Source organism: Bacillus sp. DWP3-1 (assembly GCF_049896565.1).
Classification (GTDB): Bacteria; Bacillota; Bacilli; order Bacillales; family Bacillaceae; genus Bacillus.
Genome location: NZ_JAFCUN010000003.1, coordinates 57672 through 288357, shown reverse-complemented (window position 1 = coordinate 288357; position 230686 = coordinate 57672). Strand labels below are relative to the sequence as shown.

Below are 230686 nucleotides of genomic sequence, written 5' to 3'. Positions count from 1 at the left end.
GTTAATTCAAATACAGCGACGTATGGGTCTCCGGCATTCAGTAAATACTGACTGATATGATACAGCTCTGTGAGTTCTTCTTCTCGCAAATGAGACACAGGAACAATGATGAAGAGAGTCTCCGACGTTTGAAAGCTCTGATAACTGCCATATGGCATAAATTGACGCACATCAATACCAAATGTGTGATAAATGGTTTCTTTCATGTTTTCACCTGCGTTCATATGATCGATCTCTTATCATATCGTAGTCGCAGGTTGAGGGATTTATGAATACTATTTACTATCCGAAGCTTTTTACACGTTGTGGACCAAATTACGAGGATTGGGTGAGGAATATATGCCGCATCATCATGAGATGAACGAAGTAGAAAAAACAGCAAGACGCCGTTTACAAGAACGAGGCGTATCCATTCAAGATATAGCAGACCTTGTCTACTTTTTACAGGAAAAATATCATCCTGGCTTAGACATGACAGAATGCATCCACAATGTGGAGCGTGTCATCGCAAAACGAGAAGTCCAAAATGCGATATTAACAGGCGTCGAACTAGACGTACTAGCCGAGCAAAAAAAGCTAACCGAGCCGCTTCAGTCCATTTTAGAAACAGACGAAAGCCTGTATGGTGTTGATGAAATTCTATCCTTTGCTATCGTCAATATTTATGGTTCGATCGGCTTTACGAATTACGGATATATCGATAAAGAAAAACCAGGGATTCTCGGGAAACTCAATGATAAATCCACAGGCGAGTGCCACACCTTTTTAGATGACATTGTCGGCGCCATTGCTGCTGCAGCATCAAGCAGGCTTGCACATAGTACGAGAAATGCGGAATAAAGCAAAAAAGAGGACGCGCGCGTAACGCTTGTCCTCTTTTTTTTATGATAATCGCTCAATCCACTCGGATAATGAATCAATGACATAGGTTGGCTGTTTGTCATACTTCTGAAGCAGCTCTTTTGTTGTCACGCCTGTATGAACGAGTAATGTGTCCATTCCTGCATTCATCCCTGCCATAATATCCGTATCATAGTTATCACCCACCATAAGCGTCTCAGACAGATCGGTCCCGAGCACCCTCATCGCTTGTTCCATGATGATGGATTCTGGCTTCCCGATAAACGTTGGCTGGACCGTAGTGGTGACGGTCAACACAGATGTTAATGAGCCGTTCCCTGGCAGAAGCCCTCTTTCTGTTGGAATGGCGATGTCTCCATTTGTTGAGACAAATTGTGCGCCTTGACGGATGGCAATCGCACCTACTGCGAATTTTTCATATGTAATGTCTCGGTCAATTCCAACAACAACGAAATCAGCGTCTTCCTGACCGAACATTAGCCCTTTTTCTTCAATGGCCTGCTTGATTCCTTCTTCACCGATGACGTAAACAGACGCGTCTTTCTTTTGTTCGGCAATATAATTGGCCGTCGCCATACTTGTTGTAAAGACTTGTTCTTCTGTTGCTGGGATATCGAATGAAACAAGTTTTTCCGCTACCTGCTTTGGCGTGCGTGACGAGTTATTCGTGACAAACAAGTAAGGAATGTTCAATTCATTTAACTTTTGAACAAATTGACCTGCTTCTTCGATCTTTTCTGTTCCTTTATACATTGTTCCGTCTAAATCAATTAAGTAGCCTTTGTATTTCATGATGCTCACAACTCCAATGGATTATTTAAACGCTGATACTGGGCCAAGCTCCTGCTCCAAGTAGGTACGGATGCGGCTTGGGAAAACCTCTAGCGCATGCTCAACCTCGCTGATCACCTGCAGCAAGTCGTGATGAACCACTTCCTGGTATTGCTGCACAAGTGTTTTACGACACGAGACAAGCTTTTTCAGCTGACTGCCTTCCTCTTCGGGTACAACCTTTTCATCAACAAGAATATCCATGATGTCATCATAGCTTCCTGGATCACGCATAATAAAGCCGTCAATCATATCATTTCCCGTATCAAGAATACATTCGACGAGCAAATGAACAATTCGTTCCAGCGCTTTTTTCTCTAGTGGACTTGTCCATGTTTGATGACTGCGCATCAACTCATATTGCTCCTCGAAAAAACGTAATATCTCTTCAATTTTTTTTCTGTCTACGAAATACATCATGACGCTCCCCTTTGCGTTATTTTCTGATTCGTTTTAAGACAAAATAGGCACAGCCAAAATTACAGTATTCATAAATGTATTCATCGAGTGTGCTGATTTTTGTATCAAATGTGGCCTTTTGGTTTTGGTCATCAAAGAACCCCTTCAGTCTCAGCTGATTGTAGCCCCAGTCCCCCACAATATAATCGTACTTATTTAAAATATCTGAGTACCTTGCTTTAAACGCTTCTTCATCAAAACCGTCTTTAATATCTCTTACAAGATCAAAAGTAGCATTCTGAATGACGATCATCTTCTCACCTCTTTTTAAACGATCCATCTTTAATGATAATTCATTGGAAGAACTCCATCAATTGCTAAAGCATGTTTTTTCCGTTTTAGCCGAAGCTAAAGAAAAAAGGAGGTCACATTTATGAAGAAACAACTGACAGCCGCGATTCTCCTCAGCATGCTTTTAGGCGGGTGCGGCTTTCAATCAGGTATGAACCGGCAAGTGGATGAAGATTCTTCAAGTAAAACCATCCGTCTATCGGATCGTCATGAAGGAAATAATTCCAACATGCCAGAAGCAGACACAAACAGAGCAGGATATGTTCGTTATCAGCGCCAGCAAGTAACGGATCAGAAAGAAAGAACACCTGCTTTAAATCGCGAGCATCTTGCCCACGTCATTACAAGTTTAACTGTGCAGCTCCCAAACATCAAAGATGCAGCCACACTTGTGACAGATGAGGATGCACTGATTGTATATCGAACAGGAAACAAAAACCGGGATGAATCTGCCGATCAAGTAAAGAAAACGGCGGTTTCTGTACTCCCTCGTTATTATCATGTATACGTCTCTGATAATCCAGAGCACTTTCAATCCATTGCCAATTTTTCACGTCTTCAAACCAATTCACGTGATTTTGATCAAATTTTAACCAAAACGATTCAACAAATGAAATATTCCCCTCAAGGTGGAGATATTTCTACGAAAGAAGATGCCAATGGTATGACGAATTCTGACCGTACCATGAGAAGAAACGCCCCTTACGGCCAAAATTAATATGAGAAAAAACGCCAGAGATCTCTGGCGTTTTCTTTGTTATGCTTGCGCCTGACGCTTTTTAGACGCTTCGTTTACTTGTTCATCTGCATGGTAGGAAGAGCGCACAAGCGGTCCAGCTTCACAATGGCTAAAGCCTTTTGACATCGCAATTTCTTTCAGCTCTGCAAACTCATCCGGATGGTAGTATTTTTGAACTTTCAAATGCTTTTTCGAAGGTTGTAAATACTGACCAATCGCCATAATATCCACGTTGCTCGCAAGAAGATCATCCATGACTTCAATGATTTCTTCCTTCGTTTCACCTAGTCCAATCATAATGCTTGATTTCGTTGGAATGTCGGGCTGCATTTCTTTTGCGCGGCGCAAGAATTCTAATGAACGATCATATGTAGCACGTGCACGAACCCTTGGCGTTAATCTGCGAACTGTTTCAATATTGTGATTTAAAATATCAGGACGTGTGTCCATTAACGTCTTCAAATTATCGTAATTGCCGCCCATGTCTGAAGGGAGAACTTCAATTGTCGTGAATGGGCTTTTTCTTCTAATGGCACGAACGGTTTCAGCAAACACACCTGCTCCGCCATCCTTTTGATCATCCCTTGCTACCGCTGTTATGACAGCGTGCTTTAAGTTCATTAAGGCTACTGAATCTGCCACGCGTTCTGGCTCTTGCAGGTCAAGCTCAGTTGGAAGTCCTGTTTTCACCGCACAGAAACGGCATGCGCGCGTACAAACAGATCCAAGGATCATAAATGTAGCGGTTCTTCTCACCGCCCAGCATTCATGGATATTCGGACATTTTGCTTCCTCACAAACGGTATTCAGGTTGTTTTCCCGCATCATTTTTTTCAAACCGGTATAGTTTTCATTCGTATTCAGCTTAATTTTAAGCCAGTCCGGTTTTCTTACGTGCTCTTCCTTCTTTGCCAATTCCATCATCTCCATATGAATTCGTTAAAGGTGCATCTACAAAAATCTTCCTGCTATATACGATGGATGCAGCTAAGAAGCTGCAAAAAATTGAATCTTCGGCCTAAAGCCTTTTCTTTAGACACTTTAACATAGTACAGATTGAACAACAAGGGAATGAGCTGCAAAAATACCCAAAAGCCTCCTAAAAAAATCAGAAGAAAATTACTAACATTTTCTTCTTATGAAATAGGATGATCTAACCACACTAAACGGTAGAAGACGATGCTTGATGAAAGGAGATGGACGTTTGTGAAAGTGGTTTTAGCCATCATGATCGCTCTTTCAATGCTTCCTTTACCTGTTCATGCACAAGGGGAAGGCAAGCAGCCAGATGTACTGAAGCAGCGAATGGCACTATACGAAAAAGTCGCCATCACGACACAAGTTCCATGGTATGTACTTGCTGCGGTTGATCAGTATGAGCACAATATTCGAAAAAGCAGAAGAGATTTACCGAAACAAAAAGGCATCATTGGTATCTACATTCCCCGGGAAATGTGGATCGGCCCTGAAAACCCGAATAAGCAGGATACCTCTCCTTTAAGCATTAAAGTGTTTGATGGAATTGGACTTGATGGAAACGGGGATGGAAAAGCGAACAGCGATGACGATGAGGATGTATTATTCACGTTTGCTCAATACTTGCTTCATTACGGCAGCAGCATTGATCAATTAAAAATTGCTTTATGGGACTATTATGGCCGAGATCAAACCGTTGGAATCATTTCATCTTTTATGAAGCTATATCAGCACTATGGCCATCTTGACCTCGGAAAGCATGCTTTCCCTCTTCCGGTTGGAGCTGACTACAGCTACCGGAGCACATGGGGAGATGCAAGAGGATTTGGAGGCAGAAGAATTCACGAGGGCACGGATTTATTTGCCCATTATGGACTTCCCGTTCGTGCGACATCGTATGGCGTGATTGAAATGAAAGGCTGGAACCGCTTTGGCGGCTGGCGGATTGGTATTCGAGATATTCATAATCATTATCATTACTTCGCTCATTTAAATGGCTTTGCAAAAGGACTCAAAACAGGTCAAATTGTTGAACCCGGACAGGTCATTGGATCTGTCGGAAGCTCCGGTTATGGCCCCCCAGGCACAGCAGGAAAATTTCCGCCGCATCTTCACTATGGCATGTATAAAGACAACGGCAGAACTGAATGGTCATTTGATCCATACCCTCATTTAAGGGCGTGGGAAAGAGCTGAGCGGAAACGCAAATAAAAAAACAGCCCAATCATTCCTTGGGCTGTTTTTCATTATTCTTTCTTCTCCTTTTTCTCTGGGAGAACAATCGATGGAGCGCCTGAGTTTGTTCCACTGCCGTTATAATAATCTGGTACGTCCCCTTGAACGGCTTGTATGGAGACGGGAACTGAGTTCTTGACCACGATTGTTTCAGATGCAAACGGGATGATGACTCTCACCTTGACCTCGATCAGAACACTAATATCAATCAAGGCATTGTTGATGCCATAGGGCTTAATATTTTTTTCAACGTCCGTATGCGGGTCACCAATGACACTAAAGCGTACAGGCACTTTTGGCCCTAGATTGGCGATGAGTGCATTTCCAGACGCTTGCCCAAGCGGAATGTTATATATAATGCCGTCATGTCCATCTGTTTGATCCTTTAACGCTTCTTTTGCCTCTTTTTGAAAGTTCCCCTTTTCAATGTCCTCTAAATTTTTTTGAAGATGACGTGACAGATCAGCCATTGCTTTCGATGTTGCCTGCGCATTAAAATCGATGGTCGTTACTTTTCCGTTCTCACTTGTATTCATGACCACCATATCCTTCATATTCTCCTGATCGTCTGCAAAGTCTTGAACAGAATATTGAATCAGATGATTGGCGATACGCTCTGTTTCTAGTTCAGCAATGTGAATAAGGGTTGGTTTAATTGAACGGTTAATAAAAAATAGACTAATGACGGTTGAGAGTACAAAGAATAAGATTGCAAGCAGCATGACGTATCGAAATGGCAAAGGGCCCTTTTTATAGGGGCGATAACGGCGGTTCATTCTCAATAAAAAATCCCCCCTTCTCCACTACAAGTGTATGCAGACAGGCGGGGGGATAGGAATCATCTATCCATTTTTATTTCACCATTTTTAATAATGCGTCTCTTCCATTGGTTCCAGCTGTAATGCCTAGCGCTTCTGCGGCGTATGTCACAGATTCTAAAGGGGCATCAAGCAATTGCTCAATGGTCCTCACACCAACTGCTCTCCCTGCGATAATTCCTCTATCTGCAAGCTTTTCATTTAAGAGCCCGACATCCAGTGCACCGCACATAATATACCCATGTTCATTTGTCACCGCCATAAAATTCGTCTTCGGCAGTTTAACGGTGACGGCTGTAAAGGAATGTCCATCAATTTTAATAGGTGTTAAATTCACCAAATCCCTTCACTCCTCTCATCACAATCTATGTGACAAGAGGGCGAGTGTTGTTAGGCTAAAGCGGATTTCATGTGGTTTCCTTCAGGCGCCAAGTAAGCACATCACGTAAAAATTCCGGCATGAAATATTCAATGTGTTCATGGTCACGGATATGAGGAAATAGAGAGCCTAATGTATACATATCGACTGTGCCAACCGTATAGGAAGCGTCCTTTTTGATCAATTGATCATGTACAAAGACATCCTTTACCCGTTTGGTTTCGCCTTCTTCTACTGTAAAGGTGAGGCCGCTATACAGCATTTTCCCCATCAGCTCACCTCTAAAGCCGAAGCCCTTGATGCGCAGCTGTTCCATTTTTTCTTCACAGGCACGCCGAACGGTTTCGATGAGCTGTTGACCGGTAAGCGTCACCCGAATGGGATTAATGGGATGCGGGCAGATTCGGTGGACTTCTTCTCTTGTCACGATTCCTGCCTCTAATGAATCAAGCACCATACCTGCATTCATCATGCCGATATCTGCCCCGCACCAATCTTTAATGGCATCTGTTAAGAGCTGCGGAAGCGGGGATTCATCAAACCACTTCGTTTCTAACCTTGACTCAATCGCTGTTACTTTTTCCTGCATGAGGGCTTTGGCTCTTCTTTCTGCTTGCTGTAAGGTAGTGATGGCTTCATCTGATTCACTGATCAGCTGATCCACTGACTGCACCGTTGCTTTTTTCTCGATCAGCTCTTTGCGCGCTATGTCAATTGTCAGCTCGACACAGCCAATATAATGCCCATACTTTTCAGCGCATGCAAGCAGCACCCCATTGTTCATTTCACCCTGTTCTAACAAATGATGCGTGTGCGAGCCTAGGATGATGTCGATGTCAGGGAAATCACGGGCGACCTCCCGATCATGGATGATACCAAGATGGGATAAGAGCACAATGACATCCGCCTGTCCCTTCACTTCCTGCAGCATGACCCGTATGCTGTCAAACGGATCTGTAATGTCCCAGCCCAGCTTTTCATAGACGGGTGTATACGCAATGGTCACGCCTAAGAGACATATTTTCAGTCCGTTTTCCATTTGGATCATATGATAGGGCTTTGCCCACGATGGCCTTTTGCCTTTCTCAAATAAATTAGACAGGACCACTGGAAATTGTGCATGCTCGTACAATTGATCCAGCTGATCATGAGGCAGCGTAATGCCTTCATTATTCCCAATCGTGACCCCGTTATAGCCAAGCTGATTGAGGAGCTTGACGTTTACCTTTCCATAATCAGCTTCTGACACAAGGTTCACTCGGTCCATATGGTCGCCAATATCAAACAAGAGCATCTGATCGTGAACTTGACGCTTTTCTTCAATATAAGCTGCGATTTTTGGCCAGTTCTCAAAGTGGCTGTGCAAGTCGTTTGTATGATATAACCATAGCTTCTGCAGCATGTTGATCTCTCCCTCAAGTTGTCACTGAACCGTCATTCAGGTTGAAAGCCGCAGCTCTCAATTAACTAAATAAATCTAACTGCTTCGGAGAAAGGCTTGAATACGTAATATCCAGCAAATCAATCATCTGCTGGCCATTCGCCGCTGCATCTCCGCCGGAGTTATTATTAAACACGACATAGACATCTTTTGATTGCTGATGCAGAATGTCGAGATTCTTTTTCCACTCTTTTAATTCAGCTTCATTATATAAATATAAGTATCGCACTTCACGCCAATTCTCATGGTCTGCTGGGTGAAGCCAGCCCTGTTTATTTCTTCCGTGAAAACGGACCAATGTTTTATCACGGTGCGTAGCTTGTATGACTGACGGAATGGAACCTTCTCCAACTTGCGGCTCATCACAAACAGAATGAATCCATCCTTCTTTTTCCATAAAGGACAAGGTCTGCTCATAAAATTCATCTGAGAACCATGTGCGGTTACGGAATTCGAGGGCACATGGAATGTCACCCATCTTCTCTTTACACCATCTTAAATAGTGGACGTGCTCTTTTTTGCAATCAAACCATGGTGGAAATTGAAACAGAACCATGGCTAGTTTCCCTTCACGAATGAGCGGAGTCAATGAAAGAATAAATGCGTCAAACATCTCTTCCTTCGAAGCAAACGGAATTTCTCCCCTCTGATGCCCGGTCATTCCTTGATATGCTTTCACGACAAATTGAAAGGTATCTGGCGTATCCTTGATCCACTTTTCATGATTACGCTCAGGCTGAACCGCATAAAAGCTGGCATCCAGCTCCACAATGGGAAACGTTGATGAATAGTGAAACAGCTTTTGAGCGCTGCCGATTTTCGGCGGATAAAGACTGTCATGGTCTCCCCAGCCAGTTAATCCGATATAAATCATGTTTCTCACCTCTTGCCACTCTCATGTATAGACGGCTTCCTCACATGAAAGCCTTTTTCTCTTGTGATACCCATATTTCTGAAAGAAATTCTTCTGTCTACAACATATCATATTTGCCCGTAATTCTGAATGAAGATGACTGACGGTACGTGATTTTGTCCTGACGCTCTGTTTGTTTGTGATATTAGTTGACAACTTTCTATCTAAAATGATTTGAGCTGATAACATAAATTGCATATCAGAGAAGTTACCAGTGATTGTCCATTTATTTATTCATCTTCACCAAGAGCTTTAGTTCTCAATAAAGGAGACTTAGTGGATATGAACATAGACGATAACCAGTTTGAAGCATTGCAAAAAATCGCCGAAAGGATTCTCAAGCCTGTCTATTTGTGTAACCAGCATGGACGTATTCTCTGCAACTCGCACACCATGATCACGAGCCCAGATTGGATTCGCATTCTCCCCTTTTTCCAAAGAAGGACACCCCATTATTTTTCGATGATATATGCGAAGCAAACCTTTTCCGTCTTTCCGATTGATCTAACCGAACAAACATGTGAGTATGTGGTCATCCCTTCCTTCATTCCTCCGCTGGATGAAACACTGCAAGTCTTCATTGCACAAGCAGTAAACGAAATCTCAATTGCGCGAATGAGACAATATACTGCCCAGCAAACGGCCAAGCGTGCCAGAAATGAAGGGTTTCGCAGATGGATAGAGGGTGCATCGTATTCTCAGCAAGACGCTGCATACATTGCGAAGACGTTTGGATTAAACGTAGAAAACAGCTATCTATGTATGATCTGTCAGCTTGATCATTGTCATGAAACCACTCATTTTTTGAACCAGCAACTGATGTTAGATCAAGTCGTTGATCTACTTGACAGCGCACTTCCAAGCTCTCCTTTTCCTTCCTTTCTGTTTGTCAAAGGTGATATGGGCATTGTATTAATGGAAGAGACAGGAAGTTGGTCAGAGATGAGTGGCAGACTCCTCTCTTTTTTGAAACAGTTGCAGATGCTCGTTAGCATACAAGCGAATCACACCATTTCCTTTGGCGTGAGCTTGACTAGTTGTCGCATCACCCATCTGTCTGAGGGCTACAGTGAAGCATTAGAGGCTCTTCAAGCCGGACATCTCTCGTCGCAGGCGGAATATATTCAGTTCTATCAGGCAAAGGATGTGCCAGATTTATTGAAGCTTATTCCAAGAAAGGATTTAGTCACGTTTCACCAGATGCACCTTCACCCGTTATATGAAGCTGGTCAAAACCTCCTCCACACCTTATCTGTCTATTTAGAAACGCATTGCCACATCTCAGAAACAGCGAAACGTTTGTCTATTCATCGCAACACGGTCATTTATCGATTGGAGAAGTGTGAGGAGCTGCTTCGGATCAGCTTAAAAGACCCTGAAGCTACATTAAGGCTGCGCTTAGCATTACGTATTCAGATGCTTCTCTCACACCATCCTGATTGAATGTTTTCTGCCGAAGCTTCATATAGTTTGGAGGAGAAAAGTGATACACGAGGAGGCAAAAATCGCTTTGCAGATATTTCGTTGAATCAGTGGATGGCCTTAACCCCTCCTCAATTAGTGAAAGAGCATTTACATGTAGATGATGCCATGATTCGTGCGCTTCATAAAGAAAAATCACCTGTCGTTACATAGTAAAAGGTGATGACCATTATAATAAAACCGATCAATCTGTGCTGATCGGTTTTTTTATAAACAAATTTTAAGAAATTGCAGAAGTATGCTGCACTTTTTTCCCCCACACGATGGATGCAATGAAGCTTATGCAAAGCACTAGTGTTCCGAGCATAAAAGGAAACTCAATATTCACATCAAATAGTATGCCCGCAAGGCTCGGCCCGACGATATTGGCAAGGCTCATAAAGGATGTATTGAGACCGCCCGCTACTCCTTGCTGATTACCTGCCATTTTGGACAGCAATGTATTGAGAGCTGGACGAACAAATGAAGTAGCCGACAAAAATAAAATAGAGCCTGTAAAGATCAGCCAAAAGGACGGCGCAAAACGGCAGACGATGAGCATCAAAGCCGCTCCTAGCAGTGCATAACGCACGACGCGCATTTCACCAAATCGTTTCACACAGGCATTCACCAACGCACCTTGGACAAGCACGCCAGCAAGACCCGCAACCGTAATCACAAACGCAATATCCTTCGGTGTAAATCCATGTTTTTGGTCTACATATAAGCCGAAAATCGATTCAAAGTGAATAATGCCAAAATTGAGGACAAACGCCAATATAAACAAAAAACCGTAGGATGTCTTTAAAGCTTGCATCATTTGCACAAAAGGGTTGAAATGAATGTCTTTGTTTAACCGCGCTTCTTCCTGCTTTTCCTTTGTTAAAGTTTCAGGTAAAAACAGGATGGATAACAGGGTAGAAAGAGCTGCAAAGGAACCTGCGATGAGAAAAGGAAAAGCGATCCCATACTCGACCAAATAGCCGCCTACGCCTGGTCCAATAACAAAGCCTAACGTCATTGCTGCACTAAATAGCCCCATTCCTTTCCCTCGGTCCTTCTCACTTGTGATATCAGCAATGTATGCAAACATGGCTGGCATGAGTAAAGCTCCGGCCGCACCGCCTAAAAAACGTGATACAAACAGCATCCACAGCTGATCAGCAAATGCAAAAATAAACTGGGCAATGGTAAAGCCGGCAATCCCGGCAATGATCAATTTTCTACGTCCAAATCGATCGGTCAGTGCGCCTGCAACCGGCGATAAAGCAAATTGTGTAAGACCTGTTGCAGCGACAAGAAAACCGAGTGTTTTTCCTGTTGCGCCAAAGGCTTCAATATAACTTGGCATGACAGGGACAATGAGGCCAAAGCCAAGCATGGCAATAAAAATATTGAGCATCAAAATGTATAATCTGCCCATTTTCTTCATATCAAAAAACCTCTTTCTGCAAAATAAATGAAAATGATGTCAAAAACTCAGAACTTCTTCAGTATAGCGATATCACTGTCTATAAGTCTAGTTTTTCAAAAATTAGTTTTCTTTTCCAATTAAAAAATACCCGCAAATAGCGAGTATCCGTATGACTTTATTCACCTTGTTCATAGATAGAAAGAGCCGCCTGAAGCCCTGCTCCGCAATGGATGGATGCACCGTGTTTGATTAGAATCGCTTCCAGCCCTGCTAACACAAACAGCACGTTTTCTTTTCTGCAGCTATAGCCCATTGTGCCAATTCTCCATATACGTCCGGCTAGCGGTCCAAAGGAGCTTGCGATTTCAATGCCAAAATGCTTAAGCAGATCGGCACGTACCGCTTCTCCATCAATACCACTTGGAATCTCAATACATGTCACAACTGGCATTTTACAATGTGGATCACCGAACAATTCAAGTCCCATCGCTTCAAGACCTTTCATCAAGGCTTTCTCGTGATATGCGTGCCTTTGAAAACGCTCAGACAGTCCTTCTTCCAGCACAACACGAACCCCTTCACGAAGTGCATAGAGCATCGTTGTCGCTTCTGTATGATGATTTAATCGTCTAGGGCTCCAATAATCCTGGAGCTGGCTGAGATCAAAGTAATTGCTTTTAATTGGAGAAATATCCATTTGCTCCTGCAATTCATCCTGTGTCGCAATTCCCTTTTCCACTTTCTTTCTCGATTCAACGACAGCTGCCACCCGGTCATTATACGTGATAGGTGACATGCCTGATGGAACAGACAAGCACTTCTGCGTACCGCCAATCGCCGCATCAATCTTCCATTCGTCCACTTTCACCTGGGCCCCGCCAATGGTTGCTACAGCGTCTACAATGAACAGTGCATCGAGTTCTCGGCACGCTTCACCAATTTGCTCAAGCGGCTGCAACCGCCCCGTGGATGTTTCACCATGGACCATCGCAACGATTCTAGGCTTGACCTGCTTCATTTCCTGAATGATATCGCTAGGATCAAAAACCGTTCCCCATCCACATTCCATTGTATGTACCTCAGCACCATAGCGCTGTCCTATTTCAATGAGCAGATGACCGAAGCGGCCAAAGACAGGCACAAGCATTGAATCACCCGGCTCAATGACACTGGCAAGCACAGCTTCAAGCCCTGAACGAGACGTGCCGTCAATCGGAAAAGCCCATTCATTTTCTGTTTGGAAAAGCGACCGCAATAAGGTCATCGTTTCATTCATGATATGTGTAAATGCTGGATCAAATTGACCGAGAATTGGGGTACTCATCACACGGAGCACTCTCGGGTCTACTTCAACAGGTCCTGGTGTCATAATCGTTCTTGAAGGTATTTGCAGTTCTTTCACGTTATCCATCCTCTCCCTCGCTGTCGTCCTATATGCCCACTTATACAGCAATGCTGTTAAAATAGCAATCTCATTTCCTACGAATTCATTACATAACATTTACGATAAATCCATTTATTTCTTTCTGACAATATGATAGAAATAAAGAGAATACATTCCCTATTAAGGAGGAAATCGAATGAAGAGAACCTTATTTGGAACTGTGGCTGCCGGAATCATGATATTCGGCACGTTAGCCGCCCCGCTGCCTCCAGCTGCGAAAGCTCAAAGCTTTACTCTGAATAAACCGAGCCAAACCATCACATTTTCCCCGTTACAGCTTCAAAACGAAACATCTGCACAACAAGCGAAAACAGCCGCTACAAGTCAAATCGATTCCTATTATCAATCTGCTAATGGCAAATCAGGACCCGCTCTAAAGAAAGCTTTACACGATATTATTGATGATCATAAGCAGCTATCCTACAGCCAAGTTTGGGATGCCTTAAAGAAAACAGATGAAGATCCAAAGAATCCAAGCAATGTGCTCTTGCTCTATAGCGGTGTCTCTCGCTCAAAGCAAGCGAATGGCGGAAATGTTGGCCAGTGGAACCGGGAGCATGTCTGGGCTAAGTCACACGGCAACTTTGGGACAAGCCAGGGCCCCGGTACAGATCTCCATCATCTGCGGGCAACAGACGTGCAAACGAATAGCACACGTGGAAATTTAGATTTTGATCTGGGCGGAAATGAATACAAGGGGGCACCGGGTAATTTCTACGACAGCGACTCATTCGAACCTCATAGCCGGGTGAAAGGGGATGTGGCAAGAATGCTCTTTTATATGGCAGTGCGGTACGAGGGCGATGACCGCTTTCCAGATTTAGAATTAAACGACAAAGTGAATAATGGAAGCGCCCCTCTCCATGGCAAAATGTCCGTACTTCTCAAGTGGCACAAACAAGATCCAGTCGATCAAATCGAACGGAACCGCAACGAGATCATTTATGAAACGTATCAGAACAACCGCAATCCCTTTATCGATCACCCAGAATGGGCAGGCGCGATTTGGGAATAAAAAAGAAGGGCACTGCTATGAGCAAGCAGTGCCTTTCTTTTTTTCAAGCGGACAGACAAGACAATAATCGAGACTCTCCGATTTTTTCTCGAGCTTATAATACATACAGCAGGTCTTTCGGTCGGATGTTTCTAGTAAACTGTCATCTAAGTTTAAGCTGTGATGAAATGGATTTTGTTTTGCTCCGAATACATCACCAGCCGCTTGCTTCAGATACAGATAATCCTCCCGCACGCGCTGCTTCACCGCAGGCTCTTCGGCTTCCCGCATCATGCTGCGATAAAGAGAATTGATACGAACCGCTATATTCTCCCACAAAATGGTATACGGAAGTCTTGAAGTGCGCTTCAGCACGTCTAAAAGAGGGGTAACACACTCCGTAAACAGCGCATGCACAGCCTGCTCTCTCCATTCATGCCGATCTCCTTCTAGTGGAACAAACGAACACAAAGACTCATCAATTTCAATTTTCCGATCCTCTCTAAAGGCACATGCCTCCGGTGAAAACTGATAGACACCGTCATACAGCGTCATCATGTACAAAGAGGAACTGACGGCTAAGTAGGCATAACGCTTTGAAAACATCGACGCTGCTACCGCCACATTCGGTGCATGCATGGCTTCCTTTTCAGCCTCTAATAAACGCAGGACAGATGCTTCTGAAAAAAGCGCAGCAAGTGTGCGGTCAGATGTCATTGGTCCATTTGTGATGTGTACCCCGAAATCAAGTAATTCTCTCTCAACCCACTCTGGCCTCATATCAAAACCTCCATCTTTCGTTTATCGATTTCGCTGCTGGTATAACAAATAAATAAAGAACGGTGCACCAATTGCAGCCGTGAATACACCTGCTGGTACATCTAACGGTAGAAAAGCCGTTCTAGCTACTAAATCTGCCAGCATCACGAGAATACTCCCAACAAGCGCAGATGCCGGCACCAGCGCAATGAAGGAGCGGCCGATGATCATCCGTGCGACATGCGGCGCCATCAGTCCAACAAATTCAATGCCGCCTGCAAAGGCAACAGCAATCCCCGCTAATATCACACTCATCAGCAGAAAGAATAACCGTTTTGCCTGCACTTTTACCCCGAGACCTGTTGCGAGATCATCTCCAAGCTCCTTCACATTCATCGTTCTTGCTAACACCATGACAATCGGTAAAATGATCATGACCCAAGGAAGCATCGACGTGACGTCCTTCATCGTAGAACCATATAAACTGCCCGTCAGCCAAATATATGACTTTGTCGTCGTCATCGTATCACTAAGAACAAGAGTAAATGTCACACACGCCTTCATAATGGCAGAAATCCCGATGCCCATTAGGACAAGTGTGATCGGCTTAACCCCTTTTTTCCATGAAAGCAAATAAATCAGACACGAAACAGCAAAAGCCCCTGCAATCGCCCATAAGGATTGATACGCAATAGGCACAGTGCCCATCCAAAAAACAATAAACATAATCGCACCGAACGAAGCACCACTCGTAATCCCAATGATGTCAGGCGATGCAAGCGGATTGCGGATTAATCCTTGCAAAATAAGCCCTGATACCGCAAGCGCGGCCCCCACTAAGACAGCCAGCAGTGTTCTTGGAATCCTCAGCGTATTGAGCACAAAGGTGTTTCCCTCTCCCTGACCGATTAAATGAAGCAGCACATCCATCGGCTGAATAAACCGGCTGCCCATACAGAGACTGAGAATAAATAATCCAAAAGCAACGGCCGTCAATAAAAGTAAAATCAAAAACGTCCGCTTTGAAAATTGAAATGATATGCGTCCGCCCTTTGAACGCACTGTATATGTTTTAGCCACCTGTCTTCAACCCCTTGCGCACGAGATAAACAAATAGAGGCGCTCCTGCTACCGCCGTCATGACACCAATCGGCACTTCCTGCGGCATGATCAGAAAACGAGCCGCAAGGTCTGCGACAAGTAAAAGCGATGCCCCCACAACGGCACAATACGGCAGTACCCAGCGGTGGTCAGGTCCAACAAGCTTTTTCACAATATGCGGCACTAGAAAACCAACAAACCCAATCGATCCTGCGACAGCGACGGAACCACCCGCTAAAAAGACGACGAGAACTCCCATCGTGATTTTCAGCACCAGCGTACGCTGGCCAAGTCCCTTCGCAATATCATCTCCTGACAAAAGGACATTGATGGAGCGTCCAAGAAGCAGCGCCACAACTGTTGCACCTAAAATATAAGGCAAAACAGGCAGCAGCATATCAATGCTTCTTCCAGACACTGAACCCGCCATCCAGAACAGGATGCTTTGAATCGACTGTTCATTCACGATTAAAAGACCTTGTGTAAAGGACGAAAACAGTGCAGATATCGCCGCACCTGCAAGGACAATTTTGACCGGTGTCAATCCATCTCTTCCAATAGAGCCCAAAAGAAAAACGAGCATCCCTGCAATCGCAGCACCTAAAAAGGCTGTCCACATATAGCCTGTTAATGACTCTGTTGAAAAGAAAACAATCGAAATGACGATAAAAAATAGTCCACCTGCATTAATGCCTAACAAATCTGGCGCCGCAAGCGGATTTCTCGTTAATGCCTGCATCAGTGCACCTGAGATGGCTAGACTTGATCCAACAACTGTTGCAATTAAAGCTCTTGATAATCTGGATGTCATGACAATGACACTGTTTGGATCCGATTCATCAAAATGAAGAAACGCATGGATGGTGGCTTTGAGGGAAATAGAGGTTTGCCCAAGAGAAATGCTGAGCATAAAAAAGACCAACATCAATACGACGAATCCAGCAAACAGCAGCGCCTTGCTCGAATCCTTTTTTAATAAACTTCTCATCTGATTCCCGCTTTCAATCTGTTATGGAAAAAGGAGAAAATGGTTTTTCACATTTTCTCCTCTGCTATCCTTATTTATCAATTCCGAGACGATCATAAATATCATCAAGCATCATGTTTGCAGCGATCATACCGCCACCCATGTTCCAAGTGATTTCATCCACTTTATGCACTTGTTTCGCTTTCACTGCGTCAAGCTGCTTCCATAAAGGATGACTCGTCCACTCTTTATATGCTTTTTCAACCGCTTTATCCTGATCATCCATGAAGTAATAGATCACATCTGCATCCATTTGCGGAATGCTCTCTTTGTCTGTCAGTGTAATGATGTCTTGCTTTTTATCTTTGACATTCTTAGGTCCTTCAAAGCCTAGCTCTGTTAAAATGGACCCTGCGAATCCAGTTTGATAGATTCTAGCATGATCTGCCCGGAAGTTCACTACAGACACACTCATTGGCCAGTTTTTGATGTCTTTTTTCGCTTTTTCTTTGAAATCAGCGACACGATCATCCCACTTCGTTAGCAATTCTTTTGATTTGTCTTGCTGATTTAACGCTTCACCCATTAATTTCACTGTATCTTTAAAAGTGAATACTGTTTCTGTTGCTACAGTTGGAGCGATTTCTTTCAGCTGATCAAAAATTTCCTCGTGGCGGATTTTTGATGCAATGATCAAATCTGGGTTAAGCTTTTCAATTTCCTCTAAGTTTGGCTGAGTTTCCTGCCCAACAATTTTGACATCTTTTAAGTCATCTCTTAAATATTTATACGTAGGTGCTTCAAGCCATGATTCAACAACACCCACTGGTTTAATGTCCATAGCGACTGCTGCATCGGTTGCTCCTTGGTACAGCGTCACCACACGTTTAGGCGATCCTTTTATTTCAGTTGAACCGATAGCGCTTTCAACGGTTCTTGTTTTTTCTTTATTAGCTGACTTGCCTTCACTGTTATTGTTCCCGCAAGCTGCAAGTAAAACGATGGAGAGCACAACTATTAGCGACCAAAAAGATTTTTTGAACATGTACCTCACCTATCCATTCTATATGTAGTCATATCGTTTGATAACGATTCTCATTATCACACTATGATTTTATCATAGAAAAGGATGGTGTCAATGTAAATTTTTAAGAAAAAGGGAGAGTGTTGACTAGTTGTTCATACTAAATAGAACGATTCCACATTTGGATGGTCTTTCCAATATGTTTTCCTGCTTCTAGTAACACCGACAAATGGGTATATCCATCCAGCACTTCATAGACTGATTGTTGTTTGATCTCTTCATGTGGTAGCTCATGATAGGCAGGAAATTTTTCTATATCATACAGCTCATCCTCGCTGCCTACTAACATCGCATAGGGCCGATCCATCATCGCAAATTGTTTTTTAGGTGCAGACGGGGTTAAAGCAAGTGATAGATTGACGGTGATGGCTGTCAATAGAAGCGGATCCTGCTCGACTGCCCATGCTGGATAATGAAAACGCACGGCTTCAGAATGACTCATCAGCAACCCTTTTGTCATGGCAGACAAAACGAATTTCCATACTTGAACGGTCGCAAAAGGAATTTGATCAGGTCTTGCAGTGTCTGATTGATAGCCAAATTCAGGTGCAATAAAAAAGTAGCCATCAACTTCTCTTTTTTTCGGCCAAGATATGTAGTTTAGCAGTAATCCTGCTCCAGATGAATGCCCGCAAAGATAAACAGCTCCCTTATGCTGCTGTTTGACCGCATCCACAAACTGCGAAATATCTTGCCACACATCTGTGATACTAGGTGTATCACCCTTTTTTCCATCAGAATGGCCGTGACCTCTTAAATCGATTAAAAACGTATTCACTTGAAAATCATGCTGAAGCGTATAGGCGATATGCTCGTAACCAGCCAAACTATGAGCACCACCGCCATGAATCAAGATCACATTGGCCTGCGTCTTCTCTTCTGATAAAAATGGATAATACGCAAGGCTTGTGCCGTCGTGTGATGAAATGAATTGTCTTTCTGGAATATGGACAGGGGCTGCCTGCTGCATACTTGTAAATGAGAATGGTTCGTTCTTGATGTCTGTCAATTTCTCCGCTCCTTCAAACAGAAACGAGAATGGCCAGCCGCGCTAGTCATCTTCATTCCTATATCCTAATGAGTGATATTTCGAAATAAGAATAATTTACTTTCAGTGAAAATAAGGATCGTACTCATATACTGACGGTTCGGTGCTTTGGAAATGGGCACAATTCTCGTCAGAACGAGCAGTTGTTCAACTAGAATATTTCGTAAAAAAACAACCTGATCGAACCATGTTCATAGAATGATGAATATGAATGGAAAGAAAAGGCTTCTAAAGCATACCATAAGAATCCGTCCATCAGGTAAACCACTTTTGAATATCCCTGTTTCTTCTTGCGATCACTCATCACTACAACATCTTAATGTACTACTTTAAAGATGGAATGTTCACCTCCTCAATACCAATACATGAAAAAAAGACGAACGGTCAGCGTTCGTCTTCTTCCCTCACTTCACTTCTTCATGCTCCTGAACTGCATGTCGTTTACTGGCGATAAAGAGTGCAACGGTCATAGCTAGAATGGTCAGCGCCCACCAGAAGGTCGATACAGCCTCTTCATGATCGATGATAATCAAACGGATGACGGCTGTGATGCCAATGTAAATAAAATAGCGAAGCGGAAAATGAAAGTTTGATTTAAAGTACTTAATAATTAAGGCAATAAACTCAAAGTACATAAAGAAGATCAGCAGCTCACCAAGCATTTCATAATAGCTGTCTCCTTTGTTGACCACATTCTTGTAGACAAATTGGACAATATACCAAGTTTCACTAATTAAGAGGACGCTTAAAGCAATGGCCAGAAAGAACAGACAGATATTCAGAAGGCCTTGCAAGAGATCGGGTACCTTATGGAAGTTGTTGAATCGTTTCATTAGATTGTCTCTCCATTCCATGTTATTCATTTGTCATCTATATTTTGATGTGCCAGAATCGCAGCACGATGTAGTAAATATCGTTCTTTTCCATCCTTTCAAACTGCCCGTGCATGCGGGACATCATTCGTTTTATGCTTCGTTCACCAAGTCCAGTGCTTTCCTGTGTGTCATTTGTCTCTTTTATCGCATTGCTGACGTGGATCTCAAAGATTTCTTGATCGGATAGAAACGTAAGATTGATATCTTTTTTCGGATCGGCGTATTTCAGTATGTTCGACATCAGATTATCAAACACTCGGCCCAGCTCCTCGACATTCACATTGATATAGCTGTCTGGCAGCTCTCCTAAAAGATGAACCTTGAATGTCTCTTGCTGCAAGATCGCCACCTGATCTGATAAGAGATCGTAAATGACCTCTTTGACTGCAACGGTCTCAAGCTCAGGTTCATGTTCTTTATCAAGTAGAAAATAGGCAAACAGATTATCAGACAGATTTTTCAATTGCAGTGCTTTCTCATAAGCACTTGCTATATATTGATCTTTACGGGGGTCCGCTCCAGCCTCCTCTTTTTTCGCAAACTCCAGGTTCATCATGAGCGACGTCAGCGGTGTCCTCATATCATGTGACATTTCAGTAACCAAGCTGCGGCTCTCTTCTTGCAGCTCGTCGATGGCTTGAAGCTTGTCCAGAAAAGCTTTTCGAAGATCCTCAATACTTTTGGCAATCATGGCTAATTCATCATGCCCTTTTACCGTCATCTCATAGTCCAGCTCGCCGCCTTCAAGAATATGAATGTCTTGGTGAATCGTTTGCAGATAGCGTAAACTTTTGCGAATGCCAAGCAGAACAATGAGGAGAAAAATAAGCGTCGCCCCGAGCAGCTCGAGTGTAAAGGCAAGATCGTGGTAACGAGATGAATAGAAACCATCCACCATGACGCGGCCTTCACCGTCGCTAAACTGAACTGGATACGAATGATGCTCAGCGTACTGGGTCACCTTTTCTTTTCCGTACGCCGATTCATCAGCAGCCGAATAGATGGAGTCATATTGCAGCACTTCATCCTTGAAGATGGTCAAATTAATGTAATTCTCTTTTTTCACCCACTCCCCAAACGCTTGTCGATCTGTTGAAGACAGCTTATTCTCAGAAACATAACGACTGAATTTTTGAATATATTTAGCTGACTCCTCCTCGTAATACTCGTCCGAACTCAAGTATCCGTCAATGAGCTCATTGGTGATCTTTTGCAGCGTCATAAAAACAAGACCGCTCACAATGGCAGCCGCCAAAATCAGCAATGCCAGCTTTTTAGCTAGCGTATATTTACGATGTGCCAAATCGGTATCCTCTTCCCCATTCCGTTTTAATATATACAGGGCGAGCTGGATCATCTTCAATTTTGGCACGCAGCTTTCGAATATGCACCATCACCGTATTGTTAGAACAATAGAAATAAGGCTGTCCCCACACGCTCTCATAAATATTTTGGGCTGAAAAGATTTTGTTTCGCCTGCTCATCAGCAGCTTGAGCACACGATATTCTAAATCAGACAGCTTGATTTGCTGACTTTCTTTCCACACTTCATTAAATTCTTCGCTCACCCTCAGCTTGCCCCCAACAAGAAAAGTTTCTTCCTGTTCCTTCTTTTCCTGATAGACGGTATACCTGCGTAATTGTGCAATGACTCTAGCATGGAGCTCCTCTTCTGAAAAAGGTTTTGTCATATAATCATCCCCGCCGGCAAGTAAGCCTTCGGTTTTATCGAATGTACTTGATTTGGCTGTCAGAAATAGAATCGGAACATTAGAAGAGGCTCTCATCTGCTGGCACGTTTCGATACCTGATATACCTGGCATCATCACATCCAAAATCACCAAATCGAGCGAATCGTCCACAAGTTTCAATGCTTGCTCGCCATTCATCGCTCTCAGCACCTCATATCCAGCACGTGTAAGGGATTCCTGCAAAAGGTCTCCAATATCTTGATCATCTTCTACGATTAATATTCGATGCGTCATGTCTCTCTCACCTCATGATACGTGATGTACTTTCTTTTATGTCTTTACTATATATCATCTAGCTATGTGAAAAGATACAGCATAAATCTTAACAGTTTATGAATATGACCATCTGCCATCAATTTGTCACATTCATTTTCAAAAAATTGGATCTTCATAAATTGTTAAGAATTGGGTCGTATATTGATTCATTGTAAGGATCGATGTGTTGATCCGAATGACATTTATCATAACAAGAAAAGGAGCATGGATATGAATGCAAACAAAGTAGCACACGCGATGAATTTGAAGGATCGAGTTCATTTCTTAGACATCGTAAGAGGATTCGCCTTAATGGGAATTATTCTGGTCAATTACTTTTTAATCGTGGATTCGGCGAAGGGGTTCGATATGGAATCAAATGATGTCTTTCACAACTTGGTGAATTGGTTTGCCTCAGGGAAATTCATTACGTTGTTCTCCTTCCTATTCGGGGTTGGTTTTATGATTTTTATGGATCGCGCTGCCCAAAAGGTGGACAGTCCGAACAAGCTGTTTGCCCGCAGGTTAACCATTCTCTTAGGGTTTGGCCTTCTGCATTTAACTTTTGTTTGGATTGGTGATATTTTGGCCTATTATGCAGTCACTGGCTTTTTATTGCTTTTCTTTTACAAACGCACAGCCAAAACCATCCGAAACTGGCTGATCACACTCTTTGTGATTCAATTGCTCACACCCTTTTTCACGATGCTGCTCAATTCCATCAGTACAGGATCATCAGGCAAGCCCGATTTTGCTGATTTCGAGCTGAACAGCCACAACAGTCTGAATTATTTAGCATCCATCGGAGACAGGTGGGCTGATATGGTGACGATGGCTTCCAGTTCATTTTTCACTGTCTATTCTATGTTCTTCATGTTTTTACTTGGTGTGTATTTTGTGAAAATGGAGTTTTTCAAAAACATGGAGGCGAAAAAAGCAATTTGGAATCGCATTTGGATCATTTGTACAATCGCTTTTCTCATCACCCAAGGCAGTACGATCATTACGGCGGTCAATCCTTTTGAAAATGCACTCTGGGTGAACATTGCCACTGCCCTGGAACAAAACGTGGGATTAACTGGCAGTATGTTTTATATGAGTACACTTGCGATGCTATTTCTACACGTTCCTCAGCTGCGAGGTGCTTTAATGGTCTTTACCAAAGTCGGACGGATGTCCCTGACCTGTTATTTGCTTCACTCGATCATTGGAACCATGCTATTTCTAAAGTATGGAGCGGGGCTTGCCGATCATCTTCAGCCTGCTGGTACGTTCTTCATGGCTATTGGCGTGTATGTCTTCCTTGTGCTTTTCAGTACGTTATGGTTAAAACGGTTTAAGTACGGACCGATGGAATTTATTTGGCGTCAGCTGACGTATGGAAAGGTACATGATAAACCGAAAACCAATACATTCACTGCGGCGAAGTAACTCACCGTGATAAAAACAGATAAGAAAAAGGCGAACTGTAGTGGTTCGCCTTTTCTGAAGTCTTTTATGGTTCAATACTGGTCGACCATTTCTTGCAATTGATTCAGATAACTTTCTTTTAATTCATCAGGGTATTCAATTTTCACATGTTTCCCAAATGAGATCAAATAGTGGGTCATATACGATAATTCTTCTTGGTTGTACCCACCCATAATATAAGGAGTATCATCAACGATCTCCAATCTCATATTCGGATAATGATTCTTCAAAAACTTTTCTTTTCCTTGTTCCGTTAATCGACATTTAAATGAGATATCATGATAAGTTTTTTCGTACTCGAGCTGCAGTTCTTTTAATTCTTCCTTCGTAAAGGTGTCTCTGATTTCTTCTTCAATCATCACGTCCTTCATAAAGTCACATCTATAGATGCCCCACTTTTTATTTCGAACATCATATGCTTTGGTGAACCAAATCCCATTTCGATAAAACAACTCAAGAAATTGCAGCCTGATCCTTTTATTTTCATTTTGAGTATAAGTCATCTTCACGATTTGATCTTCCATCATCGCCTGTAAAATCAATTCCAATTGATTTTGTTCACTGACTGGTGCGACATTATAGTAATGAATCACATCCAAAGTCTCCGTGATCATTTGTTTTCTCTCATCAGACATTGTGGCAAACAGCTTTTGCCGAATTTGTGAGTAGGATTTTTTAAATGGTGTTGCTGACACCAAGTCTAAAGCTTTAAGCGCGAAAAAAATAGCTTGAACTTCATCGATATTGAAATAAATAGGAACCAATGGAGATTGATTCACCAGTCGATATCCCCCATGTCTTCCATTTTCAACATAAAAAGCTAAGCCCATCGACTCTAGCTCTTCCATATCTCTCAAAGCCGTGCGTTTAGATATGCCAAATTCAGTTTCTAAATCCTTTAGCTGAAATGAGTATTTATCACTTAAAAAAATAAGCTCTTGGTTTAATCGTTCTGATTTTTTCATTTTGACTTTCCTTTTGAAAAAGGTGACATGTTTTGTCACCTTTATATTTTATACTCAGTTTATCAAAAGAAAAGGAGCATGTATATGCAAACCTTAATCATTAACGCGCACCCTGATTTCACTCATCGAGAAAGTTATTCAAACAAACTGCAAACACTATTTTTAGAACAGTTTAAAGAAAGGTTTCCTCATGAGGAACCAACGATTTTACATTTATATGGAACTGAAATTCCTCGTATCGAAAAAGAACAGCTGCTACGTATTTGGGATAAGCAAGCATCTGAACAAACATTAACAGCTACGGAAGAAAAAATTGCTGCTGCTTCTTCTGCTTTATTGGCTCAATTCAAAGCACATCATCGAATTGTGATTGTGTCACCTGTTCATAATTTCAATGTGACTTCACGTATGAAAGATTATATAGATAATATCTTGATTGCTAGAGAAACGTTCAAATATACAGAAGCTGGTTCAGTTGGTCTGATGACTGACGATTATCGTGTACTTTTGCTTCAAGCAAGCGGCTCAATTTTCACAAATAACGATCGATATACACCTCTGGAATTTTCACATCATTACCTAAAAGAAATATTTCAAAACTTGATGGGGTTTCATCAATTTCATATTGTCCGGGCACAAGGAACAGCTATTTTAGAAGAAGAAACGATCTTGACATCTGCAGCTGACGATTTGTCTAAAGCCTTTGATGAGTTTTACTCTCCTAGCGGGATGTAAGTTGTATTTTTTCAAAAACAAAAAGACCAAAAACGTTTGATATCACGTTTTTGGTCCTTTTTTTTATTAACCGATAGAACCTTCCATTTCAAACTTAATCAAGCGGTTCATTTCAACGGCGTATTCCATTGGCAGTTCTTTTGTGAATGGCTCGATGAAGCCCATGACGATCATTTCTGTTGCTTCTTCTTCAGAAATTCCGCGGCTCATCAAGTAGAATAGCTGTTCTTCTGATACTTTTGATACCTTCGCTTCGTGCTCTAATGAAATGTTGTCGTTTAAGATTTCATTGTAAGGGATTGTATCAGATGTTGATTTGTTATCCATGATGAGTGTGTCACACTCGATGTTTGAGCGTGCACCCTCTGCTTTGCGACCGAAGTGAACGATTCCGCGGTATGTGACTTTACCGCCTTGTTTCGAAATCGATTTCGATACGATCGTGGAAGATGTGTTTGGTGCAAGGTGAATCATTTTCGCACCTGCATCTTGGTGCTGACCTTTACCTGCTAGGGCAATACTTAATGTCATACCTCGAGCACCTTCACCTTTTAGGATGACCGCTGGGTATTTCATTGTCAGCTTAGAACCGATGTTTCCATCAATCCATTCCATTGTCGCATTCTCTTCACATACTGTACGTTTCGTCACAAGGTTGAAGACGTTGTTTGCCCAGTTTTGAATCGTTGTATAACGGCAGTAGCCGCCCTTTTTAACGACGATTTCAACAACCGCACTGTGAAGAGAGTTTGTTGTGTAAACTGGTGCTGTACAGCCTTCTACGTAATGCACATGTGCGCCTTCATCAACAATGATCAGTGTACGCTCGAACTGACCCATGTTCTCAGAGTTGATACGGAAGTATGCTTGAAGTGGTGTATCTACTTTGACGCCCTTTGGTACGTAGATAAATGAACCACCAGACCATACAGCCGAGTTAAGCGCAGCAAATTTGTTGTCAGTCGGAGGAATGACTTTTGCCCAGTGCTCACGGAAGATGTCTTCGTTCTCTTTTAATGCGCTGTCTGTATCTTTAAACACAATGCCTAGATCTTCAAGGTCTTGCTTCATGTTGTGATACACAACCTCAGATTCATACTGAGCAGATACACCTGCTAAGTACTTTTGCTCTGCTTCTGGGATCCCAAGCTTATCAAAGGTTTGTTTGATTTCTTCTGGTACTTCATCCCAAGAACGCTCAGAGCGCTCAGATGGCTTTACGTAGTACGTAATTTCATCAAAGTTTAATGCATTTAAATCTCCGCCCCATTGTGGCATCGGCATGTTGTAAAAGTGCTCAAGAGATTTCAAACGGAAGTCGAGCATCCACTGAGGCTCTTCTTTCATACGAGAAATTTCTTCAACGATCTCTTTTGTCAGTCCGCGCTCTGAACGGAAAATGGAAACGTCTTTATCAGAAAAGCCGTATTTATATTCACCAACATCTGGCATTTTTTTAGCCATCCATTTTCACTCCAATCTTATGATTTGCCGTTATCTTCGGCAGATGCGCCTTTTTCAAGCGCCTTCCAGGATAATGTTGCACATTTGATGCGGGCTGGGAATTTTGCCACTCCCTGCAGCGCCTCAATGTCACCAAGATCAATGGAATCGTCGTATTCTTTTCCTAGCATCATATCGGAGAAAATCTGAGACATTTTCAAAGCTGTTTCAATATCTTTCCCTTTAATCGCCTGCGTCATCATAGAGGCAGATGCCATCGAAATAGAGCATCCTTCTCCTTCAAATTTCGCATCAATGACTTTTTCGTCTTCGATTTTCATCGTGAGACGAATGCGGTCACCACACGTTGGGTTGTTCATATCGACGACAATGCTGTCGTTTAACACACCTTTGTTTCTCGGATTTTTATAATGATCCATAATCACTTGTCTGTACAGTGTGTCTAAGTTTACATTAAAAGACATTCGTAAAATACTCCTTTGTCTTACGGAGCGCTGCGATGAGCTCGTCAATCTCTTCTTCTGTATTGTACAGATAGAAGCTTGCTCTTGCAGTTGCTGATACACCAAGCCATTTCATGAGCGGCTGTGCACAGTGGTGTCCAGCACGAATGGCGACACCTTCCGTATCCAGAACAGTTGACGCATCATGTGGATGGACGTCGTCTAAGTTAAACGTCACAAGTCCAGCTCGGTGCTGCGGTCCATAAACTGTCGCACCGTCAAGCTCCTTAAAGCGCTCAAGCGCATAAGTGGCAAGCTGATGCTCGTAACGGCTGACTTCTTCCATACCAATGTCATTTAAGAAATCAATCGCTTTTCCTAGTCCAACTGCTCCGGCAATAATCGGTGTTCCCGCTTCAAATTTCCACGGCAGCTCTTTCCAAGTAGAATCATACAGATCCACAAAGTCGATCATTTCACCGCCAAACTCAGCAGGCTCCATATTATTCAAAAGGTCCTTCTTCCCGTAAAGTACACCGATGCCAGTCGGTCCACACATTTTATGCCCAGAGAATGCGAAAAAGTCACAATCTAGATCCTGAACATCAATTTGCATGTGCGGCGTGCTTTGCGCACCATCGACGACAATGATTGCCCCATGATCATGGGCAATTTTAGCGATCTCTTTAATCGGGTTGATGGTTCCTAATACGTTTGAGACATGTGTGACAGCGACGATTTTCGTTTGATGTGTGACCGTTTGCTTCACATCTTCAAGCGATAGCGTGCCGTCTTCCTGTAACGGAATGTATTTCAATGTGGCGCCAGTTGCTTTTGCTGCTTGCTGCCAAGGGATGATATTCGCATGATGCTCCATGTGCGTAATGACAATCTCATCGCCTTCTTTGAGGTTTGCTCTTGCATAGCTGATCGCCACTGTGTTTAGTGCAGTTGTTGTGCCTCTAGTAAAAATAATCTCCTGGACAGATGAAGCACGGATGAATGCACGAACTTTCTCTCTCGCACCCTCGTATGCGTCCGTTGCTTTTGTGCCAAGGGTATGAACACCCCTGTGGACGTTCGAGTTGTAAGACCGGTAATACTCATTCATTGCATCAATGACCACTCTTGGTTTTTGAGAAGTCGCTGCACTGTCCAAATACACCAAATCATGTCCGTTCACTTGCTGATGAAGGATTGGAAACTGCTCACGAACGTCTTTGATATTCATTATTTTACTTTCCTTTCAATCACAGAAACGAGCTGCTTTTTAACTCCTTCAATCGGCAGTTCTTTGACGACTGGATTTAAGAAGCCATAAATCACAAGTCTTTCTGCATCTTCTTTGGATATCCCGCGGCTCATGAGGTAATACAATTGAATTGGATCGACACGTCCAACAGAAGCAGCATGCCCTGCTGTGACATCATCTTCATCAATTAATAGAATTGGGTTTGCGTCACCGCGTGCTTTCTCACTCAGCATGAGAACACGTGATTCCTGCTCTGCATTTGACTTCGTTGCGCCATGCTCGATTTTACCAATTCCGTTAAAGATAGAGGATGCTTGATCCTTCATCACACCATGCTTCAAGATATACCCTTCAGAGTTTTTACCGAAGTGGATGATGCTTGTTGTAAAGTTTTCTGTTTGATTGCCCCGGCCGACAACAACTGATTTTGTATCACCGAATGTACCGTCGCCCATGAGCTTTGTGATGTTTTCAGACACGACGTCTCCATCATTCATCAGGCCAAGCGCCCATTCGATTTTACTGTCACGGCCATTTGCCATACCGCGTCTGTTCACATAGACTGTGACACCTTCTGCAAGGTTATCTACTGCACCGTAAGTGACGCGGGCATTAGCTCCTGTAAACACTTCAGACACGATATTGAAGATCGCTTCTTCCGGCTTTGCTGTACTGATGTAGTTTTCTACATATGTCACAGCACTATGGTCGTCTGCTACGACGATGACATGGTTGAACAAAGTCGTGTCGTCATTTTCATGCAGGTAGACGGCTTGAATTGGTGCTTCAAGTTCTACATTTTTCGGTACATAGAGGAAAGCTCCACCATTGACTAAAGCAGCATGTAAAGCTGTTAGTTTATGCTCATCTACTTTTACTGCATCAGTCATGAAGTATTTCTGCACTAGATCTCCATGTTCGCGGATCGCTGTATGAAGGTCAGTGAAGATCACGCCTTTGTCTTTCGCTTCCGTTGAAAGAGACAAGTATGCTGGCGTTTGATCACGCTGAATGTAGACTGTCTTATCCGTGTCCTCTAAATCAATGAGAGATTTCACTTCTTCAGGAAGCTCTTCTAATGATCCAAATGGCGCACTTTCGACTGTATGCTGTTTGAAATTGGTTAAATTCCATTTAGAAATATTCGTTTTGTCAGGCTTTGGCATTGGAAGGTCTTCTGCTTTTTCAAGAGCCTGTAAGCGAAGGGAACTCATCCATGCCGGTTCCTGATGCTTCTCGGAGAAGCTTTTGACATAATCTTGATCTACTGATAATTTCGTTTCTAATGTCATCAATAATCCTCCTAACGCTTACGCTTCTTGACCAACAGTTTCGTCTTCAATTCCTAACTCTTTTTTAATCCAGTCATAGCCTTCTGCTTCTAAACGCTGCGCGAGCTCTGGTCCGCCAGATTTCACGATACGTCCTTGCATCATGACATGAACGTGATCTGGTGTGATGTAGTTCAGTAGACGCTGATAGTGAGTGATCATTAAGCAGCCGAAGCTTTCGCCGCGCATTCTGTTAATTCCTTTAGAAACCACTTTCAACGCATCGATATCAAGACCAGAATCGATTTCGTCAAGAATCGCAATTTTTGGTTCAATCATCATTAATTGAAGAATTTCATTGCGTTTTTTCTCCCCGCCTGAAAAACCTTCGTTTAGGTAGCGCTGCGCCATGTCTGGGTCCATTTCAAGGAACTCCATGTTTTCGTCCATTTTGCGGATGAATTTCATCAGAGAGATTTCATCGCCTTCTTCTCTGCGAGCGTTAATAGCAGAACGAAGGAAGTCCGCATTTGTGACACCACTAATTTCAGATGGGTATTGCATCGCAAGGAAAAGACCTGCTTGAGCGCGCTCATCTACTTCCATTTCAAGTACATCTTCGCCATCTAGCAAAATGCTGCCTTTTGTTACTTCATATTTAGGGTGTCCCATAATTGCAGCAGATAAAGTTGATTTACCTGTACCGTTTGGTCCCATTACTGCGTGGAATTCTCCACCTTTTATCTCGAGGTTTACACCCTTTAAGATTTCTTTCCCTTCAATCTCAACGTGCAAGTCCTTAATTGTTAATGTCGAAGCAGTCATATATCGATACCTCCAAAATAATCATTATTCTCAATTTATTCTCATTCTAATTTTATAACAAATTAAAAGTGAATACAACACATTCACGATATACGTGAGAGGATGCTCTCAAAATTCTAACAAAAAAAGCCGGTAGATAAAAGGATTTATGTCGAAAAGACTGTTTTCATAAAGAAAGGACGGGAAACTGTTCTCCCCGTCCCTGAGCTATTTAATAGCCTCGTATATTCATTTTTGCGAGCTGTCTTTTCTCATCTCGATAGGACTGCTCTCGTTTATATTCCACTTTCATCCGTAAGTCATGGTCTCTTTCGTACTCTGCATAGCTCATGCCATGAGCTTTATGCATGGCCTTTTCCATCTCGGCGGTATAATCCAATCCCAGTGTACTATGGTCCGAACAAATAATAAACCATTCCCTTCTTTGAGTGTAGCTTTATTATATCAAAGACATGCGGCTTCACTCAAAAGGGATATGACGTTCTATGCTGGCATATTTTCTCACACAATCGGCTGAGAACGACTCAACTCCCTGATATGGAAAAATACCGTCTTATCCTTCCCTTAATGCGTCTGTCCTCCAAATTCATCAATACATTGCAGAACGACAGTAATCCCTTGACTCAGTGCTGCCCCGCCGCCAAATGCTGCCGCCACGCTGACAACCTCCAGCAAATTCTCTTCTGTCGCGCCTTGATCGAGCGCTCCCTTTGTATGATAAATCATGCAGTATTCATCCTGTGCATGAATACTGATGCCAAGGGCAATCATTTGCTTTTCCTTTTGCGTTAATGAATCGCTCTGAAAGCATTGCTCCGTAAATTCATTGAATTTCTTCCCAAACACCGGCATTTTCTTCTGAAATTCACCCATTGCCGTTTTATAATCCGTCAATGATTGCTGCATAGATCCGCTCATATGCTGTTCATTCATCTTTATTCCATCCCTTCAGGTCATTTGTTCGTTTTTATTATGAGCGAGATTTGAAAAAATACACAAAAAACCTCGCTTTGATGAAAGCGAGGTTGAATCGTTGTTATTCAGATACCGGTAGAACTGCACCGTCGTATTTTTTGTCGATGAATTCTTTAATTTTATCAGAGTGAAGAACTTCCATTAATGTTTTGATCTTCTCTGATTTTTCTTCACCTTTGCGAACAGCCACGATGTTTGCATACGGGTTGTTCTTTGTTTGCTCAAGTTCGATTGAATCGTTTTTCGGATTCAATTTATTTTGGATCGCATAGTTGACGTTGATAAACACAGCATCGCCTTCACTGTTTTCATAAGCTTTCGCTGTTAGTTCAGGAGCGATTTTTTTGAACTTTAGGTTCTTTGGGTTTTCTTTGATGTTCTTGACCGTTGAGTTGATTGTATCAACCTTTGGATCAAGCTTAATGACACCGGCATTTTGTAATAGAGCAAGCATACGTCCTTGCTCAGCTACGTTGTTTGTCATGATGATGGTGCCGCCATTTGGAATATCTTTTACTGATTTGTATTTCTTAGAGTAGATACCGAAAGGCTCAAGGTGAACCGCACCAGCACTTACTAGGTTATAATCTTTGTTTGATTTGTTCTCTTCGTTCAAGTAAGGGATATGTTGGAAAAAGTTTGCATCCACTTCTTTTTCAGCTAACGCTTTGTTGTACATTTTATAATCACTAAGTACCTTCACTTTGAGGTCGTAGCCTTTTTCTTTTAGAAGTGGTTTTGCTTCTTCAAGAATCTCGGCATGTGGTGTTTTTGAAGCAGCAACCGTAATGGTTTTGCTATCACTTGCGTTATTAGATGAACCGCATGCAGCTAAAATGCCTGCAAATGCTAGGAATAGTGCACTTAAAATCAATTTCTTCATGAATAAATCCTCCCTTATCTTTTATCAATTTTATTTGTAATCAAATCACCGATTATTTGAATAATAAAGACGATGATGAGAATAAATACAGTGGCAACAAGTGTGACATCTGTATTACCAGATTGGTATCCTTCCACATAGGCAAGGTCACCAAGTCCGCCTGCTCCAATTGCACCTGCAATCGCAGTTGAGCCAATTAGAGCAATCGCTGTTACGGTAATACCTGAAATGAGGGCTGGCAATGATTCTGGCAGCAATACTTTGAAAATGATGGTCGACGTTTTCGCTCCCATTGATCGTGCTGCTTCAATGACTCCTTTGTCTACTTCACGCAGTGCAATTTCGACAAGGCGTGCATAGAATGGAGCTGACCCTATGACAAGGGCAGGGAGGGCTGCATTGGGACCTAGAATTGTGCCCATAATAAGTTTTGTAAACCCTAATAATAGAATGATTAAAATGATAAAAGGAATCGATCTAAAAATGTTGACGACTGCACCGATGACGGTGTTGATTGGTTTATTCTCCCAAAGACCGCCTTTACTTGTGAGAAAGAGCAGGAGTCCAAGAATAATACCGATGACAAAGGCAAACGCCAATGAAATGAGTGTCATATAGACTGTTTCACCCGTTGCATTCCAAATGACATCTAAATCAACGTTCGGAAACCATTTCTCAAACATGTGTCATCACCTCGATTTCAACCTGTTTGCTTTGGATATAGGCGATGGCTTTTTCTACCTCGGTCTCTTCTCCATTAATATGGATAAAGAGTGTTCCAAACGCGCCTTCCTGCGTTTGAGAAATCTTTCCTTGAAGGATGTTCACATCGACATTGAAGGATCGAATGATTTCAGTGATGAGCGGCTGCTCGGCAGAATCACCAATAAAGGACAACCGTACGACCTGACCTTCTTTTACACGCTCTAAGACGTGCTCGATTGTTTCTTTCGCTTCCTCTGGTTCAGCAAGCTGCTGTACAAATCGCTTCGTCATTTCTTCCTTTGGCTGTCTGAAGACGCGTAATACTTCGCCTTCTTCGACAATACGTCCATTCTCCATGACCGCCACGCGATGACAAATTTTGCGAATGACGTGCATTTCGTGTGTAATCAACACAATCGTCAGCCCTAGTCGTTTATTGATATCTGCTAAAAGATCAAGGATAGAATCGGTTGTTTGTGGATCAAGCGCTGATGTTGCTTCGTCACAAAGAAGAACCTTTGGATCATTTGCTAATGCTCTCGCAATTCCCACACGCTGCTTTTGCCCGCCGCTTAGCTGAGACGGATACGCATTTTCTTTTCCTTCTAAACCGACTAATTTAATCAGTTCATTCGCACGTTCTCTCCGTTTTGATGTCGGTACACCCGCGATCTCAAGCGGGAACATAATATTTTGTCTCACCGTTCTTGACCAAAGTAGGTTGAAGTGCTGGAAGATCATACTGATTTCTTGTCTTGCTTTCCGAAGTTTCGCATTCGATACTTCATTGATCCGGTTGCCTGCCACTTCAACAATTCCTGCTGTTGGCAGCTCCAGACCGTTTAATAGGCGAATAAGCGAGCTTTTTCCGGCACCGCTATACCCGATAATTCCGAATATTTCACCTTTATCGATATCCAAGTTAACGGCTTTCACGGCATCAACATTTCCGCTTTTAGAGTGGTACGTTTTTGATACATTCTGTAAATGGATCACAGTCTGTTCACCTGCTTTCTTGCTGAATCTATAGGTTGCCATCACATACGTTATTTATTCTTCTGCTGTCATGCCTCTAGCCTGACACCAGTTCAGTAAAAAAGACCTAACTGCAACGCAAGCAGAAAGGCCTTTTATGTTCAATACGCCTTTCTCTCATCTTTCAAAGCATTGCGGCTTTGAGTGAATTGGCACCAATTTCAGCTATGCTGACGGTTGCCGGGTTTCATAGGGCACGTCCCTCCACCTCTCTTAATAAGAGAAAATATGTTGTTTTATGTGATGTTCATGTTTTTACTAACGTAGAATATCATGCTACCCGAGATATGTCAACGCTGTAAATCGCTAATTTCCAAGTAAACGACTACGTTATCATTTTTCGAAAAAAACCGTTCGTCAGCCAAAGCACAGCCTCTAGTCTTAGGAGCGCACGGAATGATCCTTTTACCTTCACTTGTCCTCTGCTAATTAACTGCTGTAAGGACATATCTCCATCTAATAATTGAAGTATTTCTTTTCTCTCACCATAAAAGATGAGATCCGATAACTCAATTGCAGGCAGTTTCTTCACTTCACCACGTTCATCCACAATCAATGTACAAGAGTCAGTTTCCGCCTCAAATGTAATCTTCAAGGATGATGATGAGAGCAGCGGTTTTAATAATAAACGCTGCCCTGTGTTCCCATGGGTTTTCACATTTTCCACATGTATAACCTCCCTGTCATTTGGTTATACATAACATTTCTCTACAAACATTGGCTTGTCCTTTATAAATAACTCGACAAATTTTCAGACGAATTGCTTGAAATATGACAAAAAACCGCTTTATTTAGCGGTTTCAATCATTTCATGAAGATATGGAACGGAGTGAAAGGCATAGCCTTTTTGCACCTGCTCACCTTTTTTAAACAGTAGAAAGCAAGGAACGCTTTCGATCTCAAAAGCTTTTGCAAAGCCTGGTGAGTAGTTTAAATTGTTTTCATAAAATGGTACATCCGGCTGCATGGTGTCTACGACTGTCAGCATTTTCTTTGCCAGCTGACATGTCCCGCAAAACGGTGTATATAAGTATAAAAGAAATAAATCGTCCTCTATTTCCTTGAATTCGTGTTCTTCAATCTCTTTCATATACGTCCACCCTCATAAATATTTCGAATGAACATCAATGTTTGCAGCTAATAGGATAGATGCAATGTGGGCTGACGGTGAAGCGGCCACTTCGCGGTATGTTCTGTCGACAAAAAGATGAAGTGCTTCAGGGAATTCTTTTCGAAATTGCTTCCGCAGTTTGTCGCCTGCATCGTCACTGTCTGCTAATATGTAAACGTCTTTCCCTAATAATTCGTCTACAAGCTGATCCAGCTTCGATGTACTGATCGTGCCATTGGTGCAAATGATGGTAACAGGTTCACTTATGACTTCTTTTAGCTTTTGTTTGTCTGTTTTACCTTCTACAATGATGACCTTTTCTACCTCTACATTCAACACGATCACCCGGCCCTTTTGACATTGTTCACTTCTCCCTTAGATTACAATCTTTCATCGAGGTTGTAAAGATTGGGCACTTGCACTAAAAAGACTGCAGCTTATGCTCACTGCAGCCTTATCTGTGATTAGCACCAGCCATTTTCATCATCACAGTCTACATATTTTTCTGTCCCGTGGGTCAATGTATCCGTCAGACGATAAAAACGATTTTGATCATAGGAATAACCTGATTTTAACTCATATTGGTTTTCACTAATCATCGTGCCAATCTCTTCATTTTGATGATACAGCACCATGCCGCTTTCTTTGAATCGGCCAGTGACATGATCTGTTATATCCACCTGTTCTTTTTGAAAAGACAAATTGGACACCCCCCCCATAAAGGTAGAGTGTCCAATTTCACGTGAATTAGTCTTCTTTTGTCATTTCTTCATATTGCTCAGCAGTCATCAAGTTCTCAATTTCAGATGTATCAGCTGGCTCTACCACGATCATCCATGCTTTTTCGTATGGAGAGTCGTTGACGAATTCAGGGCTGTCATCCAGCTCATCGTTCACTTCGACGATTGTGCCGTTGATCGGTGCGTAAAGCTCAGAAACTGTTTTCACTGATTCTACACTTCCGAAAGGCTCGTCCGCTGTGATTTTGTCTCCTACTTCAGGAAGCTCAACGAACACGATATCGCCTAGCTCAGATTGAGCAAAATGCGTAATACCGATACGCACCTTATCTCCTTCTACTTTGACCCATTCATGTTCTTCTGAATAACGTAAATCTTTTGGTGTGCTCATTCAATACCCCTCCAGTCTTTTCTTTCAATCTATATTGAAGATACCACAATCTGAATGAAAGTTACATCATTTCCAGACGCTTTTAAATGTATCTTCATTAAATCCAACTGTGACTCGTTTACCGTCTGTTGTAATCGGACGCTTGATCAGCATTCCGTTAGACGCGAGTAATTCTAGCTGCTCGTCCTCTGACATTGCAGGAAGTTGATCTTTCAGCTGTAGCTCCCGGTATTTCTGTCCGCTTGTATTAAAGAACTTCTTCAGCTCTAAGCCGCTTTTTTCGTAAAGGGCTTTTAATGTTTCTTTATCAGGCGTCTCTTCGACGATATGTATGCTGTTGATGTCTTTATTGTGTTCTTCCAGCCATTTTTTTGCTTTTCGGCATGTACCGCAAGATGGGTATTCATAAAAATCTAAAGCCACCATTTTCACCTCCTGCAAATTGTGAGAACATTTTATCACAAAATATTTTAAAAACCTAAATGTATGCTTACAAAAAGGTGCGGATATCACTCCGCACCTTTTAAGCTGTCCTTATACGATATATTTCTCTGCTTCAAAGATTCGTTTCGCCACTTCGCGCTTTTTGGCGATGACATTGATCGGGGTGAATCTTGTCAGTTTGCGAAGAGCTGACAGACTCATGCGGAGTGAATCTCCTTCTTCCATCGCGATCAAGGATTCTTTTGCATGGGCTTCAATTTTTAAGAAGGCTTCCTGCGTGAAAATTTGTGTGTAGGCAAGCTTTTGAGCGTTCTTTTCTAGCCCTGATGAAGCGATTGCCTTTTCGGTACGCAGAATCGCCGATTCAGCAGCAAAAATTTCATTGACGATATCCGCTATGTTCACAAGGATTTCTTGCTCTTTGTCTAAAGCTTTTCCATACTTCATCGCTGCCATACCAGATACCATAAGGGCGATCTTTTTCGCATGGGCGAGTAAATATTTTTCTTGATCAAGCGGCTGATCACCCGGCTCTTCCGGCATCATCATCATGAGCTCTTCCTGTAAGGTTTGCGCTTTTTGAAGCAGCGGAAGCTCCCCTTTCATCGCTTTCTTCAGGAATGTGCCTGGTACAAGCAGACGGTTGATTTCGTTTGTCCCTTCAAAAATACGGTTAATCCGCGAGTCACGATAGGCTCTTTCGACCTCGTATTCTTGCATGAATCCATATCCGCCGTGAATCTGCACGCCTTCATCTGCAATATAATCTAAAGTTTCAGAGCCAAGCACTTTACAAAGAGAGCATTCAATCGCATATTCTGCAATGGACTGGGCAATTTGTTTGCCGTCCTTTTGCTCTTCTTCACTTAATAGACCCATGCGCTGTTCAAATAATCCGACTGTGCGGTAAACAGCACTTTCCATCGCATAGAGCTTTGCCGACATGTTGGCTACTTTTTCACCAATTAAGCTGAATCGAGAAATTGGTGTTTGGAACTGCTTACGCTGGTTTGCATATTCTGCCGATAATTGAATGACACGTTTTGACGCACCAATTGTCCCGACAGCCAGCTTGTAGCGTCCGATATTCAAAATGTTAAAGGCAATGACATGACCTCTGCCAGCTTCACCTAGTAAATTCTCCTTCGGCACTTGAGCATCTTCAAGAATTAACGTTCTCGTCGAGGACCCTTTAATGCCCATCTTTTTCTCTTCAGGTCCAGTTTTGACACCTGGAAAATCCTTTTCTACGATAAAAGCAGAGAAGTGTTCACCATCAATCTTCGCATATACGACAAAGACGTCGGCAAATGCGGAGTTTGTAATCCATTGTTTTTCCCCATTAAGCACATAATGGGTTCCAGCATCATTCAGGACTGCAGTCGTTTTTGCTCCAAGAGCGTCAGAGCCTGATCCTGGCTCAGTTAGAGCGTACGCCGCAATCGTTTCTCCAGAAGCGAGTCCAGGCAGGTATGCTTCCTTTTGCGCTTGATTTCCAAACAGCACGATTGGCAGAGATCCAATGCCGACATGGGCGCCATAGGAAAGTGAGAAACTCCCTGCTCTGGAGAATTTCTCGGTAATGATGGCTGAACTGATTTTATCTAATCCGAGTCCGCCGAATTCTTCAGGCACATCAGCTCCTAGAAGTCCAAGCTCTCCAGCCTTTTTGAGAAGCCTGACGGAATGCTCGAATTCATGATGTTCAATTTGATCTATATACGGAACAACGTCTTGTAAAATATAATCCTCTGTTGTCTTTCCAATCATATGATGCTCATCAGAGAAATCCTCTGGTGTAAAGATATGCTCATAATTCGTCTCATCAATTAAGAAGCTTCCACCCTTTTTTACATCTTCCATTGCTTTCATCCTGATTTCCCCCTTTAGATCAATTCAAAAATTCCTGCTGCTCCCATGCCCCCGCCGATACACATTGTGACGATGCCAAATTGCTCGTTTCGCCGTTTCATTTCATGAATGAGTGACAGTGTAAGTTTCGTTCCTGTACAGCCGAGCGGATGCCCTAGCGCGATTGCCCCGCCATTGACATTCACTTTCTCTTCATCGATCCCTAAATGACGAATGACTTGAATTGCCTGAGAGGCAAACGCTTCGTTTAATTCAAACAGCCCGATATCCTTCAGCTCAAGTCCAGCGATTTTCAGCGCACGCGGAATGGCTTCAATCGGACCGATTCCCATCACCTCAGGCGGTACACCGCCAACAGCAAACGCCCGGAACTTGGCGAGCGGCTGAAGGGAAAGTGAGGATGCTTTCTCACGGTCCATCATCATCACACACGCAGCGCCGTCACTTGTTTGTGAAGAGTTTCCTGCGGTCACCGTGCCTTTTGTTGAGAAAGCCGGACGCAAAGTGGAAAGAATCTCCTCCGTTGTCCCCGCTCTCACGCCTTCATCCTGTGAGAACGTGAATTGATGTTCTTCTAATTGATATTGCTCCCCTACCCGCCGCTCTGTTACATCAACGGATACGATTTCATCTGAAAATTTCCCTTCCTGCAATGCTTTGGCTGCCTTTTGATGACTTCTTACCGCAAAGGCGTCCTGATCTTGACGTGTGACCTGATACTTTTGCGCCACTTGCTCTGCCGTGTGGCCCATGCTCATATAATATTCAGGCGCTTGCTCTGCCAATTGAGCATTCGGACGAATGGAATGACCCATCATCGGCACCTGTGACATCGATTCGACTCCTCCAGCTAAGATCGTTTCTGCCTGACCGAGCATAATCCGCTCACCCGCATAAGCGATTGACTGAAGACCAGATGAGCAGTAACGGTTGATGGTGATGGCAGGTACTGTATATGGAAGTCCTGCTAACGCCCCAATATTCCGAGCCACATTTAACCCCTGCTCTGCTTCTGGTGTTGCACACCCGATGATCAAATCATCTATCTGTCCGTCGTAATTACCGGCACGCTTTAATGTTTCTTTTACACACAATGCGCCCATATCATCAGGCCGAACATGTTTTAACGATCCTTTTTTCGCCTTCCCTACTGGTGTTCTCGCGCCAGCGACAATGACTGCTTCTCTCATTTTGACTCCCCCTTAGTTACGTAAAGGTTTTCCTTTGACGAGCATGTGCTGCATGCGTGCCTGTGATTTCACTTCTCCTACAAGACTTAAAAAGGCTTCCCTTTCAAGCTCTAATAAGTATTGCTCCTCTACCTCTGTTCCAAATGGCAGTTTCCCGCCGGAAATGACATGAGCTAATTTTTTGACAATGGTCATGTCATGCTCTGAAATGTATCCAGACAATCTCATATTTTCAGCCGCCAATATCATTGCTGCATAGCCTGTTTCTCCCATGACGGGCACCTTTTGCTTGAGCGGTGCACGATAACCCGCTTTATCAAGAGAGAGAACAAGTTGTTTCGCATCATAGATCAGGTGGTCCCCGTTCATACTGATTCGGTCACTCACGCGGAGCATGTTCATATCCCGCGCTTCCTCAGCCGAAGTAGATACTTTAGCCATTGCTATCGTTTCAAATGTTTTCAGCGTGGCATCTTGTATAGCGGTCTGCGTCGGCTTAGCTGACCCTTGCAGATGGCGAAGGTATAATTCTTTGTTTCCACCACCGCCCGGAATCAGTCCAACTCCAGCCTCGACAAGACCCATGTATGCTTCACTGGACGCCTGAATAGCTGCTGCCGGCAGACAAACCTCTGTTCCGCCTCCGAGTGTCATACCAAACGGTGCAGCAACGACTGGACGGTCGCTATATTTCACCTTCATCATTGCCTGCTGGAAGCGGCGGATCACAAAGTCAATTTCAAAGAAATTATCGTCCTGAGCTTCCATTAAAATCAGAGCAAGGTTGGCACCAACACAGAAGTTCTTCCCTTGGTTTCCGATGACAAGCCCTCTATAATTCTGTTCCACCTCATCGACAGCGCGATTGATCATGTCAATGACATCTAGTCCAATGGCATTGCTTTTGGAGTGAAATTCGAGCAAGACGACATCATCACCGATATCAATCAAGCTCGCACCAGAATTTTTAAAAATCACGCCCTGCTTCTTTTTCAATTTCGCTAAAGAAATATTCTTTTCGTTTCCTTTTTCCTGTTCATAAGCCCCATTGTGATAAAACGCACGCTCTCCATCAGCATTCTCTTGATAGAATGTGTCGTGTCCTTCTGACAGCATGTCTTGCACCCACTGCGGGATGCTGTGACCTTCTGCTTCCATGCGCTCGACTGCTTTTTTCACACCGATTGCATCCCAGAGCTCAAATGGACCGTGCTGCCAGCCAAATCCCCATTTCATTGCGTTATCGACGGACTGAATATCATCCGCAATTTCGCCTTTTAACTGAGCTGAATAAAGGAGCACAGGTGCCGTCATGTTCCAAAGCAATTGTCCTGCACGGCCATCTTGATAAATAAGCGCTTTCAATTTCGCTTTCGTCCCTTTTTGCTGCTTCGCCATCTCAATGCCTGGATCTTTAAGCTTCGTTCGTTCTCCATACGTGAGCGTCACAGGATCAAGTTCTAAAATGCCCTTTCCATTTTTTTGATAAAATCCTTGCCCTGCCTTGCTGCCAATCCATCCTTTTTCAAGCATTGTTTCAATAAACTCAGGCAGCTGGAAAATATCTTTTTCCTTTCCTTCTACTTGGTCATATACGTTGCGGGCTACATGGGAAAACGTGTCGAGCCCTACGACATCAAGTGTACGGAAGGTCGCACTTTTCGGTCTTCCAATGAGGGGTCCTGTGACCGAGTCCACCTCTCCAATGGTGTATTTGTTTTCAAGCATTTCACGCACTGTCACAAGGAGTCCATAAGTACCAATACGATTGGCAATAAAGTTCGGCGTATCTTTCGCTTCAACGACGCCTTTGCCAAGTACATCCTCACCAAACGTTTTCATGAATGCAAGTACTTCTGGATCTGTTTCTTGAATAGGAATGATTTCTAAAAGCTTTAAATAACGAGCTGGGTTAAAAAAATGTGTGCCTAAAAAGTGGCGTTTAAAATCATCTGATCGGCCTTCTGCCATTTTTTCAACCGAAATACCGGATGTGTTACTTGATACGATGCTGCCTTCTTTGCGGTGTTCGTCGATGAGAGAGAATACGTGTTGTTTGATGCTGAGTTTTTCAGTGACGACTTCAATGATCCAGTCAGCATCATGTAATAAGGAAAGGTGATCTGTGAGATTTCCCGGTGTGATGTATGATAGGTTTTTTGCTGATGTAAGAGGTGCTGGCTTTTGCTTTAACAATTTTTTCATCGCTTCTTGACTTAATCTATTCCGAACACTAGGGTGATCAAGCGTTCTCTTTTTCGCCGTTTCTTCCTTTGTCAGTTCGTTTGGCACAATATCTAGCAATGTTACTGGTATCCCGATATTGGCTAGATGCGCAGCAATGCCTGAGCCCATGACACCTGAACCAATGACAGCCGCCTTGCGAATATGTTTGCCCATAAATATCCCCCTAAACATTTTGAATGAACAGTCATTCATTTTTTGTCCAAAAAAAAGCAATGCCTCTTTCTTTATCTTAAAAGATTTTCCGAAACAGTTCAAGAGCGGATTTCAAAAATTTACACATTCTGATGTGCCTTACTTTGCGGCGTATGAATTAAAGATGAGAGGGCATTGTAAGAATGGAGGTGATGTCCACATGTCTCGTTTGAAGAAAAACCCATCGAAAGCAGGCGTAAGTGCTGCAAGTGTAAAAGGAAACGCAGGTCCATCACAGGAAGCAGACCTAGGCGGCAAAAAGACCAGTCAAAATCAGCAATATAAAAAGAATCAGTAAGGAAACAAAATCGTAAGGAGGAACACATCTTGAACAATCAGCAAATGAATATGCCCCCGCAAGTCATTTCAGTGAAGGATTCCTTGTACTTAGAGGATATGCTGAATTGGAACTTGATCGCTATGAAAAAGGCTCACTTTATGGCCGAGCACTGCCAAGACCAGACTTTGAAACAAGAATTAAATCAAGTGGGCCAAATGCATCATCAGCATTACACACAAATTCTTCAGCATTTAGGCAGCTCAGGGCAAGGCCAGTCTACTGGCTTTATGCAATAGGAGGAAAAAACATGGAACAACAAAACCAACAAAAAATCGGGAATCCACAAACTCCGGTTCCCACGACAACAAACATGAATGATCGTGATTTTGTCACAGACCTTTTGTCGACTGAAAAATATATGACAAGCGGTTACAACACAGCGCTCAATGAATTCAGTCATGAATCTCTTTACCAAGATATTCAGCGAATTGCGCTAGAAACTCAGAAAACACAAAGACATTTATATGATGTCATGTTCCGATATGGCTGGTATTCTGTTGAAGCCGCTGAACAGCAAAAGCTCCAGCAGGCACACCAGAAATTCCAGCAAACACTGACAGATCAATCTCCATACGGACCATCACAGATGTCATAAAGAAAAACTGCCAGTGTAGTGCTGGCAGTTTTTTAACGGTCTTGATTGGCTCGATGAGCTTCGTTCATTTGTTTGATCCGCTGAATTGTTTCTTTGATTTCTTCCTTCGCCTCTGGATACGTTTCATTAAAGTGCTTTGCTAGAGGCGGCATGCTTTTTGCAATATGAGAATAAATCACCCACTGTTTCACATCTTGTTTCAGCGCGTCTGTTGATTCACCAAGCAGCAGCTCTGTATATTTATCAAGCAAGCCCTCAAGCTTTTCATCTAATTCATTTCCCATTGAGTTTCCGCTCCCTTTTTAAGAAAAAAGCCTGACTCTGTGCGTAACAGATGTCAGGCTTTTGACATACGATTATCTTGCAGCAAGAAATGTCTCCGCTTGCGCTTGCTGCACAATACAGCGTCCTCTACCGTGCGGAATACATAATGGTGTCCCGAATAAAGGATCTGTCGTCACTTGGCAGTTCATATCAAAGACATTTTTCACGAGATCACAATTAATAACTGTTTCTGGTCTGCCTTCTGCATAAATCGTCTTGTCTTTAATCGCTACAAGGTGATGAGCATATCTGCATGCGAGATTCAGGTCATGAAGAACCATGACAATCGTGCGCTGCTCTTTTTCATTTAAGTCAAACAGAAGGTCTAGAATTTCAATTTGATGCGTCATGTCTAAATACGTCGTCGGCTCATCTAACAAGATGATATCCGTCTCCTGCGCTAACGTCATCGCAATCCATGCACGCTGCCTTTGTCCACCTGATAATGAATCGACTGTTCGATCAGCGAGGTCTTCCATCTTTGTTGACTTCAGTGCGCGATTCACCGCTTCCTCGTCTTGCTTCGACCACTGCTTCAGCCAATTTTGATAAGGATATCTGCCTTGCTTCACTAATTGATGCACCGTCAATCCTTCTGGCGCTTCTGGTCCTTGCGGAAGAATGGCGAGCTGTTTCGCTACTTCCTTTGTTGGTAATTTGGCAATGGAATGACCTTCAAGCAGGACAGAACCACCCATTGGCTTCATGAGACGGGCCAAAGAGCGAAGTAGCGTGGATTTACCGCATCCATTGCTGCCAATAAATACTGTGATTTCACCCTTAGGGATTGATACATTTAGTTCATCTATGATCATTGTTTCTCCGTAGCCTAAGCTTAAACCTTCAGTAGAAATGGCACTCATTCCGCTCAAACGCTCCTTTTCTCATGCAAATTTTTTATATGAAATATCGTCTATGTATAGACGGAAAAGATCACTTATCTCAATTTAGTGTATCAGATTTAAGTGATCTTGAAAATCATTTTCAATTAAAAAATGAGAAAGTCTCGTTTTACTTCTTCTTTTGGAATGTACGTTTGGTCCCATCTTCAAGCTTAATATCGACCTGAATCCGCTGATAATCATCGTCTAGATTAAAAGCGGCTAATAGCTCATTTACATACGCATCATTGATCTTCTCACTAGGAATAGACATATCATTTAGCTTCATCTTCATCTCGCGTAATGCTTCTTCACCTTCATAGCGGACACCGTTCATATGATCACGGATAAGTGCTTCTTCTTTGCCTTTCGCCTGACGATAGGTGGCTTCGTATAATTCGCTTTTCTGCCCGTATTGAACATGCAGGTGGAGATGCTCAAATGGAAGTTCCTTCATTTGAACCGCTGAGAGACTCTCTGCTTCTGCTTCCTTTGTTTGCTGCAGCGGTTCGATTGATTGGCAGCCAGACAGCATAAAAAGCAGCACTCCTATTTGTCCCGCCTTCTTCCAACACATCATGTGCTTCCTCCTATTTCTTATCATCGCTTTTTATTCTTCTCCATCCTGCTTTTCGTTATTCAATAAAACAGCGGACTATGGTAGATTGAAACAAAAAGGAGAACGAGATGATGAAAAGAACAGCCATTGTAACTGGCGCCAATAGCGGCTTTGGCAAGCTCATCACGATAGGTCTCGCCAAGCAAGGCTATACAGTGATTGCAGGGGTCAGGCAGGAAGCCAATGCGAAAAAGCTTGCCGAAGAGATCAAGCAAGCCTCTTTATCCGAAGCGATACATATTGAAGCATTAGATGTGACAGATATGCAGTCGATTCAAGCATTTCAGAAAAAGCTACATGCTTACGCCCCCATTACCTTGCTTGTCAACAATGCGGGAACAGCCTATGCGGGTTTTGCTGAAGAGGTTCCTGTTGACACGTACCGCCAGCAATTTGATGTAAACGTCTTCGGAGTCATGGAAATGACACAAGCCGTCCTTCCGTTTATGACAAATGGTGCAAAGATATTCAATATGAGCAGCATCAGCGGATTAATGGGAATGCCCGCACTTTCTCCATATGTATCCTCCAAGTTTGCTTTGGAGGGCTATACAGAGAGCTTGCGCATTGAACTGGCCTCGTTCGGTATACAGGCAGCCTTGATCGAGCCAGGCTCTTTCCAAACAAATATTTGGAACACGTCTATGAACGAGCACATGTTGCAGCCAGAGGAAGGATCGAAATACACAAGCATCTATCAAAAGATGATGGTTTATATCAATGCCCAGAAAACCAACTACGGTGACCCGCGTGAAGTCGCAGAGCTTGTGATTCGATTAGCCGAGAAGAAACGGCTGAAAAAGTTGAGATATCCGATTGGGAAAGGGGTGCGACTTTCATTCACAGCAAAGCAGCTCTTGCCTTGGAGCATGTGGGAAAAGATCATATTACGTACACTCTCTTCAAAAAAATAAGCATAAAAAAACAGGTAGACCTTTAACGTCCACCTGTTTTTTCATTTATTCGGTTTCAGACTGTCCAAGGGTAATGTCTAGATTTTTATTTTTCCCTTCACGAATGACAGTCATTGTCGTTTTATCGCCGACTTTTGTTTCTTTGTACAAAATTTCTTTCAGCTGAGAGCTGTTTGCCACGTTTTTCCCTTTGAATTTGATGATGACATCTCCAGATTTCAAGCCTGCTTTTTGTGCAGGTGATCCTTTTGATACATCTTTTACATAAATCCCTTTGCCGATTTGTTTATCAAATAAGCCGAGCGTATTTTCTTGATACGTTTCAGGCACTTGCTCAAGGTCAATCATTTGTACGCCAAGGTAAGGACGTTCAACCTTTCCATTTTTCAACAGCTCATCTACAATCGGTTTGACATCGTTACTTGGAATCGCAAAGCCAAGTGATTCCACACCGCTTTCGCTAATTTTTAAACTGTTGATGCCAATCACTTGACCATCTGTATTGATAAGCGGTCCCCCGCTGTTCCCGGGGTTAATCGCTGCATCTGTTTGCAGTACATTCATTTCCACCGTACCAGATGATGTGTTCGCTTCAACTGTACGATCAAGACCACTAATAATCCCTTCTGTCACAGTACCAGAGAACTGTGCACCGAGCGGGTTCCCAATTGCGATCACTTTGTCTCCAGCACGGAGCTTAGAAGAATCACCAAAGCTCGCCACTTTATCAATGCCGTCTGCATTGATTTCAACAACAGCTAAATCTGTCATCACATCATTGCCGACCAGCTTTGCGTCTTTTGTTTTCCCATCATAAAGTGTGACCTTCAGTTTATTGGCACCCTCGACTACGTGGTTATTTGTAATAATGTACGCTTTTTTGCCATCTTTTTTAAAGACGACACCAGAACCCGTTCCAGCTTCAGCTTCTGTTGAGTCACCGCTAAGGCCAAACGAATTTTGTGTAGATTGATAGTTTGAGACTCCTACAATGGTTGGCTCTAAATCTTCTACCATATCAGCGACATTCGTGGCATTGGTGATTTGTTTTGTTGAGAAATTATCAGAAGCTGCCGGCTCACTTGAAGCTGTTTGCGTTTGTGTGTTTGCAGCTGTGTCCTGTGACTGCGGCAAAAGCGGTGTAATGCCAAGCACAAGGCCTCCGCCAATAATCCCTCCAAGGATCGGACTGAGCCATGCCGCTTTCCGCTTTTTCTCCTTTTTCGACGCACGGTCATCCTCCATTTGAGGAGAATGGTTTGTCACACTCTCCTGAGTGGCAGATGCTTCGTTTTCATGAGGTTGATAAACGAGTTCCTTTTCTTTTTCTGGTTCGTCTATTTGTTTCTCATTCTCTTGATGCACATCTTCTTGATGATTCATCTTCTTCTCTTCATCTTCTCTTCGGAAATCCATCGCTTGCACTCCTTTACATCGTGTTCATGACTGCTTGATTCATATGTTTAGATAGGACTCATGTCCTCTTAATGGCAATATCATTGAAGATACTTCATGACAATATGTCAAATTATATAATACTTATTGATAGAAAAAAAGCAAGGTGCGCACATTCGTGAAAAGCACCTATTTATCTACCTTTTGTCTATGCCCTTTTTTCCCTTGAGCTTATCATAAACAAACATTATGGGATAATGATGAGAAGAATATGTGAAATTGTGAAAAAAGCATGTGATTGTTGACATGCCGCCTTTGTATCCCGTTATAATGACGTTGAGAGGATGTGGAAGACTTTGTCGTACACCATTTATTTAGTGGAAGATGAACAAAACTTAAACGAACTTTTAACCAAATATTTAGAAAGTGAAAATTGGAATGTCTCCTCTTTTTTAACCGGAGAAGCGGCACGCCGGGCAATGAACAAGCCGCCGCATCTATGGATTTTAGATATCATGCTGCCTGATACAGATGGCTACACACTCATTAAAGAAATCAAAGCCGCATCACCTGACGTACCGGTCATTTTCATTTCAGCACGCGATGCAGATATCGACCGTGTCCTCGGCTTAGAGCTGGGAAGCAGTGATTATATTGCGAAGCCATTTCTTCCGCGCGAGCTGATCATTCGGGTGCAAAAGCTGCTTGAACTTGTGTACAAAAACAGCGATACTCCGCAGCAGAAAAGCGTCACACCCGTCTCCTCCTATGTCATTCATGAGGATGTAAGAGAGGTGTATGAAGGAGATCAGCTGATTAACTTAACTTCTAAGGAATTTGACTTGCTGCTTTTATTTACACATCATCAGGGACATGCTTTTTCTCGTGAAGATATCCTCGTCAAAATTTGGGGACACGATTACTTCGGAACAGATCGTGTGGTCGATGACCTTGTCAGACGGCTACGCAAAAAAATGCCCGACTTAAAGGTCGAGACCATCTATGGATTTGGCTATAGGATGCTAAAAGGATGAAGAACAAACCGCTCGCTTTTCAAATTTGGGTCGTCATCTCTGGTATTTTGCTCACGATCTCGATTGTCCTGATCATCCTATTTTCCAATACATTACGAAACTTTTTCACGAATGAAATTTATAAAAATATCGAAAATGAACAGCAGGTGCTCACAGAATATCCGTTGAACCGAGACGGCTCGCCAAAGTCGACACCGGAAAACCGCTCGGTGCAGCACATTCTGATTCCGTCAGATGAATTAAACCAAATGGCGCAGTTTTTCCCGCACGCCTTTATTGAGAAAATCCAAGCCTTTGTGAAAAAACAAAAAAGCGCAACGAAACGCTATTCTGAAGAGGTGAATGGCCAGCACATCTTTTTTGTCATCAAAAAAGTATCAACAGACAATACACAATATATTCTTCTGTCCTATGCACCAGACTCTTATCGAGACGACCTGTCCTTTACGCTGTTTAAACAGCTGATATTTATCCTGGGCACCGTTATTTTATTAAGCTGGATTCCATCGATTTGGCTTGCCCGCTACTTATCCCGTCCAATCGTTGCATTTGAAAAGCACGTGAAGCGGATTGCGCAAGAGGACTGGGACGACCCTGTCATCGTTGACCGGCAAGATGAGATCGGGAAGCTTGGTCATACCATTGAAGAAATGAGACAAAAGCTCATTCAAAAGGATGAAACAGAACGGACTCTTTTGCAAAATATATCACATGACTTAAAGACACCTGTCATGGTCATCCGCGGCTATACGCAGTCGATTAAAGATGGTATTTTTCCTAAGGGAGATCTTGAACAAACGGTGGAAGTCATTGAAGGTGAAGCGGAAAAACTTGAGAAGAAAATCAAGGATTTGCTGTACTTAACAAAGCTTGATTATTTATCAAAACAACACCCCGCACATGCTTCCTTCCTACTCAGTAATACGATGCTGGAAGTGGTCGACCGAATACGCTGGTCGAAAAATGAATTGCAGTGGAACGTGGACTTAGATGATGAGGCTGCTCTTGAAGGCGATCCAGAACAATGGAGCAAATTATTTGAGAATGTACTAGAAAATCAACTCCGCTACGCAAAAAGTAAAATTGATATCCAAATGAAACAGGAAGAGGATCAAATATGCATTGTCATTCGTAATGACGGTCCTCACATTGAAGAACATATGCTATCCAACCTATACGAACCTTTTAGTAAGGGAAAAAAGGGCGAATTCGGTATTGGATTAAGCATTGTCAAAAAAATTCTCTCCATGCATCAAGCGTCTATATCAATTGAAAATGATGATCTAGGTGTACGTTATACGATCACGGTTCCAAAGAAGAGACTGTAGTTTTTTGACCGCAGTCTTTTTTAGATGAATGAATACCCATTGAAATCACGGTATGTGGCTTTGATTTTCTTGCCAGCTTGATACATCCATTTCTTTTCAATGGTTGTCTCTTTCGGCATTTTGACTTTTTCTACTTGTATTCCTTTTGTTCGCAAGCGTCTCATCATATCATCGATTTCTCTCATGGAACATCATCCTTTCACATTTTTTGACCAGTTGGTCACCTTACTTTATAATATAAAGAATTACACTGTAAAAAACAAGTTACAATCTGATTAATTTTTGAAAACTTTCGTCGTTTATGACCGATAAGTCATATCTCTTTGCGCACGTTTCCTAAGACATTTGTCTCTCGGTAAGAAAGGATGACATTCATATTGAAAAAGAAAGAAAAAATGATCATTGAGGCCGGCATGAAATTGTTTGCCAGCAAAGGCTACAATACAACGTCTGTTCAGGAAATTGCGGATGAATGCCACATGTCAAAGGGTGCTTTTTATCTTTATTTCAAATCAAAGGAAGCACTGCTCATTTCAATCTTGCATTACTATTATGATAAGGTATTTACCCGGATTCATGAGGTTCAAACAGAGGGCGGCACACCAAAAGAAGCCTACCGCAAACAGCTCACTGTCTACTACGATAATATTTTGCAGCAAAAGGATTTTATTAAAATGCAACTGAGCGATCGAGCACTGCCAATGAATGAAGAAACGCAGCAGCTCGCAAAACAAATCAGACTTGCCACCATTCAGCTTCACATTGATAACATTAAGCAGGTATATGGAGATGCAGCGATTCCTTATATGGCTGATCTTTGTTTGACGATTGAGGGCATGAGCCACGTTTATTTCGAGCTTGCGATTTTATATGATTTTCAGCTGGAGGCTGAGGAGCTAGCTGCAACGATGATTCACCGTATCGATGATTTGATGGGCGGTATGATGGAGCGAAATGATTTTCCGCTCATATCTGTAGATCAAGCGAGCGATTGGTTTGGTCCTATTTACGAACGGTCATTCGACCCGCTGACAGAATCTCTTTTAAAAGAATTAAGAGAGCAGGCTGAAGCACACTATGAAGTGAAAGACGAGCCAGATTTATTTGAAGCGCTTGGCATTTTAGAAAATGAATTAAACAAACAAAAACCAAGACAAGTCATCGTAAAAGGCATGCTGTATCAATTAAAATTATACGCACCGCTCCAAACCAACTCTGAATCACTTTTGCGTATTTTGAAAGAGGATCATTTGTAGAACCCAGGGCAGTCCCTGGACTTTCATTTTGTTCGATACTCTCAAAGAAAAAAACCAGGGGCTGCTGCCCCTGGTTTCTTATTTTGCTTTCGGTGTCACCATTTCTTTTGGTTTCACAAACTCTTCAAATTGCTCTTCTGTTAAGAGCTCTAATTGAAGTGCTGCTTCTTTTAATGTTAAACCTTCTTTGTGAGCAAGCTTTGCAATTTTCGCTGCATTTTCATATCCGATGTGCGGGTTGAGTGCCGTCACAAGCATCAATGAATTGTTCAAGTTTTTCTCGATTGTTTCTAGGTTTGGTTCGATTCCAACTGCACACTTGTCATGGAATGAGTTCATGCCGTCAGCAAGTAATTCAACTGATTGTAAGAAGTTATAAATGATGACCGGCTTAAATACGTTCAGCTCAAAGTTTCCTTGGCTAGCGGCAAAACCGATTGTTGCATCATTCCCCATGATTTGTGCTGCAATCATTGTTAAAGCTTCACTTTGAGTTGGGTTGACTTTACCTGGCATAATGGAGCTTCCTGGTTCATTTTCAGGAATGATCAATTCACCAATTCCGCAGCGCGGACCACTTGCCAGCCATCTCACATCATTGGCAATTTTCATTAAATCAGCTGCAAGTGCTTTTAGGGCACCGTGTGCATACGTAATTTCATCATGGCTTGTCAGCGCATGGAATTTGTTTGGTGAAGAATTGAATGTTTGACCTGTCAGTTGGCTGATTTCCTCAGCGACATATTGTCCGAACTCAGGATGTGCGTTAATCCCTGTACCAACAGCTGTTCCGCCAATCGCAAGCTCTCTCATTTTTTCAGTTGATTCTAGAATCATTTCTTTTGAACGATCCAGCATGTACACCCAGCCGCTAATCTCTTGACCTACTGTCAGTGGTGTTGCGTCTTGTAAGTGCGTACGGCCGATTTTAACAATCTCTTGATACGCTTTTGCTTTCTCATCAAGAGTGGCTCTTAATTGATCAATCGCCGGCAATAATTTTTTATACACAGCTAAAACAGCTGCCACGTGCATAGCAGTTGGGAATGTGTCGTTTGAGCTTTGGCTGCGGTTGACGTCATCATTCGGATGAATGCTGAACTCACTATTTTTATCTTTCAAGTAAGCAGTTGCTCTATTTGCAACGACTTCGTTCATATTCATGTTACTTTGCGTTCCACTGCCTGTCTGCCATACAACAAGCGGGAAATGCTCGTCATACTTTCCGCTGATGATGTCATCACATACAGCAGCAATTGCTTTTGCTTTTTCGCTTTCAAGGTTGCCAAGACGTTCGTTGGCAATCGCTGTGCTACGTTTCAAAATTGCAAACGCATTCACAACTTCCTTTGGCATTTTCTCAGAACCGATTTTGAAATTTTCTTTGCTTCGTTGTGTTTGTGCACCCCAGAACTTGTCCTTTGGCACCTTGATTTCGCCCATTGTATCTTTTTCGATTCTAAATTCCGTCATTATGTATCCCTCCATAGCTTCTCATCACTCAACTCTATTCTATACAAAAAACCAAAATCCTTTAAGCGTTTTCAATTAAAATTTTATCTTTATTTTAATTTTAGTTCAATATAAACGCGGACATCTTTCGAATATTTGTATTTTGGGTTCGTTTTTCCGTAATCCTTTGATGTATATGTCACTTCATAATGCTTGTCAAACGACTGTAGAATACGGTCAATCTCCTCTTTTGTTCCTGCTAAACGAATTTGCGCCATCTTGTTTCCTCCAAAACCCTCATTCTTTCTTTTACCACAAAATAATGTAACACAGAATATTGTTTTTTCAAGCAGGTAATGCTAAGAAAAAGTTATTGAGGCGGGTGATCCTTTTGAATCAGACTCCATTGAAAGAGCACTTATACGATAATCTCTCCGTCATTCTCCCGCAATTAAAGGAAATGGACGATTTGGTTCATGAGAAAAAAACGCTGCCTCACGGGCAAGTCGTTTACTATTTATACATAAAAGAAATGAACGAAAAGATGGAGATTCAAACCTTTTTGAAGCTGCTTCTCCAAGATCATACGTCTCTCACAAAAGAGAAGCTGGAATCCAATTTATCGATGATGACCACACGTTCGGTGAAGACCTCTGAACAATTGGTCGATGCGATTTTTGAAGGGCATTGCGTGGTGCTCATTAATGGATTTCAGCATGCTTATATTTTAGAAACGCATGGAACGAAGAAACGCAGTTTAGGGGATGCTACCTCTGAAACAGTCGTGAGAGGACCAAAAATTGGCTTTATTGAAGATTTAAATACGAATTTAGCGCTTGTAAGACAGCGCTTGAAAAACCCCGATCTTAAAACCGTCGATATGAAGATTGGTCTACAGAAATACACTCAGGTGACCATCATGTACATCGACGGTATCGTTCAAGTGCCTGTTTTAAAGGAAGTCAAAAAACGGCTCAAGCAAGTCACCATTGATGATATACAAGACTCTGGTGTTCTTGAGGAGCTGATTGAAGACAATGTGTATTCTCCTTTTCCACAAATTCAAAACACAGAACGGCCGGATAAAGTGGCGTCTGCTTTAAATAATGGCCGGGTCGCCATCTTTGTCGATCATTCACCTTTTGTGTTAATTGTACCTGCATCCCTTGCGACGATTATGCAATCACCCGATGATTATTATGAAAGATGGATCGCCGCCTCTCTTATTCGTTTGCTGCGGTTTACCTCGATCTTTCTGACGTTATTTTTATCAGCCATTTATATTGCGCTTGTGTCGTTCCATCAAGGTCTTTTGCCAACCACTCTGGCTATTACGATCTCGAGCACAAGGGAAAATGTCCCGTTTTCACCCATTGTCGAGGCACTCATCATGGAGATAACCATTGAGCTGCTGCGAGAAGCTGGCTTAAGGCTGCCAAACCCGCTCGGTCAAACGATCGGACTTGTTGGCGGGGTTGTCATTGGACAGGCTGCCGTTCAGGCACATATTGTCAGCTCAATCATGGTGATTATCGTTAGTGTCATTGCACTTGCATCCTTTACTGTTCCTCAATATGGGATGGGCATGTCCTTTCGTGTGCTCCGCTTTGTGTCCATGTTTACTGCGGCTACCTTTGGTTTATATGGGATTGTGCTGTTTATGCTTGTACTCCTTACTCATCTCACGCGGCAAAAAAGTTTTGGCACGCCTTATTTCTCACCAGATTTTGTATTCAGCTATAAAAACGAAGACAATTCCATTATTCGATTGCCTTTAAAAAATCAAAAGAAAGGAGAACGACATGGTCAATCATAAAGAGTCGATTACCAGCTATCAGGCAAGTGCCATTATTGCCAATACAACACTAGGCGCAAGTATGATGATTCTACCAAGATCAATGGCTCAGGCTGCGGCTACACCTGACGGCTGGATTGCACTCTTACTCGTGAGTGTCATTTACATTGTGTTTATTTTTGCAAATGTCCTCATGATGAAAAAAGTCCCCTTCTCCTCTTATTATGATTATACGAACGAGGGGCTTGGAAAATGGATTGGCGCTCTTGCCAACCTCTTGATTATTATTTATTTTCTTGGCGTCGCCAGCTATGAAGTACGAGCGATGTCGGAAATGGTGAAATTCTTTCTGCTTCAAAACACGCCTGTAGCGGTGACAATGATCAGCTTTATTATAGTTGGTTTTTATCTTGTGATTGGCGGGATTGGTGATTTAGCCAGGCTTTTTCCTTTTATTTTGATTGTGACGCTCATCATCTTATTTGTCGCTTACGGACTTAGCTTGCAAGAATTTAAGTTAGATAACCTCCGGCCCGTTTTAGGAGAGGGGTTCTCCCCTGTCTTCAATTCCTTTAATGCATCAGCCATATCGTTTGTCGGCATTGAAATGATGCTGTTTATGCCTGCTTATATGAACACGCAAAAACACACTTTTGCTTATGGAACAGTCGGCTTTTTGATTCCTGCGATTATTTATATTTTCACTTATATTCTTGTGATAGGTGCGCTGACGGTCAAAGAAACGGCGGCTTTGACTTGGCCGACCATTGCCTTATTCCAATCGTTTGATATTCAGGGGATTTTTATTGAACGAATTGAATCATTTTTGCTTATCGTTTGGCTGGTTCAGCTGTATACAAGCTTTGTCGGATATACATTTTTTGCCGCAATCGGGGTATCCAGACTGACCAAGTTTCCTAAAAAGGTAGTCGTCGCTCTAATGGGAATTGTCATTTACTTTGCAGCGATTTTCCCAAAGGATGTCGATACAGTGCGAGATTATTTAACCTATGTGAACAACCTCTTTTTCCTGCTGTTCGGCATTCTCCCGTTTCTCTTATTTATAATCGTTTTTTTCAAAAGGAGGCGGAAAACAGCATGAAAAAGAAGGCAGCTTGTGCTCTTTTGATGCTGGTTCTATTAAGTGGTTGCTGGGATAGTACAAATATTGAGGAGCTCAACATGGCGATTGGGTTTGCAGTAGATAAAGGGGACCAAGGACATAAATTAAAGGTGTCTATGCAAGTCCTCGTTCCTCAAAAGATTGATCAGGAAGCAAGCGTCAAAGACCCTACGAAAATCATTGAAACAAGCGGGGATTCTATGCATCAAATTTTCCGCACAACGGCGCTGAAAAGCCACCGCATTTTCGCCCAGCAGCTAAGGGTGTATTTGTTTTCTGAGGAGCTCATCAATGAGAATAATTTCGACCTCGTCATTAATCAATTCATTCGAGACAATGAAACGCGGAGAGGAAGCCTCGTCTTTATGACCTCTGAGAAACCTGGGGACATGCTGAAAATCAATGACGACGGACAGCCAGCCTCTTCGACCTTATACGATCTTTCAGAAAACAGAAAAACGACCATTTCCATGTTCAAGACGGTCTCATTAGGAGATATTTCTTCTGCCATGCAAAACAATGTATCCTTTGCTCTTCCGAAAGTCAGCGTCGATCAAGGAAAATTAATGATCGACGGTGCCTCTATTATTAAGAATAGACGATTTCTCACCAATATCTCTCCGTCAGCAGTGGAGTCATACAATTTGTTAACTGGGGACGGAGAAGGCGGAGTCATACAATTTGAATATGATCACAGCCTCTACTCTTTTGAGATTTTCAAAATCAAGCACCATATCAAAACCCATAAATCAGCCAGTGGAAAATATCAATTTGATGTGTCAGTGGATCTTGATGGGCGATTGTCTGAGGATTGGAATGAACGCGAAAACGCTTTTAATGAAAAGTATCTCAGAGAAATTGAAGGCTTTGTCAAGCGTCGATTAGAGAAAAACGTAAAGGATTTCATCGGAGAATTACAGCATGAGATTAAAGCAGATATTTGCGGGTTTTATCAAAAGGCGAGTATTGCCTACCCAAAGGACTTTCGAAAAGAAGCAAAACATTGGGATGAGATTTTTAGTGAATCAGATATTCGTTACAAAGCAAATGTGAAAATCCGTGACTTCGGGACTAAGGGCGCAACACAATCCTGATAGAGTATGTTAAAATGGTAAGAAAAAAAGGGTGTCAATCATGAAACGAGCTTTACTTTCGGCCGGCATTCTATTTTTGATTCTAGGAATACTCCTGTTAGTCGTTGTATTCATGCAATCAAAAGAAGATTTCTTCATTGAAGCCGACAGCTTTTCGAGCACATTTTTGATCGTGATTTATTATGGACAAACCCCTGCGCTCCTTCTTATTGGAGGCGGTTTATTCGTCGGACTTTCACAGATCATTGGTTTGCAGGAGAAAAAAGCAGCAGTGGCAAAGGAGAGCGTACAGCTATTATCCGAGATGAAGAAAGCCCTAGAAGACAAATCGGCCGAGGAGCAGGAGGCTTTTCCAGTTCCTGAGCTCCATCAACTATCCGAACGTCCGATCACAGGACAGAAGGACTAATTTTACGCATGTTCTAGCAGCTTTCATTTGAAAGCTGTTTTTTTATTTTATTGAATCAGCTTATGACGATGCGCATACACAGCCGCTTGCGTCCGGTCTTCTACATCGAGTTTGGAAAGAATGTTGGTAATGTGTGTCTTCACTGTTTTAATTGTAATAAATAGTTCCTCGGCAATGACCTTATTCGATTTTCCATCCGCAATCAGCTTCAAGATTTCCATTTCTCTTGCTGTTAATGCATCATGAAGGATCGATCCATTTGAGGAATGACGGAGTTTATTCATGACCTTTCCAGCCACTTTTGATTCAAGTCTTGGTTCGCCGATACTTGCAGACCGAATGGCATCCGCAATTTCTCCTGCCTTGGATGTTTTTAATAAATAGCTTAAAGCACCTGCTTCAATCACTGGATAGACTTTATCATCGTCAATAAAGCTCGTCAGAACAATAATTCGAGCATCTTCAATTTCCTGACAAATTCTTTTCGTTGCTTCGATGCCATCCATTCCTTCCATGACAAGATCCATTAAAATCACATCTGGCTTTAATTCAACCGCAAGCTCTACACCTTTTTGTCCATCTGACGCTTCACCAATGACTTCAATATCAGCCTGCGCCTCTAAAAAGGCAGCAAGCCCCATTCTCACCATTTCGTGATCGTCGATTAAAAGTACTCGAATCATCGAACGTTCTCTCCTTTTCCTTCATCAAAAATGGGGACCTTCACATCGATTTGTGTTCCTTTTCCCTCAAATGACATAATCTCTGCGACACCGCCTACTTCACTTGTTCTTTCACGAATCGATTCAAGTCCGTAGGAAGCTGTCTTCACATGATCTGTTTGAAAACCGATCCCATTGTCGATAATCTTCAGCTGCACCTGCCGATTTCGAATGAGCAGACGTACCGTCACCTTTGTCGCCTTTGCATGCCTGAACACATTTGATAGGGCTTCCTGTACAATTCGGAAGAGGTGATCCTCTACTCCTTTAGACAGCGGAACATCATCTTCTATTTCCCAATCAATATCAATCGGCTGCTTTGCTTGAAATTCATTTAGGAGTTCAATCAAGCCTTTTTTCAAGTCTTTTCCTTCAAGGGTGATCGGTCTTAGATGAAGCAAAAGCGCACGCATTTCATTTTGTGCATCGCCAGCCATTCGTTCGACTAGGCGCATTTGCTTTAAAATCTTTTCATCCTTTTCCTTCATGCCTTCAAGAATCGCAGAGGTCATCATCGAAATCGCAAACAACTGCTGGCTGACCGCATCATGCAGTTCTCGTGCTAGACGCTGACGTTCTTCTGAAACGACGGATTTCTTCATTTGCACCTGCCATTCAGCCCGTTCATTCGAGAGCTTTTGCAAAGAAGCTACTTGCCCTTCAACTCGTTTCGCCATTTCATTTAATTGATCTGCCGCTAAGCCAATTTCATCGTCGCCAAGAGACGGCAGTCTGTATGCAAAGTTCCCATTTTCAAACTTTAAAATCGACTCTACAAGCTGATCGAGACGCTTCTTATGCTGATAGCCAAATACATGCGAGGCAGAAACCCCAATGACAAGACTAATGATCAGTAAAATACAAAAAAACGGAATGCCGAACCAGCGGGTAGAGAGGAGAATCATCGGATCAAGCTGATAATAAAAAAACATGGGCAGCATCGTCATGATGACAACACCAAGCGAGATCCCTACTCCAAGACGAATAGATTGCCACTGGATACCTAGATGGAGTTTCCTCATAAGTATCTCACATCCACATCTCCAATCAGTAAAGAGATGGAGATTTTCACTTTTCGTTTGCTCTCATCGTAATTGTTGGTCATCACATACACTTTACTGCCGAATCCGCTTCTTTTTTCATCAATAATTTTCATATCACCAATTGCAGCTGAAGCACTCACACATACTTCAATATCCTGCGGTACGTAAATATCCACATCTCCGATGAGCCCGCTAATCACGATCGTGCTCTCTTCTTCTGCGATGATGGCCTTTGATAAGTCGATTTTGACATCCCCGATAAACCCTGAAATCGTCAAATCACTTAATTGAAACGGCTTTTTCATCAGCCTGACTTCACCGATAAAAAAGTCATGCTCTTTGCGCGGCTTTGTCTGGCTCTTTGTTTTCTTTTGGTCGCCCTCTTTTTCAAGATTGACTTTCAGCGAAGGCTTTCCATCGTCCGATGCTTCCTTTTTATCGACATCAAAAACGGGTTTGTTTTTCAATAAACGATAGCCGGCATATATCAAAAAGGCCGCAAATAAATATCCTGTGAGACTAAATGTAATATTGAGCAGAAATTTTAAAAAGAGAAAGCCGGCAAAAATATAGGAAACTGAACCGAGCCAACGTTTGGATCTTGAGTGCAGCCAATAGCCAGCCAGCGCAAAAAACACAGGCCAAAACAAATCGGCTCCGATCCCAATAATTTTGAGAAATAGATTAATACCAAAAATCACGACAATGATGCCTAAAATTTGATTCCTTGAAAAACGCAGTTGACTCGCCTCCTTCCTTTCTTCCATTCATTACCGCAGCTTTAAGTTTCCACTTGTCATTTCAATATCGACTAAGTGTGTTCCTTTTCCCCGCGTGCCTGTAAAGCCTCGTCCTTCACTATCCGCTTGATCAAAGTGATAGGAGTGATCGACACTTCCACTTGTTTTTTTCACCCGGACATTGAAATCTCCTTCATCCGGTAAATTAAATTTGGCACTGCCTGATGTCATATGAAAGGAGACAGGTGACGCAATGGTATCAAAACTTGCCGTTAATCTACCGCTTGTCATGCCTAGTTGCAGCTCCCCTTTGACATCTTTAATATCGGCACGTCCCGAGGTTGCCCCAATATCACTATTTTTCGCATCGATGTGAGACACGGAGAGTCTGCCCGATGTCGCTTTGATTTCTACATTTTTTGCTGAGAAATTCTCGGCTTTGAGGTTTCCGCTTGTTGATTTGAGCGTCACATCTTGAAGAGACAGCTTCCCTTCGCCATCCATCTCGCTGACCCCGCTTCCACCCGTAATCTTCACATTTTTATGATAATCTGTTGGAATTTTGACTAAGAGTTCTCCTTTTTCAAATGAGGAGAAAAACAAGAATCCTTTATTTTCAGCACGGACGTTGAATGTACTGCCTGTTTGGTCCGCATACATTTTCCCTTTCCCATTAACGACAATCACGGAAATATCGGAACGATTTTCAGGCTTTACCTTCACGCGAAACCCAGAAAGAGAGATATCTAATTGATCAATTTCATCTTTTTTCGCTGAAGCTGTTGTGACTGCTTTTTCACGGGAGAAACTCAAATGAAAGAGATCTTCATTTTTGAAAAGCATCCCAATCATTAAAAAGACACCTACAAGTATACAAATTAGACCGATTAACCGCTTCATTCGTACCATCCTTTTATCTTCTGACCTTTTCATTATAAGTAAAAGCGAAACAGAAAGAAATCAAATATCGGAAGAAAAATCCTGCTTTTCTTCCGATCTGACATCGATTCCTTAGTTTGCTTGCTGCTCAGGCTTCTTCTCCAGCTTGAGCTTCTGCCATTCTTTTTCAACCTCATCCGCATAGTCTAGATGAGCATATGCTCCTTGATCGGCAAATTGTGCATAGCTGCCCGCTTTTGTCTCCATTTCTTCGATACGGTTCTCCATTCGAAGAAATTCCTTATATGCACTTTCACTGTCTACTTTGTTCATGGATTCGTTCATATGCTGTTTTGCCTGTGCAGCATTTGCTCTTGCAATCAGAGCCTGCTTCTTGTCTTTAATATCACGCAGCTTCGTTTCTAACTGCTGCAATTGCTCTTTCAGCTCTTTCAATTGTTTCACAGAGTGCTGATAAGCTTCCTGATATTCCTGGTGCTTTTCTTCAAAATACTTCATTTCTGTGAGCGCTTTTCGTGCAAGTTCCTCTTCTCCCGCATGATATGCCAGCTCAGCCTGCTTCTTTCTTTTATCAGCAAATGCTTCTGTCTCTTCTGCTTTGTGCAGGAAGCCTTGTTGAATCGTTTGCTGTTTGATGATCGCATGTTTCGCTTTGGCAATATCGTCCTCCATATCACGAACGTACTGATTCAGCATGACACGCGGATTCTCCAATTTATCTAAGCCTTCATTGACCGTTGCAACAAACATATCTCTTACTCTTCTGAATACCATTTGATATTCCTCCTCTTATTTTTTCTTTAAAAAGTCTTCCCATTCTTGATCAAATGACGTATGAATAGGTTCTTCCATTTTCGGTGCCGTGTTTGGCTCCATATATGATCTGCTTGATGATTCTTTTGCCTGTTCACCATTGATCATCGTCCAGCCGAAGTAGAGAAGCCCCCCAGCCAATGCGATTCCAAGGATAAATGGCAGAGATTGCACAACAATCAGTACACCAATGACCGCTAGAATGACACCGAAGGTTTGACTGCCTTTCTCATATTTCTTTACACCTACATAGATGAGCCACGCCCCAATCAGAATCGGGATCAGCCCTCCTAGTGAACCACCGAAGAAGATGGATAGACCGACAAACATTAAAATCGAACCGATGATGGTTTTACTTGTTATTTTCATCTTCATGCCTCCTTTCTTGCTCCTTGCTTTTACTTTAGTCAAAAAAGAGAGCTGGCAAAACGTGTCGCAGATTGATCTTTCATTGCGACCAGAGTCGTAACTTCGCTCAGACTAAGCGATAGAACCTAATAAAAAAGCACTCTTCTCATTCGAAGAGTGCTTCAGATTGTTGACAAAGGGCTAAAATGATCTTTATTTTAGCCCTTTGTCTTCTTTTCAGCGTGTAGACCGAAACACGTCTGCGCTTCGTTCATATTCAACATCAGCTTCACCGAGCCGATGATTCACGACTCGTGCGGCTGCAAATAAATAGTCGGATAGACGGTTCACATAGGTGAGTGTAACCGCTGGAATCTCCTCCTGCTTCGCAAGCGTCACAATATGCCTCTCTGCTCTTCTGACGACTGTCCGCGCCACATGTAAGAGAGCTGCTCCTTCCTGGCCGCCCGGTAAAATAAACTTTGTGAGAGGCGTGGCTTCTTCTACATAGATATCCATTCTTTGTTCAAGGACTGCCACTGATGCTTCAGTTAATTTGCCTTCTTTACGTGGTTTGACTGCTGCCAAATCACCGCCGCAGTCAAAGAGCTCGTGCTGTATCACAATCAGCTCTGACAAAATGTCTTGAAACAATTCTCCATGCTGACGTAAATGTGCATGTGCGAGTCCAATGAAGCTATTCGCCTCATCTAACGTGCCGTACGCCTCGACTCTTACATCATCTTTATCGGCTCTCCCGCCGATCAAGCCTGTTTGGCCTTGATCCCCTGTTTTTGTATAAAGTTTCATCGGTGTCCCTCCTTGTCTATTGCTTTGTCCTTTTAGTATAACCTGAAGTGCAAAGGATGTATTTGTTTAACTAAAGCACTGTGATTTTCATCGCATCATAAACAAAAAAGCGAACCCTTTGGTTCACTTTTGAATGGCATTCAATGTATAAAGAAGACGGTGCACTTTCTGTTTTAATCTTTCATGTAAATGCTCATCATCTTCTGTTTCTTGCATACCCGCAGCAGCGATACAAAGATGATGAATGGACATGCTCGTCTCCTGTTTAATCATGTGGACAAGCTGCCCCATGAGCTGAACAGACGATCCGTCTGATAAAGATTCTTTCAGTACAAGCCAAATGGTCAGCTCTTCTTGATGACGCATGCCGTAAAGCACCATGTCGTTTTCTGTGTCTTCAGCAGCAAATTGGTTTGGTCCACTCGTTTGGTCGTAAAACAATATTCCTTCACGATCATCCAGCTCGTCACGAAGTATCTCCGTTCCTGTTCCGAGAGATCTTTTCCAAAAGAAGCCGCCCCTTTTCTGATGTGAGGAAAGGACGCGGAGCGGCTGTTTGAGGGAAAACGTCATTCCTTCTGAGCCATACGTTTTCCAGCCATCCGCTAACTTTGCATTTGATGCTATAGAAGCCCCCGCAGGCTCAATGATCAGCTGAGGGTTTGCTCTTCGCGGGTGTTGGAGCGGTGTTACCTCTGTTTCATACACACGGTTGATTCGCTCAGGCGTCAAGACGTGATGCGGCAGTCCTATCATTTCCGTCTTTCCTTCATCAAGCAGCAGCAGCCGGTCACAATATAAACTGGCGATGTTCACATCATGAAACACGCCGATCACCGTTAGCCTAGAGGTAGTGGTCTCTTCTTTAATTAAATCAAGCAAGTCTTTTTGATAGGCCAAATCAAGAAAACTGGTTGGTTCATCCAGCAATAAATATTCAGGCTGCTGGGCTAATGCCTGTGCCAAGTACACACGCTGCTGTTCTCCCCCGCTCAACTCATGAATGGATTGATCCTTAAATTGTGCAACATCCGTTTGTTCCATTACTTTGTTTACGACCTGCATATCTTCTCGAGTAACAGATTGCAGCCATCCTTTTTGATATGGGTAACGACCGAATTGAACCGTTTCTTCCACTGTAAATGAGAAGGCTTGGTCCGTTTTCTGCGGTAGAACAGCCATTTTTTGCGCAAACGCCTTTGGACGGTAGGATTGAACCAATTGACCGCTCAGGCGTACCTCGCCACTCTCAGGTGCCAGCATCCCAGAAATCATTTTAAGCAAGGTCGACTTCCCGCTTCCATTTGGACCAAGTATACCGAGAAATTCTCCTTGCTTTACCTCAAGGCTGATGCCACGTATGACCTCTTTCTCTCCATATCCACCTCTGATTTCCTTCACTTGAATCATAGATGTGTCCCTCCTCTATATTTACGGATGAGGATGATACCGAATACAGGGGCACCAATTAACGCAGTAATGATGCCAATCGGTAATTCAGTCGGTTCAATGATCGTACGGGATAACACATCTGCTAAAACGAGAAAGGAAGCGCCGTTCAGCATAGACAAAGGCAGGAGGTGCCGGTGGTCTGTGATGGCTAAGAGGCGAATAAAATGCGGAATCACAAGTCCCACAAATCCGATCGTCCCTGACACCGCTACCGCACTACCAGTCAGAATTGAGCCAGCAAGCAGCACTATATATTTGCTCCTTTTCACATGTACACCTAATAGCTGTGCCTTCTCCTCGCCATACGTCATGACATTCAAATCTCGTCCCATCAGCATTAATGCAAAGGTCCCCACAAGAAAGAAAGGAAGGAAAAGCGCAATATAGCGCCAGCCCCTCATGGACACACTGCCGAGAAGCCAATGAATAATCTCTTTTAGATCATCACCTGTTAAAGCAATCATCAATGATATAAGCGCACCCAAAAAAGAGCTAAAAATCACCCCTGTTAAAATTAAAGAAGAGATGCTCATCCCCCGATGAACAAGACGCGCAAAAAAGAGGACGAGACATAGGGTCACAAGCGCTGTTGTCATACTGAAAAAAGGCAGTGTGAAACTGCCGAGCAAAGGGAGCTGCAAGCTGAAAAATAGTGTCGCGACGGCTCCAACTGATGCCCCTTGAGATACACCTAGCGTATATGGGTCAGCGAGAGGATTTTTTAATAAACCTTGAAAGGCTGCACCTGATAACGCCAGCGCTGCTCCGACTAGTGCCGCTAATATCACTCTCGGCAGCCGGATATTCATCATAATATTGCGATCAATTGAATCTATTGTGCCAATCTGCACCCCGAATAGTTCATGAACAAATATACGGAGAATAGAAGGAATGGGAATCCCTAAGCTTCCAAAGGAGATTCCCATTCCAATGCTCACCACAAGAAGTAAAACACTTAGTGTGTATGCGATGATGAATTTATTTGAACGTGTCAGGATAGATGCTTTTCGCAAGAGCCTCGACTCCTTCAACCAATCGCGGTCCCGGTCTTGATGCGAGATCCGTATTCAATTGAAAGACTTGTTTTTCCTTCACTGCTTTGATCGCATTCCAGCCGTCTCTCTTTTTCAGATCAGCTAAGCTGGAACCATCAATTGTGACGATCACATCAGGATTTCGTTTGATAATCGCTTCTTCTGTCATTTGCACCCAGCCAGTTTGATCGCCAGCAGCATTTTTCGCATGGATAACAGAAAGCATTTCGTCCATAAATGTATTTGTACCTGTTGTATAGATTTCAGGCGCACCTGATACTTCGACAAAGACTGTTTTTTGTTCGTCTTTGGAGATCGCCTCTGCTTGTTTCTTGATGTCATTCAATTTTGTTTTCATCTCATCTACAAGCTTTGTTGATGCTTCTTTTACACCTGTTGCTTCACCGATCAAATTGATCGATTTGTACACATCCTTAAAGGAGGTGGCATCATTTACAGTCAGTACTTGAATTCCTGCATCTTCAAGCTGTTTAAATCCATCTTTTGATCCCATCTGCGATGCATGAGCTAATACTAGATCAGGCTTTAAGGAAATGACCTTCTCGACATTGAATTCAAGTCCGCCAATCTTCTCTACCTTTTCAACTTCCTTTGGATAATTGTCAAAATCTGATCGTCCAACCATTTTATCGCCAAGACCAAGCGCATAGGCAACCTCTGTATTACTTGGAATTAATGAAACAATACGCTTAGGCTGCTCTTTGATTTCGACTGTTTTACCAGCTGCATCTTTAATCGAGACAGGAAATGCCGCAGCCGCTGTTTCGTTATTTTGTGAACTCTTTGCTTTATGGTCTGTCTCAGCACCTGCACATCCTGCTAAAACACCCATCACAAGCAATAGCGATAGCCAAATGGCCGTTAACTTTTTCATGAATGAACCCCCTGGTTTATGTACTGCTTGACGTCATCTCTTCCGTCAATTCTTTTCTAATTTCGGGAATATTATACTACAGTGCAGATAGGTTGTATATGTGATTTCTAAAAGCGTCTTTTTCGTTCTTACTAAAAGAAAAACAGCCTCCGAAAAGACTGTTTTTCACTCATCTATCAATTGATTTGTTCCCCATTGATGACGACTTTCTGAAAAGAAGGAGATACTGCATGCTCCAAAGAAAGTGGATACGTCACATGATCTATGACACAATTTTTCATGTTGAAGTGTGTAACGGGGGAATGTGAGTAGGCGGCTATTTTCACACCATATCGTCCGCCGCTGCTTTTCAGTCCTTCTACTTCAATATGACGCACAACAGGACGATGTGGACCCGCATCCCCTTCCTCATACATCATGTCGATACAGACCACTTCATGCTTTAAGCTTTTGACTGTGTTGTTTTTAAAGTAAATATGTTCAATGGTACCGCCTCTGACAGAGTTGGTTTTAATACGCAGTGCCCGGTCAAGGTTCGGACTATCCATTACATTATTCTCTGCATATACATACCTGACCCCGCCAGAGATTTCACTCCCGATCGTCACTCCGCCGTGTCCATCACGCATCTCATTTCTACGAATGACAATGTTTTCAGATGAAACCCCTATTCTCCGCCCGTCCTCGTTTCTGCCAGATTTGATGGCAATACAATCGTCTCCATTATCAAAATAACAATCTTCAATGAGCACATTCCGGCAAGACTCCGGATTAACACCATCTGTATTTGGTCCATGCCCGATGATATGGACTCCACGGACGATGACATTTTCACTTAGCACAGGATGAATTTGCCACATCGGTGAATCCTTCACTGTCACTCCTTCAATGAGAACTTGCTGGCATTGGTAGGGCTGGATAAAGCTTGACCTTAAATAATGGCCTTCTCCAAACACTCTTTCTTCTACTGGTATCCTCTTTTCAGCCATTTCAAATAGAAGCTGCCGATCCCGGTCCTGAGACGGCTGGCCATTCGTGCCATACTTCCAAGGCCACCAATGATGTTCATCCCCTCTGCCATCAAGCGTTCCAGCTCCTGTGATGGCGATATTTTCTGCATGGTGTGCATAAATGAGAGGTGAATAATTATAAAGCTCAATCCCTTCATATCTTGTCAGTACAATCGGCAGATAATCCTTTGGATCTTGGCTGAATGCCACATAGGCTTTCTCATGCAAATGCAGCTCTACATGACTCTTCAATTCTAGAGCACCTGTCACAAACGTCCCTTCTGGAATAAGCACACGTCCCCCTTTCAAACGGTGCGCATCATCAATCGCAGACTGGATAGCATCTGTTGAAAGCTCTATCCCTTTCCCATCTGCACCATAATGAACCACATTAAATTCACGATCAGGGAACAGCGGCGCTTTTATCTGCTTTAACACTTGATCGATTCCGTTTGCTTTTTTGTCTTTCTTCTCTTGCCTTGCTAAACGCATGAGTCCGATTCCTGTGAGTACCGTTCCTGCTGTGATATACATCAAATCCCGCATTTTAAACACGTTCTCATCCCCCAGTCGCCTTAAAGTGTGACACCTGTTTTGAAAATAGCCAGCTCTCTAAAATTGTTTTTTTCATGATTTAATAGCTTTCCGCTCGCCACATCAATGACAGTTGAAATGAATTTTTCTAATACAACATCTTCTGGTACATCTTCAAGCAGTTCTCCCGCATTAAAGTCAATCCAGTGCTTTTTTGTTTCATATAAGGCTGTATTCGTCGAGACTTTCATTGTAGGGACAAACGTACCAAATGGTGTCCCTCTTCCTGTTGTAAAAAGGACCAACTGACAGCCGGAAGCAGCAAGTGCGGATGAAGCAACCAAATCATTACCTGGCGCACTTAATAAATTCAGGCCCTTTCGCTTCAGCAATTCCCCATATTTCAATACATCTTGAATGTCAGAAGTCCCTGCTTTTTGTGTACAGCCGAGAGATTTATCCTCTAATGTCGAAATTCCACCAGCTTTATTTCCCGGGGAAGGATTTTCATATACTGGCTGTCGATGATCCATGAAGTATTGTTTAAAGTCATTGATCATTTGCACAATATTGTCGAAAGTCGCTTCTGATTCCGCTCTCTCCATTAAAATCGTTTCAGCTCCAAACATTTCGGGCACTTCTGTTAACACTGTCGTGCCGCCTTGAGCAACAATAAAATCGGACAGCCTTCCTAAAAGCGGATTTGCGGTAATGCCGGAGAATCCATCTGATCCTCCGCACTTCAAGCCGATTTTCAGCTCAGATAACGGGATCTCTTCACGGTGATCTTCTTTCGCCGCATCATAAATTTCCTTGAGTAAAGCGACTCCCGTCTCAATCTCATCTCCTACTTCTTGGCTTCTTAAAAATTTCACTCTCTCACGGTCATATTCACCTAATGTGGACTGAAAATCTTCAATATCATTATTTTCACAACCAAGTCCAAGGACGAGCACCCCTCCAGCGTTAGGATGCTTCACGGCATTTTGTAAAATGGTTTTTGTATTTTCATGATCGTCCCCAAGCTGGGAGCATCCATAATTGTGCTTTAATACGAGAGCTGTTTCAAACGGATGGATGTTTCCGCCCATTTCAGCGGTGAATATTTGGATGATTTGATCGGCAATGCCATTCACGCATCCAACGGTTGGGACAATCCAAAGCTCATTGCGAATCCCGCTTTCCCCATTTTTCCGTTTATATCCTTTAAATGTAAGATTCGTTTTTTCATAGGGGTTGTCTGTGAATGAAGGCTCGTATTCGTAATCGAGCTTTCCTGATAGATTGGTTTTGATATTATGCGTATGCACCCATTCTCCAGCAGAAATGGTAGTCGTTGCATGCCCAATGGGGTAGCCATATTTCATGATATTCTCTCTTTGCTTGATATCAGCCAAAGCAAACTTATGACCTTTGGGAACGTTCTCTTTTAAGACAACAGAGTGATCTTGATGATGCAGCTCCTCACCTTGTTCAAGTACTTTTAATGCAATACCGACATTATCTGAAGGGTGAATCACAATAAAATCTTTCATGCCTTCTCCCCCTGACTTTCATATTGATGATGCAGCATTCGTTGAACAGCCGCTCTCATCCCTTGCTCCTGTATGAAGGTAAGCTGATCAGCTACAGCGTGACTCAAATCATCTACATCCGTTAAATTTTTCCCCCATAATGGCTCACATGATAGAATCCTGGCTGCGATCGCTTCATTGGATTGGTTCTCCCCTTCCCAGGCTTCCTTCATAAATGCCATTACAGTCTCATCATCCTTTATCCTTTCTGCATATGCTCTGTAAAAATAAATGAGACTGCTGAGTGAAAACACGAGTTTCATTGGCAGCTGTTTCTTTTGCTCAACATAATCAAGCAATGACGGAAGAACTCGGGTTCGGAACTTGGATATACCATTGAGCGCAATATCGAGCAATTGATGCTTCACAAATGGATTGCAAAAACGATCCCAAACCGATTGTGTATAAAGAAGAAGCTCATCTTGAGAGAGCTCAAGCCCTGGCAGTACTTCCTCCTCCAGCATACGCCGGATGAACGGACCAACATGCTTGTCATCCACAGCTTCTTTTACAGTGTCTATACCACATGAGTAAGCGATTGGCACCATTGCTGTATGTGCACCATTTAAAATTCGTACCTTGCTCATGCGATAAGGCGCAATATCTTCTACAAAAAGGACATTTAATCCTGCTTTTTGAAAGGGAAGCTCTTTTTGTACGAAGGCAGGTGCTTCAATAACAAAGAGGTGATAATATTCTGCCGTGACAAGCAACTCGTCGATATACCCATCTTCCTTTTGGACAATTTCAGCTGCTTCCTTAGAAAACCCAGGAACAATCCGATCCACAAGCGTATTACAAAACGTGTTGGCTTCCTTGATCCATGTGATAAACGCAGGCGGCAGGTCCCACTCAGCTGCCATGTCTATCACATATTCCTTCAAGCGGTCACCGTTATGTTCGACCAGTTCACATGGAAGGATGATCAGCCCTTTTTGTTCATCTCCAGTAAATGCTTTAAACCGGTGATATAAGAACGCCGTCAGCTTTCCTGGAAAACTGGCTTGCGGTCGATCCTCCAAGCGATCCTCCTTTCTGAACATAAGTCCTGCCTCTGTCGTGTTTGAGAAGACAAAGCGGAGATCGGGGTTTTCAGCTACGTATAAAAAACCATCGTAATCCGTATACGTACTGATTCCTCTGCTGATCGATTGAATGATCATGCGCTCATTCATTTCTTGCTGGTCATGATAGCCCTGTATACATAAAGTATATAAGCCATCTTGTTCATTTAAAGCCGCAACGGATCCTTTTCGCGGAGGAACAACAACAGCTCTTCCTTTAAAATCTGTGCAGTCGTTCAGCTTCTGGATGTGCCAATTAATAAATCCTCGCATAAAATTCCCTTCACCAATCTGTAAAATCGTTTCCGGATATTCAGGCACAGGGTACATGGCTTTTGATAAACGTTTCAAATGGATTCCCCTCTCTTCGTGATATGCACACGTGAACATTTATCTTTAAAAGGTGCTGATTACTGCACCTTTTTGACTGAATCTCTGATCATCAGCTCTGTGTGGACATAGATTTTTTCCATATGATCTTCTTCCTGCTCTTCACCGTTTATGACTGATAGGATGGCTTCTGCTCCAAGTGCACACATTTTTTCGATAGGCTTTTTTACCGTTGTCAGTGCAGGCGTGGTGTAGGATGAGAATGCTATATCATCAAAACCGATAATAGAGATATCACCTGGACACGTCTTGCCTTTTGCATATAAAGCATTCATCGCACCAATGGCCATGTCATCGTTAGAGCAAAAAAGCGCTGTTGGCGGATGATCAAGGGTCAGCAGGGATTCCATTGATTCATAGCCGCTTTTCATGTGGTAGTCACCTGTGATCATATATTCTTTCTTCATAGGAATATGGTGATCAATTAACGCTTGGAGAAAGCCGGCTTTTCTCTCCTGAGTCGATTTAAAGCCTTCTTTTCCTTCAATGATGGCGATTTGATGATGGCCTTGCTGAATGAAATAGTGCGCTGCCTGATATGCTCCTTGACTATCATCTGCTAATATATTCATCACTTCATTACTTTCTACACGGCGATTCAGCACAATGATTGGAATGCCCTGTTTCTTGACATGATGGATAAACGCTTCATCGTGCTCGCTTTGACTCATAAGCAAAATGCCATCGTAGCGCTGTTTATGAATGGTTGTGTAATCGTGAAAGTCGTCAATTCCCCTTACAAACAGATTATAATGCTCAGTCATCACGCTATTGACGCCCTTTAACGCATCTACAAAGAAGCTTGAAGATGTGCCTTCTGTTAAACTCGTAAAAAACAGACCGATTGTAAACGATTTTTGTGATACAAGGCCTCTGGCATGGACATTCGGTGAATAATTCAGCTGTTTTGCAATCGACAAAATCTTTTGTTTTGTCTTCTCTTTAATAAAAGGACTATTATTCAAAGCCCTTGATACCGTAGTATGAGAGACGTTTGCCAATTTTGCTATGTCTTTAATTGTGACTGTCATGCTATTCCGCCTTTTATGATTTTTTTCCATCTTATCATAAAACCGCTTTCATTTTCTTACCTTTTTCCTCATGTGATTTTACTTTGATGCTGGAGCTGCTTTGCCCGGTCAAATTGAAAATATTGCTTGGCATTTTCATAGCTGATTCCTTTCACGATCCCCCCTAACAGCTCAAGGTCATAGGGGACTTCTCCTTTTTCTACCCAATCTCCGATGATATCACAAAGCAGTCTTCGGAAATATTCATGCCTTGTATACGACAAAAAGCTTCGTGAATCAGTCAGCATCCCGATGAAACGGCTGATCAGTCCAATACTGGAAAGAGCCATCATCTGCTCTGTCATTCCTTGCTTCGTATCATTAAACCACCAGGCTGTGCCGTGCTGCATCTTCCCCGGTGTCTTCCCGTCTTGAAAGCTTCCAGCCAATGTTGATATCACCACATTGTCCCTAGGATTCAAGGAATAGAGAATGGTGTTTGGCAAAGCATCTTCTTGTTCTAAACGATCTAATATTCGGCAAAGCGGCTTTGCAATGTCCTCATCATTCATCGCATCATACCCCGTATCTGGTCCGAGCCGCTCAAACATTTTTGTATTGTTGTTTCTAAGCGCATTGATATGAAGCTGCATCGCCCAGCCACGCTCACAGTATGCCTGACCTAGCATAATGAATGTCTCTGTTTTAAACTTGATCTTCTCTTCTTCCGTCAATGGATGACCAGACATTCTTTTATGAAAGATGGTCTCCACTTCTTCTTCTGTCGTTTCTTCATATGTCATTTCATTTATAGCATGATCTGAGATCAAACAGCCGTGTTCATGGAAGAAATCAATTCTTGCACGGAGTGCTTTTAAGAAGTCTTGGTAGGATTGTATTGGAGTAGCTGAAACCTCTGCCAGCTCGTGAACATATTTTGCAAACAGATCATTCGCTATATCGAGTGCTTTATCAGGTCGAAACCCTGGGAGCACTTGTACAGAGAATTCCTCTTCCCGCAGTTTTTGATGATAGTGAAGCGAATCGACCGGATCATCTGTTGTCACAACGGTTTCAACGTTTGATTTCACAATGAAGTCCCTCGCACCAAATCCCTCTCCTTGCAGCTTTTCATTGACTTTCTGCCAAATAATATCTGCGTTTTTTTCGTTTAATAGGTCTTCGGCTTCAAAATATCGTCTTAGCTCTAGATGAGTCCAGTGATAGAGTGGATTTCCAATGGTCATGGGTACGGTCTTCGCCCACGCCAAAAATTTCTCATGATCTGATGCATCCCCCGTAATGTGCGTTTCAGGGATGCCATTTGTTCTCATGGCACGCCATTTGTAATGATCTCCATAAAGCCATGCTTCGGTGATATTTTGGAAGGTTTTATTTTCATAGATGTCTTTAGGACTTAAATGACAATGGTAATCTATAATTGGAAGGTCCTTTGCAAACTCATGGTATAGCTTTTCCGCCGTTGGACTGTTTAGTAAAAACTGCTCATCTAAAAAGGCTCTCATCAAACTCCCCCATCCCTCTTATCGTATGAAAAATAATTTGTTCACGTTAACAATTTAATTGTAATCGTTTACAAAGTTGATTTCAATCCTAAAACAGGAAAAAACGATCTCCTTAAGAAAGGAAAATCGTTTTTTGCCTATTTTACAGAAGGTGATTTTTTTAGGATAATCGCAATAGTTGTTCCAGCACCTAGTTCGCTTTCCACTTGAATATCACCGTCATGCAGCAAAACAAGCTCTTTTGCTATTGCCAGCCCAAGTCCTGTTCCATTCGTTGGGTCATTTGTATTTGTCCCTCTGTAGTAGCGGTTAAATAAGTGATCTACCGTTTCTTGTGCCATTCCGCATCCGTTGTCTTTCATTTCGATCCGAACTTCTTCATTTGTTTCAGATAAAACAGCTGTAATATGAGTGCCTTTTTGGTTATGCTTGACTGCATTCGCCAGCAGGTTCTCAATCACTCGTCTGAACCAGGCTTTGTCGATCTCAAACATGACACCGTTTGTTTGATCTTCAAAAGAGGATGAAAAATCCTCAGAAAAGGAGCTTCTTGAAAACTCGTCCATAATAGAGGCTAAAAATTCACCCAGCTCGACCGGCTTTCGATTAATAGGCAAGGCCCCATTTTTCAATCGGTACGTGAGGTTTAAATCCTCAATCAAGGTCGACATGTATTCTGATTTCTCACGAATCACCTGTCCCATTTCCATGACTTCTTCCTTGGACCATTGATATTGATCAGATTCAAGCATGAGCCCATAGCCGTAAATCGTACTAAGAGGTGTTTTCAAATCATGAGACAATCCTGCAATCCATTCTTCCCTTGTAGTTTGAATTTTTCTTCGGTTTGCTTCATTCTCTTTTAATGTAAGCGTGAGCTGATCCATTGTTTTTAGGATATCCTCAAATAATCGGTATTCCCGCTTAATACGACCTTTTTTATTTTTACTGATTGGAATTCCTTTTCTATTTGTTGGTTCCTGCAATTTATTTCTAGATAAGAAAATCAGCCAGCGGATAATGTGATAGATCGGCAGACCATAGCGATACGAGTACCATAATGTCATGACGATAATAATAGTGAGTGCAAGACCTGCAATCAAGATGGTTCTATATTGATTTAAAGCATCTGTCTCTTTATCATACAATTCGTCTGGGCTATATACTTTGTTTGGTACCGAAACGATCAAATATAGACTTTTATTCACTCTGATATAAGATAGGTCACTTCTAAACTCCCAAGGCTTCGATTGGTACTTAAGCAATTCAACATCTGTTACGTTATGTTTCAAATCGTTTTTGGCTCGAATGCCTTTTAAGTATTTTCCTTCTTCATTAAACAGGTGTACCGATCCATTCATTCTTTTCAAGAACTCTATCGTTTCAAGCGAATATTGAGAAAGTGCAGCCAGATTTTTCTCATGCTGCTTAAGATAATTGGCTACCTTTGTGCTGTTCGTTTTGAACCCATATAACACGATAAAGCTTTCTTGATCAATCTCAATTGGCCAGAAGTACATCTTGTAATCTTTAAATTGTCTTTTTTCAAAGATCTTGATCATTTCATCCTTTTGATAGGATGTCGGAATATTTTTAGGAAGGTGATAGCTATATACGTTATGTTTTTTTGAATCAATCACTTGCAGCCAGCCGTCACGTTTTTTCACTGCTTGCTTGAGTTGATCTTCGGCTTCCATTTTGCCATCCTCGTTAAAATAGAGCCAGCTCATGAGTGTGTCCCCATCAGCCTTTGTTAAACCAGTTTCGGTCATATTCTCATAGTATTTTTTATAATATAGATTCTCAGTAAACGTATTCCCGATCAGCAGAATCGCAATGACGATAAACATCTGTCCGACAAAGTGAAAGAAAAGTTTTGTTCGTAAATTCATGAATTAATTAAGAACCTTCACAGGGTGCGGAATAAATTTATATCCCATACCACGGATGGTCACAATATATTCAGGCTGACTCGGATCTAACTCGATCTTTTCTCTCAGCTTTCGAATATGAACCATGACGGTGTTGTTATCACCATACGACGGGACGCCCCATACTTTCTCATAGATTTGATCTTTTGAAAGAACCACATTCGGATGATCACAAAAGTACTTCAGCAAGGATAGAAGCTGAGCTGAGCATGCCGTCATCTCTCCTCTCACTTTCAGTTCGGCTGAATGAGGATGATATGAGAAATGGGCATATTCATATTGGTTTTGAGCCTCTTCTTGCTCTTCCTGTAAGGAGATATATGTTCGGTTTAAGTGAGCCTTAATTCTAGCCACAAGCTCTAGCGGATTAAATGGCTTTGTAATGTAATCATCTGCCCCCTGCGCAAAGCCGGTCAGTTTATCTACATCAGACGTTCTTGCAGTTAAATAGAAAATGGGTGCTTTCGTATATTTTCTCATTTCAGGAAGAACATCAAAGCCAGACTTACCGGGCATCATCACATCTAGAAGTAAGAGGTGGATGTCCTCGTTTTTGACAACATCTAATGCTTCATCTGCATGGTAGGCTTTATAAATATGTTGAAATCCTTCTTTTTTTAATACGCGTTCAACCATTTTTACAATTGCTTCTTCGTCATCTGCAATCAATATTTTTGCTGTTTCCACGCATCTCTTTCCTTTCTAGCTATGATCTCTAACCGTATATTACCATTGTCTAAAGTAAAAAAGTACCTCTTTTCTGCATAAAAGCGAAAAAATATCAACTGGAGAAAATGGCAGTACTAGGAAGTTTCAGAGACGCAAAAAAACTCGGCTATTCCACCGAGTTCCTTTTACTTCTATTATCCATTCACAGCTTCTAGCTTTCTTTCATGATTCATTAAGTCATATGTTAAACAGATCGGCTTATTTGTTCTAGGATCAAGTACAATTTCTGCATCAATGTGGAATACCTGACCAAGCACCTCTTTGGTCATGACCTCATGAGGCGTCCCATCTTTGATGACTTTTCCTTGATTGAGGGCAATCATGTAATGAGAAAAACGTGCCGCATGATTCAAATCATGAATGACCATCAACACAGTTCGTCCCTGCTCTCTGTTTAACCGTTCTAACAGCTGAAGAATCTCGAGCTGATGTGCAAGATCCAAATACGTCGTTGGCTCATCTAATAGAAGCAGTTCTGTTTCCTGGGCAAGTGCCATCGCAATCCATACACGCTGACGCTGTCCACCGGAAAGTGCTTCAATTGGCCGGTCATGAAAAGCGATCATGCCCGTTTCCTCAAGTGCCCATCTGATGATTCGTTTATCTTCATTTGATAAGCGACCAAATCCATTTTGATGCGGGAAACGTCCATATGACACAAGCTCATACACTGTCAGTCCGCTTGGTGCTTCGGGCGTTTGCGGTAAGATCGCCATTTGTTTTGAAATTTCTTTTGTAGGCGTTTGATGAATAGCCTGGCCATTTAAGTAAACAGCTCCTTGATGGGACTTCATGATCCGGGACATTGTTTTTAAAATCGTTGATTTCCCGCATCCATTCGGCCCGATCAGTGTTGTCACCTTGCCTTTTGGGATACTGATATTTAAATCATCTACAATCAAACGGTCCTGATAACCGATACAAAGTTTTTCTGTTTCGAGCGATTTCATATGTTTTTCTCCTTCCTCATTAGTTCGTTTTCATCAATAAGTAAATGAAGTAAGGTGCGCCTAAAGCAGAAACAACAAGACCAACTGGTACCTCTGATGGTGCAAGTATGACGCGGCCAAGTGTATCTGCCAGTAATAATAACAGTGCGCCAATCAATGCGGAGGCCGGTATCATTCCTTGATGCTTTGGCCCAACAAGCTTTCTCGCCAAGTGCGGTGCGGCTAACCCTAGGAACGAGATACTACCTGCAACAGCGACACTTGCACCTGCTAATGCAACGGCAATCAGCATCAGAAAGCTTCTTTCTTTATGAACTGAAATCCCTAAGCCATAGGACAGTTGGTCACCTAAATTCATGATATTTAAGTAGCGTGCTCTCACAAGCGCTAACACAAGGAAAATGAGCATCCATGGCAGAACAGAAAGGACATACATCCAGCTTGAGCCCCAAATGCTTCCTGATAACCACACGATGGCTTGGTTAAAATCATTTGGGCTCATTTTTAATTGAATGACCACAATTGCTGCTGAAAACGCAGCATTAACGCCAATTCCCGTTAAAATCAATCGAACAGGTGTGATGCCTTTTTTCCACGCTAACACATAGATGAGAAATGCAGCAAAGCCTGCACCTGCAAATGCGAAAAGCGGCAGTACAAAAATCGTCAAATTACCTAAGTTCGACATCGTGCCTTGGAATGCAAAGATAAAGAGCACAACGGCAAATCCTGCGCCCGCATTCACACCAAGAATACCGGGATCAGCCAAGCCGTTTTGAGAAACACCTTGCCAGATAGCTCCTGATACAGCGATGGAAGCACCAACAAGTAAAGCGATGATCATTCTTGGAAGTCTGAATTCGAACAGCACCAGCTCATCCATTTCACTTCCGAATCCAAAAAATGTTTTCAATGTATCTATCGGAGAAATACGAATTTCTCCGGTATTTAAACTAATCAGAAATACCGCGACGATGGCTAAAAAGATCATGAGCATCGTTCGTTTATATTTCTTTTTCTTTGCCTGCTGCACCATTTCCATTTAAATTCCGCTCCTTTCACGTCTAGCTAAATATAAGAAGAAAGGAACGCCTATAATCGCAGTAATGGCACCGACTGGCGTTTCAAATGGAGCATTGACCAGCCTTGCAGCAATGTCTGCATAAATTAACAAAATGGCACCTAAAATAGCTGAGCAAGGGATAATCCATCGATAGTCCACTCCGACCAAGAATCTAGTGACATGGGGAATGACAAGCCCGATAAAACCAATTGAGCCTGCCACCGACACAGCAGCACCGGTTAAAAGAATTACGACCAATATTCCTAGCACCTTGACCGTTTTCGTATACTGCCCGAGCCCTTTAGCCAATTCATCACCTAAGCTCAGTACAGTGATCGAGCGAGCAAGGATCATCGCAATCAAAAGTCCTGCAATGGCGACTGGAATAATGACCTGAATGTTGCTCCAATTCACACCTGCCACGCCGCCCGCATACCAAAAGCTCATGTCCTGAGCGACGTCAAACCGGATGGCAATTGCTGAAGAGATGGAGCTTAAAAGTGCCCCAACCGCCGTACCCGCTAGTGCGAGCTTCACTGGGGTCAGTCCTCCCTTAGACAGAGTACCGACACCAAACACAATAGATGCACCGAGTGCGGCTCCAGCAAATGACCAAAGAATTAATGTGAAAGAAGATTGGCCTGGGAAAAACGCAAATGCTATAGCAATCGCAAATGCAGAGCCATTTGTCACGCCCATAATTTCAGGAGACGCAAGCGCATTTCTTGTCATCCCTTGCATAATGGCACCTGATACGGCTAAAAAGGCACCGACGAGTGCAGCCCCAACTGTACGCGGCAGCCTCAATTCCCGGATGATTTGATGTGAAGTTTTCTGTGGATCAAAATGAAAAATGGCTTCCCATACAGTGTGTAGATGAATGTTTGCCGCTCCTAATGATACCGATAAAAAAAGACCAAATGCTAAAGCGACGATTCCTATGATGACAACAGCTGCTGTTCCAAAGGGCTTCGTGACAATATCCATTGCATCGTCCTTGGCTGGCAGCTGTTTATTCGATTGTGAGCCCAAAACCAGTCTCTTCCTTTCCGTTCATATCTATTCCTTATCAATGATAATGATTATCAATCTCGGAGTCTAGTATATCATTTTCTTTCCTTTTTGAAATCATTGTTCTGAACATTTTCTTTATTTTCATCAAAAAACCGGGAGAAATTCACCATTTTTCTTTAGACCCTAAAATAGCCGATGCATTTTTCATCCCATCATGTTACGATATAATTGAAATTGAGAATCATTATCAAAAGAAAGTGAATAGGAGAGAATCTTTGTGAAAAAACGATCTGGATTTCTTTTGATTTCCTTTGCCATTCTTATGCTTTTTACAGCTGCTTGCGGCAGCACTTCAAATAAAAAATCTGGCGCCAACCAGAATGACACAATCACCTATCAGGATGTCAAAGGTGAGGTCAAACTCCCTAAAGATCCGAAACGAATTGTGCTTCTGGCAGAAAGCTACTACGGAGACCTCGTGACACTTGGCAAGACGCCAATTGCTGCAACTGCACCCATCTTTAAAAACCCTTTCTATAAGGGAAAAACGGATGGTGTCAAAAACCTTGGAACAACCCCTTCTGTCGAAAAGGTAGCCGCTTTGAAGCCAGATATGATTATCGCTTGGGGAGAAGACGAGAAATTTGATCAATACAAAAAAATTGCTCCAACCGTTGCAATTAAATACAATCAATATTCCTTTAAAGATCAACTAAAAGAATTCGGTAAAATGACAGGTACACCGAAAAAAGCAGTAGAATGGATCACAATATGGGATACAAAAATAGCTGAGGTAAAGCCTAAAGTAACAAAAGCGGTCGGCAGCAAAACCGTTTCAATCGTGTCGCCTTTTGATAAAGGTATTTATATCTTTGGAAACACCTTTGCGCGCGGAGGCGAAATCATTTATGACGAGCTGAAATTACGTGCGCCAAAGGCAGTTAAAAAAGACGCTATCGACAGCGGTGTCGGCTATGCAAATATTTCCCTTGAAAAGCTGCCAGAATACGCAGGCGACTATATTTTCACTAGTCCATGGAGTGGTTCAAAAAGTAAAGGAGACCAAGTGTATGAAAGCAGCATTTGGACATCACTGCCTGCTGTACAAAATAAACACGTATTTGAAATCGATCCTGTCGGGTACTTCTTTAATGACCCAGTGTCACTAGAAGGACAGCTTGAGTTTATTGTGGACCGATTAACATCCGCATCATAAAAAAACGTTTCTCCATATGTGGAGAAACGTTTCCCTTATTCCGTTCCTTTGGCGAATCCTTTTGACATGAATGGATAAAGCAAAATACCTACTAAGAACAGACCGATGCCAAGTCCAAATGTTTTCAAATCAGCTGTGCCTGAAATAATGACCCAAGCGGAATACCCCATCGCAACAAGCGCAATGATTCCGTCTCTTGTTCGCTTCCCTTTTTGAAGATCATACGTGTCACCTTGCATGATGACCTTAAAACTATAGATCGAAGACACAATATACGGAATGAGATACGCAAGTGTCGCTGATGTCGTTAAAAAGGTAAAAGCTTCATTAATCGTACGGGACATCACTGAGAAAATAAACAGTTGTGACATGATATTTGTAACCGTCAAAGCAAAAACAGGACTGCCTTTTTTGTTTGTTTTTGCAAATACTGCTGGGAAATCGCCAGCCTTTGCTGCTTGATACGGTACTTCTGAACCAAGTAAGATCCAGCCAAGCATCGAGCCAAATAAACAAATGATCGCAAGCAGTGCCATGACTATTCCGCCCGCCGGTCCAATAATGAGCTGAAGCACGTCAACGAATGGTTTATCTGAGCCTTGCAACTGATCATGCGGCAGGACGCCCATTGTAATCAATGTAATAATCATGTAGATGGAAAGTGCGATTAAAAGACCTGTAATCGTTGCACGTTTCACATCGCGCTGCGAGGATGCTCTCCCTGATAAAATCACAGCTGATTCGATGCCAATAAATGCCCATAGTGTGGAAATGGCCGCATGATGAATTTGGCCTCCAAGTCCGAGCACTCCTTCGCCTTCTGCTGAAACTGGGAAGTAATAATGTTCAAATAATGCCGTTTGGAATGCAAATAATCCCGCAACAATAAAAAGGACGAATCCAAGTACCTTTGAAAAGGTCGTAATAAAGTTTAATTTACTTGCAGCACTTAAGCTTGTAATTAAGATCGTATGTGTTCCCCAGAGAAGAATGGTACATACAATAAAGGTTGTCAGCTGACCAAGTGTGATCGCTTCTTTTCCAAAGGTGAAAATCTCCGTCTTCACGGTGAGAATAGGGAAAAATGTCGTTAAATAACCGGCAAGACTCGTAATAATTGCGACATTACTAATCCAGCTTGCCACCCAATATCCCCAAACCATTGTAAAACCGGCTGCTTTCCCTTTTTTCGGATCGTTAAAAAGCGCTCTTGCATAACTTTGTGGTCCAGCCGTCAGCTGCGGCTTATGAATGGACAAATGCCCAAAAACAAGTGCAATCATCAGCACACCGCCACCTGTGACAAGCCATGCCATCGTCACACCTAAAGGACTGGCATGCTGGGCAAGTGTACTTGGCAGCATAAAGATGCCTGACCCTACCATATTTCCGACGACAAAAGCCGTCAATAACCAAAAACCCCATTTTTTTGTCTGTTCCATTTCCGTACCTCCGTTATATTCACTTCGGACCAGACCCGGCAGTATCTTCATTGATATATTTGTGAAGCAATGACTTGTATTCTTTATGTTCATCATGGGTCACTTTCTTAACAGCATACCCTTATCTTAGATACTCAGAACATAAAAAAAAGCCTGAACAACAGTCCATGCTTTTCAAAACATACACCTTGATCTCCGGATAGCCCTCCACGCTTCAAAGACGTGGCAGTCCTGCATTTATTCAATGCAGACCCAGCATAAAGAAAGTTGGAGCTCTCTCTACACTTCGGCGCTGATGCCTTTTTTCTCATGATCTTCGATTCCATCTCTCCCATGAGTGACTCATCATCCGCGCAACCTCTACCTCACTGAGACATAGCGTGAGGATTTCTATTCATTTTTACTACACGAAGGTTATCAAACATTCTCACATCTGTCAAAGGGAAAAACATAGAAAAAAGGCAGAGGATCATTTCTCTGCCTATTACCTGCTTATTGATCGTTGTTTTTCTTCTTTTGTACAGCTTCCTGAAGCGGATCGCCTGCTAGCTCTTTGCTTGCTTCTTCTAACAGCTGATCTACTTGCTTGTGGTCTTGCTCGCTTTTCGCCTTTTTATCCTTTTGGAAAAATGACATCGCTGTTTCCTCCCTTTTCATAAAATGCGGTTGCCTGTATAATTTGTGCTACAGTGCGCCGCATTATACAAGGTGGAAAGGCTCAATCATCATGAAAGGTCTGTCTCATTTTTTGCAAATACGTCAAAAAGGTCTTTAAGTCTTCCTTTGTGAAGTCTGACATCATATGCTGAATCACCTTTCCGAAAAGACGTGTATGCTTTTCATAAATCGCTACCCCTTTTTCCGTAGCTTCTAACCGGACTAGCGTGGGGTCGTCTTTGTCACGTTCTCTCTGAATATAGCCCTGCTCACATAATTTATTGAGTGCAATGGAGGCTGCACCTGGGTTTAAGGAGAGTCTTTGTTTCAGCTCTTCGGCATGTGATACTTTGCCTTGTATCAAAATAGAAAGAGCATATATCTGCGGTGGCGTGATGTCTTTTTCTAACTCAAGTAACTTGCGGTTTAATTTACGGCTGACTTCATAATGTACGAGAACAATTTCTTTTAAAATGTCTGCATTACTCATCCGAATCGCATCCTTATCGTTAGTATCAACATGACTTCCCCCTTATTATAGAATGTTTTTCCAATCAGCCAACCCTTTTGTCCTCTTTTTCTTTAGAAATAAGCCTTGCTGAATGAATTGACCCTTGATATAGTGAGTACTTGAACAAAAGATAGAACAGGAGTACGCATCATGACAGGAAAAACACACATTATGGGCGGAATCGCCGCCTCAGCGGCCGTCGCCTACTACTACGGACTCGACCCAGTCATCATGGCTGCAGCTGGATCAGCAGGTGCTCTGATCCCCGATCTTTGCCATACAAAAAGTAAAATCGGCAGAAAATTTCCGCTGCTCTCGGCACTGATCAGCAGCGTGTTCGGTCATCGCACATTTACACACAGTTTATTATTCCTACTGATCATTTATTTTCTCGCGACAACATACATTCCAAATGACAGCCTAAGTATCGGTTTACTCGTTGGAATGGCGAGCCACCTTATCCTTGATGCTGGGACAGTGAACGGCATTAAATTTTTATTTCCAGCGTCCATTAAAGTGCGTCTCCCCTTCTATGTCAAAACAGGCAGCACAGGAGAACAAGTCGTACTAGCTGCTCTCACCGTCGTCACCTGCTATTACATCGCCGTCATCTGCGGCATATCGATCCCCATCCAGTTCTAACAGAATAAAAAAGAGTTTTGCGAAAAAGATAAGTTATGAATTGATCATTCCTCATTTTTTTAGTAGGTTTAAGATAAGTGTTTTTGCCTTGCAACTGAATACAGAATGGTGAGGAGATCCATAAATGAAAGCGTTTTTCAAAAATCATTGGTTTTTAGTGTATTCCATCCTCTTCATGTGGATGAAAACATACATCATTTATCAACTAGGTTTTCACATACGAACGGCCAATCTGTTTCATGAATGGCTGCTTTTGATCAATCCACTTAGCTTTCTACTCCCTTTGTTTGGGATAGCTCTTTTTTTAAATGAAACCAAACAAAAGGTTTTTTTATTGAGTGCAAATTTTATTCTCACGGCGATTCTGATATCGAATACGATCTTTTATGGTTTTTATATTGATTTCATTACCATTCCCGTGCTATTCCAAGCGAAGAACATGGGAGATATGGGCAGCAGTATGACAGAATTATTCCACCCGCTCTTTGTGCTGATGCTCATTGATTTTGTTGTACTTGCTTGGCTGCTCAAGCGCAAACCATTATCCCCAAAAGCGTCATACAAGACGATCAAAACATATTATGCGATTTGCTGCAGCTTCCTATTGTTTCATGTCAGCTCAGCTATGATGGATCACCCTCGATTTCTGACAAGCTCTTATGATCGTGAAGTCATTGTCAGAAACCTCGGGCTGTTCCAATTTCATCTGTATGACGGTGCTGCCCAAACGGCACGCATTGGACAAAAGGCCTTTGCAGATGAAGATACGCTTTCTACCGTAGCAAACTACACAAAGGCTGATTACAGCGCACCAAACGAAGAGTATTTTGGACTTGCTAAAGGCAAGAACGTTGTGTTCATTTCACTTGAATCGACGCAGCAATTTGTCATGAATCAAAAGGTGAATGGACAATCCATCACTCCCTTTTTAAATCAACTGGCTAAAAAGAGTTTTTATTTTGATGAATTTTATCAGCAGACAGAGCAAGGGAAGACGTCGGATTCAGAGTTTATTGTCGCTAATTCCCTCTACCCTTCTAGCAGCGGCGCTGTCTTTTTCACAGCGAGTGACAACGAATATGACACGTTATACAAGCAGTTGAAAAAGGAAAACTATCAATCCGTCCAATTTCATGCGAATAATAAAACGTTTTGGAATCGTGATGTGATGTATGAATCGCTTGGAATTGATCGTTTTTATGATGTCGATTCATATCATGTCAATGAACGGAATTCAACTGGCTGGGGCTTAAAAGATATCGACTTCTTTGATCAATCCATTGATCATTTAAAAAAGTTGAAGCAGCCTTATTACAGCACATTCATTACACTGACCAATCATTTTCCATTTGAAATTGATCCGAAGGATCAGTTTATTGATGAATATGATTCGTCCAGTACCATTTTAAACCGCTATGTGACGACCGTCCGCTATCAAGATGAAGCGGTTAAGATGTTTTTTGACCGTATGAAAGAAGAAGGATTGTATGACAATACGATGTTTGTCCTTATGGGTGACCACTATGGCATCTCTGAGGCACATCATGAGGCAATGGCACAGCTGCTTAATCAAGAGGAAATCACACCGTTTGATGCGGTCAAACTGCAGCGTGTTCCCTTTTTGATTTACATTCCTGGTGTAACGGATCAAGCACCGCAGACCATTTCTGAAACAGCTGGTCAAATGGACGTCAAGCCGACACTTCTTCACTTACTAGGGATTGAAACGAAGGATTCCATTCAATTCGGCAATGATTTATTTTCAAATGAACGGACACCTTTCGCTGTATTGAGAAACGGGAACTTTATTACAGATGATTATCTCTATACAAAGAACACCTGCTATGATCAAAAAACAAAAGAACCCGTGAAGCAGGATGAGGTATGTCAGCCTTATATAGAAAAAGCCAATAAAGAGCTCTCCTTATCAGACAAGTTGATCAATGGGAATTTGCTGCGTTTTTATCAGAAGTAAACAGGTTAAAACGATCTGCTTTGTCGTCACGCTGAAAGTCGCCATTTGGCGGCTTTTTCTTTTCTCTTTTTACTGAAAGCCTATGAATGCTCAAATAAGTTTGCTTATAATAAAGGGAACCACATGATATTGAATGATAAGAGGTGTGAACATGAAGTATACATTCTTAGCCTTCATCTCCATATGTTTGCTCCTGAGTGGATGCCAAACAGAGATGAAGCCATCTAATTCGAATAAAAAAACAGAGCTTGTGATTTCAGCAGCGGCAAGCCTTCAGGATGCACTAAAGGAAATTGAAGCCTCCTTTCACAAGCAGCATCCGAATGTGACCTTAACGAATAATTTCGGGTCATCTGGCGCATTGAAGCAGCAAATCGCTCAAGGAGCAAAAGCGGATCTTTTTTTCTCAGCAGCTGAGGAGCCCTTCGATGAACTTGTTCAATCTGGAGACATTGATCAAGATTATATCAAGGACGCCATACAAAATGAGCTAGTCCTTATTGTGCCAAAAGATGGCTCTTCCTCTATTAAAAGCTTTCAAGACGTCCGGCACGTAAAAGGAAAGATTGCTCTTGGCACACCTGAATCGGTTCCTGCTGGTACATATGGCAAAGAGATCTTCACACAACTGAACATATGGGACCAAGTGAAAAAGAATGCTGTCTACGGCAAGGATGTGCGGCAAGTCCTAAGCTACGTCGAAACAGGAAATGTAGAAGCAGGTGTTGTGTATAAAACAGACGCCCTCGTTTCCAAAAAAGTAAAGATTGCAGCTGAGGCAAATCCGGACATGCACTCCCCGGTTATATATCCAGTAGGGATTGTAAAAGGGACAGAACATCTAACGGAAGCCAAGACCTTTTTTCAATTTCTTCAATCAGATACAGCCACATCGATTTTTAAGAAATACGGCTTTCAAGTGTCATAATGCTTATGCTGACTGAAGAATTTCTATCTCCCATTTGGCTGTCCGTTCAAGTTGCCATCGTCAGCGGGCTGTTGGCCACTGTTTTTGGCACAACGGTCGGCTTTTGGATGGCGCGAACAACTTTTAAGGGGAAAATGATTGTGGAAACGTTCCTGATGATGCCACTCGTTCTCCCGCCAACAGTCGTTGGCTTTTTATTGCTCGTCGTATTCGGAAAGCATAGTGTAATAGGGGGCGCGATTGAATGGATCTTCCATCAGCCGGTCATTTTCACATGGTGGGCGGCGGTCATTGCATCGACAGTTGTGGCATTCCCGCTCATGTATCAATCAGCAAAGGCTGGCTTTTCTACGATTGAGTCAGATATAGAAGGGGCTGCAAAAGTAGATGGTGCACATTCATTCCAAGTCTTTGCCTATATTACGGTACCTCTTGCCCTGCCTTCCCTGCTGTCTGGCAGCGTCCTCAGCTTTGCAAGAGCCCTTGGAGAATTCGGAGCGACCTTAATGTTTGCCGGCAACATCCCAGGAAAAACTCAAACACTCCCAACCGCTATCTATGTGGCGATTGATTCAGGACGAATGGAACTTGCTTGGTCCTGGACGATTTGTATTGTGATCTTATCTTTTATTATGCTTTTGGCTGTGCGAAGAAGCAGTACTTAAAAAATCCCTCTATGTGAGAATAGGGGGATTTATACTACATATTTACTTTGCCGTTTTACCATAGTATAAGTCAGCAAGGATGACAAGCAGATAATTAATGAAATGCAGATTAGAATTGTGGTTATATTCATGGGAATAGGCACAAATAATTGGTAGTTCCCTTTAAAAGAAAACAGATGCAAAGCTAAGTTGGCGATCATGTTTTTTAAATCAAAGACACCTAAGTTTGGGATCAATAAAAAATAGACCATATAGATAACCACAGATAAAATAAAACTACGACATAAACTACCTAAATAAAAAACAAGTGTACTAAATAACCAGCTTGTACATACAACAAACATTAATTGAAGCAGTATAGAATGTTCGGTACTATCTTTATATGTAAACAATTGAACAGATATATCTTTTGATATTACAGAATAAAAGATATGGCTAGCCATATATGAAATAAGAGAAAGAATTGGAATTAAAAATAGAATGATTACATAAAGAGACAGTTGCTTTGAAAACAAAACATCGTTCCACTGATATTGAACCGCTTTAATTTTCATCGTTTTATATTTCACATCATATGTCGCTAAATAGATCGCATATAAACCAAATACAAGTGGATAAAAGATAAAACCCATCCATTCTAAATTAGTTGAAATGACTTGAGTTGGCTCCATCAAATGAAGTGATTGAATAAACTTCTCATAATCATATTTTAAGACATTTTCTACGACTTCTCCTTCAGCACCTGCTAATTCTCCTTCTTCTATGTTAACTGGCATCGTCAAAGCCTTTTTTATATCAATGCCGAGCTCCTTATATTCACTTTCTGTTTTTACATATTGGGCATAGTTGGATTTTGTTGTTTCATATTGTGCATAAACATTCCATAACGAAATCAGCATCAATGGAATAAACAAGATAAGAAATGTTTTAGCATAATATTGATATAAAAGCTCTTTTTTCATTAATTTAAAGATATGCTTGATAAATGTCACCCAAATCCTCTCCTTTTTCCTGAAAGTCATGGATTTGAATCATTGATTTGTCTTTTAAAATAAACAATTCATCAACAATGGATGAATAAAATTCAAACTGATGACCTGTAGCTATAATGGTCATGTCTTTAGACCACTTCTTAATCATTGCTTTTAATTCCATCATTGTTCCATAATCTAAACCATTTGATATCTCATCTAAGAACAAATAAGTTGGTTTTGTTAATGCAATGAATATGAAACTCAATTTCTTTTTTTGACCATAAGAGTAATGTTTGACCTTCTTTTTGAGGATCTCATGTGGTAGATATTCCCTTGCCAGTGTATCACACTTTTTTTGGTCAAAAGGGCTATTTAACAATAATCGTATATTTTGATAACCGTTTAGATTCAAATAGAGTGGTGAATCATCATACATGACCTGAATTTCATTTCTTACTTGATCAATCGGCTGATGATTATACAAGATCTCCCCTTCATAATGTTCTAACTGGAGTAAACATTTCATAAAAGTTGTTTTACCAGATCCATTCTTCCCCATGATGAAATTTATTTTTTGATGTTTTATTTGAATATGTAAATCTTCAAATACAGGCTGATGTCGATATGTTTTTGTCAATCCTTTTACATGGATCATTTTCCAAAAACTCCTCTTACTATTTTTTGAGATTATTTATAATATTTAAACAGCGCTACTATGATTTGTAAATAGTTCTTAAGTAGCGCCTTTTCTATTAATCTATAATATTAATCCCAACCATGTTTCCCTTTTCCATTAACCCAAACTCGATCTGTAAAAGAGTTACTCACAAAGGTAACATCTCCCCACGGAGTGGGTGTTCCAAATTTAAGGGTTGTTTTATGTGCCCATTTATGAAGTTTAGATCCCTTATAGTATCTTTTAGAACCATTTTTTACTACTTTGTTAGGGAAGACATAGCCCGCATCTTGAGAACCAGAACTCGATTTGACTTTACCCGAAGAATATTTCCAATCAACATATGATTTTGACCATGCCATAAAGCTCCCTCTAGATGTGGTTAGCCTTTTCGCATATACTTTCGATGCACTTGTAGTCATCACACCTTTATTCGTTTCCTTTATTGTTTGTACATACATGGTACTACTAGAATAATCTCCTTGAATTACTTTTTGCTCCTTACTTAAATCAACATTTGTTGCTTCGGCAAATGTCGTAGGTAGGATCGTGGCACCCAAAGTTAACGACAAGCCAAGAATGAATTTTTTCATATAATTAACCTCCTTTTATTTACAATTAATAATTTACCATATAATTCTTTATTGTCCCATGAATTTCATGACATTTAAGGTAGATTTAAGGAGTTCTTCTCCTTTTTCAAGATAACTTAGGATCATAGAATGTCTTTCATTAATAGAAAAAACACCTTTCCATTAGTCATAGAAGTGTATCACTCCTACGCCTATCGAAAGGTGTTCTTATAATTATTCTATTTCATTATTATTCAAACCCAACCGTCATCGTCTCTGGATTCGAGCCGACGCGCTCGTTATTGTTTAATGCATCGATTTTTTCCATGTCTTCTTTTGAAAGTTCGAAATCAAGAATATCTGCATTTTGTTTAATGCGTTCTTCGTTGATTGATTTAGGAATCGTCACGACGCCGCTTTGCAGATCCCAGCGCAAGATGACTTGCGCAACAGATTTGTTGTAGCGTGCAGCAATGTCTTTCAATACGTCATGATCTAATAGCTTTCCTTGCATCAGCGGAGACCATGCTTCAATTTGAATGCCTTTTTCTTTTGCGTATTGACGCAGTTCGACAAGTGTCAGTTTCGGATGAAATTCAACTTGGTTCACGGCTGGAACAACCTCAGCATCTTTTAACAGCTCTTCTAAATGCTGAATGTAGAAGTTGCTGACGCCTATGGCTCTCACTTTCCCATCCTTGTAAAGCGTCTCAAGCGCACGCCATGTGTCTTTAAATGTATCTGCATTTGGGCCAGGCCAATGAATCAAATAGAGGTCTAAGTAATCAAGACCTAATCGATTCAAGCTTGCGTCAAACGCAGCCAGCGCTTTGTCATAGCCTTGATCCGTGTTCCATACTTTAGACGTAATGAACAAGTCTTCTCGTTTCACGCCAGATTCTTTAATCGCTTTGCCTACGCCTGTCTCATTTTTATAAACGGCAGCTGTATCAATACTGCGGTATCCGTTTCGTATGGCTGCTTTTACGGCATCTACCACTTGATTGCCGTCCTCCACTTTGAATACACCTAAACCAAACCAAGGCATTTCCACTCCGTTATTCAGTGTTACGGTATCATTCAAGCTTTTGACCATTTTAACAACCACCTTTTTCATAGATTCCATCTTTTTCATTATCTCACGTTGTCCATTAAAACTCTATTATCAGGCATTTTTCTTCGCTTCGATGGCTAACAGCAAAGCACCTGTCATGCCAGCCTTGTCCTCAAGTCCAGGAGAGACAATGTATGTATCAAGCGGCGGCAGGTCTACATAATCATTGAGATAAGCAGCAAGCTTCTCTCGAATCAGTGGAAACAGCTGTTTTTGCTTCATGACGCCCCCGCCCATCATGATGCGCTCTGGGCTTAAAATGAGCGAGTACTGCATCAGCGCCTGCGCCAAATAATCAGCTTCAAGTGCCCAAACTGATTCTTCCTCCGTGAGCTCTTTGGCAGATTTCCCCCACCTTTTCTCAATCGCTGGGCCAGCTGCCAGTCCTTCTAAACACGTCCCATGCGCTGGGCAGACTCCTTCAAACGGGTCTGATTCATGCTGCCTGACAAGGATGTGCCCCATCTCTGGGTGCGAATGACCGTGAAGAAGTTCGTTTTTTACAACAGCGCCAGCACCGATACCCGTACCGACCGTGATATACATACAGCTATTCAGCCCTTTGGCTGCTCCTTTTGTTAATTCACCTAAGGCTGCCGCATTAACATCTGTTGTAAAGGATACTGGGACCCGTAATTGCTTCTCTAGCTCTGGAATGAACGGGTAATGCTTCCACTCTACTTTCGGCGTGTTCATGATATAACCGTAAGAAGGATCGTCTTTTTGAACACAGATTGGTCCAAAGGAGCCGACCCCTAATGCTTCAATGTCATGCTGCTCGAAAAATGGAATGAGTGTTTGTAATGTTTTTTCTGGGTGCTCTGTCGGAATCGTCATTTCCTCGAGAATGTCCCCATGCTCATTGCCGATTGCACAACAAAACTTTGTACCGCCAGCTTCAATTGCTCCATAATACGCCATCATTGATCTCCCCCTGCTTGTTCTCTTTCTTCATCATAAAACATAGGGGAGAAGATCACAACATTACGTATTAGTCAGGAGAACAGCTTCCATGTCATTGATATACTCCCTTAAATGATGGGCAATGTCACGATTGATTTCACCATCTTCATACAGAGTTTGAATTTCATTTCGTATTGTCTGTACAGCTTGGAAGTTAAGCTCTTTTTTCTTCCGGTCAAATGAACGGTCTTTTTGCTGAAAGAAGCTTGGACCGTGTTCACATCGATAAATGACTTGGTTGTAAAAACCAATCACTTGATGACACGTTTGTTTATTTTCATCGGTCATATGCTGTTTGATCGAGTCCACAGCAGCCTCAGCCGTTTTCTTACGGATTTGTTTGTACGAGCCCTCGTTTTCTAAAATGCCGCTGGAAACGTGCTGATTCGGCCGCCATAATTGGAGCCATTGAAGCAAGCGCAGAAACTTCACTTTTGAAAAACGGATTTTGAAGGAGTTTGAATACAGCATTTCGAGCTCATGAAATCTTTCTTGCAGCTCATAGGCTTCTTCTTTATCGATTTTCTCTTCCTCAATGAGCTGTTGCAGCTTCATCTGCTCAGCTTTGATTCCGTGCAGCCTGATCTTTCTCTCTTGTTTTCTCATCCCGAATTGATACGGTTCACGCTGGATATTGCGCAGCTTCATTCGGTAATCATTGATGAGTGCAAGAGACACTTCCCTATTGTCTTCATTCATTCCTTCTCTTAAGGTTTTAATGGCACTTCTTAGCAGCTTCCGTTTCGCATGCTGAATCTTTGTATCCAAGTCCACGGCGATTTGCTTGTCTTTTTTCTCAGATAAAAGAGGCAGTAGCACACTAGCTAAAATGAGTGTACATAAGATGACGCCTGCTGCGAGGAAAATAATCAAATGCCGTTCAGGAAACGGTGATCCGTCCGCAAGTGTAAATGGGATGGAGAAGGCACCGGCTAATGTCACAGCCCCACGAACACCAGAGAATGTCATGAGCATCGAGGCGCGAAGCTTCGGTTTTTTCACGTTTTGCTTTTTCGTTGCACTCCAATTCCCTGCCCAGAACAGCCATACCCATAAGAACCTCAGGATCATAAGACACAGCGTGATGATTAAGATGTAACTGATGACCTGCATATTATTAAAGGCTTCATCCTGGAAAATGACCGTCGATACATCAGGAATCTGCAATCCAAGGATAACGAAAACAAGTCCGTTTAAAATAAATAAAATAATATTCCATGTGTTTGACGAAGCAATTTGCAGTTTGGCTAAATTTGCTTCCATTCGATCCTGCTCAATGGCATGTGTCACACCGCCAGCAACAACCGCTAAAATACCGGATACACCAATTTCTTCCGCTGCTAAATAGATGACAAATGGTGTAAGAATTTGCAGGATGATGTGCATCGTGACATCGTCCATTCCTAGACGGCGGAGGAAATAGCGAAAACGAATGATAAAAAAGGATAGAATAAATCCAGTCAATAGACCACCTGCGGCAATCAGGACAAAGCTAAAGGATGCCTCAGCAATTGAAAAAGCGCCAGTTACTGTTGCTGCAATGGCAAATTTAAAGGCAACAAGTCCTGATGCATCGTTCATCAATCCCTCGCCTTCCAGCAGCCTCATGATACCCTTTGGCATGTTCACACGGCTGGAAAGAGCACTGACTGCTACCACATCTGTCGGTGATAAAATCGCTGCAAGCGCAAATGCGGCTGGAAGCGGAATGCTTGGGATCATCCAATGGATGGTATATCCTGCTACAATGACTGTCGCAAATACTAACCCTAGGGCTAACAGAAGAATCGGCGCTCTTAATTTCCACAGCTCGTCCCTTGGGGTACGCTTCCCGTCATTAAATAACAGCGGCGCAATGAATAAAACGAAGAATAGTTCGGGATTTAAAGAAATATGTAAACCTGAAGGAAAAGCTGCCACCAATATTCCTAAGCCCACTTGAATTAACGGGACTGGAATAAAGGGGACAAAACGATTGATAATATTAGATGATGCGATGAGTGCTAGTAATACGAGCACTGCCAAAAAAATCTCCACTAGTACGTGTCCCTCCTATTTCAATTTTTTCGTCAAGTTTTGCTTACATGTAAAGATGTGTTCATTCCATGTTGATTCATCCGTCCGATCATAGGTGCTTCTTTAGTATTCCGCAAAATGTGAAACCAACACATAACAATCCATCTAGGCAAAAAAAGGCTGAATCCAGATATTCAGCCAGCTGACAAAATTTTCATCACATGTATTGTTCTAATGATGAACAAAAAGACCCTGCTTTTATTTTACACGAAAACTCCATTACCTGCTGACATCCAGCTCGTATCAAACACAAAAAAAAGAGCGAAACCGCTCTTTTCTCGTTTTACCCTTTATTTAAAAAATAAGACCTAGCGGGAAGCCGCCATTTGAATAGGTAGGAACAAACCCTGCATACGACAAGGATGAGAAACAGCAAATACAAAGCAATCTCTCCTTGTGCTAAACCGAGTCCTACGAGTAAGCCGCCAAGTGCTGCCCAAACTGCGTAAATCTCCGCTTTTAGCACAAGCGGCTTTCGCCCTGCCAATAAATCACGCACAATTCCGCCTCCGCTTCCAGTCAAAATGGCTGCCACAATGACCGCACTGAGCGGAAGCTCTCTTTGCACAGCAAATAATGCACCTTGAATCGCAAACGCTGCTAAACCAATCGCATCCGAGAAATTCCCCCATGTGCTCCAGTGCTTGAGCAAAAGCTTTGGAAAAAGAAACACAATCGTAATGGATACAAGAGCAATGGTAAACATTTTGCCCTGTGACCATAAAGCAGACACCGGAAGACCGATTAATAGATTTCGAATCGCTCCACCGCCAAATGCTGTCACAATCCCTAAAATGTACACACCAAGAATATCGTACTCTTCCTCCATTGCTACTATCGCACCACTAATGGCGAATGCGATAATACCAATGATACTTAAGACTTCCCATGCCATTTTCCGCTTATCTCCTTACATGATCTGATCATCTAACACTACTCCCTTAATGTATATCTGACATAAGCGAAAAGCAATACAAATTTTCTTTAAATTTTATCTTTTTGCAAAAATAAAAAATAGCCCGCTTAAAAGCAGGCTATCTCTCAATCTTCTTTTGCATTTAACAGCAGCATACTGATGATGATAAGAATAAATGCAATGAGAGCCAATAGTGGAATGGTAATAAAACCAAACCAGTTCAGATAATCAACGGAACAAGGAATGCCGCTTAGGCAAGGGCGAATCGACGCAAAGCCCGGGATCTTTTGTTCCATATAATGATAGATGGAAAAGCCAGCACCAATCACAGCCAAAGGCAGTACGTAATACTTCACTTTGACATCGCCCCGGAACGTAGCAATTCCAAGTAAGAGCACGAGCGGGTACATGAAAATGCGCTGAAACCAGCACATATCGCATGGGATAAACTTCTTTATTTCACTTAAATACAGGCTGCTCATCGTCGCAACGATAGAGACAATCCAAGCACTGTATAAGTAAATGAGCTTATTCTTCATGATTTTTTCCCTTTGAGCTCTTGATCAATTAATTCTTTGATTTCATCATAGTCATAAAAGTTTTGAACTTGTTTATTGTTAATCAAAATCGTTGGTGTTGAATTCACTTTATATTTGTTCACAAGCTGATCGTCTGTGTTCAGCTGCGGCTGATACGTTTTCTTTGATAAATTATCTTTGAGTTTATCCGTATCAATTTTTGTTGTCTTTTTCGCTAGTTCAGTCAGCTTAGCAGGCGTAACCCATTCTGCTTCACTATCTGGCTGTGCTTGATAGACAGCTTCATGGAATGCCCAGAAGTTTTTTGGATCTTCTTTCCACACTTCTTCAGAAGCTAGTGCTGCTAATACTGCGCCATCTCCATGAACAGGCAGTGGTAAATTAATAAATGAAAAGGATACATCGCCTTTATCTATGTAGTCTGCTTTCAGTTTTGGGAAAATGTCTGTTTCAAATGATTTACATGACGGACATTTATAGTCCCCAAACTCGACGATTTGCACCGCTGCGTTTTTGTCTCCTATGACAGGCTGTCCTTTAATCGAAGGCTTACTGTCAACTGTTTGTGCTTCTTGGCTGTTCTTGTTCCCAATCACAACAAATAGACCGATGAGAAGAGCTGCGATGATGGTTAAAATAACAGCAAATTTAATGGATGAAGATTGATTATTTTTCTTACTCACATAAGCACCTACCTTATCTTTTTCATTCCTTAAAAAAGAAAAAGGATAATAGCTTAGAAAAATGCCATTATCCAACTTCTTCTATTTTAACAAGAGGGGGTCCATTATGAAAGATGGTATTCATGAAATTTTCCTTACAATTTTATTTCATGACCCTCATGGCATTTAAAACAGCGAGTACGGTGACACCGACATCCGAGAAGACGGCTTCCCACATGGTCGCAATACCGAATGCACCGAGTATTAGGAAAATGCCTTTGACACCAAGGGCAAATGCAATATTCTGCCATACAATCCTTCTTGTTCGTTTTGCGACAGCAATGGCTTCTGCTACCTTTGATGGCTGGTCCGTCATGATGACGATATCAGCCGCTTCGACAGCTGCATCTGATCCAAGCCCGCCCATTGCAATTCCTATGTCTGCTCTTGCTAATACAGGTGTATCATTAATGCCGTCCCCAACAAATAACAGCTTTTCTTGAGGCGCTTTTTTCTGATCAATTTCTTCTATTTTCGTTACTTTATCCTGCGGCAATAATTCTGCATGTACTTCGTCGATGCCAATTTGCTTGGCGACCGCAGTTCCGACTTGCTTAGCATCACCAGTAAGCATGACAGTTTGAATCCCAGACGCTTTTAGAGCAGAGACGGCTTCGATTGCATCTTCCTTCAATTCATCTGCGATCAAGATCGATCCAGCAAACTCACCGTTAATCGCCATGTACACAACGGTTCCGCTTCTTTTTTCTTTTTCATACGCAATGCCTTCTCGCTCCATCAATCGATGATTTCCCGCTAAGACATGGGAACCGCTGATGGTCGCTTTAATTCCATGTCCCGCGATATCCTCATATGCTTCAATCTGGCTTTCATCAATCGGCGAGCTGTATGCCGCTTTAATCGATTCTGCAATAGGGTGTGAGGAATGGGCTTCTGCCAGTGCTGCAAAAGAAAGCAGCTCCTCTTCTGACCACTTGTCACTGGTTGTGACAATATTGGTCACCGTAAAGTTTCCTTTTGTGAGTGTGCCCGTCTTATCAAATACAGCATATCTCACAGAATTCAATGCTTCTAGATAGTTACTGCCTTTCACAAGGATGCCTCGTTTAGAAGCTGCCCCAATTCCCCCGAAAAATCCTAATGGAATGGACACAACAAGAGCACAAGGACAAGAGATCACGAGAAAGACAAGTGCCCGGTACACCCAGTCAGACAATTGTGCCGATGGAAAGAGAAGCGGCGGCATAAAGGCAAGCAATAAGGCAAGCAAGACGACAGCCGGTGTATAATATTTTGCAAACTTTGTGATGAAATTTTCTGTCTGTGCTTTTCGGCTGCTCGCATTCTCAACCAAATCTAAAATCTTCGTCACTGCCGATTCACTTAGCTCTTTTTGCACTTCAATTTCAAGTATACCGTTTTGATTCACAAATCCTGCAAGAACTTCTTTTCCCGCTTCTACATCCCGCGGCACCGACTCCCCTGTTAATGCAGATGTATCTACGAGCGAGAAACCTTCAACAACGAGCCCATCCAGCGGAATTTTTTCACCTGGCTTCACGACAATACGGTCACCGGCTTTTACTTCTTCCGGATTCACTTTTTTCGTTTCATTTCCTACTTTTAGATTCGCGTATTCTGGACGTATATTCATTAATTCACTAATTGATCGTCTTGAACGGTTCACTGCCGCCCCTTGGAAGAGCTCTCCAATTTGGTAAAACAGCATGACAGCAAGCGCTTCTGGATATTGCTGAATGACAAAAGCACCAACCGTTGCAATCGTCATTAAGAAGTTCTCATCAAATACTTGGCCGCGCACGATATTTTTCAGCGCTTTAAAAACCACATCACCGCCGACTAGTAAATATGCTGCGAAGAACATAATGAACTTTAATACACCATCTTCAGGTATAAAGAAAGCTGCTGTTCCAATGACTGCACCGCCAATTAATTTCAGCACAATCGTTTTTAACCTTTTCGTCCCATGCTCATGATCGTGATGATGTCCTTCTTCTTTCGGTGATACACTCACATGAGGTTCAATGGACTGAACGGTTTTTTCAATGCGCCTTGACATCGTTTCTTGCTTATCTGCATGCGTAACAGTCAATGTGCCTGTCGCAAAATTAACAGAGCAAGCTTCAACACCATCCATTTTGCTGACACCTGTTTCTATTTTACGTGCACAGTTGCCGCAATCAAGACCGCTTAATACGTATTCATCCTTCATCTTTTTCATGTTCTCACCTTTTTCTATATAAGTAGCCTTCCCTGATTCAATCAAACCTATCAGCTGCTGTGATTATTATATATGAGCACATATTCATATATTGAATTATCTTTATTATATGAGGAGTTCTGATCAGCTGTCAATCATTTATGAGCAAATGTTTGGTTTTTTTATGCCCAATCCTGCCACATGGATTTTCAATAATCCAAGCTCATGTCCCCCGCTCCCCGCATAACATAAAAACGATCGTTTGACCTCTGACAGAAAAAGCAGCTTTTCTCTTTACAAAAGAAGGACATACACTTAGAATGAAATAAAAGTTTCCTTAAGGAAACAAATTAGCATTAGAGAATCATTTCATCCTTTAGTCAAAATTATTTAATGTATGCATATATCTTTAGGAAGTGCAATGATGATTGAAAGGGGCCGCAAGAGATGCCAAATGCTTTAACAATCGACCGTCTTCATGTCTCATATCACGGGCAGGATGCATTAGAGAACATCTCTCTTTCCATACAGGAAGGAACGATGACAGGAATCATAGGTCCAAATGGTGCCGGTAAATCGTCTTTACTCAAGGCATGTTTGGATTTAATTGAAAAAGACCAAGGGGATATTCGCTTTTTTGAACAGCCCTTTAAACAAGTCAGAAAACAGATCGCCTATGTACCACAAAGAAATGAACTAGACTGGACGTTTCCTATTCATGTGCTGGATACCGTGCTACTTGGAACATATCCGAAGCTTGGCCTGATGAAACGTCCGAAAAAAGAAGACCGGGCATATGCGTACCACTGTTTAGAAAAGGTCGGTATGCAGGACTTTGCCAAAAGACAGATTGGTGAGTTATCCGGCGGTCAGCAGCAGCGTGTCTTCCTTGCAAGAGCACTTGCGCAAAACGCACAGCTCTTCTGTTTGGATGAACCGTTTGTTGGGATTGATATGGCCAGTGAAGAAACGATGGTTCGCATTTTGCAAGAATTACGGGATGAAGGAAAAACCATTTTGGTTGTCCATCATGATTTAAGTAAAGCCGATGATTACTTCAGCCACCTCGTTCTGTTAAATAAAAAACTCATCAAAGCTGGACCTGTACACGACATCCTTCGCCCAGAGGTCATGCTGGAGGCATATGAAACGCAGCTACCATTCTTAAAAACAGCAGGAGGAGACGTGTAATGGAATTTTTAACCGGACTCTTTGAATATGCGTTTTTACAAAAAGCGTTATTTACATCCGTCATGGTAGGCATTATTTGCGGGGTCATTGGCTGCTTTATCATTTTACGGGGCATGGCCCTGATGGGAGACGCCATTTCGCATGCAGTGTTGCCAGGTGTCGCCATCTCTTATATGCTGGGAATTAACTTTTTCTTCGGGGCCGTTTTAACTGGAGTGTTAACAGCGATTGGGATCGGATACGTGAGTCAAAACAGCCGCATTAAAAATGACTCTGCCATCGGCATTGTCTTCACCGCCTTTTTCTCAATCGGAATCATTTTAATCACATTTTTGAAAAGTTCCAGTGATTTATATCATATCTTGTTTGGAAACGTCCTAGCTGTTCGGTCATCTGATATGTGGATTACACTTGGCATCGGCATTTTTATCCTGCTGGCTGTTATCGTTTTCTACAAAGAACTGCTCATTAGTTCATTTGATCCGGTCATTTCTTCGGTTTACGGTTTACCGAATCGAATGATCCATTATTTTCTCATGACCTTGTTGACCCTTGTGACCGTTGCGTCACTGCAAACTGTTGGGATTATTCTTGTCGTTGCCATGCTTATTACGCCGGCAGCCACTGCTTATCTCTTAACAGACCGGCTATGGATCATGATTTATTTATCTGCTTTTTTCGGTGCAGTTTCTGCCGTCGTGGGACTTGGGCTTAGTTTTACGTATAACTTGTCGTCTGGCGCTTCTATCGTGCTGGTCGCGACCATTTTATTCGGGAGTGCCTTTATCTTTTCACCAAAGCAAGGAATTCTATGGAGATCATTAAATTCTAAACGAAAACGAACGCAGCTAAAAAAGGAAGCGTCTATGTAAAAGGAGGACATATATGAAGAAGGTATTTGCAATCCGTTTGATCGCAGTATTCATTGCCCTTGTGGTCATCGCAGGCTGTTCTACTAAACAAAATAATTCCGGCAAAGATGACGGCACATTAAAAGTCGTCACGACCTACTCCATTCTTTATGACATTGTGAAGGAAGTAGGCGGAGAGCACGTCTCTATTCACAGCATTGTTCCCATTGGTACAGACCCACATGAATTCGACCCACTGCCAAAGGATGTTCAGCATACAACGGATGCAGACCTTGTTCTATATAATGGCTTAAACCTTGAGACAGGGAACGGCTGGTTTCAAAAGCTGCTCGAATCGAGTGGCAAGGATGGGGATGATGCACCTGTAGCCGAACTAAGTAAAGGCGTCAAAGTAAAGCACTTGTCTTCAAAAGGACTCGAAAGCCAGCAGGACCCCCACGCCTGGCTGAATGTCGAAAATGGGATTCTTTATGCTCAAAATGCCCGGGATGCGCTTATTGAAGCGGACCCTGAGCATCAAGAGGATTACGAAAAAAATACAGAAGCCTATATCAAAAAGCTTCAAGCGCTTCACGATGAAGCAAAAGACAAGTTTGATCAGCTGCCAAAAGACAAAAAGCTCCTTGTGACAAGTGAGGGAGCCTTCAAGTATTTTGCAGATGCCTATGGACTGAAAGCAGGCTACATTTGGGAGATCAACACAGAAAGTGAAGGAACACCTGGACAAATGAAGCGCATCATTCATTTTGTCAAAGATCATCAAGTTCCTGCGCTCTTTCTTGAAACAAGTGTCGATCAACGCAGCCTTGAAAGCTTATCTGAGGAAACCGGGGTTCCGATTAAAGGAAAAGTATTCACTGACTCTATTGGAAAGAAAGGTGAAGACGGAGACAGCTACTATAAGATGATGAAATGGAATATTGACACCATTTACAAAGGGCTTTCATCATAAGAAAAGACAGGCGGAGTGATTCTGCCTGTCTTAGATTGTTGACAAAGGGCTAAAATGATGTTTATTTTAGCCCTTTGTCTTCTTTTCAGCGTGATAGAAAACCTTTGCAGTCTAGGAAGGACGAGCACTGGCGCGGAACGAATTTGACATTCGTGAGCACCAGCGCGCAGGACTGACAACGAATGCGAGGGTTTGTCTACACGCTGAGACAGGCGGAGTGAATCCGCCTGTCTTTTTTGTTAGCTGGCTATATTTTGCGGGTGTTTTTTCGGCCAGATCACATAGCTAATGCTAATGACGAAATCAATGGCTAAGACCATCCCCCACACACCGGCGAGCTGCATCAGTGATTCCGTTCGTTCTGGTGCTTGTATGAGATAGGATAAACCAAATAGCAGACCAGCTCCGATGACATAAGAGACGAAATGCCGCGTCCAGCTGACCATTTCATACACTGACCGTTCCTTCCCGTACTTAGGTCTTCCCTTCGGCTTAGGGCCTCCTGCAAATCGATAAGCAAACCGAGCATCTGCCCATTTCACCATTTGATGTCCAAAGGCGAGACTCACCCCAATATAAACAGCCGCAAGCCCGTGGATGACACTCGCCACAGCCCCTTGCCTTAAATCCATATAAGTAGCCGCAAGAAGGATTAGATCCAAAATCGGCGTACAGACCAGAAAGAAGGCGCCCCACTTTTTCTGTCTAAACACATAACGCAGTGTTAAACCCACCAGAATAAACAGCCAAAAACCAATTTCACATGCCACAATCAATAACCCGACCAATATTCCCCACATCCTTTTTAACACAATTGTATTAAATAAAAAATAACACAACTGTGTTAAAAAAACAATAGCTGTGCTAAAATCAATGTATGCCAAAAATCGTCGATCACCATAAACAAAAACAAAAAGTCGCTCAAGCTGCCATGAGAGTGATTAAACAGGATGGATTGGAAAACGCTTCTGTACGAAAAGTAGCGGTAGAAGCTGGCATTTCTGCGGGTTCTATGCGTCATTATTTCTCCACACAGCAGGAGCTATTTCTTTTCTCTATGACATTGATTCAGGAAAGAGTCAAAGAGCGGATGACAGGACTTCAGCTGAACGGTTCAACGGAAGAAAATGTCCTCGCGTTATTGGAGCAGGTTCTTCCACTCGATGAAGAACGAAGATTTGAAATGGAGGTGTGGCAGGCTTTTACGGTCAAGTCGCTGACTGAACCAGATTTACAGCCGCTCAATGCAAAGATGTATGACGAGCTTTTCCAAACGACCCAATATTGTTTAATGAAATTAAAAGAGGATGGGCTTTTGCTTGATCATATCGATCTTTTAGTCGAAACTGAGCGGCTTTATGCGGTCATCAATGGGCTTGCATTGAATGGAATCTTGCAGCCTCATCGTTTACCGCCTGAGCTCATACGCTCCGTGCTGCAGATGCACCTGCAATCCATCACCAAAAAAGACATGTCTCCCTCATGAGGGAGCATGTCTTTTTTTAATCTTCCATAAAAATACGTTTTGCTTCGTAGTAGAGCACCTGCACAAATTTCTTCACATTGATACGGGTGTGTTCTTCTCTCCCGCTCGTCTCTTTTGTTAATTCACTCATTTTCTTTCGCACGATGGTGAAATCAAAGAATTTAGATGCATAATTTTCAAAGGTCGGATGAGAAAAATCAGTTAACCCAAGTGATGCGATGTGTTTCAAAGATTGGTTGATCGCACGTCTTACCCGCTGTTCCGCTGCCTTCGCTTCTCTTGCAATGTCTGCTGATGTGTACGGCTCATTTAATTTATCCTCCGTGATTCCGGTAAAAATGACCTTTAAAGAAGGAAAAGAATCGTGATGATCGGTATGCAGCGCTACATACTGATCTGTGAAGAGAATCATATCTAATAAATCTTTAGACCCCTTCTCACCCACAATCCCAAGCTCTGCCAGCAAGAACTGACCTGCCTCTGCAAGACTTTTCCCCCGCTGCTTCGTTTTCGTCTGACCGCGCTGCTGAAACTGCATGACGGATTTGAGTGAGTGCTGAATGTTTTCAATTGAATGCTCTAAATGAAGACGTTCAATCATGAGATGGAGCACACTTAAGACCTCTACACGATTGATTGGCTTTGTCACATAATACTCAACACCAAGCGTATACGCCTGGCCGATTAATTCCTTTGTTTCTACCTGCGACAGCATTAAGTATTTCCCATGAAACTCATCCTTAATGGCTCGAATCGTTTCAAGACCGTCTCTTTCCGGCATCAATAGATCAATACATAAGATATCAATGTGCAAATCATTTAAGTAGCTTGCCGTTAACTCTGCGCCATCCTCTGCTTCCCCTGCGACAATGCCAAGCTCTTCATCTTCAATGAGCTGAGCCAGTGAAGAACGCACGGCTTCATCATCATCAACAATAAAAAATCTCATCTCCCAATCCCCTCTTTCCTACTGACTTGATCCACTGGTATCGTTAACGTGAAAATCGTTTGTTTATTTGGGATACTCTTCATCTCAACACTTCCGCCAAGCTTCTCCGCTGTATCCTTCACATAGGAAAGCCCGATACCGCTTGATGGATTCCCAGCCTGGTCGTATTTTAAAGTAAAACCGGGTTTAAAAATAACATGATGATTACGCTCTTTAATGCCAGGCCCGTTGTCACTGATTTGAAAGATCACCTGGTTCTCTTTCTGTGAAATAGAGAGTGACACCTCTCCATCCACTGGAATGGCTTCGACAGCATTGGAAACAATATTATTTAACAAAGATAGAATGGTATACACGTGATAGGCGGGATGCTGCCCATCTTCATCATAATGAAAGACAATGTTTTTTTTAAGAGATTCTGCGTAATTTTCATGGATACGAATCACAAGCCCAGCAATATGGGCAGGACTTGCATAAGCCTGGAAATTTTCTTCATGAATCAGCTTTGATAATGCAGAAAAAATCCGCTGGTTATCCTTTTTGATCTCATGTACCTCTCCTGCAATTTGCAGGGCTGTTTTTCCGAGCTTTTTCAAATCCAATGACTCCGCATCGTTTGCGTGGTGCAGGGATTGATACAATTGATAGGATGTCGCTGTAATGTGCTCAGCATGTGCAAGTGTTTTATGAAAGTATGTAGATTCCGTGTAAAGGTTAGACAGAAGCATCAGCAGATGTTCCTTTTCCTTTTTCATCTGACGCTCTCTCGCCTGCTCTTCATATAATCGAATCATTGTATAACAAGCCAACACGAAAAAGCTTCTAAAAATCGCCAAAACAAATAGTTGAAACAGCGTCCGCATCGTTAAGATTTCATCAATGGTGCCACGAAGTGCAATCATTTCAACAACGCTCGCACACAGTTCCATGATGATGCCTGTCGCACCAATCAGCCAAGGCTGATCGCGGAAACGTCTGACCTGTAATAAATAAAAGAGCGTGCCATAGACGACATAATAAAGAAGGGAAGGAAATCTTAATGAAACCGCCTCTTCCAGCGGAAGATGACCTGTGACGGCTGTATCAAGAAGCACGCGAAACGCAAAAACAGATACCCCTGCAATAATACCGCTTGCCCATGCCGGGAATTTTTTCATTTGAAGCAGGATAAAGAAAAAGACAACGGTTCCAAAACTGACCCGAAAGCTGTCCTCAAATGGATAAAATTTGAACTCTCCGCCAATCGGTGTCAGTACAATGAGCAACACAATTAAATAAGGCTCTGTATTCAGCCATTTTTTCAGTAGATTCAAACGCAGTCACATCCCTAATAATTGACGATAGTATACTATGTGAGCTTGAGAAAAACAAACATCCATGAAAAAGCGCACACCGGAACTTTGTCGGTGTGCGCTTCTCATGATGCCGCTTAATCTTCTAAACGATCCTTTTCTAAAAGTGATGCGCCAGCAATACCTGGTTTGGTCATTTCAAAAGGATTCAAGATGACGTCAAGCTCTTCTTCTGTTAACACATCATTTTGCAGACAAAGCTCACGTACAGATGCGCCTGTAAGAATCGCTTCTCTTGCAATTCGTGCAGCAGCTTCATAACCAATATGCGGATTCACCGCTGTCATGACACCAGCACTTTTTTCTACATATTCTTTTAATCTCGTTTCATCTGCTTTTAGATCACGCAGGCAGTTGTCCATGAAGGACTCAAACACATTTTTCATCATGCTGAGAGATTGTAGTAAGTTGAATATTAAAACTGGTTCCATGACGTTCAGTTCAAGCTGACCAGCCTCTGATGCAAGACAGATCGTGTGGTCATTTCCGATGACTTGGAATGCCACTTGGTTCATGACCTCAGGCATCACTGGGTTGACTTTCCCTGGCATGATGGATGAACCTGGCTGTCTCGGCGGCAAGTGAAGCTCACCAAAACCTGCTCTTGGCCCTGAAGCCATCAAACGAATATCGTTCGCCATTTTGGACATATTCATCATACATACTTTAAGTGCAGCAGATACTTCTGTATAAGCATCCGTATTTTGCGTGGCATCCACTAAGTCTTCAGCTCCAACTAACGGTAATCCGCTAATGTCAGATAGATAGCCTACCACCTGACGAATATATTTAGGATCAGCATTCAATCCAGTTCCGACTGCTGTTGCTCCCATATTGACTTCATATAAATGCTGTCTAGACTGCTTGATACGTTTAATATCACGAGCAAGAACCTTTGCATAAGCACTAAACTCCTGACCAAGTCTGATTGGAACAGCGTCCTGAAGATGCGTACGTCCCATTTTGATCACATGATCGAATTCCTGCGCTTTTTCCGTCATGACTTGATGCATGTTTTCCATCGTATAAAGTAGTTTTTCAATCATATTCAATGTTGAAATATGAATCGCTGTTGGGAAAACGTCGTTTGTTGACTGCGACATGTTCACATGCGTGTTTGGACTTAGCTCAGTATAAGCGCCTTTTTCCTTTCCTAGTAGTTCAAGCGCTCTATTTGCAATGACTTCATTGGCATTCATATTCATTGAAGTGCCAGCCCCGCCTTGAATTGGATCGACAATAAATTGATTGTTCCATTTTCCTTCAATAACCTCATCTGCGGCTTGAACAATTTTTTCCCCAAGACCAGAATATAGTCGCTTTGTATCCATATTTGCAAGTGCGGCTGCCTTTTTGACAATCCCTAATGCTTTGATGAGTTCCTCATGAACATGGTAGCCAGTAATTGGAAAGTTCTCTACTGCACGTAATGTTTGAATTCCATAATACGCTTGAGTGTCTACTTCCTTTTCACCTAGAAAGTCTCGTTCGATTCGAACTTGCTTGTCCTGTAGCTTCGTCATTTGAAAAGATCTCCTTTTACGCTGCTTTTGTTTGTTGTTTTAATTCCTCAATATACTTCTTCGATTTCTCTTGATCAAAAACTTTTTCCCACTTAGACATGACAATGGCGGCAAGTGAGTTACCAAATACGTTAACAGTTGTACGAACCATGTCAAGTATACGGTCGATCCCAACGATGAAGGCAAGTCCTTCAAGCGGCAGTCCCATTGCACCAAGTGTTGTGATGACAACAACGATTGATGCACCTGGTACACCAGCCATTCCTTTAGATGTCAGCATCAAGATTAATAGTAACGTAATTTGCTCATAGATGGAAAGCGGCATGCCGTACATTTGTGCAACAAATATGGCGGCAATGGATTGATAGATGGCACTTCCATCTAGGTTAAAGGTGTAGCCTGTTGGGATAACGAACGACGTGATCGCTTTCGGGCAGCCGAACTTCTCCATTTTATCCATAAGTCTAGGCAGTACAGCTTCTGAACTTGCTGTTGAGAATGCAAGAATGATTTCTTCTTTTAGCACTCTAAATAGTGTAAAGACGCTTGTTCCAGCTAATTTTGCGATAATGCCAAGTACGACAATAACGAAGAATGCCATTGTACCGTAAACGACAAGTACCAGTTTACCTAGCGGGAGAAGCGCTCCGACCCCGAATTTGATCACCGTCACACTGATGAGCGCGAATACACCAAATGGTGCAAACTTCATCACTTTATTGGTCACCCAGAACATGGCTTCGAGTATACCCTCAAAGAATCCTAATACTGGTTTCCCTTTGTCTCCTACTGCCGCAATTCCTAATCCGAATAAGACTGTAAAGAAGATCGTTGGTAATAGATCACCTTCTGCAATGGATTGGAAAACGTTTGTTGGCACTAGATGCACAATGGTTTCAGAGAAACTCGCTTTTTCGGAAGAAGCTTTCGATGTCTCTTCATATTTAGAGATATCGCCTTTTTCCATGTTGCTCATGTCAATTCCTGTACCAGGATGGAAGACGTTTGCTGCAAGCAGTCCCACTGCTAATGCAATCGTTGTCACAATTTCGAAGTAAAGAATGGTTTTTCCGCCGAGTCTTCCGATGGTTTTCATATCCCCTACACCAGCTACTGCTACAATCAACGCAGCAATAACAATTGGAAGAACGATCATTTTAATTAAATGGATGAATATATCGCCAATCGGCGTTAACACATTAATAACGGTTTCATTTTGATAAAACAGCGCTCCCACGATAACACCCAGAACAAGTGCAATGAGTATTTGAGAAGCTAACCCTAACTTTTTCATACGTGAACCCCCTTTTTTTGATAACGCTTTCTTTGTTGCTTAATCGCATCTTAACGATGAACCTACAAAAAACGACAAAAAGGAACAAAAAGAAGTGAATTTTTTATGAAAAATCTTTTAAAAGGTGGGTTTTTCCACAAAATTGTTAAAAAAAGACTTCGCTTTTGGCGAAGTCTCAATGATCTTGCATATGTTCACTTGGCGGTTCTTGCTTTGGATAAAATTCATCATACATAGCATATCCAATAAGAACAAGAGCAACATAGAACAATGCACTAATCGTCCAAATCCATTTGACATTCAGCTTCATTGTGCCACTCCCTCTCTAACCGGTTTCAAACGCTGCAATCTGAGCGCATTCAATACAACCGACACGGAGCTAAAGGCCATTGCTGCTCCTGCAAGCCATGGCGCAAGAAGACCAAAAGCAGCTATCGGTATCCCAATGCAGTTATAAGCAAGCGCCCAAAATAGATTTTGCTTGATGTTTCTCATTGTTTTTTTACTAAATTCAAGCGCATCTGCAATGGCATGGAGGTCTCCTGTCATGAGCGTGATATCTGCTGCTTCCATGGCAACATCTGTCCCTGTTCCAACTGCCATCCCAATATTCGCTGTCGCAAGAGCCGGGGCATCATTGATGCCATCTCCGACCATGGCGACTTTCTTTCCTTGTTCCTGAAGCGCCGCAATGTGAGCAGCCTTTTCCTCAGGCAGGACTTCCGCAATGACATGATCAATGCCCGCCTGTTTCGCAATCGCGTCTGCCGTCAGCTTGTTATCACCTGTCATCATCACAACGTGAATCCCTTGCTCTTTCAGACGCTTGATAGCTTGAGGTGAGGATGATTTGATCGTATCTGCCACTGCGACAATGCCGGCGACTTCGCCGTCAATCGCGACAAGCATAGCTGTTTTCCCTTGCTGCTCCAGTAGTGTGACGGATGCTTCGACTTGATCATATGGGATATGATGTTTCTGTAATAGCTTACGCGTTCCAATCAAAAGCTTGTGTCCTGCGGCCTTTGCTTCAATTCCATGGCCTGGGTCTGCTTGGAAGGCTTCGATCTCGACCGCTTCAAGACCTTGTTCCTTCATTCCGTCTGTGATCGCTCTGGCAAGCGGGTGTTCCGACTGCTGTTCTGCCGATCCTGCTAGCTGAAGCAGCGTATCTTCTGTCCAATTGTCAGATACCATCACATCTGTCAGACTCGGCTCCCCTTTTGTCACAGTCCCTGTTTTATCTAAAACCACCGTGTCAAGTGATTGGGTCACTTCTAAATGCTCCCCGCCTTTAAACAAAATGCCTGATTCAGCTGCACGGCCGCTGCCAGCCATTATAGAGGTTGGTGTGGCAAGACCGAGCGCACACGGACATGCGATGACGATGACTGCGATAAACGTTTCAAGGGCTGACGTCACATTTCCTGGGTCAATAAGGAAAAACCATATCAGGAACGTGAGCACAGCAATTCCTACAACGATAGGAACAAATATCCCTGATATTTGATCTGCCATCCTTTGAATCGGTGCTTTTGAGCCCTGTGCTTGTTCTACGACTCTGATAATCTGTGAAAGGGCGGTCTCTTTCCCAACCTTTGTCGCTTTCACTTTCACAAACCCATTTTTATTGATGGTTGCCCCGATGACCGCATCACCAGCCGTTTTATCAACAGGCAGACTTTCTCCCGTAATCATGGACTCATCAATTGCGGTTGTTCCCTCCACGATCTCTCCATCTACCGGCACTTTCTCACCCGGTTTGACAAACACAAGATCATTCACTTTTACTTCGGAAATAGGCACGGTCATCTCTTTTCCATCTCGCTCGATGACCGCTTCTTTCGCTTGTAGGCCCATCAGCTTTTGAATCGCTTCTGATGATCTCCCTTTTGCTCTTGCTTCCATTAATTTTCCGAGCACGATCAACGTAATAAGCACAGCACTTGTTTCATAATAGAGGGCTGCCTCACGTGTGCCTTGAACCGCTGACTGAATGCTTTCGTATAAACTATAGAAAAACGCCGCTGATGTCCCAAGTGCGACAAGAACATCCATGTTGGCACTTTTATTACGTAAAGCTTTATATGCTCCTACATAGAAGGGCCAGCCGACAATGAACTGAACCGGCGCTGCTAAAGCCAGCTGAACCCATGGATTCATGAACGCTTCTGGCAGCCAAATAAAAGACGTGAAGGAAAAATGGCTGACCATTGCCCAAAGAAGCGGCAGTGACAGGATCATTGAAAATAAAAAGCGTGCCGTCTGCTTCTCTATTGCTGCTTGGCGATGATCTTTCTTTCCTTCTTCTGCTTCGTCTGCAGCTGGTTCAATTAAAGAATATCCAATGGACTGAACCGCCTCCTTTATATCACTTGTAGACGTTTGGCCAGGGTGATACGTGACCTGAAGTGTCTCAAGCGCAAAGTTCACAGATCCGTGATCAACACCATCCATCCGGTTAATTTTTTTCTCGATTCGGTTGGCACAAGCCGCACACGTCATTCCCTCTATATCAAACTCTGCTTGCTCCATCACCACACCGTAGCCAAAGGATTGAATTTTTTGCTTCAGATCATCTGGTGTTAGTTGTTCTGTTTCATACACAATATGAGATGTTTCCAGCGCCAAATTCACATTGGCATCCTCCACACCTTCCAGCCTGTTCAATCCCTTTTCGATGCGGCCTGCACAGGCAGCACAGGTCATCCCCGTAATTTGAAAGTCGATTTCCTTTTTCATTGATCTCACCTCTCCACATACTCCATAGGGGTATCTTTTTTTGAAAAAAATACGCGCTGACACATGCAGCACGTATATCATTTATACGACATCATATCCCTGTTCTTCAATCACATCAGAGATTCGGTGTAACGTGACTTGATCAGGATGAAATGAAACATCCACCTGTCCCTTGTCTAAATGGACTTTCACCGATTCAACACCTGTTAATTCTCCTACATTTCCTTCGACTGCTTTCACGCAATGTCCACAAGACATGCCCTGCACTTGAAGTGTTGCTTGTTCCACTTCTCATCGCCTCCTTCAATCATTTACTACAACTTACTATACCCTAGTAGGGTATCGATGTAAACATAAATAATTCTTAATGTGCTACGATTTTGCCAGTTTCGTAAAGACGTTCATTAACTCTTCAATGGCTTCATCCCCGTTGCCGCTCTTAATGGCATCCGCTACGCAGTGATGTGTATGCTTTTCCATCAATTGAAGACTAACTTTTTTCAAAGCCGCATTGACAGCGGAGATTTGATTGACAACATCTATACAGTAACGATCGTTTTCAATCATTTGCTGAATCCCGCGCACTTGTCCTTCCACTCGTTTCAACCGATTGATCAATTGATCTTTATCCTTCTCGGCTCTAGGCGAAGCCATATGTCTTTCTTCATGTTCTGTCATGTAATCACCTTTTTTCTAATAAGACTTGTTTTTATTTAAATTAAAGCATATCTTCACCGGAAAAGGCAAAGATATGCTGAACACACTCTCTAGTGTTTGCCTTAGTTTGTTAATTGTTCAATGTCCTGCAATAGATTGACGGACTGCTGAAGCTGCTTGATCAACCCTTGCTGGTCCTCAAGCATAGCAGCAACGTCGATGTTGTCCGCTTTCAATTGCTGTAAATACGTTTGAATTTCCTCTGACAGCACCTTATTTTTTTCAATGATCTGCACATGCAGGTCTTCTGCTATTTTTGGTGCTGTCAGTTCATTAAATTCTTGAATGTCTGCTTTCAATGATTCAAGCTGCTGGGTTAATTCTGCTTTTTTGGCGGCGTTTTTTACAGCTTCTTCTGCGAGCTGTGGAAAGTCCTCCGTAAATTGCTGAATGTCCGTCACATACTCATTTGCCTCTGTGACATATGTCGTTGTATCACTTACTTGGTCAAGCAAACCGGAGCATCCACTTAATACAAGCGTGCCCGAAAATAACAAAGAGATCACATATTTTTTCAAGATCGATCATCCTTTCATCTGCGGTATTGAAAACATCATTTGTCCCGCTCCCCCATCACACAGATGCAATAAGACCTTAAAAAAGCCAGACCTTTGCCTCATGTGTGATAGGCAAAGGTCTGGCTAACATGTTCATGCCGGAATGGCCGAGAAACAACGTGAGTTTCTGTAATGACGACCAAACCGTAAAAGCTACTCCCCTTTAGGAAACCGTTCAAATGTTATGTTTATCATATCGAATGTCAGGACAACAGTCAATGAGAAGCTGGCGGTAGATCATGCTCTTCATACAGCATATAGTCCGCTCCAGTTGACGCATAAATCCGGTTGCGCCCTTGGCGTTTTGACATATACAAGGCTTGGTCCGCTTCAAATAGAAGAGTTTCTAATACATTTGGATCATAAGCTGTATGAGCGATTCCAAAGCTCGCTGTCACTCGCACTTTTTCCTCATCAGTCTCAAAGAAACTCGTCTCAAACGAATGTCTCATTCGCTCCGCAATATGACATGCCTCTTCAAATGAATGATGCGGCAGACAAATAGCAAACTCTTCTCCGCCATATCGTCCGAATAAATCGTCCATCTGTAAATGCTGCTGACAAATGGTGACAACATGACGCAGCGCCTCGTCTCCAATATGATGTCCATGCGTGTCATTGATTTGTTTAAAGAAATCAATATCAAACAGCAAGATCGCCGTATCCTGCGCATCCTCTTCCAAGATCATCTGCGTTCGTTCAATAAAAGAAGAACGATTGAAGATATTCGTCAACCCATCAATATACGCACGACGCTCCAGCTCTTCCTGCAGCAAACGCTGCTCTGTTACATCACTGATCACAATTTGCCTGCCCTCGATCTCTCCTCTTCTATTAAATAACGATGAAGCGGTCAGGTGATAATAGCTGGACTGATCTTCTTCCTTTTTCCACATTAAATCATATTGCGAATGATCCTGCGGAGAACGCAGCCACTGAATGAACGCGGTATCTTTGATGATCCCTGAGAAAATATCGTCAATTTTATAGCCAATGCCCTTTTTATTAGAAAGTGCTGGAATGATCGATGCAGCAGCGGGGTTGTAATCTATGAGTGTCCGGTATCGATCTAAAATGAGAACCCCTTCAGACATATGCTCAAACACACGCTCCATTGCAATGGGAGAGAGCTTAAAGAGCTGGAACGACATAATCGCCCATAAGTAGAGTGCATTGGTTAAAAACATCACCACAGGGACCGGGTCAATATGAAGAGGCGTAACGCCTAATAAATAGATAAAAGATGTCGTGATTGGCAGTAACATTCCCACTAGCAAAATGAGGATCTGCTTTAAATATTCTTTTTTTGTGACACGTAAAAACCAAACCAGCATAAAAATAGCGAGCATCGAACAGCCAAATGTATAGACGCCATGAATGATATACCAATAGCCAATCGTAAAATCAGCCAATAAAAAACCGTCTACTGGATTCATCGTGATGCTACGATAAAAGAGTGAATGAAAAGAGTTGGTGAACACCATAATGGTGGTGAGAGTTGGAATCAGTAAGATGAGAAGCACGCGGCGCTTTGTGAAATATTGATGGAATCCCGTAAATTGCAGCACAATCATCAGACTGAATGGTGCGATGAACGGAAGACCTATGTATTGAAAACAAACCCAGAACATGATCTGTCCAGGTGTACTTGCCAATAATTCAAACGTGTGCCCAAAGATATAAATCGCAGTTGCTCCAGACATGTACATAAACAATTGACAGCCAATATACCGGCGGCGGTTCGCATGAGCAATGATTGATAATATCACGGACAGAATGCCAGAAACACTCATGATCACAATAAAATGTAAAACAATCGAATCCATGTAAACGCCCCAATTTCAGTTATTTAGAACTAGTCTAATCTTACTATATATGAGGACGTCGCAAATGGGAAGGTGTGAATTTGATTTGGTTGGAGGTTTTTTGTAAAGTTTCGGTCGTTATCTGTTCGTGATCCCTTATATTTTCACTACTTTTTGCTTAATTTGAGGGAGAAGTATGTTGCGGTAGGTGAAATATCTGTACAATGTGGAAATCGGGGATCAATGACGAGGAGGCTTACAAAGTATATGACTTTTTTGATTATTATGGCGGGGCTATTTATGCTGATTCTCTTAGAGAAGCCATTTGAGAAGAGAAGTTCTGGGTTGATATTTTTGGTGAGTTATTTACTACTGATTGCAGTTTATGTGATTCAAACAACGTTTGTGGAACTCTTATCTAATCAGCTCTTACTCATTATTGCTATTATAGTTGTTTGTCCTTTGTTAATTCGATTTTTACAGTTGTTTCGGGGAACATAAGTTGACCAATACATTAAAAAAAGATGCTGGCTATCGGCATCTTTAAGTTTTCCGAGAAAATCTCGTCAGTCTTATTTTCTTCTTAATTCCATCCATTTTATAATAGAGAAATTTCTCGTTAAAGCAAGGTGTTGTTCTCATATTCCACTCTAGAAATCCTTCTCAACACAAAGCCGATTTTGTATTGCTAGATTATTCCGATTAATGGCTTGAAGAATAATTTCATTGAAAATGTCCTGGAAAATCGTTGTATCTTTAAATCGAGTAAGGCGATGCCAATTGATAAGGAACGGGGTCATTGATGCTCAAACCTAAAAACATCAATATTCTATGCTATGCCAATTGATCTAGTGGTAGAGGCCACGTTCTTTTAAACCGATTCACCCCAACTTAAAGAAATGCAAACAACATCAATAAATATCCACGACCCTGTTCCTTATCATGAAGCATTGGTTCTAAAACGTTTTCATATATTAGTCGTACAAAACCTCCCTCATATTAAACATAATATAACCTCTTTTTATAAAGCGGAGCCACATATATAATGAGGGGTAATAGTCATCATAAATATACAGTATATATTTTTATTTAATAGCACTATAAGGGTAGCAGTTATCATTTAAGAATAATAAATTAGAACCTTTTAGTCTTCATACTCCATTCATAATGTCCTCGAACACCATTCTCCAACCTAGATATGAATTTAATCATACCACTATCAAAAGGCTCATTACTGATAAAGACTTTATTTTTAAGTTCAATGAATGTATTAATTTCTATGTTTAACATTTCCTTTGCTCTATCTAAAGCTGTCTCTATTGAACAATTTTCTTGTTTTTGCAGAATGATAACCAAATTATGAATTTCATCATTCTCAAATTCTTTTTTAAAAGATAATAAATCATTTGTCCAATTTACTATTTTATTGATAGAGTTAATTAAATCTCTCAGTAAAATACTACGACTAGAAGCAGGAATAAAACTTCTACCTCCTCTTTCTATTAGATCAAAACAGACAAAAACACTTCCACTATGCATCCTATGATTGACGTACTCTTCTAGAGTTGGTATGCACTTTTCTTTTTCATTTTTAATTTCCCATTTAATAGAATTAAAACAATTTTGAATACTTTGAATAATTCTTTTTTTCCATTCATCAGGCATTCCTATACTAAGACGTTTCCACCAATCATGCCACGCATATAAAAAAGTATCATCATCATAAAATGCTCTTTCATTAAGAATTTCAATTATCTTTTTAGAATATATATCATATAACTTTTGATTGTTCAAATTGTCGCTATAATCATCCAATATACAAAACAATAAAAGATAATCAGAAGACAATCTTACACTGTCGTAAGAGTCATAAGGTTGAGAACGTCCTGCCAAGTATGAAATTTTTTGTCTTTCATATCTTTTTATGTTTGAATCATTCATTAAATTATTAATTTTAGCCCAATTAACTGTGTCTTCATGTACTTTTTTAACATAAGGATTGATAGAACTTTCGAAACATTCTTCTATTTTCGGTATGTTTTTTACTTCTAACATTTCGTCCTCCTAAAAATTATTTTCTTTTTTATGTATTTACCCTGTTTAAATTTTCAAAAAACGCAGTTAATAATCTTGTTTTTCTGTCTAAAAAAAGGTAAACAGAAAAATGCTTATCTCAACAGAATAATTAACAAAAAATACCATTTACCTGTTTCCGCAGGGTAAACTATAAAAAGAGACTTGAACAATATTCCATTATTAAACAAACAGTTGGTTCAACTTTGTTCTTGTCTTTGTACAGAATCTCTTTGAATTAATTGCGTATATGCTTCTTCATAAAATGAAGTAATGTTTGGCCTAAAGCAGTTAGGATAACACCTTTCCCATCACATTTTGGGCATATTTTTTCTTCGTTCTTAATAGAAATATGACTTGTCCCATTACAATTAGGACAAACATGCTCTAAATCGTCTGTTGATATAATGACTGACATCTCTTTCACCTCAACTTATAGAATAATGATGTTTCTTGGCCAAACCTTAAATCTAATAAGATCCATAAACATACATTTTGTTAAATAAAATTTCTATTTGGCAATAAAGATATCATATTATACATAATTAAAGTGCTCAATGTTTGAGTGACAAATTAATCTATTAAGGAGGCTTTAAGAGAGCTGCATTGTGCAAACCATTAATTGAGCGACCAACATAAAGCCCTGAACAATTAAGGAATCTCAATACACCACAATGATTAAGGATGTTTTTAGTGAAGTAATTAAATATTTATCATTTTTTGCTCCTCTATAAACTGCACCATTAGATTCTGCTCCGACATACGCTTCACAAAGTCTGTCAAATCAAGTGATGGATCTATTAAAGGGCATAAAAAAAGACGCTCAAAAAATAGCGCCTTTTAAAAATAATGATAGAGTTTTGGAACTTCTAAAATGATGCCAAACCCGTATCAAGGGCTTTCAAACCCTTGATACCCGACTGCATTCTAAAAGTTTTGATGGAGACGGTGGGAGTCGAACCCACGTCCAGAGACATCGATTACTTAAGCGTCTACGAGCGTAGTCAACATATTTCGTGTTCACTCATCCGCATGCCTGCTGACGGGCGCTTGGAGAGCTAGTCTGATGGATCTCTTCTTACGTCCTCAGACGGAAACGTAAGCGTAGCCTACTTCATTGGGCTCCTCACAGACACATAGGCGATGTCAGGAAGAGCTCGCTGCACTTATTAGGCAGCTAGTGCTAAGTTTTGGTTAAAACTTTTAGTTTTGCCAGTTACATTTAAGTGCGTGTTAACGAGATCGCCTCTCGGCTCGCAGCCTAAGCTCGAACCATCCCTGTCGAATCCGTAACGTCCCCTTGTAAAAGGGATATACGGGATGGAAACGTTCAGCTTAACTGCTTCCGTATATAACTATTATAACAATCTCTTCGCTTGAAACAACTGGTGGTTTCTGTAAGAAAAGCAATGATTGTTTACTGCATAACATATTGTAGCATAATGCTTCCGCTCTCAGCAAGACATCTGCATGAATCTAGAATTGCTTTTGGCGATCACGGAAAGCACGCTCGATTTCGCGTTTTGCATCTTTTTTCTTCAGATCGTCACGTTTATCATATTTCTTTTTCCCTTTACCAATTCCGATCAGCACTTTGGCAAAGCCATTTTTTAAATAGAGTTTCAGAGGCACGAGTGAGTAGCCCTCTTCCTTTGTCGCACCAATCAATTTACTGATTTGCTTGCGATGAAGCAGCAGCTTTCTCGTTCTCAGCGGATCATGGTTATAACGGTTCCCCTGCTCGTATGGGCTCACGTGCATGTTGTGAAGAAACACTTCTCCTCGCTCGATTTTGGCAAAGGAATCTTTTAAATTCACTTTTCCTGCACGAATCGATTTGATTTCAGTTCCTTGTAACACAAGGCCGGCTTCATACGTTTCTTCTATAAAATAGTCATGATTTGCTTTTTTGTTTTGGGAAACAACCTTTCCCTCTCCCTTTGGCATTGGCGTACACCCTCCTTTTGACACAAACACGGTCCAAATCGTACGGATTATTTTATCAAACAATCCAGCTTTCGACAATGCTCACGCCATATGGTCAAAAAGCAAATAGAGCGTGACGCCCTATTTGCTTTTTGGCACGTTACTTTTTCTTTTTGCGCTTTTGTTTTGGCGCGTTATCAAATACGCGTTTTTTCTTTTTTTTCTTCTTACTGCCTGTGAACCAGTCACTTCCGCCTTTATCTTCCTTTGGTTTATCCCCAGAGGCATTTTGACCTCCGCGTCCTTTTTTCGCTGGTGAATCTGTCCGTTTTTTGAACTTAAAATCTTTTGGCGATTTACGGCGGGTGCCTTTCATGCCAACGATTTCAAAATCAATGGAGTGCTCATCTTTATTAACACTAACCACTTTGACAGTGATTTCGTCACCGATGCGATATACATTTCCTGTGCGCTCACCGATCATGGCAAAATGCTGTTCATCAAAACGATAATAGTCGTCTGTCATGTAGCTGACATGGACAAGACCTTCAATTGTATTCGGCAGTTCAACAAATAGCCCAAAGTTCGTCACGGAACTAATCATGCCATCAAACTCTTCACCGATTTTATCAAGCATAAATTCTGCCTTCTTGAGGTCATCTGTTTCACGCTCTGCATCGACTGAACGGCGCTCCATAGTAGACGCATGATCTGCAATTTCAGGCAGCAGCTGGCCCCACTTTTCTAAGGTTGCTTCGTCTGTCTTTTTCTGAATCAAATAGGTTCTGATCAGTCTATGCACGATTAAATCCGGATAACGGCGGATCGGTGATGTAAAGTGCGTATAGAATTCCGTTGATAACCCAAAATGGCCGATGCTTTCTGGATCATACTTCGCCTGTTTCATCGAACGAAGCATCACGGTTTGTATCACAACTTCTTCTGGTTGATCCCTCACAGCATCAAGTACACTTTGAAGGGCACGCGGGTGGATGTTTGTCGACGTTCCTTTCACAATGTAACCAAACGTTGTCACGAACTCTAAAAAGCGCTGAAGCTTCTCAGGATTTGGTTCTTCGTGAATTCGATATATGAAAGGTACATTCAACCAGTGGAAATGCTCTGCAACCGTTTCGTTTGCAACAAGCATGAATTCTTCAATTAATTTCTCTGCGACAGATCGCTCACGAACGACAACGTCTTTCGCCGCTCCTTCATCATCTACAAGCACTTTTGCTTCCTTGAAGTCAAAGTCTACTGCCCCGCGCTCCATTCGTTTGTCGCGAAGAATCTCTGCAAGCTTCTCCATCTCTTGGAACATTGGCACAAGCGGCTCATATTTGTCTAAAAGCTCTTCGTCTTGGTCGACTAAAATCTTATTCACATCAGAATAGGTCATTCTTTCCGTCGTTTTGATCACACTTTGGAAAATCTCATGTTTGACGACCTTCCCATTTCGATCGATGACCATTTCACAAGACAGGGTGAGACGATCGACCTTCGGATTCAATGAGCAAATACCGTTTGACAGGCGGTGCGGGATCATCGGAATGACGCGGTCTACGAGATACACACTCGTTCCACGCTCATAAGCTTCCTGATCAATCGGGGAGTTCTCTGTGACATAATGAGAGACATCTGCAATATGCACCCCTAGCTTATATTTGCCATCATCCAGCTTTTGCACCGTAACGGCATCATCTAAGTCCTTCGCATCTGCTCCGTCAATTGTTACAATCGTTTCGTTGCGCAAGTCACGTCTGCCTTCCAGGTCTTTTTGATCAATCGTTTCAGGTGTGTCTACTGCCTGCTGAAGCGCTTCTTCTGGGAACTCACCTGGCAGGCCGTGTTTATGAATGATCGATAAAATATCAATGCCAGGGTCATTTTTATGACCGAGGATTTCAGTCACTTCGCCCTCTGCACTCATTCTTCCTTCTGGGTAGCTTGTCAGCGTCACGACCACTTTATGCCCTTCGACCGCTCCATTTTTAGCGGATTTCGGGATGAAGATATCGGTTGTGATTTTTTTATCATCAGGAATGACAAAGCCAAAGCTTTTCGTTTCTGTGTAGGTACCGACAACCGTCTGAGTATTACGCTCCAGAATTCGGATGACAGTTCCTTCTTTTTTTGTGCCGTTTGATTTGTGGCTGACACGAACCATGACCGTATCACCATTCATCGCTGTGCCTAGCTCATTAGGCGGAATGAAAATATCATCCTGTCCAAACTCTTCTGGTGTCACAAATGCAAAGCCTTTTGCATGAGCAGACAGCTTTCCTTTTACCAAGTTCATTTTTTCTGGTACACCGTAGCGATCGCTGCGCGTGCGAACGATGAGTCCTTGATCTTCCAGCATCACAAGTGCTTTGACGAGCTCTTTATAATCATCAGGATTGGTAATCTCCATCATCACTTCCAGCTCTTGAACGGTTAACGGTTTATAAGCTTCATCTTTCATAAAAGCGAGTAATTCATCCATAAATTCTTCTTTTTGCACACTCTAACCCCCTATATATTTAAATTGACCAATTAAGTGATTCTAAGAATGCATATACATCCTGATGAACCTTCTCGCGCTCTTTATCAAGCGTGATCACATGACCTGATTCTTCATACCATTTCAAATGCTTTTGATCTGTCTCTACTTCGTTATAAATGATATTCGCACTGTCTGTATTAATCATATGATCATGACGTGCCTGAACAACAAAAGTAGGTGAATAAATCATGTCGACATTGTTTCTGACATCTGCAATCAGTTCTTGCAGGCTCCTCAGTGTACCCATTGGCGTTTTCTTGAACTCTTCCATTTCCTGTTCAATCTGCTCCTCTGACTTACCCTCGAATTTCTTATAGTTACGGGCATATTCTAGTACACCCTGGTACATGACTTCTTCACTTTTTATGTACATAGGTGCACACATAGGTACAATTCCCTTTACAGGTACAGTGTAACCTAATTTCAATGAAAAAACTCCTCCGAGGGATAGTCCGCAAACCGCAATTTCCTCATAGCCTTCATCTTTTAAGAATTGATAGCCCTCTTCTACATCTTTCCACCAGTCAGCCGGGCCAGATTGGACAAGCTCTTCTGGCGGCACACCGTGGCCTTTATATTGAGGTGCATGGCATGTATACCCTCTTTCGTTCAAATAACGGCCTAGCATTCGAACATCGGCTGTATTCCCAGTAAAACCGTGAAGAAGAAGCACCGCCTTTTCTCCACCTTTAAACGTAAATGGTTTCGGTGTAACAACTTTCATGATGTGACTTCCTTTCCTTCTGATATGGTTTATATTTTCCACTTGTATGTATGAAACAAACACAAAAGAGTGCTGATAATAAAAAAAGGTCTGAAAAAAGATCAGACCTTCTGTTACTCGCGCCTTACACGCCTAGATATGCCAATGCAAGTGTTAAGATGAAGAAAAGCACTGACAAAATAACCGTTAATCGGTGAAGTATCAAGTCAAGGCCTCTCGCTTTTTGCTTACCGAAAAGCTGCTCGGCTCCACCTGAAATAGCGCCTGACAGTCCAGCACTTTTACTTGATTGTAACAATACAACGATGATAAGTGCGATACTGACAATTACGAGTAATGTGATAACAAATGCGTGCATGAAAACACCTCCAGACAAACTGGTACACATAACTTTATTTTACATGAAAACAAGGTGCATGTCACGAAACATCAAAATAAAGATTCCCTCTATATTGTCGACTTTATTCGTTATTTTGATTCAATTTCATTCCAAAGAGTAGTATGCAGCATTTTTTATATGCAATTTTCGGTTAAAAACACGTTTTTAACGGGTTGCTTCTTCTTTCAATAGCTGTTTTAATTCTACTAACAAACGTTCAGCTCCTTCAGGACTCAGCATCACTTTCCCATTTCCATAGCTTTTGTTGTACTTCGTCACTTGTCCAGTTAACAGGCAGCTCTTATCTGCATCATATTTTTTTAGCATAATGGTTTGATCTTCAATGAAAATTTCTAACAGCTGCTCTTCTTTAATATTGAGTACCTTGCGCATTTCTGAAGGCAGAACAATTCTGCCTAGTGAATCAATATGTCTGACCATCCCAGTTCTTTTCAACGACATTGCCTCCTTGATCATTTCATTCATTGACTTTTGTCAATATCTTCATAGTAAAATAGATCTTCAAATTTTTTATCAAAGTAATGAATCATTTTGCCAATGACAAGCTGGCCTGGTTTCCGATGACCATTTAATACCCTGCTGAGTGTGGCAGGAGAAATGCCAATTTCATCAGCGAGCTGATTTAAAGACATATCGTTTTCGATCATATACTGCATGACAAAAGCCCGCCTGATCTGAATCTTTTCGACCATCATTACAACCTCCTATGGAATCAATATGTACAACGTGCAGGTGCTCACTTGAAACAGACCATTAACTTAAGTCAACACTTTTACCCCTCTGCTATTTCCTTTGGTCAATGATCATACTAAAATAAGTCATATACTGAAATGTGAGGTTCGATGTCATGAATCACTTTGGTGAACAATTACGCATTTTAAGAGAAAATAGAAAAATGTCTGTCAATCAACTCGCCATGTATTCAGGTGTAAGCGCTGCTGGAATTTCTCGTATTGAAAATGGAAAGCGCGGTGTGCCAAAACCTTTGACTATCAAAAAATTAGCACATGCCTTGAAGGTGCCTTATGAGGATTTAATGCTGCTTGCCGGTCATATTGAACAGGAGCAAGTTCATGAAATGAAACCAAAATATGAATCCATGTTGAAAATCTATCAAACGGCGCTTCAAAAGGATGTAGAACATCTTCCCATTTTTGATGGGGACAAATGGGAAAGGCTCTCCGCACAAGACATCAGCCAGCTGAATGAATACTTTCTCACGCTCATCAACCAAAAAAAGGCGAACAAATAGCGGGGCATAAACCTAATGTACATCCACTATTAACTAATGTCAATATTTTCATGGTATACTTGTTGCCAATAGTCAACAAATCAGGTAAAATAGACATATCTAATCTATAACCATGTGAGGTTTTGCCTTGATGAACTTTGGTGCATATTTAAGAGCATTACGTGAGGAAAAGAAGCTGTCAGTGAACCAATTAGCGATGTATTCAGAGGTCAGCGCTGCTGGTATTTCTCGTATTGAAAACGGGAAACGCGGTATTCCAAAGCCTCCTACGATTAAAAAACTAGCCGGTGCATTAAAGGTCCCTTATGAGGAAATGATGCAGGCTGCGGGCTATATTGAGGAAGCCTCTTCTGTCCATCAGTTGAAGGAAGAGGAAATAGCATTATCCAAAATAAAGGAAGCTGCAGCGCAATATGAACTTGGTGATCTCGAAATATTTGATGGAGATATTTGGTCAACTCTTTCGAAAAAAGAAATAGAGGATCTTAACCGCTATCTGTTATTTATGTTAAACAGCCGTTCGTCATCATAGAATGTTTTGAGCATTGACAAGCTTTTCGAGCTGATTTATGACAGATTTACGGTATAATGAGTTCAGATTGGAGTGAAGAAAGATGAATCAATCTGACATGTGCCCGCGGTTTGAAAAAGCAGTTGAGTTATTGAGTAAACGCTGGGTCGCACTGATTGTTTTTCAGCTTCTCTCAGGTCCGCAGCGCTTTAGTGAAATGGAGGCCGCTCTGACAAATTTAAGCGGAAGAGTATTATCTGAGAGATTAAAAGAGCTGGAAGCAGCAGGCATTGTAAAACGGGAGGTTTTTGCTGAAACACCCGTGCGCATTGAGTATTCTTTAACTGATATGGGGCGTTCCCTTGCACCCGTTTTTGAGGAAATTTCGAAGTGGTCCTCTGAATGGATCACGCTTGAATCATAAAATACCTGCATGTGAACCCGCCTGATCATCATAAAACAACCTCCCTTACAGATGTAAGGGAGGTTTTGTCTTTTTAACCGCTTAAGCAGATGTGATGTTTTTTGCAGCTAATGCTTTTCTTTCTTTTTTCTTGTTCGTTGGGCTTAAATAGCGTTCGAGCCAGCCCATGACTAGGTCAGCGATAATGGCCATGAGCGCAGTTGGAATAGCACCTGCTAAAATGATGGCTGTTCCGTTTGTGGCGTTTGATCCTCTGATGATGATATCACCTAGACCTCCCGCACCAACAAATGTCCCAATCGCTGTAATGCCGATGGCGATGACAAGGGCGGTTCTTAAACCAGCCATAATGACCGATAAAGCAAGCGGTAATTCAACCATTCTCAGCACTTGCCATTTCGTCATGCCCATCGCTTTACCCGATTCTAAATAAGCATGTTCAATGCTGACAATCCCTGTATACGTGTTGCGGATGATCGGCAGAAGCGAATACAAAAAGAGTGATAAGATGACTGTATTTGCGCCAAGTCCTAATACAAGCATCAGCACGGAAAGCATCGCTAACGCCGGTATGGTTTGTATAACATTGGTAATGGCGAAGATCCAATTGCTCAGCTTACGGTAATGCGCCACAAAGATGCCTACTGGAATTCCGACAATCGCCGCAAACAGCACCCCATACGCTGACATGAGAAAATGCCGATAAAATTCTTCTAACACATATGAACCGTTCTGCTGATAATACGTCCATAATTGCTGCAGTGTGTCCATCAGCCGTGACACCTCCCCATCTTACTCAAAGTAATTGTGCTTTTTTAGGAAATTTTTCGCAACGGTGGCTGGTTCTTGAAGCTCCCCGTCGACTTGATAGTTAAGCTCTTGCATTTGCTCTGTATCGATTTTTCCGATCAGCCTGTTGATCACCTTATCAAGCCCTGGGTTCTCTTTTAGGACTTTTTCCGGGACAACTGGCGATGCATCATATGGCGGGAAAAACCGCTTATCATCTTTTAAAATTTTGAGGTCATAGGCTTTAATTCGTCCATCTGTTGAATAGGCAAGCACAATATCCATTTTTTCATTTTTTAATGCATCATAGACTAAACCAATCTGCATTGGATACGTGCTTCCAAATTCAATTCCGTATGTTTTCACGAATCCTTCGTAACCGTCGCCTTTCTTTTTGAGCCAAATATTATCGACACCGAACCGGTAATTTTTCGCATTCTTTTTCAAGTCAGAGACGGTTTCTAACTTGTTTTCCTTCGCCATCTTTTGCGTCACGGCAAAGGCATACGTATTATCAAAGCCATAGGAATCAAACCATTTGTAATCATAGCGTTTCTTAAATTCTTTTTGGACGATCTCCATCGCACGCTCCGGGTCTTTTTCCGCATCCATTCCAAGCGTACTTGTCAAATCTGTCCCTGTATACCTTGTGGCAGAAATGTCGATATCTCCGTTTTCCATTGCTTTCTGCTGTACGGTATTAGAGCCTAGGTTTTTCACAATGGTTGTCTTTTTATCTGTGTAATGTTCGATGATATCGCTAACCATGTAGGCCATAATTTCTGATTCGGTAAAGTTTTGTGCTCCAATTCGCAGCGTATTGCCTGAGGAGCCGGCTAGTCCAGGAAGTGAACAGCCGCTTATCAATAGCAAGCATCCGGCAAGCAGTGCACTGATCCATCTTGTTTTTCGATTCTTCACATAAGCCAACTCCTTATGAAACTTCCTTCAATCCTTTTAAGCCTTCTGGTGTTACTTTTTTCTCCAGCTTCATCAATGTAAAGTCAATGATGACCGCTAAAATAGTGACTGGGATGGCACCCGCAATAATGTATTCCGGCTGATATAACTGAAGTCCAATTAAAATGTAGTCACCAAGACCTCCCCCACCGATAAAAGCAGCAAGTGTTGTCCAGCCGATTAAATAAATCGTTGACGTTCGGACGCCTGCCATAATGATCGGTACAGCAAGCGGGAGCTCAACAAGACGAATTTGCTCCCATGTGGTCATACCGATCCCTTTACCGGATTCAAGCAAGTTTTTGTTTACACCTTGGACGCCGGCATACGTATTTCTCAAAATAGGCAATACCGAATAGAAAAAGAGCGCAACGATTGCAGGTATTTTCCCCACCCCCAAAATAGGAATAAAAAATGCAAGAATCGCTAAACTAGGGAGTGTTTGAAAGATATTCACGACACCGATGACAAAACCTGCGCCTCGTTTCATTCGTGTGAGAACGACGCCTAAAGGAACGGCAACGATAATTCCTAGCACGACGGCAATTAAGGAAATATATAAATGCTCCCACATTTTTGTGAGGAGTTCCCCACCATTTTTCTCTAGAAAATCGATGATTTGATCCATGTGTCCACCTCCCTTAGTTCATTTCAATGGCAGACGCCGGCGTATCGTCTCCCCAAATAGAGTCGTACACAACATCTACAAGACTTGCCCGTGTTACAATGCCTTTTAAATGCCCTTTGGCATCCACAACCGGTACATATTTAATACCGCGTATTAAGATTTTCCGAACGGTGTCTCTTAGAAGTGCGCCTTCTTGTACAGTATAGAACTCTGTATTTAAGATCTCACCAACGAAAGCCGCTTTTCTGCGGTTCGCATCGATTGTTTCAATATCGATATAGCCTTTTAGCACATGATGTTCATCTACTACAAGCAAAGAATCGACACGCTTTTCTCTCATGATGTAGATAGCATCAGTCAACGTTTGTTCGACTGTAATGGTGACTGGTGACGTGTTCATCATTTGTTCTACACGTTCCATATTCGGATTTGATTGAAGCAGGCGCTCTTTTCCGATGAATTCTTCTACGAACTCGTTAGCTGGGTTACGCAAAATATCTTCAGGTGTGCCTACTTGGACAATCTCCCCATCTTTTAAAATCACAATTCGGTCAGCGAGTTTAATGGCTTCATCCATGTCATGTGTGACGAATACGATGGTTTTATTTAACGTTTTTTGCAGTTTCTTAAATTCTTCCTGCAATGTATCTCGTGTAATTGGATCAAGTGCTCCAAATGGTTCATCCATGAGGATCAGAGGGGGTTCTGCTGCCAGTGCGCGAAGAACTCCGATGCGCTGCTGCTGTCCTCCACTGAGTTCATGAGGATAGCGCTCTAAAAATTCCGGGCCCATGTCGACGAGCTTCAGCAGTTCGCGAGCTCGTTCCTTCCGTTTTTCTTCCGGCCATTTTAAGAGCTTCGGCACAAGTGAGATGTTTTGCGCGATGGTCATATGGGGGAACAGTCCAATTTGCTGAATCACATAACCGATTTCTCTTCTTAATTGAACTGGATCTTTTTTCATAATATTTTCTCCCTCGATGAAAATGTCTCCTGAGGAAGGTTCAATGAGTCGGTTGATCATCTTCATGGTTGTTGTCTTACCACAGCCACTCGGTCCAATAAAACAAATAAATTCTCCTTTTGCTATTTCTAAATCAATATTTTTGACAGCTTTTTTTCCGCCTTTATACGTCTTAGATACATTCTCTAGTTTCAGCAAATGAGACACCTCCAATTAGTTGGATCTATATATTCAGAAAATTTACACCTTATTCATTATAGTGCAAACTTTATAAAATAAAAAGTTTATGATGTGTTTGTATTGCATAAGATTTATATAAAATTTTCAGTTAACGCTGTAATATCTAGAGATCTCTCCTTTTTCCTTCAAATTACTAGCAATTACTCAATATTTATTGTTTTCATCAACAAACAGGTATATGATATATTGTGTTACAAATTGTCAGTCGTGAAGGGATGAAGCGGGGAGTGGACAAGCAAGCGTTAGGCGCCATTCAAAAAGCACAGGATCATTATATTGAAAAAGCTGCGGAGAACATGAATGCCTTTGGTCTTTCTTCTACAGTGGGTAGAGTGCTTGGTATCATTCACATGAACCGTAAACCAATGACGCTGGAAGAGCTATCAGAGGCGACCGGCATGAGCAAAACGAGGATGAGTCAAGTCGTTCGAGAAATGCTCGATTTGAATATTGCGGAAAAGGTTTATGAAAAAGGAATACGTAAAGATCTTTATGAAGTTGAGCAAGATCAATACCAAACGTTTATTTCATTGTTTGCAGCCAATTGGTCCCGAGTTGTCAGCAAAAACCGTAAAGCACATAAGAAAACGTGCAAGGAATTGCAAGAGCTGCTTGAACAGGACGACTTACCTGAAGAAACAGAGGATAAAATCAATCTGCTTCTTTCAGAAATCAAGGAAAGTCTTGATTACTATGATTGGATTAGCCGCTTAATTGAATTCTTTGAAAGTGAAGAAGTATTTAAGCATGTGCCGAAACCTTAAAAAAAGCTGTTTTATTTTACATCATTGTAGAAAAAAACAGCTTTTTTATATACACTTATGACATAAACATCGGAAACATCCCTTTTAAGCCTGCGCCGATCATCTCAACTGCCACTACAGCAAGAATTAATCCCATCAAACGCGTCACAACATTCATCTCTGTTTTCCCCATTTTCCGCATAATGAAACTGGAATAATGAAAGGCATAATACGTCATGGCAAGAACGATGACAATGCCGATTAGAATCGAAAACATGTGGAGCATCCCTTGACTTCCCGGGGTTAAACTCATTACTGTAGCGATTGTACCGGGCCCAGCGATGATCGGGATTGCCAGCGGCGTAACGGAGATATCTGCCTTCTCTTTGCTTTCTGCCTTTTCCTCCGAATGAGGATTTTGGACGTGTGATTCTTTTGCATTCAGCAAATTGTAAGCGATACCAAAAATAAAAATACCTCCGGCGATGCGGAGTGCATGAATATCGATCCCAAACAATTTGAATATGAGCCTGCCTGCCAATAGAAAGGCAATCAAAATAATGAAAGAGACCACGATGGCTTTTTTGGCTGTCTGAGCGCGTTCTTTCTCTGTATAGCCTTCTGTTAAGGTGATGAAAAGAGGCACGTTTCCAATGGGGTTTGATACAGCAAATAATGAGACCACAACATGAATCATAAAGGAAATCAACAGACACCCTCCTTTTTTCATAGTGTCTGCCAAACTGATGTGAATATTCCCTTTGATGTTAAAACCTGTTTATCTTTAACCGATGATAATAGAGGTTTAAAGAAAAGGGTTCACACTTGAAAAAACCATTACGATCATTCTTCTGTCTGTTGCGGTGTTAGGCGCAGCTGGCTGGATTGTTTGGCAGCAGCAGAGGAAAAACATCAGCAAGAAAGCAAAACGAACACTAAGCAGCTTTCGAAGTTAAAATCAGATCAAACGGATATGAAGCATGAAAACGATGAACAAAAAAAGCAAATAGCCACCGTCACAAAAAAGCTCAAAAAAGAAAAGAAAGCCTATGAAAAAGAGGTCAAACAGCGTAAAGCGCTTGAGATAAAAGTCGACCAGCTTCAAAAAGAGCTGGCAGCAGCAAAAGCTACTGCTCAAGCGAATAAGCAGACCGCACAGGCTACAAGAAAACCAACTGTCAAAAAAGACCCGAATGTCACTCATCACCCTCCCTCTCAGGTGGGTACAGGACCAATATGATTGGGGCGTGAAACAAGGGTATATGAAAGAATAGAAAGGATGAAAACATGTGATACAGATTCGACCATTATCTCATGATCAATCTCTCCCTATGGATCTTTTACTATTAGCTGATCCTTCAAAGAAAAAGGTTCTCGCGTATGTGCAATCCGGCTCTTGTTATGCCGCCTTTCATGAAGAGGATGTGATTGGTGTTTATGTGCTATCATCGCTACCTCAGCATACAGTCGAAATCATGAATGTTGCTGTGAAGGAGTCATGGCAAGGAAAGGGAATTGGGAAACAGCTGATCCGTCATGCGATCGCTGAAGCGAAAGCCGCTGGTTTCCATAGGATTGAAATCGGCACAGGCAACTCGAGTATTCAGCAGCTCGCACTTTATCAAAAATGCGGCTTCCGCCTGACTTCGATCGATCGCGATTTCTTCCTTAAGCATTATGATGAACCGATTTATGAAAACGGGATTCAATGTATGGATATGGTACGGCTGTCTCTCACTTTTCAAGCAGACTGACTATTTGCTCAGCCTGCTTTTTTTATGCTCTTCGCTTTTTCACAGCTTGAATCACATATTGAATGAAAAAGTATAGCACAGCGCCAGCTAAAAAGCAGACAACACATCCAAAAAGCGTCGCCTCTGAGCTGAATTGATACTCTTCAATTTTCATGATATAAAATGGCATACCAAACAGTGTTGGACTTGATTCAACATGATTGACCTCTAGCAGCAGTAAAAAGACAGGGGTCATAAACACAGCAAATATATACAGCATCGCAAGTGTTAAGCCGCTAGAAAACGAATGAAATACTTTGATCATCTTTTTCTCTCCTTCATCTCTTTTAAACTGGCTGTGATATTTTTCCCGTCTGGGCAAGCTGGATGCAGCATCACAGTGTTCAGTAAAGAAAAAAACAGCAGCTGATGACTCACCGGATGCTTCCACATTAAAAAAAGCATACTCGAGCAGAGCACAGGAAACAGCGGACCCGCAAGTGCCACCATCAGATTAAAGCTCGGCCGGGCAAATGTCTCATGGACGATCGCCACTTGCTTCCAATCAATCATCATCACAAAATCAAAAAGGGGTCTTTTTTCGAATTTGTTACACACCATGACCATCAACATATGACCGAGTTCGTGAATGAGCACAACCGCTAGTAAACTAATGACAAGCCCCATCATCGCAATACAGGCCTTTTTAACATCGCAGCATATATACAACTGAAAAAGGCAAGTGAACCAAGCAGATAAGCGGTGGCGAGAAGAGATACATCAGATGAAAGCCATTCTAATAAAAGCATATCGATAAAGCTGAATACAGCAATCATCAACACGATCACAAACAGCTTATTAAAATCACTGATTTTCACGACAAACCCTGTACAGGCCGCCATGGCGGTAATCAATAAAATGGACAAACTCGCCAATCCATGACCTTCACTTTCAATACCGATCACCAAATAGGCAAGCCCAATATACACAAAATATGTCAGCAGATTAATGGTGTAATAAAATAACATTCTCGACATTAAATAAGCGCCCTTTGATGTATTTAACATAAAGATGGCCCGTTGATTGATATGATATTCCCTGCCAATCATCAGCGGAAGCATGATCAATATTTCCTTTAACGCAAACTGCACAATAAAGGCATACAGCCAGCCAGTTTCTGCCGGGGTAAAAACAAATGGCAGCCCCACCGTCAAACAAATGAGAAAGAGAAACAAAATGCCTTGCTCTTTAAAAACAGCTGATCGGCTGAAATAGACCAATTCCTGCCGCAGATGCGTCAGAAAGGAAGAGTGCGTTCTGATTTTCTGGTAGGAAAACGACTTCACCTCTTTTTTCAGCTGCAAAAACATCTGATGAACATAGCAAGCTGCTAAACCCTTCACCCATAGCCATCCAGCGCTTAGGATGATGACAAGTAACAACAGATAGACAGCCGGCCATACATGGATCATCTCCACCGCTTTTTGAAAAAGGAGAAATATTAGTACATGAAGCGCCGCAAAGCCGATCGTTTGAAGCAGCAAATGCTCTTTTGTTTTTGATACGAAATGGCTCACACCGATCCGCAGCAGCATCCATGAAGAGACCGTATAAAGTGCCAATATGCAACATGTGATGCAGACAACGATGATCCAATACAGAGATGGGGTGACACCCGTGATCAAAAGACCTACTATAGTCGGTAAAAAAAGCAGTCCAGCCATGAGGAAACAAAAGAGCACTGGAAAGAAATACACGCAAAGGATAAATGGCACACTCTGAATCGCACTGTTTAAAAAGTAGAATTGATATTCTTGGCGCTTCAATTTATTGCGGGATAACACAATACCTGCCCCTAATAGTAAGAGCGACATTTTGACAAATTGGAGGTATAGCGTAGCTGGCTCACTTTCACCTACCTGCATGTAAAAGCGCAGGCTGATGACAACGTATATCGCATAGATCAGCAAGAGAAAAACGGCAGCTGCGAGAAGCTGCAAAGGATACTTTTTTCCAAGCTGCTTTCCTTTCGCTGTCAGCATGCCCCATTCTATTTTATGAAGAACGTGTCGTGTCCAAATCATTGAGTAACCTCTCCACCTGCATATAGTAATCTCGATTTACTTCTTTATAAATCTCTTCAAGTGCCTGATGAGGAAATGTCTCATTCGTCTCTTGGCGGGACATATTCAACTTGACGTCACCATTTCTTAAGATCATGAGATGATCATATAATGTATCACCAAAGCTCAAATGATGAGTTGATATCAGAATGCCAGCGCCTTGATCTCTCAGCTTCATGAGCACCTTTTTTAAGATAATCATCATATCTGGATCAAGTCCGTTCGTTGGCTCGTCGAACACATAATAATCACATGGCCTGAGAAGCTGCGAAATGATTTGTGTTTTTTTTTGATTGCCATGGGACAGCTGAGCGATTGGCTGATCCATATACGGACTCAGCTCAAACAAATCGGTGAATGTCTCTTCTCGTGTGACATCTTGCTCATTTGGCAGCTGAAGTAATTGAAAGTATTCCCTCGGTGTTAAATAATCGAACAACGCATGTTCGTCAGGAATATAGGAAACGTGTTTTTTCAATAGGGAAATATGTGCTGAGGATTGAAGGTTCAGCTGTTCACCATGTAAGGAAACAGAGCCAGTAAATGGCGTTAGCCCAAACATAGCTTGGATCATTGTTGTCTTTCCTGCACCATTGTGTCCTAAAAGAAGCATCGTTCGGCCTTTCTCTACGTTCATTTGTATATGGCGGAGAGAGAAGGTGCGGCTATACGTTTTTTCTTGTATTTGTAATGTCAGCATCATATTCCTCCGTTTGTTTCAGATGGAACAGATGACCTCGCATCTGTTCTCATCCCTGTTAGAAACCGCATTTGATTTTCACGTACATGCCTAAGAACTTGAATTCGCCTAAAAATTTAGAGCCTTTTCCAAAGGTCTTGCATGCCCAAATCAATGCTGCGACTGTCACAATACCTAAAATAGCGGCAAGGACATAAATCCAAAATGCATTTTTCTGTATGTTCTTAGAAGTTAGAATTCGTTGCTTCCTTTCATCATAGGCCGCCAGTAGGTGAAGGACATACATATACACACCTACTGGAAAACGAAGGCTAAAAGGATTCAGCATCTCATCACCCCCTAATATATGTAAAATGATACCACCCCCTTACAGAAAGCATAAGTTCATTTCAGATCATATTTTTAGTCGATTTTTCATGATTTAGTGCTTATAAATGGAGGGGATTTTGACTGCTTCTCTAACTGAAGGAGGATTTTTTACAAAAATAGGATAAGACAAATGAATTAGCTATCGGATTTCGCTCAACACAAAAAAAACGCTGCGTCCCGCTCTCATGAAAGAGCGGGACGCAGCGCGTAGCTGGCATTATTTATTCAAGTTATAGAATGTTGCAATGCCGTGATATTGTGCTGTTTCAGCCAATTGATCTTCGATGCGAAGTAATTGGTTGTATTTCGCCACACGGTCCGTACGAGACGGAGCACCTGTTTTGATTTGTCCAGCGTTTGTTGCAACAGCGATGTCTGCAATTGTGCTGTCTTCTGTTTCACCAGAACGGTGAGAGATGACTGCTGTGTATCCTGCGCGTTTTGCCATTTCGATTGCATCAAATGTTTCAGTTAATGTACCGATTTGGTTTACTTTGATCAGGATAGAGTTACCGACACCATTTTTAATACCTTCAGAAAGCTTCTTCGTGTTTGTCACGAATAAGTCATCTCCTACTAGCTGAACCTTGCTGCCAAGGCGCTCAGTTAATAGTTTGTGACCTTCCCAGTCGTTTTCATCAAGGCCGTCTTCGATCGAGATGATTGGGTATTTCGATACCATATCTTCATACCAGTCAACCATTTCAGCAGATGTTTTCACAACACCTTCGCCTGATAAATGATATTTACCGTCTTCTTTGTTGTAGAACTCAGAAGATGCAGCATCCATTGCAAGTTTCACTTCTTCACCTGGTTTGAAACCAGCTTTTTCAATCGCTTCTACGATTGTTTGAAGTGCTTCTTCGTTAGAACCAAGGTTTGGAGCGAATCCGCCTTCGTCACCTACAGCTGTGTTTAAGCCTTTTGCACTTAATACAGATTTCAGGCTATGGAAGATTTGTGCGCCCATGCGAAGTGCTTCACGGAAGTTCGGTGCACCTACAGGCATAATCATGAATTCTTGAATGTCTACGTTGTTATCCGCATGCTCTCCGCCGTTGACGATGTTCATCATCGGCACTGGAAGCGTTTTGGAGTTGAATCCACCAAGGTATTGGTAAAGTGGAATTTGTAAGAAATCAGCAGCCGCACGTGCTACAGCGATAGATACGCCAAGGATTGCGTTTGCGCCTAATTTCCCTTTGTTTTCTGTTCCATCAAGTTCGATTAACATTTTGTCAATCGCTACTTGTTCTGTTACATCAAAGCCTAAAAGTTCTGGTGCAATGATTTCATTTACGTTGTTTACAGCTGTCAGAACACCTTTTCCAAGGTAACGGTCTTTGTCTCCGTCACGTAGTTCTACTGCTTCATATTCACCAGTAGAAGCACCACTTGGTACTAATGCACGGCCAAAGCCGCCAGATTCTGTGTAAACTTCTACTTCAACTGTTGGGTTACCGCGAGAGTCTAATACTTCGCGTGCATATACGTCAACAATGTATGGCATCGTTATTTCTCTCCTTTTGAATCAATTTTTTTATTTCTGAATCAATGATGTTCCTGTCATCTCTTTTGGTTTTTCAAGACCAAGTAAGTCTAAAAGCGTTGGAGATAGATCGGCTAGAATGCCGCCTTCTCTAAGCGTTGCACCTTTTTTCGTCACGATTACTGGAACAGGGTTTGTCGTATGTGCAGTATGCGGCTTGCCTTCTTCGGTTATCAGCACGTCTGCGTTACCGTGGTCTGCCGTGATGATGGCATGTCCGCCTTTTGCTAGGATTGCGTCGACTACAGCTCCTAAGCACTCATCTACTGCTTCAATGGCTTTGATTGTTGGCTCGAGCATACCTGAATGACCAACCATATCCGGGTTAGCAAAGTTCAGGATGATCGCATCATGCTTATCAGCATTGATGTCTGCAACAAGTGCATCCTTTACCTCGTAAGCGCTCATTTCTGGCTTGAGGTCATAGGTTGCCACATCTGGCGAATTGATCAAGATGCGGTCTTCACCAGGAAATTCTTCTTCACGCCCACCACTCATAAAGAACGTCACATGAGGATATTTCTCTGTTTCAGCAATCCGCAGCTGTTTCAATCCATTTTGAGAAAGCACTTCTCCTACTGTGTTATCCAAATTCACTGGTTTGAAGGCGACATAGCCATCAACCGTTTCACTGAAGTGTGTAAAGCAGACGAAGTGTAAATCCTTCGGATGTGCTTCCCCGCGATCAAATGAGCGGAAATCTTCATTTGTGAAGGTGTTCGAAATTTGGATCGCACGGTCTGGACGGAAGTTATAGAAAATCACAGAGTCGCCGTCGTTTACTTTTGCAACTGGCTCACCATTTTCTCTCGTGATGACAGATGGAATAACGAATTCATCGTAGATTCCATTTTCATAGGAGTCATCAACGACATCATAAATGTTTTGATAACTTGGGCCTTCACCATACGCCATCGCGCGATATGCTTTCTCCACACGATCCCAGCGTTTGTCACGGTCCATTGAGTAATAGCGTCCAGAAAGTGTTGCCACTTCTCCGACACCGATTTCTTTGATTTGTTCTTCAAGCTGTTTTAAGTACACTTTGGCTGTCTTTTGACCAACATCACGTCCGTCTAAGAAACCATGAATGTATACCTTTGTTAAGCCTTCTTTTTTCGCCAGCTTCAGCAGGGCAAAGAGATGCTGGATGTGGCTGTGCACACCGCCGTCTGACAAGAGACCGAATAAATGAAGGGCCTTGTCATTCTCTTTTGCATAAGTCATTGCCTCTAGGAACGTTTCGTTTTTCTCAAATTCCCCTTCACGAATGGCAACATTAACTCTTGTTAAGCTTTGATACACAATGCGTCCTGCACCGATGTTCAAATGCCCAACTTCAGAGTTCCCCATTTGACCTTGCGGGAGGCCTACTGCCTCACCTGAAGCCGTTAAGGTTTGATGCGGGAATTCATTCCAGTAGCGGTCGAAGTTCGGTTTCTTTGCTTGGGCAACAGCGTTACCGACTGTTTCGCCTCTTAAACCGAATCCATCTAAGATGATTAATGCAGCTGGTTTCTTACTCATATTGACCTTCCTCCAATAATTGAACGAAAGACTGAGGTTCTAAGCTTGCGCCGCCTACCAAAGCACCGTCAATATCGGATTCTGCCATATATTCTTTAATATTCGCCGGCTTCACGCTTCCGCCATATTGAATGCGAAGGCTGTCTGCCGCTTCTTGACCATATTCGCTTGCAACGGTTTGACGGATATGCGCGCAAACGTCGTTTGCATCTTTCGCTGTAGAAGATTTCCCTGTACCGATCGCCCAGATTGGCTCATATGCAATGACAGATTCAGCGACTTGTTGAGTCGTTAAACCAGCTAGTGCTTTCTTCACTTGATCAGCGACAAGTTCATTTGTTTTGCCAGCTTCACGCTCTTCAAGCGTTTCACCTACGCAGATAATTGGAACGATGCCATGCTTGAATGCAGCATGTGCTTTTTTGTTCACTGTTTCATCTGTTTCAGCGAAGAATTCACGGCGCTCTGAATGACCGATCACTGAGTAGCCGATGCCAAGATCTTTTAGCGCAGCAGGGCTGATTTCACCAGTGAATGCACCATTTTCTTCAAAGTGCATGTTTTGTGCACCAATTTTAAGGTCTGTTCCGTTAGAAAGGCTGTTTAGCTTTTCAAGGAAAAGTGCTGGCGCACAGACAATTGCTTCCACTTTGTCAGGAGATGGAATGGATGACTTGACTTCTTCAACGAAGCTAACTGCTTCGCCAAGTGTTTTGTTCATTTTCCAGTTCCCAGCTATAATTGGTTTTCTCATGATTGACACTTCCTTATAGCAGTTTTGGTCTTATTTATCGTTTAATGCAGTAACACCTGGAAGCTCTTTGCCTTCCATAAATTCAAGTGAAGCGCCGCCGCCTGTAGAAATATGGCTCATCTGATCAGCAAGACCAAATTTCTCAACAGCTGCTGCTGAATCTCCACCGCCAATGACAGAATATGTATCTTTTGCTTCTGCCAGTGCTTCTGCGATTGCTTTTGTTCCTTTAGCGAATGCGTCGATTTCAAATACACCCATTGGTCCGTTCCAAACAACAAGTTTGCTGTTTTTAATAACATCAGCGTACTTCTCTCTTGTCTCTGTTCCAATATCAAGTGCTTCTAGATCACTTGGAATTTCAGAGATTGGCACAATGCTTGTATTCGCATCATTTGAAAAGTCGTCGGCTACCAGAACATCTGTTGGAATCAGGAAGTTCACGCCTTTTTCTTTTGCACGGTCCATAAAGGATTTCGCTAAATCGACTTTGTCTTCTTCTAATAAAGATTTTCCTACTTCGTGGCCTAGTGCTTTCACAAATGTGTAAGCAAGTCCGCCGCCGATGATGAGGTTGTCCACTTTATCAAGAAGACTTTCAATCACACCGATTTTATCCTTTACTTTTGCGCCACCAATAATCGCTGTAAATGGGCGATCAGGGTTTGAAATGGCTTTTCCTAGAACCTCAAGCTCTTTTTGCATGAGGAAGCCCGAAACAGCCGGAAGATATGCTGCAATACCAGCAGTGGATGCATGTGCACGGTGTGCAGCACCGAACGCATCATTGACATACACATCGGCTAAATCAGCAAATGCTTTTGATAGTTCAGGATCGTTCTTTTCTTCACCAGGATAGAAACGAACGTTTTCAAGCACTAGCACATCTCCTTCTTTTAAGTCAGAGATTTGCTTTTTCACGTTGTCACCGTAAGCTTCATCCGCTTTTTTCACTTCTTGTCCAAGAAGCTCTTGCAGACGTTTTGCTACAGGTGTCAGACGCAATTCTTCAGTAACTTGACCCTTCGGACGACCCAAATGACTAGCTAGCAGTACCTTTGCGCCTTGTCCTGTTAAATACTCAATCGTTGGTAATGCTGCGCGAATACGAGTATCATCCGTCACTTCTCCGTCTTTCATTGGAACGTTAAAATCTACGCGGCAGAACACAACTTTACCTTTTACGTCAATGTCTTTTACTGATTTCTTATTCATGCTCGTCAGGAGATCCTCCTTTATTCTGGTTTCCTTACGCATTGGACAAGTCTCTCTTTATCCTTTTCCCATTTTGCCCTCATCAAAACGAGAAATCGTGCAGAACGGATAAAAACAGAGAAAAAGGGAAAGGGATGCTTCCCCTTCCCTTGTCCGTCTTCATTATATCGTGTCTCTAGGAAAGAACCAAGTGAGTTCCTTCAGTGTGACAAATTAAAGACCTTGTTTTGCAATGTAAGCTGCAAGGTCAACAACGCGGTGAGAATATCCACTCTCGTTATCGTACCAAGAAATGACTTTCACCATGCTGCCTTCCATCACCATTGTAGAAAGAGCATCGATTGTTGAAGAGTTTGCATTACCATTGTAGTCACCAGATACTAATGGCTCTTCGCTGTAGCCAAGGATTCCATTAAGTTCTCCTTCAGCTGCTTCTTTAAGTGCTGCATTTACATCTTCAGCTGTTACATCTTGGTTTAATTCAGCCACAAGGTCAACTAAAGAAACGTTAGGTGTTGGAACACGCATAGCGCCACCGTTTAATTTACCTTTAAGTTCAGGCAATACAAGTGAAACAGCTTTCGCAGCACCTGTAGAAGTTGGGATGATGTTTTCCGCAGCTGCACGAGCACGACGGTAGTCTTTGTGCGGAAGATCAAGAATTTGTTGGTCATTTGTGTATGAGTGAACAGTTGTCATCATACCGCGTTTGATACCAAATTTATCGTTAAGTACTTTTGCAAATGGAGCTAAGCAGTTTGTTGTACAAGATGCATTAGAGATGACATCGTGGCTAGCTGCATCGTATTTGTCTTCGTTTACACCCATAACGATTGTGATATCTTCTTCGTTAGCAGGAGCAGAGATGATGACTTTTTTAGCGCCAGCTTCTAAGTGTTTTGCAGCGTCTGCACGTTTTGTGAAGAATCCAGTAGATTCAACAACGATTTCTACGCCTTGTTTACCCCAGCTTAATTTCGCAGGGTCACGCTCAGCTGATACTTCGATTGTTTTACCGTTCACTACTAAGTTTGTACCGTCTACAGAAACCTCTGCATCTAGTTTTCCGTGAACAGAGTCATATTGTAAAAGGTGTGCAAGCATGTTAGCGTCTGTTAGATCGTTAACCGCTACTACCTCAACTTCAGGATTGTTTAATGCTGCACGAAATACGTTACGTCCAATACGTCCAAATCCGTTAATACCGACTTTTACTGCCATGATGTTTCCTCCTTTTATAGGTAACAATGTTTTATATTGAGGGATCAATTGACTCCCTTAATAACTCTTTTGCGGCTCCTTCGTCTGTGACGAGAACCGTTCGGCGGGGTTTTTTGAAATAAGCTTCAATGGCCCCTGCCTTTGATGATCCACCTGCAACAGCAATGATGTGTGGAATGCTTTCTAAATCATCTAGCTGCATGCCGACGGAGTGCACTTTGTGGACGACCTCACCATCACGATTAAAGTAATAGCCAAAGGCCTCTGTCACTGCGTCATGCTCATCAATCTTTTTTAAATCTTCAGCTGGTGTATTTCGTCTCATCGCCATTGTTTTTGCTTCACCGATCCCATGAATGAGCATCGTGGATGATTTAATCGTTTGAAGCACTTCTTTGACTGACGGCTCTTCAATAATAGAAGAGTAAGCACCTTCTGACAGCTGCCCTGGAACAAACAGCAGTTTGTAAGTACCGGAAGCTTTTTCAGCCATGTGGGCACAAATGGTGTTTGCCTGATTTTTTACATTCTCCCCAAGACCGCCTCTCGCAGGGACAAACATCATGCCTCTGTTTTTGGCATCAGGGGTCATCATTTCGGCAACGGCTTCCATCGTCGTTCCGCCAGTGACGGCGACGATATTATTTCCAGTAAACCTTTTTTTCATACATTGGACAGCAGCTCTTCCCATTTCTTGCTTCACCCACGGGGATTCGTCACTGTCACCAGAAACGATGATGACTTCTTCTAGGCCTAACTTCCTCTTTAATGTATTTTCCAAAAAGGTTAAACCTAAAACGTCCTTCATCATTCCTTCAAGCATTTCAAGCAAAGCGTGGCCTTCACTCGTCAGCATCATGCCGCTCGTTTTGACATCCAGCAGGTTTTGTTCTTTTAGAAACTGAACTTCAGCTCTTAAGATGCGCTCACTGAGACCTAGGCTCGTCGCAAGGCTTCTGCGGCCGATTGGTTCAGCTAACCTGATGTATTGCAAAATGTCGTAGCGTTTTTGCATAACGATGAGAAGATCTGGCAATAATTTTTTTTGAGCTTCCAATAAACGATTCATGGCTAACGACCCTTTCTTTTCACGTTGGACTAAAAACGTCCCACTGTGACAAAAAACGTCCCGCCACAGCCAAAAAAAATCAATCCCTGCTTTCTTTAATTATTTTAACAGGATAATCTTGCATTTTCAACTCTTACAAACACATTTAGACAAAAAATAGACACATTTTCACCGATAACCTGCTTGTCATCAAGGTTCTTGCTATGATATTTCTTTTCAAAATATTTATTTTCTTCTATATTCAATGAATTCACCATTGAAAATGTGCATGCGTGTGAGATCCGCATGCACATTTTGTTGATATAGTTGGTCTTTTATGTTTTGGGGATGGTTCCTTCCTCTTCGGCGAAACGCTTTGCCTCTTCCTTCGGTTTGATTTTGAAATAATAAATGATGTAGCAGACAGCCATGAACGGAACGCCGCAATAAAGGCCAATCCGCTGATCCTCAATAAAGAATAGGCTGATGAGAACGATGCCAAATGCGATGAAGCCTGCCAATGGCACAAATGGATAGAGCGGTGTACGGAAGACGAGATCCTTTACATCTCCACCCGCTTTTATGAATTGTTTTCTAAAGAAATACTGAGACAAACAAATGGACATCCACACCACAACTAGAACCATTCCGGAAATCGAAATGAGCCACACATACACCGTTTTTGGTGCCACAACACTTGTGAGCAGGGATAAAGCGGATACACCCATTGTCACCAATAATGCATTGATCGGGATTTTACGCTTGGACAGCTTTTTCGTAAAGCCAGGTCCTTTCCCGTCCTTTGAAAGCGACCAAAGCATACGTGATGATGCATATAATCCAGAGTTTGCTACAGATAAGACAGCTGTGATGATAATAAAATTCATGATATCTGCAGCATATGGGATGCCGACCTTGTCCAGCACGACCACAAACGGACTGTCAACAGTGCCTGCTGTCTGCCATGGAAGAAGCGCGGCAAGAATCGCAATTGATAAAACGAAAAAGACCATCGTTCTCCAAATAATATTCCGTATCGATCGAGGCAATGTTTTTTCAGGGCTTTCACTCTCACCTGCTGCAATCCCTACAAGTTCTGTTCCTTGAAAGGAGAAATTGACCGTGACCATGGTTAATAAAATAGCAAAAACACCATTAGGAAATAGTCCGCCATGATCCGTCAAATGACGAAATAAAGGGGCTGGTTCTCCGCCTTTTAAATGAATCATTCCGAAAATTGCGCCAATTCCGATGATAATAAACAATAGGATGGCTGCAACCTTAATGGCTGAAAACCAAAATTCTGTTTCAGCGAAGCTGCGAGCTGAGATGGCATTCACGGCAAATAATATCACGCTAAATGCTAGGCACCAGAGCCAAACCGGGATATCTGGGAACCACCTTTGGAGCAATATGCCTGCTGACGTAAACTCCAGTCCAATCGTACACGCCCAGCTAAACCAATACAGCCAGCCGATCATAAAGCCTGTGGATGGACCTATATATTTGGTTGCATACTCCTGAAAGGACCCGGCTGTCGGCATCGCCACTGCTAATTCTCCAAGACACAGCATGACCAAATACATTAACAGTCCGCCAATGATAAACGATAGAATGGCTCCGCCAGGTCCTGCCTGATGGATAATCAATCCTGATCCAAGGAAAAGGCCCGTACCGATGACGCCGCCTAAGGCAATCATAAAGAGATGTCTGCTTTTCATGGAACGCTCTAGTTCATTATGCTGTTCTTGCTTCAAATCCACTTCCCCACTTTCCTTCTTCTATTCATCATCCTTTGACAAAATTCGCTGTTCGTTGAAAAAGAAAGGGAGAAAGTGAAGGTTCCTCCCCCTTTGGCATTTAGGCTTGAAACAGTGCTTCAATATGACCAATTGCCCAGTCTAAATCTTCTTTTGAAATGGTCAGCGGCGGTGCAAAACGGATAACTGTCTCATGGGTTTCTTTACATAACAATCCTGCTTGCTTCAGCTTTTCACAATAAGGTCTAGCTGCCTCTGTCAGCTCCATTCCTATAAATAATCCGCGGCCGCGCACTTCCTTAATCACAGGGCTTTGAATGCGTGATAGTTTGTCTTTGAAGTATTCGCCAAGCTCCATGGAACGTGCTGCAAGCTTTTCGTCGATTAAAACATCCAGTGCAGCAAGCGACACCGCACACGCAAGAGGATTTCCTCCGAAGGTAGACCCATGAGAACCAGGGTTAAACACGCCTAATATATCGCGGTTTGCTACGACACACGAGATTGGAAAGACGCCGCCGCCTAAAGCTTTCCCGAGGATCAGCATATCTGGCTCAATGTCTTCCCAGTCACACGCAAACATCTTACCTGTTCGTGCTAACCCCACTTGAATCTCATCCGCAATGAACAGCACATGTTCTTTCTCACAAAGCGCCTTGGCATCTTTCAAGAAGCCTTCTGGCGGCATGACAATTCCTGCTTCTCCTTGAATGGGCTCAATGAGGAAAGCCGCTGTCTGTGGTGTGATAGCTTCACGTAACGCTTCAATATCTCCGTAAGGAATCAATTTTATTCCGGGAAGCATTGGACCGAAGCCTCTTTGGTATTCTGCTTCAGAGGAAAGAGACACAGCCGTCATCGTTCTCCCATGGAAATTGCCAACACACGCAATGATTTCTGCACGATTCTCTTCGATTCCCTTAACATCATAGCCCCAGCGTCTTGCTGCTTTTACAGCGGTTTCTACAGCCTCAGCACCAGTATTCATTGGCAGTGCCATGTCTTTATTCGTCAGTTTGCAAATTTTTTCATACCAAGGACCAAGCTGATCATTATGAAAAGCTCTCGACGTGAGTGTCACACGGTCTGCCTGTTTTTTGAGCGCTTCAATAATGCGGGGATGGCGATGTCCTTGGTTCACTGCGGAATACGCACTGAGCATATCCATATATCGATTGCCTTCAGGGTCTGTCACCCACACTCCCTCAGCCTCTGAAATCACAATTGGCAGCGGATGATAGTTTGCCGCTCCATATTGTTCTGTTTGTTGAATCAATTCATTTGTCTGTGTCATCATCTATTCCTCCTTCTGTAAGGTAGCTTCTTTCAATTGGGTTCATCTTCATCCATATGTTATGCAAGGATCGTGCCAACTTTCTGACTGCTTGATCATGAGGGTCTACCTCATTATTTACGCAAAATTTCTTTGCGCATGCCAAATTTTTTAGAGGAAAACGCAAAATTTTTCATGTAAAATAGAGGTAACGTCAGGAGGTGGCACAAGTGAAAAAAGATCTGCATGCCGCAAAGCTTGAAAATGAGATTGATTTGTATAAACAAATGCTCGATTTAATTGATGTCGGGGTTCATGCAATTGACGAGAATGGCCATACGGTTGTTTATAATAAAAAAATGATGGAGATTGAGTCTTTAAAACGCTCTGATGTTCTCCATAAAAATGTACTCGACTTCTTCACCTTTCAAGATGAGATGCACAGTACACTTGTCCAAGCGCTTCGTACCGGGAAACAAACCGTTCATGCCAAGCAGACGTATCATAATTACAACGGAAAAGAAATCACAACGATTAACCATACATACCCGCTCGTTCGAGACGGCCTCATTCAAGGGGCAGTTGAAATTTCAAATGATGTGACCAAGCTGGAACGACTGATTCATCACAATATGAAGAAAAAAGGAAGCACACGCTTTACCTTTGATTCCATTATTGGACAAAGCCCTGCATTTTTAGAGGTGATTGAACATGCGAAACGAGCGACACGCACCTCTTCGTATGTGCTCATTGTTGGCGAAACAGGGACTGGGAAAGAACTGTTTGCTCAAAGCATTCATAACGGCAGCAGCCGGTCATCTGGACCATTTATTACCCAAAATTGTGCAGCACTGCCTGATAATCTGATTGAAAGTCTGCTCTTTGGTACACAAAAAGGGGCTTTTACGGGGGCAACTGATCAGCCTGGTTTATTTGAACAGGCGCAAGGAGGAACATTGCTTTTAGATGAGATCAACTCATTAAATCCTCCTCTTCAAGCAAAACTGCTGCGCGTCTTACAGGAGAAACGCGTGAGAAGGCTAGGCAGCACAAAAGAAATCGCTGTTGATGTAAGAGTCATTGCCAATATGAATGAGGACCCTGTGGATGCGATCGCAGGTGGACGCATGCGCAAGGATTTATTTTATCGGCTCGGTATTGTCACCTTATTTATCCCGCCGCTTTCTGAGCGAAAAGAGGACATTCCTACGTTTGTGAATCATTTTATTCAAAAATATAATGAGCTGTTTCAAATGAAGGTGAAGACGGCTGACGAAGAGGTACTTGCCCTTTTCCAAGCGTATCATTGGCCAGGCAATGTAAGAGAACTGGAGCATGTGATTGAGGCGGGGATGAATATGATGATGGATGAAGACGACTTAAGCATGCATCACCTTCCCTATCATTTTAGATTTAAGCACGGGGAAGGCCGTCCTAAGGCGCAATTGCAAACAAATTCTCTGCAGCAAACCGCAGCTGCTGACACCTTTGTCTATACAAGCCCAGAACAGACGACTGATTTCCAAACCCAAATGGAGCGATTCGAAAAACAATACATCGTCCATTACTTAGAAAAAATGGACGATAATATTTCACAGACTGCAAAGTTATTGGGCATGAGCAGGCAAAGTCTGCAATATCGAATGAAAAAGCTACATATTTCTCGTCATTAATAGAGCTGTGCCATCATTCGGCACAGCTTATTGTGTATCTGACTGTTCTGCTGTTTTTTGCAGCACATCACCGAGCAGATTTTCTACATTTTTCAAATGCGTAAGCATCGCTTTCTCTGCTTCTTCTGGCTGCCTTGCCATGACGGCTTTGTAAATTTGTTCATGTTCTTCGTAAAGCTGCCGAATGGAGGCTTTCGTTGAGAATAATACGACTTTTCTCGTTTCCCGCATCGTTTCTACTAACAAGGTTGAGACTTGATTCATTAACACCTTTAATACATCATTCTTCGAGGCTTTGGCTAAGGCGAGATGGAAGGTGAGATCTGCCTCTTCACCAATTTCTTCATGTGCTTCTGCCAGCTTCATTTGTTCGAGTGCATCACGCAGCTGATGAAGGTCATCGTCCGTCCGAAGCAGCGCCGCCTTTTTAACAGCACCTGTTTCAATGATGGTTCTCACTTCAAGGAGCTGCCTGACATCATGCTGCTTCATTAAAAATGCAGGAGATAAAGAAAATGCGAGCTGTTCAGGATCGAACTGCTTCACATACGTGCCTTCCCCTTGCTTCATCTCTATTAATCCGATCGCTTTGAGAGCAGACAGCGCCTCTCTTACAGCGGAACGGCTGACTTGAAAGCTTTCTGAGAGCGCTTGAACCGAATCTAATTTTTCCCCCGGAAGAAGCTCACCTGTACGAATGAATTCGATTAATGCATCCGCAATTTCTTCATATATTTTTTTGGTTTTGATTTGTTTATATTTCAATTGGTCTCACCTCATCACTGTTGTCTATCCTTATCGGCTCATGCCCTATCTTATACTTTACCCCAAAATTTCCGTTCAGACGTCTCCCCGATTTAATTTTCAAAAAATCTTCTGTGTGCCTTGCTTTCAACAAAAAAGAAGCACCTGCCTTGTTTCTGGCAAGTACTTCTTTTTAATCATAGCGCTTCCGCAGTGTAGATGATGGAAGATTCATTTGTTCACGATATTTCGCAATGGTTCTGCGCGACACACGGATACCAAAGGTTTGCTGAAGCTGCGTCATCATTTGCTGATCTGAATACGGTTTTTTCTTATTTTCCGTTTGGATCAGCTCTGCGATGTGCGTCTTGACTGTGTAGCTGGACGCCTCTTCCAGCGAAGGTCCTTCTAGTTTTGCTTGGAAAAATTGTTTCATTTCCATGAGACCATAAGGGGTTTGCACCATTTTCCCTTTCACCGTTCGGCTGACTGTTGACTCATGCACTTGCAATATATCTGCGATTCGCTTCATCGTAAGCGGTTTCATTTTATGTTTCCCTGTAAGGAAAAAATCTGTCTGATGGAAGATAATCTCACGAACGACATGGGTCATCGTTTGTTTTCTTTGCTTCAGCGCTTGGACAAGCCAATTGTATTGCTGCTCTTTTTCCTTTAGATACACATATGCTTCATGCCGCTTCTGGTCTTGAATCATGGCGAAGTATCCTTCATTCATTTCAACGTCTGGAAAAGCGCGCTGATTCAGCTCAAATGTGATGTGGTCCTGCACGACAGTAATCGTCACATCTGGCTCTATATACACAGGGTCCTCTTCATATGAGAAATGTATGCCCGGTCTTGGTTCCAGCTGCGACACCTCATCTTGTACCGCTTGAAGTGTTTTCATTGAAACGCCTGTTTTCGCCGCGATTTCCTTCCAAGCCTTTCTTGCAAAGAGAAAGAAGTGCTCGTCGATGATCAGCTCGGCTTCATACCAGCGCTCCTTTTTTCTTCTCAGCTGAAGCAGAATGCATTCTTGTAATGATCTTGCGCCAATACCGGCAGGCTCTAGCGATTGAAGCTGATGAAGGACGGCTTCTACTTCTTCAGCTGGCACCTCTAAGACAGCTGCCATCTCGTCAACCGGTTCATTTAAATAGCCATTGGAATCAATGGACTCGATCATAAAGTCAAAGATCCTTTGATTCTTTTCACTTAGATTCAAATCAATAGCTTGTTTCTTTAAATACATTTGCAGGCTTTCTTTTTGATGCGTTCGATACGGCTCTGTCATTAGATCTTGAGATTTTTTATGATAAACTGGTTGATAGCTGTCCGTGTCTTTCCGCTCAATCAGAGGGTTCTCAAGCACTAACTGGTCAAGATACTCGCCAAGCTCAGCGCTATTCAGCTGGAGCAGCGTAATGGCCTGCCTGAGTTCTTGTGTGAGCACCTGCTTTAATACTTGTTCTTGTTGCAGATTAAGGCTCATTGTCTCCCCTCCCTCTCATCATTTTACATGAAGATTGACGGACCGTATATACGAAATAGGAGTGATTCCCATGTCTGAACTTTTTTCCGTTCCATACTTTGTTGACAACTTGAAACAGCACATCGCCATGAATCAAAATGAAGACAAGATTCATGCCATGAATGCCTATTACCGCTCAGTGGTGTCCACACTTGTACAAGACCAGCTGACCAAAAACGCTGTGGTCTTGAAGCGTATTCAGCATCTTGATGAAGCATATCAAAAAGTGAAAAAAGAAAGCGAATGAATGAACGAAAAAGAGCACCCTTTGTCATGATGGCAAAGGGTGTTTTTCATTTGCGAAAAGCTTCTGATCCAGCCTTGATTTGTACATCATCAAAAAGCCAGACCGTCCGATAGTATAGATGATAAAGGCAAACCATAGTCCGTGATTGTGCCAAATAGGCGTGACCGCTGCTTGAACAACGATAAACAAGATCATCGCAAACAGCATCGAATTTCTGACAGGGGCAATTTCTGTCGCACCTGTAAATACGCCGTATATGACCAAACCGAAACAAGCGGCAAACGGATAGAGAACGAGCCAGTCTGCATAGCCTAATGTCACATCAAGAAGCCGGGGAAGATTTGTAAACAAGCTCAAGATCGGCTCTTTTAAGAGAAAATAAACCGACGCAATGACGCATGCCATGACAAGTGCCCACTGTCTCGAAAGAGTTAAAGTTCTTTCATAAAGGGTACGGTCATTTGCACCAACTGATCTGCCCACAAGGATGCTGGATGCATTGGCAAAACCATCGAACAAATAAGCCATGATATAGTGAATTTGAAATAAGATGGCATTGGCCGCCAGCATCTCTGTTCCAAAAGAAGCACCTTTTGCTGTAAACATGTTAATCACCACTAGCAGACAAATCGTCCGAATAAACAAATCTTTATTCACATGAAACATTTTCTGAACTGCCTGTGTATCCATGATTTTCTTAAGAGAAGGCATCTGGAACCCGTTTTTGGAATGCTTCATGATGATCCATGCGCCTAGCACAAAGGCAGTTAATTCAGATATCAATGTCGCAGCCGCCACCCCTTTGACTGCAAACGAAAAAACATGAACAAGCAGAAGGGCAAGGACCATATTCATGACATTGATCAAGATTTGTAAAGAGAGGGCTTCTTTCATTTTTGCCATTCCCATCAGCCACCCTAATATCACATAATTCATCAAGGTAAACGGGGCACCCCAAATACGAATATGAAAATAATCTGCTGCAAATTGCCGGACATCCGCAGCGGGAGAAATCACTAGAAAAGCAGATTGAATAATTGGCCATTGCAGGGCAATAAAACAAAGGCCGACAATGATGGCGATTAAAAAAGGTCTTAGAAAAGCAAGTACGCCCTGCTCCTCACTCTGCGCCCCGTTTGCCTGGGCGGCAAAAGCAGATGTACTCACCCGCAAAAAACCAAAGAGCCAATATAGTGTACTGAAAATGAGACTGCCAACCGCGACGCCTCCAATATAAGCGGGATTGGCGAGCTGACCGACAACTGCTGTATCAACAGCTCCAAGTAATGGGGTGGTCATCGTTGAGATGGTTAAAGGAATGGCCAAAGCTAAATACGCTCGATGGTTCACGATGCCACCTGCCTTTCATGAAAAATAGCCTCTTCTAAAAGAGGCGTTGATGAAATGAAGATTTACCGAACCGGTCTGCCAATTGTTCGGGACAAAGGATGGTCTGCGAGCATTGCATCTCTCATTTTCTGCACCGCTGTCTCTTCTGATGAAAAGAAATCATCCTTTGATTGAAATTGAGCAACAAGTTCACCTTGATCCAATATCGCCAATTGATCACTTACATGATAGGCTGCCGTCATATCATGTGTAATAAATAAGTAAGCGACACCCAGTTCCTTCTTTAATTCTACTAATAAATCTAAAATGACAGCCTGTGTAACCATGTCTAAGCTGCTGACGGATTCATCCAGTACGACGAGCTTTGGCTGCAGCAATAAGGCTCTTGCGATGTTGATCCTTTGCAGCTGGCCGCCGCTGAATTGATGCGGATATTTAGACAAGTCCTTTTCACTGAGCCCGACTCTTTCCAGCCAGTGAATCAACACGTTTTTGCGTTCTTGTCGGCCCATAGCTTCATAGTTTTCAAGCGGCTCGGATAAAATTTGTTCGACTGTCCACCTTGGATTCACCGCCGAATATGAATCTTGAAACACCGCTTGCACATGCCGGCGATAATGTTTGCGTGTTCGCTGATCTGCACAATATATATCCTGCCCTTCAAAAAGGACCTGACCGGCTCTTGGTTTCTCTAGACCAAGTATGATGCGGCCTAGTGTACTTTTCCCTGCGCCGCTTTGCCCCAGCAATGCGAGGCATGTGCCTTCTTCAATGATTAAATTGACGCCGCTTAAGACTTGGTCTGCGCCTTTTTTTCTCATCAGAAACGACCGGCTGTTGTATGAATGACTAACTGCTTTCACTTCTAATAAATGCAAGGGCCTTCTCACCTCAAATCGGGCAAACAGCTGGGATGGATGGACGAGCTGCTAATAGTTTCTTTGTATAATCATGCTTCGGGTTTTCAAAAAGCTCAAGCACTTCTGCCTTTTCAACCATTTCTCCTTGTCTCATGACGACAACCTGATCTGCCATTTCTGCAATGACGCCAAGATCGTGAGTAATGAGCAAAATGGCAGTTCCATACTCATGACGAATTTGATTTAGGTGCTCAAGCACCAGCTTCTGCGTGTGTACATCTAAAGCAGTTGTTGGTTCATCTGCTATGAGAAGAGGCGGGTGCATGCAGGCTGCCATGGCAATCATGACACGCTGCAGCATGCCGCCACTTAGTTCAAAGGGATACTTGTTTAACAGCTTATCTGGCTGGGGCAGATTCATCTGCGCTAACGCATCCATTGCCTTCGCTCGTGCCTGCCTTTTACTGACAGCGGTATGCCGGCGGATGGTTTCAATCAGCTGATGACCGATCGTCCATACTGGTGTAAAGCTGTTCATTGGATTTTGCATAATATATGAGATGTCTTTGCCCCGAATAGAGCGCATATCCTTTTCACTCATACCGATCAATTCTCGTCCTTGTAATGTGATGCTGCCAGTGACTTCCGTTGTTTTCGGGTCAAGCATATGTAAGATCGACATACTTGTCACCGTTTTCCCGCAGCCGCTCTCACCTATTAATCCAACGATTTGACCACGCCCTACTTCAAACGATACGTCCTGAATAAGAGAGGTTGTCCCATGAGGCGTTTTCGTCTGCACATGCAGGTTCTCTATTTGTAAAATGGACTCTTGCACATCGATCATTCCTTTACACACGGCGTTTGATACCATATTTCTCTGAGAGGGCCTCTCCTAGTAAATTAAAGAGGACCACGACAGCCATGATCACAAGACCTGGGTATAGCATCAACTGAGGACTCGTTTGAATGTACGACTTCCCTTCATGGATCATCGCCCCCCATTCAGGCATAGGAGGCTGAACGCCTAATCCGAGAAAGGACATCGCAGAAATGTCCATAATCGCCCAGCCCATTTCGAGTGTACCTATGACCGCGAGTGGCGGCAGGACATTTGGAATCATATGCTTTCTCATGATGTTCCAGTGGGACGTCCCGCTGATTTTTGCGGCAGCAATAAAGTTCTGTTCTTTTAAACTCAGCACCATTCCTCGAAAGACGCGAGCATAGTATACCCATTGTACCAGCATCAAGGCAAGCACTACTTGAGAAAGTCCAGGACCGAAGATGCCGACTAATCCAAGAATCAGCACCAGGTTCGGGAATGCCATGATCCCGTCACAGATTCTCATCAAGACGTGATCGATCCAGCCGCCTTTGTAACCTGACAACAAACCAACGATTAACCCAATCAATAAAGAAGAGAGAAAGATTAATAACGCACAGCCTAGTGAAACACGTGCACCATATAAAATTCGAGATAAATTGCATCGGCCTAATTGATCTGTCCCAAGAGGATACTCCCACGAAGACCCCTTTAGCTTCATCGCTAGATTGACAGCCGCCGGATCATGTGGAGCGATCCACGGTGCACATACTGTCACAATCAGCAATAGACCAAGGAGCACCACACAGATCGAGATCATCTTTTGATGAGAGAAGAGATATTTTCCTTTTGTCATCATGGCTGGCGGCCTTCCTTTCTGGAAATACGGGGGTCAATGATCAGCTGGAGCAAGTCCACAATCAAGCTGCTCAAGATAAAGATACATGCTGCCATGAGGACATAGAATTGAATGACCGGCAGATCCCGGTTAAAGATCGCTTCAATAAAGAAGCGCCCAAACCCCGGCCATGAAAAAACCGCCTCTACGATAATGGTTCCTGTCAGCAGCTTGCCAAGATTCACCCCAAGCCCTGTCAGCATTGGCGATATCGCGATTCTCAATACATGCTTGAACATGATCGACCGTTCCTTTAGTCCTCTGATTCTCGCATATTGAACAAAAGGCTCTTGAAGCGCCTCACTCACACTTGATCGTAATAGCCTTGTATACGTAGCAATTAAAGGGACGGCCAGTGTGATCGACGGCAGGATGAGATGCTCCCATGTTCCGACCCCTTCAACTGGTAAAAGATCGAGCTTCACTGAAAAAAAGAAGATGAGCAAATACCCCAAGACAAACGTCGGGATAGATGCTCCTAAAAAAGAAATAAGCCGGCTCATATGATCAACGACGCCATTTTTCCTCATGCCGCTGAAAAAGCCGAGCGGAATGCTGACACAAATAGCTATCAGCAGACTAGTCAGCGCCAATTGAATCGTCGCTGGTATTCTATAGATCACCTCATTGAGCACAGGCTGGTTCGACATATACGACTGGCCAAAATCAAGGTGAATGACTTTTTCAATGGTGTGAAGATACTGCATATAAAACGGTTGGTCTAAACCAAATTCATTTCGTTTTTGCGCTAAAATTTCATCCGTAGGCTGGATATGAGCCGCTGCTAAATATGCCTCAGCCGGGTCAACTGGTGAAAGGTGAATCATACCAGTCGTAAAAAGTGTGGCTAATAAAAATACAGGGATGATTGATAGCATGCGTTTGACGATATAGCGGCCCATTTCCTTACCTTCCTTCTATTACTTCAGCTTAATGCCTGTGAATGGATGTTCATCACGATTTGCTGGGAACTCAAAGTCCTTCACATTTTTTTGATAAACGGCTGTCTTTTTAAAATAAGAGATTGGCACAATCGCCCCTTGATCCTGTAATGAAGATAACACAGACGAATAAAGTGCTTTTCGTTTGTTTTCATTGGTTGTTGATGGAATTTCGCTCATTTCTTTGATCAGCTTGTCCTTATTTGGATAGGCTGAGATGGCTTCTTTGAATCCAAAACCATCTGATGAGACGACGTTCATAAATGTATGCGGATCATAAGGCGCTCCGTAGTTGCTAAAGAAGTTCATATCAAATTTGTTGGCTTTAAAGCGCTGCACCTGTGTTGCCAGCTCCACACCTTCAAGTTTGACGCCAACGCCAATGGCTCCCCATTCTGCTTGAAGCGTCTCAGCCATCGCTTTTTGAATCGATTCTGCTGAGTCATACATCATACTAAATTCAAGCGCTTTTCCATCTTTTTCACGAACGGTTTTTCCTTTTGGAAGTGTCCAGCCTGCTTCATCCAGCAATGCTTTCGCTTTGTCTACATCATACTGGAAAGACTTCACCTTAATATCAGATGTGTAAGGCATGTTGGTCGGCAATATGTGATCTGCTTCATCCTCTAAGCCAGAGGTGACACCTTCTACCATTGATTTCTTATTAATAGCATATTGAAGGGCATGACGCACTTTCTCATCTGACAGCTGATCCACTTTTGTGTTCATGACAAGCTGTCTCGTTGCTACAGGCTCTGACATTTTTGTTTCATACTTGCCGCTCGCCTCTAGCTGTTTGTAGGCATCAAGGCTAATGGTTCCTTCTCCGTAAAGGACATCTACATCGCCTTTTTCAAATGCCATGACTCTCGTTTCCGCATCTGGGATCACCTTGACTTTGATTTCTTTAACCTTTGGTTTTTCTCCCCAATAATGATCATTTCGTTCGAAAATGGCATAGTCATCTTTTTGATATGTTTTTAATACCCAAGGGCCTGTCCCCACTGGTTTTTCAATCCCTTTTGACGTATCTCCGTTTTTAGGGAAGCCTGCTTCTCCTAAGAAACGAACCGGGCGGACAACTGCTAATTCTTGAACAGTTGGATAATATGGCTCTGTTAATGTGAGTTTAAACGTTTTCTTGTCTACTGCTTCTGTCTTTTTGATTTTTTTTATAACACCTAACCAGCTATGTATATCCTTGTTTTTTAAGATGGAATCAAAGTTCTTTTTCACAATGTTAGCATTAAACTCAGATCCATCTGAGAACGTCACATTGTCTCTTAAATGAAAAGTATACACCTTGCCATCCTTTGAAACATCCCATGATTTCGCTAATTCAGGTTTTAGCTTTCCATTCTTTTGATAGCTGACCAATGGCTCATAAATCATTGATTGTGCAAACAATTGCGATGGGTTGTATACGTGCGGATTCATTTCGCCAATATCTCTCGGCCAAGCCATCGTGATCATGTCAGGATGATCCTTGTTTCCTTCTGCTCCATTGTTTGCTTGAGAGCAGCCTACTAATAAAAAGATTAGCAGGAAAGGTAATACTGTATTTATTTTAATTTTCGGAAAAAATTTACTCCAAATAGACATAAGATGTTCCTCCTAATTGACGCTGATAATCATTTTCATTTTAAGGAGGAAGGACCCCTTTGTCAATATCATATTTAAAACGAATTGACAATACATATACCTATTTATTCCATTAATTGATGAATTTGATAGAAAGAGAGACAGGCTGCTTACGAATGAGCAGCCTGTGAAGAGGTGAATGTTTTTTCTCGCAGGGCATTACGAAGTGTGTCAATGATACGATCCTGTTCAGCTTCTGTCATACTTGTTCCAGAGGGGAGACAAAGCCCTGTTTCAAATAACAACTCAGATACGGGAGTGCCTTTCGCTGCTGAATAAAAAGGACAATTACGAAAGAGCGGCTGCTGGTGCAGCGGCTTCCATACACGCCTTGCTTCGATCTGTTCTTTTTCTAGTGCAGCAATGATGTCCACTGGAGACGTTCTCTTATCACGATCAATAGTCAATGTCGTCAGCCAGCGGTTGGACTTGGTGCCTTGATATTCTGGCATGAAATACAGGCCCTCTACCTTAGATAAAGCATCCTGATAACGCTTGAAAATGCGTCGCTTCTGTTCAACACGCTCGTCCAATATTTCCATCTGAGCAATCCCGACGCCTGCTAGCAGGTTGCTCATGCGATAGTTGTATCCTATCTCTTGATGCTCATAATGCATGGCGCGTTCTCTAGCCTGTGAAGCGAGAAAGCGGCAGCGTTCGATCGCAGCTTCATCATCACTCACAAGCATACCGCCACCTGATGTTGTAATGATTTTATTTCCATTAAACGAATAGACACCGAACCTGCCCATTGAGCCGCTTTTTTTCCCTTTATATAGAGCACCTAACGATTCAGCCGCATCCTCAATGACTGGTACATCATATGCTTCACACAACGCCAGAATCTCGTCCATTTTTGCGCTTTGTCCATATAAATGCACGACAATAACAGCACGGGGTCTTTTTCCAAGTCGTTTTGATTCCACAAAGGCTTTCTCTAAAGCAAGCGGGCACATATTCCATGTATCTCTTTCAGAATCAATAAAAACGGGTGTGGCTTGTTCGTATAAGATCGGATTTGCAGTTGCAACAAATGTGAGGGTGGAACAAAAGACAATGTCACCTTTTTGAACGCCAATAAGCTTTAATGCAAGGTGAATTGCTGCTGTTCCAGAAGATAAAGCCGCTCCTGCATTCACTCCTGCATAGCGTGCGACTGCCTGCTCAAATTCATTCACAAGAGGTCCAAGCGGTGCAATCCAGTTACTCTTGAAAGCTTCCTCTATTTTCAGATACTCTTTTCCGCTCATATGCGGTGGTGATAAGTAAATTCGTTTCCTTTCTTGCATCATTTCCCACCTTCTCTCCGATCTTTGATTTCTATTGCAGGAATGCCTACAGCGACTTTCTGATCGTGTATATCTTTTGTTACTGCGGCTCCTGCGCCAATGATTGTCCAGCTTCCGATCGATATCCCGGGTATCACAACAGCACCTGCCCCAATATGGGTACCCATTCGTACAGACACACAGCCAGTTAACACTGCTCCTGGTGATAGGTGCACAAACGATTCGAGTATACAGTCATGCTCTACGATAGATCCTGTGTTGATAATCGCATGTTCACCGATTGCTGCATCTGCTTGAACCACTGCTCTTGCCATCACGACAGTTCCCCCTCCAATCACCGCTGATGGACTTATGACCGCCTCTGGATGGATGAGTGTGGCAAACGCCTTGTTTTCAAATGAGAGGCGTTCCTTTACTAGCTGTCTCATCTCATTTTGCCCAATAGCAATCAGCCATTTCATATGAGGCATTGTCTCTCTCAGCTGTTGACTCATGGAGATCGGTCCATACAAGATGCCGCTTTGAGTGGCCTCCTCTTCAAATTGATCATCTAATACGGCACATAATGAGTAATCGGGATGTGCAACAATCATTTCCTGAATGACTTTGCTATGCCCGCCAGCACCAATTAAACCTATGGGTTGCTCTTTACATATCGGTTCCTTTGAATTTTTCAGCTGTGGCATGATGCGGCTGCTGCACCCCCTCTGTTTTGATGACTTTCAGCAAGGTCATCCATAAAATTTTCATATCCAGCCAAAACGTTTGATGCTCGACATACCAGAGGTCATAGGTGAATTTCTCCTCCCAGGAGATCGTGTTCCTTCCATTCACCTGTGCCCATCCAGTAATGCCAGGCTTTACAAGATGGCGCCTTGCTTGCTCCTCTGTATACATCGGCAGATACTCCATCAGAAGAGGCCTTGGTCCAACGAGACTGAGCTCTCCTTTTAGGACATTGACTAATTGCGGCAATTCATCAAGACTGAGCTTGCGAATCAAGGCGCCGGTTTTTGTTAATCGAAGATGATCTGGCAGGAGCCCTCCGTGCTCGTCGCGTTCATCGGTCATCGTCCGAAATTTATATAGCATAAATGGCCGGCCATACAGACCAGGCCGCTTCTGCCGAAACAACACAGGCGTCCCAATTTTCCACCGAATCAGCCCATAAATCAGAAGAAAAAGAAGACTGCCTGCGATGAGCAGCGTCAATGCCACCATCACATCTAACATTCTTTTCATCATTAAATCTCCTTATCTCACTAGCGGGAAACAGCTTGTTTTACCTTATGCACCAGCTGCTGCCGCTCTCGTTTTGTTCCTGCAAATTGATACAAGTAGCCCATATAGAGAATGAAACAAAGACCACCAATACAAAACAGCTCCAACCATGAGTTCACGTCATAAAACGCCTGAATCCCTGCACAGACGCCCCAAATCATGAGTGCTCCTGCAAGTGGAACCAATGTATGTTTGTAAAAGATGGTGCGTTTCTGATTCGTGATGCGGGCCGTATAAAATGGCAGAAACACGATATTTTTCATCAATAAAACTATCGCTCCTGCTGATGCAATGCCATATAAGCCAAGCTGAAGCATATGAGTCAATCCATAGGCAAAAATCACATTGGATACTCCTAATATGAGCGTGACCACCGCTGGAACTTTCAATCGATTAAAAGCGGTCGGCACATATGTCAGCGGTAAAAACATCAAGGTCAAACATAAATAAGCTGCATGAATCATGAGAAGCCATTTCAGCTCTTCAAAGGCAGGTCCAAGCCATAAAAGCATGAGCGGACCGGCGAGCCCTCCTAGTAGAGCGGCTGGGAACGCGACAAATAAACCGCTCCATTTAATGGCACTGGCTGCATATTGGATGAGACCTTCTTCATCTTGATTCGAGTAAAATTTCGTGATCGTTGGGGCAAATACAACCGCCAGTGTCCCTGCGAGTGTGCGTAATAATAATGGGAATTGTAAAATCGCCGCATACTGTCCCGTCGCTTCCGCTCCAATGAGCAGGTTGGTCATCAATAAGTCAATTTGTAAAAACAACAAAATTCCCATTTGCTCAAAAGAATGCCAGACCCCTGATCGAACAAGTGTGAGACTAGAAGATAATGAGACGTGCCGCCACTTAAACGAAAACCAAGGAATGAGTTTTTTAAAATAATAGATACCGATTCCCATAGCCGCCAAGCTTCCTATGACGGCCGCAAGCGGAATATGCCAGATGGCTGGTGCCGTCCATGTAAACAGCATCATAATCATAAATGCCCTCAAAAACATCTGAATGGACTGACCAACACTTGATACATATAACTTATTCGCATAAAACGGCGCAGCCCCAATGCCGGACATGACAAAATTGAGCATAAATAAAAGACCCCCTAATATAAAGGCGGTCTGTGTGTCTTTTGCGAGATAATCAGGCACATGAAGCCACTCTACCAGCTGACGGGACATGAACAGACAAAACAGAAAAAGACTGATCGATAAAAAAATGGAACTAACGAAATAAGATGAGAGATAGCGCTGCGCCTTCTCCATTTCTCCTTTATGAGCCGCCACAGAAAAAAAGCGCACAACAACAGCACTTAATGAAGCCGTAATAACCGATAAATAGTTGATCATATTTTGCGTCAGATGGATTAAGCCGAATGCTTCCACTCCAAGTGTATGAACGATGTACGGTGTTAAACAAACAGACATAAGCATCATCAAGACAAACGTCATGAAGTTTGCACTGGCATTGTAAAGAAACGCTCGATTCATTTTGTTTTCACGCAGCGTTTAAAAGCTTTCATCCAGCTTCCTCTCCCTTTTGTCCGCTCGTTTTCATCAGCTGATGAATCGCCTCTTTCACAGCCGCCTCATTCGGTTCTTTCAATAGCGTCAAAAACGGAAGATGAGCCACCCATTCATACCCTTCCATCACCTTATGATCAAACGACCTGAGGACAACACACGGTGTTTGCGTAATCGCACAAAAAATCATGCCGTGAAGCCGGTCTGTCACGACGACCTGAGCCTTACTTAACTCTGTCCATAAGGCAGATAATTCATCTAGGCGAGTCGTTCGATCAACTCGTTTGCCAATTGTCGTTGTAATCAAACCGACTTGATCATACGTCTCTTGAATATGCTGCTTTAGCTGCCGCCGCTCCTTTTCAGTGAGATACGCTTCCTTATCCTCTCGCAAACAAAGTAGAACCCCTTCACGTTTTTGTTCCTTAGTCGATTCATCTAATGTCAGCACCATATCAGGCTGTTTCCACACATTTTGATCAGGGAAGTGCTGCTTCATCCAGGTATAGGTTGTTTGATCTCTTGCCATGAGAAGCAACCTTGGATGGTGTTTGTATGTTTGAATAGCGCGGCGTTCCTCTCTTTTTCCTCTCTTTGTTTCTGTAAAATGGGCAGTAGCCGGCAATTGAATCACCGGATAGGACTTGAAGGTTTTCATGATAAATTGTCTCGTCCATTCTTCATAACGGTATAAGTCCCCCATATTGCCCCCACCGATGATACAGACGATGTCTTCTGGGTGCCGCATACGCTTTAACGGACGGGCGAGGCAATAGATCTCTTTCATGTCCACTTCCATGATGTCATAAGCGGGAAAGTGCTCTTTTAAAAAACAATAACTCGCATAGGCAATCGCATGATCCCCTAAATTATCATGCCCCGGCAGCAGCGTGAGAATGATTTTCTTCTGATGACTCAGCTCTGGCAGGCTTTGGCGGCTCAGTCGATATTCAAGTGGATATTTAACCTTTAAGAGCAGCCACTCTGCGGCGTGCGCCTTCAATTGCTGCAATGTCAATCTCATCACCCCTATTTCCTTGTTTGATATTCGATCCATTTTTGATAGCTTGAAGCGGCGGCAGAAAGCGGATAAACCAACCGGCACTTAGCAAGGAATAAAATCATTCGCTTTCGAGCGGTGAGCTTCGATGGTTCCACTTGTTTGACGGCATACAGAAAGGCCTCGTGTGTCACCATTTCCCGCATGTGATCAAGCTTTTCCCGAATAGAGAGGGCATTTTGGCTCTTCCATTCGTTGAGCATACAATGAAGAGTATGATTGACAATAAAAAAATCAAGTGCCTTCTCATACAGAGAGATGTCATCATATTCTTTCAAAAACAAGCGCTGCGCATGATAAAAGGTCAGTCCATGATGAAAATACTGCTTCTGATATCGCTGCACAATAGATGACAGATGAACCCTGTAGTAATAAAGAGGTTCATGAACAAAGGCGATGCTGCGTGATAAAGAAAAACAGCGCAGCGTCACATATTGATCTTCTATGTTCTCAAGTTCCCCCCGCAGCGGAAATCGAATGTGATGTTCTTCGATAAAGGCACGCCGATACAGCTTATTCCATGAAAACCCCGTGATGTCTCCGTGCAATAACGCTTCAATTAAACTCGTCTTTTCGGCTGATCGCTCGGCTAACAGCGTTGTTGGTATGGTTCGCTTTGACTGTTCAAATTGAATCCAGTACTCACTGACAACAAGATCTGCGCCGGTCATTTCAGCTTTTTCATACAAGGCTTCACAGTAATGAGGCGCGAGAATATCATCTGAATCAATAAAGGCGATATACGTCCCTTTTGCTTCTTCGATGCCCCGGTTCCTCACAGCGCCTAACCCTTGATTGGTTTGATGAATGACCCGAAAGCGCTGATCTTGCGCAGCAAACGCTTCAAGATATTCTCCGCTGTGATCCGTCGATCCATCATTCACGAGAATCACCTCTATATCTGAAAAACTTTGATCTGCAATTGATTGAAGGCATTGCTCCACATATTGACTCGTATTGTAGACTGCGACCAATAGACTGATAGCTGGCATTACAACATGCCCCACCTTTCTCCAAATCTACTTTGTAAATATCGTCCTGTACGGTAAAACAGATGAATCGAACGGCATCAGCATGATGCTGTACAGAATATAGCAAACAGCAATCCCTACATAGATAAAGACATTAGACCGCTGATCAAAAATACGGGTGAAATATGGCAGTAAAATGAGCTGATACAAGCCAAAATAAATATGAAATCTTGCATAAATGACATCCTTTGTAGCAAGGATGCCAAACAAGAAACCGAGCAAACAAAAATTCACAACGTAATCACTCTCAGGCGTCAGCTCACGAAGTCGTTTTCGATAAAGGAAAGCAAGCAAAAGCGGCAAAACCAACACACCAATTTTTGTCACATTCATTCCATTCGTATTCGTTGTGAGCCATTCCTCGTAATGCCCATATGAACTGCCTTGCAGCATCACGACAAACACGGAAACAAAGCGGTCATAAAGAGCGGTTAACCCTAAGAAAATCATGCATAAAACCAGCATCATCCAAGACCACGATTTTGTTCTCACGATAAAATACACAGGAATCATGATGAGAGCCGATGAATGAAACAATGAACATACGAGGACAAGCGGAAAATACAATTTCCACTGACCATTGATCACAAGACGGATGGCATAAAAAAGAACCGCAGCCACCATATACTGACGCATGCCATTAAACGAAGCGTAATAATGAAAAGTGCCGAGAAAAAGCAGCATACTCAGCTCAAAGGGACGGCCATATTGAACGAGCGTCTTGATGATAAAAAAATAGGTGATCGCCCCAACCGAGATATACATGATTTGCGGATCACGGGACAGTTGATTGAGCATCCATAAAATAAACGTAAATCCTGGGTCAGTGGCCGCCTTGTCCACACCAAGTCCGAATATATGCCAAGGCTTTTCATAATTGACGGAGAACTCATACATCTGTCCATATGTGACAAAATCGGTTCCTACTTTGTACCGAATACCAGCGACAATACAAAGAAACAAAAACGGAAATAACACCAGAATCTTGTTAGGCCGCCATCCGCTTTGAATGGTATCATCACGCCTGCCGTAAAATGCGGCAAAGCTCGACCATAAATAGACCATGATCATGTTCACCAAATAAACCGCCATCTGCCATTCCTTCCTTACAGTCCATATCCATTCATCACACGTGTGATGTTCTGTTTGACATCAAATCCTCTTTGTTCAAGCTGGGACGTAATGGTCTCTTGAAGAGGAGGCTCTGCATGATATGCTTCAAGCACCGCCTTCATCCATTCATGCGCAGAATCCCCCAGCGACATTCTTTTCACAAGACCGCAGCCTAAATCCACTTCCTCTGTAATATGATCTGAAATCACACAAGGCAATCCAGATGCCTGTGCTTCCACTAATACAAGCGGAAGTCCTTCAAACAAGGATGGCATCACAAATACATCAAATGCTTTCATATACTGCGGAACGTCTGATACGACGCCTGTAAAGACAATGTCGTCTAACAAGCCTGCCTTCTCCGCATATGATTCAACCACCTGCCTCAGTGGTCCATCCCCTACAAGGACAAGTTGAAATGAGACCCCTTGTTTCTTTAAGGTCTGTGCCAGTTCCATAAAAAAAACGTGATTTTTTTGCTCATGAAACCGGCCAATATGACCAATAATCATGCTCTTTTCGTGAAGACCCCGCTGCTTTTTGATCTTCACCTTTTCGTCTGGATCAGGCTGAAAGAAAAGGGATAAATCAATCCCATTCGGCAGCACCTCAACTTGTCCATTCTTCATTTTTTTCTGCCCAAATAAAAAGGAACCGGCATCCTCACCGCATGCAACAAGCTGTGTAGAAAATGCAAAGATCAGCTGGCGAAACCCTTTGAGCATCATATGGTCTACCCAATTTGGCGACTGTTTCCAAGCTGTATTATGCGAATGACAAATCCGCACCTTCACACCCGCCAATTTCGCAGCAAGTGCGGAGAAACCTGTTTGAAAATCCGTATGGGCATGCACTGCCTGATACGGTCCTGTTCGTTTGATTGTCTTTGTCAATGTTTTCACAAATGCCAAAGGAGAGGACGCCCCAATACTTGGGACGTACAAGATGCGTCCCCCGAGCCTCTGAATTTCCTCATCATAATCACAGACATCCTTTCGGTGGGTAATAAAGTCAAATTGAAGGACATTTCTATCGAGTGCACGATAGATGTTCATGATCATCGTTTCAGCCCCGCCGCGGTTCATCCCGCCCACAATATGGAGTACACGCTTTGGCTCACTCATCCCGAATCGTCCTCCTTTTCAACAAAGACGCCTCCAACTTCCGCTGGTGATAAAATTTCATGATCTTCGGTGATAAACAGGCGCGGACCACCGGCTTTAGTGCAAACAGATAATGAACCGGCGACAATTTTAATAACCAGCATGCTTTTAAAACGAGCCAGGCATTATCCATCGAATATTGAAACTTACGGCGCTGAAAGGCCGCTTCATCCTCTCTCACAAGGTATAACGGCTCTTGTAAATTAAAGCCTTTTCTCCCCGCAGCAAAAAAGCGGATCCAAAGATCGATATCTTCCATCCGTCTTGTTGTTTTCACAGAGCGATACCCATGTAAAGCCTTGTATGCAGCAGCCCTCATCATAATGGTTCCATGACAAAACGGCGTCCCTCTTGCCAGCACTTTCCGATCAGGCTCTGAAATCAGTGCACGTACACCTTTTGTACCCGATTCATCAAACACCGTCATCGCCGTACCGACCACATCATATTCAGGATGTGTTTCTAGGAAATGAACCTGTTTTTCTAAACGAACTGGTACTGATACATCGTCGCCATCCTGCCGTGCAATCAAGTCTCCCCTTGCTTCAGCGAGACAGCGATTCAGACTGGCAGCGAGCCTTTGATTATGCTCATTGCGGATAAGGCGAATTCTTTCAGGGTCTCGTTTTGTATAAGACAGCACTTTTTCATAGGTGCCGTCTGTTGATGCGTCATCACATATGATGAGCTCCCAGTTGTCATATGTTTGATGAAGAATGGATTCAATACTTTCTTCTACTGTGTCTTGGCAATTGTAGACGCCCATGATGATAGACACCTTTGGCTTACGCATGCTCACATCACCTTCTCTGCTTGATCCATATAGGTTGTATAAATTTCTTCCATAGCACTCACCGCCTGCTCCTGTGCAAATGCATGCGCTAAGGAGCGTCCCGCTTTTCCCATGAGGGGCAGCTGATCCCTTTTGTGATAGAGCTGGTGCAAATATTCAGCCAAGCCATTTACATCATGCGGTTTGACTAAAAAACCATTGACGCCATGTCTGATCAGCTCACAGTGTCCTCTATTTTCTGTTGCAATGACCGGCTTTTCCGCAGACATTGCTTCAAGCAGATTCATGCCGAGCCCTTCTCTCAAACTAGTCGACACACATACATCACTCATATGCATCCATTCCTCAATTCGTTTGCAAAAACCAGCAAAGTGGACATGCTTTTCAAGATGGAGCCCGCAAACCAGCTTTTCATACATCGGCCTCATTGTGCCTTCCCCGGCAAATACGATCTTCACATTTGATATTTTCCTATATAGCTGTGCACATGCTTTGATGAGCATCCCTTGGTTTTTATTCGCATTTAATTCACCAGCACACAGCACAATAAAATCTTCCGAGGAAAAGCCATAGACTGCACGAAGACGCTGCTTCTCTTTTTCATCAACTGGTGCAAATCGTTTCATATCCACACCCATACCGGGAACATAATAGACAGATGAACGCTCTTTTGATAGACGATCTGCTCTTTTAAAATCCTCTCCATTAATAGTGATCAAAGCGTCTGTATGGCGGGCGAGCCATCGCTCAATCGGATAATAGAGCAGCCAGTTTTGAAGCGGCGCCCCCTGCCAAAAGTGAAAGCCGTGTGCTGTGTAAAGAACCTTCGTTCCTTTTTTGCGCGCGCTTTTGGCTGCAAGTCTGCCAATAACACTTCCCATTGGTGTGTGACAATGGATGAAGTCGTAGTGCTCTTTCGCTAACAGCTTCTTCAGCTCCACATACGCAAACCGGTTGTGCACATGAAAAGGTGAGCGCTGAATCGGAATTGAGTGCGCTTGATCCACATAGGGCAGCTCCAGCTGACCATTTGCTGCTGTATGCACTTCCCATCCTTGTTCCTGAAACCACCGGAAATATGGAAGGTGAAATGCCTTAAAATGATAGTCAACCGTTGCGCAAAACAAGACTTTTTTCTTCATTGGCAAGCGCTTCCTCCTCTCTGGTCATCTGTTCAGACAACAAATCATGCGATTCGATGGCAGCAAACAATGCTTCTCTCATTTGCTCTTCACTCATCATGTCAAATTCATGGATAAAGCGGTTCAGCACATATGGGTCCCCATCCAGCGCATGACCGATATGAATTTTCGGAAAAATTTGTTCCTGTGCTTTTTCATGCTGGTTGAGTAATTCTTCATACATTTTCTCCCCAGGACGAATGCCTGTGAACGTAATCGGAATCTGGTCTGTGGTATAGCCTGAGAGGTGAATGAGGTTTTCTGCGAGGTCAACAATTTTCACTGGCTCCCCCATATCTAATACAAAAATCTGTCTTCCTTCTGCCAGTGCACCCGCCTGAATGACAAGCCTTGATGCTTCTGGAATGGTCATAAAATATCTTGTCATGGCTGGGTGCGTGACCGTGACCGGCCCGCCTTGTTCGATCTGTTTCTTAAAAATTGGAATGACGCTTCCCCTGCTTCCGAGTACATTTCCAAATCGAACCGCTACAAATTTTGTTTCACTGCTTGCCCCCATTTGCATGATCAGCATTTCAGCAAATCGCTTTGTGGCGCCCATCACATTGGCAGGATTGACCGCTTTGTCAGAGGAAATGAGGACGAATGTTTCAATGCCATGCTCATGTGCAGCTTCTGCGACATTTTTTGTCCCGATAATATTGTTTTTCACTGCTTCTTTTGGACTGATCTCCATGAGCGGGACGTGCTTATGTGCCGCGGCATGATAAATCATATCCGGCTGAAACTGACGAACGATTTCACTCATTTTCTGTTTATCTTGGATATCTGCAATTTGTGGATAGAGACTGATGGTGTCCCCATAAATTTCTTTCAGCTCTAGTAAAATAGAATGAATGCTAAATTCCCCGTGTCCCACAAGCACAATCGCTTGAGGAGCAAACACACAAATTTGACGACAGATTTCTGACCCAATCGATCCGCCTGCTCCTGTGACCATAATCGTTTTCCCCTTTAAATGGACAGATAGACGGCTTGAATCTAATTGAATCGGTTCTCTTCCGAGTAAATCCTCTGGCTGTACATCCCGTAATTGATTCAGCGCATGAGTTCCTTTTAAAATCTGCTCCATCTCTGGCATGATCTGCGTTTTGACCCCAGTCGCTACGCATTCCTTATACAGCCCTTTTAAGGTATGGCTGCTTTTGGACGGAATGGCGATGATGATCTTTTGAATATCCATCATCACAACAGCTGTTTGAATCTGTTCTTTTCCCCCTAGAACAGGCAGTCCCATGATTTCAAGCTTATGCTTCGTCTTGTCATCATCTATGAAGGCGACTGGTTCAATATGTACATCACTCGATTGCTGAAGCTGACGAACGATGATGGTCCCGGCTGATCCGGCGCCAATGATTAAGGCCCGCTCCTTTTCTACCTGCAGCCGCTTTGCACCATCATGAAATAGCCGAGAGGCCATTCGAGATGCACCGATGAATAATACGTGGAAAAGCCACACAATGAACAAAAACCGAAAGGGCCATGTCTGCACGAAAAGGTACAGCATTGCCATTGAAAATAAAAAAGAACACACAAAGGTCTTCATTAAAGAAAATAGCTCTCTTACCCCTGTATAAGCCCATACTTGCTTGTACACGTGAAAAATATACGAAAACAAATGGTGCCCAATGAGCAGACTGAGCGAAGAAATGACGAGCATTTCAAATGTATAAACAGTTAACGCCGCTTCTTGGACAAATTGAAAGCCAAAAAAGACAGCCACTAAGATGAGATATGAATCTAGTGCCACGATGATTGATAATCTTTGGGCGTAAGTCAACGCTCCTCCCCCTTTTTCAACATCACTATTCTTACGTAAAATGGGCATCAAACCCGTCCTCACACCCCACTATTGATGACGAGCATCTAAGGCATTTGTCATGCCCACAGCAGGATCGAGTGCCTCCATTGTTAAAGATTAGGAGACATCACCTATCAATCTTGTTAATACATATACAGCCTTCCCTTTTTCTCTTTCTTGCCATTTAGCATAGCCCCAAGCAGTTTACCTGTTGTTCCTTCTAACACTTCTTTTGATTTCTTCACAGCCGCTATCTTTGTTTTGCCGCTTAAGACAACAAGAATGCTCCCATCGGTCCGGTTCGCCAGGATCTTTGCATCGGCCACTGGCAGAAGCGGCGCGGAATCAACAATCACCATGTCATATTGCTGTTCAATTTCATAAAACAGCTGCTTCATGACAGAAGAGGAGAGCAGCTCAGCTGGATTCGGCGGAATGGTTCCGCTCGGAAGCAGCTCTAAATGCTCAATGGGTGTAGGCAAAATAGCTTCCTCCAAGCTGCAATTATTTAATAGTACATTGGTCAAACCCGTGTGATGACTCAGGTCAAAATATTCATGAACAGACGGCTTTCGCAAATCAGCATCCATCAGCAGCACCCGCTTTTTCTGCTGTGCAAAAACAGCTGCTAGGTTTGCAGCCGTAAATGATTTCCCTTCCTTCGGCAAGGAGGATGTCACCAATATGGATTTCAGCCTTGTTTGGATTGATGTGAATTCGATGTTAGTTCGGATTGTACGGAATTGTTCTGCAATGACAGAGTGAGGATTTAATACAGAAATACAGGATAAATCTCTCTTTTCTCTTTTCTTCCTCTTAAAGATCAATGTTCTGTCCTCCCGTTATGACGGACTGCTTGTCTTTTTTTGCCCTCCTGTCTGCCTGCATCTGATAGACACTTCCGAGCGACGGCAATCCGATCTCTTCTCTTATTTGATGTGTTCGTTTTACAGTATCATCGAGTAAATTCATTAAGAAAATGAGTGTCATCCCCCCTAATAAAGAGGCACCTAGTGCCAGAACGATATGAACGAATTTTCTTGAATTCATGAGAATCGTATTGGACAGCTTGGCTTCAGACAAAACATTAATGCGATCCATATTCATGGTTTTTTTGATTTCTTCTTGCAGCACCTCTGTTGCGGTATTCGCAATGGCGACTGCCTTTGCGCGATCCTCATCTTGTACAGAAATATTGATGACCTCAGACTCATTTTCTGTACTTGTGGCAATTTTGTGTTTTAATCCTTCAGCTGATTCTGTGAGGTTGAGTGTTTCTTTTACTTTTTCAATGACGATCGGACTTTTTAATAAAACTTGAAAGGTACGTGTATATTGAAGGTTCATCTGAATATCGTTTAAGTTTGCTTGTGCGTCATTGCTGCGTTTATGAACAAGAATTTGAGTGGTTGCCTGATATACAGGAGTCGAGACATAGAACTGATAGTAGGCTGAAGTGCCCGTTACGATCAGGACAATCAGGATCAGAAGGGCCATTTTCTCTTTAATGACAGAAAACAGCTGCTTAAAACCTATATTCTCATTCATAGATACCTCCCGATTTCATCATAAAAAGGTTATATATGGTTTCTTTTTGTTAATGATTGGATTATAAAAGATAATACCCGCAAAGAAAAATGTCATAATAGGTCTTATAGTTCTTTTTAAAGAACGAAATCGTTCGTTTTCTTTTGTTTACTTCCTGTTTCTTACGTTTTTGAATTTTATAAAGAACAATTTATTTCTTATAATGAACGAAAAGGTCGCAGTACGATTCGCCAGGGAGAAGGGAGATCATTGATAAGAATGATAGGAAAGGTGATACGCATTTACCGAAAGAGGAAAGGATACTCCATTCAGCAGCTGGCTGAAGATGCCCATGTCTCTAAGTCGTATTTGAGTAAAATTGAGCGTGGTGTCCACAGAAATCCATCTGTCCAGTTTTTAAAAAAGGTATCCTCTTCACTAGAAATTGATTTACAAGAGCTGTTTGATGCAGAGACGATGATGTTTCATTACTCTGAGGGTGGTGAACACGAATGGCGGGAGCATATCGTCAATGCCGTCCAATCCGGCATGCCGAAAGAAGAACTCTATCAGCTGCTCCAAACGTACCGAAAGGAGCAGGAAGAAAAGACGTTACATGTCACTCATAGAAAGCTGACGGATTCGAATATATCAGAGTGGAAGCGTCTGATGAGTGAGGCGAAAGCTATCGGCTTAAGCATTGAGGAAGTAAAAGCATTCCTCGCCAACATGGGAGAACGACGGGCGTAAGCCTTTCAGGAAGAGTCAAATTGCGGGGAGAGGCGTTTGACGCTTCGCTGAAAAAGAGCCTTTTATCATGAAAAGGCTCTTTTTTCTCTTATTCTTCTTTTTTTGTTCGTGCTTTTTTCGTTATATCATTGTTTTTCCAATAGGCCCATAGTGATGTAATCCCAAGAAAGGCTAACGTGATAAATTGCTGAATACCTTCTTCATCAATAGGAATTGGGCTTTTTCCCGCAGCGGTTAGAGCACTGTTGACAAGCGCGAGCAAAAGCAGCACAAGCCTTGCGATTGTACCTGCACTAATTTTTTGAACCTTCAACTGTATCCCCTCCCTTTCTTCCCCTTCACGGGCGGTACTGCTCGTTCTCTCTCATATGTATGCAAAAACCGAATGAATAGAAGACCAGATCAAAAAAAGAGACATCCTTCCCATATAAGGAATGATGCCTGATTTCATTTTATTTTGATGTAGAAAACATCTCTTTTGCTTCATCCAATGCCATTTTATTGCCTAGTGCTGAGTAATCGAGCCATGGCTGATCGGCAATCGGATAGACTTGATTTTTCTTCACGGCTTTTAGACCCTTCCAAATCGGAGTCTTTTCTAATTGCTTGAATGCCTGCTGCGCTTTATCATCACGATTCACGACGACAAAGATAGCATCTGCATCATAGTCAGGAAGAACCTCTTGAGAAATCACTTCAAATGGCCGCTTGCTGTCCAGTTTCTTCACACCATCGACAGGTGTCAGACCTAAATCCTCGTATAAAATAGGACCCATTGGGCGCTTCATGCTAAATACTCGAAGCTCCTTTGCCGTCACACGGATCGCCATTACTTTCCCGTTTCCAATCTTTTGTTTGATGAGCGATTTGACTTCTTTTGCTTCTTGATTGTAATCCTGAATATATTGATCGGCTTCTTTTTCTTTATTGACGAGCTTGCCGATTTTTTTCAAATGATCACGCCAAGTGCCGTCATTTAAATTAAACACTTCCGTTTTGGCGATTTTCTTATATTTCGATAAGTCTTGTCCAGCTAGTTCTTCATCGACATAAATGACATCTGGTTGTAATGCAAGCAGTGACTCCATATCGGGATCGGCTGCGATGCCCAGCTTCTTCGTACCACTCAGCTGCTTTTTCGCATGTGGAAGGAAATCTTTTAAGTCCCCTCCTACAACAGAGCCTGCCGGCTTGATACCGAGTGCTAATAAGTCATTGGTTAAATGGATAGACAAGGAAGCAATTTTCGGTGTTCCATGATCATTTTGAGTTGTTGTATTCTTTGTTTCCTGTTGACCACAAGCGGCAAGCATAATGAAACAGAGCGTTAAACCAAGCACAAGTAATTTTTTCATGATGAGTTCCTCTTTCACGTTTATTTCGTTTTTGTTAATAAATAGAGAAAATAAGGTGCGCCAATAAAAGCCACAACCACACCCGCTGGTATGGCATTTGGGGCAAAGATGGAACGTCCTATTGTATCGGCACTGACCAAAATCAACAAGCCAAGCAGCGCACTAACCGGTAAAAAATACTGATGGAGTGAGCCGACAAGCCGCCTTGCCAAATGCGGGGCGACAAGTCCAATAAAACCAATACCGCCTGTCATCGAAACACTTGCACTCGCCAAACCAACAGCTAAGGTCAGCAAAAGGAGACGCTGACGCTGGACACGTACACCTACACTTGAGGCGACAGCATCTCCTAATGTCAATGCATTGAGCGTGTTTGACTGCATCAGCGTAAGCGGCACAAGGCATACAATCCAAGGCAGAAGCGCTAACACATGAATCCAGTCTCTCCCCCAGACATTGCCGACAAGCCATCTTGAAGCAAATGTGTAAGTATCTTCATCCAGCTTCAATGACAAATATAACGTCAAAGCACTGAATCCCGCCGCAACCGCAATTCCTACTAGGATCAGCCGGATGGGAACAAGCCCTTCCTGCCGGTTATACGCCAGAAGCACGATGACCGCTGCCGCAAGAAGCCCTCCCCCAAATGTAAAGAGCGGAATAAGAAGAGATGGATTGCCTTCTAGTGCATGGAAATACGTCACAAACACGATTAAGCCAAATGCTGCTCCTGCATTCAGTCCAATAATTCCTGGATCGGCCAGCGGGTTACGAGATAAGCTCTGCAAAATGCCGCCCGCAATGCCAAGACCAATTCCCGCCAGCATCGTCACCACGATTCGAGGCAGACGATAGTCAAACAGCACCGTTTCACTTTGAAAATCCCCAAAGCCGAATAACGTTTTGACGACCACAAGAGGACTTAGTTTCAGCGTGCCGGTATTTAAGCTATACAGCACAACAGCCGCAGTCAAACAAAGCAAAACGACTGTCACGACAAGAGCCCGCTGTTTCTCTCTCATGACAGGTTCCTCCCTTCTTTTCTGGCAATATATAAGAAGAAAGGAACACCGACAAGTGCCACCATCACGCCAATGGCAAGCTCTCGGGGCGGATTAACGGTGCGGCTGGCAAGGTCAGCAAAGACTAGCAGCACCGAGCCTAATATCGCCGACATCGGAATGACAAAACGATAGTTTACACCAACCAGCTTTCTTGCGATATGCGGGATGACAAGACCGACAAACCCAATCGATCCGACTGCTGATACAGAAACCCCTGCTAATAATACGGCAGCTGCCATTCCTAGTATTCGCACTTGTCGTGTTTTCACCCCTAAATTTGCCGCTACATCTTCACCGAGCGACAGCAGCGACAGTGAACGCCCTAATAGCATCGCCCATACGATCACTATCAGAATGACTGGGGCAAGAATCGTCAGCTGCGGCCATTTCACACCAGCCACACCGCCTGCATACCAAAACGCAAGGTCCTGACTCAAGTCAAAATAAATCGCGATCCCAGAGCTAAGCGCATGAAGCAATGCAGCCACAACGGCTCCTGCTACAGTTAAGCGCAGCGGTGTCAAAACTCCACCAGCCGCCCCAATCGCAAAGATCAGCAGCGTACTAAGCACTGCACCAATAAAGGAAAAAAACATAAGTGCCGAATAAGGCATTTCTGGGAAAAAGGCAAAACAGAGAGCGACCACAAACATCGCACCGCCATTAATGCCCAGAATCCCCGCATCTGCCAGCGGGTTTCTTGTGATGCCCTGCATGAGCGCACCTGCTACGGCAAATGCCGCTCCAACAAGAGCTGCTCCTAAAACACGAGGAAGTCTTAATTCATGGATGATCTGCTGCTCTGTGACATCTGACTGATAGTCAAATACAGCTGTCCAAACCGTTTGCAGAGACAATGTTTTGGCACCATATGACACAGCCAAAAACATGGCAGCCGCCAAACCAATGACGGCGAGAAAAAATATCAAAAAGAACAGAATATGTGATGATCGTTTTTGTTGAGGTGTTCGCTTATCCTGCAAAATCGGTGTCATCCTTTTCTTCATTAAAAGTCAGTTTGAAAATGAGAATCATAATCATCAAAATTATAGCCGTCTGCCTCTGAAAAATCAATGTACACCCTATTTTTTAATTAATGAAGGTATGTGCGTGGCAGCAAAATGAGGTGTCTTTTGCTCGTTTGGAATGGCCTATCATTTTTTCTCATAGTTTAATAGGAAAATAGTTGACATTCCGCCTGAACATCCTCTAAAATTACAAAAGTAAGTCAAATGTTATAAAAATATTACAAACAGATGTCAAACTGATAAAGAATGGCCCGTCATGAGAGGAGATTTGAACGTTGTGTCATTAAAGGGAAAATGGAGTATCAGCCTATTTGCACTTGCGATCATCATTGGAGTCGTTGCTTTCTTTCAAAATCAACAAGCAAGCGGTACAGAGAAGAAAAATGTAAAGCAGGATACGAACTATAAAAATGTCGAAATCGTTACTCTCGTAAATGACGGGAAATTTATGAGATATGCAGTCAACTATCCTCTTTTTCATCAAAAACAGCTAGATGACAAGATTCAAAGCTACGCCAATTCAGCATTAGAGCATTTCAAAAAGACGTTTAGTGAAGCCAAGGACATCGATGAAAACAAACGCTTTGAACTGAATATTGATTATGATATGGTGCATTATGCGAAGCAGTCTGCTGCTATTCGCTTTACGACTTATACCTATACAGGTCAGCAAAATGGGACCACCAATCATCTCACGATCAACTATGATTTTCAGAAAAAAACCTTTCTTGACACAAAAGATTTATTTCTGCCTAAAACCAACTTTTTGAAGAAATTATCCTACATTACATATTCAGAGCTTCAAAAGGACAAAACCTTATCTAAGGATCAGACTCTCCTTCAGAAAGGAACAGCCCCTACTGCTCAAAACTTCAGTCAATTTGCCTTGAAAGAGAAATATGTAGAATTTTATTTCCCAGCATCTCAAGTAGCCGACAAGGATCTTGGTACGCAAACACTCGCGATTAAAAAGACGCTGCTGAAAGATATATTAAAGCCAGAATATATGAATAAAACCAATAACCAAAATGAAATGAAAGAACCAAATCCGAAAAGAAAAGCCGTCAAGCTGCCGCAAAAATCAAAGCTTGACCCAAATAAAAAAGCCATCGCCCTCACATTTGATGATGGTCCGAACCCAGCGACAACATCAAAAATTTTAGATGCATTAAAGGCAAATAAAGGACATGCGACCTTTTTCGTATTAGGCAGCAGGGTGCAGTATTATCCTAGTATGCTTGCAGATATTCTAAAAGGCGGAAATGAAATCGGAAACCATTCTTACAGTCATCCTTTATTAACAAGACTGCCTTTAAAGGAGGCGGTGAAACAAGTGAAGGACACCCAGCAGTTGATTGAGAAAGCGAGCGGGTATACACCTACGCACTTTAGACCGCCATATGGTGGAACAAATCAAGACATCAATCAAGCGGTTGGGATGAAGGTCTCTTTATGGGATGTTGATCCAGAGGATTGGAAAATTCGCAACAGTCAGCAGATCACAAACCATGTTCTCTCACATGCAGCAGATGGCAGAACAGTGTTAATGCACGATATTTATGACAGCTCAGCTCAAGCAGCAGTGAAGATCATCCATGAGCTCACCAAACAAGGCTATCAGCTGGTCACAGTAAGTGAACTTGAACAATTAACAAAAGAACGGCATGAACAAGCCCCTGTGCAGTAAACACAGGGGTTTTCTTTATGACTCCAAAGACTTCTTTTGTTTCAATAATGCTTGAAATGTCTCTTCCAGCTCCTGAGACGGCTCAATACTTAAACGGCTGAGCACTTCAGACAGCTGCATATCAATTAAAAGAAGCTCCTCTTCTCTTTGTGTAACAGCTGGTTTGTCGTCCTTTTGTTTATACGCTTCATATGTGCCGTCAAATGCTTCAATACGCTTTTCATGAACATGGAAAATGCGAGTGGCCACCTCCTCAATCAGTCTGCGATCGTGGGAAACAAACACAACGGTACCTGGGTAATCCTTCAATAGACCTTCAAGCGCTTCAACTGCCGACAGATCTAGAAAGTTTGTCGGTTCATCCAGCATGAGGACATTGGCATCACTGACAAGCAAGGACGCAAGCATGGTCTTCACCCGTTCTCCCCCGCTTAACACCCTAACAGGTTTATGCACCTCATCCCCTCGAAATCCCAGTCTCGCTAAAACCGTTCGTACCACTGTCTCATCTTGAACAGCCTCTTTCAGCGCATTTTGTAAAATCGATTCATCTACCTTCAATCCTGAAAGATCCTGACGAAAATAGCCGAGCTTGACAGCTTCTGAGCGAGACACTCCGGGATGCCCATTCACCAGCATTCGGAGAAATGTCGTTTTCCCGCTCCCATTCTTGCCGATAATGGCGACTTTGTCCCCGCCTCTCACTTCCACATTTGCCTGCTTCCAAAGCAATTGATCGCCCGCCTTGCCATCTACATTTTTCACTCGCAAAATAGTACGGCTCGCTACTTCCTTCATTGTATGCTGAGTCATTTGAATGGGCTGAATGTCTTTTACTTTCTCAACCTTTTCTAATTTCTCCATCCTTGTCTCAATGGATTTGGCTGTTTTTTGCAGCTTTTTTTGCTTATTTGCATAGTAGGGCTTTGCAATTTTTGGCCCTGAGGATTTCAGCTTTTGGGATGGCTTTGTTGCTTTGTCGGCTTTTTTCTTTTTCTTTTCAAGCGCATGCTCTAACTGTTTTTTCTTTTGTGTATAAGCTTCGTACGCTTCCACCTGCTGACGATGCGCCAGCTCTTTTTGCTGTGCAAATTGCGAGTAGTTGCCTTTGTATTGATTAAGCCGTCCATGATCCAGCTCCCAAATCTCCGTACATACCGCATCTAAAAAAGCACGATCATGTGAAACGACAATGAGGGCCCCTTGATAATGATGCAGCTTCTCTTCCAGCCACTCAATGTGCTCTGTATCTAAATGAGTCGTCGGTTCATCTGCTAATAAAAGGGCAGAAGGACGGTTTAACGCGCTTTCAATATAAGTCTGGGTCATCTCACCACCGCTCTGTGTGCCATCTGCTTGTTTCAGCTGAGGAAGCAGTGTGCAGGTCGTTGTGGCAGCAAACGTGCCACTGTCTGGTTTCTCTTGCCCAGCCAGCACATGCAATAAAGTCGTTTTCCCGCTGCCATTTGTCCCCACAAGGCCGATGCGGTCATCTTGATGGATGGCAAGCTCCTCAATATCAAATAACAATCGATCTTTTCGAAAAATCTTTAACTGATTGGCTTTTACTAACATCCAACCCTCTCCTTTCGTATCAGGAGACATGAAAAAGCCTCCCATTCTCAGAATAGGAGGCAAAATGGTGTACAAAAATAAGCAGATCAATCCAGGATGACGTGCCGCGTTCCTATCTGAACACACACATCCCCCGTATCAATCACCTCATTCTTTGATTCCCAAGCTGTACCATCCTATTCCGAAGCTAAAAAATGAAAACGCAGCAAACATGGCAAACCAATCGTTTGCTCACTGCCTTCGTTTTTTCATTTTGCTTACAGGTCATAGGATTAGTACTTCATTGCATTGGGTCACCCTTCCGTCGTTTGTTACGTATACGATAAAAGATTGGTTATTTTTTGTCAAGCTGAAATGGCATAAGTGAGTCCATTAATTTCAGCGTAAATGGATGGACCGCATCAAGCAGTTCATCCTTTTTGCATTCTTCCACTATGCTTCCTTCATGTAAAAAAAGGAGACGATCACATAGATACACCGCCGCTTCTATATCATGAGTAATCATAAGGATGGTCATGTCTAGCTCTTGTTTTAATGTCTCGAGCAGCTCCAATATTTGCACCTGAACAGAGACATCCAGTGAGCTCAGAACTTCGTCTAGTATGAGAATGGCTGGATGCGTTGATATGGCTCGTGCGATGCACACTCGCTGGAGCTGACCGCCGCTTAGCTGATGTGCATATTGATACAGCAAAGAAGAGGGTAGTCTGACTTGTTCAAGCAACGATAAAACCTTCTGATCCACATTTTTTTCCTGCTTTAACAATCGCATAGGCTCAGCAACGATTTCTTTCACCGTAAAGGAGGGGTGAACAGAAGATCGATAATCCTGAAAGACAACACTCATTTTTCCTCGGTTCATCTTTCGCCATGTGTCAGCTGGCTTTCCATCAATCTGTACCTTGCCGCCATCTATTTTTTCTAAACCGAGCAGAATTCTTGCCAATGTACTTTTGCCGCTGCCGCTCTCACCGACTAACCCGGCACATTGTCCTTTTTCGATTTCAAACGAGACGTTTGATATGCGTGGTTTTGACTGCATTTGTCGAGAGAAGAAACCTTTCTTCTCTCCATGTTTGATGAGGCTATCAGCTGTAATCAACATGGAAATGCCCTCACTCTCTGCTGCTGCCGCAGTGCTTCAAGAGGCGCAGATAATCGGCGCCTCGTCTCAAGTAAATGCTTCGTTTGGGGATGCTCAGGCGATGTGAATACCTTATCAGCTGGGCGATGCTCAAGCATCTCGCCTTGATGCACCACCAACACCTCGTCAGCGATCGCCTGAACGACGCCTAAATCATGCGAAATGATGATCAAGGCCGCGCCTGTTTCTTCTTTCAGCCTCTGTAATTGCCTGATGACTTCACGCCGATTATATGCATCAAGCGACGCCGTTGGCTCATCGGCAATGATCACATCAGGAGAAAGCATCATCGTGATCGCAATCATCACTCGCTGAAGCATACCGCCAGATAATTCATAAGGATATTGCTTCAACAATTCATTTGGATTTTTTAAATGAACACGCTCAAGTCCTGCGATGGCATGTGCTTTCCCTTCTTTTCCTTGTAAGCCCAAATGACGCTGGAACGTTTCCATCATTTGATGACCAATGGTTTCGATGGGATTGAACGCATTCATCGCATCTTGTGAGATGAAGCCAATTCGTTTGCCTCGCCACTGCTCAGCTGTCTGAGTTGTCAATGTTTCGCCGTCAAACATGATCGCTCCCTCCACTTCTAGCGAAGAAGGAATCAAGCCAATTAACGCTTTTGCGACGGTTGATTTTCCGCTTCCACTTTCTCCAATAACAGCTAAACAACGTTGTTGCTGTAGGGAGAACGTTATGTTCGCCACTAAATCCTTTTGCTGCACTGGATCATGTACGGACAGATTTTTTACGTCGATGAAAGGCAAATGGTCTCCCTCCCTTTTGATTGTTGTGATGCATGGCAGGGGTCGTGGCCTGCTGAAGGCTGTCTCCTAAAAAGTTCAGCGCCATGACCACAAATAAGATGGCAAGTCCAGGCGCAAGCATATGGGCTGGATGTGTCACCATGACATTCTTCGCTTCGTTGAGCATCATCCCCCATTCCGGTGTAGGTGCGCTCACGCCTAACCCAAGAAAAGACAGAGCAGATATATTTAAGATGACCCAGCCCGCATCAAGTGTCGCAAAGACAGCAATTTCTCCTGAAATGCGAGGAAATAAATGCTTCCTCAGTATGTAAAATGGGGAGCCGCCAGACACTTTTACATACTGAACAGAAGGTTCATTCGCATACTGCAGAACGGACGAACGAATCATTCTTGTATACCAGGCCCATTTCGCTAGGACATTCGCCAAAATAATATTGAATAATCCAGGCCCCAGTATCCCCACAACAGCTAGAATCATTACTTCTGCTGGGAAGGAGAGCATGACATCACACAGTCTCATCAACACGCCATCCACTTTTCCTCGGAAGAAGCCCGCCATGAGTCCAAGTGTGCTGCCAATGAGCATCGTGATACACATCGTCAGCATGGCCGCAAGCATCGTAGTCCGAATGCCATATAAAAGCCGTGACAATACGCATCTCCCGAGCTGATCCGTTCCGAGCGGATAAGTCAGGCTGATGCCGGCATATTTTTGAAGAATGTTCGTTTCTGTTGGATCATGTGGTGCTAACACTGGTGCAAGCAGTCCTGCTAAAGCGACAAGTACTAACAGCCAGATAGAAACAACCGCCATACGGTCTTTTCTTAATTGATGCCATCCTATCATCATTCTCAGACCTCCTTTCGCAACTGCGGATTCATGGTCATTTGCACAACATCAGCCATGAGGTTACACACAACAAAAAGGAACCCCATCACAAATAAATAGGCTTGAATCATAGGGAAATCGGCATGAAAAATAGCTGTTACACACAACCGGCCAACCCCTGGCCAAGCAAAAAGATTTTCAATAATAACTGTGCCAGCAATGAGTTTTGGGATAGACATGCCAAGTGCTGTCACAGCTAATTGAAGTGCATGTCTCATCACTTTCAGTTGAACAGCCCGTTCCTTTAAACCGCGAGCTCTTGCATAAAAAACAAATGGCTCGTGCTGAAATTTCAGGATTTGATTGCGGATCAGTCTCACATAGGTTGATAAGTACCCAAGTGATAGTGTGACAGCTGGTAGAAGAATTGATTTGAATCCTTCCATTCCACTCGTATTGACCCAATTGAATTTGACAGAAAAAAGCCAAATAAACAAAATCCCTAACCAAAAACTAGGCATTGAAGCAGCGATAAACACAAAGGCTCTCAGTACTCGGTCCACCCATGTATGAGCAGCATATGCACAGATCACTCCGAATAACAAACTCAATACAATGATGAAAAAGAGCGCTGCTCCCGCAAGCTGCAATGTGGCAGGCAGCGCCTCCATGATGAGATCAAAAACTGGCTCTTGTGTAACATAACTCCTGCCAAAATCACCTGTTAATCCATCTTTAAGCCATGTGGCATATCGTATAAGAAATGGCTGATCTAAGCCTAGCTCCTGCCGCATCGATTCAATCATGTCTTCTGTTGGAGTGACTTGATTCACCCGCAAAGCGACCTCAGCTGGATCACTTGCCCGCATCGTCAGCAGGACAAAAGCAAAGAAGGTGATGAAGATCATGAGTGGGAAAAGCAGTAATATTCGTTTTAAGAGATAGCGTGTCATCTTTCTGCCTCCGCTTTATGAAGAAAAATACATACGGTCAAAGGGAATTTCATACTGTGACACATGAAAACCTATGCCTTTCAGGCGCTTATTATAAACAGCCTTTGTCACAGAATAAGAAATTGGGATGTAGACATTTTCATTATGGATATACGTCAAGATGTCTCGATACATTTGTTTCCGCTTTTGCTCATCTGGTTCTACCAATACTTTCGTAATCGTCTCGTCCAGCCACTTTTTCTTCTTCAATCCTAACTGGGCTTGATAATCAGCATGCGATGCTACGCGGAACGAAGAAACATAGGTTTGTGGATCATAAGGAAGTCCCCACGATAGCGAGTACATCAGATCGAATTTCCCTGTTTTTTGGCGATCTAAAAACGCCTGTTTTTCTTCTCCTCTAATATCCAGCTTGATCCCCACTTGCTTGAAATCTTGTTGAATGGATTCACTTATCGTTCTTTCACCTGCATTATCGGAATTATAGTAAATGGCGACACTCAGCCTTTTGCCATTTTGATAGCGGTAGCCGTCTTCTTTCAGCTTCCAGCCTGCCTCATCCAGTAATGCCTCTGCTTTCTCTTTTTGATAGGTTTTCTTTTTCAGCGGGATATCTGCGTAAGGAACGGACGGGGCAAGCAGCGTATGTGCCACCTGTTCCGTTCCATTTAAAATGCCTTTTGTGATCATCTCTTTTTGAATGGCATATTGAAACGCTTCTCTGACTTTCGGATCTTTTGTCATTGGCTGGTTTGAATTGATGACGATCGATCTTGAACCAACAGGAGGACTCACGGTCACACCGTATTGACCTGCTTCCTTTAAAGCCTGGAATGAGTCTCCGTCGATCATGTCGCCATCTGCTCCAAATAAGAGATCAATCTCTCCTTTTTGCAGGGCAAGTAAAATCGTTTGGTGATCCGGCATGACTTTCCACTTTACTGTTGAAATATTTGGCTTTTTCCCCCAGTAGTGGTCATTCGCTTTAAAAACGGCAAATTGATTTTTTTTATGTTCCTTTAGCACATAAGGACCTGTGCCTGCATAGCTTTGAACTCCTTTTGCTGTCGTTCCATCAATGAAGCTTTTTGGAGAAATAAAACGGAAGGGGCGTGTTAAGCCCAGTTCTTCTAACGTAGGGTAATAAGGCTCCTTTAACGTAAGAACAAATGTATCGTCATCCACCGCCTTTGTGGATTTGATTTCGGATACGAGATTAAGCCAAGCGTTCTTTTCAATATTTTTGACGACAGCGTCCATGTTCATTTTCACTGCCTTTGCATTAAAAGGCTCGCCATCTGAAAAAGTCACGCCTTTTCGAAGGTGAAAGGTGTAGGTCCTTCCATCTTTTGAAATATCCCAGCTCTTCGCTAAGGCAGGCTGAACGCCTTTCTCTGTATTGACGACAAGCGATTCAAACACCATATTTTGAGCGGCCATCTCTCCACCATATAAATGGGGATTGATGTCCCTTATATCTTTTGTACTTGCATACACCAGTTCATCTTCTTCTCTGTCATTCATGCTGGAAGATGCTTTATTATCAGAGCATGATGCCAATAAAAAACATGCCATGACTGAAAACAGCATCAAGGTGTATGTTACATAGGATTGCTTTTTCTTTATGTAAACAGGCTGATCACTCATATGTACTTCCCCCAAATTTATATTATCGTAATCATTACGATTATTAATCGAAATGATTACGAATTGAATAATATCATACAGAAATGGGGAATACAATCTCTTTTTTTATCAAAAAAACAGACTCACGATTGAGTCTGTTTCGTTTGCAACAATTGATCGATCACCCGCAATGCTTTTTCTGTTCCACCTGCTGTTTGGAAGCTTTCTTCAATTTTTTCAATCCCAGCACGGTACGTGTCACTTCCCAGAACAGATTCCACCGTTTCTCTTAGCTGCTTTGCTGTCAGCTGATCTTTATCAAGTGCACGGGCAGCAGATAGCTCTGTCAGTCTTTGTGCGACCATCGGCTGATCTTTGTCGACCGGAATGACGACCATCGGAACGTGATAATGAATGCCTTCATTGACACTGTTCATTCCGCCATGGGTCACAAACACATCTGTCAGCTCAAGCACTTCAAGCTGCGGTACATAAGGTTCTATCAGAAAATGAGAAGGCGCCTCTTTCAAGAGAGACCGATCCACTTTTTCACCTGTTGCGAGCACCACTTTTCCGTCAAAGTCGGCAAAGGCATCAATACACATATTAAAAAATGCTTCTGTATCCCCAAGTACGGTGCCCATCGAAATAAAGACGACTTTTTCTTGCTCAAGTGCTTCCAGCGGGAAATCATGCTGATCTGCCCTTTTTAGAAAGCTCGGTCCAATGAAAACAAACGAGTCGTTCACTGCATCGACAGACGGCTGGAAATATTCACTTGTATACACGATATTGAGCTCTCCGCGGTTTTTCATGAATTGCATCAAACGCGTTGGCTGAACGCCAAAACGCTCTTGTATGTTTTCTAACAGATGATCGGCTTTCTCATCCTTTCTGTATAGCGGTGTATCAAAATGCGCCTCTTGCAGCACAAAAGATGGGTTTGAGCCGATCCCTGGAATTTGTAAGTAATCTCGAACAAGCTCTCCTGCCCCAAACATATCAAAATAGACAAAATCAAATGAATGCTGCTGAGAAAGTGTTTCCACCACCTCTAAAATATCAAATGATGTTTGCAGCATGGCATGAAAGAACGGCTGCATGGAATCGAGATTTCCTTCATCCACATGTAATGTACGAATATAGTCTGGATGTTTATGTACGTGAGCTCCTAAGCGTTTGATTCGCTGCTCATAATGTACAGTTGTGACCGCATGTACTTCATCTCCTCGATCCGCCCATGCTTTGATGATCCCTAACATAGGGTTCACATGCCCTTCAGCTGGAAATGTAATCAATAAAATCTTCGCCACAAGAAATCCCTCCTCATTGTCAATTCTCTTCCATGTTAATCATATACAGCCAGCAGGCTCAACAAATACGCCTGTAAAGGGAAGAAATGAGTCTTATGACCAGTATTTTAAGAGATGACAAGAAGAAAAAAGACAAAGCCCCATGTTATGTGCTTTGTCTTTTTTCTATTATTTTTTGAGCAGCATTTGTTTAAACGCAGCAGACTGTTTTTCAATTGAGATTGGATCCGCATAGATAAATTCATTAATTGAATAGTACAGGACATGTCCTTGTTTCACTGCTTGATTTTTCTTCCATACACCGCTGTTTGTGATATCAAGATTCGGTGCTTTTCCATCCTTTGTGGGTACAAGTAAATAGTCACCTGTATACTGGTTCATCTCTTCTAATGAAATACCAAGATAGCCTTCTTTCGGAAGAGCTTTTTCTGCCTTTTCAGGCAAGCTGAACCCATAGCCTTGATAGATGACTTCCCCGCCGCGGCCAAAGTCTGTACCAAATAAGTATACTTGCTTTGGCTGCACGTCCATAATGGAGAACGTCTTGTCATCACCAATTTTTGCTTTGACCTCTTTGCCGTCTTTCTTCAGCTGCTCGTCCATTTCTTGTATTTGTTTTTTCGCTAACGCTTCTTTTCCAAGAATCTTTCCGATTTCAATATGCATCTCTTTGAAGCTGTGTTCACTTGTCGTAAACGTGATCGTTTTGGCAATCTTTTTATACTTTTCAATCTGTTCGTTTTGGGAATATGCAATGATCAAATCAGGCTTTAGCTTGGCAATCGCCTCCACATTTTCGCTCGGTACCCGCTTCACACCTGATTCATCTAAAAACGACGATTCTGGGTAAACATCTGTCATGCCAACAGGTGTCACACCTAACTTTTTAAAGTTTCCAAGCTGCGCTGTTAACACAACAACACGCTTCGGCTTGGCGGGAATGGTGATCTTTTCACCCGTTTCAGTTGTATATGTACGTATACTTGCTGCTTGCTCTTTATTCTCTTTCTGCCCGCATGCCACTAATAATAATGCCAGCAGACTGACCAGCCAAATCATTTTTTTCACTAGTGAAACCACCTTTAATTGAGAATGATTATTAATTATAGCATAAATGGCTAGTCATAAATGAAAAATTTTAAAAGTGAATAATATATATGTGTAAACGAAAAAACCCTCTCAAAGGAGAGGGTTTCAGCGTGTAGACAAACCCTCGCATTCGGTGTCAGTCCTGTGCGCCGATGCTCACGAATGTTAAATTCGCTCCGCTTCGGTGCTCGTCCTTCCTAGACTTCAAAGGTTTTCTATCACGCTGAAAAGAAGACAAAGGGCTAAAATAAAGATCATTTTAGCCCTTTGTCAACAATCTGAAAACCCTCTCAAAGGAGAGGGTTTCATTGGGCCTTTATCGATCGTGAACAAGATCAAGTACGCGCTCGGAGGGATTCGAACCCCCGGCAGACGTGGTACCGGAAACCACCGCTCTATCCAACTGAGCTACGAGCGCACGATATGTTTTTGAACGTCAGCATATCAAATTATAAGGGAAATGCTGCAAGAAAGCAATGATTAATCATCAGTCCTGAACATGTATTTTCTTCTTTTGGATACATAGACTAATATGATGGTTTGAAGTGGAATGAGTTTGGGGAAAATGGATAGGGGTATTTGAATTTAGGTCAGCGTTTTGTTTGACCTTTATTGACCAAAAATGTATCATTGAATTACATACTTACCTAAAAGGTGAAGGAGGAACATTATGAATTTAATACCTACAGTCATTGAGCAAACAAATCGTGGGGAAAGAGCTTACGACATTTATTCTCGTCTTTTAAAAGACCGTATTATCATGCTTGGTTCTGCGATCGATGACAATGTTGCCAACTCCATCGTGTCACAGCTGCTTTTCTTAGAAGCTGAAGATCCAGAAAAAGATATTTCTATCTACATTAACAGCCCTGGCGGTTCGATCACAGCTGGTATGGCCATTTACGATACGATGCAATTTATTAAACCAAAGGTATCAACCATTTGTATTGGTATGGCTGCATCTATGGGTGCGTTCCTGCTTGCTGCTGGTGAAAAAGGTAAGCGTTATGCCCTTCCAAACAGTGAAGTCATGATTCACCAACCACTAGGTGGTGCCCAAGGTCAAGCAACAGAAATTGAAATTGCGGCAAAACGAATCCTTTCTTTACGCGATAAACTGAACCAAGTACTTGCTGAACGTACTGGTCAGCCAATTGAAGTGATTGAGCGCGATACAGATCGTGACAACTTCAAAACAGCGGAAGAAGCACTTGAATACGGACTCATTGACAAAGTCTTGACCCGTAATTCAGAAGAACAAAAATAATATGACAAAACAAACCGTCTGCTCCTTGAACAGACGGTTTTTTGTGATTCAAAAACGCTTTAAGACAACTCTGTCCATTTCTGCTGAAGAGATGGTGTTTGATAAGAAGCCATCTGCGTGATTAATTCCTCCGGTTCGCTGGAAGCATGTAACAATTGAAGGTGTGATTCATTCGAAAAACCTTCCTGTACACTAAACTTCACCATGTCAATGAGCGGATTGAAATACTCATTCACTTGATACAAGCCGATTGGCTTTTGGTGGATGCCGATTTGTGCCCAGCATAGCACCTCAAATAATTCTTCATATGTACCAAAGCCGCCGGGCATCGCAATAAATCCATCAGCCAGCTCGCTCATTTTCGCTTTTCGTTCATGCATTCCTGTTACCTCGATTAATTCTGTCAGCTCTTGATGCACAACTTCTCCTCTAAAAAGCCCTTTAGGCATGACCCCAATCACTTGCCCGCCTTGTCTTAAAACCTCATCTGCAATGGCACCCATTAATCCAATTCGTGAACCGCCGTATACAAGACGGATGTCTTGCTCTGCCATATAAGTCCCCAGCTCTACAGCCTTTTGTTTGTAGACGTCCTTCACGCCTGGATTCGAACCAGCAAACACACAAATCGTTTTCATCAGAACAGCTCCATCTCTCTCTATGATTTCTTCTCCCACTCATTCTACTATAATTAATTGTAAAAAAACAGCCGATCCATCTATATATAGTGTAAAATCAAAAGGTAAACACCATATAAGGAGATGTATAAAGAAAATGCAAACAACGGAGATGGAGAAGTGGATCAAGGATTTTTATGAAATGAGAAATTGGACAAAATACGGGCCGTTTATCCGGTTAGGCTTCCTCATGGAAGAAACGGGAGAACTCGCTCGTGCTGTTAGAGCAATAGAGATCGGACGTGACCGGCCTGATGAGCAAAGACAAAAATCATCCGAGTTGAAGAAAGAACTCGTTGAAGAAATGGGTGATGTGTTAGCGAATCTACTTATTTTAGCCAATCTCTATGATGTCACAGTAGAAGAGGTCTTCTCCTCTCATCAACAGAAACTCACAAAGCGTTTTTCAGAAGAAATAGAGCAAGTGAAAAGCACGTGACCACATTGTCACGTGCTTTTTTTCCACCTTATAACTGCTGTGGCGAGATATCATCTGTTCGTTCAAAGAAATGCTGCTTTCCAATATGATGAAAAAGACCCGTTCGACGCAAAAGCTCTTTCGGCTGCGATTGAAGTCCGACAATCATCAGCTTTCCATTATGATGCTTTAAACGATTGGAGATATTCATCAGAACCGCTTCTGCTGATGTGTCCATATAATTGACTTTATTCATGAGCAGAATGAGCGTTTTCGGCTTTGTCTGAACATGGTCCAAAATCGAATTTTCCAATGAATCTGTTGTTCCGAAAAACAGCGGCCCTTCAATGGAGTACATACTGATACCTCGCTGGTCTGTCTGTTTTTCTAAAGCAGCTGCCGTTTCCATTTGGGGAACCGCAACATTAGTATGAATGCTGGTCGTCTGGCTCATTTTTTTGATAAAAGCGATAAATGCTAAAATGAGACCTGCGGTGACGCCAATAATCAAATCACCGATGACCGTCAGCAGGAAGGTCACAACAAGTACAAGTGAATCCGCATTTTTCACTTTTACAATATTGATAAACTCTTTTTTCTCACTCATATTCCAAGCAACAAACATTAAAATCGGTGCCATCGCAGCAAGTGGAATCATCGACGCATATGGCGCAAACAGCATTAAGATGAGCAGCACGACGACGCCATGCACAACACCAGAAATCGGGCTTGCTCCACCATTTTTGATGTTTGTTGCCGTACGGGCAATCGCCCCAGTCGCCGGAATTCCTCCGAACAGCGGTGCCGCCATATTGGCGATCCCTTGTCCGACAAGCTCCTTATTGCTGTCATGCTTTGAGCCTTTCATATTATCAGCAACCATAGCTGACAAGATTGACTCCACTCCGCCTAAAAGCGCAATGACAATAGCTGGAGGCAGGAGGTATATCATTTTTTCAATCGTTAATTCAGGAAAAGCGAAGCTTGGCAGCTGACGAGGAATTTCCCCATATGCCGAGCCGATCGTTTCAACTTGTCCTTGGAAAAAGAGAACAGCTAGAAACGTTGAAGCCAATAGACCTAATAGAGCACCAGGTATTTTGGGAATGTATTTTTGAGCCGCCACAATCACGATGAGCCCAATAGCGGCTGTGATGATGGCAAGACTGTTTGCGGTACCGAGATGGACCACAATTTCTCTCATATTGAGGAAAAAGCTTTCATGCTTTTCAACACCCTTTAATCCGAGGAAGTTGGCAATCTGCCCTGAAAAAATAATGACAGCAATGCCAGCAGTAAAGCCGATGATAACCGGACGAGGAATAAATTTCATGATCTTCCCTAGTTTGAATATTCCGAATAATATAAGCATACAGCCTGCCATAAAACCGGCTATGAGTAAGTTTTCGATACCATACTGGCTGACGATACCAAATAAAATCGGAACAAACGCCCCAGTCGGCCCGCCGATCTGATACTTTGAACCACCAAACAATGAAATCAAAATGCCGGCAACGATGACTGTGTATAATCCATATTCTGGTCCGACACCAGATGCAATGGCAAAAGCCATGCCTAAAGGAATTGCCACAACGCCCACGACAAGCCCAGCGATTAAATCGCGTCTAAACTTTGATGAATCATATCCTTCAAATCTTCCATAAAAACGCATGGTATGTGTTGGCCTCCTTCAAGTATGTGTAGATGATTTAGGTATACTGCGCGTCAATCTGTTTATCTTTCACAACAACATCCAGCTTTCCCGTTGCTGGATGAATGACTAGTCCATGAACAGCCACATCACTTGGCATCAATGGATGCTCTTTGACCAATTTCACACTTTGGGACACGCTCTCTTCAACCGAATCAAAGCCTGTCAGCCACCCCTTTAAATCAACTCCTGAGTTTTTCACAATGCTCAAACATTTCTCTTCAATGCCGCGTGCTTTCGCCTTTTCAAGTAAAGGATCTGCCGCAAGACCTGCCATTCCGCATTCATGATGTCCTACAATGCATACCTCTTCTGCCTTTAGCTCATAGATGGCTAGTAGAATACTCCTCATCACACTGCCGAACGGATGAGTTACAATGGCGCCCGCATTTTTAATGATCTTGGCATCACCGTTGCGCAGCCCCATGGATTGCGGCAATAATTCCAAAAGACGTGTATCCATACAAGTTAATATGACCAGTTTCTTTTCGGGAAATTTCCCCGCTTTGTAAGGCTCATAATGTCTCTCTTGTACGAACTCTGAATTGTGCTGAAGAATCTGTTCTAATTTTGATCCCATCTTGCCATCTCCCATCTTTTTATAAGTCACGTAAGTCCCTGCCTGTCCCCCTTTTCTTTCGTGTGTTCTCAAGCATAGAGAAGAAAAATGATAGAAAAAAAAGAAAAAAATGAGAAAACGATGAGAAAAAAAGTCATCATTCCCTCTATTTTCCGCTTCAACGTAAGGGAGACGCGGTCTTCCTTTCAATCTATCGTTCTCAGATCGCCAAAAGACGATGAAATGGTTTAGTAGAAAACGACCTTCCCGTTTAATACGTTTCAAATATAATCATTTTTCTATCAAAAAATCTCGATCTATTTTCCAGTTTGTCAGATAATCTCTCAGAAAATCAGGCTTTTTCATATGTCACATCTCCCATTAGCTGACTCTTATCGATGTAAAAAATGGATCAGATGGCATATGAATATACTTTTTCACTAAGAAAATGTCTCTCTTTTCCGTTATTTTAGTATATTAAATATTGAGCAGATAACCTTCAAACGTGTTCAGCCGAAATGGTTGCTTTATAATAAAAGGAGTAAGATGATCATGTGAAAGGAGCGAGTTGACAGTGAAACCACACATTTTTGTCGCCAAACCATTACCTGCTTCATTTGAGGAAATACTAAAGGAACATTGTACATACGAGGTGTGGCAATCCAAAGACCCCATTCCAAAAGATACTTTATTTCAAAAACTGCAGCATGCTGATGGTCTTTTAACGTCTGGAACGAAAATCGATCAAGAGCTATTAGATCACGCACCAAAACTCAAAGTAGTGAGCAATAACTCTGTTGGCTATGACAATTTCGATATAGAATTGATGAGGCAAAGAGGCGTAATTGGTACACACACGCCTCATACACTCGATCATACTGTTGCTGACCTTGCATTTTCACTCATTCTTTCCTCTGCGCGAAGAATTGCCGAACTTGATCGTTTTATCCGCGAGGGGAAATGGACGAAATTTGTACAGGAAGAAGATATCTTTGGCATCGATGTCCATCATCAAACGCTTGGCATTATTGGCATGGGACGAATCGGAGAGCAAGTAGCCAAACGAGCCGCACATGGTTTTGATATGAACGTCCTGTATCATAACCGCAGCCGGAATGAAAAGGCTGAATCAGCATATGGCGCTTTATATTGCACACTTGATGACCTGCTAAAGCAAGCCGATATCATTGTGTTGATTACACCGCTGACCAATGAAACGTATCATATGATTGGAGAACGGGAATTGAAGTTAATGAAGCAAACGGCTTTATTTGTAAACATCTCACGCGGGAAAACAGTGGATGAAAAAAGCCTCATTCAAGCGCTTCAGGAGGGATGGATCAAAGGCGCAGGTCTTGATGTGTTTGAGCAGGAACCGCTTCAGGAGAATCACCCTTTCAAAGAAATGAACAATGTCACCCTTGCTCCTCACATCGGTTCTGCTACTGAAACAACACGGGATCTTATGCTGAAACGAGCCATTCATAATGTGATTCATGGAATTGATGGCAAAGCCCCTGTTGATATTGTGAAGGAGCTTGCTTCATCTTAATCGGAAAAGACGCAGGATTCGGAGCTGCGTCTTTTTATTTATTTCATCAGAAGGTTATCAGGAAAAAAGCCTCATTTTAGCAAAGAACCTGTTTCTTTACATTTCCTTCATGTTCGGGTGCTATAATATGAGGTAGACAAGCATCAAGAGGACAGCATCCGATTTCCTTAATAGGAGGATGAAGATGAAAAAAATCAGTTCGGTTTTTACTATGTTTGCTCTGATCGCTGCTATTCTGTTTTCTGGTTTTATTCCGCAGCAAGCCTATGCCGAAACACCTCTTACACAGACCGCCACAAATGAAACAGCTACTATTCAACTTACATCAGATGTTCATACCCTTGCCGTCATTAATACGTTTGATGGTGTAGCAGATTATTTAATTCGCTACAAACGACTGCCTGATAACTACATCACAAAATCACAAGCAAGTGCTCTTGGATGGGTGGCTTCAAAGGGAAATCTAGCAGAGGTTGCCCCAGGTAAAAGCATCGGTGGAGATGTTTTCTCTAACCGGGAGGGACGTCTTCCTTCAGCAAGCGGCCGAACATGGCGTGAGGCAGATATCAACTACGTCTCTGGCTTCCGAAATGCTGACCGCCTCGTGTATTCAAGTGACTGGCTCATTTACAAAACAACAGACCATTATGCAACTTTCACACGTATTCGATAATCAATCAAAAAAACAGCCCCATTTGACCTAGGGCTGTTTTTTTGATGCTGCTTACGGCAAAAGAGTTTTCACGTATTCCTCAAAAGGCAGTGGCAGCGGTTTTTTCGACACTTCTTCATGTTCATGTGTGGTGACATGATCCTCGGTGACGACTACACGTCCTGTTGGTGTGAGCTTTGACGCAAGCGGTCTTTTGTTAAAAGGAGAGGCTTCATTTTCATAAATCTCATGTCTCATTTGGACCAAAGTAGGCTCGCTCACCTCTTCCAATGTGAAAGCATAGCCTGTTTCAGCGCCTTCCCCCTTATCTAATTGGAGCAGATGCGTTCCTTTTTCGGTTTCCTCTTCTTTGACTCGAAACCGAATAGACGCTCCTTCCACCCATTCTTCTGTAAAAGGTACAGGCTGAAGAGGTAAATTCACACCAAATCCCGCATCAATAAGGAAGCGTTCGTTGTGATGGTTCAACGTCATGGCTACGTGCGTGCCATCAATTGCCCATGTGCACGCTTCTTTGTTATACACGGTCCCTTGAACGAGCTGTACAGCAAGCCCTGCCTCTTTTAACACATAATATAAGAGAGGATTGAGATCGTAGCAAAGACCTCCTCTTTCTCCTTCAAGAAGATGCTGCTTCAACCCCTCTTGATTCAAGGCATAGGATTGTTTGTTCAGCACAGATCTATTTTCAAATGGAAAGGTGTAGGCCATCTTTTTTAATAATACAGGCAGGTCATCAAAGGTGATGGACTGGCCTTCGTATCCGATCTTCTGTAAAAATGCTGATTGCATCATATTCATTCCCTTCTAAAAAAACTGAGTCTGTGAAGAGACTCAGTTTTCTTGATTGATAAAATCCGTTAACGCATCAATGGCTTCTTGTTCATCCGCACCATCTGCTATCAGTGTGACAGTGACCCCAGAGCTGATCGCAAGGCTCATGAGACCCATAATGCTCTTCGCATTGACTTTTTTTCCGTCCTTCTCTAGAAAAATTTCAGCCCCAAAGCGATTGGCTTCTTGTACGAACAAAGCAGCGGGACGTGCCTGCAAGCCTGTTTTTAACTGGATGGTGACCGTTTTTTCCACCATATGATCTGCCTCCCTTTTTCATTCTCCTATTTGAGTGTAACAGCTTGTCCGTTTCGTAATTGTTCTGCAATTTGATCTAGCTTTCTTAAGCGGTGGTTAATGCCTGATTTGCTGATCTTGCCGCTTTCCACCATTTCTCCCAGTTCCTTTAGCGTGACCTCTTGATAGTCGACTCGCAGTTTTGCAATTTCACGCAGCTTATCCGGCAGGGCATCAAGTCCAATTTTTTCATCAATGAATTGAATGTTCTCGACCTGGCGCAGTGATGCACCAATCGTTTTATTCAAGTTTGCTGTTTCACAATTGACGAGCCGGTTCACGGAATTTCGCATATCACGGACGATCCGAACGTCTTCGAAGCGAAGAAGTGAATTATGCGCACCTACAACGCTTAAGAATTCGGTAATTTTTTCGGCTTCTTTCATATACGTGATGTATCCTTTTTTACGCTCAAGTGTTTTACTGTTGAGTTGAAATTGATTCATCAGCTCACAAAGGGCATCATTGTGTTCTTTATATAGTGAAAAAATCTCAAGGTGATAGGAAGACGTTTCTGGATTATTCACAGAACCGCCTGCTAAAAAAGCACCTCTCATATAGGAGCGCTTGCAGCATCTTTTCTTTACAAGCTCTTCTGAAATATTGCGCTCAAATACAAATTGCTCACCTAATATTTTCAAATCCTCTAAAATGGTTTTCGCTCGTTCTACCAGTCTGACAATATACACATTATTCTTTTTTAATCTCATTTTCTTACGAACGAGCAGCTCGACTGTGACATCATATTTCTTTTTCAGCAGCGTATAAATCCGTCTTGCGATGGCTGCGTTCTCTGTCTGTATATCTAGAATTAATTTTCGATTAGAGAAAGATAATGAACCGTTCATACGGATGAGGGCAGAAAGCTCTGCTTTTGTGCAGCAGTCCTTCACGTCCAGATTAGTCAGCTCTTTTTTTGTTTCGGATGCAAATGACATCCTTGCCACCCCCATTCCTATTTTTTCTTATGCAGCAGGTCGACAAGCAGCGAGGCTACTTTCAGCGTGTCGTGACGAATCACATGCTGGTCATATGTAATGATTTCCCCAGGGATGACTTCCAGTCCCATTGCCTTGAGTACATCTGTGTCGAACTGTACAGGCTGTGCCTGTTCTTCTGCATATTTTGCTTTGATCTCTTCTGGAATTTCTTTATTGTTCACAAAAATGGTATCGATAAATGGACGAACCATATGATCATTTAATGCCTGCACATGATCAGCTGCACTGTAGGAAAGCGTTTCCCCTGGCTGCGTCATGACATTGCAAATATACACTTTTTTCGCCTTCGAGCGAATCACTTCTTCGCCAATATGCGGTACAAGCAAGTTTGGCAGGATACTCGTATACAAGCTGCCTGGCCCAATCACGATCAAATCAGCTTCACGAATGACTTGAATCGATTCTGGGAGCGGTTCAATCGTATCGGGTGTGAGGAACACTCGTTTAATTCGCTCACCGTAGGTTGGGATTTTTGATTCTCCTGTCACCACTTTCCCGTTTTCTAATTCAGCATGAAGTACAACACTTGAATTCGCTGCTGGCAAGACTTTTCCTCTCACATTTAAGACCTTGCTCATTTCTGTGACGGCATGAAAAAAATCACCGGTTATATTTGTCATGGCCGCAAGAATGAGGTTGCCAAGAGAGTGGCCTGTTAAGTCATTCCCTTTGTTAAAACGGTGCTGAAATAAGTCTTCTACAAGCGGTTCAACATCAGAGAGAGCTGCAAGGACATTTCGAATATCGCCTGGAGGCGGAATATTCAAATCATGCCGCAGTCTGCCTGAGCTGCCTCCGTCATCAGCAACCGTTACAATAGCGGTAATGTCCACTGGCTTTGTTTTTAGCCCTCTGAGCAAAACAGATAAGCCAGTGCCCCCACCAAGAATGACCACCTTTGGAAGTGTCGTCATCTATTTTCTGCTTCTCTTTTCAATGTCCCGGTGAGTGACATGAGTGTAGTAGTCATTTTTAAAATACTCCGATAAGTAGTTAGCTAGCGTCACTGATCGGTGCTGTCCGCCTGTACAGCCAATAGCGATCACAAGCTGACTTTTTCCTTCTCGTTTATAGGACGGAAGCATAAAGCTGAGAAGGTCAATTAATTTCTCTGTGAATTTTTGTGTCTCGCTCCATTTCATTACATAGGAGCGCACTTCTTCATCGTTTCCAGTCTGTGGACGCATGCTCTCAATATAGTAAGGATTCGGCAGAAATCTCACATCAAATACAAGATCAGCATCAATCGGCAGACCGTATTTAAAACCGAAGGACATCACATTCACTGTAAACACCTGCCCTTGGTTCGTGGCAAAGTGCGCGACAATTTTTTCTCGAAGCTGTTTTGGTTTTAAATCCGATGTATCAAAAATCATTTGAGCCCGGCCTTTTAACTCTTCTAACAGGTCGCGTTCCATTGCGATTCCTTCGAGGGGCAAACCTGTTGTCGCAAGGGGATGCGAACGTCTCGTTTCTTTGTATCTTGAGACAAGCACCTTATCGTTTGAATCTAGAAATAATATTCTTGGTGTGATCCAGCCAAGATCACTCATTTCATCTAAAGCTGCAATTAAGCTGTCAAAGAATTCTCGTCCGCGTAAATCCATCACAAGGGCGACCTTGCTCATCTTAGAATTCGATTCCTTCATGAGCTCTAGGAACTTCGGTAAAAGTGATGGCGGCAAGTTATCTACACAGAAGTAACCTAAGTCTTCAAAGCTTTGAATGGCAACGGTTTTCCCCGCACCTGACATTCCTGTAATAATCACAAGCTGAATATCTTCTTGTTTGTTCGTATTCATGCCTGCTTCCTCTCCTTCTTTATGAAAACGGTTCATGTATTAGTCTCCTTGAGGATCTAACCGATAAGCAATCAATTCAAAATCAGGTGTATACGTAAAAGTACCGTGCAGAAGTCCTTTTCCCTTTAGCATGAAATCAAGAATATGGGAATCTCCTGGAGCCATCGGTAAATGAGGCACATCTTTTACTTCATGCCACTTTAAAATGCCTTCCTCTGACTCTGTCACGTTTTTTCCAGTAAATGAATCTGCCATAAAGGTGAACATCATCCACTCTTGAACGATTTGATCGCCTTCTTTTATGATAAAGGTAAAAACACCTTTTAACTGAGGATTTAAAATATAAATTCCTGTTTCTTCTCTATACTCTCGAACGACTGAATCCTTGACCGATTCTCCGCTTTCCATTTTGCCGCCCGGCGCTACCCACCAGCCCCGTCTTGGCTTTTGCAGCAAGAGAACTTGATCTTCGTGATGCAGCACACAATTGGTTACTCGTTGCATCAGCTGTCACCTACTCTTTTATGTCTTTAACTTATTATACAGGTTCATCCTGACTCTCACAATGAACATGCCCTTTCTTCACCGAAAACAGACCGGATTTCGTCTGAAAGAGGTGGCGGGCAATTTCTCTACTCTTTATTTTACAGCATCTAATGGTTCTCCATGCGTCATTTGTGAACATCTCATGAATTTCTGATTTTAAGCAAAAAAAAGGACACGGATTCTCATCCGTGCCAAACATGTATTCCTTATAAAAGGGGGTCAATTACTAGTTTTATCATAACGGATAATTATTTCACCCGTGTTACATTCCAGTTAAAAGCCCATGACGCTATATTAAGGATTTACGACAGCCATTTATTTCGCTGCTTTCAGCTTTTCAGCAAGCTCTTCTACATAATGCTGTGCGCTTTGTGCGGCAATACTTCCGTCACCTGTTGCTGTCACAATTTGACGTAGTGTTTTTTCACGAATGTCACCAGCGGCGAAAATGCCTTCCACTCTTGTTTCCATTCTTTCGTTTGTCTCGATATATCCTTCTTCATTTGTAATGCCGAGATTTTCAAATGGTTTAGATAGTGGGAGCATCCCGATATAGATAAAGACGCCGTCTGTTTTAAAGTCTTCTTCTTCACCAGTCACCGTATCAATCAAGGTCACACTGCCGACTTTACCGTTTTCTTCATTAATTTGTTTAACGGTTTTGTTCCACATGAAGTCGATTTTTTCATTATCAAAAGCACGCGCTTGTAAAATGCTTTGTGCACGAAGTTTATCGCGTCTATGAACGATCGTTACTTTTGACGCAAAGCGTGTGAGGTATACACCCTCTTCTACCGCAGAGTCTCCGCCGCCAATGACCACGAGCTCTTTGTTTTTAAAGAAAGCACCGTCACATACTGCACAGTAAGAGACGCCCCGGCCGCCAAGTTCTTTTTCACCTGGTGCACCGATTTTTTTGTATTCAGCACCTGCCGCAATAATGACAGAGCGTCCTTTGTATTCTTTTGAACCGGCTTTGACGATTTTGTACTCTTCACCGTCTACGATTTCTTTGATATCGCCATATGCATACTCAGCACCGAATTTCTTCGCATGCTCAAACATTTTATTTGAAAGTTCTGGCCCTAAAATGCTTTCAAAGCCAGGATAGTTCTCGACATCTTCCGTATTTGCCATTTGACCGCCTGGAATCCCTCTTTCAATCATCAATGTTGAAAGATTTCCCCGTGATGTATAAACAGCGGCTGTCATTCCGGCAGGTCCCGCTCCAATGATGATCGTATCGTAGATTTTTTCTTCTGACACAACTGTCACTCCCTCTTCAATTGCTGCTAGCATTTCTTATTAGAATGCCCTTGGGTGATGCTTCCATTCATGACAGAGAGCATCAATTCCACTCTTACTTTTATTCCTTACCCATATCCTATTAAATCTGCGGATAATAAGCGAATCATTTGCTCATATCTTCAAAAAAAGAAAAAGCTTCCTTAAACTGCTGTTTAAGGAAGCCTGTTTACGGTTATATAGTAAGTAACGATTTATTCAACGACTCTTCTCACAACGCCATTGAATGCTTTTTTCCAGTAAACATTGCTCATAGAGTCAACTGAAACACCGCGAGAGCTGTTATCGTTCAAGAATGTACCGTTTCCTAAGTAAATACCAACGTGTCCATTTACTTTATACGTATCAAAGAACACAAGGTCTCCGCGTTTCATGTCAGATGCACTTACAGCTCTTCCTTTACCTACAAGCGTATCTGTTGTTGTACCGCCAACTGGTCCAAGGTTGATGCCTGCTGATGCGAATGCCCAGCGAACGAATGAAGAACAGTCAAAACGACGTGCATCAATATCGGCTTGTGATCTGCCGCCGCCCCATTTATACGGAGATTGTCCAACGATGGTAGAACCTGTGCTGATTGCCCCTTCGATTCCGCCTACGTTACTGCTGACAGGTGATCCACCGCCAGAAGATGGCTTCTTACTTGGTGAACTGCTGTTGTTATTATTATTTGAAGATCCACTGTTACTGTTATTTGAAGACGGGCTGCTGTCGTTAGTTGAGCTGTTGTCTTCCGCTTGAACACTCGCTTGACGCTGCTGTTGTCTTTGTGCTTTTTCTTCTTTTGCTTTTTGAGCTGCTTCTCTCGCTTCTTTTTCAGCTTGTTTTTGAGCAGCGATTGTTGCGTCTTTTTCAGATGCAATGCTGTTAGCCTCACTGTTTAACTCGCTGATTTCAGAAGATGCACTTCCCTTTTGCTTTTTCACTTGCTTGAATAGCTTGTCTTTTTCATCAAGCTGTTTATTCAAGTCTGTTTGAAGCGTTTCAAGCTTTGCAAGTGTCTTTTGAACATCTTCAAGCTTTGTGTTTAATTCGTTTTCAGACTTTTGAAGCTCAGCTTTGTCTTTTTCTTGCTCTTTAATGATTTCGCTGTCTGCGTTGATGAGTGTAGATACTGCACCTGCACGGCTGATGAAATCGCTAAAGCTTTTCGCTCCTAGTAATACATCTATGTATTTCGTAGAACCGCCGCTTTCTTGAAGCGCACGTACACGCTTTTTCAAGAACTTGTTTCTATCTTCAATACGTTTTTCAGTATCAGCAATTTCTTGTTTCAGTGCTTTGATTTCTTTTTTTGTTTTTTCATTTTCTTTTTGTTTTTCTTCGATTTGATCACTTGTTTTTAAAGCTTTCTCGTCAATTTCTTTTAGCTTTAGTGCAAGTGCCTCTTGTTTTGCTTCAAGCTTTGAAAGCTCATCTTTTTTCTTTTGAAGGTTTTTGTTGACCTCAGATTGCTTGTTGTCCAGCTCTTGTTTCTTTTGTTCAAAGTTCTGTGCGTTTGCTTCATGAGTAAATGGGATAAATAAACCGCTCGCTCCGATGACCGAAGCTAAACCGAAAGTAATAAACTTTTTCACGAATAGTTCCTCCTTTGACAATTTCCAAGCGACATGAGAAAGCAGCAAATTCTCTGCGGCCAATCTGTGCTATCTATGTCTTTCTTCCTGATTGATCAGTCAGATGTTGACCAGATTGTTTCTATCACTAGGTGTTTCATTATGTATAGTAAAATATCTAAATATATGTCTTTGTTTTAATCCACGATTTTCATTATACATGAGACATCGACAAAATGAGCTAATATTTTTATTACATTTATGTTTCAAAAACATGTCGTGATTGTCATACTTCGCCAAATCCTTGCAAATCCCACCTTTTTATCCAAGAAAAAAGCATGACCTTTTCGGCCATGCTGCAATCTGCTGAATCTATTTACCTATTTAATCAATTAACGTACAAATGACTTGTTCATATTTAGACAGTGTTTGAACGCTGATCTGAAAAGAGGCTGCAATCTCTTTTTTGCTCACAGCTGATTCTTCTTGCTCCTTCATCCATAAATAATAAGATGCTGCTGCCCATGCAGGCGCATTTTTCTTATCTACGCCAGAAGCACGTGCCTGCTGAATAATATGGAATAACCAAAAATAAGGCATATGGCTGTCAGGCTGAACTGCTTCTTCCAAGCTGAATGCCGCCTGTTTTGCGAAAACCGCATCTTCTGAAAACGACCGTTCTTCCATTTCATCTTCGTATAAGAGCAGTTCGATGAATTGCTGTTCGAAGGCTGTTTTCGCTGCGTGTGCATCAAGGACAGATTGAAGAACGTCACGTTCCCCTTTTTGTTTGCTCACATAGTACGCAGTCAGCCGCTCCTCAATGGAGACCATTGGCTCAGTCTCCTCGGGTTTATCCTGCCACGGCTTGATTTCATCTGCATCGATATCTTCTTCGACCATCTTATTCCAAACCGTTTGTGCAAGCGTTTTGTGGCCTGTATAATAAGCTGCGCTTGCGAGCCAGTATAAAAATGTACTATCTCCCTGAAAGCCTGTTTTGTACAAAGAATAAAGCCATTTAAAGGCCCATTCAAATTCTCCAACTAGGGCAAATGTTGCGCCAAGCTTATAACGCTGTTCACTTAATATTGGATACACGTGCGTTAATTGCTTCGCTAACGTATTGACCTTTTCTTCTTCTTTTTCATAATGATAGAAGACAAGCTGGTTGCAAAGGGCATGCAGATTACCCGGATTTTCATGAAGAACCCGGTTCAACATCTCTTTCGCCTGATGGATTTGACCAGAATAAAAATAGGCCAAAGCGAGATTATTATACGCTGACCAAAATTCTGGATACTCAACAATCATCTGTTCCAGCATTTCAATGGCTTCATCAAGCCTGCCGCTTTCTAGCAAGTGATTCGCTTGATCCTGCTTGACAATCAGGTCATCCTGATCGTAAGGAAAATCTTCGTCCTCTTCGTCGCTCATATCGAGCAGGTCGAGGAGATCGTCATTTTCATCTGCAAATTCCCCGTTCTCTTCCAATGAAGCATAGGCAGTAGCTGACTTATATGCCTCTTGAAAGAGTCCTAGATTCGCATAATTATTGGCTTTAAAATAGTGACACTCAGACATGTTTTCATCGATATGTTCAAGTATGAAATCAAGCAGTTCATTTGATTGTTGGTAATGACCCATTTCAGTATAAATAATGGCAAGCTGTGATAGCATTTCTACATTTTCAGGCTCAAGTACGATAGCCCGCTGTATCAGCTTACTCGCTTTAGATAGATTTCTTTCTCTATAAGCTTTTAGACCTTTATGAAAAAAGTAATGCCCATCTTGGAATAGCTGGACGACTTGTGTGTGATTATTTTGAGAAGTGTATTTACTCACCGATACCCTCCATTTCGAACAGTGTACCGTGTGTAGTATAACATACTTCACGAGTCGTCACATAGAACAAAAGAAAAGGAAGGATTTGTTTTTCACTCAAAAACAAAAAGCCAGAGGTGCCCCCGGCTTTTCACTCACCTTGATGACGCTTTTTTAATACTTTTAATACCTCATCAAGCGGCAATTGCTGTTCACGTAATAACACAAGCAGATGATACAGGAGATCGGCTGTTTCCCATTTCAATTCTTCTTGATCCCGGTTTTTCGCTGCAATGATGACCTCTGACGCTTCTTCCCCTACCTTTTTTAGGATTTTATCGACCCCTTTTTCAAATAGATAGGTTGTATAAGCGCCTTCTGGCATTTCTGTCTGACGTTTTGCAATCACCTGTTCAAGTTCATTTAAAATCGCAAAACGATCCTGCTCTTCCGTTTGAAGCTTCACGCCTTCTTCCGAAAAGCAGCTATAGCTGCCAGTATGGCAGGCTGGTCCACTTGGTGTGACAAGAACAAGCAGAGCATCTTTGTCACAGTCATATCGAATGGATGTGACTCGCTGAGTATGTCCAGATGTGGCGCCTTTGTGCCAAAGCTCGTTTCTCGACCGGCTGTAAAACCATGTTTCCCCTGTCTCCAGTGTTTTTTCATAGGATTCTTGATTCATATACGCCAATGTCAATACTTCCTTACTTTGAGCATCCTGTACAATTGCAGGTATCAGGCCTGCCTCATTAAAGGATAATTCGTTTGCCTGTTTCATCTGACCTTCACCCCGTGTTCTCTCAAGTATGTTTTTACCTCTTGAATTGAAGTCTCTTTATAATGGAAAATGGAGGCTGCTAATGCTGCATCAGCTTCTCCTTTTGTAAATGCCTCCAGCATATGCTGGGCATTGCCAGCGCCTCCCGAGGCAATGACAGGCACGGTGACGGCTTCTGACACAAGCTTTGTTAATCGATGATCAAAGCCTGTTTTCTCACCGTCGGCATCCATACTTGTCAGTAAAATCTCTCCTGCTCCCCTCAGCACGGCTTCTTTTGCCCAATCGCTGACCTCTATATCCGTTTGACGGCGCCCTCCGTGTGTGTAGACCATGTACTCTTTTTTCTCTTCATCGTACTTTGCATCTATTGCGACGACGATGCACTGGGAACCAAAGAAATCGGCGCCTTCTGAAATCAGTTCTGGTCTTAACACTGCCGCTGTGTTCACAGATACTTTGTCTGCACCCGCTCTTAATATGCGCTTCATGTCATCAAGGTGGTTAATCCCGCCGCCTACCGTAAAAGGGATGGCAAGAGTGGACGCCACTTGCTTGACCACATCCACCATCGTTTTCCGGCCTTCATGAGAGGCAGAAATATCAAGAAAGACGAGTTCATCCGCCCCTTCCTCATCATACATCTGCGCTAATTCTACCGGATCACCAGCATCCTTTAAGCCGAGGAATTGCACCCCTTTGACCACACGCCCTTCCTTCACATCGAGACATGGAATGATTCGTTTTGTCATCATACGCGGTCAAGCCCTTCAATTGCTTCAGCTAAAGTAAACCGCTTCGTGTAAAGGGCCTTTCCAATGATCGCACCAGAAACACCTGACTGTTTTTGTGCTGACAGCTTTTGAAGATCAGCTAGCGCGCTTACACCACCTGAAGCAATGACTTGTTTGCCGGTAGCTTCCGCTAAGCGAACTGTACTTTCCACATTGGGGCCAGACAGCATGCCATCCATTTGAATATCCGTGAAAATAAAGACCTCCGCGCCTTCCTTTGCCAATTCTTTGCCGAGTTCCTCCGCCTTCACTTTCGACGTTTCAAGCCACCCCTCAGTCGATACAAAGCCATTTCGCGCATCGATCCCAATCGCTATTTTCTCCCCATATTGCGCCAGCATTTTTTTCACAAAGGCGGGATTAGAAACAGCGGAGCTGCCAAGGATGACTCTAGCTACACCTTTGTTTATATAAAAGGCAACGTCTTCTTCTGTCCGAATGCCGCCGCCAATTTGTACATTCACATCTAAGGATGAAGCAATCGCCAGTACATGCTCATGATTGACGCGATTCCCTGCTTTTGCACCATCTAGGTCAACGAGATGAATCCACTTTGCTCCTTCATTTGCAAACCGCGCAGCCATATCAAGCGGCGAATCTCCATAAATGGTTTCTTGATCATAATCTCCTTGCACAAGCCGTACACATTTGCCATTTCTCATATCAATCGCTGGATACAATGTAAATTCACTCATTTGTTCACCCTCTGTTCGTTTGCTAATTGAATAAATTGTTTGAGCAGCGCCATTCCCGTTGTACTGCTTTTTTCAGGGTGAAACTGTGCGCCAAGCACATTCCCCTTGCCGACAACTGCTGGTACTTGAACGCCATAATCCGCACTTGCTAATTGCTCTTTTGGATTCATATCACTTACATAATAAGAGTGAACAAAGTACGCAAATCCTTCCGGTACACCATCAAACAATGGGGAGGGCTGATGAAATGTGAGCTCATTCCACCCCATATGAGGCACCTTCAGCCTTTGCCCATCCTGGTCGCGATCCTTTAAAAGAACGACACGCCCTTTTAACAGCCCCAAACCTTTCGTACGTCCTGCCTCTTCACTTTCTTCAAATAACAGCTGCATCCCGAGACAAATACCAAATAGCAGCTTTCCTTCCTGCACAACTTGGTGGATAAACTCTTCAAGTCCTGTCTGTTTTAACAGCTGCATCGCATCACGAAACGAACCGACCCCAGGCAAAATATAAGCATCTGCCTTTTTGAGCTCCTCCACATCAGAGGAGACGATATAACTGGCACCTGCTCGTTCCAGTGCTTTTGATACGCTGAACAAATTTCCCATTCCGTAATCAATGACTCCGATCATTAGAGCATCCCCTTTGTCGAAGGAATCCCTTTCACACGTGGATCAATGGTTGTTGCCTCATCTAGGGCACGTGCCATCGCTTTAAAAATGGCTTCAATCATATGGTGCGTATTGGTTCCGTAGTGAACAATCACATGAAGATTTATACGAGCTTCTAGCGCAAACTTCCAAAGAAACTCATGCACAAGCTCTGTATCAAAGGTACCGACCTTTTGACTTGGAAAGGCCGCTCTCATTTCCAAATGAGGGCGATTGCTTAAGTCGACCACGACCTGGGCAAGCGTTTCATCCATCGGAACAAAGCTGGAGCCATACCGCTTAATTCCCTTTTTATCACCTAACGCTTCCTTAAACATTTGCCCAAGCACGATGCCGATATCTTCTGTTGTGTGGTGATCATCAACATCCGTATCTCCTTTCGCATCGACGGTCAAATTAAAGTGTCCATGCTTCGTAAATAAATCAAGCATGTGTGTCATAAAAGGGACATCTGTTTGAATATCTGCTTTTCCTTCCCCATCAATCTCTAACGCTAACGAAATATTCGTTTCATTTGTTTGTCTCGCTGTTTCCGCCTGTCTCATGACGATTCCTCCCGCTTTCTCGATTCAATCGACCTTGCATGCGCTTCGAGCCCTTCTAATCTGGCAAAAGCCGCAATGCTATCCCTGTGTGTCTCAAACGCTTCTTGACTATATGAAATAATGCTCGTTTTCTTTTGAAAATCGGTCACACCAAGCGGGCTGGAGAATCTAGACGTTCCGTTGGTTGGCAGCACGTGATTTGGTCCTGCAAAATAATCTCCCACCGGCTCAGGGCTATAACGCCCTAAAAAAATCGCCCCTGCATGCTTGATTTGACCAAGAAGTGATTCTGGATATGCTGTCAGCACTTCTAAATGCTCTGGCGCTAACTGGTTGACGACGTCTACTGCACGATCCATGGAATCTGTCACGTATATACGGCCATGATTTTGTATGGATTGTGCGGCGATTGATTTTCTTGGCAAGGTATCCAGCTGCGTTTTCATCTCAGCCTGCACGTTTTCAGCAAGTGTCTTAGACGGTGTCACCAAAATACTAGATGCCAGTGCATCATGCTCTGCCTGCGAAAGTAAATCGGCCGCCACCTCACGTGCCATTGCTGTATCGTCTGCTAGAACAGCAATTTCACTTGGACCGGCAATCATATCAATGTCTACCTGGCCAAATACTTCCCGCTTTGCCAGCGCTACATATATGTTGCCTGGACCTGTGATTTTATCAACAGACTGGATGCTTTCTGTTCCATAGGCAAGTGCCGCAATCGCCTGCGCACCGCCCATTTTATACATCTCAGAAATACCGAGCTCCTTTGCAGCAGCCAGTACAGCGTCTGAGAGATGGCCATCTTTCCCTGGAGGTGTGACAAGGACAATTCGTTCAACACCAGCGACAAGCGCCGGAATCACATTCATTAAAACAGATGAGGGATAAGCAGCTGTTCCGCCGGGGACATACACACCGACTGCATCGAGCGGTGTCACCTTTTGTCCAAGCATCGAGCCATCCTGCTGGTGATAAAACCAAGAGGATGTCAGCTGACGCTCATGGTATGTGCGAATATGACGGATAGCCGTTTGGATCACCTGAATCATGGCTGGGTCCATGCGTTCGGAGGCTTTTGTCATTTCCTCCTCTGTGACAAGCGGATCTTCAAGCAGCACTCCATCAAATTGCTTTGTAAAAGATTGTACCGCTTGATCACCATTTAGCCTCACTTCTTGTATAATCCGCTGAACAGCCAGGCGCTGCTCTTCCGTGCCTGTATCTAAAGTCCGCTTGAGTGAGAGTGTCTCTGTCTCACCTTCTTGTATATAGGTGATGTTCATGATGTTTCCTCCCCTTCAATGATTCTTGCAAGGCGCTGCGCCATTTCATCGATCACCGCATCCTTCATCCGATAGCTCACAGGATTGACAATAAACCGTGACGTAATATCACAAATATGCTCCGTTTCAACAAGTCCATTTTCCTTGAGTGTTTGACCTGTAGAGACAATGTCAACAATACGATCGGCGAGTCCGATGAGCGGTGCTAATTCAATTGAACCATTCAGCTTAATGATCTCCACCTGCTCCCCTTGTTCTCTAAAATAGGAAGATGCGACATTTGGGTACTTTGTTGCCACACGCGGCGCGACACCGCCCCAGCTGGCTCCCGGCAATCCGGCAACCGCTAAATGGCATTTGCTGATGTTTAAATCGAGCACTTCGTACACATCACGAGCTTCTTCGAGCATAACATCCTTCCCTGCAATGCCAACATCTGCTACACCGTGCTCTACATAAGTCGTCACATCCATTGGCTTCGCTAAAATAAAGCGGAGGTTTTCTTCCGGTACATCAATGATTAACTTTCTTGAATCCTCGAATTCCTCTGGCAGCTGATATCCCGCCTGTCTTAACAACCCAGCTGCTTCTTCAAATATCCGGCCCTTTGGCATCGCCATCGTCAACACTTTACCCATTTGACTCTCCCTTTCTAGCGCCGATAAAATAAGTCACCTGCTCAAATGCCTTGGTCATCGCGTCAATATTTTCAATCCCTGCTAAGTCTTGCAGGACGATCTTTTTCCCTTTTGACCGCTCCTTTTCTGCAAAAGCAAAAGCCTCCAGCCGTTGTTCTTTACTAAAAATCACTGCCTCCTGCGGCTCATTGATTTCTTTTGCATCAAGCGCTTCAAGCAGACGGTCTAATCGAAGTCCGAATCCTGTAGCTGGTGCAGGTGCATTAAAATGAGCCAGCAATTGGTCATATCTGCCGCCACTTCCGATGACTGACCCAACATGATCTGCAAATACTTCAAACAAAATGCCCGTGTAGTAGCTCATATGACTCACCATGCTTAAATCTAAACGGATATATTCTGTACAGCCGTAATCTTCAAGTGTTTCCCAAAGCGATTTTAACTGTGTGAGCACCTCTTTTCCCTCTTGTGAAACGACGATTTCCTTTGCCCGCTCTGTGACTTTCTGGCCGCCTCTTAACTCTAAAAGCTGTAACAGCCTCGTTTTATCGATGGAGGAGAGTGGCAATTGCTTCACATGCTGGCGGTATCCTACATAATTCTTTTCATATAAGAATCGGCGGAGGACGTTTGCACGCTCTGTATTTCCCAATACATCTACAAATAACGTCTCTGCTAAAGCGACATGCCCGATCGCGATTTTGAAGGACTTTAGCCCGGCATTTTTTAATGCAAATACGACAAGCGCGATCACTTCAGCATCTGCACTAATCGACCCGTCACCAATCAACTCAATTCCGACCTGCTCAAATTCTGATGGCCTTCCGCCTTCTCTTTCCTGCGCCCGGAACACATTGGCCGCATACCCAACGCGAAGCGGATACGCCTGTTCATGAAGCTTTGAAGCCGCCACTCTCGCAATAGGTCCCGTCATATCAGGTCTGAGTACAAGGGTTTGCCCGTTCTGATCTAAAAGCTTAAAGAGCTGTGTATCTGTAATCGCCGATTGAACACCGACTGTATCGTAAAATTCAAGCGTTGGTGTCTCCATCAAACGGTAACCCCAGCCATTCATGACCTCTGTTAATGAATGGCTCACTTTTTTCTTCGTCTCATACAATCCTGGTAATGAATCCCGCATACCATATGGTTTCTCAAACATAAACATGCTCTTCTGCACCTCCAACACATTAAAACAAAAAATTCCGAATCCTTTAGTTCGCTAATATGATAATATGCTAACAAAATAAAGTAATTAAATCAATCATTTTTATTTTCTCTCTATTTTCATGAAAAATTTGTGGAATTATTACATTCAAGTGACACCTGTCCCTTTTCTGCATGTTTGATAAAAGAACGTGCTATAATACTTAAAAATATTGAATAACACAGGAGATTACAGTGAAGTTCATCCAGACATTAATCTTAACTTTGTTGTGCGCATGCCTTGTTTATTTCGGCTTTATATACGTGACACAAATCGACCAAGTCAAGAAGGCAGCTTCACCACACAAAGCAGCCAAAGAAAAAGAAAGCGATACGGCACTCGCAGCTGAAGAAACACGATCAACGAAAAAAACAGACAACACATATTCTTCTTTAAAAGGAAGCAAAAAAGCCATGGACGTCATCCTCTACAATCAAATGGATGCCCCAAAGCTTTATAATGGATGCGAAGTCACAAGCTTAGCGATGCTTCTTCATTACAGCGGCTATGAGCAAGTGACGAAAGACGCATTGGCAAATGAAATCAAACGTGTTCCGCTCAATTATGAAAATGGCTTAAAAGGAGACCCGCATGACGGGTTTGTAGGCGATATGGAAAATGGACCAGGTCTTGGTGTATACCATGAACCTATTTATCAGCTTGCGAAAAAATATGCGGGCGCTCAAGTCGTCGATTTAAGTGGAAAACCTGTCAAAAAGGCCATCTATCAATCACTTGAAAAAGGGTATCCTGTTTGGGTAATTACCACATCCACCTTTGACAAAATAGATAACATCGAAACATGGAATACACCAAATGGCAAAATAGATGTGAGCTTTAATATGCATAGCGTGGTCATCACGGGCTATGACAAGGAACATGTCTACCTAAATAACCCATACGGTGAAAAGAATCAAAAAGTCGATCGCAATCAGTTTGAGGATTCTTGGGAACAGATGGGCCGGCAGGCGATTATCATTAAAGCGTAGAACACCTTTCTCATTGAAAACATGAAAAAACATCCTCTAGCCGTATAGAGGATGTTTTTTTCATGATGATCTTTCTAGTATTTCCTTCAGGCGGTCTTCAAGCTTTGCAGCTGTCATTACTCCTCCGCCTACAATGAAGTATTCAACCTTTTTTTAGTAAAAATGAGAGATAATTCTTGATCGTTAGACTTCTCACTCATCGTTTTTAGCGGCAGTGAAACGACTTATTCTGCTTCAGATACAACGGTAAAACGTTCTCCAACATGGGCAGCCTGCTCAATTTCATCGACAAGGGCAATGGCGTAGTCGGCATAGCTCACATAGCTGTCACCTTTAGAATTGACAATCAGCTGGTCTTTCCCTTTCACATAAGAACCTGTGCGTTTGCCTTCTGGGTCAAAGAATGCAGCAGGGCTGAGGAAAGTCCATTTTAATCCTTCGGTCTGTTGAAGATCTTTTAGGTTTTCACCTTGCTGTGAAGCAGTCGCCACATACTCCTTTGGAAATTCTGGTGTATCAACAAGTCTTGTTGTTTGAGCCTCATCAACAAATAGACTGCCTGCTCCGCCCACAACGATTAAACGCGTATCGGGTACCTCTTTCAAAATATCAATAAGCTTTTTCCCAGCCTCTACGTGAAGGTGCTCTTGTCCAGCAGGTGCACCAAATGAATTGACGATGACATCAAAGCCTTTGATGTCTTCTGCTTGTAAATGAAACACATCCTTCTCGATAACAGCTACGGATGAATCTGTCACCTTTTGTGCATCTCGAACGATGGCTGTCACTTCATGTCCTCTAGATTGAGCCTCTTTTACAATTTCCTGTCCTGCTTTACCTGTAGCGCCAATAATACCAATCTTCATATGAATTCCTCCTGTAAAATGATTTTATTTAATAAATAAAGGTGTAACAATTATAGTTACAACAGAGGTAAAAAAAATTGAATAATCATCCAATTTTTTTGATTAACAAATGCGTTAGTTCACTTAATTTGATCTCAGCAAGCACTTGCTCCATCGCACTTTGAGCGCGGCACAAGATTAACTCAAGCACAGCCTGAATATTTGCACCGATCGGACAGTCAGGATTTGGGCTTTCATGGATTTGAAACAACTCTCCCTCATCCACGACTTCAACCGCTTTATACACATCAAGCAGCGTGATGTCGTCTTCACTGCGGTTCAACTGAGAACCACCTTTGCCAAGACTCGTTGAGATTAGGCCTGCTTTTTTTAATTTACTCATAATGCGGCGGATGACCACTGGGTTTGTATTCACACTTCCCGCGATATCCTCCGATGTCTGTAATGATCCTTTTTCAAGTGATAGCAAGGCCAGAATATGGACAGCGACAGTGAATCTGCTGCTGATTTTCATGTTTTCTCACCTCTGTTGTAATCATTATAGTTACACCATAACATATTGTCAACAAAAAAGTCTGCCGAGCTACTCAGCAGACGTAGATTGACGTGCTTTCATTTCTTCTTTCGTATAAATCATGCGCATTGGATTTCCTCCAACAAATGAGCCCGCTGGAACATCCTTATGAACAAGTGTACCAGCCGATACGATCGCCCCATCCCCAATGGTTACACCAGGTAAAATGGTTGAATTGGCTCCAATTAAGACTTCATCACCAATATAGACTTCCCCAAGTCTGTATTCTTTAATCAAATACTCATGGGACAAGATGGTCGTGTTATAGCCAATCACACTATTTCGACCGACCGTGATTTTCTCAGGAAACATGAGATCCACCATGACCATTAAGGCAAACGCCGTATCCTCGCCGACCTTCATACGAAGAAAGGTTCGGTATATCCAATTTTTCATTCCCATAAAAGGCGTGTACCGTGCTATTTGAATGAAAATAAAGTTTTTCACCACTTTGAAAAAGGGAACCGTCCGATAGACTTGTCGTAACGAATTGACCCCTTTTACAGGATAACGATCTGTTTTTCTCAACTCAATCAGCTCCAACAATCGTCAGGAGATCACTCATTTTCTTCAGCATGAAATCAGGGCGATGCTTTAAAAGGGCCTCTTCTCCCTTAATCGACCAAGCAACACCTGCTGTTTTTGTTCCTGCCGCTTGACCAGACAAAATGTCGTGATAATTATCACCGACCATCACCGCTTCATGCGGATCACTGCCAAGCTTGGATAATGCCAGCTGGACAGGTTCTGGATGCGGCTTCTCATTTTGGACATCATCGAGCGTCACAATCACCTCAAAGAATGGCTCTAAACCTGTCAGCTTCAAACCCATTAAAACCGTATCACGTATTTTTGTTGTGACTATCCCAAGTTTAAATCCTCGATCCTGCAGGACTTTCAATGTATCTAAAACAGTCTCATATTCAGTCACAAGCAGATCATGCTGTTGATGATTAAACGTTCGATACATCTGAATCATATCATCCGTTAGCTCAGGGTCCATCGCAGAGAATGTATCAAACAATGATGGACCAATGAAATGAAGGATCTCTTCACGGCTGTACTGACCAGGATAATAATGATCAAGCGTATGTTGAAATGAAGCAATAATTAATTCATTCGTATTGATTAATGTGCCATCTAAATCAAATAGCACGGTGTTAATAGTTGATTCGTTCATATGGCTTCCTTTCTAACAGCTGCAAGCTCCCGCTTCCGCCAAATATAGCTAATGGCAGCTGTTAATAAAATAGCAGATATCAGACGGATGACAAGAAGCGGCCACACAGGAATCCCAAGTGGAATAAATATCAGCGTATCTTCGACCACTGCATGGCAGGCAACAAGGAAAATGAAAGCAAGGGTTAAATCCTTTTTACTCACGCCGTCCTCTTCCACTGCCTTCATCATCACGCCGGCTCCGTATGCCAGACCGATGGTTAATCCAGCTACCATTGTCATCGACGTATTTTCTTTCATTCCAAGCATTCTCGTAAATGGAGACAGCCACTTAGACAGCGTATGGAGCCATCCTAAATCTCTCATGAATTGAATGATGATCATGAGAGGGATGACGATACAGGCGAGCTGGACCACACCGAGTACAGCTTTTTGTAAAGCGAGAAGGACAATCATGTACCAGCTGGAAGGCACATCAGCCGGCTGAGCTGCCGTCAGCAGTCCATATTGTGCTGGCTCCTGGCCTCCCTGCCAAACGAGATGAATGACAATAGCCGAAATAACAGCAAGGCTGATTCTGACCAGCAAAATGATAGACACTCTGAGTCCAACCTTTGCTGCCACTGTCGATTCGATGATCAGGTTATGGCAAAAGGACAGCATCACGGCCAAAATGAACACTTCCTTCACAGGAAGATCTAGTGTCAGAATGGCGGCTATGCCCGCATACAAGTTCAGCACATTTCCTAATACAAGCGGAATGGCCGCTTCTCCTGAAAGACCAAACAACCCCATAAATGGCCGTATGAATTGTATGATCCAATTCATAACAGGCGTATGCTGCAAGATACTGACGAGAATGGTAACCGGAAAGATGACTTTTCCAAGTGTCCAAGTTGTCGATAGCCCTGCCTTTAAGCCGCTTTTCCATGTCTCTCCCATCTCTTCTGATCCCCCCTGCTTAATTCGATGAGTTGTTCTCTTTATAAGGAATCGATGCGTATCCTTTCATTCTTCTAAAGATCATCAGCAGAACAGCCACTGCAAAAATGGCAATCGAAATCATTTGAGCGATTCGTAGATGTTCTGTCAGCATCAAGCTGTCCGTTCTCATCCCTTCAATGAAGAAACGACCGATTGAATACCAGATTAAATAAGACAAGAAGATTTCGCCTCTGCGCAGCGATGTTCTGCGTAATAAAATCAAGATCACAACACCGGCAAGATTCCATAATGATTCGTATAAGAACGTTGGGTGATAATAGGTCCCATCAATATACATTTGATTAATGATAAACTCTGGCAGATGCAAATTCTCTAAAAAGGTTCTTGAAACCGCCTCACCATGCGCTTCCTGATTAATAAAGTTCCCCCAGCGTCCAATTGCCTGCGCTAGTAAAATACTAGGTGCTGCTACATCGGCTATTTTCCAGTAGGACACCTTTTTCACTTTTGTAAAGACGATCGCTGTCAGCACAGCACCTATCAGCCCGCCATGAATAGCAATTCCACCATTCCAAATCTTAATGATTTCATTTGGATGCTGCTGATAGTAATCCGATTCGAAGGATACATAATAAATTCGTGCACAAATAATGGCTATTGGAATCGCAAATAAGATTAAGTCAATAAACGTATCTTTATTGATTCCTCTTTTCTCACATTCTCTCAGTGCGAGCCAGAGTCCTACCAAGGCTCCGACCCCAATGATCACACCATACCAATGAACCGAAAGAGGTCCGAGCTGAAAAGCAATCGGATCAATTGGCTGAATCGCTTCGTTCATATAGACAACTCCTATTCATCCTGGCCATTGTCTTCAATGACATCGGCAAGTTTACTTGTAAATTGTTCCGCCGCATTATGTCCCATGCGTTTTAACCTGAAGTTCATCGCAGCCACCTCAATGATGACCGCTAAGTTTCGTCCTGGTCGTACAGGGATGGTCAGCTTCGGTACATCTGTATCGATGATTCGCATCTTCTCTTCTTCAAGTCCTAAACGATCGTACTGTTTGCCTTGTTCCCAAAGCTCAAGGTTCATCACAATCGTAATTCTCTTATAGCTTCTGACAGCACCGGCTCCAAATAAGGTCATCACATTAATGATACCTAATCCACGGATTTCTAAAAGATGTTCAATCAGCTCTGGTGCGCTTCCAACTAACGTATCCTGATCCTCTTGACGGATTTCCACGCAATCGTCTGCGACCAGCCTGTGTCCCCTCTTCACTAGTTCTAAGGCTGTTTCACTTTTTCCTACTCCGCTTTTTCCAATTAACAATACACCTACACCATATACATCTACGAGCACGCCATGAATCGCAGTCGTTGGTGCAAGCTTACTTTCTAAAAAGTTGGTCAACCGACTCGAAAGTCTTGTCGTTTTTAGGCTTGATCGTAACACAGGGACGCCATTTTCATTTGAAGCTTCAATTAATTCCTTCGGCACTTCACGATCTCGTGACAAAATAATTGCAGGGGTAATATCTGTACAAAGAGACATCATTCTCTGCTTTCGTTCGCGTTCTGGGAGTTGTTCAAAAAAAGAAAGCTCTGTTTTCCCTAAAAGTTGAACTCTTTCTTTTGGGTAATATGTAAAATAACCAGCCATTTCAATACCTGGTCTGGAAAGATCACTGATTGTAATGGGACGATTAATCCCTTCTTCCCCACTTACCAGTTCAAGATGAAATTGTTCCATTATGTCCTTCGTACGAACTTTCGGCACGTTTCTTCCTCCTTTTATCACAGGCGATTCAGAAATACAGCTCTATTTTATCACTTTCAATGATGATCCCAAAACAGTATTTTATCCTGATCCTGTTTCATCTGTTTCACTGGTATAGACAACTATACTTAAAAAGGGTAAACTAAGTCAAAGACAATGACTAAAGGGGGCACAATCATGAGCAGCTCTTTATTGCTCTCCAATATTCATATTGTGACAAAGACTGAAATGATTGCAAACGGTTTTGTCGGTTTACGCGACGGCAAGATTGACTATATTTCAACATCACCACCGACAGGAAATTATGAAAAAGTATATATTTCCCGGGAAAACTTTTATTTACTTCCCGGAATGATTGATATTCACATCCATGGCGGATATGGAGCAGACATGATGGATGCGACATCAGAAGCCATGAATACACTCGCTGACTACTTACCGTCAGAAGGAACGACAAGTTTTTTAGCAACAACCATCACTCAAAACCATCATGAGATTGAGCAAGCACTTAAAAATGTCGCTCAGTGGAAACATTATAATGAAGAACAAGCAGGAGTTCAGGCACAATGTTTAGGTATCCATCTTGAAGGTCCTTTTATTTCTAAAGATAAAGCAGGGGCACAGCCTGTTCAATGGATAAAGCAGCCCGATCTCCCTCTTTTTGAAAAATGGCTGGATGCTTCTCAACAGCTTATTCGAATTGTCACGTTTGCACCTGAGGAAGACCCTGACTTTGCTTTTCTTTCTCTGTTGCAAGAAAAAAACATCATTCCTTCTATTGGACATACGAATGCCCATCATGACATGATTGAATTAGCAGCTAATCATGGTGCACGCCATGTCACGCATCTTTATAATGCACTGAGTTCATTTCAACATCGTGAACCAAACGCTGTTGGGGCTGCTCTTACGAACGAGAATCTTCATACTGAGCTGATTACAGATGGGATTCACTCCCATCCACTTTCCATCAAGCTTGCATATTTGGCAAAAGGAAGTGATCGTTTGATCATGATTACAGATTCGATGCGCGCAAAAGGACTCGGGAATGGGACGTACGAATTTGGCGGTCAAACAGTCACAGTCAGCGGCGAAAAAGCATTACTCTCAGATGGTACACTTGCAGGATCGATCCTGAGAATGAAAGATGGCGTCAAACGGATGAAACAGATTACACATTGTGAATGGACAGAGATAGCGAAGATGACCTCAACCAATGCAGCCATTCAGCTAGGACTTGACCAGCAGCTCGGTTCGATCGAAGTTGGAAAACAAGCAGACCTTGTGATTTGGGATCAATCTGGCGAACTAATGATGACGATCTGCCGTGGACAAATCGTCTTTGAGAAAAAGGAGGCCAACCACTAATGAAGATCATCGAATTTGAAGATAAAGAACAATTAGGAAAAGAAGCAGCAGCCCTTATCGCACGCACAATCGCTTCTAAACCAGATGCAGTACTTGGCCTAGCAACGGGCGGTACACCTCTTGATACATATCAAGAGTTAATTCACCTTCATCAAGCACACCAATTGTCTTTCAAACAAACAAAAACAGTCAATTTAGATGAATATGCAGGACTTGATCCAGATCATGAAAATAGTTATATGACCTACATGAAACGTCATTTATTTGATCATATTGATCTCCCTCAGGATCAGTATTTCCTTCCAAATGGCGCTGCACCTGATTTAGAAAAAGAATGCTTAGGATATGATCAGCTCATTCAAGATATAGGCGGCATCGACCTTCAGCTTCTTGGAATCGGTCAAAATGGACATATCGGGTTTAACGAGCCCGGTACCCCGTTTAACTCAAAGACTCATGTCGTGCAACTAGATGAAAACACCCGGCAGGCCAATGCAAGATACTTTTCTTCTATTGATAAGGTGCCTACACATGCCATTACCATGGGCATTGCAAGCATTCTTTCAAGTAAAAAGATTCTCCTTCTTGCATCAGGAAAATCAAAAGCGAAAGTGATACAATATTTAGAACAGACTGAGATACATCCAGACTTCCCAGCATCTGCTCTGAAACTTCATGAAGATGTGACAATTTTGATTGATCGAGAAGCTGGTTCACTACGCTAAAGCTAAACACGAGAGGATTTTCACATGTTTATTGATAAGCAGTCACCTATTCCGATGTACCATCAGATTATGGAGAACTTGAAAAAACAGATTGAGGATAGAACATTAGCACCTGATACACTCATTCCTTCTGAAAGAGAATATGCCGAACGCTTTGGTATAAGTCGAATGACTGTCAGACAAGCCTTATCGAACCTTGTGAACGAAGGATATTTGTATCGACAAAAAGGAAAAGGCACCTTTGTTAGCCGAAAAAAGTTTGAACAGCCGCTTCAAGGCTTAACAAGCTTTACAGAGGATATGCGCCAGCGTGGGCTTAAAGCTTCAAGCCAGCTGATTGACTTCAAAAAAACCGTATGTCCAGAGCACTTACTGCCTGTCTTACAACTGTCAAATAGCGATGCTATATTTGAACTCAAACGGATACGCCTTGCAAATGATGAACCGATGGCGATTGAAACGAGCTATATCCCTGAAGCATTTGCAGGAGATTTAACAAAGGAACATTTAACTGGCTCTATATATGAATATATAGAGACTCAAACAGGCCTTGCAATTGCTCATGCAAAACAAGAGCTTGAAGCGAATGTAGCTTCAAAGGAAGAAGCACACGTGCTGTCTATTTCAACAGGCGATCCCGTGCTCTCAATCGCAAGAACGACTTATTTTCAGAATGACATTCCGTTTGAGTATGTTCTCTCCGTGTATAGAGGGGATCGTTACAAGCTCATTCATACAATGGAAAGATAAACAGTGCCCTCATAAAAGGAGGAGCACTGTTTTTTATTTCCTAAGAAATGTTGCTTCACGATCATCTTTTGTATGAATTTTCCATATAGGCGAAATTGCTTTTCCTTGAAAACGATCTTTTGCTACAGTGTACCAATAATAGTCTTCATTTGGCCTTAAGCCTTTCCACTCAAAGCTTGCTTTTTTGCCGCTTTTTACACCGCGTGCCTCTCCTATCAGGATATTTGTGTAGACATTAAGTTCAAAATAATTGGTTTTGACAGATTTCATTTTCGGCGTCAAATCCACATCAATTGAAAATTCATCCTGATCTCCATACGTTTTAGGATCATAGAAATGCTCTTGATTCATATAAGGTGAGTACGTCGTAAAATGAAGCTGGTTTTTTTCTTGATCGGCTGTTATCAGCCTCATAAACCCTTGTCCACCTTCAGGTCCTGACTGATAATCAGCGAGTATTTGATATACTTTCCGGTCTACTTTGCCATCCTGGTCATCGTCAAGCTCATCTACTTTCCTGCTTGCTCCGTGATAATGGCCGCTAAATACTGCCACAATATTGGGATGGCGTTTCACCACCTGATGGAAGATGAGGTCGCCAATCGGGCTGCGGTTGCCACTCACCAACAAATACTCATGGAAATTTAAAATGACGATGCGATCGGGATGCTCAGAAATCACACGGTTTAACCAATCAATTTCATCTTGCTTAATCCCCCAGCCCATGTATACCATCATATAATCATTGCCAGCGGCAGAGATGAGATCATAATGACCTCGATTGTTTTGATAGGATTCACCATAGTAAGGTTTATTTGCAAAGCGTTTCTCCCCGAAATATTTCCCATATTCCGCATATAAGCCGTCCTTATGTCGAACATCATGATTTCCTGCTAAAACACCGTAAGGAATCTGATGCTCATCTAACACACGCATAAACGTATCGGCACGATGCCATTGTTTATCCTTTGAATCATCCACAATGTCACCTGTATGGAACACATATTGAATGTTTAACTTCTCCCTCTGGTCTCGGATCCACTCGACCATTTGTTTAAAGATATGAGGATAGCTCTTTGCATAATATTGTGTGTCAGACATCCAAACCATCTTATATGGCTTTTGCGCTTTGCTGATTTCATCCTGTACAAGCAAATCAAACGTATGATTCTTCATGTACTGTCTTACTGACAGCAGTCCTTTCAGGTAAAATTCTTTTTGATCTTTAGCAAAATGATGAGTGATTTTATCCCACTTTTCTTGCTGATGATTCCATGCATACATGGTCACCTTTCTCCCTGACAATGAACTCCCTTTCCACATCGCTTCGACGACATCCTTTTCACGTACATCTTGATGAACCTTGATTTGAAAACGATGATAAGGAAAACGATGTAAATCCTTCGTTTCAACTGACTTACCATCAGCAAATGCAATGCGATTCCTTTCTTGATTAGAAAAGATCATTTCTCCTTTTTCGTTAAAGCTTTTTGGCGGTTCTGTCTCCGCTGCATATTTCAAAATCTTCATTGATGGATGCAGCGATGTATATTGATAGGCACGGTAAAAGGAGTAATCCAGCTTATCATTCGTTGGATCCTTGGTGAGCACAGTTTGCTTAGACGATTTCATTTTCGTCTTATCTGCTACTCGTTCTGGTGTCTCAGGGTGTTCATGTACCGTTTTGAATTCTTTTTTCAACGTCGACATGTTCCCTGCGGCATCTTTTGCTTTAATTGTCAATGTGTGCTCACCCGGGTTTAATTCGCTAGAGGACGTCTGATATGGCAAGGAAATTGGCTTGCCATCTACATATGCCTTCATCTCCTCTATGTCACTCCAACGATCCGTTACCTTTGCTTTTAACGTAAAGGCACCTTTATATGGATCCTTTGTTTGAACGTTGGTCTTGATTTTCGGACCTGTGTTATCGACATTCACATGTACAGATGCAGATGCATGCTCGTCTGAGGTTTTGGCCTCAATCAAATGTGGCCCCTCTTTCAGCCTTCTTGTGTCCCACTTCATATAGGTTGAAACATAAGCTTCTTTTGGAATTTCAAATTGAAATATTCTTACCTTTTTGGCGTTACCGCTGTCTCCCATTTTCCATTCTTTTTGCGGCTTTGCATTGATTGGAGGAATTTGTGTTCCATTCGACAGGATCATCCGGACGTTTTTTAATTCAAAATCATCGTGATTCTCTCCAGGCAGCCGATCTACTGGAGAAGACTTCGTTCCAGCATGGAAGGAGAACGTTTGGGGACCTGCTTTTTTCATCTCTGCTTCTGGTATTGGCATTGTATAGGTACGATACACTTTTGTCGAATCATCAAAAATAGAAAGTAAGTGCTTACCTATGGACACACCATTTTTAAAATATAAATTTGTCCCTTTGACATCAAATGCGATATATGGATCTGCTTCAAGGGCAGAAAATACTTGCTGATTCCGCTTTCCATCTATCAATAATTCAATGCTTTTTTTCCGATCAGACGTTGCCTTTAATGGAAATAATCCTGAAACCGTATCTCCTTCTTCTACATTGAATCGAAGGCCGTGGGCTTTGCTAACCTGCTCCACATCAATCATTTTTTTCATCGTCATTGCTGTATTTTCGCCGTCTGACGCTTCAAGCTGATATTCCAATTGTTCTTTACCAATCAACTCGGGTGAGTAAATAATATGATGAAATAACCGGTCGTTATGATCTTTTTGAAGCAGTATTTCCTTGAAATCATCTTTCCGATTTGTTCGATAGCGAAGCTTGACGGTTTTGACGGCCTGATCATCCTGTACATCCGCTTTAATCTCTATGCTTTCAGTTGGTTTCACTGGTTTCCTCACTGTCATATCTTCAATCACAGGTTTATGGATATCTTGAGACATTTCTTTTTTCTCAGATGGAATTTGTGCTTTTAGCACTTTTCCAGGCGTAGGCTCTTCTTCAATTTTCGAGATCAGCTTCATTTGCGAAGTACCGTCCATTGGATATTTAAACAGCAAAGATTTATGCTCACTAAACCATGATGGCTTCAAACGAAATGCTGCTGAAGAAATCTCCTCCCCTATATTTGTTGTGATTGAAACAAGACGAGATTTAGAGTTGGACAGCCCTTTGCTCTCGATGACAGATACATGCTCTCCCTCTTTTAATTGACTTTTGTACATGGCATTGAAGTCCGCTACACTTAAATGCTCCTGCCCTTTTTTCCTCAGCCAGAAAACATAAGGTTTTCCAGGTGAAATGGTGACTGGATTTGCGTGAAAGGAATACACATCATCCATTTCAGTTCCTTGTGCAGGATTGCGGTAGCGAAGTTGATAATGTTTAAGAGAGATTGGCTCATGTGTCGTGTTATACACCTCGATAAATTCAAAGGCATCTTTGCCTTTGCGATTCTTTGAATTGACAACAATTTCCGTGATGACTAAGTCCGGAATGCGAGAAAGATCCTCTTCAAATCCATTTAAGTGGACAGATTGTTCTGCCGTTTTGATCACGGACTTTTGCGTAAGAAACTCTGTATAGTAACGAACGGTTGAATTCCATAATTGATCTGGCGGAATTTTCGCTGTAAATTCTGGCTTCATACCTGGTAACCGTTCCATTGGGATCAAACGGTACCCTAGTTCATCACTTTGTTTATAGTACAAGTTCGCAGACAAAATTTGTTCCGGATCCGTAATAGACGCACGAAACTGGAGATCACGGCTTTTTTCCCCTAGAACTGGACGGACATCCACATGAAATCGATCAAAGATAAAAGGAGAAAAAGGCTTGTCCGGTATATTGACTTGTGTTTGAATAAAAGGCCCTGCTGAAGCAGGCTGATTGAAACAAAAAAGAATGATAAAAAAACATAAAAGCATGATTTGTCTGCTCACGTTCACCATCGTGCACCGCCTCCTTCGGATATTGTGTCTCCTGAAGGAAGTTTTTATGTCAGATGAAACGGAGAAACGATACAAAATGGTACAAAAAAACCGTTAGCTTTTTTTCGCTAACGGCTCCACAATTCCTTTTTGTATCAACAGATGGAAAATGGATAAAATGACAGCCATCCAAATGGCCGTTCCAAACCCATCAATGTTAAAACTATCACCCATAAAGCTCGATGTCATCATCAATGTGATGGCATTAATCACAAACAAGAACAATCCTAGTGAAAGGACGGTTACTGGAAGCGTTAAAATGATCAAAAACGGCTTCACTAAAATATTGAGCAAGGATAAAATGATACTTGCGACAATGGCTGCCCCAAACCCTTCAATATATACGCTTCCGAGCCCTGGCAGAATGCCTGAATCAAAATATCCAGCAATGACGATTAAAAGTAATGCATTTACTAAAATACTGACGATCCATCTAAGCATTTAGTTAGTGCCTTCTTCCGGAACAACAAAATACCAGATGAAGTAGACCAGGAAGATAGGCATAAATGCTGTCAAAAATCCGATGATGACCGTTAAAATGCGAAGCAGGGATGCATCGACACTTAAGTATTCGGCAAGTCCACCAACAACACCCGCTATTTTTTTATCTGTTGCTGAACGATAAAGCTTCTTCATGTAGAATCACTCCTTGTCTGATTGGTGCTTTACTTGAATTGAACCTGTTTTTGTTTCTGCAAAAATGGATATACTGTTCACTGCCTGTTGATTGGCTTTGATCATTTTCTCTTTTTGTAATGTTTCATTTTTCTCTTTAATCATCTCTGCATCAAGCAAATCATGAGAAATAGACCCAAGATTGCTTTTCAGTTCAGCGGTCACTGCACACGCACGCGGGATCTGGACGTCCACACTGCCTGTTGTCGTTTTCGCATAAATGGAACGGCACTTTTCATCCGACAGCTGAACAGCAATGTTTCCGTTAAAGCTTTGGGCATCAATTGATTCACTTTTCCCGCGCAGGTCAATGAGCCCATTGATGGTTTCTACTTCAATCATACCACACTCGTGATCCGCCAGTTTAATTTGTCCGTTTGCTGTTTCAATTCCGACCTTTTCTGCCTGTAACGAGGCAAAAGAGACAACACCATTGGTGGTTTTCGCAGCAAGTTCTTTTGTCTTTAGCTTTTCCCCGCGAATCGGACCATTAAACAGTTTAACCTTGATTTTATCGTATTGGATACGAGGTACATATAAAGTGACATTGACTTTCATCGTCTTCTTTTCGGTCCGTATAAAAAATTTATCCCCTTCCAGGCCGCAGTCCAATTGATTGAGAAATTGCTGTCTTGCCTGCTCTCCGTCCTCTGCACGGTAGATTTTCGCATGGCACTCTGCACGAATATCCCCATCGTCCCAAGGCATCACATTGAGACTGCCGTTCGCCAATTGAATATCTAAATGAGAGAGCGTGGCGTCTTTGAACTGAAAAATGTGCTCAACGTCGACCGACTGTCCAAAGTTTAAATCAAGATCTACGTCTTTCACCTTTTTCACCGCAGAATCTAACCAGCCAAACAGCTTTGCACCAAGATTTTCAGTACCAGTTCCTTTGCTCTCTGTGCCAGCTTTTTCTTCATGAAAGGTGTGATCAGCTGTAGACTTTTCTAATGAAACAGACTGACTTTCTTCTAGTTTTTCAAGCAGCGTAATCGCTTCTTTTGCCGATAATGTCCCGTCTTCTACTAATTTTAAAATGCGTTCTTTTTCATTCATACAAAGCCCTCCTACGATTTGATGGATTGAAGTACTTTAATACCTTGAATGATATTCCAAATGACAGAGATCAAAAAGCCAATGGCGACTAAAAAGGACAAGATGAGCATCGTGATCACTGGAATAAGTGAGTCACTTGCCTGTGTCGCCAATAAAAATGGGATAGATCCAAAAACCAGTATCACGCACGCTGCGACTGGCAAAAGGTGTGACCACAATGCCCGCATCGCGTGCCGTTTCGTTTCCTTTTGATCAACTACAAAATATGCCACGATCGGTACAATAAACGGCATAAAAAATACACTAAAATAACAAATAGATGCAATGATCGACTGATCTCTATTCATATATTCGCTCCTTCATGATGAAAATTCCTTTCTCACTCATACGTTTATTGCGTATCAAAAGTTTCAAAATCATTCGAATTACATATGACCTTAGACACAAATTATATCTTTTTGCACCTAAGTATAGATTCTTCACGGATTACCCTTTAAAATATGTTGAAAAGATGGTGATTATCATTATAGGGGGTAATTATTTTGACAGATCATCATAATACTAACCACACGGCTCAAACGCTTTTAGACCTTATACAGAAACAGAAAAGCATGAACAGCGATATGATCAGGGAGCTTGAGACCATTCATCCGTCTCATCCAAAGTATGGTGATATCCGTTATTTAAAAGTACTGCTCGACAGCAGCAGCACCCATATTTTAAAGGATTTAACGCAACTCAGTCATTTAATGCCGAAGGAAGATGCGCAATAAAAGAAAAACCCCTCTTAACGAGGGGTTTCAGCGTGTAGGCAAACCCTCGCATTTTTTGTCAGGACTGCGCGCTGGTGCTCCCGAATGTCAAATTCGCTCCGCGCCAGTGCTCATCCTTCCTAGACTTCAAAGGTTTTCTATCACACTGAAAAGAAGACAAAGGGCTAAAATAAACATCATTTTAGCCCTTTGTCAACAATCTGAAACCCCTCTTAACGAGGGTTTTTTTATGATGACGTTACACTTTCTGTTTCTTTGACCAACTGTTTCATTCGTTCACGGTCTCGTTCTAAAATAGGCTTCAAGTATTGACCAGTGTAAGAAGCTTCTTCTTTTGCAATCTGCTCAGGAGTCCCAGAGGCAATGATCGTTCCGCCGCCTGCACCGCCCTCTGGTCCGAGATCAACGAGGTAATCAGCAGCCTTGATAATATCAAGGTTATGCTCAATCACTAGCACCGTATCTCCGTTTTCGACCAAACGCTGAAGCACTTTTAATAAACGGGCAATATCATCCACATGCAGACCTGTTGTCGGCTCGTCTAAAATATAAAGAGACCTTCCGTTTGAACGGCGGTGAAGCTCAGATGCTAATTTCACACGCTGCGCCTCTCCCCCGGACAATGTCGTCGCAGGCTGTCCAAGTGTAATGTATCCTAGCCCAACATCAAAAATCGTTTGAAGTTTCCGCTTAATTTTCGGGATATTCTCGAAAAATTGGAGTGCGTCCTCCACAGTCATTTCAAGGACATCGGCAATGTTTTTCCCTTTATATGTGACCTCAAGTGTCTCGCGGTTATAACGTTTCCCGTGGCACACCTCACAAGGCACATACACATCAGGTAAAAAGTGCATTTCGATTTTAATAATGCCATCTCCACGACACGCCTCACAGCGTCCGCCTTTGACGTTAAAGCTGAATCTGCCTTTTTTATAGCCTCGTACCTTTGCTTCATTGGTTTGTGCAAACACATCCCGCACATCATCAAATACGCCTGTATACGTAGCTGGATTGGATCTCGGCGTACGGCCGATTGGAGATTGATCAATATCAATCACCTTATCTAAGTGATCCATTCCTTTGATCTCTTTGTGCTGTCCTGGCTTCGCCTTCGCTCTGTGCAGTTTTTGCGCAAGTGATTTTAATAGAATTTCATTCACAAGCGTACTTTTCCCTGAGCCGGACACACCGGTCACAGCTGTAAAGACGCCTAGAGGAAACTTCGCATTGACGTTTTTCAGGTTGTTTTCTTTTGCACCTTTGATCTCAATGTAGCGGCCGTCAGGCTTTCTTCTTTCGATCGGCAGCGGAATAAATTTCTCACCCGATAAATATTGTCCTGTTAAAGATTTCTTGTCCTTCATGACTTCTTCCGGCGTCCCAGCTGAAATCACTTCTCCTCCATGAACTCCTGCTCCAGGTCCAATATCAATCAAATAATCAGCGGCCAGCATCGTATCCTCATCATGCTCTACGACAATGAGGGTGTTCCCGATGTCACGCATGTTTTTCAATGTCCCGATCAACCGGTCATTGTCACGCTGATGCAGACCAATGGATGGTTCATCTAATATATAAAGAACACCTGTCAGCCTTGACCCGATTTGAGTCGCCAGACGAATCCGCTGCGCCTCTCCGCCGGATAGTGTGCCCGCTGACCGGCTCAATGTGAGGTAATCTAATCCCACATTATTTAAGAAAGACAATCGTTCTTTGATTTCACGTAAAATGAGCTGGGCAATCTGCAAATCTTTCTCAGACAACTCGATTTCACCATATAAATCAAGGGCATCAGAGACAGACAAATCAGTGATTTCTCCGATATGTTTGCCATTGATCAGAACCGCAAGCGTTTCTTTTTTCAGACGATATCCTTTACATGTCGGACATGGCTGATTGGCCATATATTTTTCCATTTGCTCACGAATATAATCAGAGCTGGTTTCCTTATAGCGTCTCTCAATGTTACGAAGAACGCCTTCAAATTCAATTTCATTTTCACGTACCTGACCAAAATCATTTTCATATTTAAAATAAATCCGTTCAGAGCCGCTGCCATATAAAATTTTATCGAATAAATGCGACGGTATATCCTTCACTGGAATGTCCATGTCGATGCCGTAATGTGTACATACTGCCTCAAGAAGCTGAGGATAGTATTGTGAGCTTTGCGGCTCCCATGGGGCAATAGCATGCTGTCGTAACGTCAAATCCTTATTAGGAATGACGAGCTCAGGGTCAACTTCTAGTTTAGAGCCAAGCCCATCACAGCTCGGGCAGGCACCGAAAGGACTATTAAATGAAAACATTCTCGGCTCAAGCTCACCAATAGAGAATCCGCAGTGCGGACAAGCATGATGTTCACTGAATAACAGCTCTTCTTGTCCAATCACGTCAATCATCACACGGCCTTCACCTAGTCGCAGCGCCGTTTCAAGGGAGTCAGACAGCCGAGCCGCAACACCTTCCTTCACCACGATTCGGTCAATCACGACTTCAATGGAATGCTTCTTGTTCTTTTCAAGCTCGATCTCTTCTGACAGATCTTCCATCTCTCCGTCGACTCTTACTCGAACATAGCCCTGCTTTCGAATTTGATCAAGTACTTTGACATGTGTTCCTTTGCGGCCAGATACAACCGGAGCAAGCACTTGCAATTTCGTTCTTTCTGGATATTCTAAAATACGATCTGTCATCTGCTCAATCGTTTGGGACGTAATTTCAATTCCATGTATCGGACAAATAGGTTTCCCGACTCGAGCATACAAGAGACGTAAATAATCATAGATTTCAGTAACGGTTCCAACCGTTGATCTAGGGTTCCGGCTCGTCGTCTTCTGGTCAATACTAATCGCCGGAGAAAGACCTTCAATGGCATCTACATCCGGTTTATCCATTTGACCGAGAAATTGGCGCGCATACGCTGAAAGAGATTCAACGTACCTGCGCTGACCCTCTGCATAAATGGTATCAAAGGCAAGAGACGATTTTCCTGAACCAGATAAACCCGTGATGACCACTAGCTGGTCACGCGGGATATTCACATCAATATTTTTAAGGTTGTGGGCTCTAGCACCTTTCACCTCTATTCGTTCCATAGCCATCAGGCAATCATCCTTCCGCTTTTAGCTCTAGCAATAGATCTCTTAATTCTGCTGCTTTTTCAAAATCAAGCGCTTTTGCTGCATCTTTCATTTCCATCTCGACCTTTTCGATCACTTTTTCTCGTTCTTTTTTGCTCATTTTTGACAGCTTTGGTGCTGCATTTGTTTCATATTCTTCCGATTCCTCATGTATCTTTGTTGCCTTAATGGCATCTCTGATTTTCTTATGGATGGTTTGCGGAGTAATCCCAAATTTCTCATTATACGCCTCTTGCTGCTCTCGTCTGCGCTTCGTTTCTTGAATCGCAATATCCATTGATTTGGTCATTTTATCTGCATACATAATGACCCGGCCTTCTGAATTTCTCGCTGCACGGCCAATCGTCTGGATGAGGGATCTTTCAGAGCGTAAAAAGCCTTCTTTATCCGCATCTAAAATCGTCACGAGCGACACCTCTGGAATATCCAGTCCTTCACGAAGAAGGTTGATTCCCACAAGCACATCATATTTTCCGAGACGTAAATCTCGAATAATCTCAATCCGCTCAAGGGTTTTAATTTCTGAATGCAGATAATTGACCTTGATTCCGATCTCTTTTAAGTAATCTGTGAGATCCTCAGACATTTTCTTCGTCAGCGTAGTCACGAGCACACGCTCATTTTTCTCAATCCGAGCATGAATTTCTCCAATTAAGTCATCAATTTGACCTTCAATCGGACGCACTTCAATGATTGGATCAAGTAAACCTGTTGGACGAATAATTTGTTCCACAACCTCTGGGGTTTTCTCAAGCTCATAAGGACCAGGAGTGGCAGATACATGCACAATATGGTTGATATGCTTTTCAAACTCATCAAAGGTGAGCGGTCTGTTATCAAGTGCTGAAGGCAGACGGAATCCGTGATCAACCAACACTTGCTTTCTTGCTTGGTCCCCGTTGTACATCGCGCGGATTTGCGGGATCGTCACGTGTGACTCATCGACAACAATCATAAAATCATCTGGGAAATAATCAAGCAATGTGTAAGGTGTTGAACCAGGAGGGCGCAAGGTCAGATGCCTTGAGTAGTTCTCGATTCCTGAACAAAAGCCCATTTCTCTCATCATCTCAAGGTCATATCTTGTCCGCTGCTCAAGGCGCTGCGCTTCTAGCAATTTTCCATTATCTCGAAGCTTTTCGAGCTGCTCCTCAAGCTCTTGTTCAATATTAATAATTGCTTTTTCCATTTTTTCTTCTCTTGTGACGAAGTGAGATGCTGGGAAAATAGCCACATGTTCACGATCACCGAGTATTTCTCCAGTCAGTGCATCCACTTCACGAATACGTTCAATTTCATCACCGAAAAACTCCACTCTGATACAATGCTCATCACGTGAAGCAGGAAAAATTTCAACGACGTCTCCTCGTACTCTGAAGGTTCCGCGCTGAAAATCTATATCATTACGAGAATACTGAATGTCCACCAGCTTACGAAGAAGCTGATTGCGTTCAATCTCCATTTCAGTACGTAAAGACAGCACAAGCTCTCGGTATTCCTCTGGCGAACCTAAGCCATAAATACAGGACACACTGGCAATGATGATGACATCTCTCCGCTCAAATAACGAGGAAGTAGCGGAGTGTCTCAGCTTATCAATCTCATCATTGATGCTGGCATCCTTTTCAATAAATGTATCAGTCTGAGGCACATACGCCTCTGGCTGGTAATAATCATAGTAACTCACAAAATATTCGACAGCATTATTCGGAAAGAATTCCTTGAACTCGCTGTATAGCTGACCGGCAAGTGTCTTGTTATGCGCAATGACAAGTGTCGGTTTGTTCACTTCTTTGATCAGGTTGGATACAGTAAAGGTCTTTCCCGTACCTGTAGCACCTAACAGCGTTTGATGCTGTTTCCCCTGATGGATCCCCTCAACAAGCTTTTCAATCGCCTTCGGCTGATCTCCTTGGGGCTGATAGTTAGAAACTAATTCAAAGCGGTCACTCACATCAAAGCCTCCGTTTCGTTACGAAATCTATCTAATGAATATATTATCATAAAAGAACACAAAAATACGAACTAAAGTTCGGCTCTTACTTGATTTTTATTTCCAATACAGTCATACCCTCTCTTCAATGGCAAATAACCCTCTTACGAAAACCTTCCTTTCAGTATGGAACATTTTGGTGAGAGATATTCGATGAGCAGAAAAAGATCACAAAAAGAAAGCTGCACTCACTAGAATTCGTAAGCACAGCTTAAAAAACGTCACCTTTCGGCCTAGCACGCTCTTGATGATGACATCAATGATGTTTTTCAGCCTTTTCTCTTTTTTCAATTTCTTTTTTAGCCATATATAATGCCCCAGCTACTAAAGAAATTATATCTAATCCCACAATAAAGTAGGTTTCTGTATAGCCCTTCATGTACGAGGCAAATAAAAGCGCTGCTGTTAATGCAATGCCCACATAATGATTATAAGTAACCTTTGAAAATAAAATAACGAGCAGGAAAGGAAAAACAAGTGCAAATATGGCTTTTGTAATCACAAAAACCCTCCCTCTTCTTGGTCTACTTCCTTGATTATAGTAAAGATTGGCATATTGAACAATTCACAGTTTTCAATTTCACCTATTTTTCTTTCTGTTCGGAGACTTTTGTTATAGATATAGAAGGAAATTAGTGAGAATGTCCCCTTTGTAAAGATAGGTCTTTCCGTCTTTGACAGTAACATCCAATACATCCTATGATTAAAATGATAGTGCGCACTATCATTTTAAAAACTATAGAGAGACATACAAATCATTGGCTATTTGGATAAGGGGGCATTCCCATGTATTCAGTTTTATTTCATGCGGCTGAAGAATCCGCAGCACTCGCAGGGGCAAAAGGCCTGAATTTAATTAAATTAAACAATCACGGACTGCCAGTCCCAGATGGATTTATTATCAAAACCAACAGCTTTTCAAGCTTTCTTTCATATCACAACCTGCATCCAACTGAACAAAACCTTGCTAACAAAATCAAAGAAGCATCGTTTCCTTCTCAAATGGAAGCAGAACTCCTTTCGTCCTTTCAATCATTGCGGAAGACTTATCCCTCAGTTGCAGTTCGATCCTCTTCTGTTGCTGAAGATCTCGAAGGCGCCTCATTTGCAGGACAGTACGAGACCTATTTAAATATCAAAACAAATGAAGAATTCTTACAGGCTGTCAAAGAATGCTGGTCTTCTTATTTTGCAGCGAGAGTGACAGAATATAAGGAAGAGATGGATGAAAACGAGGAAGAGATGCCGCTCATGGCTGTTGTCGTTCAAGGATTGATCCATTCTGACGTCTCCGGAGTCATCTTTAGTGAGAATCCCGTATCGGGAAAAACAAATGAAATGATGCTGACAGCAAGCTACGGACTAGGAGAAGCAATCGTCTCCGGGCTTGTGACACCAGACACATTTATTGTAGACAAAGAGACACTTTCTATTGAAAAATCACTTGGAACGAAAGAGCTGCAAATTATTCCTTATCAAGAAGGTGTCATTGAACAGTCAGTAACGGAGGAAATGGCTGGGCAATATTGCCTGAATGATGACGAATTAGTAGAAATCACGCAAATCACCAAACAAGTAGAAGCACTTTATGGACATAGCGTCGATATCGAATTTGGAATAGCAAATGGCACATTTTATTTACTTCAAGCCAGGCCGATTACCGCAGCCCTCTCAAAAGCAGCAGATGAAACAGCGGGTACTTCTTTTCAAATGCAGCCAGATGAGCTGCAGGATTTCTGGATCTCAATGGACGATCATATGCCTGGGCCAACGAGTCCTCTCTTTTCAAGTCTGATCATCCCAGCATTAAAAAGCGGAATGAAGAAAAATGGTGAAAAATATCAAGTACCTGATCTGAATATTAAAAATATCAAGCTTTATAGAGGCCACCTGTACTCAGCACCGTCACTGCCTGAAGCGAGTGCAGAAGCTGCTCCAGTTTTTGATGAGCGCATATTTGAGTTATTTCCGCATTTAAGTGAACGTATGTATGAGATTTTAGAGAAAAATTTCTTTCCCTTTTACGAAAAACTCGATCACCAAATGAAGGAACCTATGACCATTGAAGAAGCCATCATCGGCTTCGAAGAATTAAAGGCTTTTTATATACAAGCCTACGATGATCATTTTGATATTGTCATACCACAAGTTATTCTATCGGCTATGATCGAAGACATGCTTGTGACATATACTGGTGATCAAACACAAGTGGTCCTGCTGCATGAGATGTTGATAGGCGTGATGAACAAATCTCTTGAAACAGACAAGAAGCTTTCTGATTTTGCAAAGAGTGTCCTTCAAGATCCTGAACTTCATCAAGCATTTATGAAGCATGAAAAGAACCCAGAGCTGCTTGATGCACTCAATCACTCGGAAAAAGGCAGACACTTCATTTTGGAATTAGAGGAGTTTCTTCAAGTCTATGGCTGGCGATCTGTTAAAAGTCATGACCTTACGGAAGAAACATGGGTGGAAAACCCTGAGTTTATACTAGATATCATCAGAAACAACATTCAATACCAATGTGATTTTGGTGAAGAATTTGCACAAGCCGTCATCAAAAGACAAGAGACATATGAACATTTTATGAGCCAAGTGAAGGATGAAGCGTTTAAAACAAAATTTGAGACACTTTATCAATTTGCCCTACAGGCCGCTAATATCCGTGATGATCATCACTTCTACATTGATGCCATGTTAGATGCTAAAGCCAGAGTATATCTATTAAAAATTGGCGAACTTCTTGTACAAAAAGGAGCGATTCCTCATCAAGAAGATCTATGGTATCTCTACGATGAGGAGGTACACACAGCGCTCACAACGTCTACAACATTCGATACGGTCATTGCACAAAGAAAAATCGAAATGAAAGAAAATGAAGACATTCAACCACCAGCTTATATGGGCACCCCAACTGAAGCTGAATTGCAGCAAGTGGAAAAAATGCTCGGTTCATTAAGAGAAAATGAAAATAACACAAACGATATGATCTATGGAATTGGCGCATCTAGCGGTATTGTTTCTGGAAGAGTAAAAGTCATTACATGTGCTGAGGAATTCTCACAATTTCAAAAGGATGATATTTTAGTTTGCAAAACAACCACACCTTTATGGACGAGCTTATTTAGAGATGCAAAAGCAGTCATAACCGATGCTGGAGGCATTTTGTCTCATTCAGCTATTATCGCTAGAGAGTATATGATGCCAGCTGTCCTAGGTACCCGAATAGCGACTGAAACACTTCAATCCGGTGACCTTGTGACAGTAGATGGTAGCAATGGACGCATTCAGATATTAAAACAGCATGCACGTGTCTAACTTTATCGTTTTGGGTCATATTGGCGGTCATAGGTTTTATCGGTATACTTACTTTGTTGCAAACACATTCATAACCTGAGGTGAGTATGCTTGTTAAAATCTACAAATCAACGAATCATTCGCGCAACAATGGATTTATTAACTGAAAAGGGCTATCAAAAAACCACAACCAAAGAAATAGCCACAAAAGCGAATGTCAGTGAAGCGACTATTTTTCGCAACTTTAAAAACAAACGCGGCGTCATTGCTGCCATTATGAAAATGAAATCAACACCGACGAAAACCTTAGAAGCAGAATTTAAAGGCGATTTATACACCGATTTAAAGTTTCTCGGTTCCTATTTCCTTGAAGATTTAACTTCAAAAAAAGAATTTATTTATATCAGCATGCGAGAACCGGCTATGTTTAAAGATTTGACCAGTCATGAAAAAATTTATCCTCAAGAACTAAGGGAAATGCTGATACAATATTTCAAAAAGATGAGTGCTCAGCATCATGTCTTAAAAGGAAAAGAAGACATTTATGCAGACATTTTCATTAGTACGTATTTCGGTTTTTTTATTCAGCAGCTAGAGCAAGACTTTCAACTCGTTTTAACACAAAAAGATGATTTTATTGAGACATACACACACATTTTCATGAGAGGAATTTCTCCCGCTTAAAGGGTGGAATTCTTCTTTTTTACAAAAGGTGGTATACACATTGAGGTTACAAAAAGAGAGCTTGATCATCTATTCTTTGTTACTTGGAGCTATACTAGTTCCGGTCAACTCAACGATGATCGCAGTCGCTCTATCATCCATATCAACTTATTATGATCAATCCATTTCAAACATTACTTGGGTTGTCACGATTTATCTTATTGTCATGGCGGTCACTCAGCCTATCGCTGGTAAGTTAGGAGATATATACGGACACCGCCGCATGTATTTAACCGGAGTAACACTCTTTTTAATCGGCTCGATTGGCTGTGCTTTAGCACCTAATCTAGCATTTCTCATCATCTTTCGATCCATTCAAGCAGCTGGCGGGGCTATTTTAACACCGAATAGCATTGCATTGATTCGTGCAACAGTATCACCCGAAAAACTGTCTAAAACAATGGGTTACTTTGGATTTGGTGCTGGTATTGGTGCCGCACTTGGACCTTTTATTGGATCGATTCTCATTCAGAGTTTTGACTGGCATTCCATATTCTTAGTGAATATCCCATTTCTGTTTCTTACACTTGTCACCGGTGTTTTACTCATTCCAAACATAAAGCATACACGCTTACAAGCAAGGGTAGATATCATCGGTTCATTGTATTTAACCATCGGAATTGCCACAATCATTCTATGCACAAAAAGCCAGTTACTAAATGAATATTTAATTTATGGCATTTTAGCATTGATTGTGATTCCTTTATTCTTTAAACATGTACGGAAAGTAAAGAATCCGATCATCGATTTGTCCCTATTTAAAAACAGTTCATTTACAAATGCGAATCTGTCGATCATGCTAAGTAATTTTGTCATGTACGCCATCCTTCTTATTATGCCGCTGTTTATGGAACAACAACTTGCCCTTTCTCATACACAAGGCGGTATGATTCTATCGGTATTTTCGCTTTGTATGTCTCTTAGCGGTTTGCTAGGGGCTAGACTTCATCCGAAAAAAGGCGCGAAAAAAATGATTCGCTTTTCATTTCTCTGCCTCACTTTATCAGGCATCATGTTAATTACACTGAGTCAGTACCCCTCCTTACCACTGCTAATCGTGACACTAATCGCAGGTGGAATTTCATCAGGGATTGGTATGACCAGTATGCAGATGGCTTCTTTAACTGCTGTTGATCAAAGCTTATCTGGTTCGGCATCTGGTATTTTCTCTACCTTTCGATATTTTGGCAGTATCATTTCATCGACATTGATTGGTATCATGAGTGGTTTCCAATCTTTATTTATTGTATTAATGGGCGCAGGAATCCTTGGTTTCCTTTTATCTCAACGCGTCAAAACAAGTTCCACCTCTCCATCATCGGGGCATTCCGCCTAATGACTCCCTGCGCTCTATGTTGATTTAGAGCGGGGGAGTTTTCATCATTTGTATCACTGTAAGCTAGAGCGGGTACAGTAATCAAATATTGAAAATCCTTTTTTAAAGATGAAAAAAAGCCATATGACTAGACAAAAAAGGAACTTTCGATCGAAATTGTC

The 230686-nt window shown here is 42.5% G+C and carries 233 protein-coding genes, 1 tRNA gene, 1 other RNA gene, 1 pseudogene and 2 riboswitches (1 of these 238 running past the window's edge); of the genes and pseudogenes, 50 read left to right on the top strand and 186 right to left on the bottom strand.

Annotated features, from left to right (window positions below; genetic code table 11):
• Window positions 1-224 carry the beginning of a spore coat putative kinase YutH gene (gene yutH, locus ACP7A0_RS09135; RefSeq protein ID WP_275718461.1) on the bottom strand. The gene continues 805 nt to the left of window position 1, outside the view, so the window shows 224 of its 1029 coding nt (coding positions 1-224); the start codon lies at window positions 222-224; its stop codon lies beyond the left edge, outside the window.
• Between the two features lie 115 nt (window positions 225-339).
• Between yutH and ACP7A0_RS09130 the strand changes: the two genes are divergently transcribed.
• The gene (locus ACP7A0_RS09130; RefSeq protein WP_060597240.1) at window positions 340-840 is read left to right on the top strand and encodes a phosphatidylglycerophosphatase A family protein; all 501 of its coding nucleotides are present in this window, start codon (window positions 340-342) and stop codon (window positions 838-840) included.
• Between the two features lie 42 nt (window positions 841-882).
• On the opposite strand, the gene ACP7A0_RS09125 is transcribed toward ACP7A0_RS09130, so the two are convergent.
• The 3 genes from ACP7A0_RS09125 to ACP7A0_RS09115 are packed head-to-tail and all read right to left on the bottom strand — an operon-like array spanning window position 883 to window position 2404.
• Window positions 883-1656, bottom strand: coding sequence for a TIGR01457 family HAD-type hydrolase (locus ACP7A0_RS09125; RefSeq protein ID WP_106039163.1), 774 nt, complete (start codon window positions 1654-1656; stop codon window positions 883-885).
• Window positions 1657-1674: 18 nt separating this feature from the next.
• Window positions 1675-2109 (bottom strand): DUF86 domain-containing protein, encoded by a 435-nt coding sequence (locus tag ACP7A0_RS09120; protein WP_375566278.1) that lies wholly within the window; start codon window positions 2107-2109, stop codon window positions 1675-1677.
• A 19-nt stretch (window positions 2110-2128) separates the two neighbouring features.
• Window positions 2129-2404: a YutD family protein gene (locus ACP7A0_RS09115; RefSeq protein WP_003213192.1), complete on the bottom strand. Its 276-nt coding sequence runs from the start codon at window positions 2402-2404 to the stop codon at window positions 2129-2131.
• A 120-nt stretch (window positions 2405-2524) separates the two neighbouring features.
• Between ACP7A0_RS09115 and ACP7A0_RS09110 the strand changes: the two genes are divergently transcribed.
• A complete protein-coding gene (locus tag ACP7A0_RS09110; RefSeq protein ID WP_034659879.1) occupies window positions 2525-3160 on the top strand; it encodes a YhcN/YlaJ family sporulation lipoprotein in 636 nt (211 codons plus the stop codon).
• 39 nt (window positions 3161-3199) lie between these two features.
• On the opposite strand, the gene lipA is transcribed toward ACP7A0_RS09110, so the two are convergent.
• The gene (gene lipA / locus ACP7A0_RS09105) at window positions 3200-4096 is read right to left on the bottom strand and encodes a lipoyl synthase (RefSeq protein ID WP_034660686.1); all 897 of its coding nucleotides are present in this window, start codon (window positions 4094-4096) and stop codon (window positions 3200-3202) included.
• 327 nt (window positions 4097-4423) lie between these two features.
• On the opposite strand from lipA, the gene ACP7A0_RS09100 reads away from it, so the two are divergent.
• Window positions 4424-5368 carry a M23 family metallopeptidase gene (locus tag ACP7A0_RS09100; RefSeq protein ID WP_223250433.1) on the top strand — a complete coding sequence of 315 codons (945 nt, stop codon included), beginning with the start codon at window positions 4424-4426 and terminating at the stop codon, window positions 5366-5368.
• A gap of 35 nt (window positions 5369-5403) precedes the next feature.
• On the opposite strand, the gene yunB is transcribed toward ACP7A0_RS09100, so the two are convergent.
• The 4 genes from yunB to ACP7A0_RS09080 form a co-directional block, all read right to left on the bottom strand.
• The gene (gene yunB / locus ACP7A0_RS09095; protein ID WP_034282711.1) at window positions 5404-6168 is read right to left on the bottom strand and encodes a sporulation protein YunB; all 765 of its coding nucleotides are present in this window, start codon (window positions 6166-6168) and stop codon (window positions 5404-5406) included.
• A 76-nt stretch (window positions 6169-6244) separates the two neighbouring features.
• Window positions 6245-6550: a YunC family protein gene (locus ACP7A0_RS09090; RefSeq protein ID WP_034659881.1), complete on the bottom strand. Its 306-nt coding sequence runs from the start codon at window positions 6548-6550 to the stop codon at window positions 6245-6247.
• A 67-nt stretch (window positions 6551-6617) separates the two neighbouring features.
• The gene (locus tag ACP7A0_RS09085) at window positions 6618-7991 is read right to left on the bottom strand and encodes a bifunctional metallophosphatase/5'-nucleotidase (protein WP_106036540.1); all 1374 of its coding nucleotides are present in this window, start codon (window positions 7989-7991) and stop codon (window positions 6618-6620) included.
• Window positions 7992-8052: 61 nt separating this feature from the next.
• Window positions 8053-8904: a DUF72 domain-containing protein gene (locus tag ACP7A0_RS09080; RefSeq protein ID WP_106071449.1), complete on the bottom strand. Its 852-nt coding sequence runs from the start codon at window positions 8902-8904 to the stop codon at window positions 8053-8055.
• A gap of 321 nt (window positions 8905-9225) precedes the next feature.
• On the opposite strand from ACP7A0_RS09080, the gene ACP7A0_RS09075 reads away from it, so the two are divergent.
• Together ACP7A0_RS09075 and ACP7A0_RS09070 are read left to right on the top strand one after the other, a co-directional pair.
• Complete coding sequence (locus tag ACP7A0_RS09075) at window positions 9226-10386, top strand: PucR family transcriptional regulator (RefSeq protein WP_060597245.1); 1161 nt, start codon at window positions 9226-9228, stop codon at window positions 10384-10386.
• Between the two features lie 60 nt (window positions 10387-10446).
• Window positions 10447-10578, top strand: a pseudogene (locus tag ACP7A0_RS09070) (oxalate decarboxylase); the annotation flags it as partial.
• Between the two features lie 67 nt (window positions 10579-10645).
• On the opposite strand, the gene ACP7A0_RS09065 reads toward ACP7A0_RS09070, so the two are convergent.
• Window positions 10646-11836, bottom strand: a complete 1191-nt coding sequence (locus ACP7A0_RS09065) for an MFS transporter (protein ID WP_060597247.1) — start codon at window positions 11834-11836, stop codon at window positions 10646-10648.
• Window positions 11837-11993: 157 nt separating this feature from the next.
• Window positions 11994-13229, bottom strand: a complete 1236-nt coding sequence (locus ACP7A0_RS09060; RefSeq protein ID WP_066031736.1) for a pyridoxal-phosphate-dependent aminotransferase family protein — start codon at window positions 13227-13229, stop codon at window positions 11994-11996.
• 169 nt (window positions 13230-13398) lie between these two features.
• Here ACP7A0_RS09060 and ACP7A0_RS09055 point away from each other — a divergent pair, with 169 nt between their 5' ends.
• Window positions 13399-14277, top strand: coding sequence for an endonuclease I family protein (locus ACP7A0_RS09055; RefSeq protein WP_106071448.1), 879 nt, complete (start codon window positions 13399-13401; stop codon window positions 14275-14277).
• A 15-nt stretch (window positions 14278-14292) separates the two neighbouring features.
• Here the strand turns inward: ACP7A0_RS09055 and ACP7A0_RS09050 are convergent, their stop codons facing one another.
• From ACP7A0_RS09050 to ACP7A0_RS09015, 8 genes are all read right to left on the bottom strand, one after another.
• Window positions 14293-15036, bottom strand: a complete 744-nt coding sequence (locus ACP7A0_RS09050) for an IucA/IucC family C-terminal-domain containing protein (RefSeq protein WP_066030439.1) — start codon at window positions 15034-15036, stop codon at window positions 14293-14295.
• Window positions 15037-15057: 21 nt separating this feature from the next.
• Complete coding sequence (locus ACP7A0_RS09045) at window positions 15058-16095, bottom strand: FecCD family ABC transporter permease (protein WP_106071446.1); 1038 nt, start codon at window positions 16093-16095, stop codon at window positions 15058-15060.
• Complete coding sequence (locus ACP7A0_RS09040) at window positions 16088-17104, bottom strand: FecCD family ABC transporter permease (RefSeq protein WP_106071445.1); 1017 nt, start codon at window positions 17102-17104, stop codon at window positions 16088-16090. Before ACP7A0_RS09040 ends, ACP7A0_RS09045 begins: the two co-directional genes overlap by 8 nt.
• A gap of 70 nt (window positions 17105-17174) precedes the next feature.
• On the bottom strand, window positions 17175-18128 hold the full coding sequence (locus tag ACP7A0_RS09035) for an ABC transporter substrate-binding protein (RefSeq protein WP_106071444.1): 954 nt from the start codon (window positions 18126-18128) through the stop codon (window positions 17175-17177).
• Window positions 18129-18267: 139 nt separating this feature from the next.
• Entirely contained in the window at window positions 18268-19176 is a 909-nt protein-coding gene (locus ACP7A0_RS09030; protein ID WP_375566285.1) for an alpha/beta fold hydrolase, read from the bottom strand.
• A 443-nt stretch (window positions 19177-19619) separates the two neighbouring features.
• The gene (gene psiE / locus ACP7A0_RS09025; RefSeq protein ID WP_375566286.1) at window positions 19620-20048 is read right to left on the bottom strand and encodes a phosphate-starvation-inducible protein PsiE; all 429 of its coding nucleotides are present in this window, start codon (window positions 20046-20048) and stop codon (window positions 19620-19622) included.
• A 37-nt stretch (window positions 20049-20085) separates the two neighbouring features.
• Window positions 20086-21393: a HAMP domain-containing sensor histidine kinase gene (locus tag ACP7A0_RS09020; protein WP_375566288.1), complete on the bottom strand. Its 1308-nt coding sequence runs from the start codon at window positions 21391-21393 to the stop codon at window positions 20086-20088.
• Window positions 21380-22075 (bottom strand): response regulator transcription factor, encoded by a 696-nt coding sequence (locus ACP7A0_RS09015; RefSeq protein WP_375566290.1) that lies wholly within the window; start codon window positions 22073-22075, stop codon window positions 21380-21382. Before ACP7A0_RS09015 ends, ACP7A0_RS09020 begins: the two co-directional genes overlap by 14 nt.
• 252 nt (window positions 22076-22327) lie before the next feature.
• Here ACP7A0_RS09015 and ACP7A0_RS09010 point away from each other — a divergent pair, with 252 nt between their 5' ends.
• Window positions 22328-23527, top strand: a complete 1200-nt coding sequence (locus tag ACP7A0_RS09010) for a DUF418 domain-containing protein (protein ID WP_375566292.1) — start codon at window positions 22328-22330, stop codon at window positions 23525-23527.
• Window positions 23528-23598: 71 nt separating this feature from the next.
• Here the strand turns inward: ACP7A0_RS09010 and ACP7A0_RS09005 are convergent, their stop codons facing one another.
• Window positions 23599-24531, bottom strand: coding sequence for a helix-turn-helix transcriptional regulator (locus tag ACP7A0_RS09005; protein ID WP_066030433.1), 933 nt, complete (start codon window positions 24529-24531; stop codon window positions 23599-23601).
• 84 nt (window positions 24532-24615) lie between these two features.
• Here ACP7A0_RS09005 and ACP7A0_RS09000 point away from each other — a divergent pair, with 84 nt between their 5' ends.
• Window positions 24616-25266 carry an FMN-dependent NADH-azoreductase gene (locus ACP7A0_RS09000; protein ID WP_034659903.1) on the top strand — a complete coding sequence of 217 codons (651 nt, stop codon included), beginning with the start codon at window positions 24616-24618 and terminating at the stop codon, window positions 25264-25266.
• Window positions 25267-25332: 66 nt separating this feature from the next.
• On the opposite strand, the gene sufB is transcribed toward ACP7A0_RS09000, so the two are convergent.
• From sufB to ACP7A0_RS08905, 19 genes are all read right to left on the bottom strand, one after another.
• On the bottom strand, window positions 25333-26730 hold the full coding sequence (gene sufB, locus ACP7A0_RS08995) for a Fe-S cluster assembly protein SufB (protein WP_034659904.1): 1398 nt from the start codon (window positions 26728-26730) through the stop codon (window positions 25333-25335).
• 17 nt (window positions 26731-26747) lie between these two features.
• Window positions 26748-27194: a Fe-S cluster assembly sulfur transfer protein SufU gene (gene sufU / locus ACP7A0_RS08990; protein ID WP_008347017.1), complete on the bottom strand. Its 447-nt coding sequence runs from the start codon at window positions 27192-27194 to the stop codon at window positions 26748-26750.
• Window positions 27184-28404: a cysteine desulfurase gene (locus ACP7A0_RS08985; protein WP_034659905.1), complete on the bottom strand. Its 1221-nt coding sequence runs from the start codon at window positions 28402-28404 to the stop codon at window positions 27184-27186. Before ACP7A0_RS08985 ends, sufU begins: the two co-directional genes overlap by 11 nt.
• A complete protein-coding gene (sufD, locus tag ACP7A0_RS08980) occupies window positions 28404-29717 on the bottom strand; it encodes a Fe-S cluster assembly protein SufD (RefSeq protein WP_066030431.1) in 1314 nt (437 codons plus the stop codon). Before sufD ends, ACP7A0_RS08985 begins: the two co-directional genes overlap by 1 nt.
• An 18-nt stretch (window positions 29718-29735) precedes the next feature.
• On the bottom strand, window positions 29736-30521 hold the full coding sequence (sufC, locus tag ACP7A0_RS08975; protein WP_003213654.1) for a Fe-S cluster assembly ATPase SufC: 786 nt from the start codon (window positions 30519-30521) through the stop codon (window positions 29736-29738).
• Between the two features lie 211 nt (window positions 30522-30732).
• Entirely contained in the window at window positions 30733-30870 is a 138-nt protein-coding gene (locus ACP7A0_RS08970; protein WP_162839378.1) for a hypothetical protein, read from the bottom strand.
• Between the two features lie 215 nt (window positions 30871-31085).
• Window positions 31086-31454 (bottom strand): carboxymuconolactone decarboxylase family protein, encoded by a 369-nt coding sequence (locus ACP7A0_RS08965; protein ID WP_426004883.1) that lies wholly within the window; start codon window positions 31452-31454, stop codon window positions 31086-31088.
• A gap of 103 nt (window positions 31455-31557) precedes the next feature.
• Entirely contained in the window at window positions 31558-32379 is an 822-nt protein-coding gene (metQ, locus tag ACP7A0_RS08960) for a methionine ABC transporter substrate-binding lipoprotein MetQ (RefSeq protein ID WP_106072107.1), read from the bottom strand.
• 14 nt (window positions 32380-32393) lie between these two features.
• The gene (locus tag ACP7A0_RS08955) at window positions 32394-33062 is read right to left on the bottom strand and encodes a methionine ABC transporter permease (protein ID WP_066030429.1); all 669 of its coding nucleotides are present in this window, start codon (window positions 33060-33062) and stop codon (window positions 32394-32396) included.
• On the bottom strand, window positions 33055-34080 hold the full coding sequence (locus ACP7A0_RS08950) for a methionine ABC transporter ATP-binding protein (RefSeq protein ID WP_375566300.1): 1026 nt from the start codon (window positions 34078-34080) through the stop codon (window positions 33055-33057). Before ACP7A0_RS08950 ends, ACP7A0_RS08955 begins: the two co-directional genes overlap by 8 nt.
• A 153-nt stretch (window positions 34081-34233) precedes the next feature.
• Window positions 34234-34342, bottom strand: a riboswitch (SAM riboswitch).
• Between the two features lie 102 nt (window positions 34343-34444).
• Window positions 34445-34786 carry an SCP2 sterol-binding domain-containing protein gene (locus ACP7A0_RS08945; RefSeq protein WP_034659911.1) on the bottom strand — a complete coding sequence of 114 codons (342 nt, stop codon included), beginning with the start codon at window positions 34784-34786 and terminating at the stop codon, window positions 34445-34447.
• A gap of 120 nt (window positions 34787-34906) precedes the next feature.
• On the bottom strand, window positions 34907-35209 hold the full coding sequence (locus ACP7A0_RS08940) for a thioredoxin family protein (protein WP_375566302.1): 303 nt from the start codon (window positions 35207-35209) through the stop codon (window positions 34907-34909).
• 12 nt (window positions 35210-35221) lie between these two features.
• Window positions 35222-35566 carry a toprim domain-containing protein gene (locus tag ACP7A0_RS08935; protein WP_034660691.1) on the bottom strand — a complete coding sequence of 115 codons (345 nt, stop codon included), beginning with the start codon at window positions 35564-35566 and terminating at the stop codon, window positions 35222-35224.
• A gap of 128 nt (window positions 35567-35694) precedes the next feature.
• Window positions 35695-35931: a YusG family protein gene (locus tag ACP7A0_RS08930; protein WP_034659913.1), complete on the bottom strand. Its 237-nt coding sequence runs from the start codon at window positions 35929-35931 to the stop codon at window positions 35695-35697.
• 46 nt (window positions 35932-35977) lie between these two features.
• Window positions 35978-36361: a glycine cleavage system protein GcvH gene (gene gcvH, locus ACP7A0_RS08925; RefSeq protein ID WP_003213614.1), complete on the bottom strand. Its 384-nt coding sequence runs from the start codon at window positions 36359-36361 to the stop codon at window positions 35978-35980.
• A 66-nt stretch (window positions 36362-36427) separates the two neighbouring features.
• Window positions 36428-36784 carry an arsenate reductase family protein gene (locus ACP7A0_RS08920; protein ID WP_034317446.1) on the bottom strand — a complete coding sequence of 119 codons (357 nt, stop codon included), beginning with the start codon at window positions 36782-36784 and terminating at the stop codon, window positions 36428-36430.
• A 111-nt stretch (window positions 36785-36895) separates the two neighbouring features.
• On the bottom strand, window positions 36896-38677 hold the full coding sequence (locus ACP7A0_RS08915; RefSeq protein WP_375566305.1) for an acyl-CoA dehydrogenase family protein: 1782 nt from the start codon (window positions 38675-38677) through the stop codon (window positions 36896-36898).
• 14 nt (window positions 38678-38691) lie between these two features.
• A complete protein-coding gene (locus tag ACP7A0_RS08910; protein WP_106030473.1) occupies window positions 38692-39867 on the bottom strand; it encodes an acetyl-CoA C-acetyltransferase in 1176 nt (391 codons plus the stop codon).
• Between the two features lie 12 nt (window positions 39868-39879).
• Complete coding sequence (locus ACP7A0_RS08905; RefSeq protein ID WP_375566307.1) at window positions 39880-42267, bottom strand: 3-hydroxyacyl-CoA dehydrogenase/enoyl-CoA hydratase family protein; 2388 nt, start codon at window positions 42265-42267, stop codon at window positions 39880-39882.
• Between the two features lie 199 nt (window positions 42268-42466).
• On the opposite strand from ACP7A0_RS08905, the gene ACP7A0_RS08900 reads away from it, so the two are divergent.
• From ACP7A0_RS08900 to ACP7A0_RS08890, 3 genes are read left to right on the top strand one after another with little or no spacing between them, the layout of a single operon-like run.
• Window positions 42467-42604 (top strand): YuzL family protein, encoded by a 138-nt coding sequence (locus ACP7A0_RS08900; RefSeq protein WP_003212904.1) that lies wholly within the window; start codon window positions 42467-42469, stop codon window positions 42602-42604.
• A gap of 26 nt (window positions 42605-42630) precedes the next feature.
• Window positions 42631-42882 carry a hypothetical protein gene (locus ACP7A0_RS08895; protein WP_223249598.1) on the top strand — a complete coding sequence of 84 codons (252 nt, stop codon included), beginning with the start codon at window positions 42631-42633 and terminating at the stop codon, window positions 42880-42882.
• 11 nt (window positions 42883-42893) lie between these two features.
• On the top strand, window positions 42894-43241 hold the full coding sequence (locus ACP7A0_RS08890; protein ID WP_034659918.1) for a spore coat protein: 348 nt from the start codon (window positions 42894-42896) through the stop codon (window positions 43239-43241).
• A gap of 32 nt (window positions 43242-43273) precedes the next feature.
• Here the strand turns inward: ACP7A0_RS08890 and ACP7A0_RS08885 are convergent, their stop codons facing one another.
• The 3 genes from ACP7A0_RS08885 to ACP7A0_RS08875 form a co-directional block, all read right to left on the bottom strand.
• Window positions 43274-43525 carry a YusU family protein gene (locus tag ACP7A0_RS08885; protein WP_066030425.1) on the bottom strand — a complete coding sequence of 84 codons (252 nt, stop codon included), beginning with the start codon at window positions 43523-43525 and terminating at the stop codon, window positions 43274-43276.
• A 72-nt stretch (window positions 43526-43597) separates the two neighbouring features.
• Window positions 43598-44428, bottom strand: a complete 831-nt coding sequence (locus ACP7A0_RS08880; RefSeq protein WP_003213584.1) for an ABC transporter ATP-binding protein — start codon at window positions 44426-44428, stop codon at window positions 43598-43600.
• A 148-nt stretch (window positions 44429-44576) separates the two neighbouring features.
• Window positions 44577-45023 carry a YusW family protein gene (locus ACP7A0_RS08875; RefSeq protein ID WP_170938423.1) on the bottom strand — a complete coding sequence of 149 codons (447 nt, stop codon included), beginning with the start codon at window positions 45021-45023 and terminating at the stop codon, window positions 44577-44579.
• A 110-nt stretch (window positions 45024-45133) separates the two neighbouring features.
• On the opposite strand from ACP7A0_RS08875, the gene ACP7A0_RS08870 reads away from it, so the two are divergent.
• A complete protein-coding gene (locus ACP7A0_RS08870; protein ID WP_223260737.1) occupies window positions 45134-45979 on the top strand; it encodes an oxidoreductase in 846 nt (281 codons plus the stop codon).
• A 45-nt stretch (window positions 45980-46024) separates the two neighbouring features.
• On the opposite strand, the gene ACP7A0_RS08865 is transcribed toward ACP7A0_RS08870, so the two are convergent.
• Window positions 46025-47395: a S1C family serine protease gene (locus ACP7A0_RS08865; RefSeq protein ID WP_034659926.1), complete on the bottom strand. Its 1371-nt coding sequence runs from the start codon at window positions 47393-47395 to the stop codon at window positions 46025-46027.
• Window positions 47396-47730: 335 nt separating this feature from the next.
• On the opposite strand from ACP7A0_RS08865, the gene ACP7A0_RS08860 reads away from it, so the two are divergent.
• Together ACP7A0_RS08860 and ACP7A0_RS08855 are read left to right on the top strand one after the other, a co-directional pair.
• Window positions 47731-48408 carry a response regulator transcription factor gene (locus tag ACP7A0_RS08860; protein ID WP_066030424.1) on the top strand — a complete coding sequence of 226 codons (678 nt, stop codon included), beginning with the start codon at window positions 47731-47733 and terminating at the stop codon, window positions 48406-48408.
• Window positions 48405-49736 carry a sensor histidine kinase gene (locus ACP7A0_RS08855; protein ID WP_066030423.1) on the top strand — a complete coding sequence of 444 codons (1332 nt, stop codon included), beginning with the start codon at window positions 48405-48407 and terminating at the stop codon, window positions 49734-49736. The genes ACP7A0_RS08860 and ACP7A0_RS08855 overlap by 4 nt, the downstream gene beginning before the upstream one ends.
• A 20-nt stretch (window positions 49737-49756) precedes the next feature.
• On the opposite strand, the gene spxO is transcribed toward ACP7A0_RS08855, so the two are convergent.
• Window positions 49757-49921, bottom strand: a complete 165-nt coding sequence (spxO, locus tag ACP7A0_RS08850; RefSeq protein ID WP_095285802.1) for an anti-adapter protein SpxO — start codon at window positions 49919-49921, stop codon at window positions 49757-49759.
• 192 nt (window positions 49922-50113) lie between these two features.
• Here spxO and ACP7A0_RS08845 point away from each other — a divergent pair, with 192 nt between their 5' ends.
• Window positions 50114-50992: a TetR/AcrR family transcriptional regulator gene (locus tag ACP7A0_RS08845; protein ID WP_106030477.1), complete on the top strand. Its 879-nt coding sequence runs from the start codon at window positions 50114-50116 to the stop codon at window positions 50990-50992.
• Between the two features lie 78 nt (window positions 50993-51070).
• On the opposite strand, the gene fumC is transcribed toward ACP7A0_RS08845, so the two are convergent.
• Together fumC and ACP7A0_RS08835 are read right to left on the bottom strand one after the other, a co-directional pair.
• Complete coding sequence (fumC, locus tag ACP7A0_RS08840) at window positions 51071-52465, bottom strand: class II fumarate hydratase (protein ID WP_375566311.1); 1395 nt, start codon at window positions 52463-52465, stop codon at window positions 51071-51073.
• Between the two features lie 89 nt (window positions 52466-52554).
• Complete coding sequence (locus ACP7A0_RS08835) at window positions 52555-52722, bottom strand: YvzF family protein (protein ID WP_003213147.1); 168 nt, start codon at window positions 52720-52722, stop codon at window positions 52555-52557.
• Window positions 52723-52835: 113 nt separating this feature from the next.
• On the opposite strand from ACP7A0_RS08835, the gene ACP7A0_RS08830 reads away from it, so the two are divergent.
• Genes ACP7A0_RS08830 through ACP7A0_RS08815 form a run of 4 tightly spaced genes read left to right on the top strand, consistent with a single transcriptional unit; the run spans window position 52836 to window position 56865 of the window.
• Window positions 52836-54260 (top strand): spore germination protein, encoded by a 1425-nt coding sequence (locus ACP7A0_RS08830; protein WP_034659932.1) that lies wholly within the window; start codon window positions 52836-52838, stop codon window positions 54258-54260.
• Window positions 54247-55341: a GerAB/ArcD/ProY family transporter gene (locus ACP7A0_RS08825; protein WP_034659933.1), complete on the top strand. Its 1095-nt coding sequence runs from the start codon at window positions 54247-54249 to the stop codon at window positions 55339-55341. Before ACP7A0_RS08830 ends, ACP7A0_RS08825 begins: the two co-directional genes overlap by 14 nt.
• Window positions 55338-56456: a Ger(x)C family spore germination protein gene (locus tag ACP7A0_RS08820; RefSeq protein ID WP_426004871.1), complete on the top strand. Its 1119-nt coding sequence runs from the start codon at window positions 55338-55340 to the stop codon at window positions 56454-56456. Before ACP7A0_RS08825 ends, ACP7A0_RS08820 begins: the two co-directional genes overlap by 4 nt.
• A gap of 40 nt (window positions 56457-56496) precedes the next feature.
• On the top strand, window positions 56497-56865 hold the full coding sequence (locus tag ACP7A0_RS08815) for a hypothetical protein (protein WP_034659936.1): 369 nt from the start codon (window positions 56497-56499) through the stop codon (window positions 56863-56865).
• Window positions 56866-56912: 47 nt separating this feature from the next.
• Here the strand turns inward: ACP7A0_RS08815 and ACP7A0_RS08810 are convergent, their stop codons facing one another.
• From ACP7A0_RS08810 to ACP7A0_RS08715, 20 genes are all read right to left on the bottom strand, one after another.
• Window positions 56913-57548 carry a response regulator gene (locus tag ACP7A0_RS08810; RefSeq protein WP_034659937.1) on the bottom strand — a complete coding sequence of 212 codons (636 nt, stop codon included), beginning with the start codon at window positions 57546-57548 and terminating at the stop codon, window positions 56913-56915.
• Entirely contained in the window at window positions 57545-58609 is a 1065-nt protein-coding gene (gene liaS, locus ACP7A0_RS08805) for a two-component system sensor histidine kinase LiaS (protein ID WP_034659938.1), read from the bottom strand. Before liaS ends, ACP7A0_RS08810 begins: the two co-directional genes overlap by 4 nt.
• Window positions 58606-59397 carry a cell wall-active antibiotics response protein LiaF gene (gene liaF, locus ACP7A0_RS08800; protein WP_181185435.1) on the bottom strand — a complete coding sequence of 264 codons (792 nt, stop codon included), beginning with the start codon at window positions 59395-59397 and terminating at the stop codon, window positions 58606-58608. The genes liaS and liaF overlap by 4 nt, the downstream gene beginning before the upstream one ends.
• A 3-nt stretch (window positions 59398-59400) precedes the next feature.
• A complete protein-coding gene (gene liaG, locus ACP7A0_RS08795) occupies window positions 59401-60270 on the bottom strand; it encodes a LiaG family protein (protein WP_060597277.1) in 870 nt (289 codons plus the stop codon).
• A gap of 111 nt (window positions 60271-60381) precedes the next feature.
• Window positions 60382-61044: a stress responsive protein LiaH gene (gene liaH, locus ACP7A0_RS08790; protein WP_060597278.1), complete on the bottom strand. Its 663-nt coding sequence runs from the start codon at window positions 61042-61044 to the stop codon at window positions 60382-60384.
• Window positions 61045-61059: 15 nt separating this feature from the next.
• On the bottom strand, window positions 61060-61452 hold the full coding sequence (locus ACP7A0_RS08785) for a membrane protein (protein WP_034659942.1): 393 nt from the start codon (window positions 61450-61452) through the stop codon (window positions 61060-61062).
• A gap of 216 nt (window positions 61453-61668) precedes the next feature.
• Window positions 61669-62241 (bottom strand): cob(I)yrinic acid a,c-diamide adenosyltransferase, encoded by a 573-nt coding sequence (locus ACP7A0_RS08780; protein ID WP_375566317.1) that lies wholly within the window; start codon window positions 62239-62241, stop codon window positions 61669-61671.
• A 123-nt stretch (window positions 62242-62364) separates the two neighbouring features.
• Window positions 62365-63651, bottom strand: a complete 1287-nt coding sequence (locus tag ACP7A0_RS08775; protein WP_106030483.1) for a heme ABC transporter ATP-binding protein — start codon at window positions 63649-63651, stop codon at window positions 62365-62367.
• Window positions 63648-64706, bottom strand: coding sequence for a FecCD family ABC transporter permease (locus tag ACP7A0_RS08770; protein ID WP_106030484.1), 1059 nt, complete (start codon window positions 64704-64706; stop codon window positions 63648-63650). The genes ACP7A0_RS08775 and ACP7A0_RS08770 overlap by 4 nt, the downstream gene beginning before the upstream one ends.
• Entirely contained in the window at window positions 64672-65622 is a 951-nt protein-coding gene (locus ACP7A0_RS08765) for an ABC transporter substrate-binding protein (protein ID WP_060597282.1), read from the bottom strand. The genes ACP7A0_RS08770 and ACP7A0_RS08765 overlap by 35 nt, the downstream gene beginning before the upstream one ends.
• 176 nt (window positions 65623-65798) lie before the next feature.
• A complete protein-coding gene (locus tag ACP7A0_RS08760) occupies window positions 65799-67187 on the bottom strand; it encodes a glycoside hydrolase family 28 protein (RefSeq protein ID WP_106030485.1) in 1389 nt (462 codons plus the stop codon).
• A gap of 20 nt (window positions 67188-67207) precedes the next feature.
• Window positions 67208-68701, bottom strand: a complete 1494-nt coding sequence (locus ACP7A0_RS08755) for a UxaA family hydrolase (RefSeq protein WP_106039086.1) — start codon at window positions 68699-68701, stop codon at window positions 67208-67210.
• Window positions 68698-70155 (bottom strand): tagaturonate reductase, encoded by a 1458-nt coding sequence (locus ACP7A0_RS08750; protein ID WP_375566320.1) that lies wholly within the window; start codon window positions 70153-70155, stop codon window positions 68698-68700. Before ACP7A0_RS08750 ends, ACP7A0_RS08755 begins: the two co-directional genes overlap by 4 nt.
• 59 nt (window positions 70156-70214) lie before the next feature.
• On the bottom strand, window positions 70215-71225 hold the full coding sequence (locus ACP7A0_RS08745) for a LacI family DNA-binding transcriptional regulator (protein WP_034659952.1): 1011 nt from the start codon (window positions 71223-71225) through the stop codon (window positions 70215-70217).
• A 68-nt stretch (window positions 71226-71293) separates the two neighbouring features.
• On the bottom strand, window positions 71294-72730 hold the full coding sequence (gene uxaC, locus ACP7A0_RS08740) for a glucuronate isomerase (protein ID WP_375566323.1): 1437 nt from the start codon (window positions 72728-72730) through the stop codon (window positions 71294-71296).
• A gap of 137 nt (window positions 72731-72867) precedes the next feature.
• Window positions 72868-74622 (bottom strand): HAMP domain-containing sensor histidine kinase, encoded by a 1755-nt coding sequence (locus ACP7A0_RS08735; RefSeq protein ID WP_066030418.1) that lies wholly within the window; start codon window positions 74620-74622, stop codon window positions 72868-72870.
• Between the two features lie 3 nt (window positions 74623-74625).
• The gene (locus tag ACP7A0_RS08730; protein ID WP_375566325.1) at window positions 74626-75348 is read right to left on the bottom strand and encodes a response regulator transcription factor; all 723 of its coding nucleotides are present in this window, start codon (window positions 75346-75348) and stop codon (window positions 74626-74628) included.
• Between the two features lie 176 nt (window positions 75349-75524).
• Window positions 75525-76340 (bottom strand): ABC transporter ATP-binding protein, encoded by an 816-nt coding sequence (locus ACP7A0_RS08725; protein ID WP_060597288.1) that lies wholly within the window; start codon window positions 76338-76340, stop codon window positions 75525-75527.
• Window positions 76341-76359: 19 nt separating this feature from the next.
• Entirely contained in the window at window positions 76360-77382 is a 1023-nt protein-coding gene (locus ACP7A0_RS08720) for a FecCD family ABC transporter permease (RefSeq protein ID WP_375566327.1), read from the bottom strand.
• Window positions 77383-78435, bottom strand: coding sequence for a FecCD family ABC transporter permease (locus ACP7A0_RS08715; RefSeq protein WP_034659963.1), 1053 nt, complete (start codon window positions 78433-78435; stop codon window positions 77383-77385).
• A 259-nt stretch (window positions 78436-78694) separates the two neighbouring features.
• Here ACP7A0_RS08715 and ACP7A0_RS08710 point away from each other — a divergent pair, with 259 nt between their 5' ends.
• A complete protein-coding gene (locus tag ACP7A0_RS08710; protein WP_187704155.1) occupies window positions 78695-79633 on the top strand; it encodes an iron-hydroxamate ABC transporter substrate-binding protein in 939 nt (312 codons plus the stop codon).
• Between the two features lie 35 nt (window positions 79634-79668).
• Here ACP7A0_RS08710 and ACP7A0_RS08705 read toward each other — a convergent pair whose 3' ends face one another.
• The 3 genes from ACP7A0_RS08705 to ACP7A0_RS08695 form a co-directional block, all read right to left on the bottom strand.
• Window positions 79669-81075 (bottom strand): amino acid permease, encoded by a 1407-nt coding sequence (locus ACP7A0_RS08705; RefSeq protein WP_034659967.1) that lies wholly within the window; start codon window positions 81073-81075, stop codon window positions 79669-79671.
• Window positions 81076-81267: 192 nt separating this feature from the next.
• Window positions 81268-81446: riboswitch (Lysine riboswitch) on the bottom strand.
• Window positions 81447-81567: 121 nt separating this feature from the next.
• On the bottom strand, window positions 81568-81711 hold the full coding sequence (gene sspJ / locus ACP7A0_RS08700; protein ID WP_034659969.1) for a small acid-soluble spore protein SspJ: 144 nt from the start codon (window positions 81709-81711) through the stop codon (window positions 81568-81570).
• A gap of 82 nt (window positions 81712-81793) precedes the next feature.
• On the bottom strand, window positions 81794-82222 hold the full coding sequence (locus ACP7A0_RS08695; RefSeq protein WP_034659971.1) for a MarR family winged helix-turn-helix transcriptional regulator: 429 nt from the start codon (window positions 82220-82222) through the stop codon (window positions 81794-81796).
• 171 nt (window positions 82223-82393) lie between these two features.
• Between ACP7A0_RS08695 and ACP7A0_RS08690 the strand changes: the two genes are divergently transcribed.
• The 4 genes from ACP7A0_RS08690 (at window position 82394) to modB (ending at window position 86453) form a co-directional block, all read left to right on the top strand.
• Entirely contained in the window at window positions 82394-82885 is a 492-nt protein-coding gene (locus ACP7A0_RS08690) for a metal-dependent hydrolase (RefSeq protein WP_375566330.1), read from the top strand.
• 124 nt (window positions 82886-83009) lie between these two features.
• Entirely contained in the window at window positions 83010-84860 is a 1851-nt protein-coding gene (locus ACP7A0_RS08685) for an LTA synthase family protein (RefSeq protein WP_309415756.1), read from the top strand.
• A 151-nt stretch (window positions 84861-85011) separates the two neighbouring features.
• On the top strand, window positions 85012-85788 hold the full coding sequence (modA, locus tag ACP7A0_RS08680) for a molybdate ABC transporter substrate-binding protein (RefSeq protein ID WP_034659976.1): 777 nt from the start codon (window positions 85012-85014) through the stop codon (window positions 85786-85788).
• Window positions 85788-86453 carry a molybdate ABC transporter permease subunit gene (gene modB / locus ACP7A0_RS08675; RefSeq protein ID WP_106038192.1) on the top strand — a complete coding sequence of 222 codons (666 nt, stop codon included), beginning with the start codon at window positions 85788-85790 and terminating at the stop codon, window positions 86451-86453. The genes modA and modB overlap by 1 nt, the downstream gene beginning before the upstream one ends.
• A 29-nt stretch (window positions 86454-86482) precedes the next feature.
• Here modB and ACP7A0_RS08670 read toward each other — a convergent pair whose 3' ends face one another.
• The 10 genes from ACP7A0_RS08670 to ACP7A0_RS08625 all read right to left on the bottom strand — a co-directional run bounded on the left by ACP7A0_RS08670 (window position 86483) and on the right by ACP7A0_RS08625 (window position 97208).
• Window positions 86483-87445, bottom strand: coding sequence for an ABC transporter permease (locus ACP7A0_RS08670; RefSeq protein WP_375566333.1), 963 nt, complete (start codon window positions 87443-87445; stop codon window positions 86483-86485).
• Window positions 87420-88082 carry an ATP-binding cassette domain-containing protein gene (locus ACP7A0_RS08665; protein ID WP_095285785.1) on the bottom strand — a complete coding sequence of 221 codons (663 nt, stop codon included), beginning with the start codon at window positions 88080-88082 and terminating at the stop codon, window positions 87420-87422. The genes ACP7A0_RS08670 and ACP7A0_RS08665 overlap by 26 nt, the downstream gene beginning before the upstream one ends.
• 110 nt (window positions 88083-88192) lie before the next feature.
• The gene (locus ACP7A0_RS08660) at window positions 88193-88696 is read right to left on the bottom strand and encodes a hypothetical protein (protein WP_375566335.1); all 504 of its coding nucleotides are present in this window, start codon (window positions 88694-88696) and stop codon (window positions 88193-88195) included.
• A 229-nt stretch (window positions 88697-88925) separates the two neighbouring features.
• Complete coding sequence (locus ACP7A0_RS08655) at window positions 88926-89771, bottom strand: aldo/keto reductase (RefSeq protein WP_375566337.1); 846 nt, start codon at window positions 89769-89771, stop codon at window positions 88926-88928.
• A gap of 69 nt (window positions 89772-89840) precedes the next feature.
• A complete protein-coding gene (locus ACP7A0_RS08650; RefSeq protein ID WP_095285783.1) occupies window positions 89841-90710 on the bottom strand; it encodes an ROK family protein in 870 nt (289 codons plus the stop codon).
• Window positions 90711-90773: 63 nt separating this feature from the next.
• Complete coding sequence (locus ACP7A0_RS08645) at window positions 90774-92789, bottom strand: Na+/H+ antiporter (protein ID WP_034659982.1); 2016 nt, start codon at window positions 92787-92789, stop codon at window positions 90774-90776.
• A 322-nt stretch (window positions 92790-93111) separates the two neighbouring features.
• Window positions 93112-93723, bottom strand: a complete 612-nt coding sequence (locus ACP7A0_RS08640) for a trimeric intracellular cation channel family protein (protein ID WP_003212961.1) — start codon at window positions 93721-93723, stop codon at window positions 93112-93114.
• A 146-nt stretch (window positions 93724-93869) separates the two neighbouring features.
• Window positions 93870-94283 (bottom strand): disulfide oxidoreductase, encoded by a 414-nt coding sequence (locus ACP7A0_RS08635; RefSeq protein WP_003212957.1) that lies wholly within the window; start codon window positions 94281-94283, stop codon window positions 93870-93872.
• Entirely contained in the window at window positions 94280-94966 is a 687-nt protein-coding gene (locus ACP7A0_RS08630; RefSeq protein ID WP_034660697.1) for a DsbA family protein, read from the bottom strand. Before ACP7A0_RS08630 ends, ACP7A0_RS08635 begins: the two co-directional genes overlap by 4 nt.
• A 142-nt stretch (window positions 94967-95108) precedes the next feature.
• Window positions 95109-97208 carry a heavy metal translocating P-type ATPase gene (locus ACP7A0_RS08625; protein WP_187704160.1) on the bottom strand — a complete coding sequence of 700 codons (2100 nt, stop codon included), beginning with the start codon at window positions 97206-97208 and terminating at the stop codon, window positions 95109-95111.
• 426 nt (window positions 97209-97634) lie between these two features.
• On the opposite strand from ACP7A0_RS08625, the gene ACP7A0_RS08620 reads away from it, so the two are divergent.
• The 3 genes from ACP7A0_RS08620 to ACP7A0_RS08610 are packed head-to-tail and all read left to right on the top strand — an operon-like array spanning window position 97635 to window position 100202.
• Window positions 97635-98378: a metal ABC transporter ATP-binding protein gene (locus ACP7A0_RS08620; RefSeq protein WP_426004855.1), complete on the top strand. Its 744-nt coding sequence runs from the start codon at window positions 97635-97637 to the stop codon at window positions 98376-98378.
• Window positions 98378-99250 carry a metal ABC transporter permease gene (locus ACP7A0_RS08615; protein ID WP_034659985.1) on the top strand — a complete coding sequence of 291 codons (873 nt, stop codon included), beginning with the start codon at window positions 98378-98380 and terminating at the stop codon, window positions 99248-99250. The genes ACP7A0_RS08620 and ACP7A0_RS08615 overlap by 1 nt, the downstream gene beginning before the upstream one ends.
• Before the next feature lie 13 nt (window positions 99251-99263).
• Entirely contained in the window at window positions 99264-100202 is a 939-nt protein-coding gene (locus ACP7A0_RS08610) for a metal ABC transporter substrate-binding protein (RefSeq protein ID WP_034659987.1), read from the top strand.
• Window positions 100203-100441: 239 nt separating this feature from the next.
• Here the strand turns inward: ACP7A0_RS08610 and ACP7A0_RS08605 are convergent, their stop codons facing one another.
• Window positions 100442-100990 carry a hypothetical protein gene (locus ACP7A0_RS08605; protein WP_034659988.1) on the bottom strand — a complete coding sequence of 183 codons (549 nt, stop codon included), beginning with the start codon at window positions 100988-100990 and terminating at the stop codon, window positions 100442-100444.
• An 89-nt stretch (window positions 100991-101079) separates the two neighbouring features.
• On the opposite strand from ACP7A0_RS08605, the gene ACP7A0_RS08600 reads away from it, so the two are divergent.
• On the top strand, window positions 101080-101688 hold the full coding sequence (locus tag ACP7A0_RS08600; protein ID WP_307500239.1) for a TetR/AcrR family transcriptional regulator: 609 nt from the start codon (window positions 101080-101082) through the stop codon (window positions 101686-101688).
• Between the two features lie 16 nt (window positions 101689-101704).
• Here ACP7A0_RS08600 and ACP7A0_RS08595 read toward each other — a convergent pair whose 3' ends face one another.
• The 19 genes from ACP7A0_RS08595 to ACP7A0_RS08505 form a co-directional block, all read right to left on the bottom strand.
• On the bottom strand, window positions 101705-102637 hold the full coding sequence (locus ACP7A0_RS08595) for a response regulator (RefSeq protein ID WP_034659991.1): 933 nt from the start codon (window positions 102635-102637) through the stop codon (window positions 101705-101707).
• A complete protein-coding gene (locus ACP7A0_RS08590) occupies window positions 102634-103950 on the bottom strand; it encodes a sensor histidine kinase (RefSeq protein ID WP_095285779.1) in 1317 nt (438 codons plus the stop codon). Before ACP7A0_RS08590 ends, ACP7A0_RS08595 begins: the two co-directional genes overlap by 4 nt.
• 116 nt (window positions 103951-104066) lie before the next feature.
• Window positions 104067-105512 carry an aspartate ammonia-lyase gene (gene aspA / locus ACP7A0_RS08585; protein ID WP_426004850.1) on the bottom strand — a complete coding sequence of 482 codons (1446 nt, stop codon included), beginning with the start codon at window positions 105510-105512 and terminating at the stop codon, window positions 104067-104069.
• 16 nt (window positions 105513-105528) lie between these two features.
• Complete coding sequence (locus ACP7A0_RS08580; RefSeq protein ID WP_003213370.1) at window positions 105529-106806, bottom strand: cation:dicarboxylate symporter family transporter; 1278 nt, start codon at window positions 106804-106806, stop codon at window positions 105529-105531.
• A 175-nt stretch (window positions 106807-106981) separates the two neighbouring features.
• Complete coding sequence (locus ACP7A0_RS08575) at window positions 106982-107116, bottom strand: hypothetical protein (RefSeq protein WP_262417031.1); 135 nt, start codon at window positions 107114-107116, stop codon at window positions 106982-106984.
• Window positions 107113-109548, bottom strand: a complete 2436-nt coding sequence (locus tag ACP7A0_RS08570; protein WP_034659996.1) for a heavy metal translocating P-type ATPase — start codon at window positions 109546-109548, stop codon at window positions 107113-107115. Before ACP7A0_RS08570 ends, ACP7A0_RS08575 begins: the two co-directional genes overlap by 4 nt.
• Before the next feature lie 81 nt (window positions 109549-109629).
• Window positions 109630-109836 (bottom strand): copper chaperone CopZ, encoded by a 207-nt coding sequence (copZ, locus tag ACP7A0_RS08565; protein WP_095285778.1) that lies wholly within the window; start codon window positions 109834-109836, stop codon window positions 109630-109632.
• A gap of 84 nt (window positions 109837-109920) precedes the next feature.
• Complete coding sequence (locus ACP7A0_RS08560; protein WP_034659999.1) at window positions 109921-110226, bottom strand: metal-sensing transcriptional repressor; 306 nt, start codon at window positions 110224-110226, stop codon at window positions 109921-109923.
• A gap of 101 nt (window positions 110227-110327) precedes the next feature.
• A complete protein-coding gene (locus ACP7A0_RS08555; protein ID WP_034660001.1) occupies window positions 110328-110783 on the bottom strand; it encodes a DUF6376 family protein in 456 nt (151 codons plus the stop codon).
• Between the two features lie 254 nt (window positions 110784-111037).
• On the bottom strand, window positions 111038-112648 hold the full coding sequence (locus ACP7A0_RS08550; RefSeq protein WP_034660002.1) for a histidine kinase N-terminal 7TM domain-containing diguanylate cyclase: 1611 nt from the start codon (window positions 112646-112648) through the stop codon (window positions 111038-111040).
• Between the two features lie 1113 nt (window positions 112649-113761).
• On the bottom strand, window positions 113762-114682 hold the full coding sequence (locus ACP7A0_RS08545) for a terpene synthase family protein (protein ID WP_034660005.1): 921 nt from the start codon (window positions 114680-114682) through the stop codon (window positions 113762-113764).
• A 256-nt stretch (window positions 114683-114938) separates the two neighbouring features.
• Entirely contained in the window at window positions 114939-115118 is a 180-nt protein-coding gene (locus ACP7A0_RS08540) for a tryptophan RNA-binding attenuation protein (protein ID WP_080869546.1), read from the bottom strand.
• Window positions 115119-115637: 519 nt separating this feature from the next.
• Window positions 115638-116000: a transfer-messenger RNA gene (ssrA, locus tag ACP7A0_RS08535) on the bottom strand.
• Window positions 116001-116176: 176 nt separating this feature from the next.
• A complete protein-coding gene (gene smpB / locus ACP7A0_RS08530; protein WP_060597311.1) occupies window positions 116177-116647 on the bottom strand; it encodes an SsrA-binding protein SmpB in 471 nt (156 codons plus the stop codon).
• 139 nt (window positions 116648-116786) lie between these two features.
• Window positions 116787-119129 carry a ribonuclease R gene (gene rnr / locus ACP7A0_RS08525; protein ID WP_095285776.1) on the bottom strand — a complete coding sequence of 781 codons (2343 nt, stop codon included), beginning with the start codon at window positions 119127-119129 and terminating at the stop codon, window positions 116787-116789.
• A gap of 19 nt (window positions 119130-119148) precedes the next feature.
• The gene (locus ACP7A0_RS08520; RefSeq protein WP_034660008.1) at window positions 119149-119895 is read right to left on the bottom strand and encodes an alpha/beta hydrolase; all 747 of its coding nucleotides are present in this window, start codon (window positions 119893-119895) and stop codon (window positions 119149-119151) included.
• A gap of 124 nt (window positions 119896-120019) precedes the next feature.
• Window positions 120020-120253 carry a preprotein translocase subunit SecG gene (gene secG / locus ACP7A0_RS08515; protein ID WP_003212746.1) on the bottom strand — a complete coding sequence of 78 codons (234 nt, stop codon included), beginning with the start codon at window positions 120251-120253 and terminating at the stop codon, window positions 120020-120022.
• A 186-nt stretch (window positions 120254-120439) separates the two neighbouring features.
• Window positions 120440-120730, bottom strand: a complete 291-nt coding sequence (locus tag ACP7A0_RS08510) for an AbrB/MazE/SpoVT family DNA-binding domain-containing protein (protein ID WP_003213714.1) — start codon at window positions 120728-120730, stop codon at window positions 120440-120442.
• Between the two features lie 26 nt (window positions 120731-120756).
• Entirely contained in the window at window positions 120757-120990 is a 234-nt protein-coding gene (locus tag ACP7A0_RS08505; RefSeq protein WP_024426059.1) for a helix-turn-helix domain-containing protein, read from the bottom strand.
• Between the two features lie 152 nt (window positions 120991-121142).
• Here ACP7A0_RS08505 and ACP7A0_RS08500 point away from each other — a divergent pair, with 152 nt between their 5' ends.
• The 3 genes from ACP7A0_RS08500 (at window position 121143) to ACP7A0_RS08490 (ending at window position 122482) form a co-directional block, all read left to right on the top strand.
• Entirely contained in the window at window positions 121143-121547 is a 405-nt protein-coding gene (locus ACP7A0_RS08500) for a helix-turn-helix domain-containing protein (RefSeq protein ID WP_034660010.1), read from the top strand.
• 130 nt (window positions 121548-121677) lie between these two features.
• Window positions 121678-122079, top strand: coding sequence for a helix-turn-helix domain-containing protein (locus ACP7A0_RS08495; protein WP_106036510.1), 402 nt, complete (start codon window positions 121678-121680; stop codon window positions 122077-122079).
• Window positions 122080-122161: 82 nt separating this feature from the next.
• Window positions 122162-122482 (top strand): winged helix-turn-helix transcriptional regulator, encoded by a 321-nt coding sequence (locus ACP7A0_RS08490; RefSeq protein ID WP_375566349.1) that lies wholly within the window; start codon window positions 122162-122164, stop codon window positions 122480-122482.
• Window positions 122483-122563: 81 nt separating this feature from the next.
• Here the strand turns inward: ACP7A0_RS08490 and ACP7A0_RS08485 are convergent, their stop codons facing one another.
• Genes ACP7A0_RS08485 through ACP7A0_RS08470 form a run of 4 tightly spaced genes read right to left on the bottom strand, consistent with a single transcriptional unit; the run spans window position 122564 to window position 126021 of the window.
• Window positions 122564-123253, bottom strand: a complete 690-nt coding sequence (locus ACP7A0_RS08485; protein WP_034660014.1) for an ABC transporter permease — start codon at window positions 123251-123253, stop codon at window positions 122564-122566.
• A 21-nt stretch (window positions 123254-123274) separates the two neighbouring features.
• A complete protein-coding gene (locus tag ACP7A0_RS08480) occupies window positions 123275-124192 on the bottom strand; it encodes an osmoprotectant ABC transporter substrate-binding protein (protein ID WP_034660015.1) in 918 nt (305 codons plus the stop codon).
• A gap of 13 nt (window positions 124193-124205) precedes the next feature.
• Window positions 124206-124859, bottom strand: coding sequence for an ABC transporter permease (locus ACP7A0_RS08475; protein WP_003213477.1), 654 nt, complete (start codon window positions 124857-124859; stop codon window positions 124206-124208).
• Window positions 124860-124872: 13 nt separating this feature from the next.
• Window positions 124873-126021, bottom strand: coding sequence for a betaine/proline/choline family ABC transporter ATP-binding protein (locus tag ACP7A0_RS08470; RefSeq protein ID WP_426004840.1), 1149 nt, complete (start codon window positions 126019-126021; stop codon window positions 124873-124875).
• A gap of 269 nt (window positions 126022-126290) precedes the next feature.
• On the opposite strand from ACP7A0_RS08470, the gene ACP7A0_RS08465 reads away from it, so the two are divergent.
• Entirely contained in the window at window positions 126291-126827 is a 537-nt protein-coding gene (locus tag ACP7A0_RS08465) for a GbsR/MarR family transcriptional regulator (RefSeq protein WP_034660700.1), read from the top strand.
• A gap of 55 nt (window positions 126828-126882) precedes the next feature.
• On the opposite strand, the gene ACP7A0_RS08460 is transcribed toward ACP7A0_RS08465, so the two are convergent.
• Window positions 126883-127515, bottom strand: a complete 633-nt coding sequence (locus tag ACP7A0_RS08460) for a MarC family protein (protein ID WP_106048208.1) — start codon at window positions 127513-127515, stop codon at window positions 126883-126885.
• A 180-nt stretch (window positions 127516-127695) separates the two neighbouring features.
• Between ACP7A0_RS08460 and ACP7A0_RS08455 the strand changes: the two genes are divergently transcribed.
• Together ACP7A0_RS08455 and ACP7A0_RS08450 are read left to right on the top strand one after the other, a co-directional pair.
• On the top strand, window positions 127696-128046 hold the full coding sequence (locus ACP7A0_RS08455) for a hypothetical protein (RefSeq protein ID WP_223250421.1): 351 nt from the start codon (window positions 127696-127698) through the stop codon (window positions 128044-128046).
• Window positions 128047-128095: 49 nt separating this feature from the next.
• Entirely contained in the window at window positions 128096-128560 is a 465-nt protein-coding gene (locus tag ACP7A0_RS08450; RefSeq protein WP_081311373.1) for a GNAT family N-acetyltransferase, read from the top strand.
• A 22-nt stretch (window positions 128561-128582) separates the two neighbouring features.
• On the opposite strand, the gene ACP7A0_RS08445 is transcribed toward ACP7A0_RS08450, so the two are convergent.
• The 13 genes from ACP7A0_RS08445 to ACP7A0_RS08385 form a co-directional block, all read right to left on the bottom strand.
• A complete protein-coding gene (locus ACP7A0_RS08445) occupies window positions 128583-128864 on the bottom strand; it encodes a hypothetical protein (protein WP_066030362.1) in 282 nt (93 codons plus the stop codon).
• Window positions 128861-129229: a hypothetical protein gene (locus ACP7A0_RS08440; protein WP_066030361.1), complete on the bottom strand. Its 369-nt coding sequence runs from the start codon at window positions 129227-129229 to the stop codon at window positions 128861-128863. The genes ACP7A0_RS08445 and ACP7A0_RS08440 overlap by 4 nt, the downstream gene beginning before the upstream one ends.
• Window positions 129226-130623 carry a hypothetical protein gene (locus ACP7A0_RS08435; RefSeq protein WP_066030360.1) on the bottom strand — a complete coding sequence of 466 codons (1398 nt, stop codon included), beginning with the start codon at window positions 130621-130623 and terminating at the stop codon, window positions 129226-129228. Before ACP7A0_RS08435 ends, ACP7A0_RS08440 begins: the two co-directional genes overlap by 4 nt.
• A complete protein-coding gene (locus ACP7A0_RS08430) occupies window positions 130595-131362 on the bottom strand; it encodes an ATP-binding cassette domain-containing protein (protein ID WP_426004836.1) in 768 nt (255 codons plus the stop codon). The genes ACP7A0_RS08435 and ACP7A0_RS08430 overlap by 29 nt, the downstream gene beginning before the upstream one ends.
• Window positions 131363-131420: 58 nt before the next feature.
• Complete coding sequence (locus ACP7A0_RS08425; protein ID WP_060597324.1) at window positions 131421-131690, bottom strand: hypothetical protein; 270 nt, start codon at window positions 131688-131690, stop codon at window positions 131421-131423.
• A 258-nt stretch (window positions 131691-131948) separates the two neighbouring features.
• On the bottom strand, window positions 131949-133241 hold the full coding sequence (gene eno / locus ACP7A0_RS08420; protein WP_003212752.1) for a phosphopyruvate hydratase: 1293 nt from the start codon (window positions 133239-133241) through the stop codon (window positions 131949-131951).
• A gap of 30 nt (window positions 133242-133271) precedes the next feature.
• Complete coding sequence (gene gpmI, locus ACP7A0_RS08415) at window positions 133272-134807, bottom strand: 2,3-bisphosphoglycerate-independent phosphoglycerate mutase (protein ID WP_409481579.1); 1536 nt, start codon at window positions 134805-134807, stop codon at window positions 133272-133274.
• Window positions 134800-135561 carry a triose-phosphate isomerase gene (tpiA, locus tag ACP7A0_RS08410; protein ID WP_034660024.1) on the bottom strand — a complete coding sequence of 254 codons (762 nt, stop codon included), beginning with the start codon at window positions 135559-135561 and terminating at the stop codon, window positions 134800-134802. Before tpiA ends, gpmI begins: the two co-directional genes overlap by 8 nt.
• A gap of 30 nt (window positions 135562-135591) precedes the next feature.
• Window positions 135592-136776 (bottom strand): phosphoglycerate kinase, encoded by a 1185-nt coding sequence (locus tag ACP7A0_RS08405; RefSeq protein WP_034660025.1) that lies wholly within the window; start codon window positions 136774-136776, stop codon window positions 135592-135594.
• A 213-nt stretch (window positions 136777-136989) separates the two neighbouring features.
• Window positions 136990-137997, bottom strand: coding sequence for a type I glyceraldehyde-3-phosphate dehydrogenase (gene gap, locus ACP7A0_RS08400; protein ID WP_012011304.1), 1008 nt, complete (start codon window positions 137995-137997; stop codon window positions 136990-136992).
• 31 nt (window positions 137998-138028) lie between these two features.
• The gene (locus tag ACP7A0_RS08395; protein WP_106030512.1) at window positions 138029-139066 is read right to left on the bottom strand and encodes a sugar-binding transcriptional regulator; all 1038 of its coding nucleotides are present in this window, start codon (window positions 139064-139066) and stop codon (window positions 138029-138031) included.
• Between the two features lie 314 nt (window positions 139067-139380).
• A complete protein-coding gene (locus ACP7A0_RS08390) occupies window positions 139381-140766 on the bottom strand; it encodes an amino acid permease (RefSeq protein WP_426004975.1) in 1386 nt (461 codons plus the stop codon).
• A gap of 139 nt (window positions 140767-140905) precedes the next feature.
• Window positions 140906-142099, bottom strand: coding sequence for an ornithine--oxo-acid transaminase (locus tag ACP7A0_RS08385; RefSeq protein ID WP_066030356.1), 1194 nt, complete (start codon window positions 142097-142099; stop codon window positions 140906-140908).
• A 209-nt stretch (window positions 142100-142308) separates the two neighbouring features.
• Between ACP7A0_RS08385 and ACP7A0_RS08380 the strand changes: the two genes are divergently transcribed.
• Window positions 142309-143751, top strand: coding sequence for a sigma-54 interaction domain-containing protein (locus tag ACP7A0_RS08380; RefSeq protein WP_081311372.1), 1443 nt, complete (start codon window positions 142309-142311; stop codon window positions 143749-143751).
• A 27-nt stretch (window positions 143752-143778) separates the two neighbouring features.
• On the opposite strand, the gene ACP7A0_RS08375 is transcribed toward ACP7A0_RS08380, so the two are convergent.
• Complete coding sequence (locus ACP7A0_RS08375) at window positions 143779-144516, bottom strand: FadR/GntR family transcriptional regulator (RefSeq protein WP_060597329.1); 738 nt, start codon at window positions 144514-144516, stop codon at window positions 143779-143781.
• 172 nt (window positions 144517-144688) lie between these two features.
• On the bottom strand, window positions 144689-145987 hold the full coding sequence (rpoN, locus tag ACP7A0_RS08370) for an RNA polymerase factor sigma-54 (RefSeq protein WP_426004830.1): 1299 nt from the start codon (window positions 145985-145987) through the stop codon (window positions 144689-144691).
• A gap of 70 nt (window positions 145988-146057) precedes the next feature.
• Between rpoN and yvfG the strand changes: the two genes are divergently transcribed.
• Complete coding sequence (yvfG, locus tag ACP7A0_RS08365) at window positions 146058-146273, top strand: protein YvfG (RefSeq protein WP_003213121.1); 216 nt, start codon at window positions 146058-146060, stop codon at window positions 146271-146273.
• 24 nt (window positions 146274-146297) lie between these two features.
• Here the strand turns inward: yvfG and ACP7A0_RS08360 are convergent, their stop codons facing one another.
• The 19 genes from ACP7A0_RS08360 to ACP7A0_RS08270 all read right to left on the bottom strand — a co-directional run bounded on the left by ACP7A0_RS08360 (window position 146298) and on the right by ACP7A0_RS08270 (window position 166599).
• Window positions 146298-147623: an MATE family efflux transporter gene (locus ACP7A0_RS08360; RefSeq protein WP_426004828.1), complete on the bottom strand. Its 1326-nt coding sequence runs from the start codon at window positions 147621-147623 to the stop codon at window positions 146298-146300.
• A gap of 62 nt (window positions 147624-147685) precedes the next feature.
• Window positions 147686-148501 carry an ABC transporter ATP-binding protein gene (locus ACP7A0_RS08355; protein ID WP_060597331.1) on the bottom strand — a complete coding sequence of 272 codons (816 nt, stop codon included), beginning with the start codon at window positions 148499-148501 and terminating at the stop codon, window positions 147686-147688.
• Window positions 148502-148514: 13 nt separating this feature from the next.
• Window positions 148515-149330, bottom strand: a complete 816-nt coding sequence (gene nikD / locus ACP7A0_RS08350) for a nickel import ATP-binding protein NikD (protein ID WP_060597720.1) — start codon at window positions 149328-149330, stop codon at window positions 148515-148517.
• A gap of 4 nt (window positions 149331-149334) precedes the next feature.
• Window positions 149335-150168, bottom strand: coding sequence for a nickel ABC transporter permease subunit NikC (gene nikC / locus ACP7A0_RS08345; protein WP_426004825.1), 834 nt, complete (start codon window positions 150166-150168; stop codon window positions 149335-149337).
• Window positions 150165-151109 (bottom strand): nickel ABC transporter permease subunit NikB, encoded by a 945-nt coding sequence (gene nikB, locus ACP7A0_RS08340; RefSeq protein ID WP_066030350.1) that lies wholly within the window; start codon window positions 151107-151109, stop codon window positions 150165-150167. The genes nikC and nikB overlap by 4 nt, the downstream gene beginning before the upstream one ends.
• Window positions 151110-151127: 18 nt before the next feature.
• The gene (gene nikA / locus ACP7A0_RS08335) at window positions 151128-152750 is read right to left on the bottom strand and encodes a nickel ABC transporter substrate-binding protein (protein WP_060597333.1); all 1623 of its coding nucleotides are present in this window, start codon (window positions 152748-152750) and stop codon (window positions 151128-151130) included.
• 149 nt (window positions 152751-152899) lie between these two features.
• Window positions 152900-154078 (bottom strand): DegT/DnrJ/EryC1/StrS family aminotransferase, encoded by a 1179-nt coding sequence (locus tag ACP7A0_RS08330; RefSeq protein WP_106030516.1) that lies wholly within the window; start codon window positions 154076-154078, stop codon window positions 152900-152902.
• Window positions 154078-154764 (bottom strand): acetyltransferase, encoded by a 687-nt coding sequence (locus ACP7A0_RS08325; protein ID WP_066030348.1) that lies wholly within the window; start codon window positions 154762-154764, stop codon window positions 154078-154080. Before ACP7A0_RS08325 ends, ACP7A0_RS08330 begins: the two co-directional genes overlap by 1 nt.
• Window positions 154727-155320 carry a sugar transferase gene (locus tag ACP7A0_RS08320; protein WP_060597336.1) on the bottom strand — a complete coding sequence of 198 codons (594 nt, stop codon included), beginning with the start codon at window positions 155318-155320 and terminating at the stop codon, window positions 154727-154729. Before ACP7A0_RS08320 ends, ACP7A0_RS08325 begins: the two co-directional genes overlap by 38 nt.
• A gap of 20 nt (window positions 155321-155340) precedes the next feature.
• A complete protein-coding gene (locus tag ACP7A0_RS08315) occupies window positions 155341-156855 on the bottom strand; it encodes an MATE family efflux transporter (protein ID WP_106030519.1) in 1515 nt (504 codons plus the stop codon).
• Window positions 156856-156883: 28 nt separating this feature from the next.
• On the bottom strand, window positions 156884-157912 hold the full coding sequence (locus tag ACP7A0_RS08310; protein WP_426004822.1) for a polysaccharide pyruvyl transferase family protein: 1029 nt from the start codon (window positions 157910-157912) through the stop codon (window positions 156884-156886).
• 5 nt (window positions 157913-157917) lie between these two features.
• Complete coding sequence (locus ACP7A0_RS08305) at window positions 157918-158940, bottom strand: glycosyltransferase family 2 protein (protein WP_060597338.1); 1023 nt, start codon at window positions 158938-158940, stop codon at window positions 157918-157920.
• A 27-nt stretch (window positions 158941-158967) separates the two neighbouring features.
• Complete coding sequence (locus tag ACP7A0_RS08300) at window positions 158968-160071, bottom strand: EpsG family protein (protein WP_106030521.1); 1104 nt, start codon at window positions 160069-160071, stop codon at window positions 158968-158970.
• Window positions 160072-160085: 14 nt separating this feature from the next.
• Window positions 160086-161216: a glycosyltransferase family 1 protein gene (locus ACP7A0_RS08295; protein ID WP_066030344.1), complete on the bottom strand. Its 1131-nt coding sequence runs from the start codon at window positions 161214-161216 to the stop codon at window positions 160086-160088.
• Window positions 161209-162048: a glycosyltransferase family 2 protein gene (locus ACP7A0_RS08290; protein WP_060597340.1), complete on the bottom strand. Its 840-nt coding sequence runs from the start codon at window positions 162046-162048 to the stop codon at window positions 161209-161211. Before ACP7A0_RS08290 ends, ACP7A0_RS08295 begins: the two co-directional genes overlap by 8 nt.
• Before the next feature lie 2 nt (window positions 162049-162050).
• Entirely contained in the window at window positions 162051-163190 is a 1140-nt protein-coding gene (locus tag ACP7A0_RS08285) for a glycosyltransferase family 4 protein (protein ID WP_106039057.1), read from the bottom strand.
• The gene (locus tag ACP7A0_RS08280) at window positions 163156-165030 is read right to left on the bottom strand and encodes a polysaccharide biosynthesis protein (RefSeq protein ID WP_106071380.1); all 1875 of its coding nucleotides are present in this window, start codon (window positions 165028-165030) and stop codon (window positions 163156-163158) included. The genes ACP7A0_RS08285 and ACP7A0_RS08280 overlap by 35 nt, the downstream gene beginning before the upstream one ends.
• A 164-nt stretch (window positions 165031-165194) precedes the next feature.
• Window positions 165195-165878 carry a CpsD/CapB family tyrosine-protein kinase gene (locus ACP7A0_RS08275; protein WP_034660048.1) on the bottom strand — a complete coding sequence of 228 codons (684 nt, stop codon included), beginning with the start codon at window positions 165876-165878 and terminating at the stop codon, window positions 165195-165197.
• Window positions 165868-166599 carry a YveK family protein gene (locus ACP7A0_RS08270; protein WP_034660050.1) on the bottom strand — a complete coding sequence of 244 codons (732 nt, stop codon included), beginning with the start codon at window positions 166597-166599 and terminating at the stop codon, window positions 165868-165870. The genes ACP7A0_RS08275 and ACP7A0_RS08270 overlap by 11 nt, the downstream gene beginning before the upstream one ends.
• 258 nt (window positions 166600-166857) lie before the next feature.
• On the opposite strand from ACP7A0_RS08270, the gene slrR reads away from it, so the two are divergent.
• Entirely contained in the window at window positions 166858-167328 is a 471-nt protein-coding gene (slrR, locus tag ACP7A0_RS08265) for an HTH-type transcriptional regulator SlrR (RefSeq protein ID WP_034660051.1), read from the top strand.
• Window positions 167329-167416: 88 nt separating this feature from the next.
• Here slrR and ACP7A0_RS08260 read toward each other — a convergent pair whose 3' ends face one another.
• From ACP7A0_RS08260 to ACP7A0_RS08245, 4 genes are all read right to left on the bottom strand, one after another.
• On the bottom strand, window positions 167417-167641 hold the full coding sequence (locus ACP7A0_RS08260; RefSeq protein ID WP_034660052.1) for a phage holin: 225 nt from the start codon (window positions 167639-167641) through the stop codon (window positions 167417-167419).
• A 139-nt stretch (window positions 167642-167780) separates the two neighbouring features.
• Window positions 167781-168686, bottom strand: coding sequence for an iron-hydroxamate ABC transporter substrate-binding protein (locus ACP7A0_RS08255; RefSeq protein ID WP_060597722.1), 906 nt, complete (start codon window positions 168684-168686; stop codon window positions 167781-167783).
• A gap of 17 nt (window positions 168687-168703) precedes the next feature.
• Window positions 168704-169705, bottom strand: a complete 1002-nt coding sequence (locus tag ACP7A0_RS08250; RefSeq protein ID WP_060597343.1) for a FecCD family ABC transporter permease — start codon at window positions 169703-169705, stop codon at window positions 168704-168706.
• Entirely contained in the window at window positions 169702-170730 is a 1029-nt protein-coding gene (locus ACP7A0_RS08245; protein WP_181185428.1) for a FecCD family ABC transporter permease, read from the bottom strand. Before ACP7A0_RS08245 ends, ACP7A0_RS08250 begins: the two co-directional genes overlap by 4 nt.
• A 322-nt stretch (window positions 170731-171052) precedes the next feature.
• Between ACP7A0_RS08245 and ACP7A0_RS08240 the strand changes: the two genes are divergently transcribed.
• Entirely contained in the window at window positions 171053-172462 is a 1410-nt protein-coding gene (locus tag ACP7A0_RS08240) for a polysaccharide deacetylase family protein (protein WP_106039056.1), read from the top strand.
• Between the two features lie 15 nt (window positions 172463-172477).
• Here the strand turns inward: ACP7A0_RS08240 and abc-f are convergent, their stop codons facing one another.
• From abc-f to ACP7A0_RS08195, 9 genes are all read right to left on the bottom strand, one after another.
• Window positions 172478-174037 carry a ribosomal protection-like ABC-F family protein gene (gene abc-f / locus ACP7A0_RS08235; RefSeq protein ID WP_426004972.1) on the bottom strand — a complete coding sequence of 520 codons (1560 nt, stop codon included), beginning with the start codon at window positions 174035-174037 and terminating at the stop codon, window positions 172478-172480.
• A gap of 334 nt (window positions 174038-174371) precedes the next feature.
• Complete coding sequence (locus ACP7A0_RS08230) at window positions 174372-175142, bottom strand: ABC transporter ATP-binding protein (RefSeq protein ID WP_106039055.1); 771 nt, start codon at window positions 175140-175142, stop codon at window positions 174372-174374.
• Complete coding sequence (locus tag ACP7A0_RS08225; protein ID WP_106030528.1) at window positions 175136-175954, bottom strand: ABC transporter ATP-binding protein; 819 nt, start codon at window positions 175952-175954, stop codon at window positions 175136-175138. Before ACP7A0_RS08225 ends, ACP7A0_RS08230 begins: the two co-directional genes overlap by 7 nt.
• Window positions 175917-176804 carry a nickel/cobalt ABC transporter permease gene (gene opp1C / locus ACP7A0_RS08220; RefSeq protein WP_066031726.1) on the bottom strand — a complete coding sequence of 296 codons (888 nt, stop codon included), beginning with the start codon at window positions 176802-176804 and terminating at the stop codon, window positions 175917-175919. Before opp1C ends, ACP7A0_RS08225 begins: the two co-directional genes overlap by 38 nt.
• Before the next feature lie 5 nt (window positions 176805-176809).
• Window positions 176810-177739: a nickel/cobalt ABC transporter permease gene (gene opp1B, locus ACP7A0_RS08215; RefSeq protein WP_034660061.1), complete on the bottom strand. Its 930-nt coding sequence runs from the start codon at window positions 177737-177739 to the stop codon at window positions 176810-176812.
• 15 nt (window positions 177740-177754) lie between these two features.
• Window positions 177755-179386, bottom strand: coding sequence for a nickel ABC transporter substrate-binding protein (nikA, locus tag ACP7A0_RS08210; RefSeq protein ID WP_066030337.1), 1632 nt, complete (start codon window positions 179384-179386; stop codon window positions 177755-177757).
• 122 nt (window positions 179387-179508) lie between these two features.
• Entirely contained in the window at window positions 179509-180678 is a 1170-nt protein-coding gene (locus ACP7A0_RS08205; RefSeq protein WP_066030336.1) for a macrolide family glycosyltransferase, read from the bottom strand.
• 168 nt (window positions 180679-180846) lie between these two features.
• Window positions 180847-181737, bottom strand: coding sequence for an ABC transporter substrate-binding protein (locus ACP7A0_RS08200; RefSeq protein ID WP_426004970.1), 891 nt, complete (start codon window positions 181735-181737; stop codon window positions 180847-180849).
• A 372-nt stretch (window positions 181738-182109) separates the two neighbouring features.
• A tRNA-Arg gene (locus ACP7A0_RS08195) sits at window positions 182110-182185 on the bottom strand.
• Window positions 182186-182437: 252 nt separating this feature from the next.
• On the opposite strand from ACP7A0_RS08195, the gene clpP reads away from it, so the two are divergent.
• Window positions 182438-183034 (top strand): ATP-dependent Clp endopeptidase proteolytic subunit ClpP, encoded by a 597-nt coding sequence (gene clpP, locus ACP7A0_RS08190; protein WP_034660066.1) that lies wholly within the window; start codon window positions 182438-182440, stop codon window positions 183032-183034.
• Between the two features lie 59 nt (window positions 183035-183093).
• Here the strand turns inward: clpP and ACP7A0_RS08185 are convergent, their stop codons facing one another.
• On the bottom strand, window positions 183094-183672 hold the full coding sequence (locus tag ACP7A0_RS08185) for a TIGR00730 family Rossman fold protein (RefSeq protein ID WP_034660067.1): 579 nt from the start codon (window positions 183670-183672) through the stop codon (window positions 183094-183096).
• Window positions 183673-183808: 136 nt separating this feature from the next.
• On the opposite strand from ACP7A0_RS08185, the gene ACP7A0_RS08180 reads away from it, so the two are divergent.
• On the top strand, window positions 183809-184150 hold the full coding sequence (locus ACP7A0_RS08180; protein WP_034660068.1) for a MazG nucleotide pyrophosphohydrolase domain-containing protein: 342 nt from the start codon (window positions 183809-183811) through the stop codon (window positions 184148-184150).
• Window positions 184151-184178: 28 nt separating this feature from the next.
• Here ACP7A0_RS08180 and ACP7A0_RS08175 read toward each other — a convergent pair whose 3' ends face one another.
• Both ACP7A0_RS08175 and ACP7A0_RS08170 read right to left on the bottom strand, forming a co-directional pair.
• A complete protein-coding gene (locus ACP7A0_RS08175) occupies window positions 184179-185801 on the bottom strand; it encodes a SulP family inorganic anion transporter (RefSeq protein ID WP_375566383.1) in 1623 nt (540 codons plus the stop codon).
• Window positions 185802-185838: 37 nt separating this feature from the next.
• Window positions 185839-186420, bottom strand: a complete 582-nt coding sequence (locus tag ACP7A0_RS08170; RefSeq protein ID WP_034660712.1) for a beta-class carbonic anhydrase — start codon at window positions 186418-186420, stop codon at window positions 185839-185841.
• A 553-nt stretch (window positions 186421-186973) separates the two neighbouring features.
• On the opposite strand from ACP7A0_RS08170, the gene ACP7A0_RS08165 reads away from it, so the two are divergent.
• Together ACP7A0_RS08165 and ACP7A0_RS08160 are read left to right on the top strand one after the other, a co-directional pair.
• Window positions 186974-187951, top strand: coding sequence for a 2-hydroxyacid dehydrogenase (locus ACP7A0_RS08165; RefSeq protein WP_060597351.1), 978 nt, complete (start codon window positions 186974-186976; stop codon window positions 187949-187951).
• A 184-nt stretch (window positions 187952-188135) separates the two neighbouring features.
• Entirely contained in the window at window positions 188136-188624 is a 489-nt protein-coding gene (locus tag ACP7A0_RS08160) for a ribonuclease (RefSeq protein ID WP_034660072.1), read from the top strand.
• Window positions 188625-188675: 51 nt separating this feature from the next.
• Here ACP7A0_RS08160 and ACP7A0_RS08155 read toward each other — a convergent pair whose 3' ends face one another.
• The 17 genes from ACP7A0_RS08155 to ACP7A0_RS08075 form a co-directional block, all read right to left on the bottom strand.
• The gene (locus tag ACP7A0_RS08155; RefSeq protein ID WP_034660073.1) at window positions 188676-189419 is read right to left on the bottom strand and encodes an arylamine N-acetyltransferase family protein; all 744 of its coding nucleotides are present in this window, start codon (window positions 189417-189419) and stop codon (window positions 188676-188678) included.
• A 39-nt stretch (window positions 189420-189458) separates the two neighbouring features.
• Window positions 189459-189716, bottom strand: coding sequence for an HPr family phosphocarrier protein (locus ACP7A0_RS08150; protein ID WP_034660075.1), 258 nt, complete (start codon window positions 189714-189716; stop codon window positions 189459-189461).
• A 26-nt stretch (window positions 189717-189742) separates the two neighbouring features.
• Entirely contained in the window at window positions 189743-190693 is a 951-nt protein-coding gene (gene whiA, locus ACP7A0_RS08145) for a DNA-binding protein WhiA (RefSeq protein ID WP_034660076.1), read from the bottom strand.
• A 17-nt stretch (window positions 190694-190710) separates the two neighbouring features.
• A complete protein-coding gene (locus ACP7A0_RS08140; RefSeq protein WP_426004810.1) occupies window positions 190711-191670 on the bottom strand; it encodes a gluconeogenesis factor YvcK family protein in 960 nt (319 codons plus the stop codon).
• Window positions 191671-192558: an RNase adapter RapZ gene (rapZ, locus tag ACP7A0_RS08135; RefSeq protein WP_034660713.1), complete on the bottom strand. Its 888-nt coding sequence runs from the start codon at window positions 192556-192558 to the stop codon at window positions 191671-191673.
• Window positions 192559-192597: 39 nt separating this feature from the next.
• Window positions 192598-193062, bottom strand: coding sequence for an 8-oxo-dGTP diphosphatase (locus tag ACP7A0_RS08130; RefSeq protein WP_003213484.1), 465 nt, complete (start codon window positions 193060-193062; stop codon window positions 192598-192600).
• Between the two features lie 357 nt (window positions 193063-193419).
• Window positions 193420-194370 (bottom strand): thioredoxin-disulfide reductase, encoded by a 951-nt coding sequence (trxB, locus tag ACP7A0_RS08125; protein ID WP_034660715.1) that lies wholly within the window; start codon window positions 194368-194370, stop codon window positions 193420-193422.
• Between the two features lie 233 nt (window positions 194371-194603).
• The gene (locus ACP7A0_RS08120) at window positions 194604-195986 is read right to left on the bottom strand and encodes an NlpC/P60 family protein (RefSeq protein WP_106036495.1); all 1383 of its coding nucleotides are present in this window, start codon (window positions 195984-195986) and stop codon (window positions 194604-194606) included.
• A gap of 363 nt (window positions 195987-196349) precedes the next feature.
• The gene (locus ACP7A0_RS08115; protein WP_066031706.1) at window positions 196350-197810 is read right to left on the bottom strand and encodes a tetratricopeptide repeat protein; all 1461 of its coding nucleotides are present in this window, start codon (window positions 197808-197810) and stop codon (window positions 196350-196352) included.
• A 130-nt stretch (window positions 197811-197940) separates the two neighbouring features.
• The gene (hisIE, locus tag ACP7A0_RS08110; RefSeq protein WP_034660080.1) at window positions 197941-198570 is read right to left on the bottom strand and encodes a bifunctional phosphoribosyl-AMP cyclohydrolase/phosphoribosyl-ATP diphosphatase HisIE; all 630 of its coding nucleotides are present in this window, start codon (window positions 198568-198570) and stop codon (window positions 197941-197943) included.
• Window positions 198567-199325: an imidazole glycerol phosphate synthase subunit HisF gene (gene hisF, locus ACP7A0_RS08105; RefSeq protein ID WP_060597354.1), complete on the bottom strand. Its 759-nt coding sequence runs from the start codon at window positions 199323-199325 to the stop codon at window positions 198567-198569. The genes hisIE and hisF overlap by 4 nt, the downstream gene beginning before the upstream one ends.
• The gene (gene hisA, locus ACP7A0_RS08100; RefSeq protein WP_375566388.1) at window positions 199322-200059 is read right to left on the bottom strand and encodes a 1-(5-phosphoribosyl)-5-[(5-phosphoribosylamino)methylideneamino]imidazole-4-carboxamide isomerase; all 738 of its coding nucleotides are present in this window, start codon (window positions 200057-200059) and stop codon (window positions 199322-199324) included. Before hisA ends, hisF begins: the two co-directional genes overlap by 4 nt.
• Window positions 200056-200694 carry an imidazole glycerol phosphate synthase subunit HisH gene (gene hisH, locus ACP7A0_RS08095; RefSeq protein ID WP_034660083.1) on the bottom strand — a complete coding sequence of 213 codons (639 nt, stop codon included), beginning with the start codon at window positions 200692-200694 and terminating at the stop codon, window positions 200056-200058. Before hisH ends, hisA begins: the two co-directional genes overlap by 4 nt.
• On the bottom strand, window positions 200694-201278 hold the full coding sequence (hisB, locus tag ACP7A0_RS08090; protein WP_034660084.1) for an imidazoleglycerol-phosphate dehydratase HisB: 585 nt from the start codon (window positions 201276-201278) through the stop codon (window positions 200694-200696). The genes hisH and hisB overlap by 1 nt, the downstream gene beginning before the upstream one ends.
• Window positions 201275-202564 carry a histidinol dehydrogenase gene (gene hisD, locus ACP7A0_RS08085; protein ID WP_034660085.1) on the bottom strand — a complete coding sequence of 430 codons (1290 nt, stop codon included), beginning with the start codon at window positions 202562-202564 and terminating at the stop codon, window positions 201275-201277. Before hisD ends, hisB begins: the two co-directional genes overlap by 4 nt.
• Complete coding sequence (gene hisG, locus ACP7A0_RS08080) at window positions 202561-203202, bottom strand: ATP phosphoribosyltransferase (RefSeq protein WP_003213329.1); 642 nt, start codon at window positions 203200-203202, stop codon at window positions 202561-202563. Before hisG ends, hisD begins: the two co-directional genes overlap by 4 nt.
• Entirely contained in the window at window positions 203195-204370 is a 1176-nt protein-coding gene (locus ACP7A0_RS08075; protein WP_375566392.1) for an ATP phosphoribosyltransferase regulatory subunit, read from the bottom strand. Before ACP7A0_RS08075 ends, hisG begins: the two co-directional genes overlap by 8 nt.
• A 233-nt stretch (window positions 204371-204603) precedes the next feature.
• Here ACP7A0_RS08075 and ACP7A0_RS08070 point away from each other — a divergent pair, with 233 nt between their 5' ends.
• Window positions 204604-205398 (top strand): C39 family peptidase, encoded by a 795-nt coding sequence (locus ACP7A0_RS08070; RefSeq protein ID WP_106030539.1) that lies wholly within the window; start codon window positions 204604-204606, stop codon window positions 205396-205398.
• Window positions 205399-205622: 224 nt separating this feature from the next.
• On the opposite strand, the gene ACP7A0_RS08065 is transcribed toward ACP7A0_RS08070, so the two are convergent.
• The 7 genes from ACP7A0_RS08065 to hprK form a co-directional block, all read right to left on the bottom strand.
• The gene (locus ACP7A0_RS08065; protein WP_375566394.1) at window positions 205623-206264 is read right to left on the bottom strand and encodes an NAD(P)-dependent oxidoreductase; all 642 of its coding nucleotides are present in this window, start codon (window positions 206262-206264) and stop codon (window positions 205623-205625) included.
• An 85-nt stretch (window positions 206265-206349) separates the two neighbouring features.
• Complete coding sequence (locus ACP7A0_RS08060) at window positions 206350-206778, bottom strand: Rrf2 family transcriptional regulator (protein ID WP_060597360.1); 429 nt, start codon at window positions 206776-206778, stop codon at window positions 206350-206352.
• Window positions 206779-206847: 69 nt separating this feature from the next.
• On the bottom strand, window positions 206848-207366 hold the full coding sequence (locus tag ACP7A0_RS08055; protein WP_060597361.1) for an acyltransferase: 519 nt from the start codon (window positions 207364-207366) through the stop codon (window positions 206848-206850).
• A gap of 1 nt (window position 207367) precedes the next feature.
• The gene (ppaX, locus tag ACP7A0_RS08050; RefSeq protein WP_426004802.1) at window positions 207368-208018 is read right to left on the bottom strand and encodes a pyrophosphatase PpaX; all 651 of its coding nucleotides are present in this window, start codon (window positions 208016-208018) and stop codon (window positions 207368-207370) included.
• Window positions 208015-208959 carry a nucleoside recognition domain-containing protein gene (locus ACP7A0_RS08045; RefSeq protein WP_060597362.1) on the bottom strand — a complete coding sequence of 315 codons (945 nt, stop codon included), beginning with the start codon at window positions 208957-208959 and terminating at the stop codon, window positions 208015-208017. The genes ppaX and ACP7A0_RS08045 overlap by 4 nt, the downstream gene beginning before the upstream one ends.
• Window positions 208960-208978: 19 nt before the next feature.
• The gene (gene lgt, locus ACP7A0_RS08040) at window positions 208979-209803 is read right to left on the bottom strand and encodes a prolipoprotein diacylglyceryl transferase (protein ID WP_426004799.1); all 825 of its coding nucleotides are present in this window, start codon (window positions 209801-209803) and stop codon (window positions 208979-208981) included.
• A gap of 11 nt (window positions 209804-209814) precedes the next feature.
• Complete coding sequence (gene hprK / locus ACP7A0_RS08035; RefSeq protein WP_003212943.1) at window positions 209815-210747, bottom strand: HPr(Ser) kinase/phosphatase; 933 nt, start codon at window positions 210745-210747, stop codon at window positions 209815-209817.
• A gap of 177 nt (window positions 210748-210924) precedes the next feature.
• Here hprK and nagA point away from each other — a divergent pair, with 177 nt between their 5' ends.
• The 3 genes from nagA to ACP7A0_RS08020 are packed head-to-tail and all read left to right on the top strand — an operon-like array spanning window position 210925 to window position 213590.
• On the top strand, window positions 210925-212115 hold the full coding sequence (gene nagA / locus ACP7A0_RS08030) for an N-acetylglucosamine-6-phosphate deacetylase (protein WP_066031700.1): 1191 nt from the start codon (window positions 210925-210927) through the stop codon (window positions 212113-212115).
• Window positions 212115-212840 (top strand): glucosamine-6-phosphate deaminase, encoded by a 726-nt coding sequence (gene nagB, locus ACP7A0_RS08025; protein WP_426004796.1) that lies wholly within the window; start codon window positions 212115-212117, stop codon window positions 212838-212840. The genes nagA and nagB overlap by 1 nt, the downstream gene beginning before the upstream one ends.
• A gap of 24 nt (window positions 212841-212864) precedes the next feature.
• Window positions 212865-213590 (top strand): GntR family transcriptional regulator, encoded by a 726-nt coding sequence (locus tag ACP7A0_RS08020; protein ID WP_034660099.1) that lies wholly within the window; start codon window positions 212865-212867, stop codon window positions 213588-213590.
• Between the two features lie 33 nt (window positions 213591-213623).
• On the opposite strand, the gene ACP7A0_RS08015 is transcribed toward ACP7A0_RS08020, so the two are convergent.
• The 5 genes from ACP7A0_RS08015 to ACP7A0_RS07995 all read right to left on the bottom strand — a co-directional run bounded on the left by ACP7A0_RS08015 (window position 213624) and on the right by ACP7A0_RS07995 (window position 219607).
• Window positions 213624-217487: a metallophosphoesterase gene (locus tag ACP7A0_RS08015; RefSeq protein ID WP_426004794.1), complete on the bottom strand. Its 3864-nt coding sequence runs from the start codon at window positions 217485-217487 to the stop codon at window positions 213624-213626.
• A gap of 93 nt (window positions 217488-217580) precedes the next feature.
• Window positions 217581-217967, bottom strand: a complete 387-nt coding sequence (locus ACP7A0_RS08010) for a phage holin family protein (protein WP_024423577.1) — start codon at window positions 217965-217967, stop codon at window positions 217581-217583.
• Complete coding sequence (locus tag ACP7A0_RS08005; RefSeq protein WP_060597366.1) at window positions 217968-218162, bottom strand: PspC domain-containing protein; 195 nt, start codon at window positions 218160-218162, stop codon at window positions 217968-217970.
• A gap of 6 nt (window positions 218163-218168) precedes the next feature.
• The gene (locus ACP7A0_RS08000) at window positions 218169-219260 is read right to left on the bottom strand and encodes a DUF4097 family beta strand repeat-containing protein (protein WP_106030548.1); all 1092 of its coding nucleotides are present in this window, start codon (window positions 219258-219260) and stop codon (window positions 218169-218171) included.
• Between the two features lie 11 nt (window positions 219261-219271).
• Window positions 219272-219607, bottom strand: a complete 336-nt coding sequence (locus ACP7A0_RS07995) for a DUF4870 domain-containing protein (protein ID WP_034660105.1) — start codon at window positions 219605-219607, stop codon at window positions 219272-219274.
• Window positions 219608-219802: 195 nt separating this feature from the next.
• Here ACP7A0_RS07995 and ACP7A0_RS07990 point away from each other — a divergent pair, with 195 nt between their 5' ends.
• Complete coding sequence (locus tag ACP7A0_RS07990; protein WP_034660106.1) at window positions 219803-220033, top strand: hypothetical protein; 231 nt, start codon at window positions 219803-219805, stop codon at window positions 220031-220033.
• Between the two features lie 227 nt (window positions 220034-220260).
• Here the strand turns inward: ACP7A0_RS07990 and uvrA are convergent, their stop codons facing one another.
• The 3 genes from uvrA to ACP7A0_RS07975 all read right to left on the bottom strand — a co-directional run bounded on the left by uvrA (window position 220261) and on the right by ACP7A0_RS07975 (window position 225671).
• The gene (gene uvrA, locus ACP7A0_RS07985) at window positions 220261-223137 is read right to left on the bottom strand and encodes an excinuclease ABC subunit UvrA (RefSeq protein ID WP_060597368.1); all 2877 of its coding nucleotides are present in this window, start codon (window positions 223135-223137) and stop codon (window positions 220261-220263) included.
• Window positions 223138-223144: 7 nt separating this feature from the next.
• Window positions 223145-225130 carry an excinuclease ABC subunit UvrB gene (gene uvrB, locus ACP7A0_RS07980; protein ID WP_034660110.1) on the bottom strand — a complete coding sequence of 662 codons (1986 nt, stop codon included), beginning with the start codon at window positions 225128-225130 and terminating at the stop codon, window positions 223145-223147.
• A gap of 295 nt (window positions 225131-225425) precedes the next feature.
• Window positions 225426-225671 (bottom strand): CsbA family protein, encoded by a 246-nt coding sequence (locus ACP7A0_RS07975; RefSeq protein WP_012011392.1) that lies wholly within the window; start codon window positions 225669-225671, stop codon window positions 225426-225428.
• Window positions 225672-225955: 284 nt separating this feature from the next.
• On the opposite strand from ACP7A0_RS07975, the gene ACP7A0_RS07970 reads away from it, so the two are divergent.
• The 3 genes from ACP7A0_RS07970 (at window position 225956) to ACP7A0_RS07960 (ending at window position 230525) form a co-directional block, all read left to right on the top strand.
• Window positions 225956-228487: a PEP/pyruvate-binding domain-containing protein gene (locus ACP7A0_RS07970; RefSeq protein WP_375566400.1), complete on the top strand. Its 2532-nt coding sequence runs from the start codon at window positions 225956-225958 to the stop codon at window positions 228485-228487.
• A 90-nt stretch (window positions 228488-228577) separates the two neighbouring features.
• On the top strand, window positions 228578-229150 hold the full coding sequence (locus tag ACP7A0_RS07965) for a TetR/AcrR family transcriptional regulator (protein ID WP_060597371.1): 573 nt from the start codon (window positions 228578-228580) through the stop codon (window positions 229148-229150).
• A 40-nt stretch (window positions 229151-229190) separates the two neighbouring features.
• The gene (locus tag ACP7A0_RS07960; protein ID WP_106039043.1) at window positions 229191-230525 is read left to right on the top strand and encodes an MFS transporter; all 1335 of its coding nucleotides are present in this window, start codon (window positions 229191-229193) and stop codon (window positions 230523-230525) included.
• Window positions 230526-230686: the final 161 nt, after the last annotated feature.

Bases quoted from the DNA above. Each gene is read 5' to 3' on its own strand.
- ACP7A0_RS09130 (WP_060597240.1), top strand. From the start codon at position 340: ATGCCGCATCATCATGAGATGAACGAAGTAGAAAAAACAGCAAGACGC.
- ACP7A0_RS09120 (WP_375566278.1), bottom strand. From the start codon at position 2,109: ATGTATTTCGTAGACAGAAAAAAAATTGAAGAGATATTACGTTTTTTC.
- ACP7A0_RS09115 (WP_003213192.1), bottom strand. From the start codon at position 2,404: ATGATCGTCATTCAGAATGCTACTTTTGATCTTGTAAGAGATATTAAA.
- ACP7A0_RS09110 (WP_034659879.1), top strand. From the start codon at position 2,525: ATGAAGAAACAACTGACAGCCGCGATTCTCCTCAGCATGCTTTTAGGC.
- ACP7A0_RS09100 (WP_223250433.1), top strand. From the start codon at position 4,424: ATGCTTCCTTTACCTGTTCATGCACAAGGGGAAGGCAAGCAGCCAGAT.
- yunB (WP_034282711.1), bottom strand. From the start codon at position 6,168: ATGAACCGCCGTTATCGCCCCTATAAAAAGGGCCCTTTGCCATTTCGA.
- ACP7A0_RS09085 (WP_106036540.1), bottom strand. From the start codon at position 7,991: ATGCTGCAGAAGCTATGGTTATATCATACAAACGACTTGCACAGCCAC.
- ACP7A0_RS09080 (WP_106071449.1), bottom strand. From the start codon at position 8,904: ATGATTTATATCGGATTAACTGGCTGGGGAGACCATGACAGTCTTTAT.
- ACP7A0_RS09075 (WP_060597245.1), top strand. From the start codon at position 9,226: ATGAACATAGACGATAACCAGTTTGAAGCATTGCAAAAAATCGCCGAA.
- ACP7A0_RS09065 (WP_060597247.1), bottom strand. From the start codon at position 11,836: ATGAAGAAAATGGGCAGATTATACATTTTGATGCTCAATATTTTTATT.
- ACP7A0_RS09060 (WP_066031736.1), bottom strand. From the start codon at position 13,229: ATGGATAACGTGAAAGAACTGCAAATACCTTCAAGAACGATTATGACA.
- ACP7A0_RS09055 (WP_106071448.1), top strand. From the start codon at position 13,399: ATGAAGAGAACCTTATTTGGAACTGTGGCTGCCGGAATCATGATATTC.
- ACP7A0_RS09050 (WP_066030439.1), bottom strand. From the start codon at position 15,036: ATGAGGCCAGAGTGGGTTGAGAGAGAATTACTTGATTTCGGGGTACAC.
- ACP7A0_RS09040 (WP_106071445.1), bottom strand. From the start codon at position 17,104: ATGAGAAGTTTATTAAAAAAGGATTCGAGCAAGGCGCTGCTGTTTGCT.
- ACP7A0_RS09035 (WP_106071444.1), bottom strand. From the start codon at position 18,128: ATGTTCAAAAAATCTTTTTGGTCGCTAATAGTTGTGCTCTCCATCGTT.
- psiE (WP_375566286.1), bottom strand. From the start codon at position 20,048: ATGAAACGATTCAACAACTTCCATAAGGTACCCGATCTCTTGCAAGGC.
- ACP7A0_RS09015 (WP_375566290.1), bottom strand. From the start codon at position 22,075: ATGACGCATCGAATATTAATCGTAGAAGATGATCAAGATATTGGAGAC.
- ACP7A0_RS09010 (WP_375566292.1), top strand. From the start codon at position 22,328: ATGAATGCAAACAAAGTAGCACACGCGATGAATTTGAAGGATCGAGTT.
- ACP7A0_RS09005 (WP_066030433.1), bottom strand. From the start codon at position 24,531: ATGAAAAAATCAGAACGATTAAACCAAGAGCTTATTTTTTTAAGTGAT.
- ACP7A0_RS09000 (WP_034659903.1), top strand. From the start codon at position 24,616: ATGCAAACCTTAATCATTAACGCGCACCCTGATTTCACTCATCGAGAA.
- sufB (WP_034659904.1), bottom strand. From the start codon at position 26,730: ATGGCTAAAAAAATGCCAGATGTTGGTGAATATAAATACGGCTTTTCT.
- sufU (WP_008347017.1), bottom strand. From the start codon at position 27,194: ATGTCTTTTAATGTAAACTTAGACACACTGTACAGACAAGTGATTATG.
- ACP7A0_RS08985 (WP_034659905.1), bottom strand. From the start codon at position 28,404: ATGAATATCAAAGACGTTCGTGAGCAGTTTCCAATCCTTCATCAGCAA.
- sufD (WP_066030431.1), bottom strand. From the start codon at position 29,717: ATGACATTAGAAACGAAATTATCAGTAGATCAAGATTATGTCAAAAGC.
- sufC (WP_003213654.1), bottom strand. From the start codon at position 30,521: ATGACTGCTTCGACATTAACAATTAAGGACTTGCACGTTGAGATTGAA.
- ACP7A0_RS08970 (WP_162839378.1), bottom strand. From the start codon at position 30,870: ATGCATAAAGCTCATGGCATGAGCTATGCAGAGTACGAAAGAGACCAT.
- ACP7A0_RS08965 (WP_426004883.1), bottom strand. From the start codon at position 31,454: ATGAATGAACAGCATATGAGCGGATCTATGCAGCAATCATTGACGGAT.
- metQ (WP_106072107.1), bottom strand. From the start codon at position 32,379: ATGAAGAAATTGATTTTAAGTGCACTATTCCTAGCATTTGCAGGCATT.
- ACP7A0_RS08955 (WP_066030429.1), bottom strand. From the start codon at position 33,062: ATGTTTGAGAAATGGTTTCCGAACGTTGATTTAGATGTCATTTGGAAT.
- ACP7A0_RS08940 (WP_375566302.1), bottom strand. From the start codon at position 35,209: ATGAAAGAGATTGAAGAACACGAATTCAAGGAAATAGAGGACGATTTA.
- gcvH (WP_003213614.1), bottom strand. From the start codon at position 36,361: ATGAGCACACCAAAAGATTTACGTTATTCAGAAGAACATGAATGGGTC.
- ACP7A0_RS08915 (WP_375566305.1), bottom strand. From the start codon at position 38,677: ATGAAAGCAATGGAAGATGTAAAAAAGGGTGGAAGCTTCTTAATTGAT.
- ACP7A0_RS08910 (WP_106030473.1), bottom strand. From the start codon at position 39,867: ATGAGAGAAGCAGTCATTGTCGCTGGCGCGAGAACACCAGTAGGGAAG.
- ACP7A0_RS08905 (WP_375566307.1), bottom strand. From the start codon at position 42,267: ATGGGCAAACATATTCGCAAGGCGGCTGTCATTGGTTCAGGTGTCATG.
- ACP7A0_RS08900 (WP_003212904.1), top strand. From the start codon at position 42,467: ATGTCTCGTTTGAAGAAAAACCCATCGAAAGCAGGCGTAAGTGCTGCA.
- ACP7A0_RS08890 (WP_034659918.1), top strand. From the start codon at position 42,894: ATGGAACAACAAAACCAACAAAAAATCGGGAATCCACAAACTCCGGTT.
- ACP7A0_RS08885 (WP_066030425.1), bottom strand. From the start codon at position 43,525: ATGGGAAATGAATTAGATGAAAAGCTTGAGGGCTTGCTTGATAAATAT.
- ACP7A0_RS08880 (WP_003213584.1), bottom strand. From the start codon at position 44,428: ATGAGTGCCATTTCTACTGAAGGTTTAAGCTTAGGCTACGGAGAAACA.
- ACP7A0_RS08875 (WP_170938423.1), bottom strand. From the start codon at position 45,023: ATGTGTTGGAAGAAGGCGGGACAAATAGGAGTGCTGCTTTTTATGCTG.
- ACP7A0_RS08870 (WP_223260737.1), top strand. From the start codon at position 45,134: ATGATGAAAAGAACAGCCATTGTAACTGGCGCCAATAGCGGCTTTGGC.
- ACP7A0_RS08865 (WP_034659926.1), bottom strand. From the start codon at position 47,395: ATGGATTTCCGAAGAGAAGATGAAGAGAAGAAGATGAATCATCAAGAA.
- ACP7A0_RS08855 (WP_066030423.1), top strand. From the start codon at position 48,405: ATGAAGAACAAACCGCTCGCTTTTCAAATTTGGGTCGTCATCTCTGGT.
- spxO (WP_095285802.1), bottom strand. From the start codon at position 49,921: ATGAGAGAAATCGATGATATGATGAGACGCTTGCGAACAAAAGGAATA.
- fumC (WP_375566311.1), bottom strand. From the start codon at position 52,465: ATGACGGAATTTAGAATCGAAAAAGATACAATGGGCGAAATCAAGGTG.
- ACP7A0_RS08835 (WP_003213147.1), bottom strand. From the start codon at position 52,722: ATGGCGCAAATTCGTTTAGCAGGAACAAAAGAGGAGATTGACCGTATT.
- ACP7A0_RS08825 (WP_034659933.1), top strand. From the start codon at position 54,247: ATGGTCAATCATAAAGAGTCGATTACCAGCTATCAGGCAAGTGCCATT.
- ACP7A0_RS08820 (WP_426004871.1), top strand. From the start codon at position 55,338: ATGAAAAAGAAGGCAGCTTGTGCTCTTTTGATGCTGGTTCTATTAAGT.
- ACP7A0_RS08815 (WP_034659936.1), top strand. From the start codon at position 56,497: ATGAAACGAGCTTTACTTTCGGCCGGCATTCTATTTTTGATTCTAGGA.
- ACP7A0_RS08810 (WP_034659937.1), bottom strand. From the start codon at position 57,548: ATGATTCGAGTACTTTTAATCGACGATCACGAAATGGTGAGAATGGGG.
- liaS (WP_034659938.1), bottom strand. From the start codon at position 58,609: ATGAGGAAACTCCATCTAGGTATCCAGTGGCAATCTATTCGTCTTGGA.
- liaF (WP_181185435.1), bottom strand. From the start codon at position 59,397: ATGGAAGAAAGGAAGGAGGCGAGTCAACTGCGTTTTTCAAGGAATCAA.
- liaG (WP_060597277.1), bottom strand. From the start codon at position 60,270: ATGAAGCGGTTAATCGGTCTAATTTGTATACTTGTAGGTGTCTTTTTA.
- liaH (WP_060597278.1), bottom strand. From the start codon at position 61,044: ATGGTATTCAGAAGAGTAAGAGATATGTTTGTTGCAACGGTCAATGAA.
- ACP7A0_RS08785 (WP_034659942.1), bottom strand. From the start codon at position 61,452: ATGAAAATAACAAGTAAAACCATCATCGGTTCGATTTTAATGTTTGTC.
- ACP7A0_RS08780 (WP_375566317.1), bottom strand. From the start codon at position 62,241: ATGAAACTTTATACAAAAACAGGGGATCAAGGCCAAACAGGCTTGATC.
- ACP7A0_RS08775 (WP_106030483.1), bottom strand. From the start codon at position 63,651: ATGATTCAAGTGAAGGAAATCAGAGGTGGATATGGAGAGAAAGAGGTC.
- ACP7A0_RS08765 (WP_060597282.1), bottom strand. From the start codon at position 65,622: ATGAAAAAGTTAACGGCCATTTGGCTATCGCTATTGCTTGTGATGGGT.
- ACP7A0_RS08755 (WP_106039086.1), bottom strand. From the start codon at position 68,701: ATGAAAGATTTTATTGTGATTCACCCTTCAGATAATGTCGGTATTGCA.
- ACP7A0_RS08745 (WP_034659952.1), bottom strand. From the start codon at position 71,225: ATGACAGTCACAATTAAAGACATAGCAAAATTGGCAAACGTCTCTCAT.
- uxaC (WP_375566323.1), bottom strand. From the start codon at position 72,730: ATGAGAGCCTTTTTAGATGAGCAGTTTTTACTAAACAGTCCAACGGCG.
- ACP7A0_RS08735 (WP_066030418.1), bottom strand. From the start codon at position 74,622: ATGAATTTACGAACAAAACTTTTCTTTCACTTTGTCGGACAGATGTTT.
- ACP7A0_RS08725 (WP_060597288.1), bottom strand. From the start codon at position 76,340: ATGAAATCGCTCGAAACAGAAAAACTTTGTATCGGTTATCAGGACCGT.
- ACP7A0_RS08720 (WP_375566327.1), bottom strand. From the start codon at position 77,382: ATGGAAATGGTGCAGCAGGCAAAGAAAAAGAAATATAAACGAACGATG.
- ACP7A0_RS08705 (WP_034659967.1), bottom strand. From the start codon at position 81,075: ATGGAACAGACAAAAAAATGGGGTTTTTGGTTATTGACGGCTTTTGTC.
- sspJ (WP_034659969.1), bottom strand. From the start codon at position 81,711: ATGTCATTTTTCCAAAAGGATAAAAAGGCGAAAAGCGAGCAAGACCAC.
- ACP7A0_RS08695 (WP_034659971.1), bottom strand. From the start codon at position 82,222: ATGAGTAATGCAGACATTTTAAAAGAAATTGTTCTCGTACATTATGAA.
- ACP7A0_RS08690 (WP_375566330.1), top strand. From the start codon at position 82,394: ATGACAGGAAAAACACACATTATGGGCGGAATCGCCGCCTCAGCGGCC.
- ACP7A0_RS08685 (WP_309415756.1), top strand. From the start codon at position 83,010: ATGAAAGCGTTTTTCAAAAATCATTGGTTTTTAGTGTATTCCATCCTC.
- modA (WP_034659976.1), top strand. From the start codon at position 85,012: ATGAAGTATACATTCTTAGCCTTCATCTCCATATGTTTGCTCCTGAGT.
- modB (WP_106038192.1), top strand. From the start codon at position 85,788: ATGCTTATGCTGACTGAAGAATTTCTATCTCCCATTTGGCTGTCCGTT.
- ACP7A0_RS08665 (WP_095285785.1), bottom strand. From the start codon at position 88,082: ATGATCCATGTAAAAGGATTGACAAAAACATATCGACATCAGCCTGTA.
- ACP7A0_RS08660 (WP_375566335.1), bottom strand. From the start codon at position 88,696: ATGAAAAAATTCATTCTTGGCTTGTCGTTAACTTTGGGTGCCACGATC.
- ACP7A0_RS08655 (WP_375566337.1), bottom strand. From the start codon at position 89,771: ATGGTCAAAAGCTTGAATGATACCGTAACACTGAATAACGGAGTGGAA.
- ACP7A0_RS08650 (WP_095285783.1), bottom strand. From the start codon at position 90,710: ATGGCGTATTATGGAGCAATTGAAGCTGGCGGTACAAAGTTTTGTTGT.
- ACP7A0_RS08640 (WP_003212961.1), bottom strand. From the start codon at position 93,723: ATGGCATGGGAAGTCTTAAGTATCATTGGTATTATCGCATTCGCCATT.
- ACP7A0_RS08635 (WP_003212957.1), bottom strand. From the start codon at position 94,283: ATGAAGAATAAGCTCATTTACTTATACAGTGCTTGGATTGTCTCTATC.
- ACP7A0_RS08625 (WP_187704160.1), bottom strand. From the start codon at position 97,208: ATGAAAAAGATGAAGGATGAATACGTATTAAGCGGTCTTGATTGCGGC.
- ACP7A0_RS08620 (WP_426004855.1), top strand. From the start codon at position 97,635: ATGCCAAATGCTTTAACAATCGACCGTCTTCATGTCTCATATCACGGG.
- ACP7A0_RS08615 (WP_034659985.1), top strand. From the start codon at position 98,378: ATGGAATTTTTAACCGGACTCTTTGAATATGCGTTTTTACAAAAAGCG.
- ACP7A0_RS08610 (WP_034659987.1), top strand. From the start codon at position 99,264: ATGAAGAAGGTATTTGCAATCCGTTTGATCGCAGTATTCATTGCCCTT.
- ACP7A0_RS08600 (WP_307500239.1), top strand. From the start codon at position 101,080: ATGCCAAAAATCGTCGATCACCATAAACAAAAACAAAAAGTCGCTCAA.
- ACP7A0_RS08595 (WP_034659991.1), bottom strand. From the start codon at position 102,637: ATGAGATTTTTTATTGTTGATGATGATGAAGCCGTGCGTTCTTCACTG.
- aspA (WP_426004850.1), bottom strand. From the start codon at position 105,512: ATGACGAAGCTACAGGACAAGCAAGTTCGAATCGAACGAGACTTTCTA.
- ACP7A0_RS08580 (WP_003213370.1), bottom strand. From the start codon at position 106,806: ATGAAAAAGTTAGGGTTAGCTTCTCAAATACTCATTGCACTTGTTCTG.
- ACP7A0_RS08575 (WP_262417031.1), bottom strand. From the start codon at position 107,116: ATGAAGCTGAATGTCAAATGGATTTGGACGATTAGTGCATTGTTCTAT.
- ACP7A0_RS08570 (WP_034659996.1), bottom strand. From the start codon at position 109,548: ATGAAAAAGGAAATCGACTTTCAAATTACGGGGATGACCTGTGCTGCC.
- ACP7A0_RS08560 (WP_034659999.1), bottom strand. From the start codon at position 110,226: ATGACAGAACATGAAGAAAGACATATGGCTTCGCCTAGAGCCGAGAAG.
- ACP7A0_RS08550 (WP_034660002.1), bottom strand. From the start codon at position 112,648: ATGGATTCGATTGTTTTACATTTTATTGTGATCATGAGTGTTTCTGGC.
- ACP7A0_RS08545 (WP_034660005.1), bottom strand. From the start codon at position 114,682: ATGTTAGAAGTAAAAAACATACCGAAAATAGAAGAATGTTTCGAAAGT.
- ACP7A0_RS08540 (WP_080869546.1), bottom strand. From the start codon at position 115,118: ATGTCAGTCATTATATCAACAGACGATTTAGAGCATGTTTGTCCTAAT.
- smpB (WP_060597311.1), bottom strand. From the start codon at position 116,647: ATGCCAAAGGGAGAGGGAAAGGTTGTTTCCCAAAACAAAAAAGCAAAT.
- ACP7A0_RS08520 (WP_034660008.1), bottom strand. From the start codon at position 119,895: ATGAAAGTTGTTACACCGAAACCATTTACGTTTAAAGGTGGAGAAAAG.
- secG (WP_003212746.1), bottom strand. From the start codon at position 120,253: ATGCACGCATTTGTTATCACATTACTCGTAATTGTCAGTATCGCACTT.
- ACP7A0_RS08505 (WP_024426059.1), bottom strand. From the start codon at position 120,990: ATGATGGTCGAAAAGATTCAGATCAGGCGGGCTTTTGTCATGCAGTAT.
- ACP7A0_RS08500 (WP_034660010.1), top strand. From the start codon at position 121,143: ATGAATCACTTTGGTGAACAATTACGCATTTTAAGAGAAAATAGAAAA.
- ACP7A0_RS08495 (WP_106036510.1), top strand. From the start codon at position 121,678: ATGAACTTTGGTGCATATTTAAGAGCATTACGTGAGGAAAAGAAGCTG.
- ACP7A0_RS08490 (WP_375566349.1), top strand. From the start codon at position 122,162: ATGAATCAATCTGACATGTGCCCGCGGTTTGAAAAAGCAGTTGAGTTA.
- ACP7A0_RS08485 (WP_034660014.1), bottom strand. From the start codon at position 123,253: ATGGACACACTGCAGCAATTATGGACGTATTATCAGCAGAACGGTTCA.
- ACP7A0_RS08475 (WP_003213477.1), bottom strand. From the start codon at position 124,859: ATGGATCAAATCATCGATTTTCTAGAGAAAAATGGTGGGGAACTCCTC.
- ACP7A0_RS08445 (WP_066030362.1), bottom strand. From the start codon at position 128,864: ATGATCAAAGTATTTCATTCGTTTTCTAGCGGCTTAACACTTGCGATG.
- ACP7A0_RS08440 (WP_066030361.1), bottom strand. From the start codon at position 129,229: ATGATGGGGCTTGTCATTAGTTTACTAGCGGTTGTGCTCATTCACGAA.
- ACP7A0_RS08435 (WP_066030360.1), bottom strand. From the start codon at position 130,623: ATGATTTGGACACGACACGTTCTTCATAAAATAGAATGGGGCATGCTG.
- ACP7A0_RS08430 (WP_426004836.1), bottom strand. From the start codon at position 131,362: ATGCTGACATTACAAATACAAGAAAAAACGTATAGCCGCACCTTCTCT.
- ACP7A0_RS08425 (WP_060597324.1), bottom strand. From the start codon at position 131,690: ATGCTGAATCCTTTTAGCCTTCGTTTTCCAGTAGGTGTGTATATGTAT.
- eno (WP_003212752.1), bottom strand. From the start codon at position 133,241: ATGCCATACATTGTTGACGTATATGCACGCGAAGTATTAGACTCTCGC.
- gpmI (WP_409481579.1), bottom strand. From the start codon at position 134,807: ATGAGTAAGAAACCAGCTGCATTAATCATCTTAGATGGATTCGGTTTA.
- tpiA (WP_034660024.1), bottom strand. From the start codon at position 135,561: ATGAGAAAACCAATTATAGCTGGGAACTGGAAAATGAACAAAACACTT.
- ACP7A0_RS08405 (WP_034660025.1), bottom strand. From the start codon at position 136,776: ATGAATAAGAAATCAGTAAAAGACATTGACGTAAAAGGTAAAGTTGTG.
- gap (WP_012011304.1), bottom strand. From the start codon at position 137,997: ATGGCAGTAAAAGTCGGTATTAACGGATTTGGACGTATTGGACGTAAC.
- ACP7A0_RS08395 (WP_106030512.1), bottom strand. From the start codon at position 139,066: ATGAATCGTTTATTGGAAGCTCAAAAAAAATTATTGCCAGATCTTCTC.
- ACP7A0_RS08390 (WP_426004975.1), bottom strand. From the start codon at position 140,766: ATGAAAAGCAGACATCTCTTTATGATTGCCTTAGGCGGCGTCATCGGT.
- ACP7A0_RS08385 (WP_066030356.1), bottom strand. From the start codon at position 142,099: ATGACACAGACAAATGAATTGATTCAACAAACAGAACAATATGGAGCG.
- rpoN (WP_426004830.1), bottom strand. From the start codon at position 145,987: ATGAGCCTTAATCTGCAACAAGAACAAGTATTAAAGCAGGTGCTCACA.
- yvfG (WP_003213121.1), top strand. From the start codon at position 146,058: ATGTCTGAACTTTTTTCCGTTCCATACTTTGTTGACAACTTGAAACAG.
- nikD (WP_060597720.1), bottom strand. From the start codon at position 149,330: ATGATCGATGTGCAAGAGTCCATTTTACAAATAGAGAACCTGCATGTG.
- nikC (WP_426004825.1), bottom strand. From the start codon at position 150,168: ATGATGACAAAAGGAAAATATCTCTTCTCTCATCAAAAGATGATCTCG.
- nikB (WP_066030350.1), bottom strand. From the start codon at position 151,109: ATGGGCCGCTATATCGTCAAACGCATGCTATCAATCATCCCTGTATTT.
- nikA (WP_060597333.1), bottom strand. From the start codon at position 152,750: ATGTCTATTTGGAGTAAATTTTTTCCGAAAATTAAAATAAATACAGTA.
- ACP7A0_RS08330 (WP_106030516.1), bottom strand. From the start codon at position 154,078: ATGCAAGAAAGGAAACGAATTTACTTATCACCACCGCATATGAGCGGA.
- ACP7A0_RS08325 (WP_066030348.1), bottom strand. From the start codon at position 154,764: ATGCCACAGCTGAAAAATTCAAAGGAACCGATATGTAAAGAGCAACCC.
- ACP7A0_RS08320 (WP_060597336.1), bottom strand. From the start codon at position 155,320: ATGAAAAGAATGTTAGATGTGATGGTGGCATTGACGCTGCTCATCGCA.
- ACP7A0_RS08315 (WP_106030519.1), bottom strand. From the start codon at position 156,855: ATGAATCGAGCGTTTCTTTACAATGCCAGTGCAAACTTCATGACGTTT.
- ACP7A0_RS08310 (WP_426004822.1), bottom strand. From the start codon at position 157,912: ATGAGATTGACATTGCAGCAATTGAAGGCGCACGCCGCAGAGTGGCTG.
- ACP7A0_RS08305 (WP_060597338.1), bottom strand. From the start codon at position 158,940: ATGCCAGCTATCAGTCTATTGGTCGCAGTCTACAATACGAGTCAATAT.
- ACP7A0_RS08300 (WP_106030521.1), bottom strand. From the start codon at position 160,071: ATGGCGGTTTATTTGGTGAACATGATCATGGTCTATTTATGGTCGAGC.
- ACP7A0_RS08295 (WP_066030344.1), bottom strand. From the start codon at position 161,216: ATGAGTGAGCCAAAGCGTGTACTCCATATTGTGGGCGGGATGAACCGC.
- ACP7A0_RS08290 (WP_060597340.1), bottom strand. From the start codon at position 162,048: ATGCGTAAGCCAAAGGTGTCTATCATCATGGGCGTCTACAATTGCCAA.
- ACP7A0_RS08285 (WP_106039057.1), bottom strand. From the start codon at position 163,190: ATGAAGAAAAAAGTCTTGTTTTGCGCAACGGTTGACTATCATTTTAAG.
- ACP7A0_RS08270 (WP_034660050.1), bottom strand. From the start codon at position 166,599: ATGAATGAGAATATAGGTTTTAAGCAGCTGTTTTCTGTCATTAAAGAG.
- slrR (WP_034660051.1), top strand. From the start codon at position 166,858: ATGATAGGAAAGGTGATACGCATTTACCGAAAGAGGAAAGGATACTCC.
- ACP7A0_RS08250 (WP_060597343.1), bottom strand. From the start codon at position 169,705: ATGAGAGAGAAACAGCGGGCTCTTGTCGTGACAGTCGTTTTGCTTTGT.
- abc-f (WP_426004972.1), bottom strand. From the start codon at position 174,037: ATGTTAGTAAAAGCCAATCAGTTAAAGATTTTTCGAAAAGATCGATTG.
- ACP7A0_RS08230 (WP_106039055.1), bottom strand. From the start codon at position 175,142: ATGTTGATTACAGCTGATAGCCTCATCAAACATGGAGAGAAGAAAGGT.
- opp1C (WP_066031726.1), bottom strand. From the start codon at position 176,804: ATGATAGGATGGCATCAATTAAGAAAAGACCGTATGGCGGTTGTTTCT.
- opp1B (WP_034660061.1), bottom strand. From the start codon at position 177,739: ATGACACGCTATCTCTTAAAACGAATATTACTGCTTTTCCCACTCATG.
- nikA (WP_066030337.1), bottom strand. From the start codon at position 179,386: ATGAGTGATCAGCCTGTTTACATAAAGAAAAAGCAATCCTATGTAACA.
- ACP7A0_RS08200 (WP_426004970.1), bottom strand. From the start codon at position 181,737: ATGATTTGGCTGGTCAGTCTGCTGGCATTATTATTAGTGGCATGCGGG.
- clpP (WP_034660066.1), top strand. From the start codon at position 182,438: ATGAATTTAATACCTACAGTCATTGAGCAAACAAATCGTGGGGAAAGA.
- ACP7A0_RS08185 (WP_034660067.1), bottom strand. From the start codon at position 183,672: ATGAAAACGATTTGTGTGTTTGCTGGTTCGAATCCAGGCGTGAAGGAC.
- ACP7A0_RS08180 (WP_034660068.1), top strand. From the start codon at position 183,809: ATGCAAACAACGGAGATGGAGAAGTGGATCAAGGATTTTTATGAAATG.
- ACP7A0_RS08175 (WP_375566383.1), bottom strand. From the start codon at position 185,801: ATGCGTTTTTATGGAAGATTTGAAGGATATGATTCATCAAAGTTTAGA.
- ACP7A0_RS08170 (WP_034660712.1), bottom strand. From the start codon at position 186,420: ATGGGATCAAAATTAGAACAGATTCTTCAGCACAATTCAGAGTTCGTA.
- ACP7A0_RS08160 (WP_034660072.1), top strand. From the start codon at position 188,136: ATGAAAAAAATCAGTTCGGTTTTTACTATGTTTGCTCTGATCGCTGCT.
- ACP7A0_RS08155 (WP_034660073.1), bottom strand. From the start codon at position 189,419: ATGATGCAATCAGCATTTTTACAGAAGATCGGATACGAAGGCCAGTCC.
- ACP7A0_RS08150 (WP_034660075.1), bottom strand. From the start codon at position 189,716: ATGGTGGAAAAAACGGTCACCATCCAGTTAAAAACAGGCTTGCAGGCA.
- whiA (WP_034660076.1), bottom strand. From the start codon at position 190,693: ATGTCATTTGCATCCGAAACAAAAAAAGAGCTGACTAATCTGGACGTG.
- ACP7A0_RS08140 (WP_426004810.1), bottom strand. From the start codon at position 191,670: ATGACGACACTTCCAAAGGTGGTCATTCTTGGTGGGGGCACTGGCTTA.
- rapZ (WP_034660713.1), bottom strand. From the start codon at position 192,558: ATGAATACGAACAAACAAGAAGATATTCAGCTTGTGATTATTACAGGA.
- ACP7A0_RS08130 (WP_003213484.1), bottom strand. From the start codon at position 193,062: ATGCAACGAGTAACCAATTGTGTGCTGCATCACGAAGATCAAGTTCTC.
- hisIE (WP_034660080.1), bottom strand. From the start codon at position 198,570: ATGAAACAGGCAAACGAATTATCCTTTAATGAGGCAGGCCTGATACCT.
- hisF (WP_060597354.1), bottom strand. From the start codon at position 199,325: ATGATGACAAAACGAATCATTCCATGTCTCGATGTGAAGGAAGGGCGT.
- hisA (WP_375566388.1), bottom strand. From the start codon at position 200,059: ATGAGTGAATTTACATTGTATCCAGCGATTGATATGAGAAATGGCAAA.
- hisH (WP_034660083.1), bottom strand. From the start codon at position 200,694: ATGATCGGAGTCATTGATTACGGAATGGGAAATTTGTTCAGCGTATCA.
- hisB (WP_034660084.1), bottom strand. From the start codon at position 201,278: ATGAGACAGGCGGAAACAGCGAGACAAACAAATGAAACGAATATTTCG.
- hisD (WP_034660085.1), bottom strand. From the start codon at position 202,564: ATGAACATCACCTATATACAAGAAGGTGAGACAGAGACACTCTCACTC.
- hisG (WP_003213329.1), bottom strand. From the start codon at position 203,202: ATGGGTAAAGTGTTGACGATGGCGATGCCAAAGGGCCGGATATTTGAA.
- ACP7A0_RS08075 (WP_375566392.1), bottom strand. From the start codon at position 204,370: ATGTTTATGTTTGAGAAACCATATGGTATGCGGGATTCATTACCAGGA.
- ACP7A0_RS08065 (WP_375566394.1), bottom strand. From the start codon at position 206,264: ATGAAGATTGGTATTATTGGCGCTACAGGTAAAGCAGGACAGGAAATT.
- ACP7A0_RS08060 (WP_060597360.1), bottom strand. From the start codon at position 206,778: ATGAAAATCAGCAGCAGATTCACTGTCGCTGTCCATATTCTGGCCTTG.
- ppaX (WP_426004802.1), bottom strand. From the start codon at position 208,018: ATGAACGAATCAACTATTAACACCGTGCTATTTGATTTAGATGGCACA.
- ACP7A0_RS08045 (WP_060597362.1), bottom strand. From the start codon at position 208,959: ATGGGAGAGACATGGAAAAGCGGCTTAAAGGCAGGGCTATCGACAACT.
- lgt (WP_426004799.1), bottom strand. From the start codon at position 209,803: ATGAACGAAGCGATTCAGCCAATTGATCCGATTGCTTTTCAGCTCGGA.
- nagA (WP_066031700.1), top strand. From the start codon at position 210,925: ATGAGCAGCTCTTTATTGCTCTCCAATATTCATATTGTGACAAAGACT.
- nagB (WP_426004796.1), top strand. From the start codon at position 212,115: ATGAAGATCATCGAATTTGAAGATAAAGAACAATTAGGAAAAGAAGCA.
- ACP7A0_RS08020 (WP_034660099.1), top strand. From the start codon at position 212,865: ATGTTTATTGATAAGCAGTCACCTATTCCGATGTACCATCAGATTATG.
- ACP7A0_RS08015 (WP_426004794.1), bottom strand. From the start codon at position 217,487: ATGGTGAACGTGAGCAGACAAATCATGCTTTTATGTTTTTTTATCATT.
- ACP7A0_RS08010 (WP_024423577.1), bottom strand. From the start codon at position 217,967: ATGCTTAGATGGATCGTCAGTATTTTAGTAAATGCATTACTTTTAATC.
- ACP7A0_RS08005 (WP_060597366.1), bottom strand. From the start codon at position 218,162: ATGAAGAAGCTTTATCGTTCAGCAACAGATAAAAAAATAGCGGGTGTT.
- ACP7A0_RS08000 (WP_106030548.1), bottom strand. From the start codon at position 219,260: ATGAATGAAAAAGAACGCATTTTAAAATTAGTAGAAGACGGGACATTA.
- ACP7A0_RS07995 (WP_034660105.1), bottom strand. From the start codon at position 219,607: ATGAATAGAGATCAGTCGATCATTGCATCTATTTGTTATTTTAGTGTA.
- uvrA (WP_060597368.1), bottom strand. From the start codon at position 223,137: ATGGCTATGGAACGAATAGAGGTGAAAGGTGCTAGAGCCCACAACCTT.
- ACP7A0_RS07970 (WP_375566400.1), top strand. From the start codon at position 225,956: ATGTATTCAGTTTTATTTCATGCGGCTGAAGAATCCGCAGCACTCGCA.